Source organism: Brevibacillus nitrificans (assembly GCF_003710965.1).
Taxonomy (GTDB): Bacteria; Bacillota; Bacilli; order Brevibacillales; family Brevibacillaceae; genus Brevibacillus; species Brevibacillus centrosporus.
Genome location: NZ_RHHU01000015.1, coordinates 1 through 189,558, shown reverse-complemented (window position 1 = coordinate 189,558; position 189,558 = coordinate 1). Strand labels below are relative to the sequence as shown.

The window sequence follows — 189,558 nt, the reverse complement described above, 5'->3', positions numbered from 1 at the left end:
TAGGCCATTACCCCACCAACTAGCTAATGCCCCGCAGGCCCATCTCCCAGTGACAGCTTAAAGCCTCCTTTTCTTTTCGTATCATGCGATCCAAAAACCTATCCGGTATTAGCATAAGTTTCCCTATGTTATCCCAGTCTGAGAGGCAGGTTGCCTACGTGTTACTCACCCGTCCGCCGCTAGCCTCCGAAGAGACTCGCTCGACTTGCATGTATTAGGCACGCCGCCAGCGTTCGTCCTGAGCCAGGATCAAACTCTCCAATAAAGTTTGTATCTGGTTCAAAGCTGGCAAATCATTTCATGATAGACTCATCAACGCTTTCGCTGTTCAGTTTTCAAAGAGCATTTTCGTTGTTAGCGCTCGTGGCGCCGACCTTTTAAACTATATCAGGTCTTGTCTCGAAAATCAAGGGTTATTTTTAGAAGTTCAACTTTTTTTCATTCTCTTTAAAATTACCCTCAAAAGCGACAAGACTTATCTTATCAAGTTGAAAACAAAAACGCAAGCAGAAATCACGATGAATTTTAACTTTCTTTACATGGCATCCACAATGCCTTGAATTTCATGCACGGAATGAATCATTGCTGCTGGCAAAAGCTCATTCGGCAGTACGTTCCACGAGGCCTTTTTGTCCTCTCTCTTCCCTTTATTGAATAGGAGACGAATCCCTCTGGGATCCTGCACTCTCCTATCAGGGCTTATGGCTTTCAATTCTTCAGGAAGATCCCGATCAATCAATAAGCCAGCGATCCTGCTGCGATTGGCCAATTGCACATCGTGGTCTAATCGGTCTCCCACATGAGCCACGATGCGACCATCCAGATGCCTTAAAATAGCTGGGTCTGGCTTTCCGGCACCTGCCCGCTCTGGCGTAACCACTTCCTCGAACAAATCTAGAATGCCCAACGCCTCCATAACCGGCGCCTGAAATTTGTAAAATCCATTTGTCACTGCGGCTAAAGAATACCCGCGATCCCGCAAATCCGTCAAAGCTTCCTGTATCCCCCCCTCGAGCAATCTGACTTTAGGGTATACCGAATGCTTCCGGACTAGCCCCTCAATCTCAAACGGATCAGAGAGGCCCAGCTCGCGAAACCTCTCCCGCAGGATATCATCCCAATCATACGCCTCCACATAGCGGCCCAATCCCATGCGTGTCTCATGCTCTGCCACCATTTCCGAAATAACATCATAGTGCCTTCCCAGCATACCGGAGACCGCTTCTGCAATCTCCGGAAAAACCCACGCTCCAAAAGGGTTTTGCATGAGTGTACCGTCTAAATCAAACGTAACCCAGCGTTTCTTCGTCATTTGATCGCCCCCGAGGTCAGTCCTTCGATAAACTGTTTGGATGCAAACAAAAACGCAATAATCATCGGTAATGATGAAATTGTCAGGCTAGCAAACAGTAGATTCCACTCTGTATCATACTCCCCAAATAAAGTAAGCACGCCAAGCGGTATCGTGCTCAGCTCCTCACTTTTCAAAAAAATCAACGGATAAAAAAAGTCGTTCCACACCCCAATTAGATGGACAATCCCTACGGTGGCGAGCGCTGGCTTCATTAGCGGCAGGATAATCTTATAGTACACCTGAAAGCCATTGCATCCATCTAGCCTAGCTGATTGGTCCAGCTCCGTCGGGAGTGTCTTGAAAAACCCGTAGAACACAAACACCCCAAAAGGAATCCCTCCAGCTACGTAAAGAATAACTAATGACGTCAACGTATCCAGTAGCTGCAACTGCAGCATGATCATATACAGCGGAAGAATCGCCAGCTTCATCGGGAGCATCAAGCCTAGCATAAAGAAAAACAGCACATACGGATTCCACCGGAACGGATAACGGGAAAGATAAAAGGCAGCCAACGAAGAGATGAACAAAATGAAGAACACAGACAAGCCACTGACGTAGATACTATTCCAAATATACGTACCGAAGTTTACTCTGCCCCATACTTCTGCGTAATTTTCTAAAGAAAACGAATGCGGAAGCCCCAGAGGTGAAGTGAGAATCTCCATATTGCTTTTGAATGAAGAGACAATCATCAAAAATATAGGGTAGAGCGCCAAAAAGGCAAAGAGAAGCAGAATCGCATACTTCGCGTACTGACCAAGTCTTACGGTCACGTTTATGTCCTCCCTTCTATTGTTCGTACTCCTTGCGACGGAAGAAAAAGAGCAGGATTGCCGTCGCACTCGAGATCATCAGAAAAAGCACAACTGCCAACGCTGATCCGAGCCCGATGGATTCCCCTCCCGCAACAGACCCAAAGGCGAGACGATAAAAGTAGGTCGCCAGGACATCTGTTGAATAGTAGGGTCCTGCCTGAGAGCCTTGCATCGCGAAAATGAGCTCAAACGTCTCAAATGCCCCAATGAAGCTCAGAATCGTCATCACCATAATGGATGGCATCGCCAAAGGAACAGTCATCCGCCACAGCATGGTTAAACCCGAGGCACCATCAATTTTGGCTGCATCGTAGATTTCCGAAGGGATGGCCTGCAAGCCTGCGAGGAAGATCAAAACCGCAAACCCCAATCCGTACCAGCTGTTGACCAAAATAATCGTGTAGAGCGCCGTATCCGGGCTCCCCAGCCATGGACTCGCCAGCTCTTCCAAGCCTATGAACTTGAGAAAGGTATTTAACGCTCCGTAGGTGGGATTCAAGATCAGACTAAACAAAAACCCGACCACGATCACAGACAGCAGCTTTGGCATGAAGATCACCATCTTGAAAAACTCTTTTCCGCGGATCTTGCTGTTGATGAACAGCGCCAGCACAAAAGCCACGACGAGCTTGGTCAGGACGATACCGATGAAGAAAATGACGTTATGAGCGAGTCCTCGAAAAAAGGTCTCCTGAAACGGCGATTCCGTAAACAGACGCACGAAATTCTCAAGGCCAATAAATGCTCCCCGCTTCAGCCCGTCCCAGGCAAAAAAGCTGTTTAAAAAGGCTGAGAAGATGGGGTAGATCTGAAACCATATATAGAAGAGCAGTGCCGGCAGCAAAAACAAGTGGACCAAGTGCCTTTTCCAGTTTCCTCTCCATACTTTGGCAGACTCTTTCTTGGCGGCTGCCGTTTTGTCCGTCACAGGCATACTCATGTGCCCCCTCCTCCAAAAACAGGTACAGCCAAGCGCCCCGTGCCCCGTCCCGGCTGTACCTCTCTTTTACTCGACGTGCGGCTATTTTTTCGGTTTGAACCATTTGTCAGCAGAAGCTTGGGTATCCTCCGCTACCTTATCCACCGTAAGCTTGCCGATATACATTCCTTGCAAAGAGTCTTCAAAGGTCGTCTTGGTCGTGGGCGTACCTTCCCCGAAGTGAACGAGCATCAGATAGGGAGCCATACTCTTTTCACTGAGCTGCGTCATTTTTTGTACCAAAGGATGCTTCGGTGTCACGCCGGCGATAGCACTCAAGCGGCTCAAATCATCACTGAACATCTGACCAAACTCTTTGGAGGCGAGAAATTCCATGAAGATTTTTGCCTCTTCCGGGTGCTTGGTTGATTTTGCGATACCATAGGAGCCGTCTACCCAGTTGATCATCGGCGTGTCTCCCCCCTTTTCTTTGGCGAGGCCAGGGAGAATATCGATCGGCAGGTCTGGGCTTTGCTTTTCAAACGTTTCCAGGCGATAGCTGCCGTTGATGTACATAGCTGCCTTCCCGGTGTAAAAGAGCGCTTGGGCATCCTTGTCATCAATACCGATAAAATCAGGCGGGAAAAACGGTGCCAGCTCTTGCATGTGCTGAATGGACTCCTTGAAGGCCGGATCGTTGAAATTCACTTCGCCTGCGAGCAGCTTATCGACGTACTCATTGCCGCCGTAGGAGCTTGTTCCAATCACACTATGGGCAATCGACAAAAGGTATGCTGCTTTTCCCGCCTGGGCGATGGGAACGATTCCTTTTGCTTGCAGCGCTTGTGAGACGTGCATCAGCTCATCCCACGTCTGCGGAGGCTGCAGCCCATTGTCCTCAAATACTTTTTTGTTGTAGAAAATCACAGCCGAGTTGATAGAAAGAGGTACTCCATACACCTTCTGGTCGCTGCCACGAGCTGCGTCGAGATAAGCTTTCGGGATCTCCTGTACGCCTTTTACATCGTCAATCGGCAAAAGGTATCCCGCATCGGCAATCGATGTTGCACCCGAATACGGACGCAATTGAACAATATCCACTCCTGTGCCTGCCGTCAGAGAATTGCTTAGAATCGTGTTGTACTCCGTTGATTTGAACGGCTTGAATTTCACTTTGATGTTGGTATGCTGCTTCTCAAACTCCGCGATAAACTTGGCGTACGCATCCTTGTCCTCTGGTCGCCAGCTGTACATCACCAGCTCGACCGGCTCCCCTTTAGCCGGCTCAACAGCAGGTGATGGCGCTGCTCCGGTCGCTTGCTCGCCTGTTGTGGGCGTAGTCGAGCTGCTGCTACACGCACTCACCACCAGCATCAGAATCGCACAAAACAGCCAGACCCCTACACGTCTCATCACCAAATCTCCTCCATAAAAGATAATGGATGCCTATCTCTTCTGTGTTTCTCTCTTTGTAGTAATGTTTAGTATGCAAACTCCAGTTTCAGAAACAAATTTTCGAAAAAAGCTGCATTTTTTGATTAACAATAAATGGAAGTTAGGTAAAGATGAGCAAACTCGTTTTGGCGGGAAACACAAAAAAGAGACAGACGATTGTCTGCCTCTTCTTTGCGAAAAACGGAGAGCCGCTTTTCTTATTCTTACATCATGCCCATGCCACCCATGCCGCCCATATCAGGCATACCCATAGGAGCTTTGTTTTCTTCTGGTTTGTCAGCAATAACTGCTTCAGTAGTCAGGAACATAGCCGCTACGGATGCAGCATTGGACAGCGCGGAGCGAGTTACTTTCGCAGCATCCACGATACCAGCTTCCAGCATGTTTACATATTCTTCAGTAGCAGCGTTGAAGCCGATACCTACAGGTTCTTTTTTCAGACGCTCTACGATTACAGAGCCTTCGAGGCCTGCGTTCGCAGCGATTTGACGAACTGGCTCTTCCAGGGAGCGGAGTACGATTTGTACACCTACAGCCTCTTCGCCTTCTACTTTAACGCCTTCAACAGCTTTGATTGCATTGATGAGAGTAGTACCACCACCAGGAACGATACCTTCTTCTACTGCAGCGCGAGTAGAGTTCAGAGCGTCCTCGATGCGGAGCTTTTTCTCTTTCAATTCAGTTTCAGTAGCTGCACCCACTTTGATCACTGCTACACCGCCAGCCAGTTTAGCCAGACGCTCTTGCAGTTTTTCACGATCGAAATCGGAAGTGGTGTCTTCGATTTGTTGACGGATTTGAGCTACGCGGCTTTCGATGTTCGCTTTGTCGCCAGCACCTTCAACAACCGTTGTGTTTTCTTTGGTAACCACGATTTTTCCTGCGCGGCCCAATTGCTCCAGCTTCGTGGATTTCAGGTCCAGACCCAGTTCTTCTGTGATTACTTCGCCGCCAGTCAGAGCAGCGATATCTTGCAGCATAGCTTTGCGGCGATCGCCGAAGCCAGGTGCTTTAACCGCTACAGCTGTGAAGGTACCACGCAGTTTGTTCACTACCAGAGTAGCCAGCGCTTCGCCTTCAACATCTTCTGCGATGATCAAGAGAGGTTTGCCGCTTTGTACAACTTGCTCCAGTACAGGCAGAACTTCTTGGATGTTGGAGATTTTTTTGTCCGTGATCAGGATGTAAGGGTTGTTCAGAACCGCTTCCATCTTGTCAGTGTCAGTGATCATGTAAGGGGAAGCGTAGCCGCGGTCGAATTGCATACCTTCTACTACTTCCAGCTCGGTTACGAAGCCTTTGGATTCTTCAACGGTGATTACGCCGTCTTTACCCACTTTTTCCATTGCTTCTGCGATCAGGTTTCCAACTTCTTGATCGTCAGCGGAAATAGCCGCTACTTGAGCGATCGAAGATTTGTTTTCAACTGGCTTCGCGATGGATTTGATTTCTTCCACAGCTGCACGAACAGCTTTTTCCATACCGCGGCGGATAACCATTGGGTTCGCGCCTGCCGTTACGTTTTTCAGACCTTCACGGATCATAGCAGCAGCCAGAACCGTTGCAGTCGTAGTACCGTCACCAGCGATGTCGTTGGTTTTGGTAGCTACTTCTTTAACCAGTTGAGCACCCATGTTTTCATAAGCGTCTTCCAGTTCGATTTCTTTTGCGATGGTTACACCGTCATTGGTGATGAGCGGAGAACCGAATTTTTTCTCAAGTACCACGTTACGGCCTTTTGGACCGAGGGTTACTTTTACCGCATTTGCCAATGTTTCCACACCGCGGAGCATCGAGCGGCGTGCGTCTTCAGAAAACTTCACTTGTTTAGCCATCTAATCTCTACCTCCTGTTATGTGTTGTTTCGTTCTATTTCCTATGTCTTAACCGATGATCGCCAGGATATCGGATTCGCGCAGCACGAGGTATTCTTTATTGTCTACCTTGACTTCAGTACCAGCGTATTTGGAGAAGATTACTTTATCGCCGTCTTTTACTTCCAACGCGATGCGCTCGCCGTTGTCAGCTACGCGACCAGAACCAACTGCGATTACGCGGCCTTCTTGCGGTTTTTCCTTTGCAGAATCAGGCAAAACGATACCGCTTGCAGTCGTTTCGTCTTTGGAGATAGCTTCGATTACCACACGGTCACCCAATGGCTTAAGCACTAAAAACACCCTCCTCAAAAAATGTAGGTAAACAAATTTTGCGTTGTTAGCACTCGAGTGATATGAGTGCTAACACCCAATTCCTATAATAATGAATCACTACTTACTTTGCAAGTAGTTTCCCTCACTTTTTTCCATCTGTCCCCCAATTCGTTATCAACTCTCTTAAGATTTCTCCTCTAGCAAAATGTGTTCTACTAAACCATTTCACTCATATAAATCAGATAGAGAATCAGACAAGCTATCAAAGGAGGAAGCAAGCACATGCGAAAATGGCTGCTGATCGGTCTGACAGTCCTCTCTATTGCGGGCATCAGCCGTTTCTTCACATCCGATCACTCGTCCCTCATCCGGGTCAACCTCTATCCTTCCACCTTATACTGGGATGGACGCGAAGTCATCTCCAGCCAAAAATCAGAGTCAACCCAAGATCTGCCCCCAACGTTGGAGTACAAAGGCACCCTTTACGTGCCTTTATCTGTAATCGGCAGTCAGTTGAACAAACCGGTCGGCTGGGATGATTCCTCGTACTCTGCCTGGGTAGGACAACCTCCCGCCACACTGGCAAAGCAACCGTCCGAGACTCCAGCTCCCACTGCCATTCCTGCCGCAAAGCCTGCAAATACGAGCACAGCTGTCGCTTCACAGCCCAAGACAACGGCCCCAGTCGAGCAGCCCAATTCCCTCTTTGGCCTTACACTCGGCATGTCTTCCGCAGACGTGACGAAGCGGCTGGGAGCTCCCGCTCGCAAAGAGCCCAGCAGCCTCGGCTACCAATGGTGGATCTATAACAGCAATCCTTCCAAGTATGTACAAGTCGGCATCGGCACAAACGGGAAAGTCGTAGATCTGTACTCTCTCGCTCCGCAGGCAAAGCTGGGAGATATCGGCGTAGGAACTGCCCTGCAAGCTCTGGAGCGCCAGCATCCTTTGCAGAACGTCGTCTCTTTTTCCTACATGGGCGCAAATGTTCAAATCACCAACCAGAAACAGCAACGACCTCTCGTCATGGAGAACGGAACGGCATCGATCTACTATCTGGACAAGCAAAACAACGATAAGGTGACAGCGCTGCGTTTGATCGATACTCAAATGCTCCTGCGTGGAGGTTTTTATGAAACGAGATGGACGTATCAGGGAAAGGCTCCAGATTTTGATCCACCTGCGCTGAGCGTACAAGAACGTGAGCGGGTCAACCTCGCCTATGAAAGGCAGATTCTCGATCTGGTCAATGTCGCGCGGTCCCGTGCCCAGCTGCCTCCCCTTCAATGGAACGAAAAGGCTGCCGAGGTGGCGCGAGGGCACAGCCGCGATATGGAAAGCAACGACTTTTTTGACCATGTATCCGCTACGACAGGCAGTGACCCGTTTGAACGTTTGAAACAGGCTAGTATCTCGTATCGGATGGCTGGCGAAAATATCGCCGCAGGCTATCCTGACGCCATCGAAGCCCACGAAAGCTGGATGAATAGTCCCGGGCACCGGAAAAACGTGCTGGAAAAGGGCTTCACCCAGCTGGGAGTCGGCGTCATCACCGATTACTATACGCAAACATTCCTGACTCCTGCCCAATAAGGACGAACAGATTGGGGACACTTACGGCAAATGAACCTGCTCCCTCAGCTTTTTGACACTGCCGGAGAACTCAACGACAACTGTCTCGTACTGCTTCGTGTGCAAGATCAGCCATGGCGGCCTGCTACCCTGCTTGGGCATGATCACAAACATTTCTGCGATATCGAATTGGATCCCGGCGGAAGGAACGACCAGCTTTTTGGGAGGCGTCAGCGGGATCTTCACGATCAGCACGTGGTCCAGGGATGGATTCAACTCCAGAACACGTCCACTTACACTCTTTAAAAGCTGCTGCGCTTCTTCCTGCAGGGCCTCCGTATTGTCGAAGGTCGCTACCACCTTTTGCTGGTCCGAGTCAAATATCTCGACCGGCTCTGCTGTCGTCGCTACAACTGGTGAGAAAAACAGCGCCAAACTTAGTATCAGCCACATGAATGTGAGCACCCCCTATCATAACCGTATTAGTATGACCACTTCGGAAAACTTCTTCCGCAGACTTTCGCCCAAAGAGAGCCGATGAATGCAAAAAAGACTCCTGTCAAAAAACAGGAGTCTTTCTACTGACATGCATTTTCTTCTAGCGAACGGTACCTTCCGTCTCGTAGCCGTACTCGCTTTCCCACTCTGCCTCTTCCTGCAGCTGCTTGCGATAGACCACTCGCGACAGCCAAATGCTCAGCTCATATAGCAGCAGCAACGGGATGGTGACCAAAATGTCGCTCACAATTTCAGGCGGAGTCAAGGCAATTCCTACCACAGCCAGACCGAAATAGGCGAAACGGCGCATTTTGGCGAGCCTCATGGGATTCAAGATCCGAATCCGAGTGAGGAACATGACGATAATCGGCAGCTGGAAGAGCACACCGAACGGAATCACCATGTTGAACATAAACCCGAAGTACTCGGCAATCCCGTAGTTGGGATCCGCCCCGATCGTCGCTGTCATGTTGGTCATGAACTGCATGATCATCGGGAAGACCACGTAGTAGCCAAACAGAATCCCTACGATGAACAGAAAGCACGCCGCCGGGATGAAATAGAGAGAGCCTCTCTTTTCTTTCACGTTCAATCCGGGTGAAACAAAGCGCCATAAATGATAGAGCGCCACCGGCAATGCAGCGACAATCCCGATCAGAAACGCGAACTGCATGTACACACGAAGCGCATCGGACGGATGCAAGGAAATGATCGGCACGCCATCCGCAATGGGTTCTTGCTTTAAATATTCAATGAGAGGACCAGCCAAAAAGAAGCCGGCAATCAAAGCGACAATAAATACGGCCAACACCCACATAATGCGCTTGCGCAGTTCTGTCAGGTGCTCAACCACTGTCATTTCCTGATCCTTCATGGCTACCACCTTGCCCAATTAAGCCTTTTGTTGTTCCTTTTCCATCTGGGAGCGTTCCTGCTCCATCTTTTCGCGAATTTCCTTTTCGATGCGCTCACGCTCTAGACGTTCGCGAATTTCACGCTCGAGCTTTTCGCGATCAAACGCATCTTTCTCCGTGACGACAGCAGCAGCAACAGGTGCCTCTTTGGTCTGCTGCTTGCGCTTTTCCTTTTCCTCTTCTTCATCGTCGTCGTCGCTCGTCAAGCTTTTGGTCGCGTTTTTAAATTCTTTAAGAGTATGACCGACGGCACGTCCCAATTCCGGGAGTTTTTTCGGTCCGAATAATACAAGTGCCAAAATCAAAATCAAAATCAGTCCAGGAATCCCAATTGTACTCATGCTCTTTCACTCCTTTTTCCTGTTCATTTCCAGTCTAACCATCTAGCCTTTAAGTAAACCACCGTAACCCAAGCGTGTCATATCGGAAGCTGCAATTCGTTCGCCTGCCAAAATGCGCGGCAAGAATACATCAAAGGAAGTGACCTTCTCGTGCATGACAGCACCAGGCAGCCCCAAAATCGGAGTATCCCCTTTGTATGCGACCATCAGCATCGAGCCTGGCAGCATCGGCGTTCCATAGCGTACCACTTCTGCCCCTACACCTGCAATGGCCCCAGGAGTGCGGTCATCTGGATCAACGGACATACCGCCCGTAACCAGAATCATGTCGACGCCTTGATCCAGAAAAGCTTTAATTTCATTTTCAATCAACTCTTTATCATCGGGAGCAAAGCGCTGCTCGACGATTTCTGAGCCAAGAGCCTCTACCTTGTTCCGAATGGCAGGTCCAAACTTGTCCGCAATCCGTCCAGAGAAAACCTCTCCACCCGTAGTGACCAAACCGATGCGCTTTTCCTGAAACAGCTTTACCTGAATGATCGGCTCACTGAATTGTTTCGCCAGCTCTTCCAGCTCGATGATCCGCTTCTCTTCCATGATCAGCGGGATAATGCGCGTCGCAGCCAGCGTATGTCCTGGATGCACGACCTGATCTCCGTAAATGGTAGAAAATGCGATGCCTTCCAACGCATTGAGCGCGTGGACAGCTTCCTCGTTGATTTTAGCCAGACCAGTACGAGACGCTTTCATGGAAACCTTGCCCTCATACGGCTGCGTCAAGGTAAGACCTTCGCCGGACACGGCTTTCGCGATTCGCAAGCCAGCCTCTTCCTCGTGAATATAGCCCTCTGGCATTTCCAGTACGTAGATATGCTCTTTCCCGATCGAGAGCAAAGGCTCGATGTCTGCTTCCGTAACAACATGACCTTTTTTAAATAGGCGTCCTTTAAACTCCCCTGGCAAAATCTGCGTCATATCGTGAGGGAGCATCATGCCGATGGCTTCGCGCACAGGCACTTCTTTCATGTTAGGCTTGTCTACCATCCTAAACCGCCCCAATCTTCGTTCGCCTCTCCCGTTCCCTGCAGGATGTTCAAAGCATCAGCCAGCATATCGCCAATGGCATTGAAACAGATTTCCACACCAGTCGGGTTGCCCGGGAGGTTAATAATGAGCGTATTGCCCCGCGTTCCTGCTACGGCTCTCGTCAGCATGGCGCGGCGAGACTGCTGCAAACCGGCACGACGCATTTCTTCTGCCAATCCTGGCACAGGTCTGTCCATGACCCAAGCCGTTACCTCAGGAGTGACATCCCGTGGGCTCAGTCCCGTTCCGCCCGTAACAATCAGGAGATCACATTTTTCCCGGTCCACCAGCTCAATCATGTTTTCCTTGAGATCTTCCATATCATCAGAGACAGTTCGATAAACAGCTACATCTACATGCAACCACTCTGTTGTTAATTGACGAATAATCGGGATGCGATCATCCTCGCGACTTCCCTTGGCGATGGAATCGCTTGCCGAAATAACGCCTACCTTCCATTTGCCCACAGCTCATTCCTCCGTTTTATCATTCGATTGTATTGTACACTTTTTTGGTCTTGCTGTAGATAGTACCCTCTGAAAAGAAAGCTCCTGACACAAAAGATTCACGATTGGAGGAAGCCACTTTCCGTGACCAGTCCATCCAAACCAATGTCATGTGGCTCCCGTGGCACCTCATCGACGACTTGCATGGAAAACGCTACTCCTACTAAAAAAGGACGACGCTGCAAGGCTGCGAGAAATCTGTCGTAGAAGCCTCCCCCATACCCCATTCTTCCCCCGCGGCGGTCAAAAGCAACCCCCGGGACGAGCACGGCATCGAGCATACTCAGCTCCGCTTTTTCTGCGCGTGTTGGGTCAGGCTCCCAAATTCCGTATACGCCTTGCTTCAGCATGTCCGGTCCATGATATCGATAAGGTACGAGCCGTTTTTCGGCGGTAAGCGTCAGCGGCAGCCAAACTTCCTGCCCTCTCGCTCTCGCTTGATCGACAAACGGGAGGATATCCAGCTCCGCTCCAAACGGATGAAACGCCATGATCGCACGTGCATTCTTCAATTCTTCAAGCTGCTCCAAATGGCTGCAGGCCTGGGCCGATAATTCGCTTCGCCGTTTGTCTGGTATGGCTTTGCGCTCCTCCATGATCCGACTTCGCAGCTGCTGCTTGACCGCTTTTAGATCCAGATCCACGTCTACCCCTCTCCCCTCACGCAGGTAACATGCCCCAAGGCTTGTCCCTGACACACTCTCTAGGCTACACTGACAGTAGTATATAAAGAGGTGAAACAGATGATTTTGCTGCAAGCTGAACATATAGAAAAAACCTACGGCATCGAGACCATTTTACAGGACATCTCCTTGCAAATACAAACGGGAGAAAGAGTCGGGCTCGTCGGTGTGAACGGTGCCGGAAAGTCGACTTTGATGAAGATTCTCGCTGGCGAGCTGAGCTATGACAGCGGAACGATTCGCATTCCAAAAGAGGTTTCACTCGGTTACCTGGCGCAAAATGGCGGGCTGGAATCGGAGCGCAGCATCTGGGATGAAATGATGAGCGTATTTACCCATCTGCAGCAGGAAGAGAAAGAACTGCGCCAGCTCGAAGCAAAAATGGGGGATCCAGCTATCCTTGCAGATGACAAGCGCTACCAACAGATTTTGGAGAACTACTCCCATCGCTCTGAGGCGTTCAAGGAAAAGGGCGGTTACAGCTACGAAGGTTCCATTCGCGGCGTTCTGCACGGCTTGCGTTTTGCGGACATGGATTACCAGACCCCCATTCGCACACTGAGCGGCGGTCAAAAGACACGTCTGGCTCTCGCGAAGCTGCTGCTGCAATCTCCGACGATCCTCCTTTTGGACGAGCCGACCAACTATTTGGATATCGAGACGCTCACGTGGCTGGAGACGTATTTGCAAAACTATCAGGGCGCCATCCTAGTCGTCTCCCATGACCGCTACTTCCTGGACAAGCTGGTGACGATCGTCTATGAAATCGAACGGCATCGCGCCACTCGCTACGTCGGCAACTACAGCCGTTTTCTCGATCAAAAGGCAGCCCGACTGGAGCAGGAGCTGAAACGGTTTGAGAAGCAGCAGGAAGAAATCGCCAAGCTGGAGGATTTCATCGCCCGCAACATCGCACGTGCAACGACGACCAAACGCGCGCAGAGCCGACGCAAAACGCTGGAGAAAATCGATCGTTTGGACAAGCCGATCATGCACAACAAGTCGGTCCATTTCTCTTTTGACGTCTCCAAAATGAGCGGGAATATCGTCATGAAGGCCAGCAATGTCGCTATCGGCTACCCGGATGTTTTCCTGTCTCGCGGACTGACGTTTGAAATCGAACGGGAAGAGCGTGTCGCCCTGGTAGGCCCGAACGGGATCGGCAAGTCGACCCTGCTCAAGACCATCGTCGGGCAGCTGAACGCTCTCAAAGGCGATGTGCAGTTCGGCAGCAACGTCACGATCGGCTACTACGATCAGGAGCATCGCAATCTGAATCTCAGCAACACCGTTTTGGGGGAAATCTGGGACGAGTACCCGCAGATGCTGGAAAAGGACGTACGGACGCTGCTCGGCAACTTCCTGTTCAGCGGAGACGATGTGCAAAAACGCGTTTCCGACCTGTCCGGTGGAGAACGCGCCCGTGTATCCCTCGCCAAGCTGATGCTCAAAGAGGCCAACTTCCTGATCTTTGACGAGCCTACCAACCACTTGGACATCTACAGCAAGGAAGTGCTGGAGAATGCCCTGTACGATTATCCGGGCACCATTTTGTTCGTGTCCCATGACCGCTACTTCCTGAACAAGATTGCCAGCCGCGTCCTGGAGCTGTCACCAGAGGGCGTATCGAACTATCTGGGCAACTACGATTACTATGTGGAGAAAAAGCAGGAGCTGGCTGAGCTGGCCGCTGAGCTCGCCGCGCAGCCAACCAAAAAGCAAGGCGTCCTCGTCCAGCCCGAAAAGACCTCCTACGAGCTGGATAAAGAAGCAAAACGACGCGAGCGTCAGCGTATGCGTCGTCTGGAGGAAATCGAGGCAACGATTCAAAAGCGGGAAGCCGATATCGTCAAATGGGAGGAAGAGCTCTGTCTCCCGGAAATTTACAGCGATCATGTACAGGCCAAGGAACGCAACGATCAGATCCAGGCCGCACGCGAAGAGCTGGAGCAGCTGTACGATGAATGGAGCTCTCTATCTGAGGAATAGCTAGAGGCGCTCCCACTCCGGTCTGGCATGCTCATCCTTTTGCTCCCCTAAAGCTGCATAAAGGGCCGGCACGACGAGAAAGATGATGCAGGTCGCTGCCGTTACGATCCCGGAGTCATTGAGCACGAGCCCTGCCAGGGAACCCGCAATGACTCCGGAAAAGCCTTTGACCAAAAACGGGGTGTCTACAGCGAGATGTCGCAGGTAGCGGTCGTTCCACAGGGCCAGAAGCCCGAGGACGATGAGGGAGACAACGAAAACCTTGCTCCAGATGGAGACGCGAATCAACCGCACATTCATCGCGATCTTGCGCTCCAGCATCCGCCCTACTTCCTCCCACTGACCGGTTACGATCTGCTGCGATACCCGTCCGATATGGGTTAACGGCTGATCCGTGACAAGACTGCCGACAATCAATGCAGCGATACCCACAACCAGGCCCCCTGTCAAAAGCAGGAGGCCTTTTTTTCCGATAGCCCACCCCTGCAAGCGGAATAACGCCACGAAAAACCCAACCAGTCCTGCGAGAAATCCCCCTGCATCTGTCCCAAGACCGGGAGCGACCATATAGTAGAGCACGGCTGCAAAGACAAAAGCAGCGATGTAAGGACGCGCCCCCTCTCTGGCAAGCTGGTAAACGGCTGCCACGAGCATGATGGCACTGCCGATCAAAACTCCCTCGAACTCGTTGCCCAATCCATAAAACCGTGCACCGATGACGGGGTCATACCCCAAGTAGGATTGCCGCATCAAGGTAGCTCCGGTCCAGCCGTCGATCAACAGAGAGGCAACCGTTACTCCACAGACGGTCATCGTCGTTTGCGCCAAAGAGCGTTGCTCCAGCCCAAATGCCGCCAGGAGCGCGATGACGATCAAAACGCCGAGTACCACGGGTCCAGAAGCCTGCCACGGCAGCAGCCCTTCCAATAGCAGCAGGCAGGGGAAGCAAAGCATCGCCAGAAGTGACAGGCGCACTCCCCGGCGCAAGCGCTCCAAGCCTGCTCGGACGTGTCCACGTTTGCCCGCCATCCACAGGATCGCCGCGCATGCCAGCGTGATGATTTGCAGCATGACATACGAGTACAAAACCGCCGGGCGGGTAGCGTACGTATGATGAATCTGCCCGATTTGCTGCCCCAGCTCTGCGTTGTTCGCCTGGTTGTCTATGCGAATGGGGTGACCGGCTACTCCTTTTGGTACAGGAACATCCAGCCACGCTAAAATGGTCGGCAAAATGTCCAAGCCACTAATCAGCCCGGATTGTCTGGTCGTCGCAGAGGTGAGCAGCCCTCCTGCCTTCTTCTCCCACACCAGGATCGGAGGCAGCAGCGCTTTGTCTTTTGCTGCCCTCGCATTTACTGCTGGAGAAAGGAGAATGATCTTCTGGTTCTCTCTGCGCTCTTCTAGCAACGCTCCCAGAAAGGCTCCCAGCCCGGACAGAACCTGCTGATATTGCCGCTGAAACTGGGCAGGCTCCATTTCATCGGCAAGCTGATAGAACCTGGCTAAATCCGAAAGCTGCAGGGTAATGAGACCTGAGCTTTGGTCTTCGCGCACCCTTTTATGCAAATACGCGTAGTTGGTCTGTACACCGTAGGGTGAGCCCGGCCTGTCGATCAACGTATTCGCTGACAAATCTCCCACAGGAACCCTGCCCTGCTCATCCATGGCAAACAATACACTGTGCCGCTGGCGCACGTCGTCATAGTCGCCGTTGCCGTAGACAGCTATCGGGATTTGATAGGCTGCCAGCGTCTTGCCAAGCGTCCCAATCTGAGGGGTAAACGGCTTGTCTTGATTATCCGCATTCAGCCGGAAAATACCGGGAAACACGATCGCAGAGCGCGCCAGCTTTTGTGCTGCATCCAAGCCGCCTAGCTCCTGGGCCCGCTCCTCAGCCGTTTCATGGGCAGAAACAGCTTCCCACGAATGGTAGGCCGTGCCACTTCGCTCACTGTACAACGCCTGAGCTCCGCTGCCCATCAGCAAATAGCCGTTTGGCGTATTCCTCGCTCCAGGGGTGCGGATGGTGATCGCACCTGAGCTTGCCTGCTTGATCCACTTATCCACATGGGGATATTTCGCAAGCTCGTCCAGATCGGCAAAGGACATCCCTTCGGCAAACAGTACGATCACCTGCGGCATTTCCTTTGCCAATCCTGTATTTCCGATATTTGTACTCCCAAACAGAATCAGGAATGACAACGCGACAAGGATGATGCTCTTCTTCACCAAAGACCTCCTGTTGATAACCGCACCACTCTTATCCACATATTCCACAAAACAATCCACAGGCTGAGGGTGATTTTCCCGGTCATTTTTCGTGTTATCACCATTATTCACAGGAGGGGTGAGGAACAACCTAAAAAGTTATTCATACAATGTGGATAATGTTAAGAATACGTTAAAAAAACATCCCTGCTCCTGCCACTCACAAGAGATGGCACTGGAAACGGGGATGTTTTTGAGAAATCAGTGATCAGACAGCGACAAGCCCGGCACTCCATTCAAATCGAGCGCAGCGAACTGCCCTTTTTCATATTGGATAAAGCCAGCAGCAGCGATCATAGCGGCATTGTCTGTGCAAAGCGTAAATGGCGGGATCACCAAAGGAATCCCTTCCGTCTGACAGCGGTTCTGCAGACGCTCCCGCAATCCGCGATTCGCTGCAACACCACCAGCCAAAAGCACCTGCTTGGCACCATGCTCACGCACTGCACGCAACGTTTTCTCTACCAGCACCTCTGTGACGGAATCCTGGAAGCTGGCTGCCAGATTGGCTGGCTCGATTGTTTCGCCACGCTGCGCGGCATTGTGCAAGGTGTTGAGTACAGCTGACTTCAAGCCACTGAAGCTGAAATCGTAGGAATCCGGCTCCAGCCAAGAGCGTGGCAGCGGTACATTGGGAACCCCTTCATGCGCGAGACGGTCGATATGCGGACCACCTGGGTACGGCATCTGCAGGGCGCGCGCTACCTTGTCATACGCCTCACCAGCTGCATCGTCACGCGTTTCTCCCAGGATCTCAAAATGGCCGTGCTCCTTCATCCAGACAAGCTCGGTATGTCCTCCCGAGACGACGAGGGCAATCAGCGGGAAATTCATTTCCTCCACCAGTCGGTTTGCATAGATATGCCCGGCAATATGGTGGACACCGATCAGCGGGATTCCTCGAGCCAGCGAAATTGCTTTGGCTGCTGCCACCCCTACCAAAAGCGCACCGACCAGTCCCGGTCCGTACGTCACGGCAATGGCATGGATGTCATCCAAGGTCTTGCCGGCTTCCTCCAATGCTTCCTCGATGGTCAGCGTGATGTTTTCCACATGGCGGCGGGAAGCCACCTCGGGAACAACTCCGCCGAAGCGCTTGTGAATATCGGCTTGCGAGGCAATCACATTGGAAAGCACTTCTTTCCCGTCGCGAACGACAGAGGCTGAGGTTTCATCGCAACTGGTCTCGATCCCAAGTATATAAGTCGGCTCTCCCGACTGTTTGTGTGTCTCATAAGCCTGCTGCACGCGCATTTCGTAGCGCGACGTATATGTTTTGTTCATTACAAAGTCACCCACATAATAATTGCGTCTTCGTTATTGTCCGAATAGTAGCGTTTGCGTACTCCGTGCTCTTTAAAGCCCAGCTTGGTGTACATGCTGCGCGCGACCGTATTGGAGGGCCGCACTTCCAAAGTCATGCTCTTCGCGTGAAACATTCGCGCCACGTTCATCATTTTGATCATCAGGCCAAGTCCGACCTTTTTTCCCCGATACAAAGGGTGAACTGCTACGTTGGTAATATGCGCCTCATCGATGATGATCCACATTCCACAGTAAGCGATGATCCGGTTCTGATGAACGACTACGACGTAGCGGGCATTGGGATTTTTCGTGAGCTCATTAACAAAAGCGTCATGTGGCCAAGGCGTTGAAAACGATAGCCTCTCCAGCTCTGCGACAGCACCCACGTCCTGCATCGTCATAAAACGGTATTCCAGTTCGTTTGGTGGAATCATTGTAATTACTCCTTTGCAAAACCCTCCTGCTTTTGGGCCAGCCATTTTGCCTCTGCTTCCGCCAGTTGAAGGTATTCAGGCACCAGCTCGTGCGGGTTTCCTCCGTCCTGCAGCTGACGCATCACCAAATACCCGATGTGGGCCGCTCGCGGATGGTTGTGCGCAGGTGTGGCAAAGCGTGCTTGCTCTCCCAGTCCATCGACAATGGCTTGCCGATGCAGGCGAACATCTTCGCCGAGAAATAGAATCGGGTCGCCTTTTGCCTGCTCTCGCAATAGAGGCAGCCAGTCCTGCAGCAGGATGATTTGTTCTTTCTCCTGCAAAATGACGGATTCCATCCCTTCCGTCCGGTAGGCCCCTGAGTAAACCTGACCTCTGCGCGCATCGAACAGAGGCACGATCAAACCAGGGAAACCTACGGCATTCATCGCCACTACCTGCAGGCTCGATACACCAACAGCTGGCAGGTTCAGGGACCACGCCATGCTTTTTGCTGTGGCCACGCCGATCCGCACACCGGTGTACGATCCTGGCCCTTTGGCAACACCCAGCCCGGCCAGCTGCTCAGGTGTCGTGCCTGTTGCTTCCATCAGCTCGGAGATACAGTCCATGAGTCGGATCGAATGGTTTTTTTGCTGGTTGGTCGTCATTTCTGCCAAGACCCGTTCTTCTTCTACTATCGCTACACTCAACACCAGATTGGACGTGTCAATCGCCAGTACGCGCATCAAAATCAAACTCCTCACACAAATTCACGTAACGCCCACCCTGCGGTACCAGCTCAATCAGACGAACGTCCTCTCCTTCGGTACGCAAAAAAACCGTCAACCGGTCTGCCGGGAGCACTTCTTCAATCAGCGATGCCCACTCGACAACGCAGACTCCTTCGCCAAAAAAATAGTCGTCCAGCCCGAGCGAGTCCACATCATCGCCTACCCGGTAGACATCCATATGATAAAACGGCAAGCGCCCCTGATACTCTTTTATGATCGTAAACGTCGGACTGTTCACTACCTGCTTCACGCCGAGACCACGTCCCAGCCCTTGCGTGAACGTCGTTTTCCCCGCCCCCAGATCTCCTTCCAGCGCCAAAAAATCGCCAGGCTGCAAGAGAGTAGCGAGGCTCTCGGCGAAGCGGTGCGTTTCCTCGACTCCCGAGAGCGTCCACTTGTACGCCATGCTTGTCATCCCCTTTTTATTCACGCCGCCCAAAATGGTTAAAGCCTGCTTTAGGCAAGGGCATTTGTCTGCCCGCTCTTGTGCATGAAACAGCCGTCCCGTTCCCGCTCGACTCTACTCGGCCAATTAGCGCAAACGGAATCCCGGCTGCCGCAAACTGCTCCGCCAGCATATCGATACGACTAGCATCGGCTGTTCCTACCAGCTGATAATCCTCTCCACCGTAAAAAGCCCATGCCAGCGGATCATATCCGATTTGTTCCGCATAGGTGGAGAGCTCCTGTCTAATCGGTATTTGGCTGGCATCGATCGACAGCTCAACGCCACTGGCTTCAGCAATTTCCCAAAGCTCTGAGGCCAGTCCATCGCTGACGTCATTCAAAGCCGCGCACGCCCCTGATGCCAACAAAATTCTTCCCGCGGCGACTTGGGCTGCCGGCCGCTGATGTGCGTCTACCAGCGCTTGATACTGAGACGGAAATGCCGCTCCTGTTTTCTTTTGCTCGAGAAGCAAATGAAGTCCAGCAGCCGAGCTGCCCACATACCCGGTTACAAACACTAGCTGACCTGCCTTCGCCTGGGAACGGCGAAGAGCTCGCCCCTTTTCCACCTCGCCAAGTACAGTGACGGACAGGTGGAGAGCGTCCGGAGCAGATACGGTGTCTCCCCCTATGACCCGCACTCCATACGATTCACAGGCTTCGTAGATACCCTCGTAGATCTGGCTGGTCATTTCCGCCGACCAGCTGGGGGAAACCGCGATACTAACCAAGGCATAACGGGCGACTCCCCCCATCGCAGCGACGTCGCTAATGTTGCTGATCACGGCTTTGTAGCCGATGTCGCTCGGATGCATCGTCTCTTTCAGAAAATGAACGGTTTCGACCATCGCATCACAGCAAGCCACGACTTCCATGTCAGGCGCTGGTGTATAAACAGCGGCATCATCCCCGATTCCGACGGTCAAGCCGTCTCCTTCCTGTCCGTCCGAACGTCTCGTCCATTGCCGGATCAGGGAAAATTCATCGTGTGCCACCTCAAACGCTCCTTTACGGCATAGTCAGTCCATTATAACGCTGGTGTCCAAAGCCGTGCAAGGAAACCGCCTCCCCTCGCTCCTTCAGGAGGATACCGGTTCTTTCAGCTCACGCAGCTTCAGCTTGCCGCTGCAGCGTCCACAGCGGTAACGAGAAGGATTCATTTTTCGCTTTCGTTTGTAGCTCATACCACATTCCTTGCAGACAAGCTCATAGCGATAGGGGAGCCTGGTGCGCCCCTCTCCTACCTGCTGACAGTATCGACTGCCACCTACCTGCTTCAGCAGCACCTGAAAATCCCGATCAGCATGGCGATAGCCCCGCTTCGCCAAATGCAGGTGATAGTGGCACAGCTCGTGCTTGATGATGGCAACTAGCTCTTCCCTCCCATGCTCCTGCAAGTGCTTCGGATTCAGCTCGATGTCGTGGGAGCGCAGCAAATAGCGCCCTCCTGTCGTGCGCAGCCTGCTGTTGAAGCGAGCCTCGTGACGAAAGGGGACCGTAAAAAACTCGCTCGATATGTCTTCCACCAGCTTCTGCAATTCCTGATCGGTCATCTCTTCTCCTCCGTTCCTCTCTTTCCTTTCACGATAGCAGTTCCGGTTGAAAAGTGCCAGACAGATAGGCTACACTGGTTGGTAGAAAAGTAGATTGGTGGAGGAGCTTATGCGCTATTTGCTGTTGCAGGAAGGCACCGGGCTGCAATTCGTCTCGTTGCCTGAATCGCATATGTACCAGTTGGTCGCCCTGATGAAGCGGCTGCACAAGGAAATTGACAAACTCACGATTGCAGATCGGCCACAGCTGCCCGAGGTCGTCGCAGAGTGCGGCGAGCTGGAACTTTTGAAAAGTGAGCTTGCGATCAAGGACGGCTTGGATTATGTATCTAGCTTAGAGAGACGCTTCGCTTCCTTGCAGGAGAGCGAATATCCAGTGATTTCTCTTTTGACGGAAATTCGTGCTCTGCAGGCACAGCTGGAATACTTGCAGGAAGAAGAATAAACAAGCGGTCAGAGTCGCTTTGTTCAACCGGTTGCGGTCACATTTCGTTTTTCCCATAGGAAAACCTCTATCGAGGCCATCTCATGGAGGAGCGACCGCGTTTTAGCGGAAAGTTTTACCGAAGGAATGCCAGAAGCGGACGCTGAGACACTTCGCCATGCGCTCCAGAATTCATAAGCATTACGCTTATAAATTCTTATACGTAAAAAAATAGGTACCTCCCTCTCGTCCCGTGCATACACTTGCCAGTAGACGATAAATCCAGGAGGTACCTTCATGCCACAATGGATGCGCAGGCAGTTGCAGCGTGCCTTCAGCGGGAAGGATGTACGGCAAATTCGTTTGCTGAACAGTTGCTGGTTCTTATATCTCGAAAAACATGGCGGTCGTCCCGAGTAACAGGACGCCGCCTTTTTGTCATCCTTTTATTATCAGCCCTCTGACGGTGCAATCAGGGTCAGACCTACACGCTGACGCTTTTCATCGATCTCTACGACCCACACATCCACGATATCGCCCACTGCTACCACTTCAAGCGGATGCTTCACGAAGCCTTTTTTCAGCCGCGAGATATGCGCCAGTCCATCATTTTTCAATCCTATATCGATAAACGCCCCGAAGTCGACGACGTTACGTACTGTCCCCTGAAGCTTCATCCCCACACCGAGATCAGTCAGCTTGAGGACATCGCTGCGCAAAAGCGGTTTCGGCAGCTCGTCGCGCGGGTCACGTCCCGGACGCAAAAGGCTCTCTACAATGTCCGCCAGTGTAGGCTCACCGATTCCCAGCTGCTCGGCAGTCTGTGCGATGTTCAGCGACTGCAGCTGCTCCTTGCACCGCTCACTTCCAATATCATGGGGGGCGATGCCGATGATATTCAACAGCTTGTTCGTCGCATCGTACGACTCCGGATGGATCGGGGTCTTGTCCAGCGGATTGCTTCCTTCCATGACCCGCAGAAAGCCAATGCATTGCTCGTACGTTTTCGCCCCGAGGCGCGGCACGTCTTTCAGCTGTGACCGCGTGGAAAACTTTCCGATCTCATCCCGTTTTTTCACGATATTGCCCGCTACCTGCTTGCTGATGCCGGATACGTATTGCAGCAGAGAAGGCGAGGCTGTGTTTACATCCACTCCGACGTGGTTTACCGCGGATTCGACGACAAACTGCAGACTGTCCGCCAACCGGGATTGGGACACATCATGCTGGTATTGTCCGACACCCACTGATTTGGGATCGATTTTCACCAGCTCCGCCAGCGGATCCTGCAGTCTGCGCGCGATCGACGCGGCACTTCGCTCAGCTACGTCCAAATCAGGAAATTCTTCTTTTGCCAGGGCCGATGCCGAGTAGACGGATGCCCCTGCTTCGTTGACGATGATATACATCACGTCTTTTCCCAGTTCCTTCAGGACATCCGCGATAAACTGCTCGGTCTCGCGTGAGGCAGTACCGTTTCCAATCGCTACTACGGTCACGCTGTAGGTCGTAATCAGCTGCTTCACCTTTGCCGCAGCTTCCGCCACTTTGTTCACCGGGGGAGTCGGATAGACGACAGCTACCTCGAGCAGCTTGCCTGTCTCATCGACAACTGCCAGCTTGCAGCCTGTCCGAAACGCAGGGTCCACGCCCAGCACGACTTTGCCTTTGACAGGAGGCTGCAGCAGCAGATTGCGCAGGTTTTCCGAGAAGATATGAATCGCTTGCTCTTCTGCTGTCTCCGTCAGCTCCGCGCGCACTTCCCGCTCAATGGAAGGGGCGATCAATCGCTTATACGCATCCTCTACCGTCATTTCGAGAACAGAGCGAGCGACGGTCTCGCGAGGAATCACACGTCTTTGTATCCATGGCAGAATCTCCGTGACCGGAGCTTCGACCGTTACTTTCAATATGCCTTCACTCTCCCCGCGATTCATGGCCAGCACCCGATGCGGCACGACCTTCTTCAGGGGTTCGCTGTAAGCGTAATACATCTGGTATACATTCTTTTCATCGGCTTCCTCCGCTTTTTGCTCCGATAGCAAAAGTCCTTTTTGCATCGTGCGTTGGCGGATCCATTGCCGGATGTCCGGATCATCCGAGATGTGCTCGGCTACGATATCCATCGCTCCTTGCAGAGCTGCCTCTGCCGAGTCGACACCTTTTTCCGGGTCGATATATTTTGCCGCTTCTGCCTGTGGGTCCCCTGTTTTCGGCAGGCTCAGCAAGTAATTGGCCAAAGGCTCCAGCCCTTTTTCCTTGGCCATCGTAGCCCGCGTACGACGCTTTTGTCGGTACGGTCGGTACAAATCCTCTACTTCTTGCAATTTGGCTGCCTTCTCGATGGCAGCTCTCAGCTCATCTGTCAGCTTGCCCTGCTCCTCGATCAGCCGAATGACTTCTTCTTTTCGTACAGCCAAATTGCGCAAATAACGAACGCGCTCTTCAATGGCTCGAATCTGTGTTTCGTCCAATTGCCCAGTCATCTCTTTGCGGTAACGGGCAATAAACGGGACTGTGTTTCCTTCATCCAGCAAAGCAATGGTTCGTTCTGCTTGATGAGGCTTCACGCCAGTATCCTGGGCGATGGTCTGGATCATTAACGTCAGTTCCATACATGTCCTCCTGCGCTCGTTCTTCGCTGTTTATTGTACCATATTTGCTGCTCTCGTCCCGGAAACCTGCCTGCGAAAAAGCTGCTGTCCGTATCGAAAAAAAGAGATGCCCGCTGGCACCTCTCCTTCTATTTACATGACCGTTTCATGCTGTTCCAGCTTTAAGGCTTCACGCAATTTAGCCAGTGCCCTGCGCTGCAAGCGGGAAATATGCATTTGGGACATGCCCAGCACATCGCCAGCCTGTTTTTGACTCAGGTTCTCGTAGTAAGTTAATTGAATAATTTCTCTTTCCCGTTTGTCTAAAACATGCAAGGCTCTCTCAAGCATGAGGTTCTGTTCAACCTGCCCAAATCCATCCTCCTGCGATCCGATCAGGTCCAGCAGTGTAATGGTATTGCCGTCACTGTCTGCCTCCAGCTCGCTGTCCATCGAAAGGGAGTGATAGCTCCTGCCCATCTCCAGCGTCTCCAGGACAGCTTCCTCCGAAACGCCGAGGCACTGCGCAATATCGGAGATCTGCGGAGAGCGCTGCAGCTGGATCGTCAGCTCGTCGACGACGCGTTTGATTTTGGGGCTCAGTTCCTTCACTCTTCGCGGAACGTGTACGCTCCAGGTTTTATCGCGAATATATCGTTTGATTTCGCCTACGATGGTAGGGATGGCAAAGCTTTCAAACGTCCGGTCAAAAGACGGATCGAATCTCCGCAGCGACGCCAACAGCCCGATCATCCCTACCTGAATCAGATCCTCATGCATGATTTGTCCACGAACGAACTTCTTGGACAGCGTTTCTACCAGCGGCGTGTAGGCTCTCACCAACAGCTCCTGAAGCTCCCCATCTCCTGTTTCCCAATACTGATAGGTGAGCTTTTTCAATTCCTCGGGACTATACTTCTTCTTCCGAGATTGTCCGGTCATCGCCAGCCACCCCATCCCGCTGAACATACTTGGTCATGGAGACCGAAACACCGTCACCTGTGCGAATATCCACTTCGTCCATCAGGGCGTGGATCAAATACAGACCCAATCCCCCCTCTTCCACCTCGTCTAAATCTCTTCCTGCGTACAGAGGGGCTAATTGATCAGCGCTAGGCTCTCTGTCCAAGCCTTTGCCCTCATCGGTCACGACGATGACGAGTCGATCGGGATAAATGGAAAAGGACAGGGAAATGACTCCCGGTTCTTCCTCCAAGCGATAGGCGTGCTTCACTGCGTTGCTGCAAGCCTCACCCACCGCGAGCTTGATATCCTCGATCTCGTCATACGTAAATCCCAATCGATTGGCAACACCCGATACAGTCAGGCGAGCAACTCCCAAGTATTCAGGCAGGCTCGGCAGCTGCAAGGAAATAACATCTGCTTCAGATCTCTTCTGAACCATTACTCGCTCTCTCCTTTACGGATGGAGACTAGATCATACAAGCCAGTAATGCGAAACAGCCTTTCTACCCGGGACGGCAGGTTTTGCACAACAAAGTCGCACCCTACCTGCTTGCATGCTTTCATCACTCCGATGAAAATACCGATTCCCGTGCTGTCCATGTACTCCACTTGTGACAAATCGACAACGACAACAGCTATCCCAGGGGTTTCCACCGAGGTCATAATCGCTTCTTTTGCTTTCGGTCCAGTAAAGGCATCCACGTCGCCGCTAAGGCTTACCAAATGCTCCGTTTCATTTCTGGTGATATTCATGGTTAGGTCCATCCGCATTCCCTCCAGTTATCGCTCAGGTTCTTCGCAGTATCATCATGGTGTAATCATCTGGCAGTTCAAACTGGGAGAGCAGCAGCAGCTTGCTATACAGGTTATCTGCCATCACTTGAGCGGACGTACCTAATTCCGCCTCCAGATAAGATACCAGCTCGTCCCTATGTAAGTAATATCGGCCAATCTTGCGCTCCGTTACACCATCCGTCAGAAGAATCAGAACATCCCCAACATCGAGATGCACTTCATATTCCTGATAGTGGCTGTCGGAGCAGATCCCCAGCGCCATGCCCTTGCCTTCCATGTCGTAGAAACGCCCTTCCTTTGCCCGATAGACAAAGCCAGGCTCATGTCCGGCAACCGCATATCGGAAGCGATGCTTCTGCGTATCGTAACAGCCGAACAGCATCGTGACAAACATGCTTGGATCGATATTGCGCTCCACCACCCGATTCAGATGGCGCAGCATTTCATCCGGACCATGCAGCATTTCGCCCAAGCTCTCCATCGCGTACTTCAGCATGGACATGCACATCGCAGCCGAGATCCCTTTTCCCGTAATATCTGAAATCGTCAGGCAGAATCGCCCGTCGTCGTGAGTAACAATGTTGTAGTAATCCCCAGAAATTTGCTTCGCCGCGACACTGACCAGCCCGATTTCCACATCTGGATAGACCGGCAGCTCCTGCGGTACAAGCGATTTCTGCATAGCGGAGGCAACCGCCATTTCGGATTGGAACTGTTTATGCTTGCTCCTCATGCTGGTCACCGAGCGATGCTCATTTCCGTACTCAATCATGACTTCCGTCAAGATAGAGAAGGACGCTCGTACAAACTCGGGTACATCCCCGAGATATTCCAATGCCCGCCCATGCAGATCAATCATTTCTTCTGGCGAAATATCTTGAAGCAAGAGCCACTTCCCCAGCTGCTGGGCATCGTATAGCTGATCTTCCCCTTGACCCGCCAAATAGTCCCGGAGAAGCTGCACGTACTTTTTCTCTATACCCCGGGTCATCATCCTACTCCACCTTCCTCTACTCAGCTACGCCATTTCACAACGATGACTTTTGTTCCTTCCCCAAGAGCGCTCTGAATATCGAATTCATCCATCATGCGCCTGACGCCTGGTAACCCAGCTCCCAACGCACCTGAAGTAGAATAACCGTCTTCCAATACCTTGCGAATATCTGCAATCCCCGGTCCTGCATCCAGTGCAGTAATCTGCAAACCGATTGCTCCTTCACGCTCGATCGGCGTGATCGTAATCGTTCCTTCTCCTGCATACAAAAAAATATTTCGAGCCAGCTCAGAAATGGTAGTGGCCATTCGGGACTGCATAATCGTGCCGAACCCTAATTGTCGAGACATATTTCGTCCAACCTGCCTCGCTGCGACAATATCCGCTACTGAATCGATCTTGATTGTCTCAGGATACAGCTCTGCCACAATCAAAAACTCCTTCCGCCCTCACTTGATAGGTAGAAATGTAATGGATGCGAAGCGAAGCCAATTTCTCCACCTTGGGAATAAAAAGCAAAACGTGTCACATTTTGTCTAATATTCACTACCATTACATTCGCTATACACACATCAAATCCTGCCCTCACAGCAAAAAAACCACTTGCTTCACTCAAGTGGCTTTTCCTCTCCAAAGGTCTGATCCTAGATTTAAAAATCGATGAGTCCCAGGCTGATCTGTAGGGATTCATGCACACGATCCATCATCTCATCATCGAGATGGGTGATCTTATCGGTCAGCCGTTGTTTGTCAATGGTTCGAATTTGTTCCAACAGAATGACGGAGTCACGATCAAATCCATATGTTTTTGCGTCAATCTCAACATGCGTAGGCAGCTTCGCCTTTTGAATCTGTGCCGTGATGGCTGCGACGATGACCGTCGGACTAAATCGATTTCCAATGTCGTTCTGAATGACTAATACAGGCCGAACGCCTCCTTGCTCAGAGCCAACGACCGGTGACAGGTCCGCGAAAAATACATCGCCACGTTTGACAATCACTGGTCACACCCCGCTAACTAAGCGGACAAGAGTATGGTCAGCCTCTTCTTCAGCGCCAAAAGCCTCCGATGCCATTTTCAGATTGATCTTCGCCATCTCCATATACCCTTTTTGCATCGTCTCACGGATGGTGCGCTTTTTGCGCTCCTTCAAATACAGATGCATCGCCTGACGAATGAACTCGCTGCGATTGGATTTTTCCTTCTGAATCACGCCATCCACTTCTTGTAGCAAGTGTTGTGGCAAACTGATCATGATGCGTTTCGTGTTTGACTTCGACAAGACAAATCCACCTCCAACCATGACCGTAACTTTCATCCGCTAAGCATGTTCTCCTGCCAATTTGTCAGTATGAACAATACCATTATGTCGAAACCATTGCAAAAATATACCTGTCCGTACGCTATGCAGCTAAAAAAGCCGACTTTCTGCGCTTACCTAGTATTCGTTCTCGAAAGTAAAATTCCTGCCGATTTTTGTTTGCTAGTTATTTACACTTTCTTTGGGAGCATGTTTCATAGTGATTGGGTGAAACACCCCTGTTTCTTTTCCATTCTGAAAATAAACGCGGGGGATGCGGTAATTCAGCATGCAAGGAACCTCGTAGTTGATCGTGCCGATCAGGGCTGCTACTTCATCCAGAGAAATCTCGTCCTCGCCCTGCTTTCCATACAAAACAACCTCATCATTGACCTGTGCCGTTCCCTGTTCAATCCGCACCATAATCTGATCCATGCAAACCCTGCCAACGATGGAAGCACGTGCTCCATTGTACAAAACTTTCCCACGGTTGGACAACAGGCGAGAATATCCATCTGCATATCCAATGGGCAGTGTCGCAATTTGTTCCCCGGGCTTAGCGGTATACGTCGCACCGTAGCTGACTGTAAAAGCTTCGTCCGTCGCTGTTTTCACGTGAGCGATCTTGGTCTTCAGCGCAAGAGCCGGTACGAGCCCCACATCTGCACGATCTTTCATATATGGCGAAGGATATAGTCCGTATAAACCTATGCCTAAACGAATCGTATCATACCCCCATTCGGGAAAAGCAATCGCAGCCGCCGTATTGCAGCAGTGGATCATGGGCAGTTTCTTGCCCGCAGCGCGAAGAGATTGCAAGAAGCTTTCAAACGTTTCGTGTTGTCGTCGCACATGGGTAGTGTCCGGTTCATCCGCGCAGGCAAAGTGAGTGAAAATCCCGGTCCAGGAGAGCTTTTGACTTTCCTCGAGCGCGTTTACCACACGCAGCAGCTCCTCCTTTGTGCGCACACCCAGACGGCCCATTCCCGTATCGGTCTTGATATGAATGCCGACAGGTGCGAGGTTCCCCTGAAGTAAAACGCGGTTCGCCTCGGCAATCCAATCAGCATGATATGCCGTAAGCTGGACCTGCAGTCGGCTGGCTGACTCTACAGAATCAGCAGGTGTGTAGCCAAGCACCAGGATAGGGGCATCGATCCCTGCCTCCCGCAAAACGATGGCTTCATCCAGCATGGCAACCGCCAGCGAGTTCGCGCCGCTTTCAAGCGCCTGTCTGCCTACCTCGACTGCACCATGTCCGTAGCCGTCAGCCTTCACCACCGCCATAATCCCGGTTTCTGCGGGCAGATGGCGGCGGAACGTCTGCACGTTGGCTGAAATCGCATCCAGATTTACTTCAACCCAAGTGTCACGACAAAACGGTTTCATGCTTATCTCCTCTTGTTCGCTTTATTATAGTAAAACAAACGCTCGTTCAAGTGCTTCAGAAATTCACGGGACACCATCAGAGACTCCCGCTTTCCTCCCACTCTGTAGAGATGGCGGCCTTCGTAAATCTGTTCGACCTCGGACAGTGGATAGCTGGTTTCTTTCCCTGACATCGTGATGATCAGGTGCGTTTTTGTCAGCTTGTACACAGGCCGAAGCATCGATCGGTAAAGAAAGGGAGCCAGACCTACAACCGCAATCGCAATTGCAAAGGCGAGCACCTTGAATGCCGTGTTGTTACTAGGAAGAATCTGCGCGAGAATCAGCATTCCCAAGACAAAAGCAACTGTCTCCATCACGCGCATTTTTACGCTTTTGCGCAGAAGCATGTCCTTGTACGTAGACTCTTCCTGGTACAAAACATCCGTAGCCGGTTTTTTCATGAAAAGCATGCCACCTCATTACGATAGAAGTTAATTTGACTGTATCGTGTTTTCCTGCCGGATGTCAATTCAGGGAATGCTTATTTCGCGTGGCGAAATCAAACGCCCGAGAGCAGAGTGAATTGTTGAACGTCGAATAATCCCTGATCAGTCAGCTTGAGGGAAGGGATAACCGGCAGCGCCAAAAAGGACAGCGTCAAAAACAGCTGGAAGGTAGCCGGTGCCCCTACTGTGCGCAAAGCGTGCTCCAGTTCGTCGAGCCCCTGGCAAACGACTTCTGCCTTCTGATTGGACATCAATCCCGCAATCGGCAAAGCGAGGGCTGCCAGTACCTTACCGTCCTCAACAACGACCAAGCCCCCCTGCATGCTTTCAATCGTTTTCACGGCAAACAGCATATCGTCATCGTTCGTTCCTGCGACGATCAGGTTATGGGAATCATGGGCGACAGTGGATGCGATCGCCCCTTTTTGCAGACCGAGACCTTTGACGATCCCCAGCCCAACGTTGCCTGTGAGGTGATGGCGCTCAATGACTGCCATTTTCAACAGGTCCCGCTCTACAGAAGGAACAAACTCTCCCTGAACAGTCGGCACTTCTATTACAAGATGCTCCGTTACGATTTTGTTGGGAATGATGCCGATGACATGCGCCTTTTCGTTTCGAACGGGTATGGCAAACCTGTCTTTGGTCAGTGGCTTGATCCGAACACTTCCGGTCAGCTCCTCTGCTTTGGCAGCCACTTCAGCCGACTGCGGAGGAAGCATGTCTTCTACTACTCTTCCTTGCTCCGCTACGAGCCTGCCGTTTTTATAGACCTGATGAATCGCGACCTGCTCCAGATCGTCCAGCAGGAGAAAATCAGCTGTAAAACCTGGCGCAATCGCTCCCTTGTCATACAGCCTGAAGCATTCCGCCGCGTTCAGTGACGCCATCTGAATCGCAGTAATCGCCGGCAAACCTCGCTCGATTACCATCCGCACGTGATGATCGATGCTTCCTTCTCGGAGAAGCTCATCCAAATGCTTGTCATCCGTGACGAACAGGCATCTGCGCGAGTTGCGTTCGGTGACAACCGGCAGCAATGCCTCCAGGTCCTTGGCAGCCGTTCCCTGACGCAGCATCACGTACATACCGCGCTGCAGCCGATCTTTGGCTTCCTGGACAGTGACGCACTCGTGATCCGTTTTGATTTGTGCGGTCCGGTATACATTGATCGCCTGCACATCGAGCCCCGCTGCATGCCCATCAATCTGCTTATTTTGTGCCATCGTCGCGGTCAGCTTATCCAGCATGCCCTCGTCCGCATTCATAACGGAAGGGTAGTCCATGACCTCTGCCAACCCCAGTACACGCGGATGGGACAGAAACGGGTCAAGATCTGCCTGCGTAAGTACCGCGCCCGCATTCTCAAAGGAAGTCGCCGGTACACAAGAAGGAAGCATCACATGCACATCAAAGGGAAGTCCCTCTGAGGCTGCCAGCATAAACTCGATTCCACGCGCTCCCGCCACATTGGCGATTTCATGCGGATCCGTAATAACCGTTGTGACGCCGTGCGGCAATAGCACCCGCGCAAATTCAGCAGGAACCACCATCGAGGACTCGATATGCACATGTCCGTCAATAAAGGCAGGCGAGATGTACTTGCCTGCCGCGTCGATGACCGTATGTCCTTCGTACGCTCCAATCCCAACAAAGACACCGTCCGCAATCGCTACATCCCCTTGCAGCAGCTCCCCGTTGAAAACATCAATTATGGTTCCGTTTTTTATGACGATGTCGGCTTTTTCTCTGCCAGCCGCAGCAGCAATACGTTTTCGAAGGTGTTCCTTGGAGACCGTCACAGATGCCACTCCCTCTTCCTCGCGATATTTTCATTCACTACCCTGACGTAGTTTTTCCCATTAAACAATATCCGCTGCCGAAAAGGAAGACATCATTTCTGCGGGCTTGCCGATTACCCGAGAATCACCCTGCCGCTTTTCCTTGCCTCTCCCCCTGGGAGCAAGGACTCATCGAAATCCGCGAGGTAAGGAATGTGCGCGCGGGCTTTCCCGATCAGCTCAGGTTGTACGTCGTGAAGAAGAACGCATGCTTCTTCACGCGATGCCTCGCACAAAACCTGACCATCCGGCGCAACCAGCTTGCTTTTGCCGCAGCTGCCCTCTCCCACCGTATTCACACCCAGGATAAACACCGTATTGTCCAAGGCCCGGGCGGGAAGCTGGATGTCCCACCGGGTTTCTGCCCCAAAGCTCCACACAGACGGGACGATGATCAGCTCTGCCCCCTGCAGTGCCAGCAAACGGGCAGGCTCCGGGAATTCGATATCGTAGCAGATCAACACGCCAATTTTCCCCAGCGAGGTGTGGATGACCCGGTACTGTCTTTCTCCATTCGTAAAGCTGTCTTTTTCCTTTCCCCAGACAAACGACTTTCGATACGTGGCGAGCAGTTCTCCCGTTCGTTCCATCACCGCCAACGAAATATAGAGGTGATCCCCGTCTATTTCAGCGAAGGGGACGACGATAACCGTTCCCCATTTCCTCGCCAGGTCCCGAAAGAGGCTGACAGTCTTGCCATCTCGAGTCTCTGCCAATCGCAGGAATTCCTCCTTTTTCAAATGGTACCCGGTCTTCCATAGCTCGGGAAAAACCAGAAGCTCGGCTCCGTCCCTTACCGCCTGTTCTGCCATAAAAACGGCTTGCTGCACATTCGCGTCTGTCTGGCCAGAAGACGGTTTCATCTGAATGGCTGCCACTTTGCACATGTTTGATCCCCCTCACCGATTTATCGACGCTTCGTTTTCGTTCGAAAAAAAGGACCGGAACTTCCCCGGCCCAATCCATAACGTGCTTTCCTATTTACCTGAAGAAGACGAGCATGACTGGTCGACTTCCTTTTGGAACCAGGCAGCGAGCTTTTGGAAGTAAACACCGGGCTTTCCCGCTCCTACCTTTCGATCATTGACTTGAACCACGGGGACCGCCTCCTGCGTGGTACTCGTGATGATCACTTCATCGGCCACCTCGATGTCCTCCATCGTCAGACGGGTTTCGAGAACCGGCACATCCTGCTTCTTCAGAATCTCAATAATCTTTTGGCGCGTTATGCCATTGAGGATCGACTGGTCCGCGATCGGTGTCTTGAAGACCCCATCCTTTACAATGAACAGATTGGTGGAGGTCCCTTCCTTGACTTCGTTGTCACGGATAAAGATCGCTTCATGCCCGCCTCTTTGATGCGCTTTTTCTTTTGCCAATACATTGGGCAAGAGGCAGATCGACTTGATGTAGCAGTTGTGCCAGCGCTCATCGGGAAACGTGAACACCACTACACCCACCTCCTGTTGCTTCCCAAGATCAGGAACTCCCTCTTTCCAAACAATAAACAGATTGGCAGCAACCTCTTCGGGAAACAGATGATTGCGCGGCGCTGTTCCCCGGGTGACCTGAATGTAGACGGTCCCTTCGGCGATTTTGGTCTGAGCAATTCCGGCTTGGACAATCGCCGCAATCTCCTCCACCGTCTTCGGGAGGGTGAGCATAATGCTATGGGCAGATTGCTCCAGACGATCCAAATGTTCCTGAAGCGTAAAAGGTACTCCGCGATACAAGCGAATCATCTCGTAAACACCGTCACCGAATTGCAAGCCTCTCTCTTCGACGGGCAGCACCCGTTCATTCGGATCTATGAACCGTTCGTTAAAGAAAGCAAGATTTTGCCCCAATGGAATCTCTCCTTATCCCCTGCTTTTCTCAAAAGTCACGTCAAATACCGCTTTCGGAATGGCAAACTTCGCCGTTTTCAAGGGATTTACCATCTGGGATACACGCAAGTCACCGCTGATCCCCATCAAGCAGACGATTTCATTCGCCTCAGTGCCTTCGAGCCTTTCCCGCAAAAATTCAAACATGTACTCCGTTGCAAACTGGCAGGCCTCATCCATCGTCGCAGCGGAAGCGACCACATACACTTGCTCACGATCCTCCACAACGGGAGTCACAAAGCACTGCCCCTTCACCAATTCAACCTTTACCCGGACGCGACCGCCGATCTCCACGCCGCAAACAGTAGCTTCCCCATCCCCCATGAGCGCGTGCAAATCCCCGATCGCCAAGTTGGCGCCATCGACGGATACCGGCAAGTAGACGACTGCCCCTTCGGCAATTTCCTTGGTATCCATATTGCCGCCATGCGTCCCAGGAGAGTAGGTGGTGATGTCCCCACTCTTCGGGGAAACGCCAATGACGCCAATCATCGGTTTGATGGCGAGTGCGTGCTTTTCGTTAAAATGGACCTTGCCGCCTTCGACCCGAAGCTTTTTTACCTCAGGCTCAGCTACGTACTTGTGCAAAATCCCAGCACCTGGCCGCAGATACATCGTTCCTTCCTCATCCAGGTCAATTGAAATCACGGTGATCTTCAGGGTATCGCCCGGAACAGCGCCGTGAACGGCAACCGGTCCCGTAGCCGGATTCAATCCCTGCAGGGCAAACAGCTGATTTCTGGAGGGCGCATTCAACTGCTCCCGATAGCAATCGTACGTTTCAAACACGACTTCATCCCCGGAGGCTACCGTAAGCACTGGTTTGAGATCAGGGGCAAATGAATAGATATGATGCGTTTTCGCGACGACTTTCATGTCAAGCCTCCTTCCTTATCTGTGAGAGCTGCTTTGCCTTTCGCTTTCTTGTATACAGGGATACCAACAGACCCGCAAGACCGGCAGGCGAAAACCGCATGACGAGCACGAGAATCAGACCAAAGATCATCAAGTGATAGTTGCCAAATTCCTTTACGTACTCCGAGATCAGCTCCAGGGAAACGCCCCCCAGAATCGGCCCGATGAACGTACCCAAGCCTCCGATGACCGACATGGAGATAACGATCCCCATCTCTGTGATCGTCGCCATTTCCGGACTGACCAGCAGGGTGTAATGAGCCAAAAATGCACCTGCAAGTCCCGCGATCGCAGACGAGATGGCAAACACGATGACCTTGTGCCGTACGACCTTTGCTCCCATCGCGGCCGCGGCCGTCTCATCTTCGCGAATCGCGCGGATCGTCAAACCGAAGTCCGACTGCACCAGCTTCTGAATGCCCACAAAGACGACAATCACCACTAAGGCAATCGCTGTGTAGTAGTATGTGATCTTACTTCCTGCCTCCCCGAACAGTCCCGGAACACTGAGACCGACTTGCCCATTGGTGATTTCGTATTCCAAACTGATGACAATCCGATAGATTTCCGAGAACGCGATCGTCGTCAGCGCGAGATAGCTGCCACTCATGCGGAGCGTCAAGATCCCGATGATGATCCCGACGATCCCTGCTGCGATGGCACCAATCAGAATGGAGAAAACCGGGGGAATCCCCAGCTTCAGCGAGACCAGACCAGACGTGTACGCCCCCAGGGAGGACAGCGCCAGATGGGCAAAGGACACCTGCCCCGAATAGCCGGCCAACAAATTCCAGCTGGAGGATAAAATCACATAGAAGCACGCCAGGATGACGATGTGCAGCGTATACTCGTTAGCGAACAAAGGCAGTATCAACGCAATCAACAATAAGCCCAAGACGATTTTTTTGTCTAGTTGTTCCATTGTGCCCCTCCAAACAGCCCTCTCGGCTTACAGAGCAAAATCAGGATCAAAATGAGGAAGCTGTATACATCCCGGTAAGCCGGGGACAGAAAGAAAACACCCAAGCTCTCGACTAGTCCGACCAACAGCGAGCCATAGATCGCTCCTTTAATCGATCCCATCGATCCAAGCACGATGATCACAAAGGATTTGATCGCAGGTACCGTTCCCATGATGGGATAGACCAGAAAGACAGGACCGAGCAAAGCTCCCGCCGCTCCCGCCATGCATGCTCCTAGACCAAAGGCGATGCTGCCCAGTCGCTTGGCATTGATCCCCATGATGGCACTCGTATCCCGGTCCTGGGAGATTGCCCGAAGCGCCGTTCCCAGCCAGGTTTTATTGATAAGAAACAGCATAATAAGCAGCAGCGCTATCGCGATCAGGGCAGCCAGCACTTTTCCAGAGCTCAATGTGATTACCCCCAGATCAATCGTGCCGCCGGTGAGTGCAGGCGCGCTCTTTTGAAACGGTCCAAACACGGCGAGTGCCATATTGATCAAGAAGAGAGAAAGGCCAAAGGTAATGAGGAGTGCATACTCATCCTTTCGCTCAACCTTATTTTCATAGAGCGGAGTCAACAGCGCCTTTTCGATCAGCACGCCGAGAAAAAACGTCGCGAGAATCGCCACAAAGATTCCGGCAACCGGATGAAGCCCCATCGTCTGGCTTACAAAGTAGGAAGCATATGCACCCAGCATATAGAACTCACCATGCGAAAAGTTCACGATTTTGAGAACGCCAAAAATGACAGTCAAACCAAGCGCCATGAGACCGTAGATCGAGCCGATGATCAGCCCATTTACCAGCTGTGCCAAAAGCGGTGACAGTTCGTTCATATACAATCTCCTTTCGTCAAAACTTGAGCCAGGATTCAACGACCTGCTTCAGATTCTTCTCGATTTCGTCCGCTGCGCTCTCCGATGATACCTGTCCTCGCTCCAGCACATACACATGGTCCGAGTAACCTATGGACTCCCGGATATTTTGGTCCACCATCAAGAGTGTAATCCCCTCATCCCTCAGCTCGTGCAGGACGCGGTACACTTCTTTGGCGATTTTGGGGGAAAGCCCCGCAGACGGTTCATCCACCAGAATCAGCCTGGGTCCTGGCATCAAGGTACGTGCGATTTCCAGCATGCGCTTCTGACCGCCGCTCATCAAGCCGGCAGATTCGCTTCTTTTTTGCTTGAGGATCGGGAATTTTTCGTACATGTATTCGATCCGCTGAGCCACTCTCGCTGAGTCCTTTTTAAAAGACCAGGCGCCCAGCTTTAGATTTTCCTCAATCGTCAGGTCCGGAAAAACACTGACCCGCTGCAGCAGAAAGCCAATCCCCAAGCTCGCCAGCTGGTGAGAAGGCAGACCGCTGATTTCCTCCCCCTGAAAGCGAATCGAGCCCTTGCTTGGCGTCACGAAGCCGAAGATGGTTTTCAAGAGCGTTGATTTTCCTGCGCCGTTCGGTCCGATCAAGAGCGTCAGCTTGTTTTCTTTCGCGGATAGCGACAGGTTGTTCAAGATTTGGATTTTGCCGTACCCCGCTTCTACATTGGCTACTTCCAGCATCGTACTCCTCCTTAGCCCAGATAGGCTTCGACCACTTGCGGATTGGCGTGCACGGTCTTCGGGTCGCCATCCGCGATGACTTCCCCTGCCGCCACGGCAATCAGCCTCGTGCTCACTTCCATAATGGCCGGAATGTTGTGCTCGATCATCACAAAGGTCTTGCCACGCGCGTGCAGCTTCTGCAGCGTATCGAGAAAGTTTTGAATCATATTCGGGTGGAACCCGGCAGTTGGCTCGTCGAGGAAAATCAGCTCCGAATTCAGCATCACCGCACGAATAAACTCCAGCAGTCGCTGCTGCCCGATGGACAGGTTTTGCGCCTGCTCCGTGGCATGATTATGCAGCTTTACTAGCTCAAGCAGCTCCTGTGCTTCCTCTTCTGCCACCTTCCTGTCCTTTTTCAGCTGAATCGCGGGAATCATCAAGTTTTCCCAAACGGTGAGACGCTTGAATAAACGCAGATTTTGGAAGGTTCGGCCGATCCCCATACGTGCCTTTTCTTCCAAGGGTGCGCGGGTTATGTCCCTGTTTCGGTATTCGATGACGCCTTCATCGGGTTGATAAACCCCCGTGATCGTGTGGAGCAGCGTAGATTTGCCAGAGCCATTGGGACCGATGATGCCCACGATCTCTCCTTTATTGACCTGCAGGTTGACCTGATTGACGGCAACCGTGCCACCAAAACGTTTCGTCAAGTTGGTTACTTTTAGCACCTAATCCTTCCCTCCTTCTGCAAGCGTGCCTGTTTCGCATGGAAAAAGAGGCGAGGCTTTACGCTCGCCCCTTCCCCAGCTGTCTATTTGTCCGGTGTTGCGTACTTTGAGGTAGAGACATCTTTCGGGAATAGAATCTCCGCGTCATCCGGGCTTTGGTTGACCTGCGTGTACTGCATGAACAGCAGGGCAGGCAGCCAGTTATGGTAATCCACGCCCTTTTCAGAAGGGAAGGTAATGGTCCCTCTCGTCCCTAAAAGCTTTGCTTCCTCCAGCGCCTTCGTGATCTTGGCTGGTTCCGTGGAGCCAGCACGGGTAATCGCATCAGCCAAAAGCAGGACAGTGTCATAGGCATGCAGCGCTGCATAGGTCGGTTTCCGTCCGTTTTTCTCCTCGTACGCTTTCACCATCGGCTGCGTCAAATCCGTGAATTTGGCTTTTGGATGGTACGGTGCTTGCCAGACCAGGTACTTCGCAGCTTCCCCTGTCGTTTCCCAGATCTCCGGATATGCTGCATCTGCTCCTCCCATCAGCATCGCTGTTTTGGCCGATGGGGCGATTCCCAGTTCATGCGCTTGCTTCACAACGAGATAGCAACCAACACCTGTCATAATATTCAAAATAATATCAGGTTGAAAATCCTTGGTCAGATCGAGCAGCTGTGGAACGAAATCCTTGGTGTTGCGGTCTACCACGATGCTTTTAAACGGAATGTTTTTATCCGTAAGCTGTTTTTTCAAAAGGTCGACGTTCCCGATTCCCCAGTCGCTGTCTTCTGCCAGAATCGCTACGTTTTTATAGCCAGCAAATTCTACATACTCCACCACGCGTTTGGAAAACATCGAGTTGTTCGGTGCTACCCGGAAAATATTCTCATAGCCCTTTTCCGTAATCGCGTCTGACCAGGCTTCCGCTACGATAAACGGGATATTGTCGCGCTTTGCCACCTCGATCTCTGCCAATGCCGCAGAGCTGTGACCTTCCCCTGCAATCGCAACAACCTGCTCTTTCTTAATCAGCTTTTCCATCGCGGACTGCCCTTTTTCGGGTGAGCCCGCGCTATCCTCATAAAACAGCTGCAGCTGCTTGCCCAGCACGCCCCCCTTTTGATTGATGTCATCAACGGCGAGCTGCATCGATTTCTGAATTTCTTCTCCCAGCACTGGACTGCCCGGCGGCGTCAAAGGCCCGATCCCGCCAATCTTGATCACATCCGCCCCGCCTCCCCCAGCACTCGAGGCGCCGCTGGATTGCGTGGTGTTTGAAGCACATCCTGCCAACGAAAGCAGTGCTAACGAGAACGCCAGTGATAGAATCCCTACTTTTCGCAAGAGATAACCCCCTTCATCTATTTTTGCCGGCGTCTTATCGCATTTGCAAAATAGATGCCAATGCAAAAACCTCTAAGCAAAGTCTGCTCAAGAATGAGCAACTCCGCATTAGAGGAAGGGTGGTTCAGCTGACTCCTGAAAAATCCGGTTCATGCACAAGCTTAGATTATTCATCGGTGTATAATTCACGAATAAAAAGTGGTAAGATTGCCTATTTTCCAACTATTTATTTTTGACTAATCGTTATGCGTTATTGAATATTGTACTTTTTCAGCTTCCTGCTTACGCTCGGCTGGCTGATTCCTAGTGCTTCTGCCATTTTCGTTGTCGTCTTGTACATATCCAGAGCGCGCTGGAGCAGCTGCTTTTCTACTTCCTCCACTGCCTCTGCAATGGGAAGAAGGTTAAACACCTTGATCCCCTCTTTGCTGCTCGTCACACTATTTGCGATACTGCTTGGAATCTGCTCACTGGTGATGATATCCCCCTTCGTCGTCACGACCAGTCGCTCAATAAGGTTTTCCAGCTCGCGGACATTTCCTGGCCACTCGTACTTCTCCAAAATGTGATAGCACTTGTCGCTCAGCTGCTTGTTCAGGCAGTATTTACGCGAGTAGTATTCGAGAAAATAGCTGGTCAAAAGGGGAATTTCCTCGGGGCGCTCCCGAAGTGGCGGGATTTCCATGGGGATCACGTGAATCCGGTAATACAAATCTTCACGAAACTCTCCGTTCTCCACCATCTTCTTCAGATTTTTATTGGTTGCCGTGATCAGTTTGATATCGATCTTTTTGGGAGTCGAACCTCCCAGGCGGGTAATCGTTTTTTCGTGCAGGGTGGTCAATAGCTTTACTTGCAGCCGGAGCGGCAGTTCGCCGATCTCATCCAGAAACAAGGTTCCGCCATCTGCCTTTTCGATCAGACCGATCTTGCCCTCTTTGCCCGCCCCCGTGAACGCTCCCTTTTCATAGCCGAACAGCTCTGACTCGAGCAGCGTTTCCGGGATCGCCCCGCAATTGATCTGAACGAAATGCTTCTCCTTTCGCGGACTGTTCTGGTGAATGTACTTGGCCATCATCCCTTTCCCGACGCCCGACTCTCCCAGCAGGATGACGGTAGAATCGACCTGGGCCAGCCGTTGCGCCATCTCTACGATGTTCTCCATGCTGCTGCTTCGGTAGATAAAGGATGCGTCTTCCTTCTTTTCATTCGAGTACTTATCGAGCTCCTCAAAGTAAATCGTACTGAGGTTCTTCGCCTCGTTCAACTCGCTCTGCAGCTTTTCCTGGTGGGTGATGTCCGTCGAGATGTTGACGACCCCAAGAAAGGTTCCCTCCTTGTCGAATATGGGTGTCCCTACGACAAACAGTTTTCGGTTTTGAAAGGTGGTCTGAATCGTGTGGATTTTTTTCCGCTCGCGGATGACCCTCATCGTAATCGTCGGCTTGAAATAACCGAGGTTGTAGAAGTCTTCGATGTTTCTCCCCAGCATTTCATTGCGCGATACACCGATGAAATGCTCATACGTTTCCGTACAATAAATCGTTCTTCCTTCGGCGTCGGTCACGTGCACGATATCGAACAAGGAATTGAGCATGGCTTCCAAATCCATGTTGGTCATGCTGCTTTCACCTCCTAAGTAGATAAAAACCAGTGAAGCATCATTGCTTTTTCTCTTGAGATGAAATCCTGCATGTATGTCCTTCCATTTTGACTATAACAAGAACGAAAAAGCCCCACCAGTAGATTTTGGGACTGACCCCATAAGGTCAGTCCCTCTCCTACTGCTGGAGCTTTTGCTGTATCTGGCTTACTATTCTGTGACGGTTGTTTTTTCAGCGCTATCCTGCTCTTTTTCTTTTCGTGGGAAGGCTACTTTTTCAAAGGTTCCGTCCACTACTTTTTCGGCGATCGTTGCAAATTCAGCGCTGCGCTTGTCAGCCTCTTCTTGTGTCAGCTTGCCCGCTTTCACTGCTTCTGCGAGCTGCTCTTCCTGTTTGCTCACGAGAAGATCAATAACCTCCTGCTTTTCCACACCTTGCGCCTCTGCAATTGCTGCCAAGGATTTGCCTGCTGTCAGCTCTTCTTTGAATTTGGCTTCATCCAGTTTCAGCAGAGTGAGGAGCTCCTCATTTTTGCCGAAGCCAAATCCAAACATCATTTTCCCGTGGCCGCGATCTTGATGGGTGTTTTCCACCATGGCTTTTACGCGCTCTGCGGAGTTCTCCGTCATTTTATCTGCTTGCTCCTGCGTCAGCTTGCCAGCTTTCACCGCTTCTGCGAGCTTTGCTTCCTCTTGTTTAACCAGGAGAGCGATTACGTCGTCTTCATCCACGCCTTGTGCTTCAGCTACCTGTGCCAGCGTTTTGCCTGCTTTCAGCTCTTCGGAAAGCTTCGCTGCATCCAGATTCAGCAGGGTCAGCAGCTCTTCGTTTTTCTCATAGCCGAAACCGCCACCAAATCCGAAGCCGCCTGGCCCTTTGCCTTGATGCGTGTTTTCGAGTTGCTCTTTCACGCGATCTGCTGCGTTTTCATTCATTTTGTCCGCTTGCTCTTGCGTGAGCTTGCCTGCCTTCACGGCTTCCGCCAGCTTGTCTTCCTGTTGCTTCACCAGAAGCGCGATCACGTCGTCTTCATCCACGCCTTGTGCTTCAGCTACCTGTGCCAGCGTTTTGCCTGCTTTCAGCTCTTCGGAAAGCTTCGCTGCATCCAGATTCAGCAGGGTCAGCAGCTCTTCGTTTTTCTCATAACCGAAACCGCCACCAAATCCGAAGCCGCCTGGCCCTTTGCCTTGATGCGTGTTTTCGAGTTGCTCTTTCACGCGATCTGCTGCGTTTTCATTCATTTTGTCCGCTTGCTCTTGCGTGAGCTTGCCTGCCTTCACGGCTTCCGCCAGCTTGTCTTCCTGTTGCTTCACCAGAAGCGCGATCACGTCGTCTTCATCCACGCCTTGTGCTTCAACTACCTGTGCCAGCGTTTTGCCTGCTTTCAGTTCTTCGGAAAGCTTCGCTGCATCCAGATTCAGCAGGGTCAGCAGCTCTTCGTTTTTCTCATAGCCGAAACCGCCACCAAATCCGAAGCCACCGCGATGCCCCATGTTGCCACCGAATTTCACATCTGCTGGTTTATTCAAATCTTTGATTTGCTTTTGTGTTTGCGCTTGCGTTTGAGTCGTGTCAGCTGCCATTGCGCTTCCCAGACTTCCGATACTCAGCACGGCTGCCATTGCTCCCAAGAGCATTCCCATTTTTGCTTTGCTAAACATATATTCTCCATCCTTTCAACGCTTGGTTTCTTTTTTTGTGTACATTCTTCTCTTGTACAAGACCTAGTTTACTTGGACTTTCTTAGATTCCCGTTTGAGAAAAGTGGAAAACTGAAGGGAAAGTTAATTCCGTTTTTCCATATTTCCACCTTGAGCAAAGGTACCGTCCACCATGCTTTTCACTCTTGTTTCCAGATCGGCACCGCGCTTGTCTGCTTCCTCTTGAGACAGCTTCCCGGAAGCCACTTCCGAGTCCAGCTGATCCTTTTGCTGCTTGGTCAGCAGTGCCACTACTTCTTCTTTTGCTACTCCCTGCGCACTCGCCACATCCGCCAGCGTTTTGCCCGACTTGAGCTGCTCCTGCAGCTTGTCTGCATCCAGCTTGAGCAAGCTGGCGAGCTCCGCATTCGAGTGAAGATTCACGACGAAGCCCATGCCCCCTCGCGTCCCTCTCTCCTGTGCGGTGCGTTCGATCTGCTCCTTGATTCTTTCGCTCGCGTTCTCTTTCATGCTGTCTACCTGCTCTTGTGTCATCTTGCCCGCCGCCACGGCCTCATTCCATTTCGTTTCCTGCTGCTTTACAAGTAGATCGATTACGCTGTTTTCATCCACGCCTTGTGCTTTGGCCACCTCTGCAAGTGTCAGTCCCGCTTTGAGCTGTTCATCCAGCTTGGCACCATCGAGCTTCAGGAGCGTCTGCAAGTCGGCATTATCCTTGTAAGAGATGCCGCCGTCGAATCCGCCTCGCTCCATTCTGCCTGCTCCTGGTCCTCCTCCTGGTCCTCCTCCGCTCCTGTCTCCCCCGTGCTTGCCTGCTGCGGCAGCCTGATCATTCTGGCCTGTTTCGGTGCCGTTCGCACTGTTCGAGCAACCGATTGTTCCTAACGTGCACATTGCCACCACTGTTCCGAGCAGCATTCCCTTTTTCACATGACTGAGCATACGTCCTCCATCCTTCCATTGCCTCATTTCATTTGATTTCCCGGCACCCGATACGTTACCGCGATTATTTTAGAATTTCGTTTGAGCCATATGGAATTTTGGAGGAAAGACAGACAGAAAGACAAAAAGAAAAAAGCAGAAGCCCATTTGCTTCTGCCTTTTCGTATTTTTGATTATTCTGCTGCCTTCTTCTCAGCCTTTGGTTGATGCTTGCTTTCTACCATCTTTTTCGCGAATGCCTCCAGCTCTTCGCTGCGCTTATCCGCGTTTTCCTGTGTCAGCTTACCTGCTTCTACTTCCTGGGCCAATTTCTCTTTTTGCTGTTTGACGAGAAGCGCGACGACCTCATCCTCCGATACTCCTTGTGCTTGTGCTACTTCGGCCAGTGATTTGCCTGCTTTCAGCTCTTCAGCAAGCTTCGTTTCATCCAATTTCAGCAGCGCGAGGAGGTCTTCGTTTTTACCGAAACCGAAGCCCATCCCTTTACCGTGGCCACGATCTTGATGGGTGCTTTCTACCATTGCTTTTACTTGTTCGGATGCTTTCTCGCTCAATTGGTCCGCTTTTTCCTGTGTCAGCTTGCCCGCTTTCACGGCTTCTGCTACCTTTTCTTCCTGCTGCTTGACCAAGAGAGCCACAACGTCATCCACAGCTACTCCCTGTGCTTCTGCTACGGCAGCCAGCGATTTGTCTGCTTTCAGCTGTTCCGAAAGCTTATCTGCATCTAGCTTCAAAAGGGACAGCAGCTCCTCATTTTTATCATAACCGCCAAATCCGAAGCCTTTTCCGAAGCCACGCTCCTGATGCGTTTTTTCGATTTGCTCTTTCACACGGTCTGCTGTATTTTCACTTTGTTTGTCCGCTTGCTCTTGTGTGAGCTTACCAGCCTTCACGGCTTCTGCCAGCTTGTCTTCATGCTGCTTCACCAACAGAGCAATCACATCGTCTTCATCCACGCCCTGCGCTTCTGCGATCGCTGCCAATGTTTTGCCCGCTTTGAGCTCTTCCGAAAGCTTAGCTGCATCCAATTTCAAGAGGGACAGCAGCTCTTCGTTTTTGTCATAGCCGCCAAATCCGAAGCCTCGACCTTTGTCTTGTTGAGTATTTTCCAGCTGTGCTTTTACACGATCCGCTGCGTTTTCATTCATTTTATCCGCTTGCTCTTGCGTCAGCTTCCCTGCTTTCACGGCCTCTGCCAGCTTCTCTTGCTGTTGTTTGACCAGCAGCGCGACCACATCGTCTTCGTCCACGCCCTGTGCTTCCGCGATCTGCGCCAGTGTTTTGCCTGCCTTCAGTTCTTCGGAAAGCTTATCTGCATCCAGATTCAAGAGGGACAGCAGCTCTGTGTTTTCTTTGAAGGAAGCCCCGAAGCCAATGCGGTGGTGCCCCATTTTGTCTCCAAATTTCACATCTGCTGGCTTATTCAAATTTTGTGTTTGTGTTTGCGTTTGTGTTTGTGTCTCATCGGCTGCAAAAGCACTTCCGAAGCTTCCGATGCTAAGTACAGCTGCCATCGTTCCTAAAAGCATACCCATTTTCGCTTTGCTAAACATATCGTCAATCCATCCTTTCATCGCTCGGTAAGTTTCTCGCACCTCTTTCGGTACAAGGCTAGTTTACTTGGGCTTTTTTAGATTTCCGTTTGAGAAAAGTGGAAATGTGACGGGAAAGTCATGGCGGGTATGTAAAAACGAGAAAGACCGCAAAAAAACAAAGAGGACGGCAGTAGACCGTCCCCTCTCCCTTACTTATTTGCCGCCGATGCCGTACGTGGACTGGGCGACTTTCACCATCTCTTCTTCTGGCAGGTCTCCCGCCATCATAAACTCTACGCCATCCAGCTCCCATGTGAGGTAGCGGCGATTGTCGTTCGTCTGTGCCAGGACGCCGATCGTAAAGCCCAGATCAATCGGCATGCCCTGCTCATAGGATACAGAAGCTTCTGTCGGACGCGCCTCGGTCAGCTTGTAGTTATAGGCTCCTTGGTAGCTGAGGACGACTGTACGCACTCCGTCTCTTGTCACAGGCTCGATGTCGCCTTGCTGTACGCCCTCTGGAACGTAGGTCGGTACGATGACACCGAACTGACTGGACGGCACCTGTGCGACTTGCCCATTCGGCTGTGCCATAGTCGGGATCGAAGGCAGCGAGCTGGTCGTCATATTGCGGTCTTTGTCAAACGCATCCTTGTCAAAGGATGGATTGAATACAAACTCAGAAAAGTCAATCTTCACCAGCGGATTCATGCTCGAATCCATAATCTCTGCGTGCGTAGGTTTGAAATCTTCCGTCAGCCAGATTTTTTGCTTGGTCAGGGAGCGATTGCCGCTGTAGTTTGCTTTGACCTCAAACACATACTGCTTGTCATCCATTTTCATCTGACGCTCAGCATCGTCAATGATGCTGCGGATGAGCGTTTCGTACAGGTAGAGCGGTCCGTTGTTTTCAGGCCAGCCGCTTTGGAAACGGAAGCTCTTGTTCAGATGTGGCGTGAGAACGAATACCCCTTCACTGTTCCGCAGGATAATCTGGGTGATGCCACGCTGCTTGGAGGTCAGTGCTACCCGATAATTGGTCGGTTTCTCGTACCATACCTGAACATCGTACTCCATGGGAGTCGAGCCAGTTTGCATGGTCAGCACTGCTTGAGACTTGTAGCCAGCCATTTTGTCCAGCGTACCGCTCAAGTCACTCACCACATCTTCGGGTGTTTTTTGACCAAAGCAGCCGCCGAGCAGCAGGGTGAAGACCAACAATAACACCAGTGGAAAAGCTGCCCGTTTCATTCAATGAACTCCTCCTTGTCAACATTTTCGACAAAGAAGGGCATCCCTGTCTATTTCCTGGGAAATCTGTCAGTCTTTCGCCTCTTGGAGCGCACATCTTGTCATGACAGGCACAGTCTTCTAGGTGAGGATGTGATATCGCTTGGATCGGCATCAAGACTTACCCTTCCTGTGTAAGAGCAGGTAGTCCCTCCTGATCTACGCGATATAAATGTATGTCCATCCTCGTCCCAATATGCAGACAAGTTTACAGCTTTTCCAATACAACCTGTGCAACCGCATGTGACTGGCTGTGGGTAATACTCAAATGGACTCTCACCTGTGCTGCGTCCAATCCCACCCTGCTGTAAACGGCTGCGTCAAACGTCATCTCAGGCTTGCCGCCCGGGGCTGGCAATATCTCCATATCGAGAAAGCTGACTCCCTCTCCGATCCCGGTACCCAACGCTTTCGCACCTGCTTCTTTCGCTGCATACCGTCCTGCGACGAATTCGGCTTGTCTTGCCTGTGATTTACCCGCCAGCAGCTCTTGCTCGCGAGGGGTGAGAAAACGGCTTAACGCTTTCGGCTGTCTTTTTAGCAGCTTATCGATCCGTTCGATTTCAATCATATCCAGTCCGATTCCTATAATCATTGTTCCCTAACGCTCCTGTCTACTTTCCTACTGCAGTCAACGTACCACTCCCCATCATTGTTGGCAAGCCACTTTGATGCCAACCCTTATTTACCTGAGTAACGAAAACAACCCCCGCATATCGCGAGGGTTGATTGCCGCAGGCTACTACTCAGTAGCTTGGCCAGCTTGTTGACCAGATTTCGCAGCGGATTGTTGGTTCTGACGGCGAACCTCAGACACGTTAGTCTCGCTTGCGAATTCAGTAGCTGTATTTTGCGCTGCTTGCGCGTTTTTCGCTTGATTCATACCAGCTTGTTTGTTTTGTTTAGGCATCGTTCCATTCACCTCCTCGACGTCACTGAATATAATTTGTACCGCTCCCCCCTCAGGTATCCGCCCCTGTTTTTTCCAGCTTACAGGCAAAAAAAGAACGAATATGTGCAAGCTAAGTGTACAGGACATCTGGGGAAGTGCCGACGCAGGCAGGAATTGTCCCGTAAAAGGCGAAAGAATGTTTTCGATTTCGATTCTACACGTTGGAAAGGAGTGTCGTCCCATGGCGAACACCGTTATCATTTACACACAAACTACCTGCGGACCATGTCAGGAGGAAAAGATGTGGCTCACCAGCCAGCAGGTTGCCTTCGAAGACAGAGACATTCGGAAAAACGATGCCTATTTTCAAGAAGCCATTAGTCTCGGGGCCAGCATGACGCCTGTGACTCTGATAAAAAAAGACAATGGTGAGGATATCGTCATTCACGGCTTCGACAAGGAAGCACTGAAAGAAGCTTTATCGTTGTAATTTCTAAAGGGGAGCGACCACACTCGGTGGTTCGCTCCTCTTTTACGTTCGTCGGTAAACTCTTCCTTAGTCCTTTGTTGATAAATAAAAAAAGCGCAGGATCGGGTAGATCCAACGCTTTCCAAAAAAGACCGATCAGCCGAAAGAAGGCTCGTTCTCGACTGATTTTTGTTTGATGACAGGCGACATGTCCGGTAGATGAGAAAGAATCTGCTGAACTGCTGGAGCGCACTCCGTATTAACTGAGTAGAAAACCCACGGTCCTTTACGGCGTTCTTTTACCAAACCATGTGTTTTTAACTTCGCTAAGTGCTGAGAAACAGAGGGTTGGGAAGTTTGCAGAATCTCCACGAGATCACGGACACACAAGGACTGAACTTGCAGGAGAGCCATGATCGTCAGTCGCGTCTTGTCGCCAAGCAGCTTATAAACCTCGGACAAAAACAGTACCTGCATTAAATCCATTTCCATACTAACCCACCTTTGCCTTGCTTATCTGTTTCCCAGTATACAATATGTTTTGTTCGGTGGGGAAGATATGAACGTAAAAGTTCCGTGAAAGCTCATGAAAAATCCTGCCTTTTCATGGCCTCAATCAGCTTGTCCGCAGTGCGTGCAGCCAGCGCCATTACTGTGTTTGTCGGGTTGCTTGCCCCCGATGTTACGAAGGTCGAGGCCCCCGCTATGAAAAGGTTGGAAATGTCGTGAGTTTGTCCAAATTCGTTGACGACCGAGCTCGCCGGGTCATTCCCCATCCGGCACCCCCCCATTAGATGAGCCGTGTCCGAGACGACATGCTCCGGGGTTCCCCCCATCGCTTCCACAATCTGTTTCATTTGCCCAATCGCATGCTGATAGAGCAGACGGTCATTTTCCTGGTAGCTAAAGGTAACCTTGGGAATCGGCATGCCATACTCGTCTTTTTCCCCGCTTAGCGTAACCGCATTGTCTGGATGAGGCAGCACTTCCCCTACAAGTGTCACACGTGCATACATGTTGTAATCCAGCATGGTTTCCCGCAGCTGTTTTCCCCATAAAAACGATCCATCCTCGCGCTCCGCCGCAATCGCCCCAGCCATACCCACCGGCCTCGCACCGTGTGCATTTAGTGTATAGCCACGAGCAAAGCCCCTGTCGCGCTCTGTTTCATAGAAATGCTGGGTCAATGCTAGAACAGGTGTCCCTTTGTACAGACGAACCTCATCGGGCAATCGACCATACACATCGTGACTGGAGTGAGGCATAATCGCTTTTCCTACCCAGCCACTGGAATTAGCCAGCCCGTTTGGAAAACGCGAAGTCGCAGAGTTCAGCAGCAGCCGCGGCGTCTCAATCACGAACCCGGCCAAAATGACGACACGTGCCATTTGGCGGTGCGTCAAACCATCGTGGTTGAAAAGAACACCGCTCACCCGGTCTCCAGCCATTAAAATTTCCGTCACCATACAGTCAGACAGAACCTCTGCCCCCTCTGCAATAGCTTTGGGAATATGGTGAACCAACCCGCTGTATTTGGCATTCGGCATACAGCCTTGGTTGCAGAAGCCGCGGTTGATGCAGGGCGGCCGCCCATCAAATGGGGCAGACAGGATCGCCAGCGGCGCCACTACGCTCTCGTACCCCAGCTTTTCACAGGCTTCCCGGAATAGCTGGGAGTTTGCGCTGATCGGCTCGCGCACCGGGTACGGATACGGCCCCTGAAAAGCGCCCCACGGAAAATAGGACGGACCGGATACCGCGATTTCCCGCTCGATTTTGTCATAATACGGAGCGAGATCGTGGTAGGTAATCGGCCAATCCTCTCCTACCCCATCCACCGTCCTGGTTTTAAAATCACTTTCATGAAAACGGAGGAACACGCCGGTAAAATGCACGGTCCCCCCTCCCACTCCACGGCCTGAATTGTTATGTCCCAGCCTGAGAGGATCCTTCCCCGTTACGAGCCGGGTCTCTTGCCAGGCGAGCCTGCGCATGGAAAGCTCATCACTGGCAAAATCGCTCTGCGGGTCCCAGAATGGCCCAGCCTCGATGACGACGACGCGCAATCCTGCTTTTGCCAGCTCATGGGCAAGTACGCCTCCTGCCGCTCCTGCGCCGACAATGCACACATCGCATTCCTCTGCATATTTGCGGTTATCCAAGCTGCTCGAGCGATATCCATCGTAATGATCGCTGTGGTGCATGACCCGGTCGTCACTTGCCATTTGCCTTCGCCTCCCATGGATCAGTCAGACCTTTCTCCACCCGGACATACCCGCGTGGATACGCTGGACCGCCATAACCGATATCGGACCAGACCAACGGGTGAGAATAATAAGCGGATACCGTATCGTGCAAAAGTTGTTTGAAAAAATCAGAGGGGACTACTCCCGCCCACGCTTGTGGATCCTTTGCCTGTCCTTTGGAAACAGCTTGCAAAACAGCCTGCTGCTCCTCGGGCTTCGCTCCCATGAAGCCTTTCCCATACATCGCGTGACACTCCGCATCTACCCCTGCCAAGCCGAGTCGATACAACTGTTTTTTCGGCGGTACCCCGACTTTTCGTTGTGACTCTCCGATGGGACTCGCTGCCGAATCATCCAGATGCTGCGTCACGAAGGTCAACACTTCCAGCCGATGCTCGTTGACCAGCACGCCGACAAGGGTTTGCAGGAGGAACGCTTCCTCTTTGGTAAAAAACTGATGGGCCACCTGCGGCGTTTTTCGGGAGCCTACGATTTTCTTGGTGTGACCGTCCCATTCCGTGTGCTGATCCCACACGTCATATGTCGGGTAGCGACTTTCCTCAGCCATTCACTGTCACCCCCAATACAGGGCAATAAGCCCCAGTGCTGCAACTGCCGTCATCAAGAGCGGCAAGATAATCGGCGGACCCACCTGGAAATTCTGACCCTGCGAAAATCCGCCGACGCGCTGCCCGACACCGACCGTATGCAAATAGGCTCCAAAGACTCCCCCTGCCATCCCTACGACCATCATGAATGCAAACAGCCACCGCAGCCATCCGGCATTCAGAAACGATAGAATAATAGCTGTCACCGCAAACAGCGGCAGCTCAATGACGGGCAGCCACATGGCCCAATGGCGGAAATTTTGACGGGAGTGAAACAGCGTGACCTGAACAGCAATCATGGCAAAAGCAAGTCCTGTAAACAAAATGAGGACACGTTCGATTGGCCAACCATGCCACATGGAAACTTCCTCCTTTACTGAGTTGCGCCTATTTTTTCCTTGGGTGGTGTTTCCTATTCGGGTGGCTTGGGGAGGAAAAAGAAGAAAAAAGCTGCGGCTAGTAGGGACACTGCATGGGGGATTCACTTGCCGGCTCCGTTCAAAAGAGGAACGGCGTCCAAAAGCAGCCTGCTCTGGATGCGTTCGCACGTTGGACGCGGATTGTTCCTCTTTTTGCACTTCACCTCGGGGGTGTCCCTCATGCTCTTTACCAACAAACAAAAACCCGCTGACTCGTTTCGCCAGCGGGTTTGCTCCTAGTAAAACCATTTCAATGTCAAATACAGCCCAAGCAGGGTGATCAATAGCGTCGGCACGGTGAGGACGACTCCTGTTTTGAAATACTGCCACCACGTGATTTTGACGTCTTTTCTGCCGAGGACGTGGAGCCAGAGCAGGGTGGCCAGCGAACCGATCGGGGTGATTTTGGGGCCGAGGTCGCTGCCGATCACATTTGCGTATATCATCGCTTCACGCATCACGCCTTCTGCTCCCGTAGATCCGATGGCGAGGGCATGAAACATGACCGTCGGCAGGTTGTTCATCACAGAGGATAGGATCGCTGAAATGAAGCCCGCCCCGACCGTTACAGCTAGCAGACCATGATCCATAAGCACATTCAGCAAATCTTTGACTAGATCCGTCAGCTTCGCATTGTGCAAGCCCCAGACAACTACGTACATGCCAATCGAGAAGATGACGACGACCCACGGCGCTTCTTTGACGATGCGGCGCATTTGGATCACCGGACTGTTTTTGGCAGCCAGACAAAAGATGAGCGCGGCTCCCGTGATAATAAAAGAAACGGGTACGTGAATCGTCTCGCTGAAAAAAAATCCGACCAGCAGCATAGCGAGAATCGGCCAGGACCATCGAAACAGCTTGAAGTCCCGAATCGCTTCTCTCGGACTTTTTAGCAGGTTCAAATCCACCTGAGCGGGAATGCTCTTGCGAAAGTAAAGAAACAGAACAGCCAGACTCGCACCTGCTGAAAACAGCGTTGGCAAAACCATCCGTGACGCGTATTCGGCAAAGCCGATCCCAAAATAATCGGCGGACACGATGTTGACCAGGTTGCTCACTACGAATGGCAGCGAGCTCGTATCCGCAATAAAGCCACTCGCCATCACAAAAGCCAGCACCATCTTCGGATCGAGCTGTAGAGCTCGCACCTGCGCCAGTACGATCGGCGTCAAAATCAGTGCCGTCCCATCATTGGTAAACAGGGCGGAGACGATGGTGCCCAATAAAATCACGTAGACGAACATCAGGCGTCCGTTGCCTTTTGCCAGTCTGGCCATGTGCAGAGCCGCCCACTCGAAGAACCCGATCTCATCTAAGATAAGAGAAATGATGATGATGCCAACCAGGGCGAAGGTTGCGTTCCAGACAATCGAGGTAACTTCCCCGACATCCGCAAATGACACCACTCCCGTCGCAAGAGCCAGGATCGCTCCCCCGACAGCAGGATAACCAATCGACATTCCGCGCGGCTGCCAAATGACTAAAGTCAGCGTTGCTAAAAAGATAAGAATTGAGATCCAGACCACTTGCTATTTCCCCTCTGTTTCACTCTCTCGTTTCGTTTCAGCCATACCATAAAACTTGGCTACATCAAGCCTTCTGGCGGTTCCTTAGCTGCCCTTATACGGAAAAAGAGCAGGCCCCAAAGAGCCCACTCTTCCTACCTTACTACAATTCACATTTATCCGAAACGTCCAGTAATGTAATCCTCTGTACGTTTGTCGCACGGATTTTGGAAAATCACAGGCGTCGCGTCAAACTCGACCAGCTCTCCATTGAGGAAAAAAGCCGTCCTGTCAGAGATGCGTGCCGCCTGCTGCATATTGTGCGTCACGATGACGATCGTGTAGATGCTCTTCAGCTCTTCCAGCAGCTCTTCGATTTTCGCCGTCGAGATGGGGTCGAGTGCCGATGTCGGTTCGTCCATCAGCAAAATTTGCGGCTGCACAGCCAAAGCGCGCGCAATGCACAGACGCTGCTGCTGCCCACCTGAAAGACCTGTCGCAGGTTTTTTCAGCACGTCTTTGACCTCATCCCACAAAGCGGAGGCCCGCAGACTGTTTTCCACGATTTCATCAAGCTTATACCGATCGGTCAGCCCATGCAGCTTGGGACCGTACGTGATGTTGTCATAAATGCTTTTCGGGAACGGGTTCGGGTGTTGAAACACCATCCCGATGTTTTTGCGCAAGCGTTCTACCTCGACACCCGAGCTGTAAATGTCCTCGTCAAACACTTTTACGCTCCCTGTAATCTTTGTATTGGCAACCGAATCGTTCATCCGGTTCAACGTCCTCAAAAAAGTGGATTTCCCACAGCCAGATGGTCCAATCAGGGCAGTGATGGAGTTCGGTTCCACATCGAGATTTATATCGTAGAGGGCCTGCTTATTACCGTAGAAGAGGTTTAACTCTCGAACTGCAATCACACTCATACGGTCTTCGCTCCTTCGTCAATGGCGTCATTCGTTACTCATTCACTATAGCTTGCCATTGTTATGGCTATGTAAGGTCTGTATTAAGTTTTCTTAAAGATTTCAGCCCAGGTAAAGATCTGGTAAATATTACTGTCAAACCATATACGCTCTACCCGGCAAATCCTACAATAAGGCTGAACGTTTTGTCAAATAAGGGGAGAGCACGTGATGCTGAGAAAAAAACGTAAAGGCAATTCGTCTATTCATTACCGCTCCATCTTCACTCGGCTGTTTTTCGGAACGATGGCAATGGTCGTCGGCATGATGGCCATCGCGGCATTTTTTATCAGTTCTCAATCCGAAGCCATGCTGAATGAAAAAACGCGCCAGCAGTTGCTGGACGCCTCCAACACCGCCATGCAGAAAGCCATCAGTCGCGTACACACCATCGAGTCTGCCCTGCAATCCTTTGGTTCCTCGTACAAAAACAGCAAGCTGTCAAACGGCCAGATGTTTGGTATCCTGACCGACATCGTTACTGCCAACCCAACGATATCCGAAATCCAGGTAGCGAAAACCGATGGAAGCTACCTAACGTTTCCCGGGTCCCCTCTATCAGGTGATTACGACCCGCGCAAATCAGACTGGTTTGCGGGAGCACTGGAAAAGAAATCGACCTTTGTTTCAGATGTCTTTCAGTTTTCCCAAACGGAGTTTCCCAAGATCGCCGTCTCCCTCCCCCTGCTAAGCGAGAGTGAAGAGTCTGTCGGTGTGATCGTCGCTTTTCTCTCTGTTCCCAAGCTCAGTGAGTTCATCGGGGAAATCAGACTAGGTGATACCGGCTATGCCATGATCGTGGATCGCCTGGGCAAGCTTGTTGCCCATCCAGACAAGACTTACGCACTCAAGCGGCCCGCGATGGACCAGCTCAGCATCGTCAAAGAGATGCTTTCCGGTCAAGCGGGCTTCGAACAAGTAACCCTGCAAGGAGCCGAGTACTACGGCGCCTATCAATTCGACAGCTCCCTCAAATGGGGAATGATCGTCGTCCAATCGGTCGCAGAGGTAAAGCGCGAGGTCCACACCCTGCAGCTGACGATACTCGCTGTCTCCATCGTCGGAATCGCGGCACTGGCTGCCCTCCTCTACGTATTCGTCCGCAAAATTGTCACGCCGGTGAAAGAAGTTCAACAAAAGATGTCGTCTTTCAGTAAGGGAGAACTGTTCCAAACGATGCAAGTGCAGACCAATGATGAGATCCGTCAGCTTGCCGACAGCTTTAACAGCATGAGCAGCCAGATCCGGTCGATCATCGGCAAAATCCAGCACGTCATCGTAGACGTCAAGCAGGTGGCTCATCATGTCGGCAACGGTTCTCGGCATTCCCACGCGATGCAGAGCGAAGTCGTGGCTGTCTCGGAGCGCCTTTCACAGGAAATGGATCATCAGCAGCTGCAGATAGAGGGTATCCATACGACCATGTCTGGCATCACAGCGGAAATATCCCGAATCACGGAATCGATGGAAGCTGCCGTCCTGCAAAATCACGAATCTCGCAAGCAAAGTGTCAAAGCCTCTTCTTCTATCGATGCGTTAAAGGAAAGCATGCAAAAGATTTCAGAGGACATGAAATCGTCGCTGCATGCGATGTCTGCCATGAAGGATAGCATGGTCGATATCCGAGACATTCTCCACTTGATTTCGCAAATCTCCAAAAGAACCAAGCTGCTGTCCTTCAATGCTCGGATTGAGGCATCCCGTGCAGGTCAAGCCGGTTTGGGCTTTGGAGTCGTAGCCGATGAAATCCGTCAGCTGTCCGAGCAAACGGAAGAAGCAACAGCACGCATTGAGCAAGTCATCCAATCCGGAGAATCACGCATGGAGCGCGTCTCGGACTGCTTGGAAATAACGGATCAGGCGACGATCAGCGGCATTCACACACTCCACCAGGCGACAGACATCTTTCAGCAAACGGTTCGGATCAGCGAAGCCATCACCGCCCAGTTTGAAACGATCCGTGAGCTCTCTGCTTCCATACACGTCCAAAGTCAATCCATCCAGGAGAGAGTAGACCATCTTTCCTTGTCGGCACAGGAAGTCGTCTTTGGCACACAGCAGGCGGTTGCCTCCAATCAGGAGAGCCTGTCACTGTCCGAGCAGTTCCTGCATGATTCGGAACGTCTGGCAGGCATCATCGAAGATCTGGAACAGGAAATCCGCTTCTTTTGCACAGAGGAAAAAGCAACTGCCTGAGTAAAGGAAAAAAACAGTATAAGAAAAACAGCTCCATCCACGAGCAAGAGATCGCTTGGGATGGAGCTGTTTTCTGCCATTTGTTTCTTATCCAAAACGGCCGCTGATGTACGCTTCCGTTTTTTCATTTTCAGGTGAGGTGAATATTTTCGACGTCTCATTCATTTCTACGAGCTCTCCTAGCAGGAAGAAAGCCGTTTTCTCGGAGATACGAGCTGCCTGGTGCAGGTTGTGCGTCACGATCACGATCGTGTACTCTTCCTTCAGCTGCATGACCAGCTCCTCGATCTTCATGGTGGAAATCGGGTCGAGCGCAGAGGCTGGCTCATCCAATAGCAGGATCGTTGGCTGCATCGCGATCGCACGTGCGATGCACAGTCGCTGCTGCTGCCCACCGGACAGGGAGAGTGCCGAGTCCTTCAGCCGGTCCTTCACTTCATCCCACAAGGCTGCCTTGCGAAGGCTGCTTTCTACCAGGTCATCCAGCTCGCGTTTGTCTCTCATGCCGTGAAAGCGAGGAGCAAAGGCAATATTCTCATAAATGGATTTGAAAAAAGGATTGGCGCGCTGGAAAACCATTCCGACCACCTGTCGCAGCCCTTCGATGTTGACCTGCTCGCTGCCTATGTCGATGCCGTCTACCACAATCGAGCCTGTCACACGACAAGACGGTACCAGGTCGTTCATTCGGTTCAAGCTGCGCAAAAGCGTAGACTTCCCGCATCCGGACGGACCGATAAAAGCTGTCACCGAATTGCGCTCAATATCCATGTTAATATTGTTAACTGCACGTTTTTCTCCATAAAAAACGGAAACATCGCGCGTTTGAATAATCGTATCTTGCATGGTGAGTACGGACATAGCTTCCCCCTCCTTAGTTGGATCCCGACGTCATCTTTTTGTACACCCACGTACCAAACCAACGTGCGGACACGTTAAAGAGCAGGACCGCAATAATCAGAACGGCAGCAGCACCATCGGCAACATCACGCGCATCTGGCGTCAAACCTTCACTGTTTACTTTCCAAATGTGGACCGCCAAAGTTTCTGCCGGACGGAAAGGATTCAGCGGCGAGGTTGGGCTGTTCAGCGAAAAGTCAGTGAAATTCAAGTTAGGTGAAGACATCCCCGCGGTAAAGAGCAGGGCAGCTGCTTCCCCGAACACGCGGCCGGAAGCAAGGATTGCACCGGTGAGGATTCCTGGGAGCGCTGCTGGCAAAATAACGGATACGATCGTACGCCATTTGGTAATCCCTAAAGCCAGACTCGCTTCCTTTTGGCTGCGAGGTACGTTGCGCAGGGCATCCTCCGTCACGCGAACCAATAGCGGCAAGTTAAACACCGTCAGCGCCAAAGCTCCGGAAAACAGGGTGTAGCCCCAGCCTGTCATGTTTACGAAGACAAGCAAACCAAACAAACCAACAACAATCGACGGAAGCGACGACAATACTTCTATGCTCATCCGGATAAACTGGGTAAACTTGTTATCCGGTGCGTATTCAGCCATATAGATACCTGCTCCGATCCCGATCGGCAGTGCGATCAGCATCGTCAAAACCAGCAGGTACAAGGAATTGAACAACTGTGGTCCAATCCCGCCCCCTGCATTCACAATATCAGGAGGAGACGTGAGGAAATCCAGATTGAGCTTGTGCCAGCCCTGGGTCAAAATAAAACCGAGCAGGCCAATCAGCGTACCGATAATCAAGATCGCAATCAGGGTGAGAATGACCGTAGCTGCACGGTCCATGACTCTTGCTCTCATTTTATTTCACCGCCCTTTTTCTACCGAGAAGTCTGAGGATCATGATGAAGATAAAGGACATCGCGAGAAGCAGCAAAGCCATTGACCAGAGCGCGTTGTTGTAAGGCGTTCCTTGGATCGTATTCCCCATGTTCAGCGTAATTCCACTTGTCAGTGTGCTGATCGGGTCCAGAAGACCTCCCGGGAGCTTTGTCGTGTTACCAATGACCATCTGTACGGCCAGCGCTTCCCCAAAAGCTCGAGCCATCCCCAATACGACCGCAGTCAGGCAGCCAGGCAGGGAGGAATGCAAAACAACATTCCAGATCGTTTGCCAACGAGTAGCTCCCAAAGCCAAGGACGCATTCCGCAAATCCTGTGGTACCGCCTCGATCGCATCAGTCGCTACACTCGTAATCGTAGGAAGAATCATCAATGCCAGTACCAGTCCCCCCGCCAGAAGGCTGAAGCCCAGTACGTCAAACTGTTCTCGAATGAATGGGACAAGCAAGCTCAGCCCCACATAGCCGTAGACAACGGAAGGAATCCCTACCAGAAGCTCGATAACAGGCTTCAGCACCTTTTTACCGAAGTTCGGGAAAATCTCTGTCATGAAAATAGCGGCTCCGATACCCAGTGGAGCAGCGATAATCGCCGCAAGCGTAGTAACCAGGAACGAGCCTAAGATGAACGGGAACACTCCGAATACGGCTGGTTCGCCCTCTGGATCCCATTTTACTTTTGTCAAAAATTCACTGATGCTTACTCCATTTACAAAGAACGTGGAGAGTCCCTTGGAAGCAATGAAATAGGTGATCGACAAGACAACAATGACCAGCAAAGCCGCACATACCATAGCCACGGTCCTACCGGTTACATTCTCCGTAAGCTGGCGTTTGTTGTACGTCAGCATTTTTCTCGCTATCAGAGATTGACGCTCGCTGTCAGACTTTTTGCCATTCACGACCTTTTTATCTACGATGATCGTTGACCCTTCACTACGACGGTTCATAATCTCCCTCCCTAGAAAAACCACTTTAGAAAACTTGGCTCTGCCAAGCTTTGTGGTGGAGCCTTAGTTGCGCTTGAATTGTAAAAATTTTCACTGTACAAGCAAAATGAGGGGTAAGCGCCCCCCCACCCCTCTATTTTGCTTTTTCATGCGGTCATGAAGCTTATTTTTGTGTTACTTTTCCTTCTGCATCACGTTCTACTTTCATGTCAGTGATTGGCAGGAAGCCCAGATCCGTAATGGTTTTCTTTTGTACTTCATCAGACAGGATATACTCGAGGAAAGCTTTTGCATTGCCAGTTGGCTCGCCTTTTGTGTACATGTGCTCATAAGCCCATACTGGATATTTGTTGGTTGCGATGTTTTCTGCGTTTGCTTCAACGCCGTCGAGTTTCAAAGCTTTTACCGTGTCATTGAAGTAGGAGAGTGCCAGGTAGCCGATTGCGCCAGGTGTTTCCGCAATGATTTTGCGAACGGTACCCGAAGAATCCTCGGTGATGCCTTCTGCCTCTTCTTTTCCGTCCATAGCAAACTTGTTGAAGGTCGCACGAGTACCGGAGGATTTCGGACGATTTACCAGGGTGATTTTCATGTCATCCCCGCCAACTTCTTTCCAGTTGGTGATTTTACCTGTGAAGATGTCGATCAGCTGTTGCTTCGTCAAGTTGTCTACTTTCACTTTTGGGCTAACAGCTGCAGCCATACCTACAACTGCCACTTTATGGTCGACCAGCTCGTTTGCTGGAATTCCTGATTTTTCTTCCGCGAAAATGTCGGAGTTACCGATGGTTGCAGCACCGCTTGCCACTTGGCTCAGACCTGTACCGCTGCCCCCGCCTTGTACTTGAATTTGTACACCTTGATTCTTAGCCATATAGTCCTTGGCTGTTTGCTCAACCAAAGGCTGCAAAGCGGTGGAACCGACAGCTGTTACCGGTTCACCGGGAGATGTTGTAGTAGAACCCGAGTTAGCATCCGGTGCTGGTGTAGCTGGTTGTTCTGCAGCCGGTTGTTGTGCTGGAGCTGGTGCTGGTGCAGCATTGTTACTTCCACAGCCTGCGAGCAGCGCGCCCACAAATGTTACTGCCATAAACATTTTGCTGAGTTTTTTCATTGGATGAAAATCCTCCTTAAAGGGATCGGTTTGTTTTTTTCTCTCTTACAAGTACAAACTATACAGGTCGAATGTTGTTGTTTTGTGTTGCGATTGTTAAGCTTTTTTAAAGATGAAGCATTCTTGGACAAATGCGATTTTTACTGGAGGTAGACCGAGTATGAACAAATTTGTCTTGCTGCTTGTCATAATCGGCGCACTCAATTGGGGTATCTTCGGTCTTTTTCAAATCGATCTGTTAGCCACGCTCTTCGGCGGTGCAAGTACACTGCCGAGCCGCATCGTCTACACCCTCATTGGACTGGCGGGGATCTACGCCATCAGGTACTTGGTCGGCGAACGCGAAACTACTTGATCGCCTACGCCCATAACAAAAAGCGGCACAGCCTGATGAAAATGGCTGTGCCGCTTTACTATGCGTCTTCGATTTACTGATCCCTTGTCAGCGGTTCGGAAACATCCACATGACCCATCAAGGAATCCACCTTTTTTCCGTCCTCCAAAATCACGATGCGCTCCACCTCATCGAACTGAAACAAGGCTTGCTTCAAAGCATCGAGTGCCATGGATTCGCCGCTCGAGCCCAGGTTGTACTGGTTCTTGCTGTCCGCATCGATCGTCAAGGTCCCTTTGTCAAACGTAACCGAGTGATAGTGGAAGTCAGACCAGAGCGAGACATGCTCGTCCGGTTTTTGAGGCTTTGCCAGCAACTCGATCGTTTTTTTATACTTCTCGATATCTTCGGCAAAGGAAATTTCCTGCTTCTCCTCTTGCAATTCCATCAAATTATTATCGGAATAGTAAGCGGAAATACTTTGTTTGGTCAGCTTCGGCTCGTTAGTCGTTGGCGTTTGATTCGAGCCGGAGGACTGTTCGGCGCCAGTTGGCTGTGGCGCTGGCTCCGCCTTTTGACCGCAACCTGCGACGAGCGCAGTGGCCAGAACTGCCACCCAAATCATATGACGACGTTTCATCGAAAGCCTCCCTTACTGGTAAGACAAATAATATTCTCGAATAGCTGCTACAAGTGCCTGCGCAATCTTATCCTGGAAGGCAGGGTTGGTCAGCTTCGCATTTTCTGTTGGGTTGGAGAGGAAGCCTGTCTCTGTCAAAACAGCGGGCATCTTCGTATTTTTAATCACGTAATAGCCTGATGCCTTGTACCCCCGGTCTGTAAAACCGGTTGCCCCCTGCAGATGCTTGTGCACGATTTGGGCAAAGGTCTTGCTGTTCGCATTATAGTAGAACGTTTCCGTACCGCCTGCCGTTGCTTTTGGAAACGCATTGGCGTGAATCGACAGAAACAGATCTGCATTATGTTCGTTCGCGATGGCTACACGCTCCGATAGCTCATAAAAAACATCCGTCGTGCGAACAGGAACGACCTGGAACTCCTTATACTGCTTGAGAAGCTCTACGACCTTATTGGAGACGGACAACGTATAATCCTTCTCGTGGTTGCCATATGTTCCTAATGAGCCGGGGTCTTTCCCGCCATGCCCCGCATCGACAACAATCAGGAAGCCCGTTTTTTGCGGCTTCGCTGTCAGCTTCACCTCAAGGCCGTCATCCGTATACGTTACATTATACTGACTCTTCTGGTTCAGCTCAATGACGACCCGAACGGTGTCAGGCGATTGGCTGTACTGACTGTACCGAACGGAGGCGATCAACGGCTTTTCTTCAGGCTCGTCCGAAGCGGCAGCCTGTTCTGACTCGGCAAGCTGCTCAGAATCTTCATCCAATGCTTCATCCTGATCTTCATCCGCGTCTACATCTTCATCTACAGATGCCTCTGTGTCGCGGTCTTCCACTTTTCCTACCGTCACAACTCCATCATCGCTTTGACGGCTCAAATCCTGCAAATCGTCATCGAGCGTCGTTTGTGGCAGGTCGAGTACGATCCGGTTAGGGCCTTCCAGTACAAAGGATTGTGCCCGAATAGGCTTGGACGTACCGATTCGTACCACGTCGCCATCCAGGGACACTTCCGTCATCTGGTTTTGGCGTTTGATCTCCAGTGAATTTTTGTTCTCATTCCAGGCAAAAGAGCCTCCCAGCTCTTTCTCCAGCTGCTCTACAGGAAGGACCAGCTGGTCATCTACGGTTTTTCCGCGCTCAGGTCTTTCCCATCGGAAGCCTTTCAGACCCAGTTGATCAGCAACCGCCTGTGCGGACGCGTATAGCGTGCCGTCCATCTGGTACAGACTGATCGCTTGCTCCGGTTTGTTGCCGTTGATTTCGACTTGTGGGGTTTCATTGGCAATGACCGTGCGAGTGCTGTTGTCCCATCCTACGGTAACTCCCAGTGACTCGCCTACAAAACGCAGGGGCAAGAGCATGCGCTGCTTGGAAATGACGGGTGCCGTATCCAGCTTCACTTGTTTGCCGTTTACTTGCGCCGTTTTGAAGTCGAGAGTGAGGGTGAGTGTTTGGCTTCCCCTCGTAATCGTTGCCTTTCGAGCAGCTGCGTCCCAGTCTACATCCGCACCAAGCCCTTCCGCGATGACTCGGACGGGAACGAGAGTCCGACCGTTTTTAATCTCAGGCGGAACCTCTGGGGAAACAGCTTGTCCACCGATCATGAGGTTGACGGTCTCCTCCCCGGCACTGCTTGCCGCAGCCCACCCTGGGATGCACAGTAAAAGCAGCAGTGAAAGCAGTAGAGGGTACAATCGTCTTTTCATCCTGACCTCCTCCGTGATGTCGTTTGGTTTCGTTGGCTTCAGGAATTGAGCAACGTTCACCATTCTATTAGACGCTACTTGATCTGTAAAGTTTATAGGCTAATGGAACCAAAATCGTCACAAAATGAGAAAGACCGTCTTCACTCGACAGCGAGACAGTCTTCCACGACTCTGTTTCTCCCTTTTCGACAAAGCTTTGGCTTACCAGAACAAACCGCGTCTTTCCCTTCTACTGACCGTTTCCACCTGCTTGTTGCCCGTCAGCATGCTCAGACCACCATTTTGCAAGAATTGCTGGATCATGGACATCACGGCAGGGTTGGAGAGCACCTTGATCGAATCCGCGACTTTCGGATTTTTTAGCTGTGGGAATGTGCTGCTCAGATGCGGCAAAAGAGGAAGCAGATCTTCTAGAGCAAATACGGGCTTCGCTTTTTCCGCTGCCTTCGGAGAAGTGACCGTCCTGCGCGGTCCGAACAGGATACTCCCCCGTCTTTGGCCTGCGCTTGGGCGTGAACTGAGCTTTCCCAGCGTGTTCTTCATTTCCTGTAGCTCTTGTCGCACCTGATTCATCTCACGCATCATTTGCTCGTTGGTGCTGCTGTGCTCACGAGCCAGCTTGTTCATCGTCTCTAGCAGGTGGTTTTGGGAGACGCCGGGCTTCTGTCTTTTTTTCGACTTGACTGCGATAGTCCCACCTCCCTCCCAGTTTTCTAGCCGTTACTTGAAGCGTTTTTTCAGGTTGTTCAGCTCATTTGCATCGAACCCTTTTTTGGACAGCTTGTTCATCAGGCTACCTACATTTTCGGTCCTCGCCATCGAACGGAATTGGGCAACGTAGCGATTCAGCTCTTGGTCCGTAAAATTTTTGCCCGATTTCTTGCCCAGATCACGAATCACTTCCTTCAGGCCAGCATCCGTCTTCAGCTTATCCTTTGGGATGGACTTCACAAAACTGAGCAGTTTTCCAATATCCATAGCGAATCCCCCTTAAATGACAGTTTGTTCCCTTTCACTCTATGTCAGGAGCCTTCTAATGGATTGGTCATCTGTCCATGAATCTGTAAAAAAACCTATAAAAAAAGGAAAGCCCCGCTTGTAGGCAGGGCTTTGTCCTTACGTTTCTTATTGAGTGATGTCAGCGTTTTTGTAGTCGATAGAACCGAGACCATCGATAACAATGCCGGTAACTTTATCGTTTTGTACCCAGGAATCTGTGTAGAAGTAGATTGGCATGATCGGCATATCATCCATCAGGATTTGTTCAGCCTGAGCCAGGATTGCTTTACGCTTCTCTGGATCTTGCTCCAGAGCGGATTGGTTCAAGAGCTCTTTGTACTTCGGATTTTCCCAGTTGGTGTCGTTGTTGCCACCTTTTTTGTCTTTGTACAGCTCCAGGAAGTTGATTGGGTCGTTGAAGTCACCCAGCCAGCCCATACGACCGATTTGGTAGTTGCCTTGGTGCAGGTCTTCCAGGTAAACTTTCCACTCTTTGTTTTCGAGCTTCACGTCTACGCCGAGGTTTTTCTTCCATTGGTCTTGGATAGCTTCTGCGATCTTTTTGTGCGCTTCGGAAGTGTTGTAGGACAGAGTGATCGTAGGCAGCTTGGTGATGCCTTCTTCTTTCATACCTTCTTCCAGCAGCTTTTTCGCTGTTTCCAGATCGTTGTCTTTGAAGTAGCCGTCTGCTTTCAGTGCCATGGATGGTGGTACAGCACCCGTTGCAGGGATTTGGCCGGTTTGCAGTACGTTGTCGATCAGAGATTGACGGTCGATTGCAAAAGTAAACGCTTTACGGATTTTTACGTTGTTGAATGGAGCTTTTTCGGTGTTGAATTTGTACCAGTAAGTACCCGCGATTGGCTGGGTTTTCATCTTACCGGAATCTTTCAGAGCTGGGATCGCATCTGTTGGCAATGCGCTGGTAGGTGCACCTGCCCAGTCGAGTTCGCCGTTGTCAAACATGGAAAGCTCGGTATTCTCGTCCTCTACCATGGAGAATTCGATCTTGTCCATTTTTACGTTGTCTTTATCCCAGTAGTTGTCGTTTTTCGCCAGAACCAGCTTGTTTTTGTGCTCCCAAGCTTCCAGTTTGAAAGGACCGTTACCTACGTGAGTAGCTGCTTCAGCTGCCCATTTTTCGTTGCCTTCCACTACTTTTTGGTTCACTGGGTAGTACGTATAGAAAGCAGTCAGCTCGGTGAAGAATGGAGTTGGGTTTTCCAGGGTAACTTCCAATGTTTTGTCGTCTACCGCTTTTACGCCAACATCTTCAATCTTCGCTTCGCCTTTGTTGAATTTCTCACCATTTTTGATGTAGTACAGCTGGTAAGCATAGTTGGAAGCTGTTTTTGGATCCAGAGCTCGTTTCCATGCGAATTCGAAATCTTTCGCTGTTACAGGATCGCCGTTGCTCCATTTTGAATCACGCAGCTTGAACGTATATGTTTTGCCGTCTTCGGAAACGGTGTAGCTTTCCGCAGCGGCTTCGTGTACTTTACCGTCTCCACCAGCACGAGTCAAACCTTCAAATGCAGCACGAACGATTGTACCGGAAGTGGAATCTTCCGCGATACCAGGGTCAGCTGTAGGTGGCTCGGAGTGCAGGTTGATTTTCAATACTTTAGGACCAGCTGCAGGTGCTTCTGCTGCAGGTGTGCTTCCTTGGTTAGCGTTGTCCGCTGGTTTTGCTTCGTTGCTGCTGCCGCAACCTGCGAGCGCTGCACCAAGTACGAGGATGGAACTCATTGCTACGAAAACATTCTTTTTCATGCCATTTATCCCCCTTTTCTAAATCTTTTATCAATATACATCCTTTTATATTATTTTTAAACATGTTTTAGATTGATTTAATAAATTTTTATTTATTTATAAAGATAGTTAATCAATTATAAAAAATAATTTATCGAAAAAATAAAACGGAAAGAAATTCCTTCTGGAGAAAACCCGTAACAAACACTGATTTCATGCGGTTTTTTAGCTGCATTTCATTTTCGCCAGACCCCTTGCAACTATTTACCACGCTAAGTATTCCTTTATAAAAAATAATCAGCAATATATTCTGTCTACTCTGACCATTTATTGATTGCAAATGGTCGCGACACCAAAAAGTTTAATTGCAAACAAAAAAGAGCATTTTTTGTCCTTTGCTCCCCTTTTATCGTCCATGCGTCCAAGAACATCCGCACCGAAAAACGCACAGACGGCGGCAAAAAGTGCATGGTGTATAATGGAAGCAAAAAGAAACGCGGCTTCCTGCGAAGTCGGTTGCCGCTTTGTGGTACCCTATAACGAAAAATATGAGCTGCTCATGAAAGGTGATGGCTATGGCACGCGTATTATTTATTAACGGAGGCTCCGAGGGGCACATCAATCCAACCCTCGGTGTCGTCCAAGAGCTGATCCGACGCGGCGAAGAGGTGGTTTATTTTACGGCAGAACCCTTTCGCGATCTCGTGGAGCCAACTGGCGCAAAGGTGATCACGTTTGATGTGAGCACATTCATAGAAGCGTTCATCGCCGGAGGGCGAAGCTTCTGGGGTCGAGTAGGTGGCCTTTTGCGTACCGCCGATCTCATCATCCCCAGTGTTCTGGAGCAAACGCGCGAACAGCAGTTTGATTACCTCATTCATGACTCGATGTTCGGATGTGGACGTCTGCTTGCACAAATCCTGAACCTGCCGGCAATCAATTCGTGTACAAGCTTTGCCATGCAGCCAGAGGTCTTTGACGGCATGCGCGAGTCTCTCTCACGCCATGTTTCGGCAGAAGAAAATGAACGTGCGAGACAGGAATTTCTCCAGCTGGTCGATGATGTACAGGCGAAGTACAACGTGCAAGTCGGTTCCCCGTTCGATATATTTTGCAATCCTGCCCCGATGACGATCGTCTACACGGCGAAAGATTTTCAGCCCTATGGCGAGAGCTTCGATGAGTCGTACAAATTTATTGGCCCTTCTCTTGCTTCTCGTCCGCACGAGCCCTTTGATTTCTCTCATGTGGACAGCGATCATCTGATTTACATATCTCTCGGTACTGTGCTCAATCAAGCCGTGGACTTTTACAAGCTCTGTTTTGCAGCATTCAGCGATACCAGGTACACCGTCCTGCTATCCATCGGAAGGCAAACGCAGCTGGAGCAATTGGGAGACATTCCTGCGAATTTTATCGTTCGGGACTATGTACCTCAGCTCGAGGTTCTGCAGCACGCCAAACTGTTTATTACACACGGCGGCATGAACAGCGCAAACGAAGGATTGTACTACGGTGTGCCGCTGATTGTCATTCCCCTTGGCTCCGACCAACCGATTGTAGCTGGGCGCGTGGCTGAAGTAAGTGCAGGAATTCAGCTAGACAAGGAGGACCTCACTGCGGAAAACCTTAGAGAAGCTGCCGATCGCGTGCTTCAGGATGACTCCATTCGAAAAGCCAGCGCAGAAATAGGCAAGTCCTTCCGTGAAGCTGGCGGATATGAGAGAGCCGCCGAGGAGATTTTTGCCTATAAGCGCAGTCTCGGGATCGAGTGAGAAATAACAGCAGAAAAGGATCAGCGGCGCGTCTGGGACTATATTTTCCAAGTCTTGACGCGCCGTTTTTGCGCGCAAAAAAAAGAGAAGAGCCTCTCAGCCCTTCTCTCGCTTGCGCCATGCGCCAATATGCTCTTATTGAATGTCTGCCCATTTCCAGTCGATGAAGCCCAGACCGTCCACAACGACTCCTTTTACATTGTCGTTCTTCACGAAGGAGTGTGTATAGAAGTAGATTGGTGCAGCAGGCATTTCGTCCATGAACAGTGTTTCTGCTTCTGCCAGGATTTGCTTGCGTTTTTCTGGATCTTTTTCCAGAGCGGATTTGTTGAGCAGCTCCTGGTACTTTGGATTTTCCCAGTTGGTGTCGTTGTTTCCGCCTTTTTTGTATTTGAACAGCTCCAGGAAGTTGATTGGGTCATTGAAGTCACCCGTCCAGCTGGAACGTGCGATCTGGAAGTTACCTTGGTGCATGTCGTCCAGGAATACTTTCCACTCTTTGTTCTCCAGCTTCACATCAACACCGAATGCTTTTTTCCATTGGTCTTGGATTGCTTCTGCAATTTTCTTGTGGCCTTCAGAAGTATTGTAGGAAAGAGTCAGGGTAGGCATCTTCGTGATGCCTTCTTCTTTCATCCCTTCTTCCAGCAATTTTTTCGCAGCTTCTACATCATTGTCTTTGAAGTAAGGGTTGGTCGAAACAGCCATTGTCGGCGGTACGATACCCATAGCTGGTTGTTGGTTTGCTTGCGTTACGTTGTCAATGATCGTTTGACGGTTGATCGCGTAAGCAAATGCTTTACGGATTTTAGCGTTATTGAACGGTGCTTTTTCCGTATTGAATTTGTACATATACGTACCGGCAATCGGAACAGTTTGCATTTTACCGGAATCTTTCAGAGCCGGAATCGCATCAGTAGGAAGTGCGCTCAGTGGAGCACCTGCCCAATCCAGATCACCGTTGTCGAACATGGACAGCTCTGTATTTTCATCCTCTACCATCGAGAAATCGATCTTGTCCAGTTTTACTGTATCTTTATCCCAGTAGTTTTCGTTTTTCACGAGAACCACTTTGCTTTTATGCTCCCACGTTTCCATTTTGAATGGTCCGTTGGCTACGTGTGTTTTTGCTTCGCCAGCCCAGTTTGGAGTGGATTCCACTACTTTTTGGTTCACTGGGTAGTAAGTGTAGAAGGCAGTCAGCTCGAGGAAAAATGGCGTTGGGTTTTTCAGCTTCACTTCCAACGTTTTTTCGTCTACTGCTTTTACGCCTACATCGTCTGCTTTTGCTTTGCCCAGGTTGTATTCCTCAGCATTTTTCAGATAGTAGAGCTGGTACGCGTAGTTGGATGCTGTTTTCGGATCCAGAGCGCGTTTCCAGGCAAATTCAAAGTCTTTTGCAGTGACAGGATCGCCATTGCTCCATTTGGAATCACGCAGGTGGAAGGTGTAGGTCAGGCCATCTTCGGATACGTCGATTTTTTCAGCAACGGATTCGTGTGGTTTTCCATCTTCACCAATGCGAGTCAGACCGTCAAAAGTCGCGCGCAGCAGTGCGCCGGAAGTAGAATCCTCCGCCAGTGCTGGGTCCGCTGTAGGTGGTTCACTGTGCAGGTTCATACGCAGTACTTTTGGACCTGTTTTTTCTTCATTGGCAGCTTGTCCGCCTTGTTCGCCGGCTTTGTTATCTCCGCCGCCACAACCAGCCAAAGCTGCACTCAATACGAGAATCGAGCTCATTGCTGCGAATACACTTTTATTCATAGTTTTTTGACCCCCTCTAATGTACGTAAAAAAACCTCAACTGAGGCATGCTCAAAGGTGAGCGACCGCATCCTGCGTTTCGAAAGCGGTTTCGCTTTAGAGTTCCTACGCGGTAAAACCAGAAGAAAAATTCGGGCGACCGCAAGCTACAGAAACAATATACAATATTTTTAGTCATATTAAATTGAATTTAACTTTGTTTAATTAAGTTTTATTCGATCATCAAATTATGTAAAGGGAAATAAATCATGCCTTTGCCATTTTCAGTATCCCTCCAAGCAAAAAATCTATGCAAACCGCTCACCTTGCTCTAAACTAACAGTAATGCATTTGGAAAGTATTGGTTGGTTGCCGGGAAGGAGTGACAGCATGGGCCATCGGCAAAAGCCGGAAATTTTCATCGGTTCCTCCGTAGAAGGTCTCCCCGTCGCTTACGAAATTCAAAACGCACTGGAGCACGATGCCGACTGTATCGTATGGCCGCAGGGAATATTCGAGCCAGGCAGTGTCACGTTGCACGATCTCATCGGCATGACCAGACAAGTGGATTTCGCCATCTTTGTCTTTACACCCGACGACCTGACACGCTATCGGAATCAGGACGTAAAAACCGTACGCGATAACGTTCTGTTTGAATTTGGTCTCTTTACAGGAAAGCTAGGGATAGAGCGCGTCTTTTTCATGACCCCTCGCCAGGTCCCTGACATGCATTTGCCAACCGACCTACTCGGGATCACTCCTGTCACCTATGAACACACGAAAGATCTGAAGCTTTTCCCAGCGAAAATCGGTTCGGCGTGCCATCTCATTCGCCGTCAGCTGAAAAAGCTGGGCCCGATCCAGCAGGGTGTGTCGGAAAAAGAACGCGAGCGATACGTACTGCCCTTGGAATCTCATGCCCGCTTCATGCTATCGGCGATTGAGTCCAGCGAGCGGATGATCCCCCGGATTCATTCGGTACTGGGTGCGCTCCACAATGAATTTAGTCCCCTCGCTGATTTTCGTGTAAAGGGGACAACCCTGTTCCAGCTGACTGAGGACGGAAAAGCTCTCGTGCAAATTGGCTGCTCGGGCGCCATAAAAGATCATGCAAAAACGTACCTTTTGGAATACAATGGTAGTAACCCACAAGATCGCAGTTATGTTGTAGACTCATTCTTAAGCAATCAAAAAGTGATTTCGTACACCGGAAAAAAGTACGGACATGAAAAAGAGCTGATCCTCAGCTTTACAGTTGCGAAAATTTTCGTCTTTACCATTCACCTGCTGGCCAAAGACATCTCGCTTGCGCTACCTGAGCTCGCTGAAGAGCTGATTCGCATCAATGAAGATCTCTTTTATTACTTTGAAACCATTCTCGAAAGGGGAACCCTGCCATGAACTCTCGAAAAGCGCATGCACACATGACAGTAGCCGGCCGAGTCAGACCCGTTTCCAGACACGTCTCTCGCCAAGTATGGCGCTCGCTTTTGGCACAGCGCGCGAGAAAAGTTCACGGACAAATTCCTCCTCTGCAAGGTGTGATTTATCACAATGGACCTTCTGTGCTGGACCCGGAGGAGGGCATCGTGGTCATCGCGACGAAGGAAGCTGGTTTCAAGCGCCCCCGCTACATCGGTTAACGATTTTGCCCACCAAAAACAAAGCAAGGCCTTCCCCAGGAGATTTGCTCCTTCAGGAAAGCCCTGCTTTTTTTATTTTCTCTGCCTCGCCTATGTGCTTGGCGCAGTCAGATTTTCGCGTTGTTGTCGATACTCCTCAGGCGACATCCCCACGACAGTTTTGAAGTCGCGAATGAAGTGCGAGTGATCGTAATACCCCAGCTCCGTTGAAAGATCCAGCCAATCGGCTATTTCTCCCTGATCAATGCGCAGTGCTGCTTCGTGCAGCCGATATCGCTTGATGACAGATTTGGGACTCACCCCTACATATCGATCAAACAGTCGTTGCAAAGCACGCTTATTCATTCCCGTTACCCGAACGGCATCCTCTACCCTGATCACGCTCCGGTCATCTCGAAAGGCCATGACCATCTCGTGAACGAGGGAGACATTCGGATCTTTTTCTGGCAGGCGTTCCGACAAAAATGCTTCTGCCCGGCTCACCATAGCCTGATCATCGGGCGCGGATAAAACAGTTCGCTCCCAGCTCCTGCAATCGCTCCCAAAGACGTCCTCCAATGAGGCAGAACGATCAGTCAGGCTCGACACCGGGGCACCCAGAAACGGATAAAAGCCGCCGGGCTTGAATTTGATGCCGATCACCCATCCATGATCCTGCACCACACGTACCGACGTTGACTTTCCTACGCCATAGATGCGCGTACTGCTCTCCTCGAATACCAAATTGACGTTCGGGTGTGCAATCACCGTCTGGTGGTACGGTTCCTTCCCCCGTAAATCCCAACGGACAATCCAGTAATGCTGGACGAAATACTCCGTCTCCGCTGAAGGGGCATACCTCATGAGAGAAAATGTAGAGTCATTACCAGCCAAATGAAGGACACCTTTTGGCAAGTCATTTACGGCTTCATTCAATGGGAGCACCTCCTGGCGACGTATTTTCCAAAACATTCTGCCTTCCTTAAGAATAGTCCTTGGCAGAAACGATGACAATTCTGTTTTGAAAACCGCACAAGAGGTGCTCCGCTCAGCGTCCCGTAATCATGTCTTTACGGCAGCATTTCTGCCCACTTCAAATCGATGAAGCCGAGTCCATCTACCTGCACGCCTTTCACTTTCTCGCTTTGTACCCATACGTCTACGTCTGTGAAAAGAGGAATCAATGGCATCTCATCCATGAAAATCTGCTCCGCCTCAGCGAACAGCTTGGTGCGCTCTGCCGGATCTTTTGCGACCGCCGATTGCTGCAGCAGCTGTTTGTATTTCTCGTTTTCCCAGCCGGTATCGTTGTTGCCCGTATTTTGGTCGCGGAACATTTCCATGTAGTTGATTGGGTCGTTAAAGTCAGCATTCCAACCGATTCGCCCGATATCGTAGTTCAGCTCGTGCATATCCTGCAGGTGTACCTTGAACTCTTTGTTTGCCAGCTTCACATCAATCCCCAGGCCCTTTTTCCACTGATCCTGCAAGGCTTCCGCGATCTTCTTGTGGCGATCGGTCGTGTTGTACGAAAGTGTGATCGGAGGGAGCGAGGTCAGCCCCAGCTCTTGCAGTCCCTCTGCCAGCAGCTGCTTTGCCGTCTCGACGTCATTGTCCTTGAAGTAGCCGTCTTTTTTGATGATCATCGATTGCGGCAGCATGCCCATCGTCGGCACTTGCCCGACCTGCGTGATGTTATCGACGATCTCCTGGCGGTTCACAGCATAGGATAGCGCCTTGCGAATCTTGGCGTTGTTCAGCGGCGGCTTCGTCGTATTCAGCTTAAACCAGTACATGGTCGCTTTTGGATGTACCACCAGCTTGCCGGATTCCTTCAAAGACGGAATGGCATCGGTAGGCAGTCCCCCGAGCGGTTGACCCGCCCAATCGAGCTCTCCATTTTCAAACATGGACAGGGCCGTGCTGTCATCCTCGATCATCGCGAATTCAATTTTGCTCAGCTTCACGACGTCCTTTTCCCAGTAATTTTCGTTTTTCTCCAGGACGATCTTGCTCTTGTGCTCCCAGCTCGTCATTTTGAAAGGTCCATTCCCCACATGCGTCGCTGCTTCATTCGCCCAGTTCGGATTGGCTTCTACTACCTTCTTGTCAACCGGATAGTAGGTGTAGAATGCCGTCAGCTCGAGGAAAAAGGGAGTCGGATTCTCGAGCGTGACCTCCAGCGTCTTGTCATCCAGTGCCTTCACGCCCAATTCCTCTGGCTTCGCTTTTGCGGTATGCACTTTTTCCGCATTCTTGATGTAGTACAGCTGATAGGCGTATTCCGCCCCCAGCTTCGGATCCAGCACGCGCTTCCAAGCGAATTCAAAATCGTGTGCCGTCACCGGGTCCCCATTGCTCCATTTCGCATCCCGGATGGTGAATGTATAGACGCGGTTGTCTTCCGATACCTTGATGTCAGACGCCATAGATTTCATCGGCTTTGAATCTTTGTCCAGACGCGTCAGTCCGTCAAATGTGGCACGCACGACCGCACCTGAAGTCGCATCCTTTGCCAAACCGGGGTCAGCAGTGGAAGGCTCACTCGTCAGATTCGCGCGGAAAACTTGCGATGCCGGATCTGCTGTCGGTGCCGCGGGTGCCCCCGACTCCTGCTGGGATGGTTGAACAGCAGACGGCTGCGCTCCTCCAGAACAGCCAGCTACCAACGTCCCGACAAGCAAAAGCAGACCAGCCAGCTTATGCATTTTCTTTTTCATGTGAATGTTCCCCCTTCTCTAACAATTTCCTAATTCCACCAAAATATACTTTACTGACGGAGGATTTGAGAATGGGGTTTGGAAAGATTTCATTTAATTTTATGAATATTTATACAATTATCAAAAAAGATAAACCCAACCAGTCACGTGGGACCAATTGGGCTTTTGTTTATCCTTCAATTAAAGCATTCTTTAAAATGCTGGTACGATCGCACCTTTGTACTTCTCTTCGATGAACTGCTTCACTTCAGGAGAGTTCAGTTCTTTCGCCAGCTTTTGCATCGCTTCGGAATCCTTGTTGTCAGGACGAGCTACCAGGTAGTTCGCGTATGGAGATTCTTTGTCTTCCAGAATCAGAGAGTCAGTCGTTGGAACCAGTTTTGCTTCCAACGCGTAGTTGGTGTTGATCAGCGCCAGGTCTACTTCTTCCAGTACACGTGGCAGCATAGCAGCTTCTACTTCTTTGAACTTCAGGTTTTTCTTGTTTTCTACGATGTCTTTTACAGTACCGCTGATCCCTACGCCCTCTTTCAGCTTGATCACGCCGTTTTTCTCCAGAAGAGCCAGCGCGCGGCCGTTATTGGTTGGGTCGTTTGGCAGAGCGATTGTTGCGCCATCAGCCAATTCGTCGATTTTCTTGATCTTTTTGGAGTAGCCGCCGAATGGCTCGATATGAACCGCTACTACCGGTTGGAGATCCATTCCTTGGTCTTTATTGAACTGTTCCAGGTAAGGCTTATGCTGGAAGAAGTTTGCGTCCAGTTGTTTTTCGTTTACTTGCATGTTTGGTTGCACGTAATCGGTAAATTCCTTGATTTCCAGGTTTACACCTTGGTCTTTCAGTTTTGGTTGGATGTATTTCAGGATTTCCGCATGTGGAACTGGAGTTGCTCCGATGTTCAAGGTTACTTCTTGTCCACCTTGGGAACCTTGTGCGCCACCTTCAGCCGGTGCTGGAGTTGCTTCTGGTTTGCTTCCGCAAGCTGCCAGAGAGAATGCCAATACAGTAGACAGTACGGATACTACTAATTTCTTCACGGAAAAATCCCCCTTTTTTTGTCTGTGCTTTTTCAAAATCTATATGGAAAGATCTTACTTGCGGCTGAATTTCAAAACCAACCGATCCCCAAAGGACTGCAAGATCTGAACCAACACGAGCAGGATGACAACGGTGACGATCATGACGTCAGTCTGGAAGCGTTGGTAGCCGTAGCGGATCGCCAGGTCACCCAGACCGCCCCCACCGATCACACCCGACATCGCCGTGTAGGACACGAGGGTTACCGTCGTAATGGTAATGGCTGCGATCAAGCCGGAGCGTGCTTCTGGCAGCAAAACATTCCAGACGATTTGCCAGTTGGAAGCTCCCATCGACTGAGCAGCCTCGATCACTCCACGGTCCACCTCACGCAGCGACGTCTCCACCAGTCTGGCAAAGAAAGGCGCTGCCCCGATCACCAGTGGCGGGATCGCACCAAGCACACCCAAGGATGTCCCCACGATCGCCTTTGTCACCGGAATCAACAGGATCATCAAGATGATAAAGGGAACGGAGCGCAGGATGTTGACCACAATCGATGCGAACGAGTAAAACGCGCGATTCTCCAGAAGCTGGCCTCGCGATGTAAGAAACAGGATCACACCAATCGGCAAACCGATTAATACGGCGAACAGCGTCGAGAAGCCCAGCATGGTTAGTGTTGCCCCGGTTCCTTCCGCTATTTCAGACCAGTCTACATTTTCCAGTGTCAATCCCATTTAAATCACCTCCACTTCAAGACCACGCTTGCGCAGGGTTTCAATCGCATGCATGCTTTGCTTTTCGTCGCCTTCCAGCTCGACAACCAGCTGTCCATATGGCGTATCCTTCATGCGGGAAATCGTTCCTTGCAGGATGCTGAAGACTGTTCCCGTTTCCTGCATGGTTTGGAACAGGATCGGCTGATACGTCTGCTCCCCCAGGAAAGTCACGCGGGCAATCGTCCGGCTTCCGGTTGCTTTTTCGTGGGCAACGGCTTCACGCAGCTCAGTGGAATCGGCCACCTGCTCCACAAACTCCTGTGTAGTCGGGTGCTTCGGCTTGAGGAAGACCTCCAGCACTTTTCCCGACTCCACGATGCGGCCTCCGTCGATGACGCCTACGCGGTCGCAAATCGAACGGATCACGTGCATTTCATGGGTGATCAAGACGATAGTCAAGCCCAGCTTGCGATTGATATCCAGCAGCAAAGCCAGGATGGAGTTGGTTGTCTGCGGATCGAGTGCAGAGGTAGCCTCGTCGCACAGCAGCACCTTCGGATCATTCGCCAAGGCGCGGGCAATCCCGACGCGCTGCTTTTGACCACCGGACAGCTGAGACGGAAATTTGTCTCGATGAGCTTCCAGGCCCACCAGCTTCAAGAGCTCGTCCACTTTTTTCCGGATTTCCGCTTTGGGACGCTTTGCCAGCTTCAGTGGAAACGCCACATTGTCGCCAACGGTTGCGGAGGACAGCAGATTGAAGTGCTGAAAGATCATTCCTACCTGACGTCGCTGTTCCTGCAGCTTCTGATCATCCAGCTTGGTCAGCTCTACACCATCAACAATGACTTCTCCGGATGTCGGACGTTCCAACAGGTTGATACAACGAATCAGCGTACTTTTCCCCGCACCGGAGTGTCCGATGATCCCGTAAATTTCTCCCTTTTCTATCTTCAAATCAATCCCGTGCAGTGCAGGAATCGTTTTTCCCTGTACTTGATAGCTTTTTTTCAGATCGCGCAATTGAATCAACGAATCCACCTCCCGCTTCCTTACTCCTTACTTCTATTACGGAAAAATAAACGACCCCTTTTTCACAAACGAAAAAGGGGCTGCAACGTCTATCACGTTCGCATCCACCCTTCTCATCTATCAAGATCCATGCAATCTTGTAGGAATTGGCACCGCGACTTCCATGTACGACATGGGCCGGTTGCCGGGCTTCATAGGGCCTGTCCCTCCGCCTCTCTTGATAAGAAAGATTTCCACGTATATTATGTTCATATTTTGCATTTCAATGATTTGCGAATACAAATCGGATTATATCCCTTTTGAAAAACATACGTCAATAGAAATAGGAGGAAAAAAGTTTTTTTATAACACAACATCGTTGCAGACTAATTCATTACACCGTTACGGATGATGGTAGCGTCTACCTGAAAGCGAAAAGTAGCCTGCTTGAACATCTTGCGCCATTCCTCCATCGTCATTTCCCCCATCCCACGGCGGTTCGCACGATAGATGATCCCAAATCCAGCCGTGTCTACATTCATATCCTGCATTTTTTTCACGACCTGAAGCAGCTTCTCCTCCAACTCCTTTTCCAGCTCCCGTTCCATGATGTGCAAAACGTCGGTTTCATCTACTTTCAACGGCATTGTCAGTTCTAATATCCGTGTTTTCAATTTAATACTGACATCAAAATGAGCAGGCGATGCATGCGTCAATTTGATTGTGGAGTTGGAAGAAATCGTGTCAAAGACAAGCTGTACCTCTTTCTTTCTGTCCTTTTCGTTCTCGACGTACTTCCCGAACACTTTAGCAGGCACTGCCGTGTCGTAGCTTCCGATCTTGAACTTGCCGTGCATGAGCTTAATCAGAAACGCTTCCTTGGGCGTGATCCAGCCCACGTAGCGATCACCCTGAAACAGCGCGACTCCCTTGATTTCAATCTCGTTTCCTTTTCGTACAACGTAAGGAAGCTGCGGATCAATCCCGTGATCATAGTAAGCACGAAAAAATTCATGCATCGTGGTCGAGGGGATTTTCTCTCCTTTTACATTTTGCTCGATCATCCGGTACATGTAGATACCGATGTTCCCCAGTTCCTTGTACGGATACGTTAACAAATCGTAGGTCGAGCCTTCATACACACATAGGTAAAGCCTGCTGGAGATGGACGGATCCCGATAGAGGGTGTCGACGATGTTTCCCAATCCCTGTTTCGCCAGCGCTTCATTATAGAGTGCCACACGTAGCTGACCACCTAGCACCCTCTTGTCAGACTGTAAATTCGCCTTGTCTCGAATTCCTTTGCTCGTCTTGCCTACGGCGGAAATCAACTGGATTTTTTCCTTTGCCTCCGGATTGATGGAGGGCATGACGATCGTCCCGCGGACATTGCCGTCTTTTTCGAGATCATAGCCTACTACTGTCACCAAGCCTGTCTCGTCGAAAATTTGTCTGTCGGAACAGCCCGTGACCAGCAGGATTACGGAACAGCATAGGTTCAGAAGTCCTCTCCTGCTTGCCCCAGTCGGACTATTTGGGAACGTTCGCATCTGCAGCTCCCTCCTTGATGCGCCTTCTTCGCTGCTTCCATTTGACGAGTATAAACAGTAAGAGTGGGTACACATAAGCTGCATACAAGCCGATCTTGGCATAGAGGTCATTCAGTTGATTAATCTGATTCCGGCTTACCAGGAGCAAGCATATGACGTAAATGACTGGCAGGATCATTACCAACGTCTTCCTCAAACTCCAGCCAAAGAGCCGCTTGAAGCCGCGTGCCGATGACCAGATACACACCATGATGTTAGGGAGAATTACGAGCAGCCAAACAGAGATGGCGATGAGTTCAAACCTTTCCAGAATAGGAAAATAGACCATCTTCTTCAAGTTGAGGGTTGCCCAGATCGTCCTCATGAGCTGCCCTTGGCTAAAAAACACCAGGGATACGATCATCACTCCTGTATAAATAAGATTGGTGACGAGCACTCCCGTCTGGACACTTCGAGATAGCCTCTCCTTATTCTGAATATACGGATAGATGACGTACAGAATCTCAAAACCGATGCTGCTCAAAGTCATGCCGAGCATGCCCCTGAACAATTGCTCTGCATTCGCCTCCAGAATCGGGAACAAATACTCCCACTGTGCATACTGCAACGGATAATACAAGTCACAGACGAGCCAGATGGTCGCACTTACTGAAAAGAAGGTGTACCCTGCGACCACCCTGATTCCACCCATGATCGTGTAGATCGCGAGGAACAAAATGATCGCAGTCAATACCCAGGTCGGCAGATTCGGGAATACCCAGGTTTGGACGACCTCCACATAGGTTCGAAGTATGAGCGTAGCGGACAAGAAAAAATAAATCGCGTACAGCACTCCCAAAGCGGTACCTAGCCATTTTCCGAATATATCCATCTGGATGCCATAAATATCTGCATTTGGGTAACTCTTCAGCGTCTTGGTAATCACCAAAACGATCAAATGGGTAGCGAGTCCTGCAAGCACGACAGCAATCCAGGCATCGTGTCCGGCTTCCTTAGCAATGACCCGTTGATAACCTAACACACCAACACCGATCTGCGTCGCATGAACGAGAAATCCCGCCAAGTACGCCGATATGGTATTCGTCGGTTTTATCGTTTCGTTTATGTTCATGTAGACCTCGCTCACTCGTCGATGTCTTTCTTCATTTGGCCCTGCTCCCGATTAAAGCGTTTTTTCTGCTGCGGATTGAAAAACTTGAAGCGCAGCCATAGAGAAGACAGTGGAGCTCGAATGAATCCATCCTTCCAATCTCCAAAGCGAACGGGATAAAGGGGATACATGTAAGGACGCCCCAAACTGGTCTGACGGAGCAAATGACTGGCAAGAAAGCTGAAGCCAGCCACAATTCCCATCGCACCAAGCAGCCCGGCCAATAAAATCATCGGGAAGCGAATCACCCGAATCGTTGAGCCAATCATGTAGCTGGGCGCTATAAAGGAAGATAGCGCCCCAAGCGCTACAATGATAATGAGAATGTTGCTGGTAAACCCTGCTTGAACGATCGCCTGACCGATTACGATACCTCCCACGATACCAATCGTCTGGCCGACCTTCGTGGGCAGCCTCGCTCCGGCTTCGCGCAGCAGCTCAATAATGATCTCCATCAAAAATGCCTCCCAGAGAGGAGGAAACGGTACGCGCGATCGGGACTGTGCCAGTGAGAGGAGCAGGTCGGCAGGGATCATTTCATAATGATAGGTGAGAGCAGCTACATAGACGGGCGTAAGCAATAAGGAAAGGATCATGGCAAACATCCGCATCGCCCGGTTAAAGGTAGCCAGAACCCAACGCAGGTAGTAATCATCCGGGGACTGAAAAAACTGTAACAAGGTAGTCGGCCCCAGCAAGACAAACGGGCTTCCCTCTACCAAAATCGCTACTTGACCTTGACGCAAGCCATGGATAACCCTGTCTGGCCGTTCTGTCTGCTGCAGCGTGGGAAACAGGGAGCGCTCATTATCCGCAATATATTGTGCAAGGATACTGGAATCCAGGTGACTGTCGACGTTCAACTCCTGTATGCGCTGGCGTACGGTATTCACATTTTCCGGATCTGCAATGTTCTCGAGGTACAGGACTGAAATATCGACTGGTATTTCTGTCCCTGCCACCAACCGCTCATGAAACAGATGTGTAGTCGGCATGTACTTTCGAATGATGCATAGATTGACATTGAGCTCTTCGACAAATGCAATCTGGGGACCTAAGACGACAGATTCCACTTCGGGAGCCTGGATGCTCCGCCCAGCCGTGCCGTCACTCGGTATGGCAAGCCCGAATGCTTCACCCTCTACGTGAACATAGATAGCGTTATGGATCATCCGGCTCACGGCTTCCTGGACTTCGTAAACCCGGTTGCTGCTTGCCACTCCCAGCTGTTTCTCCATTTCGTCTACCCCGACTGTCTCCAGCGGAAGTAGACGGAGCTTCGGGATCAACTCGTTGTATACGATACTCGCATCTGCCAAAGTGGACAGATAGTATAGGCGCACACGGCCATTCGGCTCATCGATATGTTCTACGACCAGGTCTCCTGTATTGGACAACCACCTGCGCGCCATTTCCTGATCCATCCATGTTCACCCCCATGCCTAGCAAATCATGGTTAGTCTTCCCCCAAAAAGCCATTTTGGTTCAAAAAAAACAGCACGCTCATTGAGGCGTGCTGCTCGTAGTGGAATCTTCCACGGTCGTATTGGTTTGGGTGGATGGTGGCTCCAGCGTTTCCTGGATGAAGGCTTGGACCTGATCTACATCCGGTACGAGGACAGAGCCTGCTCGATGGGATTCTCGAAACATCCCCATCGGTGGCAGCTGGTACTGCCCTGGATTTTGCGTTTTCAAATTCAGTCCCAGCGCAGATAGCTTCAACATATCCATCGTGCTGATATTCGTTTGGACAAAAGGTGTCACTTCTTTTAAGATCGAAGGCAATTGCAGCAGCGTAGTCCCTTTTTTCATCTGATCAGCTACTGCGGCCAACAATTTACGCTGACGTTCGGTACGGGTATAATCGGAAGTGGCATCATGTCGGAAACGGACGTATTGCAACGCCTTGTTTCCGTCCAGCTGTTGGAGGCCCTTCTTCAGATTGATGTCATAGACACCCTTGTCCGTCGGATCATGGTAATACATGTTTTTCTCTACATCCAGCTCGACACCGCCTACCGCATCGATCAAGGCTTTAAAGCCTTCAAAGTCGGTAATGACATAGCGATCGACAGGCAGACCTGTGAATTGACTGACCGTTTTCATGGCCAGCTCCGGTCCACCATCCACGATGGCAGCATTGATCCGGGAGCTGCCGTTGCCCGGGATGTCTACATACGTATCACGCAAAATCGAGAACAAATCAAACCGCTTCGTAACAGGATCGACGCTGACCAGCATCATGGAGTCCGAGCGTGGCAATCCATTGTTCTTCATCCCTCGACGGTCTACACCCATCAAGAGAATATTGACGCGATCGTTGCCGTCCCATTGCGGGATCTCGGCCGCCTTCGTTGCAGCTCCCCCATCGGGCGGCGGCGGGGTAATGACATTCGGCTCTTGGATATCTTGCGCAAACTGATAAAAGGAATACCCGTAGTATCCTGCCGATACGGCAACTACTACAAGCACGATTAACAACATTCGTTTCCATATTCGCATATAGAATAACTCCACCTTTAATCTCTGTATCGATAGTAATTCGACTCTCCGCTTTGTTTAGTATACTCGAAACCACGGAAAGTGGAGCAGCCTTTATTTGGTTTGATAGGCAAGGTTATTTACTAAACATTTTTATTTACAATGTATTTTATAATCGTTATACTATTCCATATCTTACCGCAAAGGATGAGTCCCATGTTCTCTCCTCCCTCACTCTTACAACGCTATCCGCGAGAAGCCTTGCTGTTTTTGGTGGCTAGCTTTATCAACGCTTCCGGAAGCGCTTTCATGTGGCCGTTGAATACGCTGTATGTACATACGGTCCTGCAGCGCTCCATGACAGAAGCAGGCTTCGCTCTCATGCTGCAGTCACTTGCCGGAATTATCGGTCAATTTGTAGGTGGCTCCCTGTTTCATCGGCTCGGTGCCAAGCGACTCATCGTAGGCGCTTTGCTATTGCAGGGCTGTATTCAGCTGGCGATTCCCTTTTCCCAAAGCTGGACAATCTACTTGGCTCTGATGATCGGCCTGGGCTTTACCTTTAACCTCTCCTCTCCGGCGATTCAAGCCTTTATCGGATTTCGCTGGAAAGAGCAGCGCCGTGAGTTGTTCAATATTGTGTATGTGAGCAATAACTTGGGAATGGCCATTGGTACATCGCTTGCTGGCGTAGTGGCTGCTTTCTCCTTTCAGCTGACGTTTCTGTTGAACAGTGCCAGTACCTTGTTGTTTGCCCTTTTCTTTTTCATTTTCATGAAGCATATTTCGCATAAGGAACTCGTTGGCGATTCGGCAGCACAAGCAGAAAAGCGAAGCGGAAAAGAAACGCTGCAGCTCTTGTACCGGTACCAGCTGTACCTGTTCATGGCGCTGGGTGCTGGCTTTATCTTCTTTTCTACCACCGTTTGGAATACGGGGGTCGCTCCGTACTTGACGGGCTTGGGTATGCCGCTTGCTGCCTACAGCTGGCTGTGGACGATCAACGGGATCATCATTTTCGCCGGTCAGCCAGTAACTACCCAAATCAAACGGCTGCTGAAACAAAGTCTGTCTGCCCAATTGGTGACGAGCGCCGTACTTTATGGTGCAGGATTTGGTTTCATGCTGCTCTTCCATAATAGTTACGTCGCGTTTATTTTCGGTATGATTATTACTACCTTTGGCGAGATGCTGATTTCTCCGACAATCCCTACCTTTATCACGGAGAAAACCGGAGAAACGGCACCGTTTTACCTGGGAGTGGTGGGTGCAATCACAGCGCTAGGGCGGCTGCTCGGCCCACTCGCGATGGGGTACATGTACGATCGCGGTGGCGTAGAGCCGACACTGCTGCTCGCCACAGTCGTATCCTTTACATCGGTACTGCTTTGCTTGATGCACGCTTCCCTACATCGGGCGAAACGTGGGTCATCGGCGCATTAGTCGAGGGCGGAAAAGCATGTTTCCGGGCGGAGCGACTGTGGAGTCCTACCTAGCGGAGCCATGAAGACCGAGGCATCAGAATCGCTACCCATGAATACTCTGCTAAGCGACTCCACGTTTAGCGATTCCCTCGGGATCATGGCGCAGCGGACAGTCTTCGCTTCCCCGTGGACGTAGCCCGGAGTGCAGCATGGAAACAGGCTTTTCCCCACCGCAGCTACATCCTAAAACAGCAAAAAAGCCCATCAAAATCGATGGGCTTTTCCACTTTGTATCTACCACTTCAACTCAGGCAGCTGATACCATTCGCCTGCCATCCACTCGCGGGCTTTCCAGCGGAGGACATCCGGTCGGACAAGCGGCATGATTTCCTGAAACAGCTCTACCCGTTCGATGTCGTTCATCGGAACAAAACGGTCAGCTGCGGCGAGGTCAGCCTCCAGCTCCTCCATTTTGCTTACCCCCAATATCGAGGTCGTCACTGGCAGACTCCAAGTATAGCGCAGAGCTTGTTCAGTCCATGGAGCCAGCTTGCCAAGCCCCATCACTTTCATTCCGATTACGGCGACACCCTTTTCGACGGCTTGCGGAACGAAATCGTGCGCGAAGCTGTAGATGAAATGATCCAGGGCCGACAAGGCGACAAGCGCGCTGTCAAAGGGGTAGCGGCGAATGGCCTCCGCCAAGAGGCGCGGATCCGTATGGCCGCTGATGCTGATTTTGCGGATCAGTCCTTGTTCCTTGGCCTCGATCAATGCCTCGAGTGCGCCACCCTTGGCAAAGATCGCTTCCAGATCGTGGGGCTGCATGATGTTGTGCATTCGCCATTCGTTGACATAGTCAGTCTGGAGACGCTTGAGGCTGCCTTCCAGATCCTTAAGGGCCAAATCGCGGGTACGCCCGCCCGTTTTAGTCGCGATCCACACCTTGTCGCGCAGTCCTTTCAGCCCTAGACCGACGCGTGTTTCAGACTGCCCATCGCTATAGCTGGGAGCTGTATCGAAATAGTTGACCCCTGCCTCCACTGCGCGGCGAATGATCGCGATGGCTTCCTCTTCCGTGCAGTCATGCTCATCCACAATGCGTTGTGCCCCAAAGCCCAGCAGTGATACCTGGTGTGGGTCTCGTCCAAACGAACGGGTCTGCATCCTACAAATTCCCCTTTCCGCTAATTCAAAACAAGACGCCCGTTAGCGAGCGTCTTAGGTATCTAGCATTTGGTTTTGCCTTCGCTTAGTTGCCGTAGGTTTCGTACGCGTTTGTCAGCAAGTTTGCGATGGTTTGCAGATCGTTGTTTTCGATCTGATGACGCTCGATCATGGTCATGATCTTACCGTCTTTCAAGATTGCAAAGGACGGAGAAGATGGCGGATAGCCTTCGAAGTATTCGCGAGCTTTCGCAGTCGCTTCCTTATCTTGACCAGCAAATACAGTGAAGATGTTGTCCGGCTTAGTAGAGTGCTTCAACGAATGAACAACTGCTGGGCGAGCCAGTCCAGCCGCACAACCACAAACAGAGTTTACGGCTACGAGTGTCAGACCTTTTGCGTTTGGCAATGCCTGTTCTACTTCTTCCGGTGTGCGCAGCTCTTGAAAACCATTGCGAGTCAGCTCATCGCGCATAGGTTGGATTACTTGGCTCATATATGCTTCATAAGACATCATGGGGCAACCTCTCCTTTACATTTCACGTTATTCCCTTACTTACTATTATACCCGGTTCATCACCGTTGGAGAATCAAGAAGTGCAGGCGAGCTACACTTCCATCAAAATGGTAAGAATCATCGGGTTGCGGCCCGTTTTTTCGTAAATGAACGGCTTGATTACTTCGTTGATTTGCGCCTTCAGCTCTGACCACTCTTTGATTTTCTTTTCCAATGCTTCCTGCAGACGTTGGCGTACGAGCATCGTCGCTTCCTGGATGAGCGACTCCGAACCGCGAACGTACACAAAGCCGCGGCTCACGATGTCAGGACCAGTCAGGATTTTGAAGTTCTTCATATCCAGGCTGACGACGACAACCATCAGACCATCCTCGGCCAAATGCTTACGGTCGCGCAAAACGATGTTGCCCACGTCTCCAACGCCGCTGCCATCAATCAGGACGATGCCTGCATGCACCTTGCTCAGCCATGCTTTTTCACGCGAGCAATTCAGCACATCGCCGTTGTCCATGATAAAGATGTTGCTGTCCTCAATCCCCACCTGCTGTGCAAGCTTGGAGTGAGTTTTCAGCATCCGGTACTCCCCGTGAATCGGGATAAAGTACTTCGGACGAATGAAGTTCAGCATGAGCTTCAGCTCTTCGCTGCTGCCGTGACCGGAGGCGTGGATGTCGAAATCCTGATTGAGCACGACAATCGCTCCTGCGCGGTACAGCTTGTCGATCGTGCGACTCACATTGATCGTGTTGCCCGGAATCGGAGAAGCCGAGATAATCACCGTGTCTTCCGGATAAATAGAGACAGTACGATGCGAGCCGGAAGCGATGCGCGTCAAAGCCGCCATCGGTTCCCCTTGGCTGCCGGTACAAATGATCAGCACCTGATTGTCCGCATAGTTGTCGATGTGCTTGATATCAATCAGCATACCCTCTGGCATCTGGATATAGCCCAGTTCTTGTCCAATCAAAAATACTTTTTCCATGCTGCGACCAATCACCGCTACTTTGCGGTTGCATTGTTCGGCAGCATCGACTACCTGCTGCAAACGGTGCACGTTGGAAGCAAACGTCGCCAGGATAATCCGTCCACGCGCTTTACGGACGACATCCAGAATCCCTTCGCCAACCGTACGCTCCGACATGGTAAAGCCATAGCGCTCACTGTTTGTACTATCGGACAGCAATGCCAATACATCACCACTCGCACCGATGCGGGCAATTTTGCCGTATTCCGTCGTTTGTCCAACAGGAGTCATGTCAAACTTGAAATCGCCTGTATGAATGACCATTCCTTCTGGCGTGTGGATTACGACCCCAAAGGAATCTGGGATACTGTGGTTGGTACGGAAAAATGTCGCCTTCAACCGGTCGAAGGGAATCTCCGTGTCTTCGGAAATAGGAATCAGTTTGACATCGTTTTGCATGCGGTGCTCTTCCAGCTTCGCCTTGACCAAGCCCAGGGTCAGACGACCACCGTAAATTGGCACCTTGATTTGCCTCATAATATAAGGAATCGCCCCGATGTGGTCTTCGTGTCCGTGCGTCAGCAAAAGTGCCTTGATTTTGTGCTGGTTGTCCACCAGATAAGAAACATCAGGGATGACCAAATCGATCCCGAACATCTCGTTTTCAGGGAATTTCACCCCGCAGTCAATCATAATGATTTCATCTTCATACTCGACGCAGTACATATTTTTTCCGATCTCGCCGAGGCCGCCCATTGCGAAAATCTTAACGTCGCTCAATATCTTTCCTCCTAACTTCATCGTGCATGATTTTGGGAACCCGAACCAAGCATGCCATTCTTATTGTAACACAACGCGAGGCGTTCGTTTCATCCAGTCTGTTACCCGTGCAAGAGAAAACACATTTGCCTACTCATTCGCTCATTGGAAAATTGTACAAAATCCATAGGGTAGAAAGCAAGGAAACCGGGTGTCCAGTCAAGAAATTGGACAAAATACCGCACAGAAAGACCTATTTTCCCATAAAGGGGGCGTTATCTATGCGAGCCAAGGCTATCGCCATTTTCTCTGCCCTGTTGCTTTCACTCTCCCTGACCTGGACGATGCCCGCAGCCGCTGAGCCGCCATATGCCAAGTGGGGACGACTCGCAATGCAGCAAACCATGCAGACCTACCCGCAAGCCAAGATTGTCGATTACCTGCATGTCGGCCGAAAAACGAAAACGCCCACCACGTCAGAGGAGACGTTTAAGCTTTTGCTCCAAGAGGGCAATCGCGTGTGGGCGTTACTGGTTCATATTGAATTTGAAACGAAAACCGAAAAGGTCATCGCCATCCGATTCGAAGAGACACGCTAGGCTAGTCAGCCAGCTCTACCATCTCTTTCATCATTTGGTCCATATCCATCTCGGCTGCCATCCCGTACGCGCGACGCATGTTTCCGTCCTCATCCACGAGGAACATGCGTGCCGTATGGGCAAAGGAACCGTCCGGCTGCTTCATCACAGCCACTCCGAAGTCTTTTGTCACCTTTTCGATCGCCTGGGCATCGCCTCGCAGGAATTTCCAGCCGCTTTGATCTGCCTTGAATTTCTCAGCATACGCCTGCAGGACTTCTGGGGTGTCAAAATCAGGGTCAAACGTGATGCTCACGAACTCGACCTTATCCCCAAACAGCCCCTTTTCCTTCAGCTGATCCTGCAGCTTGGACATGTTGTACGTAGTCGCTGGACAAATATCCGGGCAATTGGTAAACATGAATTCAACCAAGCGTACTTTCCCTTTCCCCTCCGAGAAAGTGTAGGTCGAACCGTTGATGTTATCCAAGGAAAAGTCGTTTAATGCCTTCATGACAGGAATCTGCTCTTTGGTCATGTAGTTATAGCCAAACACACCGACAATTGCCAAAATCAAAACGCCTGCAAGCACGGTAAACCAATGACGCTGCAGAGCCCCTCCCTGCTGCTGTTGCGCTTCTCCACTCACGATTTCTTTCCTCCCCTAAAGACCTTACAGTTCTTTCTCTCCTGGCCATGCGAGCATGCCGCCCACCATGTTTGCTACATCAAAGCCTTGCGCTGCCAAATATTCCGTGGCCATGTTGCTGCGAGCACCGCTGCGGCAAACCATCACAAGAGGAATGTCTTTGTCCAGCTCATCGATGCGATGCGGCAAAAATCCGAGCGGGATCAGCTTCGCTTGCTTAATGTGACCAGCGTTCCACTCATCAACCTCACGTACGTCAATCACTTGGACTTGCTCATTAGCCTCCAGTTTTGCCAGCAATTCTTCCGGTGTTATTTCCTTTACGCCGTTACTCATCGTACAAATACCCCCTGCTATGTAAGTGAAATTATTCGCATGTATATCTATCCAATCATATCATACGGACTCCTGCATTTCTAACGCCCCTGCTATGTCCAAATAGCGACAGTTATGAAAACGAATCCTGCCCAAATCAGCATAAGCTTATTACGATTCGTAATCAAGTTGTATTTCATTAGTGTATTTTCTATAATCAATAGTAAGAATAGCAAAGGAGGGGAAAAGAATGGGAACCTGTAGATGCGGTCAAACCAAAAATGCAGAAGGAAACTGCGACGGAACACACGCAACCATTAAAAAGGACTAATTCCTTTCGTACAGAAGAGGGCACAGCATGTGCTCTTTTTTGTTTGCCTCCGATCCCGATTCCCTTCCCTTTACAGCTTTCCTTTTTTGATCCAGTACACGATGCGAAATGTTCCGAAAACCGAAACCATGAACATCACCACTAACATAAACAGCCAGATGACCAGCTGATTGTTCTCCTCCAGGTGCTCCGCATTTTTACCCACAAATACCCCTATATAAATAAGAAGAAAATAGCATAGCACGTTTGGAACGATCCACGCTGCTCGCAATGCGATGCTCTTTTTTCCTGCAGTCTGTTGGTGATTGTCTGATATTCCCATTTAATCCTCCCTGATAACTGAATTATTGAATATTGACAGTAAAGTGGACTTTTTCATACAATTAAGACAACAACAGATTTCCATTTTTCATCAAGAGTGGTGGAGGGACAGGCCCGACGAAGCCCGGCAACCTGCATGTAACGATGCGAGGTGCCAATTCCTGCAGAATCCATAGATTCTGAGAGATGAACGAGAGTCCGTGTATGACCGGAGCTTCTTCTACTCAGAGGATAGCTCCGTTTTTTTATACCTTATCATACCCACAGAAAAAAAAGGAGAGATGATCATGTCTGAACAGCAACAATGGAAGCCAGAAACCATCGCCATCCACGGAGGCCAGGAGCCTGATCCGGTAACAGGTTCCCGCGCCGTACCGATCTACCAAACCAGCTCCTATGTCTTCCGCGATACGGATCATGCGGCTAACTTGTTCGCACTCAAAGAATTGGGCAACATCTACACTCGCATCATGAACCCCACTCAAGATGTATTTGAAAAGCGCGTAGCTCTGCTCGAGGGCGGAGTAGGTGCGCTGGCGACAGCATCCGGTCAAGCTGCCATTACGTTCTCCATCCTCAACATTGCACAGGCTGGCGACGAAATCATCGCGTCCAGCAGCTTGTACGGCGGCACCTACAACCTCTTTGCACACACCCTGCCACGCTTGGGTATCAAAGTACATTTCGTGGATCATTCCAACCCAGAAAACTTCCGTGCTTACGTCAACGACAATACCAAGGCCTTTTTCTGCGAAACGATCGGCAACCCGCGCATCGATGTAGCCGACCTGCAATCCATCGCGGACATCGCGCATGAAAATGGCGTGCCGTTGATCGTCGACAACACGTTCGCTACTCCGCTCCTCTGCCGTCCTTTCGAGCATGGCGCGGACATCGTGATCCACTCTACGACCAAGTTCATTGGCGGTCACGGCACAGCGATCGGCGGAATCATCGTAGACTCTGGCAAATTCAACTGGAACAACGGCAAATTCCCTGGCCTGACGACACCAGATCCAAGCTACCACGGCGTAGTGTTCACGGAAGCAGTCGGGCCACTCGCCTATATCATCAAAGCGCGCGTTCAGCTGCAGCGCGACATCGGAGCAGCCGTTGCTCCTTTCAACTCCTTCCTGTTCCTGCAAGGTCTGGAAACACTGCACCTGCGCATGGAGCGTCACAGCCAAAACGCGCAGGCCGTTGCAGAATACCTCGCTTCTCACCCAGCCGTTGAATGGGTCAGCTACCCAGGGCTGGAAAGCGATCCGAATTACGAGCTCGCGCAAAAATACTTGCCAAAAGGTGCCGGTGCCATCCTCACCTTCGGCATCCGCGGCGGCGTAAATGAAGGCAAAAAGCTGATCGAATCCGTGCAGCTGTTCTCCCACCTGGCAAACGTAGGCGATTCCAAGTCGCTCGTCATTCATCCAGCGAGCACTACTCATCAGCAAATGAATGAAGCCGAGCAAGCAGCAGCAGGTGTCACACCGGGCATGATCCGCCTGTCGATCGGTACAGAGTCGATTGCGGATATTATCGGAGATTTGGAGCAGGCGTTGAAAGCGGCTGTCAATCAAGTCACTGCATAGGATTGGGTCAAAGAGCTCGCACAATCACGTGCGAGCTCGCCGACTAAGACAAAAAACAGAAAAAGCGGCCGGATAGCCGCTTTTTCGTTTCTACCTATTATTGTTGAACGCCGTCTCTAGCTTTTCCTTCGATATTCAGCGTCAGATCCAAAACGTCTTTTTGGAAGCGGTTTTGATCGTTACCGTCATCTACGAATTGAATCGCCAGGGTGATTTCATCCGTATCGCCTGGTTTAAATCCGCCCAGCTTCGATTCGTACAGAGTGGAGATATCCAGTTGGCCGATGTTCTTCCATTCTTCAAGCGTTTTGCCTTGGTATTTTGCAAATGGACCATTGCCGATGACTTCTGCGTAGTCAGTGAGTTGGAACGGCTTAGTTTTGTCTACGTTTGTCAGGTAGTACACTTTCAGGTAGCGGCCAAACTCGTCTTGGAAGTTTTCATTGCCCTCATGATCATAAGTCACTTTGTAGTTCACGCCAGTCAGCAATTGTTTGATGCCGACAGTTCCTTCATTTTTCAGTTCGAACGATTTAACTACCCAGTCACCAGGAGCGATGTCACCCACATTAATGACGCCCGTTGCTGGCTTTGCACCCAACTTCAATTCCCCTGCTGCAAAAGTGTTGCCAGTGATGTCTGTTTTTGTGTTGAACCATGCGAAAGTTCCTCCACCAATCAGTGCCGCACCGATACCTACAGAAGCGAGTGTAAGAGCAAATTGTTTTTTCAAGCTCATGGATAATTCCTCCTAATATCATTTGGGATAGTATGATTACTTGAAGCCTGATACTAGCTTTCAATCTTGTACCAGCCCCCAAGGTATCACCGGTTGGGGTGATTTACGCTTGCGACTTTGTTGCGTTTTGTGATTCTTCCCTCATCATTTTCATCAACTTCCAAATCTGGCTGATGATCAGATACACTCCAGGAAGTCCAAGCAGTACCAACATTCCTAGTCCAGACTTGGCGTACTCAATGAAGTAACCCAGATAAGGGACCGAGTATTGCACCTTTCCGATCAGCCTGTCTGCTGTGACAGGAGCTGTGTCGGCTGCGTCATTTGCATCGCCTTTCGTGACCAGATTGCTTTCCTGTTTTTCAATCACACGGTGAGTGATTGTTCTTCCTTCCGTGTCCTTAAATGTGATGATGTCACCCTGCTTGATGTCTTTGAATTCCGCCGGTCCAACCGCTACAATACTTCCTGTCGTGAAAGTCGGGGTCATGGAGCCGCTCAGAACCACCATGATCTCATTACCGAACAGCATCGTTTTTCCGCTGTTCATTTTCCCCACAAGCAGGAACCCGGCGATGGCAATCACAGCGACCAGCAAGACACTTGTTAGGACTGATATGCTCTTTTTCAGTAAGGCCACTTGCTTTTATCCCCCGCTTTCGTTTGGTGCGGCAGGTGCCGTTCACATTTCTAATGTTACTGTTTTTGTAATATTTCAACTTCCTGCGTCAGGGTGAACTTCCCTTATAAACAAGGATGATTCCTTTCTCCTTTTGTATTGATCCCTACTCATCCTGAAGAATGACCCTGCCCTCCACATTTTCGATTTCATGCAGCAAACGAGTTTACTCTCCGCTCGCCATAAAAAAGACCCAACGGGCGCAGAGGCTCGCTGGGCAAGTTTGGGGTATTTTGTGCGGCCCCTCGTCCTTCATCCTCAAAGAGGGGGCGTTTCTCCTGCAGGAGTTTCCTTCGGAGTACTTGGGGAACCGGGTGGCGAGGACTCCTGCAGGTCCGAGTCAGGAGAAACGGTCCCCGACTCTTCTGAAGATGGCGGTGCCGGGCCGCTTGGATCTGTCGATGGTTCCGTGGGTGTTTCTACACCAGAAGAAGGCGGCTGTGCAGGCAGGGTTGAGCCGTCTTCAGAAGCAGGTGTGTCCGGTGCATTTGGCGTATCAGGCGCCGGCGGGTTTGTCGGCTGACCCGGTTGACTTGGCTGACTCGGGACTGCTTCCTCCGATACGTCCGTCGACTCGCGATAAGAGGTACTGATTGTGAGCGGGAGCTTCAACGTATAGAATCCGCCGAGAGCCGTTACCTGCAGCTCGCCCCGCTCGGTTTCGCTCTTTCTCTTGCCATACGCCTTTTGATAGGTATGAGTTATTTCAAATACGATTGCCTTGTCGTCCTTCTCCTCGTAGACACGTTGTATGGTTACTTCTCCTGCTGCGTCTCCCGTCACGGTTACATTGGCTATCTCCAAATCCAATGACTCGCGTTGCGGAACAAACACGACACGCTGTACGCCGTTGGAGACGGCAAGTCTGCTGTCCTTTGTCTCAGAGGAGGAGCCATCTGTGTTTACCGTGCGCTTGATCTTGGTGCGTTTTTCGACCTTTGATTTCAAAACGATCTGCTTGGTTTCTGTCACGAAAACGTCCTCGTTTGTGCCAGTTGAAACGGGGGATACCTGCTTCTTCTCACTGGTCAAAAAGGAAAACGTTCCATCCAGGGGTACGGCGTTTAAGATAAGCGCTGCCGTCATCAACCCTACTGCCAGCCTCTTCAAGTGGCTCCCCCCTTACTCTGCGTAAATCGCATCCGATGTTGCCTGCTTTGCCAAAAAGCGCAGCTCCAGCTCCCCTCCGAGAGACTGGTAGGTATGATCGACGCCTTCTTCTGGCAGATACACCGTGATGAAAAATGTCTTATTTCCCTCGCTTGCCCGAAACTCGCTCTCCGTCCCATTGGAACGGGAAATTCCCGGCTGATCCTGATGAAGATCTCTGACGAGGCCGTCATATACTTCCTGCTGCCCCTCCGTAATGCGTACGCGAAGCACTTCCTCCAGCTTTTGCGCCGCGCCTGTCCCCGGGCTGCCGATTTCTTTTACACGTGCAACGATCTTATAGGAAAAGTCCAAGTCGCTCGAGCCTTTAGAAAGGGTCGCTTTGATCTGCCGGGCATCTCCCGGAATCATTTTCGACAAGTCGACGACCTGGTTGCCTCCCCGAAGGACATGCCATTCGCTACCGAAGCTGCTGTCCGAAATATCCAGGATTCCGACCGCAAACTCGTGGCCCGCATCATGGACCTCCTGCCACATCCAGCTGTAGGTAGTGGCCATGGGTCCCCATAAAGACAGCGCGACTCCCAGAAAAAAGACGCTGCCCATAATCTGTACACGTAGAGGCGCCAAACGTGCTTTTGATCTCGACCGCGAGCGCGTCCTCGAACGCCCCGCTTTATCTTCCATACTTGTTGTTTTCCAGGTACAAGTCTGCCTTGTACAAATGGAGAGCCAGCTTCTTCGTCCCGACGACTTCTCCCTCGATCTCCTTAAATCCGTCAATGCCATCACCTACCCGCACTCCATCGCTTTCCACCGCGTATTGGCTGACTTTGGTGAAATCATTATCGACGATCTGGACTTGCGATTCTTTGTCATTGGCGATCACGACGGCGTGCTTTCCACCGTTAAAGGTGTTACCCGCAATCAGGACGGCTTTGACGGTCTGATTCAGCACGATCCCTTCTCCGCCACCTTCAAAGATGCTGTCTTTCACTGTCAAACCTTCCAGGAATTTTCCGCCTTCTGCTGACTCATCCGATTGCTTGTCCTCGGCACCTGCTGTACGAATGGCTTCCTCAAATCCGCTGCCAAACACACAATTGCGGAAGCTCACATTGGAGCCGACCAGAAGACCGGTTCCTCGGCCCTCAAAACGGATTCCGTCAAAGGACGCATCCTGAACCGCTAGCTCATCGGCCCGAATGATGACCTTTCCTTCCTGTCCAGGAGCAGCCTTCCACGTTATGTGTTTGGGCAACTCCAAGCCACTCAGATCATACGAACCTTCTGCCAGTACAAAGGTCATGCCTTTCGCAGCCGATTCGTCCTTTTGCTTGGCGCTCTCCTCTTCTCCCACACGTTTTGCGAGCTTCATCGTGTCGAGCAGCTGGCTGCCGCTCAAGTCCTGTGGCGTAAAGGTCATCACTGGCCCGCTTTGCGCAAAGTAATCTCCGTTCTCCTGCTGCGTAGCTAGGAAGCCGAAATTGACATCTGCCGTCTTTTGCTGGACCTCGTTCCCTGTGCTTTCTGGCAAATAAACGGTGAAGCTCAGCTCGTCTGCTTCCCCTTTATCCAGCTCAGGAATGACGATGTTTGCTTTTGTCAAACTGCTGACGCGTCCGTGATACAGCAGTGTATCGTCACTGCTCCGAATCTCCGCTACCAGCTGATCGTATAGGATATCGTCCCCGTCAGCCTTCTGGGCAAGCAAGGCGTATTTCACAGGAACGTCGCTTTTGTTCTCGACACTCATTGTTTTTTGAACGCGGACGCCAGGTAAAAACTTCTGATCCCCTTCTGCCCGAAAGCTTGCACTCGAAACGCCCCCCAAGCTGATCTCCAGTTTCCCGGCAGCAAAGGTCGATGCATCATCTACTTGACTCGTAAAATACGCATAGGTCCCAAAGCTGGTGCTCGCGGCAATGGATGAAATAAATGCCGTGCCTATAACAACCCGCTTCCATGGCCAGTTTTTCACCTGTTCCCACTTCATGTAAGATCCCCCTCCAACTTCTCGGTTTGTATCGATGCTTGTTTGCTGTCCTTTTTGCTGCCAGATCGACGCTGGGTATGAATGAGATAGCCTATAAATCCAGCGAGTATGAAGACCATCGTCAGCGGCTCTTTGATCAACTGATGCAGGGCTGCTGCGAAAGGAATCGTAGCGACAACCTTTCCTACCAATCGGTTCGGGTCTGTCCACCCTCCATCTGTCTCCTGGTTCGCATCCCCCTTGGTTTGCAGGTAGCCATTATCCAGACGTTGCACGACGCGGTGCGTAATCAAGGAACGTGTCTGGTCGTCCTTCCAATACGTGATGATGTCGCCTGTCTTCGGGACTTCCCCTGTATATCGCGTTACGATCACCATATCCCCAGCTTTGATGGTAGGGGCCATACTGCCCGTGAGCACGGACAGGACTCGCCATTTTCCCAATCCCGGGATGTGATCGCTGTTCCATTGACTGCTGGCGTATAGAAAAAGATTCCACACAAAAAGAAGTGCAACTAACACGAGACCGATACGTTTTGCCAAAGTCATCCCCACACAGCTCACCTCTTTCCCTCATTGTACGAGGTTCGTCTCCGTCTATCTTCCACCCTCGGAGGGACTCCTGACGCTTGAAAGGAGGAAGATTTTTATCTATCAGGTGGATGCCCTCTCATACTGAAGGAGGAGGTGAAAAAATAAAAAAATACTGCCCATCTCAGGCAGTATTTTCGTCAGAGCGACTCGGTTTATGATCCTTTGGTTGAAAGCGTCGGGGAGTGCAGGGGCGTATCAGGACAAACCGGATGACAGCAGGCACTGCCTTTTGCAGGGTGATGTTCTTGTTGCAGTACGGACATATCCACTCATACCAATCTCCGCTGCTGAACGAGTGGTTCTTGCAACGCGCGCACCATTTTTGCAACATCAGCCTTCCCCCTCCCTTTACCACCACACTCTATCAAGGCAAAGGGGAAAAGCCTATCCGCATACAGGATGATTCGGTTTAGCCAGCAGGCGGAGACTACCCTACTCTGGATGGTACGTTTGAGACTCGAGTAGGAGAATGAATCTGCACAGATTTTGCAAATGCCTTGACCACTGTTTCATCATAGACCGTTCCTGCCATCGTGCAGATTTCTTCAAATGCTTCCTCGATCGTAGCCGTTTGCCGGTACGCCCGCGTTGTTGTCATCGCCAGAAAGCTCTCGATGATCCCCAAGATTTGCGCCAATAAAACGATATCGCGTCCCTTCAGCTTTTTCGGATAGCCTGTCCCATCAAAACGCTCATGGTGTTCCTGCAGTGCTTGTACAACACGGGAGAAGGCGGGATCATCCCGGAACATTTCATAGCCAAACTGGCAGTGCTCCTGCACAATCTGATACTCAAATGTCGTCAGCTTCTCATCTGTTTCAAATACGTAGTCCGGAAACTTGATCCGGCTGACGTAATGAAGCAGAGACAGCAGCTTGATCTCCCAATCGTTGACATCTTCGTCCGGAAATTCTCGCAGCATCCGCTTGATCAGCCGGCTCATCTGCTCAATTTCCCGGCTGCTCGTCTGGGTCTTGCGCTCGACGATCGGAACCAGTGTATTGAGCAGCGTGATGGCATACTCCCGATTGTGCGCGTCGGTGGCTTCCTTCGCATCGCCCATCCGGTTCTGAAGCGTTGTAAAGCCAAGCCAGGTGCACAGCCCGCTTGCCGCTGCCAATGTCAGATGAAAAAAGATATCCATCGTAAACTCACCGCTCTGCCCCACTCCGAGGCTCAGCGCATAGAGCAGATAACTAATAGCCCCCCATACGATGACCAGCGCTTTGTCGTAAAAGAAACTAAGGTAAATAGGATAGAGGATGAAAACGGTCCACAAGCCACTAAAATGCTGTGGATTATACAAGCAGAAAAACAGGAGCAAGGACGCTCCCAAAAAAGCAGAGGCATGAAGCGAGTACGCCTCTGGCAGCACATAACGCTTGTGCAGCACATATACCGTCCAGCTGACAGCCGCGCAGACAGCTAAACCAACGATCGCTGTCCATTGGATCGTAATGATGCCCAGCGCTTGCAAAAGGACAGCCATCCCTGCATCCGCACTAACCAGTATCGATATCCAGAAAAACATCGAATCTGCCAGGTAACTGGCGTGGTTCCTGTTTCTTTTCCTCGGCTTCATGATAGACCCTCTTTACTGTTTTGGCTTACGGCGAGACCTTGACCAGCCCTTTTCTCAGCGCGTACAGTACAGCTTGCGAACGATTCGGCTGTCCCGTCTTGCGCAGGATGCTGCTGACATGCGTCTTGACCGTTGCTTCAGAGATGTACAGTCGCTGTGCAATTTCCAGGTTACTCAAGTTATCGACGATCAGCTGAAACACTTCCTGTTCCCTCTCAGTAAAAGCGATGTCCGACTCCTCTTTGCGTTTGCGGGGAAGCTTGGATTGGAAGCATGAATATCCCATCATCACCATATCCATCGTATGCAAAATTTGCTCGGGTACGGTGTCCTTCATGATGTAGCCATCGACATTGGACTCTAACGCCCGGAATACGTCCTCACTCTCGTCAAATGCAGTTAGGATCAATACCTTCATATCCGGGTACTGATCCTTGAGCTGTTTGCAGCCATCGATGATCGAGATGCCTGGCATCTTCAGGTCTGAAACGATCAAATCGGGCTTGATCGCTAGCGCCTTTTCCATAAGCTCATCCCCATCACTGGCTTCCTCCACCACCGTATAGCGTGGGGAACTTTCCAATATCATTTTCAATCCTTCTCGCACGATACGATGATCGTCCGCTAGCAGCAGCCTCACGCTATCCATACATCTCCACCCCTTTTCTCGGTATGATCGCCAAAATCTCCGTTCCTTCGTTTGGCTTGGATCGAATATGGAATGTACCGCCTACCTGGGCGATACGCTCCCTCATTCCCACGACCCCATACCGGTTCTCTTCTCTTCCTTTCTCTTCCGAAACAAAGCCGATTCCATCATCGCGCACCCGCACCTTTACCTGCACCGTAGATGCTTCCACGCTTACAGACAGTACGTGAGCCCGCGCATGCTTGACGACATTGGCAGTCGCCTCCTCGATCATGCGGTAAATCGCATTGAGCACGTTCAGCTCTTCTTCGAGTATTCGTCCCTTCGAGGTGAACCGGACCTGTAAATCTGTACCGTTCGTCATCCGTTTCAGCAACTGCTCAATAGCTTCATAGAGCTGCTCGGACTCTCGGAATTCACGCAGGTGCGTAATCGTATGGCGAACTTCGCCGTGGCACCATTTGATCCGTTCCTCGATTTGTTCCAGCCGCTCGGCGACGCTTACCTTCACCTCATCGGGAAGCGAGCGTTTTAGCTGAAACATTTGGGCTGACAAAAAAAATAGCTGCTGCGCCAATCCGTCGTGCATGTCCTGCGCCAGGTTGCGGCGCATCTCCTCGTGAAGGGATTTGGCCAAATCATATTTAATTCGATGCTGTCTTCCTTGCTGACACACGATGAGGGAGATGAACCGCAGCAGCAGGCGTTCTCCCCGATGGATGCTGCGCTTGGCCGGGATGGAAAAAATCAGGCATCCCCAAGCCTCGCCCTCCAAACTCAAAGGCATGCAGACGTATGTATCCTTGCGACCGGAGTAATCGTCCAGAAGCTGGATTGTCAAATGACTCCATTCATCTGCACCCATTTCCAGCAAGGTGTTGAGAAAATACTCTCTCTTCCAGTCTCCTTCCCCTTCTCGATCCTGGTAGAGACATAAATAGGCCTGCTCTGAATGGAAGACACGCCGTACCATTTGTTCGGTAGCCGCGCATAGATTCATAGCGGGGCTCGATACGACTTTCTGCAAAAACAAAAACAGATGATAGCTTTTCGCATATGCCCTTTTCATGGAACGCAGTAAAGCAAACATGCATAGCGCCATAATGGCCCACATCATGATGTCGAGAATCAAGCGCAGCTTCGTGAAATCCATATCGGAGGGAACCATGGTAAGGGGAAGCCATTCTTGCAGTAGAGAAGCTGACAGCAGAAAAAGAATGACAATCAGGAGCACCTGCTCCAATCGCAGCACCATCAGCAGCCATAGCAGCGTAGTGTATGCGTAGAGCATAAAGGGGCTGCTCCATTTGCCTGTCTCCATGATGAAAAACAAAGCCATTCCCATGTCGACCAGTCCGAGCAAAAACCAACGTTTTCGTGGAAGTGCATAGCAGAGAATGATGACGTACGCTACGGCGATGACCAGGAAAACAGCAAACGAGTGATAGCTTGAATCAGGTGCGTCCATATAGAAAAAGCAGAAAGCTAAAAGGAGCACCCATTGCAGAAAATAGACTGCGAGCCGAAATTCTTTTAACAACCAACCCATCAGGCAGTACTCCATTTCCCTTTTCCTGAAAGACGACGGAAAATTAGGACTATATATCTATCGTACTTGATCACGTCAAACATTGACAATATATGAAAAATGTCGAACGCTGATAGATCAACACTTTTTATCTATGTAATTACATATGTTCGACAAAACACGATGTGCATCGGCAGGGCCTGACGGATCATTTGGCAAAAATAGGATGAAGCTTGTATAATAAACTACGCAGGCTTCGTCCTTCATTTTCGTTTGTAAAGGAGAATACTCATGGCCCATGCTGCTTTAGATAACCTGATCACTTCCGTCAACCGAGTAATTGTCGGAAAAGAAGAACAAATCCGGCTGCTCGTCACCGCCCTGCTCGCTCGCGGCCATGTGCTGCTGGAGGATTTACCCGGAATGGGGAAGACCGTTCTCGCCAAAACTTTGGCGCAGGCAATCGGCGGAACATACAACCGTCTGCAATTTACCGCAGACCTGCTGCCCTCAGATGTAATCGGTCTGCACATTTTCAACCAGCGCTCGCAAGAATTTGAGCTGCGCAAAGGTCCCATTTTTGCCGACGTTTTGCTCGCGGATGAGATCAACAGGGCTACACCCCGCACGCAATCCGGTCTGCTCGAAGGCATGGAAGAGCGCCAAGTCACCATCGAAGGAAGCACGCTTCCGCTCCCCCCTGCCATGCTCGTCATCGCGACGCAGAACCCTATCGAATCTGAAGGAACGTATCCGTTGCCAGAAGCTCAGCTAGACCGTTTTTTGTTTAAGCTTTCGCTCGGTTACGGCACCCGGGAGGATTCCCGAGAGATTCTGAGGCGCTTCCGCAGCGAGTCACCGCTCACCGAGATCGAACCGGTCATCCGCGTAGACGAGATCGCCGCCCTTCAGCAGGAAGTGACTGGCGTCCATGTGAGTCAAGCAGTAGAGGAGTACGTGATCGATTTGACAGAAGCTACCCGCACCCACCGATCGGTCGAGGTCGGACTGAGCCCGCGGGCGATGCTCGCTCTGCTTCGCTGCGCGCAGGCAGCTGCTTTTCTTTCTGGCCGCTCCTACGTTTTGCCTGACGATGTGAAATGGGTTTTCCCGTGCCTCGCACCTCATCGAATCCGCCTTTCGATGGAAGCAGAGCTGCATGTGACAGAATCTGAGGTTGTGGAGCAAATCTTGAAAAGCGTAGCGACGCCTGTCGAAGAAAGTGTGTAGGCAATGAATACGAAGTCGACCTTTCACGTAATCGGCTTTCTCCTGCTGTTATTCGCCTTGTTCTCCGGAAGCTGGTTTCTTTGGCTGTTTGGCGGGCTTTTCTTTTTCATGCCAGCAGCTCAAAGCGGGTGGATGCGGCATATGCGCAGATGGGTCAAGCTCGAGTGGAGCGCGGACCAAAGCCGCGTCATGCCAGGGACACCTGTGCGAGTAACGATCCGTATGCACAACAGCTCCTGGCTGCCACTTCCTGCTACCTGGCTGCGCATTACCTTGCCTGAACACGTCACTGTCGAGGGAGCAGACGAAGTGCGCCAGACCAAGCAACGAACCGTCGTGCGACTTCGCCTGGATGTGCCCTTTCGCCAGAGTGTAGAACGCGTCCTGACTCTGACCCCGCATGTCCGTGGCGTCGTTTGGTTGACTGAGGTTCACTCTGATTCGCTCCCCCTGTTCGGAGATGAAGTAAGCCAGCTCTCCTTGCCTGTTTCATTTTCGCTGCTGGTCTACCCGTTGCCGCTGCCCTTGCCTCCGATCCAGCTAGCAGATACCGAACCGGACGGCAGCAGGCTCTCTGCGCAGCGCCAGCAAGAGGATGTCACTTTTCAGCGAGGCGTTCGCGCTTATATTCCGGGAGACCGCTTCAAGCACATCCACTGGAAGGCAACGGCAAAAACCGGGTCTCTGGAAACGCGGCTGTTTGAACATACCTCTCATCCAGACTGGCGAATCATCGGGCATATCCTACCCTCGTATGAGCCAACGCAGCAACGGTATAACGATGCGATCAATGAGCGGACCATCTCTTGTCTGGCGGCCTTATCCATCCTTTGCCGAAAGCGGTCGTACGGCTACGAGCTTTTTCTCAGTGTGAAGCAGCGCGGGCGAGAGTACTACCATCTCCCTGCTGGCAGCGGCAAAAATCATCATCTGCACGTCATGACCCAGCTGGCCCAGATGCACCATTACGTTACGACTCCGCTAACTGTGATCCTTCGTCGGCTGGAAGGCTCTGCTTCCCGTGAAGCTATCCTGCTTGTCACGCCGCGCTTCGACCGCGATCTCGAACAATCCATCGATCGGCTGGTCAGACGCGGGCACACGGTAGCCGTACTGGATCTCTCTGGGGAGCAGTTGCTGCTGCGCCGTTTCGAGACAGGTCGCTCCGCAAATGGAAGGAGAGTGGCCCAATGACCGTTACGACAATTGGCCGTTGGTCGCTTGCCTTTTGGCTCGAAGCCTTGCTGCTCGCTTGCGCTGCGATGATGTTTGGCTGGCTGACCGTCAGCTTGAGCCATTTTCTGATGTTCGGTATCGCTGCCTCTCTGCTGTTCGTCTTGGGCAGCGTTGTCTTTCACGAAGGCAGCCGAAGCCCCTTGCTCCACTTCTTGCTTTATCCCGTCGTCGCCGGGGTTGGGCTGCTTGTGTACGTAACCTTTGATTCCTGGGTGATCGCGCTGCTCGGGGCCGGTCTGTTTTTTTGGCGCATTCATTCCGTCGCTTCCGAAGGGATCAATCACGCCAATCTGCAGCGTAGATTTGTGCTTGGTTTCATGCTGTGCCTCATTCAGTTGACGGTAGCGGGCTTGTATGGAACCGCCTTGCATGCCGAGGCGTTCAATCCTGCTATGTACTATTGGATGCTGGGGCTGATCCTCGTCAGCTACCTGCTCACAAGCCTGGTGGAGTATGTGACTCGCGCGGAAACGGTCACCACACGACTCCCAGCCTCTATTCGCTTCAAGCTTGGCGGACAAGTGCTGGCTGCCCACTCCCTTTTGACCCTGAGCTATATGCTGGTGGCAGCTGCAATACTGGAGCTGCTTGCCTTCCTGTGGGCATGGCTGAAAGGCCCTCTAGGAAGCGGCCTGTACTGGTTGGTCAAGCCGATCCTGGAGCAGCTGGCTGCTTGGAGCGAAGCCTTGGCGGGCACTCTGGGCACGGACCAACGCGTCAATGATCTGTTGGAAAATCAGGGAGCAGGTGCAGATCAGGGATACGTACCCGTCGAGACAGGAGAGCCGCTGATCTCCTTGCTGGAGCCTTACCTGATCGCTGCACTCTCTCTGGTCGTCCTGATTGTGCTCGCCCGGGCGATCTGGAAAAGGCGTTTTCACAAAGCCTCCCAGACAAAAGAAGCAGCCTCCACAGAAGCTTCGACAGCGTGGACGCCACTTGGCTCTGCTGCCAAAGAAGATTCAAGCCCTCTGTGGGATGTACGCGAGTGGTTTAAAAAGGCACCTGGTCCGGCAGACGATCCCGTTCGTTACGCGTACTACCAATTTTTGCAGCATACGACGTCGCTCGGTTACCCCATCTGTCGCTACGAGACCAGCCAGGAGTACTTCGGCAGGCTTCAGCAGCAAATACGGGATTCGGCCTTTATCCAGCTTGCTGCTACGATCACAAGTAGTTATGAACGGTATCGCTATCGGGAGCAGAACCTTACCCCCGCAGAGCTCGCTGCTATGCAGCAAGCGGTGAAAGCCTTGCGGGATACGCCAAAGAGCGATGCACGTGAGACGTAGCGCCACTTTGAACGCGGCTTTTTCCCGGTAACGGGTGGGAAGCTAGCGAAAACAGCTGGTTTTAATCAAATGTTTAAATCCCTTCAAAATAGAGCAGCCCCCTCCCACCTCAAACGGATGGAAAAGGGCTGCTCTGTTTGTCTTAAAGACGGTTAAACTCCTACATTAAAACGCACGTCCGTACTGCTTCGGTGGCTCTAGCTCTTCTGGGGAGAGCGCACGAATCGCGTGGATCGCCCAGTACGGGTCACGCAGCATGCCGCGGCCTACTGCGATCAGATCGGCATCGCCGTTTCCAAGTGTGGCTTCGGCAAGCTTCGCGTCGTCCAGATTGCCTACTGCTATCACTGGTACGTCCAATGCCTGCTTGATGGCACGAGCCAATGGAACTTGATAGCCAGGATGTACTCCCGGTCGTCCTGCCGAGCCGATCGGACCTTCTCCGCCGCTGGACAAATGAAACACATCTACGCCCGCTTCTTTATAGCGACGGCACAGCTCTGTGCTGTACGCCAAGCCGTATCCACCGTCTACGTATTCGACTGCAGAAACACGCATGATCAGTGGCATATCCGCTGGGATTACTTTTTTGACAGCTTGAATCACTTCCACTCCAAACAGGGCCGGATCTTTGCCGTACTGGTCATCCCGCTTGTTGGTCAGCGGAGAGTGGAACTGGTGAATCAAATAGCCGTGCGCCCCATGGATCTCGATCGTGTCCATGCCTGCTTCCACTGCACGTCTCGCAGACTCGGCAAACTTGACGACCATCGCTTGCACCTCTTCGGTAGTCAAAGCGCGAGGCAGCTTGTAGCGAGAGCCTGGAAAAGCAATAGCTGAGGCAGATACAGGAACCTCTGCATCCTCGGCTTTGCGTCCCGCATGGCCAATCTGGATGCCAATTTTCGAACCGTATTTATGCACTTCGGAGACAATGCGAGAAAACGCAGGGATTTGCTCATCTGACCACAAGCCCAGATCGCCGTTTGAAATGCGTCCATCCGGCTCCACATCGGTCATCTCCACGATGATCAGCCCGGTTCCCCCAACTGCACGGGAGACGTAGTGGACAAAATGCCAGTCAGTGGGTGTACCGTCATGCGCGTCCACCGAGTATTGGCACATTGGCGGCATGACAATCCGATTTTTCAATGTAAGACCTTTCAGTTGAAGCGGGGAAGACAACAACGCCATTTGTTCCACTCCTTTTGTATTTTTCATCATCATGCCAAAAGTAAGTAGGATGCGCAATGCTTGCCTGCACTTTGAAACACCTTCGAGAAAATGATGCCGGAAAAAGCATGGACGGAAAACGCAATACATAATAATATATAGTTACGTAAAAATATATTTTCCCGTAAATCCATGCAAACCTTTTCGCCATGACAACCGAATTTGAAAGGAGCATACGATGGAAATCGCTACAGGCGTACACATGCTTCACCTCCCGTTTAACGGGATGGCCATTCATCCTGTTCTTCTCTTCGATCAAGAGACGGTCGTGCTGATCGATACTGGATTCCCCGGTCAGTACGAAGAGCTAAAAGCAGCCATGGAGAAAGCCGGCGCTCCTATCCATCGCTTACACGCGGTCATTCTCACCCACCAGGACATCGATCATATCGGGAACCTGCCCGAGCTTTTGCAGGAGACCGGGGGGCGCATCAGGGTCTACGCCCACGAGCAGGAGGTCCCCTACATCCAGGGCGAGCTTCCCCTCATCAAAGATGAACATGTCAAGCATCCACCAAAAGGGAACGTGACCGATTTGCTGGAGGATGGTCAAGTGCTCCCCTTTTTCGGAGGGATTCAGGTGATCCATACTCCTGGGCATACCGCGGGACATGTCAGTCTCTATTTACGCCAAAGCAAAACGCTAATCGCTGGGGATTCCATATACAGCGTGGATGGAAAGCTGATGGGGCTTCATGTACCAACGGCTCTGGACCCGGAGATGGCCCAGCTCTCCCTGAAAAAATACGCAGATTACGAAATCACCTCTGTCATTTGTTATCACGGAGGGGTCAGTACACAAGACGTCCAAGCGCAGATCCGCGCTCTATAGACAAACAAATCCCCCCTTTGGAGCTTGCTCTGTTCCAAAGGGGGGATTGTCTATTCACGTCATCTGATTACTCCGGCATGGTGCCGATGTAATTGGATTGTGGACGAATGATACGGTTTTTGCTAGCCTGCTCCAGCACATGCGCGCTCCAGCCTACGACGCGGCTAACGGCAAAGGTCGGCGTGAACAGATCGTCGTCAAGACCTACTGCACGCATAACCGCAGCAGCGAAGAACTCGACGTTGGTGTTCAGCTTGCGCCCTGGCTTGTATTCCTCCAGCAGCTTCAGGCCTACCTTCTCCACATGGGTTGCCAGATCGAACCACGGGTCGTTCGCAGACAGCTCGGAAGCGACGACGCGCAACGCAGTGGCACGCGGATCGATGGTCTTGTAGACGCGATGTCCGAAGCCCATGAGGCGTCCGCCGTTCTCCAGCTTGCTGCGCAGCCACGGTTCCGCATTTTCTTTGGTACCGATGGCTTCAATCATTTCCGTTACTTCCGAAGGTGCTCCTCCGTGCAGCGGCCCTTTCAACGTGCCGATCGCTGCTGTGATGGCAGACACCAGATCGGATTCCGTAGAGCTGACGACACGTCCTGCAAACGTAGATGCGTTCATCCCGTGCTCCTGCGTCAAAATCAGATACGCATCCAGCGCACGCACATGGGCAGGGTTCGGTTTCTCGCCTTTCAGCATGTACAGATAGTTGGCTGTATGATCCAACTCGGCGTTTGGTTCGAGCGGCTCAGTGCCTTGCAGACAGGCAAAGCGATACGCGACGATCGTCGGCATCTTTGCCGCCAGCGAAATCACTTCATCGATGGTCGGGGGAAAGCCATGCGATGAGCTTCCCAGTGCCGATACACCTGTACGCAATACACTCATCATATCTACATCTGCCGGAATGAGCTTCAAAATCCCTTTTACATGCTCAGGCAGTTTGCGATTCGCTTTTAGTTTGCTGCTCAGATCAGCCAGTTCCTCTGCACTTGGCAAATGCCCGAACCAGAGCAGGTGAGCAACTTCTTCAAATGTGTGGTGAATAGCCAGATCACGTGCCCAATGACCGCGATAGACCAGCAAGCCATTGATTCCGTCTACCAGACTGAGATCCGTTTCCGCTACAGCGATTCCATCCAGACCAATTGCCAACGTATGTTGTTTACTCATTGATCCCACTCCTTGATTTCATCTCTTTTCCTCCAGTATAAATGATTCGGATTCGTAAATGAAATAAAACAAAATCAAGCTTTTGATCACGATATGCAATCGATCATAAGAAAGCGAAAGTCAGGACCTTCCCGAGATCACAACAGGCGGCATCGGCGCGTACAAGGAGTGCAAAATCTCGACGAAATTCTGCGCTGTGTCGCTGATGCCTCCCTTTGGCATGACGACATAGGAGGCTACTTTTGGCAGCACGAGTCCGGGCGTCGGCAGCTCGATAAACCGATTTTCAAACAAGTCGCGACTGACAGCCGTTCGCGGCAAAAAGGAAACCCCCAACCCCTCCTCAATGAAGCGCTTGGTAATGTCCACTTGGGAGACAGCCATCGTCCGCAGGGAAAGCCCCCTTTGTCTTAGCACCAGCAGCAATTCATCCCAATAGCCCGGATGATTGTGCGTTAACAGCCGTTTGCTTTGCAGCTCCATTTCCCAATCAGGCAGCGGCGCTTCCATATCTCCCCCGTTGGAGGGCACTGCGAATACGACTGGATCTTCATAAAGCAAATAGGTAGCCAGCTGAAATTCTCCCGGCACCATCCGTGTCAGCCCGAGGTCGGCTTGGCCACTCTGTACCAGCGGCCCAATCTCAACGGAGTCCGCAATCTTAATCGCCAAATCCACATCCGGATACAGCTTGGTGTAGCGACGCAGCAAATGAGACAATCTCGCGCGGGCGATGATCGGTGATACCGCCAGATTCAGCTTTTCCCGGTACCCCTGCCGCCATGCCTGCAAATCCTCGATCCCGTGATGCCATTGCTCCAAGAGTGCTTTCGCATGCGGCAAATAGCGTTTTCCCGCAGCTGTCAGGCGCACTCGTTTGCCCACTCGTTCAAACAACTCAATTCCCAGTTCTTTTTCTAGCTGTCGGATATGCTGACTGACGGTTGGCTGAGCGATGAACAAGGCTTCGGCCGTCTGATGAAAATTTTCCGTCGTAGCCGCGATCATAAACGTTTGCAGCACACGAAAATCCACTTGCTTTCCCTCCTTATTTCAGAACTGGCGTTGACCACTCTCTATTTTCCTTATATATCAGGCATTATGATCTCTCTACTCCTATCATGGAGAAAATCCGTTGTGGAATGCAAGCTCTTTCCCGTTGTCTTTGATCCTATCACCCGGGCCTTATTTCCTATTTTTAGAAAAATTTTACTGTAACATACATTTCTTCAAGTCCCTTATGGTACAATACGAAATCGAGTGCGAAATTCCATACAACCGCACTTCAATACAGAGAGAGATACCAAGGGAGGAACCTCATGGAAACCGCAACAAACGTGACCCCACCGCGCAAAAGCCTGAAAAAGCCTTTGCTGATTGCCGGTGTGGCAGCTGTCGTGGTTCTCGGTGGACTGGGAACTGCATTTGCAAAGCTCGATGTTTTTAAAAGCGCCAAAACCATTTATCTGCAATCGGAAGCAGAAAGCATGCTGAAATTCTCCGACGACATCTCGCAGGCGTACGGAAAATATGAAGACTACATGAAGCCCTATCTGGAGCAGCCTGTTCACTCCAGCATGGAAATCAGTGATATCAATCTGGATGCGACCATTCCGGACCCAGAAGCTCAAAAAATACTCGACCTCCTGAAAAGCGCCAAGTTCGTCATGCAAAGCAACGTCGACGAGCAGAAGCGCCAGCAGTCGGGCAACATCGAGGTACATCTGTCCGACAAAAAACTGGCTACCCTCGAATATTTCCTGAATGACACAACTTTGGGCTTTAAGCTTCCGGAGTTTTATTCCAAATACGGCTTCGTCGATCTGAAGGACCGTGATGCCCTGAAAGAAAAGCTGGGGCAGGATTTGCCGAAGCGTTTCATGACTTACAACGATCTCTACAAAGCTGTTTCAATCAAGCAGGATGAAGTGCAAAGCGTGCTCACTCCTTATGCGCTGCTCTATGCAAACAGCTTGAAGGACAGCCAAGTGACGCTCAAAAAGGATGTGGCTTTCTCCGAAGAGGGCTTCCAGGCGAGCGCTCGTGAAGTTACGGTCAGCTTTACAGAAGAAGAAGCACGTACATTGGCTACGCAGCTTGTAGAAAAAGCCAAAACCGATACGAAGCTGTTTGACTTGATCTATACACGCTATCACAATGTCGCAACGCTCATGGCAGACAGCGGCTATGCGTTCGAAGAGATTTCCAAGGAAGAGTTCAAGAAAAACTACGACCAAGGCTTCGACGACATGCTCGCCGATCTGAAAGAAAACACTACGACAAGCAACGAACAGCTGAAAATGGTGATGCTCATCGACAACGATCACCAAATCCTGTCTCGCAAGCTTTTGTTCACTGGTGAAAAAGGCAACGAGGAACAAGTCTTCCTCAACACCGTCACTTACAAAAACGCGGGAGACAGCTACTATCGCTATAGCCTGCTCAATCCAGAAGCGACGGAAAAAGGCGAAATGTCCTTTACGTACAAAGCCTCTGAAAAGAGCGGCAAAACAACAGGGAATGTCGGCGTAATTGTCAAGGAAGCAGACGCTGAAGTGCTCAACCTCAAATCCGATTTCGAAACGACCAAAGAAGATAAGAAGGAATCCGGCAACTACAACTTCACCTTGGCGTTCCAAGACGAATTCCAGCCTCAGCCAGTCTCTCTGTCTGGTACCATCACCATGTCAGAGACCAAGACGGACAAGGGCGCAGACGCGGACGGCAGCGTAAAACTCACGTTCAACGATCCAGATCCTGAGATGCCAAAGGGCATTAGCTTCAAGCTGAAATCAAAGGCTGAATTCGGCAAAGCTTTGGAAATCCCGGCTCTGAACGCGGAAAACTCCGTGAATCTGGCTACCGTCACAGACGAGCAAATGATGGAAATCCAGCAGGAAGTAGGCATTTCCGCTCAAAAATTCATGGAAGACAACGCAGAGCTGGTTCAACAGTTCATGGTGCCTTAATTTACACTTACAAAACGCTTTAAAACGCGGGGATCGTTCGACTCCCGCGTTTTTTCTTTTTCTTCTATTTACTAGTGCGATCCGCTTTCTCCAAAAATGCCCGAACCGTCTTTCGATACGCTTCTGGTTCCTCCAGATAGGCGAGATGCGAGCTGTTTTCAAAGACATGGAATTTTGCATTCGGGACTAGAGATTGATAATACTGCGTTGACTCCGGTGCTGCTTCATCGTATCGCCCGCAGATAAAAAGGCTGGGAATCTCGATTTCATGCAGCTTGGGCGTGTAATCAAATGTCTTGAGATTTCCCGTCGGACAAAACTCGGATGGTCCCCACATCTTCATATAGATATCCTTGTTGCCCTTGGAGCGGCTTTCCACCATCACAGCTGGCAAAGGATCGAGTCTGCATACGTGTCTGCTGTAGTATACTTTCATAGCGTCCTGATACTCTTTGGAGTCCGTCGTTCCCTGCTCTTCGTGCCTCGAGATGGTCTCCTGCACCTCTTTCGGCAGTTCGGCCAGGAAGCGATCCGCATCCTGCTTCCAGCGTTCCGCGCTGAGACATGGACTGGAAAAAATGACGCTCTGCACGCCTGCCGGTTTGCGATCCACCAGATAAGCGGCCGCGAGCATCGTTCCCCAGGAATGCCCCAGAATATGTACGTGGTCGAGGCCAAGTGCTTCGCGAATATCTGCAAGCTCCTGCACAAATCGCTCTGTTTTCCACAGCGCATCATCTGTCGGCCGATCGGAATTTCCCGAACCGAGCTGATCGTAAAATACTACCGGTCTTTCGTCAGCCAGAACGTGAAGGGCTGCCTGAAGCGGATCATGTGTGTTGCCCGGCCCACCATGCAGCACGATCAGAGGAGTCTTCTCCTTGTTTTCTTCCCCGAGCAGGCTGTACCATACTCTGCCCCCTGGAACCTTCACATAGCCTTCTTTTCGCTCCATGCCGTTCCCTCCCATTTCTTTCCCTGCTACAGGGTTTGAACCAGTCTTTCTGCGCCTCCATTATAGCCCCAATACAGCAGGTAGGCGACCGCCATATAAAATACGAGTCGATCCATCTGTCGATACAGTCTTTTGGTCAGCTTGATGCCGATCCAGCCTTGGCGAATCGGCCATAAAAACTGGATGCGTCCCACCATCGCGTCACTGATCAGATGGGACAACAAACCAAACAGGGCCGCTTTCGCCAGGAAGGTATCTCCAAATAATAAGGCAGGCAAAAGCAGGATCACCCAGGAATGTGTCAGGGTCCTGTGCCCCATTCCTTTTTGCATGGCGTACGAGAGCGGTCTTACCATGCTCCCCAGCTTGCTTCGTGTTTGATCAATATCTGGCAAGAGTCCCATCCCGGCTCCCATCGCAACTCCCTTCCATGAAGGGTAGGCGTAGTAACCAGCTATGGCCCCCAGTACCAGATGTGTCTTCCATGTCATTGCCTTTCACACCGACTTTCATCGTTAGTAAGGAGAATTGTGCATCGTTAGTGCGTCTGGCGGTTCCTTATTCTCTACGATTGTGTTCGTTCTACACCTGCAATCTCCCCACGCACCCAGCCTTCTCCTGACACGACCAAAAAGAGCTGAGGGACGACTGCCGGATGATAGCCAACCACTCCAGCTGCTTCCACATGTATGCAGCCGATGTGCACCGGGCCTGGTGTTTGCATAATGCGGGAAATCGTCGCGTGCGCAGAGTCAAAGCGATCGATTTTTCGACCTACCTGCTGATCAAAACGGAACAATTTCATGTGGCAAATCCTCCCTCTTTCAACACCTGACTTCTATCATAGCCCAATCAGCTACAGGGGTACAGACTCCATCATGGCTTGAACCAGATGTCCTTGTAGTCGACAAACCCCCACGCATTCAAGGAGACGCCCGCTAGCGCAGAGTGATGAGAGGACTGCTGAAGCGAATGATACAAAAACAGTACGACAAAGCGTTCCTTCAATCGCTCCTCCACCTGCATCAGGGCTTCTCGCTGTCGCAAAGGCTCGCTCTCCCTCATGAGCTTGTCCATCTCCTGATCGATCGTCTCACGCATAGGCTCGTCCCAGATCAAACGCATGAACCCCCGATCCGACTTGTACATCTCCACGAGTCCCATCAGGAGCTGATCGTCAAACACTTCCCCCACAAGAATCACATCCGCTTGGAGCAGCGTTTCCTCTTTTTGCAGCTCGACAATCGGAACGACAACCGTCTTTACGCAAACGCCCATCGCTTGCAAATGGCGCTCGAGCCACTCTGCGTCCTGCTCGTTTCCCGCTCCTTTGTACGTATACAGCATGACTGTCTCTCCCAGGTAGCCAGCTGCTGCGAGCAGCTCTCTTGCCTCATCCGGACGTACGGGACCTGGAATGTGCGGCTCGGTTTGCCATTCCTGAATGAAACCGCTGGCAGGCTGATACCTTTTTCCTCCGACTTCCCGAATCATTTTTTCCCGATCCAGCAAACGATGGATCGCTTCCCGAAACGCAGGATTTTGCTGGGGACCGTCACGCCTTACATTAAACGCCATGTATTTGCAGCCCTTTTCCAGCCTCTGCAGCTCCTGCCATTTGTCTTTTCGCTCATAGCGATCCGGCATCAGCTGAACGAGATGTACCTCTCCCTCGATGGAGGTGGGCTCAGGTACGATCCATATTTCTACCCGATCGAGGTGAGCTCGGCCGAGAAAGTAGGCAGGAAATGCTTCCAGAATAAACATCTGATCGCTGTTTTCCACCAAAGTAAACGGCCCTGTTCCGACAGGCTCGCGAGCGAAACGTTCTCCTTTTTCTTCGACCACCTCTCGTGGAACGATCGAAAGTCGATCCGAAGCTAGGTAAGACAGGAGCAGCTGGTTGGGGCGAGAGAGACTGATTTTCACGATGGTGTCCCTGATCGCTACGATCTGTGCCACGTCCTGCAGCATCCATTCATAAGGCGAGCCTGTCCTGGGGTTTCCGATGCGCTCCAGCGTCCAGACGACATCGTCAGCAGTCAGCTCTCGGCCGTGGTGAAACAGTACGCCTTTTCGCAAATAAAACGTCCACTCCGTCCCATCGTCGTTGGCTTCCCAATGGTGGGCAATATGAGGCAAAAAGATCCCTTTTTCCTCATCGTAGCGTATGAGGGTATCGAAAATCTGTTTGACCATATGCGACTCTGTCGCCCGTCCGACGTACGCAGGGTCCAAGGCTGGAATCGTCCGGTAAAACGACATACGGAGCGTATCCCGCGTCCGGTCCCCTCCTTCTTCGGTCAAAAACCCAAACTGTCCCGACAACCAATCCAAAAAGCGTTCTCTGGCTCTAGCAGATACACTCCACTCCAGGAGCAGCTGCATCGCCTTTTCCATATCTCCATGCTGTACGTACGCTTGGGCCAGAGGTAAAACGATTTGCTCTTTTGTGCGCAAAAAAACCACTTGCGAGACATTTCCTCTGCCCCGACCTGGAAACCATTCCAGCCATTGCAGCTCCACTAGCTGCTTCACCACCAGTTTGGCGTTGCGTACCGTGCAATAGAAAATGGCGGCAAGCTCAGAAAGCGTCACTTCTTGCCGCACACCTTCCCCCACGTGGGCAAAATGCTGGCGAAGCCGCAGGTAATGATAAGCGATCTGCATGGAATACACCTTCTTTGGCGAGTAGCTTTCTTTTCCTTAAGAATATCTCTATCGAGGCCTGTTCGAGGAGGAGCGACCGCGTTTTCGCGGAAAGTTTTACCAAAGGAATGCCAGAAGCGGACGCTGAGGCACTTCGCCATGCGCTCCGGAATTCATAAGCACTACGTTTATAAATTCCTATCCGTTTAAAAAGGGGAAGTTCATTCCAGATTACTTTACCCTTTTTCTTCCCCTTTTCCAAGCTACAATAAAAAGCATCGAAGCAGTTGACACCCCCATACCTAAAAGGAGGCAAATGCTGTGTCTGCACCTGACATACAGACTGGAGCAACCCCCGAGGAAAAATCGGCCTCGCAGACGTCCATTTGGCGTAACCGCCCGTTTCTCATCCTGTTTTTGACCTCTGCTTTTGTCACCTGCGGAGCAAAGGTCTACGAGCTTGCCCTGCCACTCATCCTGTACGATATGACACGCTCTCCCCTTACCATGACTACGATGAAGAGCATCGAGTTTTTGCCCAATCTGCTTTTGGCGATGTTCATCGGCGTCTGGGTAGACCGCTTCTCTAAAAAGCGTTGGTCTCAGTGGATGGTGTTTGGTCAGATGGTGCTCCTGTTTCTCCTGTACGCACTCGTCGAATCAGGACGAGCTGAGATTCTCCACTTTTACCTGGCCGGCTTCCTGCTCATGGCACTGAACTACGGCTACAGCAATGCCCGGGTCAGCATCATCAAGCAGGTGGTTCCCAAGCCACTGCTCACCACGGCCAACGCCCGCTTCTCCTTTTTGTTCACCTTGATCGACATCATGGGACCTGCCATCTCCGGCTTTATCCTGCTGCTTGCAAGCCTGCACAACGGTTTGCTGATTACCGGGACCGCCTACCTGGTCGCGTTGATCGCCGTCTCGTTCCTCGAGCGGGAAAAGGAGCCTCCCGTGAGCACTGCGAAGGGAACATTTTGGCAGGACTTTCGCGCAGGGTGGCAGGAGCTTCTTTCCAATCGGCCGCTGTGGATGATTACGATCCTTGTCATCTTTCTCAATGCGACATCGGGTGTGTACGACGCCATGCTCATCTTCTTCGCCAAAGACCATTTGCAGTTGAACAACTCCCAGCTAGGACTCGTTCTCTCGGTAGCAGGCGCAGGGGGACTCATCGGCAGTACGCTGGTCGCGCGCCTGCGCAAGCGGTTCCCGACTGGACGCATCCTGGGGACGACGATTTTGCTGCTCGGTGTCGCTTACCTGCTCATGGCACTCGCGCAAAATGTATGGATGCTGTGCCTCTCGCTCTTCCTGTCGGGGATGATCGGCACGATTGAAAGCATCTGCATCTGGACGTTTCGCCAGGAAACCACTCCGACTCACCTGATAGGCCGCATCAGCGGAATTACTGGCTCCATCTTCAAGCTGGGGATGGTCTTCTCGATTTACGGCTCCGGCTGGGTGACGGTCTGGCAAGGTCCATGGGCGGCTTTCCTGGCTGCAGCAGTCGGCAACCTTCTGATTTTTCTCGTCTATCGCAGGCTGTCCTTGTGGAGGCTGGCTTAGGGATTGGTAAAAGAAAGAGCCACAGACTGCCCTAAAATGGGTCTGTGGCTTGGTTGCTTTTCCGTTTTCTACGCCTTGAAACGGGCCATCAGCTTCTCCAGCTCTTCTGCCAGACTCGCCAATGACATAGCGGATGTATAAATTTCCTCCATCGACGCCAGCTGCTCTTCTGTCGCTGCTGAGACATCCAGCGTGCGCGATACGCCTTGCTGAGTGACTCTGGCAATCACCCGCATCGATTCCGCTACCTTTTCTGTGCTGTCCGTCAGCGTGCGGGAAGCGGCGGAGACATCCTGCACCTCTGTCGTGACCCGGACGACCGCATCCCGGATATGGGCAAACGCATGGCCTGCCTGCGCTACTCCATCCATGCACAGAGCCGTTTGCTCCGAGCTTTTCTCTACAGAAAGAATCGCTTCCTGGGTTTCTCTCTGAATCACTTCAATTAGCTGCGTGATTTTGCCAGCGGACGTCGAAGCCTGCTCAGCCAGCTTTCGCACCTCATCTGCCACGACCGCAAAGCCTCTGCCATGCTCACCGGCACGAGCCGCCTCAATCGCAGCATTCAACGCGAGCAGGTTCGTTTGCGCCGCGATGCCCGTAATTACGTCCACGATCTGGCCGATCTCCTCGGAGCGAGCACCCAACCCGCTGACCAGACGTGTCAGGCTTTCCATGGCTTCCCCCATACCATCCATCTGATTAACGACGAGCTGAATGGCCTGATTTCCATCTGCAGCAAGATCCGAAGTGCGAATGGCGGTGGCGGATACGTTCTCGGCACGCACTGCGATCTGTCCGATCCCCGCAGCCATCCCTTCGACCTCGAGGTGACTGGCTTCCACATTCTGCGCCTGATGCTCACTGCCTGCTGCCATCTCCTGCACAGTGCCGGCAATCTGCTCGGTAGCCTTGCTCGTCTGCTCCGAGCTGGCCGTGAGCTGCTCGGCTGATGCCGCTACCTGTTCGGCGTGACTTCTCACTTGCAGAATAAGCTCCCGCAAATTGCGAATCATCCGGTTAAAGGATTCTGCCAGCTTCCCGATCTCATCCTTGGAGGTAACCGACAGCTCCTGTGTCAGATCGCCTTCTCCGTCTGCAATGGCAGTAAGCTGCTTTTGAATCCGGTAAATAGGCAGTACGATGGAGCGAACGAGAAAGGCTCCCATCATGATTGCAAACAGAATTCCTACAACGCTAAAGGATGATTGAATGATTTCCGAAGTAACGCGGTTCGTTTCCAATCTGGCTTTTTCCGCTTCCTTATTGACGCTTACCTTCACAGTCAGTTGATCGATAATCTCGTCCAATTGCTTTCGCGCTTGTCTCTCGTCACCGAAGTGGAGGCGAATCGCTTCTTCCCGATCCCCTTTTGCATAGGCATCTACCGCTTTATTGCTCGCTTCCAAATAAGCGTTGAAGCGTTCCTGTAGCGGTTCCAACTCTTTCCCGTACTTCTGAATTGTATGCGGATTCTTGTTTATTTTATCAGCCAGGGCTGCGATTCTCTCCACTCTTTCTTGCATTTCCTTTGCGTACGAGGCATCTCCAGTCAAAAAATAGCCCCGTTCGTCGTTGTTGCGCCCTGTCATGACGAATTGTATTTCACGCAGCGAGGTGAGAAGCTCTCCCTCATCGATCATCTCCGTGTAAGAGGCGGTGAGCATTTTGGTTTGAACGTACATATAAGTGCCTGAACTTAGCATGATAGCCAAAATGACGCCAAACGCAATGATGAATTTGGTTCTGATTTTCATGATGAGCCTCCTTCTTTTTGTTACAACCGGGAGAAATGTCGAAAACAGTCGAACCCCCACACTATCTGTTCCCCGTCCTCTATGCCTTCAAACTTCGCCGCAAGCAAAAAACCCCGCACAGCCGCGCGGGGAATCCTCACTAGAACCACTCTTCTACTTCACACCAGATCGTGCCCGTTTCAATTCCTAACTCTTGCCGTAAGCTCTGGCTCTACAGCTTTTCGATGACTTTGTCGATCAGGCCGTATTCCAATGCTTCTTTTGCCGATAGGAAGTAATCACGGTCCGCATCCTTTTCAATCTGCTCCACCGTCTTGCCAGAGCGCTCGGCGATAATGGAGTACAGCAAATGGCGGTGGCGCAAAATCCGATCGGCTGCGATCTTGATGTCACTCGCCTGACCCTGACTGCCACCCCATGGCTGGTGAAGCATGACCTCTGCATTCGGGAGAGCGTAGCGTTTGCCCGGCGCTCCCGCTACCAGCAGCATAGCCCCCATAGAAGCGGCCATCCCTGTGCAAATCGTAGATACCTCTGGCTTCACGAAATTCATGGTGTCAATGATCGCCATCCCCGCCGTTACGGACCCGCCCGGCGAATTGATGTACAGATGAATGTCCTTTGTCGGGTCTTCCGCCGCCAGGAACAGCAGCTGTGCCACGACGGCATTGGCTACCTGATCATCGATGGCACTGCCGAGAAAAATGATCCGATCCTTCAGCAAACGGGAGTAGATATCATACGAACGCTCACCGTAACTGGTTTGCTCTACAACTACCGGAATAAGATTCATCCAAAACGCCTCCTTTTAATGACGGGATATTTGGTAATGACTGTTAAGCGGCATTGCACATGCACATCGACTGCGGCGAAGCAGCCTGCACACTTTTGTGGTGAAAGCCGGAGGACACCTCTGTGACGATAGCCGGGCTCTCAGCAGGCCCCACTGTCCACGTCTTGACGGAAGCCTCCTGCTCCACAGCTGGGGGATTCCCTGCCCGAGACGGAAGCGAAATGACATTGCCCGATTGACGCTCCGGGCGGCTTTCCCAAACCACTACGGGTCTGGCCTTGCTTGGCGAAGTGGACTCTGCTCTCATGACTCTGTTCCTCCTTCTTTCGGATACACAGCGAGAATGACTTGATACGTCTCTTGCCCTTGTGCCTGTGTCTGATACTTTTTCACCAGCTGATTCACCAGCTGCACGTATTCCTCGACAAAGGCACTTCGCTGTTCTGCACTCGCCAGACGAATGCTGGCGTCGAGCGTCGCACTCGGTATCTGCTCTTCCTGATCGGAGCGCTCCATCAAAGCCAGGGCATCCCTTTTGATTCGCTCCGCTGTATTGACCAGATGCGACAAGGCTCCCTGATCCTTCATCTGCTGGACCGTATCACTCGCCCAGTTCAATGCTTCCGATAAAACGTATGTCCGCGCGATGGCCAAATAGAGCACCTCAACCAGATTGCGCACCTGACGACTGCCGACTTTGCGCACCAGCCCGACCTTTTCCAGCGCTTTCAAATGATAGTTCACCCGCTGGGGAATTTCGTTGATCCCACGGGCTACCTCAGCAGCGGACGCTGGCTCCGTCAACCGGCTCAAAATCTCTGCTCGCAGCGGGTTCAACAGCGCCATCGCCTGTTCCGGTGATTCGACTACATACGTCTCCAACTGTTCATGTGCCACTAAAACACCTCATGACATTAATCATTTACGTAAAAATAGTTTATTACGTAGCTTTTCATTTGTCAAATGATGGGTGAGCCTAACTTTTACTTAAGGGAAATGAAAAAAGCTCCGCTTTATCCGCGGAGCCTGTGTTTTCTAATCTGCCGTTGGTCTTCTCACCGATATTCCACCGTCTCGCCGTTTTGCGGGATGTGCACACGATCCGCCAGCTTGTTCTCGACCACGTACTCGGATAGCTCCCTACGCGTGAGCAAGCAGTGATTCCACACTTCCATGTGGGCAACAAATACCTGGCTGCCAGGAGCATTTTGCGCCACCTGCACGATGTCCTCTTTTGTCATCGTGATCGGATCTCCCACCAGGAACTGAGCAGCCCCGCCGAAAACTACAATGACATTCGGATCAAAGATTGCGAGCGCCTGCTCCACCTCTTCGCACCAGATCGTATCCCCTGCCATATACAAGGTGGGCTCTTCCGCTGCCTGCAGCACAAAACCCGATACCGGTCCCATCTGCTTTCCAATTTCCCCCGTTCCGTGCTGTCCGCCTGTCCGCTGGAAGCGAATGCCTTCCCACTCCAGCGCTTCCTGGACGACGATCACTTGCTCAAAGCCGTGCTCGGACAGCTTTTCTTTGTCAGGGGGCTGGCAGAACAGCGGCAAATGCTTCGGAAGCTGTTTGATCGCAGCTGGATCCAAGTGGTCCCCATGCGTATGCGTAACCACAATCGCATCCACCCCCTCCAGTACCTCCTGAACAGAGATAGGAAGCGCTGCTCCCGGATTGGGACGCTGATTTGGCGTATTGGGCACGGCTGGCAGCTCTCCTGGTGTGCTCAGCATCGGATCCACCAAAAGCGTGTGTCCTTTATAGGTAACTCGCAGGGTTGCATGACGTACGAGCTGAATGTGCATGTTCGATCTCTCCTTTGCCAGTTATACTAGTATCACTACCCTCATTGTAAAACGGACGTGGCTGATGCCGCGAAAGAAGAGGCATCCGTTCGCTTTCGCCGTGAAAGGAGATTGTCATGCTCGATCAAACAGACCTGTCTATTCTCGATTTGCTGCGTGAAAATAGCCGACTTCAATGGAAAGACATCGGGGAACAAGTCCATTTGAGCGGTCAGGCCGTGGGCAACCGCATCAGACGGATGGAGGAGCAGGGAGTGATTCAAGGCTATACGACAAGGATCGATACCTCCAAAATACCAGCCGAGCCTTCGTTGACCGCGATTGTCTCGATGTTCATGAATACCAATGACCACCAGTCCTTCATTCGCTTTGTGTCCACTCGGCCAGAAATCGCCGAAGCCTATCGGACCAGCGGCGAAGGCTGTTACTCCCTGATCGTGCGTGTCAGGGACCAGACTGCTCTCACCGCTCTTTTGGATGAGCTGCTGCCTTTTGGCAATTACCGAATCAGCCTCTCCATCGGAAAAATCAAATAGGACAACGATTTCGACTGCACACATTTTCCGCATGATTATGGGTTGCCTGATTATGTGAACAGGAGTAGAATGATGGTTACCAAGAACGCAGGTTCTTGCGTTGCCAACAGAAAGGAGGAGAATCGCCATGGAAGACTTTTTGTTCTTGCTTTCCCTGGAGGATTTCTTCGCCTTGCTCGCCCTTTTTGTGGGGTGCTTCACCTCGATCTTTTACTTGAGAAGGTGTGCGTCTCCACGAAAGCCGGCTATTCAATGGCACCTAAGTGATGCTTATCAACCCAGCATTAATCCTGGTATGGTTGAAACTTATCCAATGGCGGCAAGGCAACCGCTGCGCACCCGATTATTCCGGCGCACGCAGCACGCAGATGGCGAACCTGATACATACGATCTCCTGATTTTTGGATAATCCGTTTGCTGGAACAGACCAAAAAGGAGGTAGATCTTATGATCGCCAAATACATCGGAGAAGCTTTATTATTTGCTGTTAGCCTGCCCATTTTTGCCTTCCAAACGGCAGAGAGCCTTCACGCACTGGCAGACGCTTTTGTGCAAATGACCGATTTTATCAACATGAAGTAACGTAGCGATGCAAAATAGCAAGCCTGCCCGTTTCGTAGACGGCCAGGCTTTTTTGTTGCTCTTTTTTCCTACTCCTCGTTGATGCGGTCTCCCCGAGTCGTCGGTTGGGAGATGACAAGGAATTCCACCGCTTCCGCTCCTTCGTTCCGCATCTGATGGGACACCCCTGGAGGAACCTCTACACCTTCCAGACTTCCGATGATATGACGAACACCTTCTACCTCTAGTACAGCCTGTCCGCTGAGCACAAAGAAAAACTGACGAGACCGCTCGTGGTAATGGCGCACCTCTGCCGTTTGACCGGGCATTCGCTCGTGGATGACACTCAGCTCCTGCCCTTTCACGAGATGCCAGCCATCACAGACTCCTCCCCAGATGTAGTGTTCTGCGTTTTCTTTGCTGATTTTGATCGACATTCCCTCCACTCCCATACACTTCCCAGTGAATTCCTGGCTGAATTGGTTTACGATTCGGTATCCTCATGGTAAAATAAGTGTAGGTCAACGAACAAGTTCATAAGTATTGAACACCGGTGGAGCCTGTCAACATAGGGTCCTTTTTGTCTTTTTTCGGAAGTCTGACAAAAGGGAGGCTATGTTTGCAGGCTCTTTTTGTTTTTTTATTCGATCCAAAGGGGGAAATCACATGCTCATTCTACAGCTCGCCGTGATTCTGATCGCTTCCAAAGTAGCGGGAGATATCAGTGTGCGCCTAGGTCAGCCTTCCGTTCTCGGAAAGCTCTTGGTCGGGATTGTTCTGGGGCCAAGCGTGCTCGGCTTCGTGACCCATACGGAAATCATTTCAGAGCTCAGCCAAATCGGTGTGATCTTGCTCATGTTCATCGCTGGTCTGGAAACGGACGTGCATGAGTTCAAGCGGACCGGAAAAGCCTCGACTTCTGTCGGCGTCATGGGAATTGTGGTTCCGCTGGCTCTGGGCTATGGGGCTGGACTCGCGATGGGACTCTCGTCGATTGAATCGGTCTTTCTGGGGCTGTTGCTCTCTGCTACCAGCGTGAGCATCTCGGTACAAACGCTCAAGGAATTGGGCAAGCTTAGCTCCAAGGAGGGCTCGACGATCATGGGCGCTGCCGTCATCGATGACGTTCTGGTCATTCTGGCATTGGCGTTTCTCATGAGCTTTACAGGCGGCGATATCAATCTGGGGATGGTGATTCTGAAAAAGATCGCATTCTTTGCGATTATTATTCTGGTGTCATGGAAAGTGGTTCCGTGGGCTCTCAGCAAGTTTGCCGCACTGAAAGTCACGCAATCCGTCATGTCAGCCGGCTTGATCATCTGCTTTCTGTTTGCCTACTTTGCGGAGTACACGGGGGTAGCTGCCATTATCGGCGCCTATATCGCCGGTGTGGCGATTGGTCTTACAAACTTCCGGGATGAAATTACGCACAAAGTGGAAACGATCGGCTACTCCTTGTTCGTCCCCATCTTCTTTACCTCTGTGGGAATCACGGCCCAATTTGACGGAATCGGGGAAAATCTATGGTTGATCGTCTCCCTCAGTATTCTCGCCATCGCCTCCAAGCTGTTCGGAGGGGCTGTTGGCGCCAAGCTGACGGGATTTCCATGGCGTAACTCGATTGCGATCGGTTCTGCGATGGTCTCTCGCGGGGAGGTTGCCCTGATCATTGCAGCTATCGGGCTGGAAAATCAGCTGCTCACCCAAGACATGTTTGCGGTGCTGATCGTGGTTGTCCTCGTGACAACCGTTGTAACGCCTCCTATGATGAAGTTCTTCTTTTCCGAGAAAGGGAGCCGTCATGATTCTCTGGCCTTGAAAAAGAACGCGTAAAAACAAATCACGCCCTCGCTGCACCTGCTATTCAAGCGGTTCAGTCGGAGGGCGTTTTTCCATTATAATGAAGGGGAGAAAGAAGGAGGTCGGTCGTCATGAAAATCGTCATTGCCCCTGATTCCTTTAAAGGAAGTCTCACTGCGCTAGAGGTCGCAAAGTCCATCGCCCTTGGGGTACGCAAAGCCATGCCGGCTAGCGAGATCGTGATCAAGCCGATGGCGGATGGTGGAGAAGGTACCCTGCAATGCCTGGTAGATGCGACAGGCGGCAAGCTGCTGTATGCGCCTGTAAAAAATCCGCTTGGCCGCGACATTACTGCCCCGCTCGGTATTCTCGGGGATGGCGTCACCTGCGTGATTGAGCTGGCCGCTGCAGCTGGTCTTTATCTCATCAACGAAGAGGAGAGAAATCCGCTGCATACCACGACCTACGGGTTTGGGCAGCTGATCCGCGCAGGGCTTGATCTGGGCTGCCGCCGCTTTATTCTCGGCATCGGTGGCAGTGCGACCAACGACGGAGGGGCAGGCATGCTGCAAGCCCTCGGCTTTCAACTGCTCGACCAGCTGGATCAAGCGATTGCTTTTGGAGGCGGCGCGCTCGCCAGGCTGCAACGACTGGACAACAGTCAAGCCGATCCGCGCCTCAAGGAATGTCAGTTCATCGTCGCCTGTGACGTCACCAATCCGTTTGTGGGTCCGAACGGTGCGTCTCACGTTTTTGGCCCACAAAAAGGTGCCACACCAGAAATGGTGGCCCAACTCGATGACAGTCTGCGCCGCTTTGCCGACCTGATCTACCAAACAGAAGGAATCGCGATTCACGACTTGCCAGGAACGGGTGCAGCGGGTGGGGTAGCAGGTGCCTTACTCGCCTTTTTGGGAGGCCAGCTGCAGTCAGGCATCCAGATTGTGCTCGAGACGACCGGACTCGCGGTTGCCTTGACGGGCGCAGACCTCGTCATAACCGGTGAAGGTCAAGTCGATTATCAAACCGCTCAAGGGAAAACGCCCACCGGAGTTGCACGGCTCGCCAAACAATCCGGTATCCCCTGTCTCGTACTGGCAGGGTCAGTTGGAAAAGACATAGAAGCGCTCTATCAGGAAGGCGTCACCGCCGTTTTTTGTATCGCCAATAAACCGATGACGCTCGAGCAGTCTATGCAGCAGGCGCCTGAGCTTTTGGCCAAAACCGCCGAGCAGGCCATTCGCCTTTTTTCCCATCGAAGGCTTTAGTGCTACTTGGTTTCCCGGTGTAGGGTGTATTTTTTCAAGCGTGGAGAGTACTTTTTCAGCTCCAGACGCTCAGGATGGGTGCGCTTGTTTTTCGTCGTGATGTAGTTGCGGTCCCCCGACTCTGTGCATTGCAAAGTAATATTGACTCTCATCAGTTAGCTCCTCCTTAGGAAGTCATTGTCTCTACGACGGTGTCAGCCGTAGGCAAAGGATCAGGAAGCAGCGACCAATCAGCCGCGAACTCCTCGTCAGTCAACAGGCACATCTGCAATTGGTCCTCGATCTGCTCCCGGTTCAAGTCGATGCCGATAAAGACAAGCTCATTGATTCGATCTCCATGCTCGGGATCCCATCCTGCTTGCCACTCTGGATCTTCAGCGAGCAGAATTTGTCTCTCGGCTTCCGGTAGCGCTGCTGTCCAAAGTCCGGCAACTCCCACCTCGATCGAAGGCCCCGCCTGGCTTAGCGTCATGGCCACATCATTGCGTGTCGCCAGCCAAAAGAAGCCCTTTGCCCGGACGACTTCTTCCGGCCATTGGGTGAGCCATTTCCCAAAGCGTTCGGGATGCAAGGGGCGTCTTGCACGAAAGACAAAAGAGGAAATCCCGTACTCATCCGTTTCCGGTGTATGCTCCTCTTTTTGCAGCTCGGCAATCCAGCCCGCCGACTGACTGGCACGTTCAAAATCAAACAAGCCTGTATTCAAAATTTCGTGTGGCTCTACCTGTCCCCGTTTGGAGCGAATCAGCCGGGCGTTCGGCTGCAGCTTGCGCAGAACTCCTTCCAGCTGCTGCAAATCCTCTGGGTCTACCAGATCGCATTTGTTCAGGATGAGAACATCGCAAAACTCGATTTGGCTGATCAGCAGATCGACCACTTCGCGGGTGTCTTCCTCCCCTACGGCCTGCTCTCTGTCCAGCAGACTTTCTCCCGAGGAAAAGTCATGCCAGAAGCGATACGCATCCACGACTGTTACCATCGTATCCAAGCGGCAGTGGGCAGAGAGGTTGATCCCGTTTTCCTCGTCCAGATACGTAAAGGTCTGCGCGACAGGTACTGGCTCACCGATGCCAGTCGATTCGATCAGTATGTAATCGTATCGCCCTTCCAAAGCCAGTCGCTCGACTTCTGTCAGCAAATCCTCACGCAGCGTGCAGCAGATGCATCCGTTGGACATCTCCACTACCTTTTCCTCCACGCGAGAGATCCCCCCTCCTTGTGAAACGAGAGCCCCATCTACATTGACTTCACTTAAATCGTTAACAATGACGGCCACTCGCAGCCCATCGCGATTGTTCAACACATGATTGAGCAGGGTTGTCTTGCCTGCTCCCAAATAGCCACTCAAGACCGTAACGGGTATCCGTTTGTCTGTCATTCTTTTACTCGCTCCTTGAGAGTTTTTTAAATCGTAACAATTACGATTTGTTGATTATCCTACACCCACCCAGATGCAGGTGTCAAGATAAAACGTAATAATTACGATTTAATTGTAACTTTATCGCTTGGCGAAACGCTGAAGGCAGGTTTGGCTATTTGTTATGGCATAAAAAAGGCCCCTTCTTCACATCGTGAAAAAGGAGCTTCCCTTCCTTCCGGAGATCTTGGTTCTTTTTAAATTACTTCCCTTTATTCATCGCAATCGCTTCCCCGTAAGCACTGATGACGGGCTGGTAAACGCTTCGTACGTTCAGCTGCGCTTGGTCTACGATTGCCGCAGGTCGATTGTCCTTCCAGGTCAGCAGGCTGTAAGTATCCCCCGTTGCATTTGGCATAGTTACCAGGATGTCTTTGATTCCATCCGGATTGCCATGTGTGATCGCGAGCTTTGGCATGTGACCGCTGTCCCGTTGACCTACGGAAATGAAGGTTTGCTGGTTGGACTCCCCTTCACGTACGACGACGCGAAGATGATCTGCTCGCAGGTTCATGGCGCTGCCCATTTTATCTCCGATCAAGAAGATGTGGTCCTTCACACCATCCCCTGTCACATCCGCGTACTTGGTGTCCAGTACATAGGTAATGTCTTTCCCCATGCTGAAGCCGCTGTTGACATCTACCTCCGTGGACGGCAAGTTGTCCCAGTCCGCCTTTTGTACGGAAACGCTGAGCAGCTGCGGCTTTTGGTCCACGACGTTCCAGACGCTAGTCGCAACGGCGATGCGGTCTTCCCCGTTCACGCCCCAAATGATTTGCTGACCTTTCCAGCGAAGATTGCCATTGGCATCGTAGTACGGGATCAGCTGGGCCAGCTTTTGCGAGAAACCGTTCATTTTCTTTGCCAGCTTGCCGTTTCCTTGGTACACTCCTTGTCGTACATATGTCGCTTTATTGGCAGACACATCAAAGGTACTGACTGCTTTTGTCAAACCGTTCGTCACATTGACCTTGAAGCCATCCACAAATTGAATCTGAAATGGAATGTTCGTCTGAGGCGGCAATAGGACAACGGATGCAAAAGACTGCGTGTTGATTGCTTTCGCTTGAACCGGATCAGCCCCCAGGCCCGCGCCAAAGAGAATTGCGCCGCTGCATGCGACAGCCACCAAAGATTTATACCATGCTTTCATACTATCGTCCTCCTTCTACCGGGTTCTTTTGTCTTTCTATTTCCAAATCGTTACACCCATGTATACCCTTCCCTTTCGTATTCTTAACGAGTGGGATAAGCCAAATGTTGCAAGTAATATTTTCCTGTTTTCTTCCTTCTTTTTTATCAGATGAGCCGATGCAGGCTTTCCTCTAAAAACGGATACTTCATAGCCCATAGGTCTCACCGGGGTTTTTTAACCGGTTTGCAACAACTTTATGAGTCTGTCAGGCTACAATAGAGTCAATCGACCTAAGAGCAGAAAGGAATCATCCTCATGAAAAAGGCATGGCTATACGCTGCCGCAATCACCTCCACGCTGCTGAGTGGATGCGGTCTAACCGATACGCCTAACGAATTGATGCGGGCACCTTCCGCAGATGGTGACCAGCAATCGATCAATCAGGCGGTAATGCAGTTTTTGCCGCCCGGCTCTCAATTGACTGTCCCCCTGCATCCCGACGAGTCGAGTGCCGTATCGCTGCAGGATTTGAATGGTGATGGCTCCCCAGAGGTCACTGCCTTTTACAAGTCGGAAAAAACCGACTATGAAATCGGCGTATTGATCCTCTCCCAAAAGCAAGGCAGCTGGTCAAAGGTAGCCACCTATACAGGCATTGGAAGCGAGCTGGATTACGTTCAATTTTTGGACATGACGGGAGATCACATCCCCGAAATGCTGATCGGTTTTGGCGGAGGTGACGATCTGAACAAAGAGCTTTCTGTCTTCTCCCTCGCAGAAGGAAACCTGCAGGAGCTGTTGAAGCAGACGTATTCCGTCTTGGCTGTTGGCGATATGACGGGAGACGATCAAGCGGAGCTCGCCCTCGTGATCCATGACCATAACAATCTGACCTCGCAGGCGCAAATCTACGGGGTGGCCCATGACAAATTCGACAAGATTGCAGAGCTCGCCCTCGATGGCGGGGTAAATGGCTATGAACAGGCATTGATCGGGAAAGCCTCCGAGAAGCAGAACGGATTGTTCGTGGAAGCAGGGCTTGGTGCGCATTCGGCGTCGACTGACCTGTTGCTGCTGGAGAACGGGCAGCTGCATAGCCCGCTGGCAAAAGTCGAGGGACAGATGGATCTGACGTTCAAGCCCTATCCGTTATACAGCGAGGACATCAATGGCGATGGGATCATCGAGATCGGCGTAAGTACGCAGCCCAAAGGCACGGACGATTTGCCTATGGTGGCCATCCCGTGGATATCGTCCTATTACCGTTGGGATGGAGCTTCCGGCTTGACTCACGTCGAAGACCATTACCAAAATTACGGCAATGCCATCGATTTTCGCATTCCCCAAAAATGGGGCGATCGTTACACCATTGAAATCGGGCAAGAGTCTGATTCTCCCATCATTCACCTACTCTATTTTGACGAGGAAACGAAGGCAAAAGCGGAGCTGCTTGCTCTGCATACGATCCCGCAAAAATCCTGGAGCCAGGTCGAGGACCAGCTCAAGCAAAAGCATGCTCCTTATGTCTTGCTGAAAGAAGAGGGCAAGCAGGTTCTCGTGGCGATTTCCCCTCAGGGAACGCCAGATCTGGACTCCGTCTCCTTGCAGAAGTACAAGGCGATGCTGCTGACACAGGATGAGATCCGTCAGCTTTACCGCCCGTTGCGGATTCCCCTTTAATCGGGGAGCGACAATCGTCACAAGCTATACAGGAAAGGAGCGAACACGATGAAAGTGCTGCTGCTGGAAGATGAAAAGTCCATTCGCGATTTTGTCCGCATCAACCTGAAACGGGAAGGCTTTGAAGTCGTGGAGGCAACGACCGGGGAAGAAGCGCTGGAGCTTGCGGACAGCCAGCAGAATTTGGAGATCGCGATCCTGGATGTCATGCTGCCGGGCATTGACGGCTTCGAGGTATGCGGTCTGCTGCGCAAAAAATATCCTCGCCTCGGGATCATCATGCTGACCGCCAAAAGCCAGGAGCTCGATAAAGTAATGGGCTTGGAATTCGGGGCTGACGACTACGTAAGCAAGCCGTTCAGTCCGGCAGAGCTGTTGGCGCGTGTAAAAGCGCTGCACCGCCGGCTAACCCCTGTCGAGGCTCCTGTTGAAAAAAATGAAATCGACATCCATCCCTTTACGTTGCTTTTGGATGAACGGAAGCTGATCAAAAAGGATCTGGAAATCGTCCTGACCCCAAAAGAATTTGCGATTATCAAGCTGCTGGCGGAGAATGCAAACAAAGCGATCAGCCGCGACGAAATTCTGACTGCCGTATGGGGTCAATTCTTCGTCGGCGACTTGAAAATCGTCGATGTCAACATTCGCCGCATCCGCCAAAAAATCGAATACGATCCCGCCCACCCTGCCTTCCTGGAGACCGTGTGGGGCTATGGCTACCTATGGCGAAAGGACGTTACCGATGAAGGGAATTAGGACCCGGCTGATTGTTTATTTCGGCCTGATCCTGCTCCTGATCGTTCTCGTGCTGGAAGGGTTGTTTTATTGGGCCGTGCACACGTACTACTTTGGCACAGCCACCGAAGCGTTGGTGACCCGCTCCACGACTTATACCAATTTTATCAACAAGTACGCTACCGGCTATCGCCTCAAAGACAAGGCGCGCTACATTTTGGAGAACGCCTCGAACGAAGAGTACGCAAAAATCGAAGTGCTCGATGCAAGTGGAAAAGTCATCTTGAACTCATACGGTTTTCAAACAGGAGAAATCATTGATACACCTGATGTTTCCGACGCTCTGAGGGGCTTGACGGGGGTCCATGTGGGGAAAAGCCCGCAGACTCGGGAACGCGTCATCGCAGTGTCCACGCCGCTTACCTTCCAAGGGGAATATGCCGGGGTCCTGCGCTATACGATTTCAGCAGAGCCGCTGTATCACGCCGTCAACCAGATTGCTTTGTACGGAGCTGGTGTCGGCGCGGGCGTGGTGTTCTTTGCCTTTGCCCTCAGCCTGATCATCGCCAAGCGCATCGTCGACCCGATCGAGGACCTGACCAAAGCCGCGATCCAAATGGCAAAAGGAAACTACTCGGCTCGTGCCGCCAAACGCTACGACGACGAAGTAGGAACACTCGCTGAGACATTTAACTACATGGCAGCTGAGATCGGGAAAAATGAGAAGCTGAAAAACGACTTTATCTCCTCTGTCTCTCATGAGCTGCGCACCCCGCTGACGTCCATCAAGGGCTGGGGCGAAACGCTGATCTCGGGAGGGCTCGAGGAGCCTGAAGAGACGATGCTCGGGCTGGAGGTCATCTCCAAGGAAACAGACCGCTTGATCGGGATCGTGGAGGAGCTGCTCGACTTCTCCAAGTTTCAGTCCGGAGAAATGAAGCTTTCCCTAGAACGCATGGATTTGCGGGAGGTGTTAGACGACGTTCACCTGCAATTCGCGATTCGCTCCCAGGAAAAACAGGTGGCGCTCCAGCTGGAGATCCCCCCTGCTCCCCTCGCAATCATGGGCGATTTCAATCGCCTCAAGCAGGTGTTCGTCAATTTGCTCGACAACGCCTTCAAATTTACCCCCCGCGACGGCACCATCACGGTAACCGCCACGGAATCCGGCGGCAGACTGATGATCTCCGTTGGGGATACCGGCGAGGGCATCGATGCAGACGACCTCCCGCATATTACCGGGAAGTTTTACAAAGGTCGATCCAAGCAGTCGGGAAGTGGACTGGGACTGGCCATCTGCAAGGAAATCGTCGAGTTGCATCGTGGGCGGCTGTACGTCAGCAGCACGCTCGGAGAAGGAACTACGATCACAGTCGAGCTGCCAGCAGCCAAGGCCATAAACATAGCGACAAAAGGGTAGGAAGAGCCGCGACTCTCCTACCCTTTTTGTTATAAGGCAAGCGACTATCTCTCCCTACATCTTGCTCTGCACCCGGCGCGCAATCGCGGTCACCAGCTTGCGCGGCGCCAAGCGAACGGAGAAGGTAAGCAGGCGATTTTTCCAGCCGGGAATGACCAGCGTCTGTCCCTGCATGAGCCCTTGGTAGCCAATCCTCGCCACCGTCTTGACGTCCATGACTCCTCCCCGGAACAGTCGCGAGTCCTGCAGGCTTGCCCTTTCTTCAAAGCCTGTGGCCGTCGCACCTGGGCAAAGCGCCGTCACGGTGACGCCGCTTCCCCGCAGCTCGTTTTCCAGCGCCTCCGAAAACGAGAGCACATACGCTGTCGTCGCATAGTAGACCGCCATCAAAGGACCGGACAGGAAGCCAGCGATCGATGCGACATTGAGGATGCGTCCTCTTCTTCGCGCCACCATTTCTGGCAAAAACAATCGGGTCAGGCGTGTAAGTGCCGTAATGTTTACCTGGATCATCTCCAGATCCTCCTGCTCCTTGCTATCCTGAAACAAGCCATAGCTGCCAAAGCCCGCGTTGTTGACCAGAATGTCGACCGCAAGCTGTTGGCGTGTGACTTCCTCGTACAATTCCTCCACTTGGTGCGGCTGTGCCAGATCCTTGGCAATCGCATGCACATCTACCCCGTACGCTTCACACTTGCTTTTCAATTCCTGCAGCTTATCTGCACGACGTGCCACCACAATCAACGAATAACCATCCTGGGCAAAAAGCTGCGCCAGCTCCCAGCCGATCCCGCTGGATGCACCTGTCAGCAATACATGTCCCTGCTTCATCAGCTTTCATCACCTATCGTTGTGAATGCGTATTTACACGCATGGTAAAAAATGGGACAACGTTTGTCAACTTGCTTGCGTGCTTCCCTCTAGATATCCGTTGAAAAAGGGAACGCTACGTAGCATTCCCTTTGTTTGCTTTAGAAACTGTTTTCAATAACCAGCTGGTCAAGTCCGAGGCGATCTGTTGGGTGTGCTTGTACGGCGGCTTTCCCGATGGTGAGCATTAGCGATGGGATATAACGGGACGGGATGTTCAAGGCTTCTACGAGCTTCGCTTTGTCGTAGCCTCCCATCGGGCAAGTGTCATAGCCTTTCGCTTTGGCAGCCAGCATCAACTGCATAGCAGCATAGGAGGAATTGCGGATCGCTTCATCGCGTGCCATTTCCGGATTGTTTTTATACGCATTCTCGACTTGGGAAATCATCGTATCGCGAACTTGCTGAGGAACCAGGCCCTTTGCCAGCGCCTGGTCGTACACGACAGTCGCAGCCTTGTCTGCTTCCAGATCTCCCAGTATGATGATAGTAGCATAGGCATCTACGACTTGCTGCTGGTTGTACGCGATTGGCAGAAGCTTTTGCTTGATAGCCGGATCGGTTACGACCAGAAAGCGCCAGTGCTGCAGATTCCATGAGGATGGCGCGCTAGCTGCCAGACGCAGGATTTCGTTCAATTCCCCTTGAGGGATCGCTACGTTCGGATCATATTTACGTACGCTATGTCTTGCTTCCATCGCCTGTTCGGCTGTTAATTTCTGATCTGTTTGCATGTGAGAGCCTCCTTTTGTTTCACACAGTTGATCTATTCAGTGGATATTACTTACTTTATTATAGTTAGGTATTTTTCGCAACTATACTTTTCAATCTCACTTTTCTATTGTTAGGAGGACAACAACATGACATTCACGGATAACATTGTCATCGTCACAGGTGCCGGAAACGGGATTGGACGTGCTGTAGCGACCAAGTACGCTGCCAATGGCGCGCATGTCATCATCGCCGAACGGAACCGAGAAGCTGGAGAGGCCGTCGCCGAAGCTATCCAAGCCTCCTCCTCTACTACTGGGTCTGCCACGTTCCACCAAACAGATGTCAGCCAGCCACCTGAAATCGAACAGCTGATGCACATGGTCGATGCGCGCTGGGGTCGATTGGACGTGCTGATCAACAACGCCGGGCTGTCCACCTGGGAATCCCCCTACGAGCTCCCTGTAGAAGCGTGGGATCATATCCTCAACACCAACCTGCGAAGCGTCTTTCTCGGCTCGCGGGAGGCAGCCAAAATCATGAAAAGACAGGGCAAAGGAGCCATCGTCAACCTGTCCTCTTCGCGTGCGCACATGTCTGAGTCCAATAGCGAAGCGTACGCAGCCTCCAAAGGCGGGATCCTCGCCTTGACTCATGCACTCGCTGTTTCCCTCGGTCCTGACGGTATCCGGGTGAATGCGATTTCTCCAGGCTGGATCGAAAATGGCGACTACTCCGCCCTGCGTCACGAGGATCATGCCCAGCATCCAGCCGGGCGTGTCGGTGTACCCGATGACATTGCCCGCGCCTGCCTATTTTTGACCCAGAAGGACAACGATTTTATTACGGGCACAGAGCTGATCGTCGATGGCGGCATGACGCGAAAGATGATTTACGTGCCATAAGCTAAACCAATGCCCCTCCTTTTGAATACCTTGGTAGTAACCAGAGACAAAGGAGGAGTCCCATGCCATTTGAAGAGGAAGACCTCAGACTGCTCGCTCTATGGCTGCTTGCCATCGGGTATCTGATTCTTGCCTTTACAGAATTGGCTGCCCTTTACTACTAAATTCTCAACGAAAAATCCACTCGCTCTTATGAGACGAGTGGATTTTTCAGTTCCATTATTTTTGAATCACCACGTTTTGAACGGCGGCGAGCCTGGTGCCTGATGATGAATCTGCTCCATGATCGGATAGCCGTACGCCATGACGATCAGGAAAGCGACGAGTCCAATCCATACCGGCCATCTTTCCAGCAAGCGCGGTACCTGCTGCTCTTTTTCCGTTTCCCCAATCGGATACTCGGTGTAGCCTTTTGGCGCGTAGAAGGTCAGGTACACGAGGATGAGAATCAGCAGGATCGCTGCTACAAACAGCAGTCCTCCGCCAAAAGCCATCACCCGTTGATAATCCATCCAGCCCAATGCCGTCGGATGATCCATGTAGGTCGTATAGTCAGTCCGACGTGGAGCTCCCGAGAGTCCCATTGTGTGCATGGCAGTTGACATCAGGAACATCCCTACTGCCCAGAATACGGTTTGGACCATCCCCATCCGATTGGCCGTGCGAGTGAGAGTCCGTCCTGTCAGTACTGGGATGAGCCAGAAGCTGACCCCAAAGAATGTAAGTGCGACGGCTGCTCCCACGGTGATGTGGAAGTGCCCGGTAACCCAAATCGTATTGTGCACGACCGCATTGATCTGGTTACTTGCGTTGATGATACCGCCTGCGCCGCCAGGGATAAAGAAGAGCATCCCGACAAACGGGGCGAAGAAGCGTACGTCTGTCCACGGCAGCTTTTTCAGCCAGCCGAAGAGACCGATTCCTCCCTTTTTGCGTCCCGTGGTTTCGAAGATCGCAAACATCGAGAAGGCTGTCATGAGCGATGGAATGACGACAATCAGCGTCAGTGTCACGTGAATCATTTTCCAGCCAGCCGAGATCCCTGGCTCCATCAGCTGATGGTGGAAGCCGACCGGAATCGAGAACAGCAGCAAGAGGATAAATGCGAGACGGCTGAGCGAGTCACTGAAAACATGCCCGCCGATAATCCGCGGCACACATACATACCACGCGATGTACGCCGGCATCAGCCAGAAGTAAACCAGCGGATGCCCGAAGAACCAGAACAAGGTGCGGCTCAGCATGATGTTGATCGTCGGCGAGATGCCCAGCGACCAAGGGATTAGCTGAAAAATAACCTCGACCGCTACGGGAAGCGTCGCGATAATCCACATCACAAACGTCGTGACCGACATGAACACAAAGAGTGGCGAAATCTGACCCGGGTGCTCCCGTTTCCATTTGCGATAGCTGGCAAAGACGGCAAAGCCTGCGAACCAGCTGCCGACGACGAGTAGCGCTGCCCCGATGTAGAAGAACGGAGATGCTTTCAGCGGAGCGTAAAACGTGTACAGGACCGAAGCTTCGTTCATCAGGATCGTGACGACAGCCATCAACGTGCCGACTACCATCAGGATCCAGCCAGCCCAGCCCCACCCGAGAGCCGTTTTGTGAAGCGATCCTCCAGTCGTGCGCGCTACACCAGTCAGAAGAAAGCCAACGATGAAAAACGTCGTAAAAATAAGTGCCATCAGCACACCGTGGGCCGTCAAGATCTGATAGTAATTCGTCCAGCTGGGAAGCTCCATGATCCCGCCGCGCACCATGCCCTGCACCATACCCGCAAGCGCCGCTAGCCCAAAGGCAATGTACGCCACCCAGATATACGACAATCCGAGACGTGCTGCCGGACGGGCAACCGTAGAAGGCAGTCTATCTGTATCAACCTTTCGTGCGATTACCATGTAAAATCACCTCGCTCTATTTCACGATGATCGTCGTCGCCATCACCTGATGACCGGCGCCGCAATATTCGTTGCAAATGATCAAATACTCACCTGGCTTGTCAAAGGTGTATGTCGCCGAGTTGATATGTCCCGGCATGACCATGAAATTGACGTTCGTACCAGGAATCTGGAAGCCGTGGATCACATCCGGGCTCGTCACGTGAAAATTAACCGTCGAGCCTACGGGGACTTCCATTTTGGTCGGCGAAAACCCAAACGCAAAGGCCGTCATGTAGGCGTCGTATTCTTTATCTCCTACCTGCTTCAAGCCTGGTTTATCAAAAGGCGGTGTCTCTGCTACCTTCTTGGGATCAATCATTTCCATATTGCTGGGCGGAGCCATCCCCATCGCAAATGCGTTCACGCAAAGCAGCAGGATAAACAAAGCCAACCCACCTGCACCCAGCATCAACCAAATTTTTTCAAACCGATGCAAATGCATACGTACCCTCCTTCGCTTCCCCTCTTATGCACGCTCTAGGAAAAGGCCAAAAACACCAAACCAACTGAGGAGAATGATTCCTCCGACGATCAGCACAGCGGCAAACGTTCCCTTGAGATTTTCCGGTTCTGTCTGCGGGCCCGTTTGCTTGTGACCCTTCTTCTTTTCCGGGCTGTTTGTCTGCGTCTCCATCGTGCTCTCCTCCTTTCTTTGTGCCTTTCATGGCGTCGTTCCTTTACGCCTTCATTCTATCCTGTGGCAGCGGCCGAAGTAATTCGGGGAAATCCCCTAAAGTGGGGAGAAAACACCCTGATATTATCCAGTTTCTGTCACAGGTTTGACACAGCAAAAAGACCAGCCCACAAGCATACGGCTGGTCTTCTGATAGTCGGAAGGATTTCAGGTAGAAAACTTGGTTCCGGCAATCCTTTTGGCGGAATCTTCGTTGCAGAACAAAAAACCGCCAGCCCGGCACGTTGGCGTGTGCACGAAGCTGGCGGTTCCTACCTGTTTTGATGACGAACGAAAGCTTTTCCGTTCTTACGTTACGCTGTATGCTTGCCTTCGAGCTCAGCCTCGATCTTGGAAGTCTTCGAGGATTCACCCATGCGCCAGTAGACGACGAGGCTCAAGGCAACACAAGCGGCTACGTAGTAGTAGAAGAGGGACTCGACCCCAATGCTCTTGAACCACAGTGCGATGAACTCCGCTGTACCTCCGAAGATCGCTACGGTTACCCCGTACGGGAAGCCGACACCCAGTGCGCGGATTTCCGTTGGGAACAGCTCGGCTTTTACGATCGCGTTGATCGATGTATAGCCTGTGACGATGATCAGACCGATCAGCATCAAGAGGAAAGCCATGTACGGGCTTTTGGTCTGCTCCATGAGCAAGAACAGCGGAACGGTAAACAGTGTCCCCAGAACCCCGAAGCCAATCAGCAGAGGGCGTCGGCCAATCCTATCGGACAGCGCGCCGGCAATCGGCTGCAGGATGACGAATATGAGCAAGGCGACAAAGTTAATCCAGCTGACTTCCTCTTTCGGCAATCCTACTGTATTCACCATGAATTTTTGCAAATAGGTCGTGTACGTGTTGAAAGCGATCGTTCCCCCGAGAGTCAGACCGACTACTGCCATGACTGCCTTCGGATGCTTCATCAGCTCTTTGAAGGTACCCGCCTTGTCCCGGCTTTTCGTCCCCATTTTCTCAAACTGCTCGGATTCGTCCATACTACGGCGCAGCCACAGAACAGCTAATGCCCCGAAGGCTCCGATCACGAAAGGAATGCGCCAGCCCCATGTGTGCATAGCATCTTCGCTCAAGATTTGCTGCAAAATAATCTGCACACCCAGCGCTACCAGCTGACCACTGATCAGTGTAACGTACTGAAAGCTGGAGTAGAAGCCGCGGCGACCTTTGTCAGCCATCTCGGACAGATAGGTTGCCGAAGTTCCATACTCTCCACCGAGCGACAGCCCTTGGAGCAAACGCGCCAAAACGAGAATGATAGGAGCAAAAACGCCAATCGTTTCGTAGCCCGGCGTACAGGCAATGACCAGAGAACCGCCGGCCATGATGGTCACAGACAGTGTCAGCGCTGCACGGCGGCCGTGACGGTCAGCGTAGCGTCCCAGGAGCAAGCTCCCGATCGGACGCATCAAAAATCCGATGGCAAAAACCGCTGCTGTGTTCAAGAGCTGACTGGTCGGGTCTCCTTTCGGGAAAAACTGGGATGAAAAATAGACCGCAAAGGCTGCATAAGCATACCAGTCGTACCATTCGATCAGGTTTCCGAGTGAGCCTTTAAAGATGTTGCTGGTGATACGCCGCGTCTTTTCGCGTTCGCTCAATTGAGCCATTGTTGTACCCTCCTCTTGTTTGCTTCGAACCTTCTGTGTCGGAGATATTGAAACCGCTTGCAAATGAAACAATACCTTTGCATGCGCAAGAGGGGCATCATTTGCTTTGAAAGGGATTTCATTTTCCCCCGAAACGGATTCGAATAATCTGAACTGTCCTTATTTTAGTTCGATCATTTTCCCGGTATCTATCAACTCGTCCCGAGTGGTCAAAAACGGCTGCTGACCTGCCAATAATCCCATTTGAATGGCGTTGATTAATATTCCTGATCGAGCTACTCTTTACCATAAGGGGGCTATTATGACTTTCACCATGCTACTGAGACTGCTGGAAAACATATCCGGGATCGCGGTGATCTCCCTCATCATCGGCCAGCTGGATTATTTTCGAAACATTGTGTACGGAAAAAACGACTGGAAGCGGATCGTGATCCTCTCCACACTGTTTGGCTTCCTATCTGTGATTGGAACGGAACACGGCATCCGCATCAATGATGCTCTCGCGAATACACGCATTGTCGGAGCAGTTGTGGGAGGATTGATCGGGGGACCCGTGGTCGGCTTGATCGCCGGTATCATTGGCGGTATTCATCGCTATTCGATCGGGGGCTTTACCGCTGCCGCCTGTGCCATCTCGACTGTTATGGCGGGCGTCTTCGGAGGAATGGTCAGCAACAAAATCAATCTGTTTCGCTTGAAATGGCAGCATATCGTGCTGGTCGGCCTTGTCGCCGAGCTGATTCAAAAAGTGATGGTGCTGCTCATCGCAAGACCGTTTTCAGCGGCACTCGAGCTGGAAATGAAAATCGCCATTCCCACGACACTCGTGACCGTGATCGGACTGTTGATCTTCACGCGTATCTTTTTGAATATGAAAATGATGCAGGACCAGTCGGGCGCTTTGGGTGCCAATCTGGCGCTGTCCATCGCGAGTCAGACTCTGCCGCACCTGCGGACAGGGCTGACTGTTTCCTCTGCGGGAAAAACGGCCGAAATCATCCGTGAAATCGCCATGGTCGATGCTGTCGCGATTACAGACCGGGAGAAGCTTTTGGCCGCGAAAGGCGCCGTTTTGGAAAACTATGTGCAAAAAGAGACGCTTTGCGTACAGGTGGCGGAATCTGTTTTGACGCAGAATGCTTTGGTGTGTCTGGACAAAAATCCATCCACTCCCCGCTCGCTTCGTCTAAAGTCGGTGATCGCCGCACCTTTGTACCATCAAAATCAACCGATCGGGACGCTGCAATTTTTCTTGAAAAGCGCTTCCTTCCAATCGTCCCAGACCAGCCAGAAATTGCTGGACGGCTTGGCCAACCTCTTGTCCGTCCAAATCGAGCTGGCCGAAATCGAGCATCAGTCCAAAATGCGGCAGCAAGCGGAGGTAAATGCCCTGCAGGCGCAAATCAACCCGCATTTTTTGTTTAATACGCTAGGCACGATCAGCTCTTATTGTCGGACAAACCCTGAACAGGCGAGAAGCTTGATCGGCAATTTGAGCGACATCTTCCGGCGCAATCTGAAAAGCAAAGGCAATTATCACAGCTTGCAGGAAGAGCTGGACGGAATTACGTCTTATCTGGAAATCGAGAAGGTCCGATTCGCCAACCGCCTGAAGGTGAACATGGAAATAGAGGAAGCCCTGCTTGATCGAAAGCTGCCGATCCTGACGCTGCAGCCAATCGTCGAGAACGCCATTCACCACGGCCTATTCCCCAAAATCAGCGACTGCGTCCTCACGATACGTGTGGAGGCATCCGGTCATGATGTAAAAATCAGCATCGAAGACAACGGGGTGGGAATCAGCGAAGAGCGCCTGGCTGAGATTTGGAATCATCAATCACGGGGAATTGGCTTGTCCAATGTTCATCAGCGGCTGCAATCCATCTACGGAAAAGAGTACGGTCTGCAAATCCAGAGCACGCCTGGCGTCGGAACGATTGTTTCTTTTGCCGCCCCGTTAACCGCTTCTTGAAAGGATGTGCATCCGTATGTTCTTGAAAACGATGATTATCGATGATGAGCCTGCTATTTGCTCCGAATTGGAATATTTGCTGAAAAAGTATATCGATATCGATGTGATTTCCATTCATTACAATCCGATTGATGCCCTTCCCCATATCGTCAATTCGGAGCCTGACCTGCTCTTTCTCGATATTCAAATGCCCGGGATGAGCGGCCTGGAATTTGCTCAAAAGTTGAGCCAGCTGTCGCGGCCACCGCTGATCGTTTTTTCGACTGCGTTTCATGAGCACGCGCTGGAAGCCTTTTCGACTCCTGCTGTTGGCTATCTCACCAAACCGATCCTGGAGTCGCAGCTGGATGATGCGATCAAGAAAGTGAAGACCCTTTTGCATAAACCGGACGGATACGAGCGCGCGCCCACCTCGGGTGACCCTGCAGGGGTGGGGGCAATTCTGGACGAGCAGGTCTGTATCCGCAAAAACAACAAGATCATCCCGATCCCTGTCAGCAGCATTTATTTCGCCTTTGTCCGGGAGCGAGACTTGTTTATTGCGACGAAGGACACCGTCGAAAAATGGGACCGCTCCTTAAATGAACTCGAGGTTATTTTAAACCGCTCCGGTCATTTTTTCAGAAGCCACCGGAACTATATTTTAAATCTGCGCCAGATCAAAGAAATCATTCCCTGGTTCAACAACACGTACTTGATCAAGATGAACGATAATAGCCAGACCGAAATTCCCGTCAGCCGAGGGAAGACGAAGGTATTTCGCAGCATGATGAATCTGTGAATCGCATGGCAAACAAAAACGGAGCGTAAGGCGGTCGAACCAGCCTCTTACGCTCCGTTTTTCGTGCAGGGTGCTATTCAAAATCGAGCCACCCTTTTTTAATCGCGTACCGAACCAGATCGGGCCGCGTACGCAGGTGCAGCTTCTCCATGATATGTGCCTTATGCGATTCTACCGTTTTCACGGATACAGTCAGCTGCTCCGCAATTTCCTTGTTGCTGAAGCCCTTGGCGATCAGCACGAGCACTTCCTTTTCCCGCTCGGTGAGAATTTCGTATTTCGCCTGTTCCTCGCCGCTTTTCACCATCTGCAAAAATTCCTCGATCAACGATTTCGTCGCAGAAGGATACAGGTACGCCATTCCCTTCTGAACGGAGCGGATCGCGGCGATAAGATCCAGGTCCGGAGCGCTTTTGAGGATATAGCCTGCCGCACCCGCCTGCAAGACGCGGAACAAATACTCCTCATCATCATGCATGGTCAGGACGAGCACCTGGATATCCGGTGCCGTCTCCTTCAGTCTGGCGGTTGCCGTCAAACCGTTTTCCCCCGGGGGCATGCTCAGGTCCATCAGCACGACATCCGGGTGGAGCTCTCCCGCTTTCTCGCACGCTTCCTTTCCATCTGCTGCGTACCCTACGACTTCCATATCCTCCTGGGCGTTGATCAGCATCCCCAGCCCTGAACGGACGATGGCGTGATCATCAGCGATCAGCACGCGAATAGCCATGTTTACGTCTCCTCCTTTGAAACCGGAATGCGCACGATGACAGTCGTACCCTCGTCAGGAGCTGACCGGATGTCCACTGTACCTCCTAGCAGCTGTGCCCGTTCCTTCATACCGAAAATACCCAAGCCCTTGCCCGTATGCAAAGCCTTCTCTACCTCAAAGCCGACGCCATCATCTACGATCGTCACCACAACTTCTTTTTCTCTGTCCTCAAACACGATCCCCAGCTGACTTGCCTTTGCGTATTTGGCCGTGTTGGTCATTGCCTCCTGAACGATTCGGTAGAGAGCCGTTTCCATCGCCGCCGAATAGCGCCGTCGCTCTCCCTGAACATGCAGCTCCACCTGGATGTCAAAGCTTTTCTCTACCCGCTTCATCAAGGAGCGCAATGCCGGCAAAAGCCCCAAGTCATCCAGCGCGGAGGGACGCAGCTCAAGCGCCATCCGCTTTACCTCTTCCATCGCCTTGGAAGTCATCTGCAAAAGATCATTTACATGCTGCCGGATCGGGTCGCTCAAATGTCCTTGCCCGACGACGTTCAATCCTACCAAAATGCTGTAAAGAGCCTGACCAACCCCATCGTGCAGCTCGCGAGCAATACGCTTGCGCTCTTCCTCCTGCGCAGCAATCGCGTAGTTCGTCAGCTTGTGCTGGTAGCGCTCTTTTTCTGCGCGCTGCTGGGCGGACATGTCCCGGATCACCATCACCAGCTCGCCGTTTGCGCCATCAGGCAATCTCGCAGAGCTCGCTGCTACGGGATAATCCCTGCCGTCACGAGTTCGCAGGCGCATCTCAAAGGATGGCATCTGCACCTGCTTGAAGAAACAATCGGCACAGGACGTCTCTTCCATGCAAGTCGCCATCCCCAGACAAAGCTCACAAATATGTTTGATCCCGACCAATTCTTTCTCGGTCCAGCCTGTCATTTGCTCTAGTGCGGCATTGACCTTTACGATCAACCCGTCGCGGTCTACCACCAGGATGGCATCGCTGACGTTCGCAAAGATGGACTGCATCAGCGAAAACATTTCACTGGACGTATCCAGGTCTTCTCTCCACGTACTCATGCGCTCCTCCTCGTAAGACAATCTCCATACCGCTATTGTAGAGTTTACGGGCAAGAAAGTGTATCGGGGAATTCCCTTAACCTCAGGCTGGACTTGTATGACTATTGACTCTTTATCTATTTCGTTTATTATCTAATTAGATTATCGTCTAACTAAATTTGGATTTGGGAGTGTCGTTTATGCCTACACCGTTTCCCCGCGCCAGCCGCCGCCTGGCTTTTACACCTGTTACCGAATGTGATTTTCCCGCGCTGCTCGCCGTGTACAATTCCAATCCTGATTTCATGGAATACTCCTTTGGGCAGCGCACTGTCTCTATGGAAGCCGTTGCTCAGGATCATGCAGAGAACCTGGCTTTTGCCGATTCGTACAGCTACTGCTTGCGCGAGGCATCCAGTGATTCCCTGATCGGCATCGCCCAATTTATTCTGAAAAACCCGCGCGACGGACATCCGTGGCTTGGATTGATCATGATCGACAGCCGGGCGCAGGGGAGAGGCTACGCCAAAGAGTTTCTCGATTGCCTGACCGCTTGGTATCGGGAAAACGGCTATCATTCTCTTCATCTCGCTGTCTTGGAAAAGAATCAGGCTGTCATACCCTTTTATGAAGCGTATGGCTTTACTACCTACGAAGAGCGTGTCTCAGAGAAGCTCGGACGCGTTTTTTGCATGGCTTATCCCCTTGATCCCTCCACGCAGTTGTAGGCACCCCCATCCCATCTCCCCATATAACTGATAGAAGCATCTATTTTGCACGGCTCTGTCAGGAGGAATGGGATGTCGTGAAGAACGCTGCCGTCTGGTTGATCACAGGCGCCTTTACCTTGTTCATCGTGGGGACAGATGTCTTTATCGTTTCACCCCTGCTGCCATCCATCGCTGAGGAATTTGCCGTGACGCCCGCCGTTGCTGGCTGGCTCGTGACGGCCATGTCTATCATGTACGCTTGCGGCTCTCCTTTGATGGGCGTTTTGTTTGACCGCTATTCAACCCGACGGCGCCTCCTGCTCTGGGGAGGACTGACCCTGTTTTGTCTCGCCAATCTGTGGACCGGCTTTGCCCATTCTTTTGGCATGCTGCTCATCAGTCGAGCGGTGGCAGGATTTGCATTGGCAGCAATCGCCCCTTGTGTCTATGCCCTCGTCAGTGATTTGGCTCCTGCTAACCGTAGAGCTGCCTGGTTGTCTGTCGTCGTCTCCGGCAATCTGACGGGTCTTTGGGCAGGGACACCGATCGGCACCTTGATCGCTGACCAGCTCGGCTGGCGCATTACCTTTTGGCTCATCGCCGCCGTCAGCTTTTTGCTAGCCTGGATCAACCTCGCCATTTGGCCGCAGCGAAATCACTCAGGAGCATCTACGCAAAGCTCGGCTCCCTCTGTCGCTTTGATGTTCCGCTCCGTTCTGGTCACCGTTTACTGGGCGGCTGCCATGTATGGCGTCTACACCTATCTGGGTACGGCACTGACGGAGGATGTCGGCTTTCGTCCCTCTCAGATCGCCGCTTCTCTCATAGCGTATGGGTTCGGAGCCATGCTCGGCAGCCTGAACGGGGGAAGCCTGTCCGACAAATGGGGGGCCAAAGCCATTTCATCTGCCAGTCTGCTGACTTTGACCGCCTGTCTCGTCATTGTAGGCTTGTTCTACCAGCAGGGAATCTGGCTTTTTGCCTTACTGTTCCTCTGGGCATTTGTAGGCTATGCCTTTGTTCCTTCGTATCAATCCCGTTTGGCACGGGAATACCCTGACCACCTCGGAAGAATCATGGCATGGAACATCACAGGCATGTACATCGGGATGACGATTGGCTCGTATGTAGGCGGCCCTGTGTATCAGACCTGGGGCTTCACCGTACTCGCCTGTCTTTGTGCTGGCGTTGCTCTCATCGCCGGTCTGTGCAGTCTGCGTTCCGCTCCACGACAAAAAGAAGCGGAACAGCCTGTGCCGTTCCGCTTCTAATTCCTTATTCGACGACGATTTTCTCCGCAACACCGATTGGCGGCAGGCTGCGAGTCAGTTTTGGACCATAGTAAGCAAATACGTTCATGTCTGCTTTCAGATCCTCTGGCGTAAGTGTTTTGTTGTCTTTCGCGCTAACGATTTTGGTAGCTTCATTGATAATCAGCGCTACTTTTTCAGGAGCATTCTCTGCCAGAGCGCGTCCTTCTACCACCATTTTGTAGGTGCCTTCCTGGTCTTTCTCGATGCTTACCACCTTGCCTGCTGTACCCAGGACCTCAGGGGTTTCCAGGCTGCTTTTTACTACGATGCTCACGGCACCAGATTGCGGCGGCATGCTCATCGCCATGAATTTTTGGTGAGTCGCTTCCACTTCCATACCCAGCTTCAGGTCCTCTGGCTTCAGCTCTTTGCCGTCAGCTGTTGTGATCTTGGTATCTTTATCTACGTGCAGGATGATTCCCGTCTCATATCCGTTCAACTGGAAGGATACGCGGCCATCCTCGCTTTTATTGAGGGTCGTGATGGTTCCGGTGCGAACAGGAGCCACGTCGGATTCCTCGTCTACCACGGTTACGGCATCGTCGGTTACGTTTACTTCCGCTTGCAGGATTTCATCGACGAAAGCTACTGGCACGTAGGTGTTGCCGTTCAGCAGCTTCGGCTCTGCACCCAATGTTTTGTACATTTTCGCAAATGGGTAGCGGTCTTCGCCGACTTTCGCGTAGCTTGCGATCGCTCCTTTGTTTACTTCTGCCGCTTTCAGCTCTGCGTTCCATTTTACTTGGAAACCGAGGGACTCGGCTACGTCACGCAGAGGAACCAGTACCGTTTGCTGACCTTTATCAAAAATCGCTGCCTGTTCGATATGCTGTCCATTTACATTAACGGAAAGTTCCTTTACTGGTTCGGAGGTTGCCGATACCACGTTTGTTCCCAAAACGGCCAGAGCCGCCAACGTCATCATGCCTGTACGTATTGTTTTCATGCTGTTTCAGCCTCCAATGTTTTTCCTATTGTGTAGTGTCTCTATAACTTGGACGACAGCATGCAACAAACGTTTCAAAATAATTTTTACGGCTGTGGCTGGATGATCTGTCCGCTGCGCGGCATCGGCACATCGGGCTTGCCTGACGGATTGTTGTAGAGATAGGTCGGAACCTTGCCGACAATCAGCGCTTCGGTGATGGGAATCTGGGTAGTCACCGTCTGCTGGTCGGTTGCGAATGGGATAATGACCCGCAGATCGACTTCTACGTAAATGTAGACGGTAACCAGCACCATGTTGATGCCCGCTTGCTTCATGCCGGTTTCCAGCCAGGTCTTGACTGCTCCGATAGGGACAAACGAGATCGGCACCTCGGGCCCTAGATGCTCGAGAAATGCGTTTCTCGTCGCTACGCCTAGCGGAACGGACATCTTGACGTTTTCGCTCTCAAATTCCTTGAGTCTGTTTTGAATCCGAGCAGTCGTCTCCCCAACAATGCGGGAATACTCCCGAAAGTTGAAATTAACGGCTTTGATATTCCCCGCCTGATCCTTTTCCATCAGCACGACCTGATTGAAATCCAGTCCTTGCTGGCTGAGCCTTTTGGTAATCGCGTCTGTGATAGCCAGCTTAGCCACCTGGTCGGCTTTCGCCTGGGCGATCAGCATCAGCGTAGGTTCAATCTGCTTTTCTGCCAACAGAAACAGTACGAATAATCCGATGATGGTGAACAAAGTCGCAGCCAGTATTCTCCTGCCCCGTCTTCGCCACCCGCCTGTTTTCTTACGCACGCTCCCAACCCTCTTTCCTGCTCCACGGCGAGAAACCGCTTCGGTTAGTCAGGACGCACGGTACGCATGGACGAGCGTTTTTGCTTGCTGGTCTTCGGTCTGCCGCTTGCCAGAACTCCCCCGATTCCCGCCACAAAGGTAGGGACTCCAGAAGTGACCAGGATCAGTGCCCAATCGCGGAAGGACAGGTCCGTTGTTTTGAATATCGGCTGCAGCGCATCGATGTAGACGACCCCGAGAACGAGCACCAGCGAAGAAATAACCGCCCAGACCAGATACTTGTTTTCAAACACATTGCGGTGAAAGACGCTGTACTGGCTGCGGCAATCAAATACGTGAATGAGCTGAGCCATGACCAACGTAACGAAAGCGACTGTTTGGGCATGCACCAGATTGTTTGGATCCTCGCGCAGTGTCAGCCAGAAGGCAAGGAGCGTCATCGCCCCGATCAGGAAGCCACGGCTGATGATTTTCCATCCGAGTCCTCTGCTAAAGATGTTTTCCGCTTTATTCCGCGGGCGCTGGTACATCGTATCGGCCTCCGCTTGATCGACCCCCAGTGCCATAGCGGGCAAGCCATCTGTAACGAGGTTGACCCACAGAATCTGAATCGGCACCATCGGCAGCGGCAGGCCCAACAGCATCGCGAAAAACATGACGAGGATCTCACCCACGTTGGACGCCAGCAGGTAGCGAATGAATTTGCGGATGTTGTCGTAGATGTTGCGCCCTTCCTCTACAGCTGCGACGATCGTCGCGAAGTTGTCGTCACGCAGCACGAGCGCGGCGGCTTCCTTCGTGACATCGGTACCCGTAATCCCCATGGCAATGCCGATGTCCGACGTTTTGATGGCAGGAGCATCGTTCACTCCGTCTCCGGTCATCGCCACGACATGCCCTTTGCTCTGCAGGGCGCGTACGATGCGCAGCTTGTGCTCCGGCGACACACGTGCATAGACCGAGACTCGCTCTACGTATTCGGACAGCTGCGCGTCGGACAAATTATCCAGGTCACGCCCCTCCAGCACCTCGCCGTAGCCTCTTACCAGCCCGATTTGTTTGGCGATCGCCTCAGCCGTCACTTTATGGTCACCGGTAATCATGACGGTTTTGATTCCCGCCTGGTGGCACAGATTGATCGCCGGGCGAACCTCCTCGCGAGGCGGGTCGATCATGCCTGCTACCCCGACAAACACGAGGTTGTTTTCCACCGAGCCGATAGGCTGACCGGGACGGTAGCCCTGCATGGTCTTGTAGGCAAACGCCAAGACGCGCAACGCTTTCCCCGCCATGAGCTCCGTTTGCTCCAGGACTTGATGGCGAATGGTCGCCGAGAGCGGCTGCAGCTCGCCTTTCCACAGGATGTGCGTGGAACGTGCCAATACAGCTTCCACCGCACCTTTGGTAAGCAGAGAATGAACGCCGTCCGCTCCTTTCTCCACGACAGACATCATTTTCCGATCGGAATCAAACGGCAGCTCCTCTACGCGCACCGATTGGTGACCCATCTTCCCCCGATCAACAGACCCGTTTTGTCCTTTTGCCGCGAGGACCTTGAGTGCTCCTTCTGTCGGGTCTCCCACGACATGCCAAAAGCGTGTCGTTTTCCCTATCCCCAGCAAATTGCGCGTGCTCTGTTCTTCGCAGGTCAGACGTGCGTTGTTGCATCGCTCTGCAATCCGAAGAATCTGGTTAAGCGCGCCATCACGAGTAGGAGAAACAGCTTTGCCCTGCAGCAAAAAGGAGCCCTCCGGCGCGTAGCCGCTGCCGCTTACCTCATACAAGGTATTGCTGTGCCAAACCTGCGTGACGGTCATCTTGTTCTGCGTGAGGGTACCTGTCTTATCCGAGCAAATGACAGAAGCGCAGCCGAGTGTCTCCACCGAGGGCAGCTTGCGCACGATCGCATTGCGGCGAATCATCCGCTGTACACCCAGCGCCAGCGCAACTGTCACAATCGCAGGGAGCCCTTCCGGAATCGCGGCAACCGCCAAGCTAACCCCGGCGAGGAACATCGTAAACAGCTCATGACCATGCCACACCCCTGCCCCGATCACGACAATGGTGAGCAGCACCGCTACGACAACGAGAATTTTGCCCATTTGCTCCAAACGCAGCTGGAGAGGCGTTTCCGCTTCCTCGGCTGTATTCATCAGGTGGGCGATTTTCCCGATTTCCGTGCCCATGCCCGTGGCGACAACGATGCCGCTCCCTGTTCCCCCCGTCACCATCGTTCCCATAAAGGCCAAGTTTTTCTGATCGCCAAGCGGCACTTGGGCTGCAGCTGTAACCTCCAGTCGCTTAATCGATTTGCTGACGGGCACCGATTCCCCGGTCAGTGCCGACTCCTCGATCTCCAGACGATTGGCCGCAAGCAGACGCATGTCAGCAGGCACGCGGTCCCCCGCTTCGAGCCATACCAAATCCCCCGGTACTAGACGAGAGGCAGGGATCATCGCCAGGTGCCCTTCCCGCATCACCCTCGCCATGGGCGAAGCCAGCTCTTTCAACGCTTGCAAGGACCGCTCCGCCCGCGCCTCCTGTATAAAACCGAGAATCCCGTTGATGATGATAATCGCGATGATCGTGATGGCGTCCAGGTACTCCCCGAGAAAGTAAGAAATCAATGTGGCGATGAACAGGATGAGTACCATAAAATCCTTAAATTGATCGAGAAAGACTGTATAGAGAGGCTTGCGCTTGTTTTCAGCCAACTGGTTGGCACCTTGCTTTGCCAGTCGCCGCTCCGCCTCCTGCTGAGTCAATCCCTGCGCCGCATCGCTGTGAAGGGCTTCGGTCACGTCTGTCGCCGCCAGCGTGTACCATTTTCGAATTGGCTGTGTATCCACCTACATCTCCTCCATCCACTTCTCACTCCTTCTGATATGTATGCAGACGAGCCACAAAATAAAACAACCCGTCCCTTGTGCTTGGGACGGGCAGATGAATATCCGCTATTTAAAACTTTTCGCAACCCCAATGCAGATCAAGAGAATCGGCGGCAGCCAGGTCAGCTTGGAAATCCATTTGCTTTGCCCGGCACGACGCCCCAGTGTAAGGCCAATCTGCAGCAGCAACGCGCTCATCACGGCGATGCAAAGAGCGACCACCAAAGGAGAATAGCCGAGGAAGGTCAGGCTGATCCCCGCTCCAAAGGCATCCAGCGACAGCGCCAACCCGAGCATGACGGCTTCCCAGCCCATGATATGCCCCGAACGGTCTGTATCCGCCTGGGCGGGATCGCGAAGAATCTGAATCATCACGCCAAATACGCGAAATTGCGAGAGCACCGTCCACTCGGGCTCTCCCTCTTTTTCCACGAACGCTACATCCACTTTTGCGCTCTGCTCCTCCTCAGCGGTAGAGCGGGGAGAAACAAGCCTCCAAAGCGTAAACAATCCCATCACAATCAAAACAGCTGCCCCGATTTGCTTTCCGATCTCCGGAGTGAGCCAATACGTCAGGGACGAACCAATCATCATGACACCATAAACGACGACAAACGAACAACCCGACACGACGATAAGCGACAGGAACGGCATTCTCATTTTGCGCAGCCCATACGTCAACCCTACACTGACACTGTCCATACTGATGGCCAGGGAAACGAGCAGGAGCGAGAGCCATCCGCTCATATATGGTCACCTCTTTCTCGTTGCCTATTAGGTATACGCTGTTGGCCTATCCTATGTGCTTGGAAAACGGGGTGGAAAACGGAGAAAAAAACTGCGGTTCGTAGGGCCACCTGCGCGGGGGGCATTCCTGCACGGCTCCACTCAAAAGAGGAACCGCGTCCAAAAGCAGCCGTCTCCAGGAGCGTCCGCACGTTGGACGCAAAAAAAATGTTCCTCTTTTTTCATTGCGCCTCAGCTGTGTCCCTAAGACCTCCGTTTTTTTCTCCGTTTTCCTTGGCGGCGTTTTTGAAAGTGGATTCAGGGGGGGGGAAGTAAAATCCAATTCAAAGAAGTAATGACCGGCAAACCCGAGCCACCTACAAAAAAGCCACCACCTGCCTCATCATAGGCAAGTGATGGCTTTTCCTATTCGTGTCTATTCTTACAGTTCTTCGTCAAATCCACCGAAGTCGAAGCCGCCGTCGTCGCCTTCGTCTCCGCCCATGTCATCCTCCGAGGCCATTTCCTCGTCACCGAACATCATTTCATTGAGCAGCATTCCTCCGAGGAAGCCTGCTGCCATACCGCCGATCATGCCGCCCATTCCGCTGCCGCGGTGGCTGTGATGGCCGTATTGGCCTTGGCGGTAAGCGGCCATGGACACGTACGGGATTGCGCTTGGGTTGTTCGCGTATTCACGAATGGTCTCCAGCAGGAAACGGGAGAGCTCTTCTTCCTGCCCTGGCTGAAGCAGTCCTTGCGGGACCACGATTTCCGCTTTGTACTCCACTTCGCGTCTCAAGAAGCCTGTAGCGAGGTCCAGCTCGACCAGCAGCTTCAGCTCACCTGGCGCCGAGAAGAAGATGACCTCCAGCTCCTTCAGCGGTATCCCCAGCTGGGCAGCCGGGAAAAAGGAAAACTCCTGGCCATATGGGGTCAGCTTTCCGGAGTCCTGCTTTTGGCGCAAATCAAGACGCTCTAAGGCTTGCAGGACACGCTCTACCGGCTCAGGCGGGAGCACCTGGATGAAGTCCATATCCGTCGGGTCCAGCGCCATCTCGACATCCAGCTTCGTATGCAGGAAATATTGAATGGACGGCGTGGACATAGCCAAACCTTCCGGCAATTCAAAAGCAAACGGGATCTCCTGAACAGCAGGCTTTGGCTGAACCGTGAAATGGCTTCGTACCGGGTACAGCTGAACGGCCTTCCGCACTTCCTGCCCCTTTACATAAGCCTTCATCATCAGTACCGCGCTCAGATCGCTAATGCTCTGCTCGACATTGCCGCCTTCAATTCGCACGACACCTGTCATTGTTTCCCCGAGGCGATACCCGGAACGATCCAGCTGCAAATCTACCTTTGCTGCTCCTACACCCAATTTAGCCATCAGCTTTTTCAGCATAAAGCTTCTCCTCCTCCACTCATAAGCAATCACTTATATCTATAGTGTATCAGAAGAAGCTGCTCTCGCGCGAGTAGACAATACATTCGCCAGCAAATGAACAAGTCTTTCCGCCTGTTCTCCTGTCGTGTCTCGCAACGCAGAAAACTCCGTTACTTCGAGGCCCACTACGCGTCGATCTTGCACCACCGCTGTCACCAACCGTTCGGCCTCTGCCAGAGATAGTCCGACTTTGCTCGGTGCGTACGCGGCAGCCATCGCTTCTTCATCCATTACATCTACGTCGAAATGGACAAGCAGTTTCGCATCTGCCGGAATTTTCTCCAGAACGATCCGGACCCAATCCAGCAAATCACCCGAGCGAAGCTGGGCCAGTGTAACGATCTCTACGCCATAGTTCTGCACGGGCTGCTCCTGACAGCCAATCACTGTCATTCGCTCTGCCGTCCAGCCAGTGTCCGCGATCCACATATCACGGCCCTGCAGCAAAAACCAGAGTCCCATGCCCGCAGCCCCGATGCAGCGAGTCGCAGTGGGACGAACCGCATCGAAATGGCCGTCGATCACCAGCAAGTATGCTTTTTCTCCATACAACTGGCTGAAGGCTGCCGCTGTGCCTACGATCGTACTGCAATCTCCCCCGAGCAGAAGGGCAAAATCCTCACCCTTCAACCAGCTGCGTGCCTCTTCTGTGAGCAAGTCCCACAGCATGCGCGGAGCAGGCCAATTGCGAACCGGCGGAATATTGTGCCGCGGCAAATAATCCGGAAGCTTCAGATTTCCTGTATCCTGTACTTCCAGCCCCAGCCCTTGCATCTTTTCCACCAGACCAGCCTTTCGCAGTGCGTCTGGCGCAAGCTCCGTCCCCGAAACAAACGCCCCAGCAAAATGAGGTATCCCCACCACATTTACTTTTATCGCCAATCCCTCCTGATTACTGCTGTAAACGCCATCAGTATATCACAGCTTGCCATCCAAAAACTGGATTAACTCACTGACGGATGGACGCAGCCAGCGATCAGGAAAATTTGCCGCTTCTCCTTGGAGCAATTGACAGGCCAGTGCGTTGGGATGCACATCGCCGCTCAGAAAATAAACCTGTTGGGCGGGGATGGGCAGTGCAGCAATCGTTTCTACACATTTGCCCACATACGCCTGCAGCGCCTCCCGGTACGCAGGTGCCGTGAGCGCCGTGCCCGTCCACACCTCGATTCCCGTCAATTCCTTGGCATGCGCGGCATCCAGGCTCTTCGATAGCGAGCAGACGACAAACAGCAGCCGCTCCGGAGCCAGGTGATACCGCTTTTGATACTGCTTCACAAATCGAGTGATCGTCGCATTCCAGGAGTGGGTATCGTAGCTGCCCAAATCCGGGATGCATTTAAGTACAGCCACGATCTCTTCGTCCTTTTTGACAAAAAGCAAGCCGTCCATCGCGTAAAACTCGTAGCCGGGCAGCCACCTTGAGAGAAAAACACCCACCTTTTCATGAATGACACGCGAGATTCGCTGCGAGGACTTGCGTTTCAGCTTTTGTCTCACACGAATCTCTTCCTCGTCTAAATAAACCCGGGTGAGCAGCGCAAACAGCTGCTTTTCCACACAAGGCTCTGCCTGTTCCTCGTCCTGAACTCCATGCCCCTCTACATACGACTCCAGCTGTTGAAAGGCGTCCGCCATGCTCTGCTCCCATCTTCGTTCCTTCTCCCCACCCATTTGAAAAAACCTCCCTTATCCGATGTCGGGTGTATGATCAGCTACGACCAGCACATCCATGTGGCGAACCTCCCGCAGCAACCGCAGAATCACAGATCCTTCCCGTATTTCCTTCCACCTCGTCCTCGCTGATTGTCCGATGACGGCTTGAGTTGCTTGCCGCGCGTTCATCTGGCTGACGAGCTGGGTAAAGACCTTGCGCCGACTGGCCGCTCTCCCTTGTTCAAAGGTCCCGCCGAGCCTCTCTGTCAGCTTCTTCAGCTTTTCCAGCTGCTGCCCCTCCTCCGCAGTCAAGGGCTCATGGTCCTGCACATAGGCGACAAACCACTTGGCCTTTAAGCGATAAGCGATGCGAAACCCTCTCCTTATCAGACGCTCGCTGTCTGCCCGCAGGTTGACACAGACAAAAATAACTTCCTGCTGACGCCACGGCCCGCGAAGCGTCCGCCTCTCCCAAGCCTCCAGCCGCTCATCGACATCGTCTGCCACTTCGCGCAAAGCCAGCTCTCGTAGAGCGATCAGGTTCCCTGTCTTGAAAAAGTGATTCAGGGACTGCTCTACCTTTTCGAAAGCGTAGATATTCCCCTCGCGCATCCTCTGACGCAAGGCTTTGGGTGAGATATCGATCAGCTCTACCTCCTGTGCCTGGTGGAGAATGTGATCCGGTACCGTTTCTCTCACACGAATGCCCGTGATCTGCTCCACACTGTCGTTCAAGCTCTCCAGATGCTGGATATTCATCGTAGAAATCACGGAAATACCCGCCGCCAAAATCCTCTCTACATCTTGGTGGCGCTTTTCGTTGATGCTTCCCGGCACGTTGGTATGGGCAAGCTCATCGACCAGCACCACTTCCGGATTGCGGCGAATGATGGCATCCGTGTCCATCTCCTCGAGCACCACGTTCTTGTACGGAATTTGTTTGCGGGCGATGGTAGGGAGAGCGCCTACCTGCTCGAGCGTTTCCCTTCTCCCGTGGGTCTCCAGCAGGCCGATCACTACATCAATGCCTTTTCTCGCCAGCTCGTTTCCTTCCCGTAGCATCGTGTACGTCTTTCCCACTCCGGGCGCAGCCCCCACATAAACCTTCAGTGTCCCCAGGCGAATTTTTCCGATTTCCTGCTCGACCTCTTCCTCGGACAAACGCCGATAGGGATTCGGCTTCGCGACACTTCGCTTTGTTGGCAGTACCCGCTCGCCATCCCGCTCCGAACGGTCTGCCACAATCAAGATGTCGACGTTCCTCGTCTTCCGCAATATTCGGTGGATGATAGAGCCATTCCAGATCTCTTCCCATCGCGTGCGCTTGGACTGTCCCATCACAATGCGTGTCACGTTGTTTTCCGTAGCATAGGCTACCAGCTCGTTTGCTACATTCGTATCCCTCTGCAAGGGGCGCTCCTCGAATACGCCGCCTACTTTTTCGACCAGCTTGCTGATGGAACGGCGAAAGGTCGCTTCTTCCTTTGTCAGCTTTTTTGTCGATGACCGAAAGCAGACGACCAAAAGCTCTCCGCCGAGTCGTTTGGCTACCTGCTGGCCTCTTCTGACCAGGATCGAGCCATTCCAATGGTACTGAGCGGATACCAGCACACGTTCCGTCGCCCCCGACGCTCCGACCATCCCGTGCTTTTCCCGATAGTCCTCCAAAGCTTCGTTGACACCATTGGCAACAAACCGCAGGGCCAGCTCCCGCAAGACGTGCAGATTATCTCGCCGAAACAGGGGATTCGGCGTTTTCGCAGCATCAATATTTCCTTCCTCCAGCCGTTTCAGCATCGATTCCGGGGTCACATCCAAAAGCTTCACTTCATCGGCCAAAGCGAGGGTATCCTCCGGCACGCACTGGTCAATACGTACTTCCGCTTTGGTCAAGCGTTCCGCCAGCTCCTTCATGCCAGCCAGCTCGTAAATGTTGACGGTGGCAATCACGCTGATATTGCGATTGAGCAAGTACAGCACGTCGTCCAGACGCGTCTGTCTGGGAGCATCGACACGATTGCGATGAGCGAGACCATCTACGAGTACGACCTCGGGATCACGTGCTACGATAGCAGCTACGTCCAGGTCCGCTTTTTCTTCTCCCTGCGTCATCCATGCAATCGACGGTACGTTCTCCAGCCCCTCGAGCTGCTCGGCCAGCTTCGGATGCGTGGCTGCCCCCAGTATGCCGACCACCACATCGATCCCCTTTTTCTTCAAGCTCTGTCCTTCCATCAGCAAATGATAGGTCTTGCCAGAGCCGCTCACGGCCCCGAGGATGATTTTCAGCCTTCCCCGATGCATGTTGGAAATGGACTGCAGAATTTCTTCAGGGGACTTCCTCCGAAACTGCTCAGCCATGCTCTCGCTCTCCTTACCCTAGTTGATCCAGTGCCAGATTCAGCTTCAGCACGTTGACACGCGGCTCACCGAATACCCCTAGGCTTCTGCCTTCTGTCTGTTCCTCAATCAGTTTCCGAAGCTTGGCAGTATCCAGGTTTCGTGCCTTGGCAATACGTTCTACCTGTACCTGGGCTGCCTGCGGAGAAATATGCGGGTCAAGACCGGAACCGGAGTTGGTCAGCAAATCAGCCGGGATATCCTCCTGCTTGACACCTGGATTGGCTTGTAGAAAAGCGGCCAAATCCTTCTGTGTCCGTTCGATAAGCGCAGGGTTGGACGGTGCGTAGTTATTGGAGCCAGAGCCAGCTGCGTTGTTTTCTATAGAAGAAATGCGGCCGGAAAAGTACTTCGGATCCGTGAAGCTTTGGCCGATCAGTTCAGAGCCGAGCACCTTGCCCGAGGCATCAGTGATCAGACTGCCGCTCGCTTTTGCCGGCATGATGACCCCGGATATTCCCGTCATCGCCAGCGGATAGACAAGACCGCAAATCACTAACAGAATGAGACTTAGACGCAGATTGGTAAGCCACATAGATCTTCACCTTTGCTTTCTTTGCGTAAATGATGATTACACCAGGCGAAACGCCGCGAGTATCATGTCAATCAGCTTGATCCCGATGAACGGTACGAGAATGCCCCCCAGCCCATAGACCACGAGATTGCGGCTGAGCAGCTTCGACGCACTCATCGGCGTGTATTTGACACCCTTCATCGCCAGCGGAATCAAGAGTGGGATAATGATCGCATTGAAGAGTAAAGCCGACAGAATCGCACTTTGCGGTGTTGCCAGATTCATGATGTTGAGCGCACTCATTTGCGGGATCGCCAGCATGAACATCGCCGGGATGATCGCAAAATACTTCGCCACATCGTTTGCGATACTAAAGGTGGTCAGAGCGCCGCGGGTCATGAGCAGCTGCTTGCCGATCGCAACCACCTCGATGATTTTCGTCGGGTCGGAGTCCAGATCGACCATATTCGCCGCTTCTTTCGCCGCTACCGTACCGGAGTTCATCGCCAAGCCGACATCCGCCTGTGCGAGCGCTGGCGCGTCATTCGTTCCGTCACCGGTCATCGCGACCAGCTTGCCCTCTGCCTGTTCTTTGCGGATGAGAGCGATCTTGTCTTCCGGCTTCGCCTCCGCCACGAAGTCATCGACGCCCGCTTCCTTGGCAATGGTCGCTGCCGTCAGCGGATTGTCACCTGTACACATCACTGTGCGAATCCCCATCCGGCGCAGCTCATCAAAGCGCTCACGCATCCCCGGTTTGACGGTATCTTTCAAATAAATCAATCCTAAAATCGTCTTGCCTTCCACGACAGCCAGTGGCGTACCCCCAGCTACCGCGATTGCATTTGCTTTCGTCTCCAGATCAGCAGGGATACTACCGCCCTGTTCACTTACGTATTTTTTGATCGCATCGACAGCTCCTTTGCGAATGAGCGTACCGTCTGCCAAATTCGTACCGCTCATGCGGGTTTCGGCACGGAACTCTACGCCTTCAGAGCCGGGCAGATCCAGCGCTTCGCCAGACAGCCCTTGCTTCTTCGCCAGCTCAATGACAGAGCGGCCTTCTGGCGTTTCATCGTACCGTGAGCTTTGTGCTGCTACTCTATTCAGCACTTCCAGTTTGGCCCTTCCGACGGTCACAAACTCCGCTGCCATCCGGTTCCCATGCGTGATCGTACCGGTCTTATCCAAAATGATCGTGTTGATGTCGCCGGATGCCTCTACCGCTTTCCCTGACATCGCGATGACGTTGAATTGCGTCACACGATCCATCCCGGCTATTCCGATCGCAGACAATAATCCGCCAATCGTAGTCGGAATCAGGCAAACGAGCAGGGCAATCAGTGTGGCAACCGGAATGGCTGCATTCACAAATCCCGCAATCGGCAGCAGTGTCGTGCACACAATCAGAAAGATCAAGGTCAAGCTGACCAAAAGGGTATTAAGCGCGATCTCATTCGGCGTCTTTTGTCGTTTTGCTCCTTCTACCAGCGAAATCATGCGATCGAGGAACGATTCACCCGGATCACTCGTAATGCGTATCCGGATCTGGTCGCTGACGACACGCGTGCCTCCGGTAACCGAGCTGAAATCCCCGCCCGCCTCTTTGATGACAGGGGCCGACTCACCCGTAATGGCCGATTCGTCTACGGAGGCTACCCCTTCGATGATTTCCCCGTCACTTGGGATCAGCTCGCCTGTTTCGACGATAACGATGTCCCCTTTGCGCAGCTCGGTGGAATGGACCATTTGCGTAGTGCCGTCTTTAGCCAACCGGCGCGCCTTTGTCTCCTGCTTGGTCTTTTTCAGGCTCTGCGCTTGTGCTTTTCCTCTCCCTTCCGCCAATGACTCAGCGAAGTTGGCAAACAGGATCGTTACGAAGAGAATAAACGTAACGACACCATTGAAGAGGGGCTTTGACTCTCCTCCAAACAGGCTCGGGAAGAAGGTGAGGAGCAGGGTAATGACAAACCCTACCTCCACCACAAACATCACCGGATTTTTCATCATGACGCGCGGGTCCAGTTTTTTAAAGGACTCGACAATCGCCTGCCGATACAAATCTTTGGGAAGCGCAACCGTGCGCGTTTTGCTCATCGTTATTCTCCTTTGACTCTGTCATTTTCAAGCTCTTACGCTCTAGCGGATGGTCAGCCATTCTGCGATCGGTCCCAAAGCCAGCACGGGCAAGAAAGTCAGTGCCCCCACAATCACGACGGTAGCAATGAGGATGACCAAAAACACGTTATTGTCTGTGCGAAGCGTCCCCATCGTCTCTGGTACCGGCGTTTTGGCAATCAGGGAACCCGCTACTGCCAGCATGGCGATAATGGAAATGTAACGGCCAAACAGCATAACCAGACCGGTTGAAATGTTCCAAAACGGCGTGTTGTCTCCCAGTCCTTCAAAGCCCGAACCGTTGTTGGCTGCCGATGAAGTAAATTCATAGAGCGCCTGCGAGATGCCGTGGAAGCCTGGGTTTGAAATCCCAGCAGTACCCATGTCTGTCGCCAAGGCAATCGCGGTAGGAGCTAGAATGATCAACGGGTGCACCAGAATCGCGACGGCGATCAGCTTCATTTCCCTGCCTTCGATTTTGCGCCCCAAAAATTCAGGAGTGCGCCCGACCATCAGACCCGCGATAAATACGGCCAGGATCGCGTACATGAGGATGTTGATCGTACCCACCCCATCACCGCCAAAGACGCAGTTGAACATCATTTCGCCAAGTGGCACCAGCCCACCGAGAGGCGTCAGTGTATCGTGCATGTTGTTGACCGTTCCGGTAGTAGCTGCCGTCGTGACAGCCGTAAACAAAGCCGTCTGCGCGATCCCAAAGCGAACCTCTTTCCCTTCCATGCTGCCCATCGTCTGAGACAGGCCGGCGCGCTCCAATGCCGGATTGCCGTTTACCTCGGTAAAATACGCGAGAGACAAAAAGGCGAGAAACATAACTCCCATGGCGCCAAAAATCATCCAGCCCTGCTTGCGGTTCTTCAACATGAATCCGAAGGCAAAAGGCAGCGACGCCGGGATCAGAAACATCGATAAAATCTCCAGCACGTTGGACAGTGGCGTCGGGTTTTCAAACGGATGCGCCGAGTTGACTCCGAAAAAACCGCCGCCGTTTGTACCCAAATGCTTGATCGAGACGAGCGAAGCGACAGGCCCACGCGCAATTTGCTGTTCCGCTCCCGTAATGGTCGTCGCTGTCGCCGTCGGTTCCATCGTCTGCGGAACGCCTTGTGAGACGAGCAGCAGAGTCACGATGATCGACAGCGGGATCAGTACCCGCGTGTGCGCTCGGATCAGGTCCACGTAGTAGTTCCCGATGCTGCGCTTGCCTGTCAGCCCACGCATGAATGCCATGACGACAGCGATACCTGTCGCCGGCGTGGTAAACATCAGATAAATAATGACCATCATTTGGGAGAGATAAGACAGTCCGCTCTCCCCGCTGTAGTGCTGCAGATTGGTATTGGTTAAAAAGCTGACAGCGGTGTTGAACGACAGCAGTGGTTCCATCGCTGCAATCCCACTTGGGTTGGCGGGCAGTATACCTTGCAGCCGCAGCAGTATATAAGCAATCGCGACCATCACGATGTTGCTGACGAGAATTGCCATTGCGTACTGCTTCCAGCTCATGTCCGCCAGCCGTATCCCTCCCACCTTGTAAATCAGCCGCTCCGGTCCGCCAAACAGGCGATCCAACCGGGTCTCTTCCAACGCGAATGCACGAGACAAATATCGCCCCATCGGTATGGCCAGCACGAGCAGCACGACCAAAACCAACGCTATTTGCAGAAAATCCACGACAGTTCCTCCTTACGTCTCTGTATAAAATCACTCAGGCGATCCTTTAGTATTTTTCCGGATAGATCAAGGCGTGGCACAGATACAAGGCAAGTGCCGCCATGATCAACAGCAGCAAGATCATTGTTCTTTCCCTCCCTGTTCTCTCACCACGGCGTCACAAAATTGGATGAATCCGGAAAATACACCAAATGAAAGCGCCAAGAGCAATATGGAAACTGCGTCCATTTCTTCCCCCTCCTTCTTCGATTCTTGTACGAAAACGGCAATAAAATAGACCAATGCTTACCATTTCCCCGATAGATCGCCATATAGTGGCAGGGCAGGCGAAACAAACGAACGCTCCCGTTTGCATCACGCGGCCTTAACGATCTTTCCCCGGAGAAAAAGTACTCATTGGTCTACCGAACGCCCAGCTGGCAGTGGTTTGCCCTCTTTGCGTTTTGTCTCCCGTTTCCTTTTTCTTCATAACGGCTTATTCTTTTTTGAGGCAAAACAAAAAGACCTGCAGAATGTTTCGAGCAAAAGTCTTCTCTCCTGCCAAAATGGCAACAAAAAAGGCCTCCTCGAATAGGCGGTCTTTATGACCTCCCTCGCTTTAGCCGACGAAGTTAGCTGACGGGTAGGATGGCGAAAGAGTTTCTCATCCCTCCCACAAAGAATGTGGGATTAACCCCTACTGATTGGGTCCTCCGTTCCCGAATGCCTCGGGATTTGGCCAGAATTTGCAATTGTTGGTTACGAGTCTCATTATACGTCCGGCATAATTGAATGTTAATGTCCTGTTTCTGCCTGTTTCGAACGATTTACGGATTCTTTATTGATGTAAGCGCTTTAACGTCAACAAGCCTCATGCGCTCATGTTATTTCAGAGTTTCTCTTGCTTTTCCGCACAGGAGCGCTAGTTTCGTATCCCGGTGTTTAAGATTTCCACCTCGATTTGCGGAACGATTCGTATTTGCGGATATTCTATTTCCCAATCCATGCCTCTCCAGCGTTTGTAATGATACGCATGGAGCTCCCTGATTTTCTCCTGATCCGCCAGAGACTCGAGGTACAAGCTGGCACACTTTCTATCTCCCAGCGAAAACAATTTACAGATCAGGTAATTTATGCAGGTGGGAGTCTTGCCATAGGTTCCGGTTGACAGCTATCGGACCCCTGAGTAATATAAGGCACAATGATAACTACGGGAGGAATGGCACTTGGCCATCTCTAACAAAAAGAAGCTGGAGGCCGAGATCAGCGAAGCCTTCATCAAGTTTCAGCGGGAATTGATCGGACGAGGCCCCCAGGAAGCCAAGACCTATATTGTGGGAGATATGGTCATCGCGCGGTTTAAAGGGGTACTCACGGTCGAAGAGAAGCACCTCTCCAGTCACGAAAAGGGCCGGCGTATCGTGAAGGAAATGCGCGAGGTCTTGCGGGAGATGTACAGCGAGGAATCCGAGGCGATTGTGGAGAAGCATACGGGGTGCAAGGTACTTTCCAGTCATAGCGACATCAGCACCAAAATGGGAGAGCGCATCGAGGTGTACGTGTTGGACAAGGACCTCGAGAAAATACTGGTCTGAGTCGATTTGGCAAAAACGAAATACATAAAACAAGGCTCCGTCTAATGAGAGGCGGAGCCTTTTCCTTCTTCCATTCTAGCTATCTAGCTGCCGATCTGTACCGCAAGCCACTTGGCCCGATCTTGCTCGGGCAAGCTGAGGATCACATGATTGGCGCCTAGTCGTTTGTATACGCTGACAAAGCTCTGCCGCTGCGTAATGACAAAAATCCGGCGGGTGTTCAGCTGGCGAAACAACGTAATAAAATCGCAGCCCTCCTCCAGTTCATCCACAAATAGATAAACGGAATCATAGGAGTGGTATTCCTCCTGGTTTCGGTAGCAATCGTCAAAGGAGAGAGGGAAGTAACGCTGCGTGTCGTTCGCCCCGCCAGCCTGCGTCAGTGAAAAAGCAGCTGTCTTTGTCTCGAGAAAAGCTGGTTCCTTCCCGTTGCTGAGCGTATGGACAAACGAATGAAATGCATCCCCTTTTCCTATCACCAGACAACGCTTCACAGCAAAGCCCCCTCCTCGTACACGACCGCCCCCCCCAACATCCTGATGGGTCCTAATGTGAAAGGGCTTGGTTATCGGTATGGTGACTTTGATTATACGCTCACGACTGTCGCTTGTGAATGCTCGGATACGGGCTGCTCACGGGATCGCTCCTGTTCTCTATGAACCGCTGCGGCTTCGCCTGATCATGCGCAGGAAAACGGGTCTTTCCGCATTCTCCTATACGCATACCTCTACTTCCACCTGCTGATCATACCCAAACGGCTCGCGGGTATCCGTAACGACCTCCCACTCTTCCTCTCCTACGCGGATGGAATACAGCCATTCTCTCCCCTGAAACTGAGCGTGCCGAACCGTGCCCAGAACACCGCCTGACCCCGCTTCCCACAAACGCAGCTTGAGCTGGTCGGGACGCACCGGCAGCACTTGATGCGCGTGAAATGCGGAGCAGTCGCGCGAGACATGGATCGGTATGGCTCGCTCGCCGTTTGCCAGCAGGAATGTCCTGGCGTCCGCCCAATTTCCTTGGAGGAAGTTGGAGCGACCGACGAACTTGGCGACGAAGGGAGACTGCGGCTCGTAGTAAATGGCATGGGGAGTCCCTGCCTGCTCGATTTGTCCTCCTCGCATCACTACAATCCGATCCGCCATGCCCAAGGCTTCAGACTGATCGTGCGTGACGTAGATGATAGCGGTCCCGAGCTCACGGTGAATATGCTGGATTTCCTTGCGCATTTGCATGCGAAGCTCCGCGTCCAGACTGCTCAGCGGCTCGTCCATGAGCAGCAGGTTGGGGTTGAAAACGATGGCTCGCGCCAATGCTACCCGCTGCTTTTGACCACCCGACAGCTGACTCGGATAGCGGTTTTCCATTCCTCCCAATCCGACCATTTCCAGCATGTCTGACACTCGCCGACGAGGGTTTTCTCTATACTCCGCTGGCACGTGCTGCTGATACTGCAGTGGGAATGCCACATTCTCATAAATCGTCATGTGCGGCCACAGGGCAAAGGACTGAAACACCATGCCAATACGCCGCTCCTCTGGCGGAATCGTCCTCGTTTTATCCGCGACCCGCTCCTGGTTGATCCAGATCTCTCCCTCTGTCGGCGTCTCGAATCCTGCTAGCAGCCGCAGCAAGGTCGTTTTTCCGCACCCGCTTGGTCCAAGCAGCGCCACAAACTCCCCTCGTCCTACAGACAGATCGATATGATGAAGAGCTGTGACATTGCCAAACTGCTTAGAAACGCCAATCGCCTTCGCACTGTTCATTCTTCTATCCTCCGTTGCCATAGTTGTTTCAACCAGCTGCCTGCCGTCAAGACGAGCAGAATCGCTGCAACAATCAGGGTGGACAATGCTGTACTGTAGGTAGTCGAGCCTGCCTGCTCAAAGCTGAAAATAACCACGCCAATCGTTTCGGAGCCAGACGTCCACAGCAGCGAGGAAATCGTCAATTCGGTAAAGGCAGTCAAAAAGACGAGGAATAATCCAGTCAGCATCCCTGGCGAATAGAGAGGCAGAAGCACCCGTCGCCATCTCGTCCCATAACCCGCCCCGTTGATCCTGGCGGCTTCCTCCACTTCTTTGCCCACCTGCATGATCGATACCGTGCTGCTTTTTACCTGCAGGATAAAAAATCGGATGACGTACGAGAGGAAAATGAGCCACACGGTCCCGTACAAGCCCGGCTGCCACCCCGGGATCGGCTCGATCCACGTCAAAATCATTGCCAGACCCAGTACCATTCCCGGCAGGGCATAGGGCAGCGCGATGGCGCCTTCCATAGCCTTTCCTGCAAAGAATGGACGCTGGATACGCCAATGAGCGAACCACGTACCCGCGATCAGGCAGAAAAGACCCGCCATCCCTGCAAGCATGAGGCTGTTGCTGATGGCTGCTCGTGTTCCCGCATGGTTTTGCAGGACGAACTCGAAGTGCTTCCACGTCAGGTTCTCCCAGACAAAGGGCAATCCGTACGCTTTGAGAAAAGCAGTGGACGCCATCGACAATAGCGGCAGCACACTTGTGACCAGGAGGAATCCCCAGACAGCCAGCTCGGCTCCCAGGCGTCTGTTTCCCAAAGGCACGCGGACCGATTTATCGGCTGCACTGGTCTGATCCACTTTGCTTTTTCTGACGATCAGCCATTGCAGTCCCGTTCCGGCAAGCGCGAGAACGGCGAGCAGGATCGACAAAACCGAAGCACGCGCAAACGCACTCGGGCCAAATCCAATCACCTGCTCATAAATGAATGTACTCAGTACAGAAACATTCTCTGGTATTCCCAAAAAAGCCGGTATTCCGAAGTTATCCAGACCGGAGATAAACGCGAGCAAGCCACCTCCCGCTATTCCTGGCAGCGCCAGCGGCAGAGTGACCTTGCGAAACATCAGGTATGCCCCTGCTCCCGAAGAGCGAGCGGCCCACTCCAGCTCTTTGGGGATGCGATGCAGGACAGACAGCGTCAGCATGTACACCAGCGGATAGTGGGTCAAGCCCATCACGACAATGATTCCGTCCAGTCCGTAGACACTCCACAGCTCTACCGGACTTCCCGAAAGCCAGCTCGCCACCCGGTTCAAGACCCCCTGCGGCCCGGCCATCTGTGTCCAAGCCAGCGTCATTACATACGAAGGAATGAGCAGCGGCAAAAGTGCCAGGAGATGAACCGCTCCTTTGAACCGAATATCCGTATAGGCGCAAAGCCAAGCCAGCCCCACGCCAATCAATAGCGCGATAACCGTCGATGCTCCTGCTGCCGCAACGGTATGACCAACTGTATCCCATGTCCGCCCATCTTTCAGTACCTCAGAGAAATACGCCAAGCCGAATCCGGTTTCCGTCTCGACAGAAAGAGCGAGCAGCTTCCACAGCGGGTAGACAAAAAAGAAGGCGACTGGCACCAATACGAGCCACGTCGTCATCTTTTCCGTGGACCAGGAGGCGGCCCATCGTCGCCCCTTGTCCATCTGCTGCTCCCGCTTCGTCAGCGCAGTCTGCAGGTTACTTGCCACCCATCATCTCTCCAAATTTCTTTTTGTCTTCTTCTCTCGCCGCTTCCAGCTCATCGATGCTGGCGGAGAGCACTTTGATCTCTTCGATGGACTTCAAGCCTGCCGGTGCCGCCACTCCTTTGCGAATCGGCGTATAGCCGAGACTCGCCGCCAATTTTTGACCTTCCTCTGAGAGAACAAAATCGACGAACGCTTTTGCCGCTTCCTGGTTCTGGGAGGCTTTCATAATTCCGATCGGCTCTGTGATAACAGGTACACCTTCACTCGGATACACCATTTCTACAGGAGACCCTTCCGTTTTTGCACGCGCAACGAGATAATCGACGATCATGCCGTAATCCTTTTCTCCGCCCGCTACGCTCTTGAGTACCGCGCCATTTCCTTTGATGACCGTCATGGCGTTGGTTTTCAAGCCTTGCATGTAGTCCCAGCCAAAATCAGCTTGGCGTGTCAGTACCCCTACGTTGTAAGCCGCTGCTCCCGAGTAGAGCGGGCTTGGCATGATTGCTTTGCCGGAAGCCTCCGGGCTGGTCAATACCTTCCAGCTGTCTGGCATCGTCTTGACCTTATTGCTGTTGACCGCAAGAACGGTTGCCATCACTTTCGTCCCCGTGTAAGCCCCGTCTGCATCCTTGTAATCCGCTGGAATGTCGGCTGCCTCAGGTGAAGAATAAGACAGCAAGAGATCTTGTTTTTTCAAGCTGGCAAAGGTCGGCGCGTCGGCAACCAGCAGCACATCTGCCTTGACTTGCCCAGCTTTCGCCTCTGCCTGCAAACGACTGACCACTTCCTCTGTTCCCGAGCGGAACAGCTCGACCTTCACATCCGGATACTTTTTCGTGAAGCCCTCCATCAATGCCGCTGCATCCGTATCGGGCTGAGAGGTATAGAAGCTCAGGGTGCCTTCCACTTTTGGCGTAGTCGCAGCCGGTGCTGGAGCAGGTGCTGCAGCCGGAGTCGTGCTAGGGGTCGAAGCGGTTGGGGCCGGTGCAGACTGGCTCCCGCAAGCAGCCAGTCCCACTACCGAGATCGCTGCAAATAAAGACAAGGTCCATTTACGAAGAGTGACGCGTTTCATTCCTGATTCCTCCTAATCATGAGTGGATGCGGATAACGCACTTTGCTTGACTCCCTGAAACCATTTGCTGATTTTGGTCTTCACGGCGATGTTGGTCATGTTCAGCTGAAGCGGAGTAACCGTGATGAAACCATCCCGCAGCTTGAAATAGTCGGACTCCTCATCCTCGAAGTACAGCTCACCCAGATTGTCGGACAGCCAGTAGCAGAGATAGCCCTGCGGATCGTTCATCCCGACATACTGGTAGCGCAGCACATCCATAGCCAGCGGTACTGCAGCTACGCCCTTCACCATCTCCTTTGACAGATAGGGCAGGTTGATATTGAGAACCGTCTCTGCGCTGAGCTTGTGGCTAAACAGCGTTTCAAACACTTCGTAGGCGAGTGGCTCCACGATGGAAAAAGAAGCGTTTGGCTTTAATGTGGCGAGTGAAACAGCAATCGACGGAATCTGGTACATCGCGCCTTCAATCGCTGCCGAGATCGTACCGGAGTAAAATACGTCCCTCCCCAGATTGGGGCCTCGGTTGATTCCCGAGACGACGACATCCGGCTTCTCCTTGAGAATGACCTCGATCGCCATCTTTACACAATCCGCTGGCGTTCCATTGACCGCCCATGCTTCGATCGATGTATCGAAAAAGTTTACTTTGTTTGCCTTTACAGGCGACTTCAGTGTAATGGCGTGGCTGATCGCACTGCGTTCCTGGTCCGGGCAGACGACAAAGACGTTGCCAAAGGGCTGCAGCGCCTTCACCAGACTGAGAACACCAGCCGAAAAAATGCCATCGTCATTGGTCACAAGAATATTCAAGATATGGGAAACCTCCTATCACATTGAGACGCAATCGGGATGCTGCAAAAAAAGCAGGTTTTGCTTGAGTAAGGAAAGATCGCGTGAATCGTCAAAGCCTTCCACTACAACAGGGCAATGCTTCTCCCACAATAGCGGCCAAATCTCCGGAAGGTCGATCTCTCCCGTCCCCAACGGAACATGCAGCTTCGTTGCCGTTGCATCGCTGACATGGATTTTGTCGATGCCATCCAGCTCTTGATAAAATTGCGTCAGCGAGCTGGTGAGCGGAACATGGGCGATATCAAAGGTAGCCGATGTCGGGTAATCGAGCGAGGCGCGCAGCTGATTCAGGTCCGCTGGAGTCACGATCATTTCCTTTGGCAGCGGCTCTATATGCTCGATGGACAACACCCTTCCCAACCGACAGGCTTCCTGTGCCAGCTCGTTGAGACTCTCCGTGAGAATCGGTTCATGCCACCCACGGTTTTTGGCGGACAACGTCACACGCCCCGGATGAACGGTGACACTTTTAGCCCCGATCTCACGGGCAAGCGACAGCGAGCGCTTGATTTCCAGGATCGATTGTTTGCGAATCCCTTGGTTGAGCGAGCACATATTCAAGTCCCAGCTCGCTGCGTGCAAAGTCAGCTTCAGCCCGGAACGCTTCGCCGCATCCTGAATCTCCTGAGGATTGCTTTGATGAAACCAGACGTGCTCCGCCCATATCTCCATTCCTGTAAATCCGTACTGCCGGGCGATCAGGATGGCTGCCTCCACCGGGTACTTCCACATCAGTGTCGAGGAAACATACAACATGCCCACCACTCCTTTACCTCCGCCGGAATCGCGACGCTTCCCACGGGATAAGGATTACGCGAGCCGTGTCCGTGGAAATCACTGCCCCCCGAGCGAATCAGATGATGCTTTTTCGCCTCTCGCTCCCAGAAAGCCATCTGTGCAGCGGAGTGACGGGAGTAATACACTTCGATCCCATCCAGCCCATAATCGAGCAAGGACGCTAGCTTTACCTCAAACGAGTAAATGCCGGGATGGGCTAAAACGGCGATGCCTCCACATTCGTGGGTGTACTCGATGGCATCCCGAGCGGAAAAGGACGGACGAGGGACATAGGCCGCAGCCCCTTTGCGCAAATAGCTGTCGAACAGTCCCTGAACCGAGCTTCCATAGCCACGAGCCAGCAAAGCTTCTGCGATATGCGTCCTTACAATCACGCTGCCTTTTGCCCGCTCCAGGCACTCCTGCGTAGTAATCGACATACCTAATCGATTGCAGCGCTCCACGATCTCACTCACCCACTCGATGCGCTCCTGCTGCCTTTTGTCCATCAGGTGCAGGAGACGTGAATCAGAGATGTCGAAGCCATAGCCCAGAATGTGCAGCTCATCCTCTGGTCCATCGGTATTCCATTCGATGCCCGGCACGATCCGAATGCCCAGCTGCTGGGCTTCCTCCCGCGCTTTCAAATAGCCATCTATGGTATCGTGATCCGTAATCGCGATATGACTGACGTCGCGTGACTTTGCCTCGGCCAGCAATTCCGTTGGCGACATTCTTCCATCCGAAGCCGTGGTGTGCATATGCAAATCCATCATGCCCGTTGCCCTCCCATCCCTACCGTTTTTGCGCTGTTGTTTGATTTCATTGTAAATTCGCTTTTTTAACGAGGTATAAAGGCAGAAACAAGCTTTGATAAAATGAGAAGGCGCTCCTGACGCCTATTTACAGTCGAAACCCTCTTCTTTATGAAGCGGAAGTAAACCATTTACAGATTCTTTACAAATTTGTTCAAAACAAAAAGGCCGATGCGCTATTTCTCTGAACCAGATGGTCCAAAGAAACAGCGGCATCGGCCTTTCCCTAGCTTGCGGCACCCAAAATCGCATAGACAGCGGGTGCCCTCTTTCTATCGTGCTTACACGACGTCGTAGCCTTGCTCCTCGATGGCTTCCTTGATTGCTTCCTTCGACAAGCCGCTCTCGTCATAGGATACTTCAACGGTTTTCGCTGCCAGATTCACTTTGCCGGTAGCACCCAGCTCTTTCAATGTTTTCTCGATGGTGTTGACGCAGTGGTTGCAGGACATTCCTTCTACATTCAGGGTAATGGTTTGCATGATGATCTCTCCTTTGGATTTATCGATATAGTTATGCGGACAAAGCCGCTTGTTGCCTGATTTTTAAGATGTCACCGATTTACAGCTTCACCTTTTGCAGACGCAGGGCATTGAGTACGACAGACACCGAGCTGAATGCCATCGCTGCGCCTGCCAGCCACGGAGCCAGGAAGCCCAATGCGGCAAACGGAATCCCCAGTGTATTGTAGGCAAAGGCCCAAAACAGGTTTTGCTTGATGTTGCGAATCGTCCGCTTGCTCATCTCGATCGCATCGGCTACACTGGTCAGCTCGCCGCGCATCAGCGTGATGTCTGCTGCTTCCATCGCCACATCGGTACCCGTCCCGATCGCCATTCCAATATCGGCAGTAGCCAGTGCAGGTGCGTCGTTGATACCGTCACCGACCATCGCGACTTTTTTGCCCTGTGCCTGCAGCTTTTTCACTTCAGCCGCCTTGCCCTCCGGCAAAACTTCTGCGATGACGTGATCGATTCCTGCTTCACGGGCGATCGCCTCGGCTGTTTGCCGGTTGTCACCCGTCATCATGATCACGGTCAGGCCCATTGCTTTCAAGCGTTCTACCGCCTGTTTGGAGGTAGGCTTGATGGTATCCGCCACCGCGATCAATCCCGCCAGCTTCCCATCGACGACAGCCAGCATCGCCGTTTTCCCCGCCTTCTCCAGCACCAGCATCGTTTCCGCTACAGGCGTAAACGAGATACTTTCCCGCTCCAGCAGACGGCGTGTTCCCACCAGGACATCATGTCCGTCCACCTCTGCACGAATCCCGTACCCAGGGATGGCTTCAAAAGAGGTGGTTTGGGTGAGTGCGATTCCCTTCTCCCCAATCCCTTTCACGATAGCCTGCGCCAGTGGATGCTCGGAGTTTTTCTCAGCGGCTCCCACCAGTGCCAGCAGCTGTTCCTCATTCATTTCGATCGCCAAAACATCTGTCAGCTCGGGCTCGCCTTTTGTGACGGTACCCGTTTTATCGAGAATGATCGTATCCAGGTGGTGTGCGGTTTCCAGATGCTCGCCGCCTTTAAATAGAATACCCAGCTCAGCCGCGCGCCCAGAGCCCGCCATGATCGATGTCGGCGTCGCCAAACCGAGGGCACACGGGCAAGCGATGACGAGTACGGCAATGGCCTTTTCCAATGCCTCGGCGAAATTGCCAGGGACGACCCAGAAATACCAGGCGACGAAGGTCAGGACTGCGATACCTACCACAATCGGCACAAATACACCAGAAATACTGTCTGCCAGACGCTGGATTGGCGCTTTCGTTCCTTGCGCTTCCTCTACGACCTTGATGATCTGCGCCAGTGCCGTTTCCCTGCCTACCTTGGTGGCTTTTACTTTCAAAAAGCCGTTTTTGTTCAGGGTCGCCCCGATGACAGGATCCCCTGCCGCTTTATCGACGGGAATACTCTCACCTGTCAGCATCGATTCGTCTACAGCCGACTGCCCTTCCAGAACCACACCGTCGACAGGAACCTTCTCCCCTGGTTTCACGTGCACGATGTCGCCTTGTCTCACGTCTTCCAGCGGAACGGTCATCTCCACGCCGTCACGTACGACGACAGCGGTCTTGGCTTGCAGTCCCATCAGCTTGCGAATGGCCTCAGATGAGCGGCCCTTCGCCTTTGCCTCAAACAGTTTGCCCAGCAAGATCAGGGTAATCAATACCGCACTAGTCTCGAAGTACAGCTCGAGCATGTGTGCGTGAGTACCGATCGAAGAGATCGCCACATACAAGCTGTAGAAATAGGCGGCAGATGTACCGAGTGCGACCAGCACATCCATGTTGGCACTCTTGTTGCGCAGTGCCTTGTACGCGCCGACGTAAAACTGTGCGCCGATGATAAACTGGACCGGTGTCGCCAAAGCTAGCTGCACCCACGGATTCATCAAGGCATCCGGCAGCCAGATAAACGAGGTAAAGGAAAAGTGGCTGACCATCGACCAAAGGAGCGGGAGCGAAAAGAGCAGCGAGACCCAGAACTTGATCGTTTGCCGCCGAATCTCCATTTGCCGGCGGTCTGCTTGCTCCTGTTCCTTCCCTTCCTCCTTGCGAGCCGCTTGATACCCCAGCTTTTCGACCTGGCGGATGAGATCAGCCGTACCGATCTGCGAAGCATCATACTCCACTTGCGCTGTTTCCAGAGCCAGATTGACATTCGCCTTCAGGACGCCGGGCAGTTTGTTCAACCCTTTTTCGATCCGGGTCGCGCAAGCCGCGCACGTCATTCCGGTAATGTTCAGCTCTACTTTATCTGCAGCCACACCATACCCGAGCGATTCAATTTTCCCGCGGATATGATCCAGATCGGTAACAGCCGGATCGTAGACGACGGTGGACTTTTCCAATGCCAGATTGACATTTGCCGTCTCGACACCCTCCAGCTTTTTGAGACCTTTTTCTATCCGCAGTGCACAAGCCGCGCACGTCATTCCGGATATCGGCACTGTCGCTTCAGCTATTTTGGCACTCATTGTGCGTCACCTCTGGATACCCCTTATGGGTATATTTTTAGGTATTGTTCCCCCAACGCTGTTTCGTTATCACACCTTTACTATACAATACCCCCTTAGGGTATATCAAGTGGGTAAATGAAAAAAAAGCCCCATTTTTCCGGGGCTTTTCCTGAGCGATAGCTCTTGCGCACTTGTGTAGCTTCGTTAGTTTGCTTGGTTCGCTGCTTGCTGGTAGGCCACTGCGATTTTTGCAGCTACCTCTGCATTGTGCTTCACCAAGGCAATATTGGTTTGCAAGCTTTTGCCTTCTGTCAGCTGCTTCACTTTGTCGAGCAAGAATGGCGTTACCTTTTTGCCGGCGATGTTGTTGTCTTTCGCTTCTTTCAGCGCCTGCAGAATCACTGCTTCGATCTTCTGATGATCAAGAGCATCTGCTTCAGGCACCGGGTTGGCGATGATCATACCGCCGTCCAGACCCAGCTTCCATTTTGTATCCATCAAGGTTCCCACTTCTTCCGGGGTATCCAGGCGGAAATCTACGCCAAAGCCGCTTTCACGGGCAAAGAAGGAAGGGAATTCTGCCGTACGGTATCCAACGACAGGTACGCCGTGCGTTTCGAGGTATTCGAGCGTGCGTCCGATGTCCAGGATCGATTTTGCGCCCGCGCATACGACTGCCACGTTTGTTTGCGCCAGCTCAGTCAGGTCAGCGGAAACGTCCCACGTAATCTCGCCTTCGCGGTGTACCCCGCCAATTCCACCGGTCGCAAACATGTGGATGCCCGCGAGCTCAGCTGCGATCATCGTTGCAGCTACGGTCGTCGCTCCGATTTTTCCGCTCGCCAGGATGTATGGGAAATCGCGACGGCTCACTTTTTCTACCGATTTGTTCGTCGCAAACTCTTCCAGCTCGCTATCCGACAAACCGATCTTGATTTTTCCGTTCATGATCCCGATCGTGGCTGGTACGGCTCCGTTGTCGCGGATAATTTGCTCAACCTCTTTGGCCATTTCGATGTTTTGCGGATAAGGCATACCGTGCGAGATAATGGTGGTTTCCAGCGCAACGACTGGCAGGTTGTTCTCCAGAGCGTGACGTACTTCCTCGGTAAAGGTCAGGTATTGTTTCATAGGTTATCTCTCCTTTTCGTATTGGTCTACGGTTTGCTCGAGCTGTTCCGGTCGCAGCAGCGGAGATACCGACTGCTCTGTTTTCAAGGTCAACGCAGATGCGGCCAACCCCAGCTGGCATGCTCGTTCAAAAGATTCTCCATTCACGTATCCATACAGCAGGCCAGAGGCAAAGGCATCTCCTGCTCCCGTCACATCCACTACCTCCGTTGGGTATGGAGTGAACTGCTCGTCTGCATCCTCTGCCTGATAGTAAATGCCTTGCTCACCCATCGTGACGATGACCCGCTTGACGCCGCGTTCCCTGATCTTGCGGCAAGCCTCGGCACACTCCTCGATCGATCCGATGCTCATCCCCGCCAACAGCTCGGCTTCCTCCCGATTGGGCAAAATCGCTTCTACTCCGTCCAATCGCTGTGGAAGCTTTTTGGCTTTAGCAGAAGAGACCGGGTCCACAAAGAGCGGAATACTCTCTTCTCGGCAGCGTTCGATGATGTAGGCCAAGCAATCTGCCGGTACGTTTGTATCCAGGAAAATCGCTTGGGCCGAAGCGATGTGCGACCATTTGTCTGCGTACATCTCAGGTGTCAGCGCATCGTAAATGTCCATATTCGCGAGGGAGACAACCATCTCTCCGTCGATGTCCAGCAGCGCTGTGTACGTGCCTGTCCGCTGGGTAGGCAGTCTCCACACCTGGCTGATATCAACGCCATGCTTACGCGTTTCCTGCAGGATCCATTCGCCTTCCTTGTCTTCCCCGATGCTGGTAAACAGCGAAGTCTTGCAGCCCAGCCTGCCCAGATTCTCGGCGATATTGCGGGCGACCCCTCCGCACGATTCCATGATCGTCACGGGGTTGGAGGAATGCAGGCGCACTTGCTGTTTGCCGCGCGCCTTGCGATCCAGATTGGCGCCGCCGATGCAGGCAATCGAGCCTTCGTCACGCAGTACGTAAGCACGTCCCTTGATCTCGCCGCGCTTGGTTAGCTGCGCGATATAGCCTGCGACAGCCGAACGGGAGATGCCCATGAGATCAGCCAATTCCTGCTGGCTGATAAACGGATTGTGGCGAATATGCTGCAAAATCTGCATTTCTTTATCCACGGTCATCCTCCTTTCTTCCTCAGTAGCATTCACAGCTTCGTTTACAAACAAAAGTCTATCACTTAAACAAAAGTTTTGCAACCAGGTGAAATATGTCTAATTTGCTAACGCGAGGCGGATAACGGCTCGGCATTGGGCAAAAGGGTCCGTCCCAATGAGTACTTGCGAGCGATGAGCATGAATCCCACGGATTGGAGAACAATAGGAAAAAAGACAAGGAGGATTATCATGCCAGATCAACGCCCGAAACAAGCGAAAAAGGACCCGCCGGAATACTTTTATTTTGACCTTTCCGATGAAGGACATGAGAAATTGCTGCAGCGCGAGCTTGAAGAAGCAAATACGAATCCCCTTGCTCCATTAGAAGAGGTAACCAAAGTCGAATACTAAAACACAGCTCTCCCTGACGCTTTTATCTAGGTCAGGGTTTTGTTTGACAAGCCTAAATCAATCATGTACCATAAACATTATCTTAAATTAAAGATATTCACCTGAAAGGAGGGGGAGCCATGTCAGAACAGTATGTTCGAGACGATTCCCTCGATCTGATGGTCGTCCTGTCGAGATCGTACAACTGGGTGACAGCCCATACCAATCGTGACATTCGCCGGCACGGACTCAATCCTACCGAGTTTGGCGTGCTGGAGGTTCTTTTCCATAAAGGACCGCAGCCTTTGCAGCAGATTGGCGAAAAGATCCTTATCTCCAGCGGAAACATTACCTACGTGGTGGACAAACTAGAAAAGAAGCAGCTTCTGATCCGCAAACCCTGTTTGGAGGATCGCCGGGTCATATATGCCGAGCTGACGGAAAAAGGAAACCAGCTGCTGGCGGATATTTTCCCTTCGCACAAGACAGCCATTGAAAGGGCAGTCAGCGGTCTTACTCCGGAGGAACAGAAACAAGCTATCCAATTGTTAAAGAAACTGGGTCGTGCCGCACAGGAGAGCTATTAGCCGAAGCGGTGCGACCACGCTCCACCAAAAAAGCGCTTGACAAAACCTTCAATGCATAATAGTCTTAAAATCAAGATTTACGAATTAAATGTTAGCGACTTACAAAACGAAAGGGGAATATTACTTCCATGAGTAAAGTACTATTGATTAAAGCAAACGATCGACCAGTCGAGCAAGCAGTGAGCGTAAAACTTTACGAAGCTTTCGCTCAATCTTATAAAGAAACTCACCAAAACGATGAAATCGTTGAGTTGGACCTGTTTGCTGAAAACCTGCCATACTACGGAAACGATCTGCTGACTGCCATGTTCAAATCAGGCAAAGGTATGGAACTGTCTGCAGAAGAGCAAAAAGGCGCTGAGCTGGTTAAAAAATACCTGACTCAATTTGCTGAAGCAGATAAAGTTGTGATCGCGTTCCCAATGTGGAACTTCACTGTACCAGCTCCTCTGCACACTTACATGGACTACCTGTCCCAAGCAGGCATCACATTCAAGTATACAGCGGAAGGCCCTGTAGGTCTGATGGGCGACAAAAAAGTGGCTCTGCTGAGCGCACGCGGTGGCGTTTACTCCGAAGGCCCAATGGCAGCTATTGAATTGGCTAACAAATACGTTCGCACCCTGCTTGGCTTCTGGGGCGTTTCCAACATCACTGAAGTGATCGTGGAAGGCCACAACCAATTCCCAGACAAAGCAGAAGCAATCGTGCAAGAAGGCATTACCAAAGCTGCAAAACTGGCTGAAACATTCTAAGACTTGCTTATGCAAAAGAAAGCCTCGACTGAGGCTTTCCCTTAGTCACAATATCTCAAATTTAAAATACTATAATTTAAAACATTTAAGGAGAGATGAAACATGATGGATCTTGGATTGCTTATTATTCGTTTGGTGATTGGTTTGACTTTCGCTGCGCACGGTACACAGAAGCTGTTTGGCTGGTTTGGTGGTTACGGCTTGAAAGGAACTGGCGGTTGGCTTGACTCTATCGGTGTTAAACCTGGTGTCTTGATGGCGCTGCTCGCAGGATTGGGTGAGCTTGTTGGCGGTCTGTTGTTTGCGGCTGGTGTCGGTACGTGGGTTGGAGCGATCTTGATTGCATTTACCATGCTGATTGCGATTGTAAAAGTTCACGGTCAAAACGGATACTGGGCTACCTCTAACGGCTATGAATACAACCTGGCTTTGATCGCTGTTGCCATCGGCGTAGCTTTGATCGGCCCTGGCGCTTACGTTCTGTTTTAATCGACCAGACTTTTCTTGGACGCCAATGACTGGAACTAAAGGAGGCAGAAATCATGGATATCCGCGTCTACACACGAGATGAACAAGCAAAAGGGCATTTTGGCGATGGAGAAATCGTGGAAAACAAACCGATTGGCTTTCCCCGTGAAGGATCGGCAGTCACCCGGGTGGGTCCCCTCTTTTACTGGGCCTGGGCCAAATCATTGAAAACCTTTGAGATTCCGCTGCATCCGCATTCCGGCTTTGAAATTTTGACCTATGTCCTAGATGGCACAGTTGGTCACCGCGATACCTTGGGCAATGTTCAGCGAGTCACTACAGGCGGTGTCCAGATCATGCAGACTGGTTCAGGTGCCCACCACGCGGAAGAGCTGAGTCAGGATTCGGAACTGTTCCAGATCTGGTTCGAGCCGCATCTCAGAGCTGCCGTGAAGCGTCCGCCGACCTACAATCAATACGATCACGAAGCATTTCCTGTTGATGGAGAAGGCAGCGTACGAATCAAACGAATCATCGGACCAGATACGCCGATCGAGCTCGTTACGGACTCTCGCATGAGCGACATCACGATCCCGGCTGGTCAGTCCTATCGCCTGAGTCTTCCTGCTGGGTACGCCCATGCAGTGGTAGTAGTCTTCGGTGACGGCAGCATCGGAAGTGACCAGCTTCAGGAGGAGCAATCGATGACACAAGGTGATTTTGTAGTTGCCTCATCCGATTCCGATAGTGAATTGGTCTATGAGGCTTTCGGGAACACCCCCCTCCGTCTTGTCCTGATTCAGGTGCCAACAGAAGTTGATTATCCGCTGTATCGGAAATAATCCTACTCCTTTTCCTGTACGAAAACAGGGCTCCTCAGAGCAGTTCATCTGCTCCGCGGGGCCCTCTTTTTTATGCTTTCGCTTCTAATAGAAAAACAGATAAAAATTTCTTTACACTAATTCGGCACTTCGTTGTTTTCTCTCCTGCCTCTAATTCCTGCATGCGCATCCGCACCTCTTGAAAGTCAAACAACCGGGGCGCGAAATGCTCAAAGGTGGGATTGGCGTAATCGGTCAGCCCCAACGAGGACAAATGGGTCAAAGCCTGTATCACCATGCGCCGAATACGCTGCTCCATGGCGCGGACTTCCTTTACGATCGATTGCTCGTCCAGATTCCCGTGCAGTTTTTGCAGGATGAACGTATACAGTTCCTTGAGCTGCAATTCGCGAAGCTTATCTCCCCTCTGCTCCTCCTCGCCGAGCCAGCGCATGATCAGCAAAAGATCAGGGGCACCCGCCTCGCTCGCAATACCGAGCTGCAGCAGCAATTGCCGCGCCTTTTGTTCCAGACTGCTTTCCTGCGAACTCTTGCTTTTATGGTCTGCATCTATGGGTTCTTTGGCCTTCACGTCTAAAATCTGCAGTGATTTGCGGATGGTTTGCAAGGAAGCTTCCAATGAAAGATGATCCACTACGCGCTTCAACACCGACATCACTTCCAAGCGATTGATAGGCTTTTGGATAAAGGTATCGATCCCTTGCAAGTACGCCTCGCCAATCATCTCTTTATTCTCCACCTGTGACACCATGATAAATCGACCGGCAAATCCTTCCGATCGCAGCTTCTTGATCGTCTGGATTCCGTCCTGACCCGGCATCAGCAGATCGATCAGCACGATATCGACGCCGTACAGTTGATCGATGGACACGCCGATGCCATCGCTCGCCTGCCCTGCGATTTCCCCCAGATTGCATTCCATGATGATGCGCTCCAGCATTCTCCGCACTACAGGGTCATCCTCGATCAGAAAGAAACGTATCATCATACGCCCTCCTTTCGTAAAAGTTGATCCGTCGGGAGGCTCACTTTAAAATGAGTGGTTAGCCCCCAGTCGTTAATAATCTGCAGGCTTCCTTGCAAACTGTGTACGATCCCCTTTGCATGTGTTAACCCAATTCCCGTCGAGGCATTCCCGTTCTCGTCAAACTTCGTGGTATACCCTGGCTGAAACACCCATTCCCTTTCCTCACTAGGAATCCCCGGTCCGTTGTCTACGACATGAAATAGAATGTTCCGCTGATCCAGCTTCACCTCAAGCTCGATCCAGCCGGAGGAATAGATCGCTTCTACTGCGTTCGACACCAAATTGTTCAAAACAGATAGCAGAGCGTAAATCTGGCTCGTACTCAAATTTACGTCACACCGCAGAGAAAATTCGATATCTTTTCCCAGCATTTCGGCATATTTTCGATTCGCTCGCATCACCAGCCCACACAGCTCTGCGATCGGAAGCTGCGGCGCAAGCACTTCCTGGTTGATCAGCTTGGACAACCCGGCTAGCATGCGCTGGGAATCCTTTTTCACCTCGTGGACATTTTCCGCGATGAGAAGAGCCGCTGACGATTCCGTATTTTCAGAAGAGAGAAGCCGCGTATACAGCTGATAGCTATCCCGCGTGATCTCTTCCAAGTGGGACATGGATTTTCGCAGATAAAATGCTTCTTGATATAGCTCCGTGTTGATCATCCGCAGCTTCTCCAACTCTTGTTGGCGCACCTCTCCTACAGCCCTGACCTGACGGATCGAAAAGCTGTTGTACAGACCCACGGCAAAAAAACTGCGCAAGACCCCAAAAAAGAGAAGCATAAAGACACTCTCCCAGGTAATGGGAGGGAAATCATTGAACAAATGCCTCACCTGAAGCTCTACCATATTGGAAACAAAATCGACAGAGGCACCAATCAACCCGACGATCAACGGGGCTTCCAAGTACCGCCTTGCCTTCAGAAAATGAAAGAGCAAAGAAAAGCTGAAATAGTAAAAGGCGGACGGCAAATGGATCTGCAGGCTCTCCATCCATCCCACTTGGCTGAAGATGTGATCAAGCCCAACCCGAAACCCGAGAATGAATGTCCCGGTCAGAAAACCAGTCAACAGCACCGGCACCGCCTGGAACCACAGCAATCCAAAAAAGAAAGCGGCAATTCCCAGTGAGAAACGAAAAGAGCCCCCTAAAGGGTTTACCTTCATTTCCCCAAAGAAGGCGGTTGCCAGCATAATAATGAGAAGTACCAACAAACGCTCTCGCATAGACGCCCCTCTCTCCATAGAAAAGATCTCCCATTCCTATTGTACTGAGAATCGGAGACCTGCAAAGTGTTAAAGATTAGGCGTGTCTATTTTCCAAGCGCTTGGAGATGATGGACAGCGCATAGTTCACCACAAAATACATGACCGCTACCAGCAGGAATGTCGGAATGACGTAGTTTACGTTTCGGCCGTTGATGATTTGTGCGTGGTTCATCAGCTCTGGCAGGGCAATCACGACCGCCAGCGACGTATCCTTCAAAAGCGAAATGAATTGGCTCACCATTGGCGGCACCATGCGGCGAAGAGCTTGTGGCAGCACGACATGCCACAGTGTTTGCATGTAGGTAAGACCGGAGGAACGTGCCGCTTCGATCTGTCCCTTCTCGATCGAGTTCAAACCACTGCGCACGATCTCGGAAATCATGGCCGATTCAAAAATGACCAGTGCCAGTATAGCCGCATAAAACTTATCCAGCTTGATGCCGATTTCCGGCAATGCGAAGTACGTGAAGAAAATGATCAGCAAGAGAGGCAGGTTTCGAACGAGCTCTACTGCTGTGGCAAGCACTTGAGACAACACCGGAATGCGTGCATAGCGTATGACCCCGACAATAACGGAAACGACAAAGCTTAGAGCGATGGACAGGAAGGCCACCTGCAATGTGACCCAAAAACCTTCAAGCAGGAAGGTAAGATGACTGGGAGCGTATGCGCCAATAAAGTCCATGGATTACCCTCCTTTTATCTGGCTCTCGCCAAGCGCCGCTCCAGGTATCCTACGAGCAGACTCAGCGGAAGAGTGAGTATCAAGTAAAAAACAGCCACAAAGATGTACACATCAAACGTAACGAACGTATCTGCGGAAATCAGATCGCCGAAATACATCAAGTCGAGACCTGCGATTACGCCCAGCACAGATGAGTTTTTCACCAGGTTGATAAACTGGTTGCCCATTGGCGGAATCACGATCTTGATCGCTTGCGGCAAAACAACGTAGCGCATCGTTTGGACATAGGTAAGCCCAGAAGAGCGAGCAGCCTCCGTTTGTCCTTTGGATACAGCCAAAATCCCTGCACGAATGGTTTCCGCGATGAAAGCTGCGGTGTATACAGTGAGCCCCAGCGTCCCGGCTACAAAGGATTCCAGACGGATGCCAATGGCAGGAAGTCCGACGAAGAAGACAAACACAACGAGAATTAATGGGATATTGCGGATGAATTCCACATACGCTGTCCCCACCCAGTTCAGAGGGCGTACAGGCGCAATCCGGAAGACGGCCATGAGCGTACCTAACAGAAAACTTCCAATGAGGGCAAGCAAGCTCGCTTTCAGTGTGTTGCCGAATCCTTGGAGAAACATATCCCAGTGATCAAACAGGATGGACATATCAATCATCGCTATGATCGATCCCCCTTTGCCAGTTAGAAATAAGTGGATGAGCGGTAGGGTATCCGCTCATCCTTCTTGAAGTCCTACCGCTTTACTTTTTCGGTTTTTCGCCGATCCATTTTTCATAGATCTTGTCGTATTCACCATTGTCTTTCATTTCTTTCAACAGGTCGTTTACTGTCTTCACGAATTCTGCGTCGCCTTTGTTGATCGCGATTCCGTATGGCTCTTCAGTGAACGTCTCTTCGGTTACACGGTAATTCGGATCTTGCTTGGCCATGCCGTACAAGAGGGCGTTATCCGTAGTCAGCGCATCGCCTTGTCCCGCTTTCAGTGCAGTGAAGGCTTCCGCGTAGTTTTCAAATTCCAGCACTTCTACGTCTGGTGCTTTTTCACGGATGTTTTTCGCAGAAGTAGAGCCTTTGGCTGTTACCACCTTCATGCCCTTTTGCAAATCTTTAAGTCCGTTGATCGGGCTGTCCTTTTTCACCAACAGGGATTGACCCGCCATGAAATAAATATCAGAGAAATCGACTTCTTTTTTGCGCTCTTCCGTTACGGTCATCGTCGCGATAATCGCATCGATTTCACCGTTTTTGAGCATCGGGATCCGCGTTTTGGAAGTAACCTCTTTCAGTTCGATTTTGTTTTCATCGCCCAGTACCTTTTTAGCGATGGCTTTGGCGATATCGATGTCAAAGCCTTCAACGTTTCCTGTAGCAGGATCTTTTAAGCCAAACAAGTTCAGATCATACTTCACGCCAACAACGAACTTGCCTCTCTCCTTGATTTTCGCCACTGTGCCAGCTGCAGCTCCAGAAGCTGCTTGACCGCCCTGGCTAGCACCCTCGGAGGTTTTGCCCGCGCCACAGCCTGCCAAAACGCTTGCGCCGAGCATCAATACCAGGCCCAAGCCCGTTACTTTCTTCCAAACACTTTTTTTCATGTGAATGCCCCTTTTCTCTATGTTTTGAAAAGCTTGTTACCTCTGCGAAAAAACTAGTGATTCAAAATGCGGCTTAGGAACAGACGCGCCCGCTCTTCACGAGGATTGGCGAAGAATTGGTCAGGCGTGGACTCTTCCAGAATCTGTCCTTGGTCCATGAACACAATGCGGTCTGCAACTTCACGGGCAAAGCCCATCTCGTGAGTAACCACCACCATCGTCATGCCTTCCTGCGCCAGACGTTTCATCACGTCGAGCACTTCACCGATCGTCTCCGGATCGAGCGCTGACGTCGGTTCGTCAAACAGCATGATTTTCGGCCTCATCGCCAAACCGCGGGCAATCGCCACGCGCTGCTGCTGTCCACCCGATAGTTGCAGCGGATATTTTTCAGCCTTTTCAGGGATACCTACTTTTTCCAGATAGTACATCGCGGTCTCGATCGCTTCCTTTTCTGGAATACCGAGTACCTTGATGGGAGCCAGCGTAATGTTCTGCAGCACGTTTTTGTGCGGATACAGGTTGAAATGCTGGAACACCATGCCGATATCGCGTCGCAGCTTGTTGATGTCGGTGCCCTTGTCATTCACCTTCACATTGTCGACGATCAACTCACCGCTTGTAATCGTTTCCAAACGATTGATGCAACGAACCATCGTGCTCTTCCCCGACCCGGATGGTCCGATTACCACGACGACTTCGCCCTGGTTGATGTGTAGGTCAATGTTCTTCAAGACGTGGAAGCTTCCGTAATGTTTGTTCACTTGATGAAAACTGATCAACCAGAATCCCCCTCTTCTCTGTTTGTTAGACATATCGTAACGGGACTCTACACGAAACTACACGAAAAGACGAAAGAAATATCTCTCTCTTTGTAATTTTCTAAATACAAACGGTTACATAATCACTTCCCCGAATTGGGACATGACCAATTGCTGTCTGCCATTAGAAAAAGCTCTGTCCACAGGTAACAGAGCTTTTCGGTAATGACTATGAGCTTCTCAAATGATTTTATCTTCGACCATCAGCATTTTTTTCTCGAAAGGAGCGGTCAGTACGATCAGCGTGTAGGAATATCCAAAATCACCGGTACGTTCGGAAAAGGCGACCAGCTCCTCCGTCGTTTCCGTTACGACCTTGAGCATGTAATTGTACTCTCCACTGATCCGATACAGGTCGGTCACTTCTGGCGATTGCTTGCAGAAATCGATAAATGCTGAACATTGCTTCGTTCGAAACAGGATGAAAGCCGTAGTATGCTTTCCGAGCTTGGCAGGGGAGATCGATGCGTGATACCCCGTGATCACACCCTGCTCCTCCAGTCGGCGCACCCGCTCCTTTACGGCAGGCTGGGTCATGCCGATGATTCGCCCCATCTCCGCCATGGGAATCCGCGAATTTTCATGCAGAAGACTCAAAATCTTGTAGTCGACCTGATCCACAAGAACCACCCTTTCAAATCCAAAAGTTTATACCGAAAAATAACTTGTTTTTGATAAATATGACGTGCGAAATACCTTTGAATCTGCATGTAAATTATAATTTTCCTTTTGTAAAATGTCACTACGCATTTACTGCCGTCTTTTCAAAAGGAGTGGTTTCCCTTGTCACGTACTGTTTTTATTTATTTGCTCGCTTTGGGAGAATTCATGGTCGGTACCTCTGAAACGATTATTACCGGAATCATCGGGATGATCGCCACCGACACCCATGTGAGTCTTTCCCTCGCCGGGCAGCTGGTGACTGCCTTTTCCTTGGCATTTGCCTTTGGCTCCCCTCTGTTGATTTCGCTGAGCGGACGGATGGATCGAAAAAAACTGCTCCTCCTCGCATTCAACCTTTTCATCGCGGGCAATCTGGCTGCATCGCTCTCGCCCGGCTTCCCACTTCTGATGGCATCGCGCATCCTGCTTGGCCTGAGTGGTGGTGTCTATACCGTAGTAGCCTTGGCGATGTCTACCCAGCTGGCTTCCCCTGAGAAGAGGGGCAGTGCCATAGCCATCGTGCTGATGGGCTTCAGTGTCTCGCTGGTCCTAGGTGTTCCGGCTGGCACGATTGCTGGTGAATTCTTCGGGTGGAGACCGGTCTTTGCACTCATCGCTTGCCTGAGCCTGGTCCCCTGCCTGGCCATCGGTTTGTATCTACCGAAGGTCAAAGGGGAGGTGACGATCCCGCTACGGACGCAATTGAGCGCCCTCAGAAATGCCCGGGTGGTCTACGCTTTGCTCCTGTCCTTTTTCTTTGTCACTGGCTATTCGACCGTCTACACGTATATCACTCCGCTTCTGCAAGAGGCTGCGGAAATGACGACAGCGCTGGTTAGTACTGCTCTTTTCCTAGCCGGAATCGCCAGTGTGGCAGGATCACGGATCGGCGGTCTTGCCACAGACCGTTGGGGTGTACGTTCGACTCTCTATGCCAGTCTCGCAGTGCATATTCTTGCCTTGCTGCTTCTCCCGCTGGCCTCCCAGCTGATCGTGACTGCGATGCTCATTACCTTTCTCTGGATCGGCGCGGTGCAAGCAACCGTGCCCGCGCAGCAGTACTATTTGATCACACTCTCCCCGGGATCAGCGGAAATCGCCTTGAGCGTCAACACCTCGATCTTTCAGCTGGGTATTGCCGCAGGAGCAGCGCTGGGAGGGATCGTGGCGAGCCAGAATGCCCTTCTCCACCTCGGCTGGATCGGCGGCGGCCTCGTGCTGATCGGACTCGGCTTTGCCTGGCTGTCCTTTTTCCAGGCGAGACATTCCTCACCCGCAAAAGCCTCGCAAGCTTAAAGGAACATGCAGCTGCGTTCCAGCGACAAAAAACCCGCCGAGGCAGTGCGCCAGGCGGGTTTGCATTTTCATTTATTGGCTGATCGCTTTCGATTTAACGATCTCGATTTATCTCACCAAGGCTGGCTCTTGCTCCAGCATGGTACCTTCCTCGGCATAGCGCACGTGCCACGCAAGTGCTTTTTCCAAAACGTGTGGGGTATGTCCACCGCGTGTAAGAGCTTCCGCGTAGTAGGCACGCAGCTGATCACGATACATCGGATGCGCACAGTTGTCGATGATTTTCAGCGCGCGCTCGCGAGGAGCCAGTCCCCGCAGATCAGCCAGTCCTTGCTCGGTCACGATGACGTCTACATCGTGCTCGGTATGATCCACATGAGACGCAAACGGAACGATGCTGGATATCTTGCCGCCTTTTGCGATGGACTTGGTCACGAAAATACCCAAGCGAGAGTTGCGGGCAAAGTCGCCTGAACCGCCGATCCCGTTCATCATTTTCGTACCCGATACGTTGGTGGAGTTTACGTTTCCGTAGATGTCCGCTTCGATCGCCGTGTTGATGGCAATCAGGCCGAGTCGGCGAATGATTTCCGGATGGTTGGTGATCTCCTGTGGACGAAGCAAGAGCTTGTCGCGGTATTGCGCGAAATTTTCCGTTACGTGCTTCATTTTTTCATCCGTCAGGGTGATCGAACAGCCGGAAGCAAAGGCAATCTTCCCTGCATCCAACAGGTCAAATACGGCGTCCTGCAGAACCTCGGAGTATACCGTCAGATCCGTAAACTCGGAATCCAAAAATCCGTTGAAAACCGCATTCGCGACTGACCCGATGCCCGATTGCAGCGGAGCGAGATTTTGCGGCAATCGCCCTGCTTTTACCTCATCCCGCAAAAAATTGATCAAATGGGCTGCGATTTGAGCAGTTTCCTCGTCAGGCTGAACGATGGAGGATGGCGAGTCCATGATGTTGGTTACCACGATTCCTTTGATCTTGTTCGGATCAACCGGAATTCCCTTCGTACCAATACGCTGGTCTACAGCAACGAGCGGAATCGGTTCGCGCTCTCCTTGTTTGGCAGGTGTGTAAATGTCGTGAATGCCTTCCAGCGCATCTGTCTGCGCCAGGTTCAGCTCGATGATGACGTGGTCAGCCTGCTCTACAAAAATATTGGAGTTGCCCACCGAGGTCGACGGAATAATCATGCCATCCTCTGTAATTGCAACCGCTTCCACGATCGCGAAATCGATGTGCTTCAATGCACCATTGCGAATCAGCTCTGCCGTATGCGATAAATGCTGATCGACAAACATGATGCTGCCATCGTTAATTTTTTTACGCATGGTCGCATCAGCTTGGAATGGCAAGCGTTTGAGCACGATACCTGCTTCCGCCATCACTGAGTCAACATCGGCTCCCATTGAAGCCCCTGTATATACATTCACCCCGAAAGGCTGATTCTCATGTTTTGCCCGTTCTGCCAATGTCACTGGCACCACTTTGGAATCCCCTGCGCGAGTAAAGCCACTTAGCCCGATCGTCATGCCATTTTCGATCCAGCTCGCTGCTTCCTCAGCTGTCACGATTTTTTCTGCCATCCGTTTATCGCGTAAGCGCTCCCACATGATAGTGACCCCCTCGAAATGTTTCATTCTGATTGTATCTACCCTAGCACATGCAATCTGAGCGCACACTCGATTTCGGACAAAACAGAATTTGTAGAGGCAAAGTCAGAAAAACAGGCCGCAAACCATTCTCATTTACCGCCGAATTAAAAGCCCAATAATTGGCGGAACGAACTGGAATACGTCTGGCTTACAGGTACTCGTGTTTTCTGTTTATCTTTCATTTCCAGCAGAAACGTGGAATGAAAATGCGGGTGAATGAATCCGATCGCTTCCATGTTCACAAAATAAGAACGATGGCAACGAACAAACTGGGTTGGCGGCAGCATGCTTTCCAGCTCAGCCATGGAATATTTGTTGGCATACGCCCCTGTCGCCGTGTGCAAAAGGGTCTTGCCCTCGTTGGAGCTGATATACACAATCTCGCTTAAGGTGAGTGGCAGCCAGCCATTTTCATCCTTCCCGATCAAAACGGATACGCGCGGCTCCTGCGGTGCAGCCATCGGCAGCGCCTGTGGAGCATAAATAGCCGTAATGCAGCCCATGACTTGACCATGACTGACCAGTGGCAGGGAAAGGCCGTAGTAGGCCACTCCAAAGACGCGGCTTTCCACATAATGCGCCACTTTTCCCATCTCTTGCAGTGCTTTATAGGTAGCAGACCCGACCGGTACGGAATCGCCTGGTGTGATTTTCAGATCAATGATGGAGCTTGGCTGGTAGTACAGGTAGTGTGCACCATCTGATATCGCGATCGATACGCCGTCAGGCACAACTTCGCCTATCATCTGCAGCACTTCTGGCACCAATGAGTTCTCCATTATGATTCCCCCTGCTCCCACGCAATTAGTCTTCCCTTCATATTAAACCACATTTCAAGCGCCTTCGAACGAGCCTTGTCTTTCCATTCTGTGTACATAATCCCCAAGGTAGGGACCACCCGGTATGCTATCATAAAAAGCAACCGAGAAGGAGCCTCTGCTGAGGTCTGTACGTTGGAAAAAGGCGGTGCAGCATGGAACATACCATAGTCTTGATTGCCAAAGGCACAGATACTTTGGATTTTTTGCTCAAAGAATTGAAAGCGTATTTCGAACCCTATTGTCGTGTCATCGGCTACGCCACACACCAGCATATCCCGGATTTGCGCCACGCATCCCACGTTTTTCTCACGACCAAATCACCGGAGCTGTACACGATCGCTCGCCAGGTCGTCGGGGATGAGGTTCCCATCACGGTTCTGAACCGCGTCTTTGAGCTTCGCAAGCTGAAGGCTTTGATGCAAATTCCTCCAGGCACGACCGTACCCGTCATGAACAATTCGCCTGTCACTGCCCAGGAAGTCATCCAAAACTTGCTGGAGGCAAACGTAGATCACCTCCACTACATTCCGTTTCATCCCGGCTGTACATTTGATGACCCCACGCTTCAATATGCTGTCATCATGAGCATTCCCGATGTCCCGCCTCCGCCCCATCTGGAGCTGATCGATCTGGGCTTTCGCAAAATTCATATTCACGATCTGATTGATATTGGCCGCAAAGTAGGGATCCCTGTCGAGTGGGAGCGTGAGTATCTCTCTGCCTATATCGCGGAAATGTCGGAGCTGTCCAAGCTGCTGGGCACTTCCTATGCGGAGGTGCAAAAGCTGAACAGCCAGCTTCAGTCCACGTTTCAAGCGGTTCGCGATCCCGTGATTGCCTGCAACCAGCAAGGCCTGATTACCTTCATTAACGATGTTGCGACCCAGCTTTTCTGCCCGCATGAGGCATCTGTCGTTGGGCAGCCCTACACGGTGCTTGCAGAGCACAGCTTTCTTGCGCCGTTTTTCGAGCAGGAGGGCCAGGAAGATACGTTGGTCACACTCGCCAACAAGCAATTCATCGTCAGCAGCCAGAGCATCCGACGCCGCCAAGAGCGCCTCGGTTTCGTCTGCACCCTAAAGGACGTCACCGAGCTGCAGCGTCTGCGCACACAGCTTGTTTTGCGCGGGCACACAGCGACTTATACCTTTCAGGACATCAAAGGAAAAAGCGAGCCGATCCAGCATGCGATCGAAGTCAGCAAAAAAATGGCGCGAAACAACCAGACCATCCTGCTGCTCGGAGAAAACGGGACGGGAAAGGAGCTGTTCGCTCATGCGATTCACCAGCACTCCCTGCGCAAAAACGGACCTTTCGTAGCGATCAACTGTGCGTCGCTGCCGGAGAATCTGCTGGAAAGCGAGCTGTTTGGCTACGAGGATGGCGCTTTTACCGGCGCGCGCAAAGGTGGCAAGCCCGGTCTGTTTGAGCAGGCGGATGGCGGGACGATCTTCCTTGACGAGATCGGGGATATCTCCCCCGCCATTCAGGTCAAGCTGCTGCGTGTCCTGCAGGAGAAGCAGGTCATTCGGGTAGGCGGGACGGGGATTATCGCTGTGGATTGCCGTGTCCTTGCAGCTACGAACCGGGATTTGGAGAATGCCGTAGAGCAAGGCCATTTCCGCGAAGACCTGTTTTATCGCCTCGCTGTCCTGCCGATTGAAATCCCTGCGCTACGCGAGCGGATCAGTGATCTTCCTTTATTGATCGAGGATCATTTGAGCAGTCAGGGCTTGCGCAAAACGTGGTCCCCAGAAGTCATGGGGCTCTTGCACAGCCATGATTGGCGTGGAAACATCCGTGAGCTGAAGAATGTCGTGGACTATGCGACTGCGGTCAGCGAAGGACCCGTCATTACCATCGAGGATTTACCCAAGCGTTTAACCCAGCGGCTGGCTCAAAAGTCGTATGAAAATGCAGCTTCTTTCCGGGCAAGCGATGAGCGAGACGTCGATCTTTTGCTGTGCCTGTATCAATATTACGTCACCAATAAACCGGTCGGACGTTACCAGCTAGCGAACTCCCCTGTCCTGCGGTCAACAGGCTGGACGGAAAGCGCTCTACGCAACAAGCTCAAGCAGCTGGAAGAGCGTGGGCTGGTACGCTCAGGAACGACACGGCAAGGTACGACCATTACAGCGGACGGTATCGAGGTGCTGCGCAGTCTTGCTCGGATCTAGGCCACTTTCATTCGGTCATCATTAGGCATTATTAGGAGCGCATAAACCTAATAAACATTCCTAAAAAGATGCCCATCTTTTTTGACCCAGGCAAAACACCGGAGAAATGGCCTTTTTCAGGCTTTGTCGAATCTTGGCACGCACCTTGCAATTCACCGAGATGTAACCATTCATAGCGAGGTGACCTCATGACTCCGAACAAAGTTCCAGCCAAAAAACGTTTTTCTGTGCCTCATACCTATGCCATTCTCTTCATCATGATCGTATTGGCAGCGCTTGCTTCTTACGTGCTCCCTACAGGGGAATTCGAACGCATCAAGGACGCGACCTCCGGCAAAACCATCGTCGTGAACAACAGCTACCATCCAGTCGAAAGCAGCCCTGTCGGATTCTTTGACATGTTTAAAGCGATTCCGGATGGGATGCAAAAAGGTGCGCAAATCATTTTCTACATCTTTATCGTCAGTGGGGTTTTCGGCATCATTCGTTCCACCGGTGCCATTGAATCAGGGATTCACAAAGGCGTACGCCATTTAGAGGGACGGGAAAAGCTGTTGATTCCTGCTTCCATGTTCCTCTTTTCTATTGGCGGTTTCACCATGGGGATGGCGGAAGAAAGCATCATCTTCGTGCCGATCGGGATCGCGCTTGCCCGTGCGATGGGCTTTGACGCTGTTACCGGTACGGCCATGATCACCATGGGGGCAGCCAGCGGCTTCATGGGCGGGATGCTCAATCCGTTTACGGTAGGGGTCGCTCAATCTCTTGCCCAGCTCCCTCTTTTCTCTGGCCTTGCTTTCCGTACAGTAGTCTATATCATCGTCCTCGGCTTTGCGATCTGGTATGTCATGCGCTACGCCTACAAGGTCAAAGCGGATCCGACCAAGAGTGTGATTTACGAAGTCGAAAAGGAAGCCGTCTCTGAAAAAGTGGAAATGGATATCCCTGAGCTGAATACCCGTCACAAGCTGGTATTTTTGGTTATGGTGATTGGACTTGCTTGCAACGTCTACGGTGTCTTCAAATACGAATGGTTCCTGACCGAGCTGACCGCTTCCTTCCTGATCATGGGTCTGGTCGCAGGTCTCGTCGGTGGACTCTCGGTTAACAACCTGTTTGATTCGTTCGTGGCAGGCGCCAAAGCCGTTACGTTCGGGGCTTTGATCGTCGGCTTTGCCCGCGCCATCACAGTGGTCCTCGAGGACGGCAAAACGATTGATACCATGATTTACGGACTGACCTCTGCCATCGGACATTTGCCAGATGCGATCAACGTAGTGGCGATGTTCTTGATCCAGGCGGTTCTCAACCTGTTTATCTCCTCCGGGAGCGGACAAGCTGCGACGACGATGCCCATCATGGTGCCGATAGCCGACCTTTTGGGCATCCAGCGTCAAGTAGCGGTACTCGCCTTCCAATACGGAGACTCGGTTACCAACTCGATCATCCCGACTTCTTCCGCATTGATGGGCTATTTGGCTGTCGCGGGTATCCCTTATGAGAAATGGGTCAAATTCATCTGGAAGCTGCTCTTGGGCTGGGCACTGATCGCCTGCGTCGCGCTGATTGCTGCCGTTTATCTCGGCATTGTCTGATCTTCGCGACTACATCCTGACACCCATCCTAGGAGGAATCATGCGTACCACTATCGAACAATTACGCCCTGTCATCTTTTCGCTGTACGACCACTTGCATCAGCATCCAGAGGTGAGCTGGCAGGAGCAGGAGACCACCTCGTTTATCGCCGGTTTTTTGCGTAAGCACGGCTGCGTCGTCACTACCTTTGAGGATGTGACCGGCGTCGTAGGAGACTATGGCCCCGCTGCTCCCGGCTCGATCACGGTGGGAGTCCGCGCTGATATGGATGCCTTGTGGCAAGAGGTCGACGGTGTCTTTCGCGCCAATCACTCCTGCGGGCATGATGCACATATGACCATGGCGATGGGCGTTCTCTTGGTACTCCAAGCCCAGAACATCCAGCTGCCTGGTCGGCTGCGTTTCATTTTCCAGCCAGCCGAAGAAACCGGGAACGGTGCGCTCACCCTCGTGAACAAGCAGGTAGTGGACGACATCGACTATCTGTACGGCGTTCATTTGCGTCCCATTCAGGAAATTCCAAATGGAACGGCCGCCTCAGCCATCCTCCACGGTGCAGCAGGTACGATCTCCGGTCACATCCAGGGAAGCGATGCACACGGAGCGCGGCCTCACCTCGGAGTCAATGCGATCGAGGTCGCTGCCGCCATTGTGGAGCAGCTCAAAGGCATTCACCTGGATCCACTGATCCCGTATTCCGTCAAAATGACGCAGCTGTCCGCCGGCGGAAAGAGCACGAACATCATTCCTGGTTCGGCGCATTTCCATCTCGATTTGCGGGCGCAGACGAACGAAGCTATTCATGCGCTGTTTACGAGGGTCGAGCACATCCTGCAGAATATCGCCAAGCTGTATGATGTACCCGTCCACTACGACATCACCGAGCGGGTCTACGCCGCCGAAGTGAACGAGGAAGCCCGGCAGATCATGGCCGAAGCGATCTCGCAGACATTGGGGCCTGCCAAGCTGGAAGCTCCCATCTCCACTCCTGGCGCCGAAGATTTCCATTACTATACAAAGGAACGACCGCATCTGCGCGCTACGATGCTCGGACTCGGCTGTGGTCTTCATCCCGGGCTGCACCACCCGCAGATGACCTTTGATCGGGAAGCACTGCTTTCCGGTATCGAGATTCTGACCCGAACGGTCTTGTCCACCTTCGAACGCCATAGCTGATCCACCCTATCCCATTGCCTAGGAGAGATGATCATGAAAATCGAACGCGTTGACCTGCAGCGTATCAAAATCCCATTAACGGCTCCGTTTGTTACAAGCATGGGCCTCGAGACGCACAAAGAGTGCATCCTCGTTCGCGCCTACAGTGGTCCATACGTCGGTTTTGGAGAGAGCGTTGCGATGGACGTCCCTGTCTACAACGAAGAGGACGTAGATACGGTCTGGTACATGCTGGAGAAGTATTTGATCCCGCAGCTGTTCACCCGCGAGATCGAGCATCCTGACGATGTCTCCCGCCTTTTTTCTTGGATGCGCCGCAATAACATGGCCAAAGCAGCACTGGAAGGCGCCATTTGGGATCTGTATGCGAAAATGAACGGCATCTCCCTCTCCCAGGCATTAGGCGGTACACGCACGCAGATCGATGTGGGCGTCAGCATTGGGATCGAACCGACCATCGGAAAGCTGCTGGAGCGCGTAGACGGCTTTATCCGTGACGGCTACAAGAAGATCAAGGTCAAAATCAAGCCGGGCGCTGACGTAGAGCCGATGCGTGCGATCCGCCAAAAGTTCGGTCCAGATGTTCCGCTCATGGCGGATGCCAACTCGGCCTATACGCTCAATGACATCGGTCTGCTGAAAGAGCTCGACGAATTCGGACTGATCATGATCGAGCAGCCTCTGGCTCATGACGATATCATCGACCATGCGACCCTGCAAAGAGAGCTGAAAACGCCAATCTGTCTGGACGAGAGCATCCACACCGTCGAGGATGCGCGCAAAGCGATCGAGCTCGGAAGCTGCCGAATCATCAACATCAAGATCGGACGTGTAGGCGGGCTGACCGAAGCGAAAAAGGTACACGACCTGTGTCAGGCACACAACGTACCGGTTTGGTGCGGCGGCATGCAGGAGGTAGGAATCGGACGCGCTCACAATATCGCGATCGCCTCCCTCTCCAACTTCACGATTCCGGGCGACACCTCGCCATCTCATCGCTACTTTGCAACGGATGTCGTCAGCCCGATGATCGATTTCGCGGCTCCGGGTGTCCTGGACGTACCGACTGCTCCCGGGATCGGGATGGTCATCAACGAAGATGTCGTCCGCGACGCCCTCATTGAGCACAAAAGCTATTTCGCCAACCGCGAATCGACCACGACTGTCATTCCCAACTTTTAAAAATACAAATAGGAAAAGGGAGATCCTCAGCGATCTCCCCAGTTTGTCGAGAAACCCCA

Annotated in this window: 185 protein-coding genes, 1 rRNA gene and 3 riboswitches; of the genes, 43 read left to right on the top strand and 143 right to left on the bottom strand. The window is 51.9% G+C overall.

Features of this window, described 5'->3' with window-relative positions:
- The 7 genes from EDM59_RS23015 to groES form a co-directional block, all read right to left on the bottom strand.
- Window positions 1-265: ribosomal RNA gene (locus EDM59_RS23015) — 16S ribosomal RNA — on the bottom strand; the annotation flags it as partial.
- 270 nt (window positions 266-535) lie between these two features.
- On the bottom strand, window positions 536-1,312 hold the full coding sequence (locus EDM59_RS23010; protein ID WP_122925748.1) for an HAD family hydrolase: 777 nt from the start codon (window positions 1,310-1,312) through the stop codon (window positions 536-538).
- The gene (locus EDM59_RS23005; RefSeq protein WP_246011193.1) at window positions 1,309-2,130 is read right to left on the bottom strand and encodes a carbohydrate ABC transporter permease; all 822 of its coding nucleotides are present in this window, start codon (window positions 2,128-2,130) and stop codon (window positions 1,309-1,311) included. The genes EDM59_RS23010 and EDM59_RS23005 overlap by 4 nt, the downstream gene beginning before the upstream one ends.
- Before the next feature lie 16 nt (window positions 2,131-2,146).
- Window positions 2,147-3,112 (bottom strand): carbohydrate ABC transporter permease, encoded by a 966-nt coding sequence (locus EDM59_RS23000; RefSeq protein ID WP_342769234.1) that lies wholly within the window; start codon window positions 3,110-3,112, stop codon window positions 2,147-2,149.
- 81 nt (window positions 3,113-3,193) lie between these two features.
- Window positions 3,194-4,504: an ABC transporter substrate-binding protein gene (locus EDM59_RS22995; protein ID WP_122925747.1), complete on the bottom strand. Its 1,311-nt coding sequence runs from the start codon at window positions 4,502-4,504 to the stop codon at window positions 3,194-3,196.
- Window positions 4,505-4,749: 245 nt separating this feature from the next.
- Window positions 4,750-6,381, bottom strand: a complete 1,632-nt coding sequence (groL, locus tag EDM59_RS22990) for a chaperonin GroEL (protein WP_122925746.1) — start codon at window positions 6,379-6,381, stop codon at window positions 4,750-4,752.
- A 48-nt stretch (window positions 6,382-6,429) separates the two neighbouring features.
- Window positions 6,430-6,714, bottom strand: a complete 285-nt coding sequence (gene groES, locus EDM59_RS22985; RefSeq protein ID WP_049742269.1) for a co-chaperone GroES — start codon at window positions 6,712-6,714, stop codon at window positions 6,430-6,432.
- Window positions 6,715-6,978: 264 nt separating this feature from the next.
- On the opposite strand from groES, the gene EDM59_RS22980 reads away from it, so the two are divergent.
- On the top strand, window positions 6,979-8,289 hold the full coding sequence (locus EDM59_RS22980) for a CAP-associated domain-containing protein (protein ID WP_122925745.1): 1,311 nt from the start codon (window positions 6,979-6,981) through the stop codon (window positions 8,287-8,289).
- 21 nt (window positions 8,290-8,310) lie between these two features.
- On the opposite strand, the gene EDM59_RS22975 is transcribed toward EDM59_RS22980, so the two are convergent.
- The 6 genes from EDM59_RS22975 to EDM59_RS22950 form a co-directional block, all read right to left on the bottom strand.
- Entirely contained in the window at window positions 8,311-8,721 is a 411-nt protein-coding gene (locus EDM59_RS22975; protein WP_122925744.1) for a hypothetical protein, read from the bottom strand.
- 145 nt (window positions 8,722-8,866) lie between these two features.
- Window positions 8,867-9,640, bottom strand: a complete 774-nt coding sequence (gene tatC / locus EDM59_RS22970) for a twin-arginine translocase subunit TatC (protein ID WP_122925743.1) — start codon at window positions 9,638-9,640, stop codon at window positions 8,867-8,869.
- An 18-nt stretch (window positions 9,641-9,658) separates the two neighbouring features.
- Window positions 9,659-10,021 (bottom strand): twin-arginine translocase TatA/TatE family subunit, encoded by a 363-nt coding sequence (gene tatA / locus EDM59_RS31640; protein ID WP_092271021.1) that lies wholly within the window; start codon window positions 10,019-10,021, stop codon window positions 9,659-9,661.
- 42 nt (window positions 10,022-10,063) lie between these two features.
- Complete coding sequence (locus EDM59_RS22960) at window positions 10,064-11,065, bottom strand: molybdopterin-binding protein (RefSeq protein ID WP_122925742.1); 1,002 nt, start codon at window positions 11,063-11,065, stop codon at window positions 10,064-10,066.
- On the bottom strand, window positions 11,059-11,574 hold the full coding sequence (locus EDM59_RS22955) for a MogA/MoaB family molybdenum cofactor biosynthesis protein (RefSeq protein ID WP_092271014.1): 516 nt from the start codon (window positions 11,572-11,574) through the stop codon (window positions 11,059-11,061). Before EDM59_RS22955 ends, EDM59_RS22960 begins: the two co-directional genes overlap by 7 nt.
- Before the next feature lie 98 nt (window positions 11,575-11,672).
- On the bottom strand, window positions 11,673-12,257 hold the full coding sequence (locus EDM59_RS22950) for a 5-formyltetrahydrofolate cyclo-ligase (RefSeq protein ID WP_246011192.1): 585 nt from the start codon (window positions 12,255-12,257) through the stop codon (window positions 11,673-11,675).
- A 99-nt stretch (window positions 12,258-12,356) separates the two neighbouring features.
- On the opposite strand from EDM59_RS22950, the gene EDM59_RS22945 reads away from it, so the two are divergent.
- A complete protein-coding gene (locus EDM59_RS22945; RefSeq protein ID WP_122925741.1) occupies window positions 12,357-14,285 on the top strand; it encodes an ABC-F family ATP-binding cassette domain-containing protein in 1,929 nt (642 codons plus the stop codon).
- On the opposite strand, the gene EDM59_RS22940 is transcribed toward EDM59_RS22945, so the two are convergent.
- The 7 genes from EDM59_RS22940 to EDM59_RS22910 form a co-directional block, all read right to left on the bottom strand.
- Window positions 14,286-16,517 (bottom strand): hypothetical protein, encoded by a 2,232-nt coding sequence (locus EDM59_RS22940; protein WP_122925740.1) that lies wholly within the window; start codon window positions 16,515-16,517, stop codon window positions 14,286-14,288.
- Between the two features lie 240 nt (window positions 16,518-16,757).
- Window positions 16,758-17,840, bottom strand: a complete 1,083-nt coding sequence (gene tsaD / locus EDM59_RS22935) for a tRNA (adenosine(37)-N6)-threonylcarbamoyltransferase complex transferase subunit TsaD (RefSeq protein WP_122925739.1) — start codon at window positions 17,838-17,840, stop codon at window positions 16,758-16,760.
- Window positions 17,840-18,295, bottom strand: coding sequence for a ribosomal protein S18-alanine N-acetyltransferase (gene rimI, locus EDM59_RS22930; protein ID WP_092271000.1), 456 nt, complete (start codon window positions 18,293-18,295; stop codon window positions 17,840-17,842). Before rimI ends, tsaD begins: the two co-directional genes overlap by 1 nt.
- Before the next feature lie 5 nt (window positions 18,296-18,300).
- On the bottom strand, window positions 18,301-19,023 hold the full coding sequence (tsaB, locus tag EDM59_RS22925; RefSeq protein ID WP_122925738.1) for a tRNA (adenosine(37)-N6)-threonylcarbamoyltransferase complex dimerization subunit type 1 TsaB: 723 nt from the start codon (window positions 19,021-19,023) through the stop codon (window positions 18,301-18,303).
- On the bottom strand, window positions 19,004-19,474 hold the full coding sequence (gene tsaE, locus EDM59_RS22920) for a tRNA (adenosine(37)-N6)-threonylcarbamoyltransferase complex ATPase subunit type 1 TsaE (RefSeq protein ID WP_122925737.1): 471 nt from the start codon (window positions 19,472-19,474) through the stop codon (window positions 19,004-19,006). The genes tsaB and tsaE overlap by 20 nt, the downstream gene beginning before the upstream one ends.
- 16 nt (window positions 19,475-19,490) lie before the next feature.
- Complete coding sequence (gene thiL, locus EDM59_RS22915; RefSeq protein WP_122925736.1) at window positions 19,491-20,510, bottom strand: thiamine-phosphate kinase; 1,020 nt, start codon at window positions 20,508-20,510, stop codon at window positions 19,491-19,493.
- A gap of 84 nt (window positions 20,511-20,594) precedes the next feature.
- On the bottom strand, window positions 20,595-21,068 hold the full coding sequence (locus EDM59_RS22910) for a SprT family protein (protein ID WP_122925735.1): 474 nt from the start codon (window positions 21,066-21,068) through the stop codon (window positions 20,595-20,597).
- 109 nt (window positions 21,069-21,177) lie between these two features.
- Here EDM59_RS22910 and EDM59_RS22905 point away from each other — a divergent pair, with 109 nt between their 5' ends.
- Together EDM59_RS22905 and cmpA are read left to right on the top strand one after the other, a co-directional pair.
- The gene (locus tag EDM59_RS22905; RefSeq protein ID WP_122925734.1) at window positions 21,178-21,513 is read left to right on the top strand and encodes a hydrolase/acyltransferase; all 336 of its coding nucleotides are present in this window, start codon (window positions 21,178-21,180) and stop codon (window positions 21,511-21,513) included.
- A 276-nt stretch (window positions 21,514-21,789) separates the two neighbouring features.
- Window positions 21,790-21,912 (top strand): cortex morphogenetic protein CmpA, encoded by a 123-nt coding sequence (cmpA, locus tag EDM59_RS22900; protein WP_092270978.1) that lies wholly within the window; start codon window positions 21,790-21,792, stop codon window positions 21,910-21,912.
- 32 nt (window positions 21,913-21,944) lie between these two features.
- Here cmpA and EDM59_RS22895 read toward each other — a convergent pair whose 3' ends face one another.
- The 26 genes from EDM59_RS22895 to EDM59_RS22770 all read right to left on the bottom strand — a co-directional run bounded on the left by EDM59_RS22895 (window position 21,945) and on the right by EDM59_RS22770 (window position 47,174).
- Complete coding sequence (locus tag EDM59_RS22895; protein ID WP_122925733.1) at window positions 21,945-24,107, bottom strand: Tex family protein; 2,163 nt, start codon at window positions 24,105-24,107, stop codon at window positions 21,945-21,947.
- 132 nt (window positions 24,108-24,239) lie between these two features.
- Entirely contained in the window at window positions 24,240-25,028 is a 789-nt protein-coding gene (gene sigB / locus EDM59_RS22890; protein WP_092270972.1) for an RNA polymerase sigma factor SigB, read from the bottom strand.
- Window positions 24,997-25,491, bottom strand: coding sequence for an anti-sigma B factor RsbW (rsbW, locus tag EDM59_RS22885; RefSeq protein ID WP_122925732.1), 495 nt, complete (start codon window positions 25,489-25,491; stop codon window positions 24,997-24,999). The genes sigB and rsbW overlap by 32 nt, the downstream gene beginning before the upstream one ends.
- Window positions 25,491-25,817, bottom strand: coding sequence for an anti-sigma factor antagonist (locus EDM59_RS22880; RefSeq protein WP_122925731.1), 327 nt, complete (start codon window positions 25,815-25,817; stop codon window positions 25,491-25,493). Before EDM59_RS22880 ends, rsbW begins: the two co-directional genes overlap by 1 nt.
- 22 nt (window positions 25,818-25,839) lie before the next feature.
- Window positions 25,840-26,841, bottom strand: a complete 1,002-nt coding sequence (locus tag EDM59_RS22875) for a PP2C family protein-serine/threonine phosphatase (RefSeq protein WP_122925730.1) — start codon at window positions 26,839-26,841, stop codon at window positions 25,840-25,842.
- A 20-nt stretch (window positions 26,842-26,861) separates the two neighbouring features.
- Entirely contained in the window at window positions 26,862-27,269 is a 408-nt protein-coding gene (locus EDM59_RS22870) for an anti-sigma regulatory factor (protein ID WP_373863277.1), read from the bottom strand.
- A 222-nt stretch (window positions 27,270-27,491) separates the two neighbouring features.
- Entirely contained in the window at window positions 27,492-27,842 is a 351-nt protein-coding gene (locus EDM59_RS22865; RefSeq protein ID WP_092270955.1) for a type II toxin-antitoxin system PemK/MazF family toxin, read from the bottom strand.
- A 3-nt stretch (window positions 27,843-27,845) separates the two neighbouring features.
- A complete protein-coding gene (locus tag EDM59_RS22860) occupies window positions 27,846-28,145 on the bottom strand; it encodes a CopG family ribbon-helix-helix protein (RefSeq protein WP_025845698.1) in 300 nt (99 codons plus the stop codon).
- A gap of 180 nt (window positions 28,146-28,325) precedes the next feature.
- A complete protein-coding gene (alr, locus tag EDM59_RS22855) occupies window positions 28,326-29,531 on the bottom strand; it encodes an alanine racemase (RefSeq protein ID WP_092270952.1) in 1,206 nt (401 codons plus the stop codon).
- Between the two features lie 2 nt (window positions 29,532-29,533).
- The gene (locus EDM59_RS22850; protein ID WP_122925729.1) at window positions 29,534-29,974 is read right to left on the bottom strand and encodes a hypothetical protein; all 441 of its coding nucleotides are present in this window, start codon (window positions 29,972-29,974) and stop codon (window positions 29,534-29,536) included.
- A gap of 98 nt (window positions 29,975-30,072) precedes the next feature.
- Window positions 30,073-31,821, bottom strand: coding sequence for an adenine deaminase (ade, locus tag EDM59_RS22845; protein WP_122925728.1), 1,749 nt, complete (start codon window positions 31,819-31,821; stop codon window positions 30,073-30,075).
- 113 nt (window positions 31,822-31,934) lie between these two features.
- Complete coding sequence (locus EDM59_RS22840) at window positions 31,935-32,747, bottom strand: nitrilase-related carbon-nitrogen hydrolase (protein WP_122925727.1); 813 nt, start codon at window positions 32,745-32,747, stop codon at window positions 31,935-31,937.
- Window positions 32,748-32,837: 90 nt separating this feature from the next.
- On the bottom strand, window positions 32,838-33,707 hold the full coding sequence (dat, locus tag EDM59_RS22835) for a D-amino-acid transaminase (protein ID WP_183193008.1): 870 nt from the start codon (window positions 33,705-33,707) through the stop codon (window positions 32,838-32,840).
- Between the two features lie 12 nt (window positions 33,708-33,719).
- The gene (locus tag EDM59_RS22830) at window positions 33,720-34,622 is read right to left on the bottom strand and encodes an acetamidase/formamidase family protein (RefSeq protein WP_122925725.1); all 903 of its coding nucleotides are present in this window, start codon (window positions 34,620-34,622) and stop codon (window positions 33,720-33,722) included.
- 1 nt (window position 34,623) lies between these two features.
- Window positions 34,624-35,583 carry a branched-chain amino acid ABC transporter permease gene (locus tag EDM59_RS22825; RefSeq protein ID WP_122925724.1) on the bottom strand — a complete coding sequence of 320 codons (960 nt, stop codon included), beginning with the start codon at window positions 35,581-35,583 and terminating at the stop codon, window positions 34,624-34,626.
- Complete coding sequence (locus tag EDM59_RS22820) at window positions 35,571-36,461, bottom strand: branched-chain amino acid ABC transporter permease (protein WP_122925723.1); 891 nt, start codon at window positions 36,459-36,461, stop codon at window positions 35,571-35,573. The genes EDM59_RS22825 and EDM59_RS22820 overlap by 13 nt, the downstream gene beginning before the upstream one ends.
- 16 nt (window positions 36,462-36,477) lie before the next feature.
- Window positions 36,478-37,188, bottom strand: coding sequence for an ABC transporter ATP-binding protein (locus tag EDM59_RS22815; protein ID WP_122925722.1), 711 nt, complete (start codon window positions 37,186-37,188; stop codon window positions 36,478-36,480).
- An 11-nt stretch (window positions 37,189-37,199) separates the two neighbouring features.
- Window positions 37,200-37,901 carry an ABC transporter ATP-binding protein gene (locus EDM59_RS22810; protein ID WP_122925721.1) on the bottom strand — a complete coding sequence of 234 codons (702 nt, stop codon included), beginning with the start codon at window positions 37,899-37,901 and terminating at the stop codon, window positions 37,200-37,202.
- 83 nt (window positions 37,902-37,984) lie between these two features.
- Complete coding sequence (locus EDM59_RS22805; protein WP_183193007.1) at window positions 37,985-39,232, bottom strand: ABC transporter substrate-binding protein; 1,248 nt, start codon at window positions 39,230-39,232, stop codon at window positions 37,985-37,987.
- Between the two features lie 250 nt (window positions 39,233-39,482).
- Window positions 39,483-40,853 carry a sigma-54 interaction domain-containing protein gene (locus tag EDM59_RS22800; protein ID WP_092270925.1) on the bottom strand — a complete coding sequence of 457 codons (1,371 nt, stop codon included), beginning with the start codon at window positions 40,851-40,853 and terminating at the stop codon, window positions 39,483-39,485.
- A gap of 192 nt (window positions 40,854-41,045) precedes the next feature.
- Window positions 41,046-42,497 (bottom strand): hypothetical protein, encoded by a 1,452-nt coding sequence (locus EDM59_RS22795; RefSeq protein WP_122925719.1) that lies wholly within the window; start codon window positions 42,495-42,497, stop codon window positions 41,046-41,048.
- Between the two features lie 123 nt (window positions 42,498-42,620).
- Window positions 42,621-43,466 carry a hypothetical protein gene (locus tag EDM59_RS22790; RefSeq protein WP_148040852.1) on the bottom strand — a complete coding sequence of 282 codons (846 nt, stop codon included), beginning with the start codon at window positions 43,464-43,466 and terminating at the stop codon, window positions 42,621-42,623.
- Between the two features lie 146 nt (window positions 43,467-43,612).
- Complete coding sequence (locus EDM59_RS22785; RefSeq protein WP_246011191.1) at window positions 43,613-44,992, bottom strand: coiled-coil domain-containing protein; 1,380 nt, start codon at window positions 44,990-44,992, stop codon at window positions 43,613-43,615.
- A gap of 195 nt (window positions 44,993-45,187) precedes the next feature.
- On the bottom strand, window positions 45,188-46,225 hold the full coding sequence (locus tag EDM59_RS22780; RefSeq protein WP_122925717.1) for a DUF4367 domain-containing protein: 1,038 nt from the start codon (window positions 46,223-46,225) through the stop codon (window positions 45,188-45,190).
- A gap of 247 nt (window positions 46,226-46,472) precedes the next feature.
- Window positions 46,473-46,859, bottom strand: coding sequence for a holo-ACP synthase (gene acpS, locus EDM59_RS22775; protein ID WP_122925716.1), 387 nt, complete (start codon window positions 46,857-46,859; stop codon window positions 46,473-46,475).
- Window positions 46,860-47,006: 147 nt separating this feature from the next.
- Window positions 47,007-47,174: a gamma-type small acid-soluble spore protein gene (locus EDM59_RS22770; RefSeq protein WP_092270910.1), complete on the bottom strand. Its 168-nt coding sequence runs from the start codon at window positions 47,172-47,174 to the stop codon at window positions 47,007-47,009.
- Window positions 47,175-47,397: 223 nt separating this feature from the next.
- Between EDM59_RS22770 and EDM59_RS22765 the strand changes: the two genes are divergently transcribed.
- Window positions 47,398-47,646, top strand: a complete 249-nt coding sequence (locus EDM59_RS22765) for a glutaredoxin family protein (RefSeq protein WP_122925715.1) — start codon at window positions 47,398-47,400, stop codon at window positions 47,644-47,646.
- 135 nt (window positions 47,647-47,781) lie between these two features.
- Here the strand turns inward: EDM59_RS22765 and EDM59_RS22760 are convergent, their stop codons facing one another.
- From EDM59_RS22760 to pstB (EDM59_RS22735), 6 genes are all read right to left on the bottom strand, one after another.
- Window positions 47,782-48,117: an ArsR/SmtB family transcription factor gene (locus EDM59_RS22760; RefSeq protein ID WP_092270904.1), complete on the bottom strand. Its 336-nt coding sequence runs from the start codon at window positions 48,115-48,117 to the stop codon at window positions 47,782-47,784.
- Window positions 48,118-48,209: 92 nt separating this feature from the next.
- Complete coding sequence (locus EDM59_RS22755) at window positions 48,210-49,829, bottom strand: GMC family oxidoreductase (RefSeq protein ID WP_122925755.1); 1,620 nt, start codon at window positions 49,827-49,829, stop codon at window positions 48,210-48,212.
- 10 nt (window positions 49,830-49,839) lie between these two features.
- Window positions 49,840-50,439 (bottom strand): gluconate 2-dehydrogenase subunit 3 family protein, encoded by a 600-nt coding sequence (locus tag EDM59_RS22750; RefSeq protein WP_122925714.1) that lies wholly within the window; start codon window positions 50,437-50,439, stop codon window positions 49,840-49,842.
- Window positions 50,440-50,445: 6 nt separating this feature from the next.
- Window positions 50,446-50,838 carry a hypothetical protein gene (locus EDM59_RS22745; RefSeq protein ID WP_122925713.1) on the bottom strand — a complete coding sequence of 131 codons (393 nt, stop codon included), beginning with the start codon at window positions 50,836-50,838 and terminating at the stop codon, window positions 50,446-50,448.
- A gap of 296 nt (window positions 50,839-51,134) precedes the next feature.
- A complete protein-coding gene (locus tag EDM59_RS22740) occupies window positions 51,135-52,427 on the bottom strand; it encodes an arsenic transporter (protein WP_122925712.1) in 1,293 nt (430 codons plus the stop codon).
- Between the two features lie 155 nt (window positions 52,428-52,582).
- Window positions 52,583-53,335 carry a phosphate ABC transporter ATP-binding protein PstB gene (gene pstB, locus EDM59_RS22735; RefSeq protein ID WP_122925711.1) on the bottom strand — a complete coding sequence of 251 codons (753 nt, stop codon included), beginning with the start codon at window positions 53,333-53,335 and terminating at the stop codon, window positions 52,583-52,585.
- Window positions 53,336-53,545: 210 nt separating this feature from the next.
- Here pstB (EDM59_RS22735) and EDM59_RS22730 point away from each other — a divergent pair, with 210 nt between their 5' ends.
- A complete protein-coding gene (locus tag EDM59_RS22730) occupies window positions 53,546-55,570 on the top strand; it encodes a methyl-accepting chemotaxis protein (protein WP_122925710.1) in 2,025 nt (674 codons plus the stop codon).
- A gap of 87 nt (window positions 55,571-55,657) precedes the next feature.
- Here the strand turns inward: EDM59_RS22730 and pstB (EDM59_RS22725) are convergent, their stop codons facing one another.
- The 4 genes from pstB (EDM59_RS22725) to EDM59_RS22710 all read right to left on the bottom strand — a co-directional run bounded on the left by pstB (EDM59_RS22725) (window position 55,658) and on the right by EDM59_RS22710 (window position 59,440).
- Complete coding sequence (pstB, locus tag EDM59_RS22725) at window positions 55,658-56,431, bottom strand: phosphate ABC transporter ATP-binding protein PstB (RefSeq protein WP_122925709.1); 774 nt, start codon at window positions 56,429-56,431, stop codon at window positions 55,658-55,660.
- A 13-nt stretch (window positions 56,432-56,444) separates the two neighbouring features.
- Window positions 56,445-57,335 (bottom strand): phosphate ABC transporter permease PstA, encoded by an 891-nt coding sequence (pstA, locus tag EDM59_RS22720; protein ID WP_122925708.1) that lies wholly within the window; start codon window positions 57,333-57,335, stop codon window positions 56,445-56,447.
- Between the two features lies 1 nt (window position 57,336).
- Window positions 57,337-58,227 carry a phosphate ABC transporter permease subunit PstC gene (gene pstC, locus EDM59_RS22715; RefSeq protein WP_122925754.1) on the bottom strand — a complete coding sequence of 297 codons (891 nt, stop codon included), beginning with the start codon at window positions 58,225-58,227 and terminating at the stop codon, window positions 57,337-57,339.
- A gap of 262 nt (window positions 58,228-58,489) precedes the next feature.
- Complete coding sequence (locus EDM59_RS22710) at window positions 58,490-59,440, bottom strand: phosphate ABC transporter substrate-binding protein (protein ID WP_122925707.1); 951 nt, start codon at window positions 59,438-59,440, stop codon at window positions 58,490-58,492.
- A gap of 160 nt (window positions 59,441-59,600) precedes the next feature.
- Between EDM59_RS22710 and EDM59_RS22705 the strand changes: the two genes are divergently transcribed.
- Entirely contained in the window at window positions 59,601-59,795 is a 195-nt protein-coding gene (locus EDM59_RS22705) for a DUF378 domain-containing protein (RefSeq protein WP_122925706.1), read from the top strand.
- A 73-nt stretch (window positions 59,796-59,868) separates the two neighbouring features.
- On the opposite strand, the gene EDM59_RS22700 is transcribed toward EDM59_RS22705, so the two are convergent.
- The 5 genes from EDM59_RS22700 to EDM59_RS22680 all read right to left on the bottom strand — a co-directional run bounded on the left by EDM59_RS22700 (window position 59,869) and on the right by EDM59_RS22680 (window position 64,899).
- The gene (locus EDM59_RS22700; protein ID WP_122925705.1) at window positions 59,869-60,414 is read right to left on the bottom strand and encodes a GerMN domain-containing protein; all 546 of its coding nucleotides are present in this window, start codon (window positions 60,412-60,414) and stop codon (window positions 59,869-59,871) included.
- A 12-nt stretch (window positions 60,415-60,426) separates the two neighbouring features.
- Window positions 60,427-62,127, bottom strand: a complete 1,701-nt coding sequence (locus EDM59_RS22695; protein WP_122925704.1) for an N-acetylmuramoyl-L-alanine amidase family protein — start codon at window positions 62,125-62,127, stop codon at window positions 60,427-60,429.
- 201 nt (window positions 62,128-62,328) lie between these two features.
- The gene (locus tag EDM59_RS22690) at window positions 62,329-62,754 is read right to left on the bottom strand and encodes a hypothetical protein (RefSeq protein WP_122925703.1); all 426 of its coding nucleotides are present in this window, start codon (window positions 62,752-62,754) and stop codon (window positions 62,329-62,331) included.
- A gap of 93 nt (window positions 62,755-62,847) precedes the next feature.
- The gene (locus EDM59_RS22685) at window positions 62,848-63,105 is read right to left on the bottom strand and encodes a hypothetical protein (RefSeq protein WP_122925702.1); all 258 of its coding nucleotides are present in this window, start codon (window positions 63,103-63,105) and stop codon (window positions 62,848-62,850) included.
- 147 nt (window positions 63,106-63,252) lie between these two features.
- Complete coding sequence (locus EDM59_RS22680) at window positions 63,253-64,899, bottom strand: peptide ABC transporter substrate-binding protein (protein ID WP_122925701.1); 1,647 nt, start codon at window positions 64,897-64,899, stop codon at window positions 63,253-63,255.
- Window positions 64,900-65,453: 554 nt separating this feature from the next.
- On the opposite strand from EDM59_RS22680, the gene EDM59_RS22675 reads away from it, so the two are divergent.
- Window positions 65,454-66,653, top strand: a complete 1,200-nt coding sequence (locus EDM59_RS22675; RefSeq protein ID WP_122925700.1) for a macrolide family glycosyltransferase — start codon at window positions 65,454-65,456, stop codon at window positions 66,651-66,653.
- A 135-nt stretch (window positions 66,654-66,788) separates the two neighbouring features.
- On the opposite strand, the gene EDM59_RS22670 is transcribed toward EDM59_RS22675, so the two are convergent.
- Window positions 66,789-68,417, bottom strand: a complete 1,629-nt coding sequence (locus EDM59_RS22670; protein WP_122925699.1) for a peptide ABC transporter substrate-binding protein — start codon at window positions 68,415-68,417, stop codon at window positions 66,789-66,791.
- Window positions 68,418-68,786: 369 nt separating this feature from the next.
- On the opposite strand from EDM59_RS22670, the gene EDM59_RS22665 reads away from it, so the two are divergent.
- A complete protein-coding gene (locus tag EDM59_RS22665) occupies window positions 68,787-69,797 on the top strand; it encodes a TIR domain-containing protein (protein WP_183193006.1) in 1,011 nt (336 codons plus the stop codon).
- Window positions 69,794-70,039, top strand: a complete 246-nt coding sequence (locus EDM59_RS22660; protein ID WP_092270847.1) for a hypothetical protein — start codon at window positions 69,794-69,796, stop codon at window positions 70,037-70,039. The genes EDM59_RS22665 and EDM59_RS22660 overlap by 4 nt, the downstream gene beginning before the upstream one ends.
- A 90-nt stretch (window positions 70,040-70,129) precedes the next feature.
- Here the strand turns inward: EDM59_RS22660 and EDM59_RS22655 are convergent, their stop codons facing one another.
- From EDM59_RS22655 to EDM59_RS22615, 9 genes are all read right to left on the bottom strand, one after another.
- Window positions 70,130-70,954 (bottom strand): helix-turn-helix domain-containing protein, encoded by an 825-nt coding sequence (locus tag EDM59_RS22655; RefSeq protein ID WP_122925697.1) that lies wholly within the window; start codon window positions 70,952-70,954, stop codon window positions 70,130-70,132.
- Between the two features lie 134 nt (window positions 70,955-71,088).
- Complete coding sequence (locus EDM59_RS22650; RefSeq protein ID WP_122925696.1) at window positions 71,089-72,738, bottom strand: peptide ABC transporter substrate-binding protein; 1,650 nt, start codon at window positions 72,736-72,738, stop codon at window positions 71,089-71,091.
- 192 nt (window positions 72,739-72,930) lie between these two features.
- The gene (locus EDM59_RS22645) at window positions 72,931-73,776 is read right to left on the bottom strand and encodes a MetQ/NlpA family ABC transporter substrate-binding protein (RefSeq protein ID WP_122925695.1); all 846 of its coding nucleotides are present in this window, start codon (window positions 73,774-73,776) and stop codon (window positions 72,931-72,933) included.
- Between the two features lie 54 nt (window positions 73,777-73,830).
- Complete coding sequence (locus EDM59_RS22640; RefSeq protein WP_092270833.1) at window positions 73,831-74,496, bottom strand: methionine ABC transporter permease; 666 nt, start codon at window positions 74,494-74,496, stop codon at window positions 73,831-73,833.
- A complete protein-coding gene (locus EDM59_RS22635; RefSeq protein WP_122925694.1) occupies window positions 74,497-75,510 on the bottom strand; it encodes a methionine ABC transporter ATP-binding protein in 1,014 nt (337 codons plus the stop codon).
- Window positions 75,511-75,620: 110 nt separating this feature from the next.
- Window positions 75,621-75,737, bottom strand: a riboswitch (SAM riboswitch).
- A gap of 138 nt (window positions 75,738-75,875) precedes the next feature.
- Window positions 75,876-77,039: a Ger(x)C family spore germination protein gene (locus EDM59_RS22630; protein ID WP_122925693.1), complete on the bottom strand. Its 1,164-nt coding sequence runs from the start codon at window positions 77,037-77,039 to the stop codon at window positions 75,876-75,878.
- The gene (locus EDM59_RS22625; protein WP_122925753.1) at window positions 77,020-78,150 is read right to left on the bottom strand and encodes a GerAB/ArcD/ProY family transporter; all 1,131 of its coding nucleotides are present in this window, start codon (window positions 78,148-78,150) and stop codon (window positions 77,020-77,022) included. Before EDM59_RS22625 ends, EDM59_RS22630 begins: the two co-directional genes overlap by 20 nt.
- Before the next feature lie 11 nt (window positions 78,151-78,161).
- The gene (locus EDM59_RS22620; RefSeq protein ID WP_122925692.1) at window positions 78,162-79,613 is read right to left on the bottom strand and encodes a spore germination protein; all 1,452 of its coding nucleotides are present in this window, start codon (window positions 79,611-79,613) and stop codon (window positions 78,162-78,164) included.
- Window positions 79,614-79,692: 79 nt separating this feature from the next.
- The gene (locus EDM59_RS22615) at window positions 79,693-80,691 is read right to left on the bottom strand and encodes an LCP family protein (protein ID WP_122925691.1); all 999 of its coding nucleotides are present in this window, start codon (window positions 80,689-80,691) and stop codon (window positions 79,693-79,695) included.
- Between the two features lie 195 nt (window positions 80,692-80,886).
- Between EDM59_RS22615 and EDM59_RS22610 the strand changes: the two genes are divergently transcribed.
- A complete protein-coding gene (locus EDM59_RS22610) occupies window positions 80,887-82,113 on the top strand; it encodes an MFS transporter (RefSeq protein WP_122925690.1) in 1,227 nt (408 codons plus the stop codon).
- A 275-nt stretch (window positions 82,114-82,388) separates the two neighbouring features.
- Here EDM59_RS22610 and EDM59_RS22605 read toward each other — a convergent pair whose 3' ends face one another.
- The 3 genes from EDM59_RS22605 to rnjA all read right to left on the bottom strand — a co-directional run bounded on the left by EDM59_RS22605 (window position 82,389) and on the right by rnjA (window position 85,543).
- A complete protein-coding gene (locus EDM59_RS22605; RefSeq protein ID WP_122925689.1) occupies window positions 82,389-83,261 on the bottom strand; it encodes an aldo/keto reductase in 873 nt (290 codons plus the stop codon).
- Window positions 83,262-83,346: 85 nt separating this feature from the next.
- Window positions 83,347-83,778, bottom strand: coding sequence for a BrxA/BrxB family bacilliredoxin (locus tag EDM59_RS22600; RefSeq protein ID WP_092270811.1), 432 nt, complete (start codon window positions 83,776-83,778; stop codon window positions 83,347-83,349).
- 91 nt (window positions 83,779-83,869) lie between these two features.
- The gene (gene rnjA, locus EDM59_RS22595) at window positions 83,870-85,543 is read right to left on the bottom strand and encodes a ribonuclease J1 (RefSeq protein WP_170184345.1); all 1,674 of its coding nucleotides are present in this window, start codon (window positions 85,541-85,543) and stop codon (window positions 83,870-83,872) included.
- A gap of 239 nt (window positions 85,544-85,782) precedes the next feature.
- On the opposite strand from rnjA, the gene EDM59_RS22590 reads away from it, so the two are divergent.
- Window positions 85,783-86,100: a YqzG/YhdC family protein gene (locus EDM59_RS22590; RefSeq protein ID WP_122925688.1), complete on the top strand. Its 318-nt coding sequence runs from the start codon at window positions 85,783-85,785 to the stop codon at window positions 86,098-86,100.
- A 1-nt stretch (window position 86,101) separates the two neighbouring features.
- On the opposite strand, the gene EDM59_RS22585 is transcribed toward EDM59_RS22590, so the two are convergent.
- From EDM59_RS22585 to EDM59_RS22575, 3 genes are all read right to left on the bottom strand, one after another.
- Complete coding sequence (locus EDM59_RS22585; RefSeq protein ID WP_122925687.1) at window positions 86,102-86,728, bottom strand: SCO family protein; 627 nt, start codon at window positions 86,726-86,728, stop codon at window positions 86,102-86,104.
- A 24-nt stretch (window positions 86,729-86,752) separates the two neighbouring features.
- Entirely contained in the window at window positions 86,753-87,064 is a 312-nt protein-coding gene (locus EDM59_RS22580; RefSeq protein WP_092270800.1) for a rhodanese-like domain-containing protein, read from the bottom strand.
- A gap of 380 nt (window positions 87,065-87,444) precedes the next feature.
- Window positions 87,445-87,696 (bottom strand): hypothetical protein, encoded by a 252-nt coding sequence (locus EDM59_RS22575; protein ID WP_122925686.1) that lies wholly within the window; start codon window positions 87,694-87,696, stop codon window positions 87,445-87,447.
- Between the two features lie 84 nt (window positions 87,697-87,780).
- Window positions 87,781-87,888: riboswitch (SAM riboswitch) on the top strand.
- A 94-nt stretch (window positions 87,889-87,982) separates the two neighbouring features.
- Here EDM59_RS22575 and EDM59_RS22570 point away from each other — a divergent pair.
- Window positions 87,983-89,284: a homocysteine synthase gene (locus EDM59_RS22570; protein ID WP_122925685.1), complete on the top strand. Its 1,302-nt coding sequence runs from the start codon at window positions 87,983-87,985 to the stop codon at window positions 89,282-89,284.
- Between the two features lie 97 nt (window positions 89,285-89,381).
- On the opposite strand, the gene EDM59_RS22565 is transcribed toward EDM59_RS22570, so the two are convergent.
- The 10 genes from EDM59_RS22565 to EDM59_RS22525 all read right to left on the bottom strand — a co-directional run bounded on the left by EDM59_RS22565 (window position 89,382) and on the right by EDM59_RS22525 (window position 98,181).
- Window positions 89,382-90,023: a TasA family protein gene (locus EDM59_RS22565; protein ID WP_122925684.1), complete on the bottom strand. Its 642-nt coding sequence runs from the start codon at window positions 90,021-90,023 to the stop codon at window positions 89,382-89,384.
- A gap of 103 nt (window positions 90,024-90,126) precedes the next feature.
- Entirely contained in the window at window positions 90,127-90,663 is a 537-nt protein-coding gene (locus tag EDM59_RS22560; RefSeq protein WP_122925683.1) for a signal peptidase I, read from the bottom strand.
- Between the two features lie 297 nt (window positions 90,664-90,960).
- Window positions 90,961-91,812 carry a hypothetical protein gene (locus EDM59_RS22555; RefSeq protein ID WP_122925682.1) on the bottom strand — a complete coding sequence of 284 codons (852 nt, stop codon included), beginning with the start codon at window positions 91,810-91,812 and terminating at the stop codon, window positions 90,961-90,963.
- 12 nt (window positions 91,813-91,824) lie between these two features.
- Window positions 91,825-92,418 carry a hypothetical protein gene (locus EDM59_RS22550; protein WP_183193004.1) on the bottom strand — a complete coding sequence of 198 codons (594 nt, stop codon included), beginning with the start codon at window positions 92,416-92,418 and terminating at the stop codon, window positions 91,825-91,827.
- Window positions 92,419-92,488: 70 nt separating this feature from the next.
- Window positions 92,489-93,808 (bottom strand): right-handed parallel beta-helix repeat-containing protein, encoded by a 1,320-nt coding sequence (locus EDM59_RS22545; RefSeq protein ID WP_122925680.1) that lies wholly within the window; start codon window positions 93,806-93,808, stop codon window positions 92,489-92,491.
- Window positions 93,805-94,356 carry a signal peptidase I gene (locus EDM59_RS22540; RefSeq protein ID WP_246011194.1) on the bottom strand — a complete coding sequence of 184 codons (552 nt, stop codon included), beginning with the start codon at window positions 94,354-94,356 and terminating at the stop codon, window positions 93,805-93,807. Before EDM59_RS22540 ends, EDM59_RS22545 begins: the two co-directional genes overlap by 4 nt.
- Window positions 94,357-94,522: 166 nt before the next feature.
- Window positions 94,523-94,732 (bottom strand): hypothetical protein, encoded by a 210-nt coding sequence (locus EDM59_RS30850; protein ID WP_148040850.1) that lies wholly within the window; start codon window positions 94,730-94,732, stop codon window positions 94,523-94,525.
- 96 nt (window positions 94,733-94,828) lie between these two features.
- Window positions 94,829-95,983 (bottom strand): HD-GYP domain-containing protein, encoded by a 1,155-nt coding sequence (locus EDM59_RS22535; protein WP_122925678.1) that lies wholly within the window; start codon window positions 95,981-95,983, stop codon window positions 94,829-94,831.
- A 25-nt stretch (window positions 95,984-96,008) separates the two neighbouring features.
- Window positions 96,009-96,632 carry a response regulator gene (locus EDM59_RS22530; RefSeq protein ID WP_122925677.1) on the bottom strand — a complete coding sequence of 208 codons (624 nt, stop codon included), beginning with the start codon at window positions 96,630-96,632 and terminating at the stop codon, window positions 96,009-96,011.
- The gene (locus tag EDM59_RS22525) at window positions 96,625-98,181 is read right to left on the bottom strand and encodes a sensor histidine kinase (protein ID WP_183193003.1); all 1,557 of its coding nucleotides are present in this window, start codon (window positions 98,179-98,181) and stop codon (window positions 96,625-96,627) included. Before EDM59_RS22525 ends, EDM59_RS22530 begins: the two co-directional genes overlap by 8 nt.
- Before the next feature lie 270 nt (window positions 98,182-98,451).
- On the opposite strand from EDM59_RS22525, the gene EDM59_RS22520 reads away from it, so the two are divergent.
- The 3 genes from EDM59_RS22520 to EDM59_RS22510 are packed head-to-tail and all read left to right on the top strand — an operon-like array spanning window position 98,452 to window position 101,918.
- Window positions 98,452-99,390: an AAA family ATPase gene (locus EDM59_RS22520; RefSeq protein WP_122925675.1), complete on the top strand. Its 939-nt coding sequence runs from the start codon at window positions 98,452-98,454 to the stop codon at window positions 99,388-99,390.
- Between the two features lie 3 nt (window positions 99,391-99,393).
- Window positions 99,394-100,584, top strand: coding sequence for a DUF58 domain-containing protein (locus tag EDM59_RS22515; protein WP_122925674.1), 1,191 nt, complete (start codon window positions 99,394-99,396; stop codon window positions 100,582-100,584).
- Window positions 100,581-101,918 carry a DUF4129 domain-containing protein gene (locus EDM59_RS22510; protein WP_122925673.1) on the top strand — a complete coding sequence of 446 codons (1,338 nt, stop codon included), beginning with the start codon at window positions 100,581-100,583 and terminating at the stop codon, window positions 101,916-101,918. Before EDM59_RS22515 ends, EDM59_RS22510 begins: the two co-directional genes overlap by 4 nt.
- 165 nt (window positions 101,919-102,083) lie before the next feature.
- Here EDM59_RS22510 and EDM59_RS22505 read toward each other — a convergent pair whose 3' ends face one another.
- Window positions 102,084-103,112 (bottom strand): NADH:flavin oxidoreductase/NADH oxidase, encoded by a 1,029-nt coding sequence (locus EDM59_RS22505; protein ID WP_122925672.1) that lies wholly within the window; start codon window positions 103,110-103,112, stop codon window positions 102,084-102,086.
- Between the two features lie 217 nt (window positions 103,113-103,329).
- On the opposite strand from EDM59_RS22505, the gene EDM59_RS22500 reads away from it, so the two are divergent.
- A complete protein-coding gene (locus EDM59_RS22500; RefSeq protein WP_122925671.1) occupies window positions 103,330-103,983 on the top strand; it encodes an MBL fold metallo-hydrolase in 654 nt (217 codons plus the stop codon).
- 67 nt (window positions 103,984-104,050) lie between these two features.
- On the opposite strand, the gene EDM59_RS22495 is transcribed toward EDM59_RS22500, so the two are convergent.
- Both EDM59_RS22495 and EDM59_RS22490 read right to left on the bottom strand, forming a co-directional pair.
- On the bottom strand, window positions 104,051-105,154 hold the full coding sequence (locus tag EDM59_RS22495; RefSeq protein WP_122925670.1) for a citrate synthase/methylcitrate synthase: 1,104 nt from the start codon (window positions 105,152-105,154) through the stop codon (window positions 104,051-104,053).
- A 120-nt stretch (window positions 105,155-105,274) separates the two neighbouring features.
- Window positions 105,275-106,189: a LysR family transcriptional regulator gene (locus EDM59_RS22490; RefSeq protein ID WP_122925669.1), complete on the bottom strand. Its 915-nt coding sequence runs from the start codon at window positions 106,187-106,189 to the stop codon at window positions 105,275-105,277.
- Between the two features lie 284 nt (window positions 106,190-106,473).
- Between EDM59_RS22490 and EDM59_RS22485 the strand changes: the two genes are divergently transcribed.
- On the top strand, window positions 106,474-108,123 hold the full coding sequence (locus EDM59_RS22485; RefSeq protein WP_122925668.1) for a DUF6583 family protein: 1,650 nt from the start codon (window positions 106,474-106,476) through the stop codon (window positions 108,121-108,123).
- Between the two features lie 64 nt (window positions 108,124-108,187).
- Here EDM59_RS22485 and EDM59_RS22480 read toward each other — a convergent pair whose 3' ends face one another.
- The 4 genes from EDM59_RS22480 to EDM59_RS22465 form a co-directional block, all read right to left on the bottom strand.
- On the bottom strand, window positions 108,188-109,078 hold the full coding sequence (locus tag EDM59_RS22480; protein ID WP_122925667.1) for a proline iminopeptidase-family hydrolase: 891 nt from the start codon (window positions 109,076-109,078) through the stop codon (window positions 108,188-108,190).
- A 26-nt stretch (window positions 109,079-109,104) separates the two neighbouring features.
- Window positions 109,105-109,569 (bottom strand): metal-dependent hydrolase, encoded by a 465-nt coding sequence (locus tag EDM59_RS22475; RefSeq protein WP_122925666.1) that lies wholly within the window; start codon window positions 109,567-109,569, stop codon window positions 109,105-109,107.
- A gap of 74 nt (window positions 109,570-109,643) precedes the next feature.
- Window positions 109,644-109,883, bottom strand: a complete 240-nt coding sequence (locus EDM59_RS22470; protein ID WP_246011190.1) for a hypothetical protein — start codon at window positions 109,881-109,883, stop codon at window positions 109,644-109,646.
- A 71-nt stretch (window positions 109,884-109,954) separates the two neighbouring features.
- The gene (locus tag EDM59_RS22465) at window positions 109,955-111,748 is read right to left on the bottom strand and encodes an SgrR family transcriptional regulator (RefSeq protein ID WP_122925665.1); all 1,794 of its coding nucleotides are present in this window, start codon (window positions 111,746-111,748) and stop codon (window positions 109,955-109,957) included.
- A gap of 300 nt (window positions 111,749-112,048) precedes the next feature.
- Between EDM59_RS22465 and EDM59_RS22460 the strand changes: the two genes are divergently transcribed.
- Entirely contained in the window at window positions 112,049-113,299 is a 1,251-nt protein-coding gene (locus EDM59_RS22460) for an MFS transporter (protein ID WP_122925664.1), read from the top strand.
- Window positions 113,300-113,367: 68 nt separating this feature from the next.
- On the opposite strand, the gene EDM59_RS22455 is transcribed toward EDM59_RS22460, so the two are convergent.
- The 5 genes from EDM59_RS22455 to EDM59_RS22435 all read right to left on the bottom strand — a co-directional run bounded on the left by EDM59_RS22455 (window position 113,368) and on the right by EDM59_RS22435 (window position 117,663).
- Window positions 113,368-115,056, bottom strand: a complete 1,689-nt coding sequence (locus EDM59_RS22455; protein ID WP_122925663.1) for a methyl-accepting chemotaxis protein — start codon at window positions 115,054-115,056, stop codon at window positions 113,368-113,370.
- Between the two features lie 211 nt (window positions 115,057-115,267).
- Complete coding sequence (gene clpP, locus EDM59_RS22450) at window positions 115,268-115,849, bottom strand: ATP-dependent Clp endopeptidase proteolytic subunit ClpP (protein ID WP_122925662.1); 582 nt, start codon at window positions 115,847-115,849, stop codon at window positions 115,268-115,270.
- Between the two features lie 43 nt (window positions 115,850-115,892).
- Window positions 115,893-116,156 (bottom strand): hypothetical protein, encoded by a 264-nt coding sequence (locus tag EDM59_RS22445; RefSeq protein WP_122925661.1) that lies wholly within the window; start codon window positions 116,154-116,156, stop codon window positions 115,893-115,895.
- On the bottom strand, window positions 116,153-116,746 hold the full coding sequence (locus tag EDM59_RS22440) for a winged helix-turn-helix domain-containing protein (RefSeq protein WP_092270708.1): 594 nt from the start codon (window positions 116,744-116,746) through the stop codon (window positions 116,153-116,155). The genes EDM59_RS22445 and EDM59_RS22440 overlap by 4 nt, the downstream gene beginning before the upstream one ends.
- A 158-nt stretch (window positions 116,747-116,904) precedes the next feature.
- Window positions 116,905-117,663: an MBL fold metallo-hydrolase gene (locus EDM59_RS22435; RefSeq protein WP_122925660.1), complete on the bottom strand. Its 759-nt coding sequence runs from the start codon at window positions 117,661-117,663 to the stop codon at window positions 116,905-116,907.
- Between the two features lie 116 nt (window positions 117,664-117,779).
- On the opposite strand from EDM59_RS22435, the gene EDM59_RS22430 reads away from it, so the two are divergent.
- From EDM59_RS22430 to EDM59_RS31635, 3 genes are all read left to right on the top strand, one after another.
- Window positions 117,780-118,199: an Lrp/AsnC family transcriptional regulator gene (locus tag EDM59_RS22430; protein ID WP_122925659.1), complete on the top strand. Its 420-nt coding sequence runs from the start codon at window positions 117,780-117,782 to the stop codon at window positions 118,197-118,199.
- A gap of 127 nt (window positions 118,200-118,326) precedes the next feature.
- Window positions 118,327-118,608 (top strand): hypothetical protein, encoded by a 282-nt coding sequence (locus tag EDM59_RS22425; protein ID WP_122925658.1) that lies wholly within the window; start codon window positions 118,327-118,329, stop codon window positions 118,606-118,608.
- 38 nt (window positions 118,609-118,646) lie between these two features.
- Entirely contained in the window at window positions 118,647-118,781 is a 135-nt protein-coding gene (locus EDM59_RS31635; protein WP_258957775.1) for a hypothetical protein, read from the top strand.
- A 68-nt stretch (window positions 118,782-118,849) separates the two neighbouring features.
- Here EDM59_RS31635 and EDM59_RS22420 read toward each other — a convergent pair whose 3' ends face one another.
- Entirely contained in the window at window positions 118,850-119,191 is a 342-nt protein-coding gene (locus EDM59_RS22420; protein WP_183193009.1) for a cupin domain-containing protein, read from the bottom strand.
- 235 nt (window positions 119,192-119,426) lie between these two features.
- Between EDM59_RS22420 and EDM59_RS22415 the strand changes: the two genes are divergently transcribed.
- Window positions 119,427-120,593, top strand: a complete 1,167-nt coding sequence (locus EDM59_RS22415; protein ID WP_092270693.1) for a cation:proton antiporter — start codon at window positions 119,427-119,429, stop codon at window positions 120,591-120,593.
- Window positions 120,594-120,691: 98 nt separating this feature from the next.
- Window positions 120,692-121,828, top strand: coding sequence for a glycerate kinase (locus EDM59_RS22410; RefSeq protein ID WP_122925656.1), 1,137 nt, complete (start codon window positions 120,692-120,694; stop codon window positions 121,826-121,828).
- Between the two features lie 2 nt (window positions 121,829-121,830).
- On the opposite strand, the gene rpmG is transcribed toward EDM59_RS22410, so the two are convergent.
- The 3 genes from rpmG to EDM59_RS22395 form a co-directional block, all read right to left on the bottom strand.
- On the bottom strand, window positions 121,831-121,980 hold the full coding sequence (gene rpmG, locus EDM59_RS22405) for a 50S ribosomal protein L33 (RefSeq protein WP_122925655.1): 150 nt from the start codon (window positions 121,978-121,980) through the stop codon (window positions 121,831-121,833).
- A gap of 14 nt (window positions 121,981-121,994) precedes the next feature.
- Window positions 121,995-123,206 carry a GTP-binding protein gene (locus tag EDM59_RS22400; RefSeq protein ID WP_122925654.1) on the bottom strand — a complete coding sequence of 404 codons (1,212 nt, stop codon included), beginning with the start codon at window positions 123,204-123,206 and terminating at the stop codon, window positions 121,995-121,997.
- A gap of 241 nt (window positions 123,207-123,447) precedes the next feature.
- A complete protein-coding gene (locus tag EDM59_RS22395; protein ID WP_122925653.1) occupies window positions 123,448-124,398 on the bottom strand; it encodes a hypothetical protein in 951 nt (316 codons plus the stop codon).
- A gap of 297 nt (window positions 124,399-124,695) precedes the next feature.
- On the opposite strand from EDM59_RS22395, the gene EDM59_RS22390 reads away from it, so the two are divergent.
- Genes EDM59_RS22390 through EDM59_RS22380 form a run of 3 tightly spaced genes read left to right on the top strand, consistent with a single transcriptional unit; the run spans window position 124,696 to window position 128,215 of the window.
- Window positions 124,696-126,060 carry a VCBS repeat-containing protein gene (locus EDM59_RS22390; protein ID WP_122925652.1) on the top strand — a complete coding sequence of 455 codons (1,365 nt, stop codon included), beginning with the start codon at window positions 124,696-124,698 and terminating at the stop codon, window positions 126,058-126,060.
- A 48-nt stretch (window positions 126,061-126,108) separates the two neighbouring features.
- Window positions 126,109-126,816: a response regulator transcription factor gene (locus EDM59_RS22385; RefSeq protein ID WP_122925651.1), complete on the top strand. Its 708-nt coding sequence runs from the start codon at window positions 126,109-126,111 to the stop codon at window positions 126,814-126,816.
- Window positions 126,803-128,215 (top strand): ATP-binding protein, encoded by a 1,413-nt coding sequence (locus EDM59_RS22380; RefSeq protein WP_122925650.1) that lies wholly within the window; start codon window positions 126,803-126,805, stop codon window positions 128,213-128,215. The genes EDM59_RS22385 and EDM59_RS22380 overlap by 14 nt, the downstream gene beginning before the upstream one ends.
- 54 nt (window positions 128,216-128,269) lie before the next feature.
- Here the strand turns inward: EDM59_RS22380 and EDM59_RS22375 are convergent, their stop codons facing one another.
- On the bottom strand, window positions 128,270-129,046 hold the full coding sequence (locus EDM59_RS22375; protein ID WP_122925649.1) for an SDR family NAD(P)-dependent oxidoreductase: 777 nt from the start codon (window positions 129,044-129,046) through the stop codon (window positions 128,270-128,272).
- Between the two features lie 140 nt (window positions 129,047-129,186).
- Window positions 129,187-129,819: a nitroreductase family protein gene (locus tag EDM59_RS22370; RefSeq protein WP_122925648.1), complete on the bottom strand. Its 633-nt coding sequence runs from the start codon at window positions 129,817-129,819 to the stop codon at window positions 129,187-129,189.
- 126 nt (window positions 129,820-129,945) lie between these two features.
- On the opposite strand from EDM59_RS22370, the gene EDM59_RS22365 reads away from it, so the two are divergent.
- Window positions 129,946-130,701 (top strand): SDR family NAD(P)-dependent oxidoreductase, encoded by a 756-nt coding sequence (locus EDM59_RS22365; protein ID WP_122925647.1) that lies wholly within the window; start codon window positions 129,946-129,948, stop codon window positions 130,699-130,701.
- 230 nt (window positions 130,702-130,931) lie between these two features.
- On the opposite strand, the gene EDM59_RS22360 is transcribed toward EDM59_RS22365, so the two are convergent.
- The 4 genes from EDM59_RS22360 to EDM59_RS22345 all read right to left on the bottom strand — a co-directional run bounded on the left by EDM59_RS22360 (window position 130,932) and on the right by EDM59_RS22345 (window position 134,951).
- Window positions 130,932-132,605, bottom strand: coding sequence for a b(o/a)3-type cytochrome-c oxidase subunit 1 (locus EDM59_RS22360; protein WP_122925646.1), 1,674 nt, complete (start codon window positions 132,603-132,605; stop codon window positions 130,932-130,934).
- Between the two features lie 16 nt (window positions 132,606-132,621).
- Window positions 132,622-133,089, bottom strand: coding sequence for a cytochrome c oxidase subunit II (locus tag EDM59_RS22355; protein WP_122925645.1), 468 nt, complete (start codon window positions 133,087-133,089; stop codon window positions 132,622-132,624).
- Window positions 133,090-133,113: 24 nt separating this feature from the next.
- Window positions 133,114-133,281 carry a cytochrome c oxidase subunit 2A gene (locus EDM59_RS22350; protein ID WP_122925644.1) on the bottom strand — a complete coding sequence of 56 codons (168 nt, stop codon included), beginning with the start codon at window positions 133,279-133,281 and terminating at the stop codon, window positions 133,114-133,116.
- A gap of 353 nt (window positions 133,282-133,634) precedes the next feature.
- Window positions 133,635-134,951, bottom strand: coding sequence for an MFS transporter (locus tag EDM59_RS22345; protein WP_122925643.1), 1,317 nt, complete (start codon window positions 134,949-134,951; stop codon window positions 133,635-133,637).
- A 301-nt stretch (window positions 134,952-135,252) separates the two neighbouring features.
- Here EDM59_RS22345 and EDM59_RS22340 point away from each other — a divergent pair, with 301 nt between their 5' ends.
- Window positions 135,253-136,923: a LytS/YhcK type 5TM receptor domain-containing protein gene (locus EDM59_RS22340; protein WP_122925642.1), complete on the top strand. Its 1,671-nt coding sequence runs from the start codon at window positions 135,253-135,255 to the stop codon at window positions 136,921-136,923.
- A gap of 16 nt (window positions 136,924-136,939) precedes the next feature.
- A complete protein-coding gene (locus EDM59_RS22335; RefSeq protein ID WP_122925641.1) occupies window positions 136,940-137,704 on the top strand; it encodes a LytR/AlgR family response regulator transcription factor in 765 nt (254 codons plus the stop codon).
- A 73-nt stretch (window positions 137,705-137,777) separates the two neighbouring features.
- Here the strand turns inward: EDM59_RS22335 and EDM59_RS22330 are convergent, their stop codons facing one another.
- Entirely contained in the window at window positions 137,778-138,434 is a 657-nt protein-coding gene (locus tag EDM59_RS22330; RefSeq protein WP_122925640.1) for a response regulator, read from the bottom strand.
- Window positions 138,435-138,436: 2 nt separating this feature from the next.
- Window positions 138,437-139,501, bottom strand: coding sequence for a sensor histidine kinase (locus tag EDM59_RS22325; protein WP_122925639.1), 1,065 nt, complete (start codon window positions 139,499-139,501; stop codon window positions 138,437-138,439).
- Window positions 139,502-139,680: 179 nt separating this feature from the next.
- Between EDM59_RS22325 and EDM59_RS22320 the strand changes: the two genes are divergently transcribed.
- Both EDM59_RS22320 and EDM59_RS22315 read left to right on the top strand, forming a co-directional pair.
- Window positions 139,681-140,208 carry a GNAT family N-acetyltransferase gene (locus EDM59_RS22320; protein ID WP_122925638.1) on the top strand — a complete coding sequence of 176 codons (528 nt, stop codon included), beginning with the start codon at window positions 139,681-139,683 and terminating at the stop codon, window positions 140,206-140,208.
- Between the two features lie 77 nt (window positions 140,209-140,285).
- Entirely contained in the window at window positions 140,286-141,461 is a 1,176-nt protein-coding gene (locus EDM59_RS22315) for an MFS transporter (protein ID WP_246011189.1), read from the top strand.
- A 4-nt stretch (window positions 141,462-141,465) separates the two neighbouring features.
- Here EDM59_RS22315 and EDM59_RS22310 read toward each other — a convergent pair whose 3' ends face one another.
- From EDM59_RS22310 to kdpF, 12 genes are all read right to left on the bottom strand, one after another.
- Complete coding sequence (locus EDM59_RS22310; RefSeq protein WP_122925636.1) at window positions 141,466-142,449, bottom strand: copper amine oxidase N-terminal domain-containing protein; 984 nt, start codon at window positions 142,447-142,449, stop codon at window positions 141,466-141,468.
- Window positions 142,450-142,535: 86 nt separating this feature from the next.
- Window positions 142,536-143,240: a sporulation protein YunB gene (gene yunB, locus EDM59_RS22305; RefSeq protein ID WP_122925635.1), complete on the bottom strand. Its 705-nt coding sequence runs from the start codon at window positions 143,238-143,240 to the stop codon at window positions 142,536-142,538.
- Between the two features lie 44 nt (window positions 143,241-143,284).
- Window positions 143,285-146,089, bottom strand: a complete 2,805-nt coding sequence (locus EDM59_RS22300) for a calcium-translocating P-type ATPase, SERCA-type (RefSeq protein ID WP_122925634.1) — start codon at window positions 146,087-146,089, stop codon at window positions 143,285-143,287.
- 105 nt (window positions 146,090-146,194) lie between these two features.
- A complete protein-coding gene (gene ytaF, locus EDM59_RS22295; RefSeq protein WP_122925633.1) occupies window positions 146,195-146,875 on the bottom strand; it encodes a sporulation membrane protein YtaF in 681 nt (226 codons plus the stop codon).
- A gap of 421 nt (window positions 146,876-147,296) precedes the next feature.
- Window positions 147,297-148,259: a sporulation protein gene (locus EDM59_RS22290; protein ID WP_122925632.1), complete on the bottom strand. Its 963-nt coding sequence runs from the start codon at window positions 148,257-148,259 to the stop codon at window positions 147,297-147,299.
- Window positions 148,260-148,298: 39 nt separating this feature from the next.
- Window positions 148,299-149,183 (bottom strand): arginase family protein, encoded by an 885-nt coding sequence (locus EDM59_RS22285; RefSeq protein WP_246011188.1) that lies wholly within the window; start codon window positions 149,181-149,183, stop codon window positions 148,299-148,301.
- 36 nt (window positions 149,184-149,219) lie between these two features.
- Window positions 149,220-149,975 carry a hypothetical protein gene (locus tag EDM59_RS22280; RefSeq protein ID WP_122925631.1) on the bottom strand — a complete coding sequence of 252 codons (756 nt, stop codon included), beginning with the start codon at window positions 149,973-149,975 and terminating at the stop codon, window positions 149,220-149,222.
- A 15-nt stretch (window positions 149,976-149,990) separates the two neighbouring features.
- Window positions 149,991-152,318, bottom strand: coding sequence for a universal stress protein (locus EDM59_RS22275; RefSeq protein WP_122925630.1), 2,328 nt, complete (start codon window positions 152,316-152,318; stop codon window positions 149,991-149,993).
- A 13-nt stretch (window positions 152,319-152,331) separates the two neighbouring features.
- Window positions 152,332-152,892, bottom strand: a complete 561-nt coding sequence (kdpC, locus tag EDM59_RS22270) for a potassium-transporting ATPase subunit KdpC (RefSeq protein ID WP_122925629.1) — start codon at window positions 152,890-152,892, stop codon at window positions 152,332-152,334.
- A 36-nt stretch (window positions 152,893-152,928) separates the two neighbouring features.
- Entirely contained in the window at window positions 152,929-154,968 is a 2,040-nt protein-coding gene (gene kdpB, locus EDM59_RS22265; RefSeq protein ID WP_122925628.1) for a potassium-transporting ATPase subunit KdpB, read from the bottom strand.
- Between the two features lie 42 nt (window positions 154,969-155,010).
- Window positions 155,011-156,684, bottom strand: coding sequence for a potassium-transporting ATPase subunit KdpA (gene kdpA / locus EDM59_RS22260; protein WP_122925627.1), 1,674 nt, complete (start codon window positions 156,682-156,684; stop codon window positions 155,011-155,013).
- 46 nt (window positions 156,685-156,730) lie between these two features.
- Complete coding sequence (kdpF, locus tag EDM59_RS31800; protein ID WP_122925751.1) at window positions 156,731-156,808, bottom strand: K(+)-transporting ATPase subunit F; 78 nt, start codon at window positions 156,806-156,808, stop codon at window positions 156,731-156,733.
- A gap of 461 nt (window positions 156,809-157,269) precedes the next feature.
- A riboswitch (cyclic di-AMP (ydaO/yuaA leader) is annotated at window positions 157,270-157,414 on the bottom strand.
- A gap of 475 nt (window positions 157,415-157,889) precedes the next feature.
- Between kdpF and EDM59_RS22250 the strand changes: the two genes are divergently transcribed.
- Complete coding sequence (locus EDM59_RS22250) at window positions 157,890-158,258, top strand: Na-translocating system protein MpsC family protein (protein WP_092270581.1); 369 nt, start codon at window positions 157,890-157,892, stop codon at window positions 158,256-158,258.
- A gap of 83 nt (window positions 158,259-158,341) precedes the next feature.
- Here the strand turns inward: EDM59_RS22250 and EDM59_RS22245 are convergent, their stop codons facing one another.
- From EDM59_RS22245 to EDM59_RS22195, 11 genes are all read right to left on the bottom strand, one after another.
- Window positions 158,342-158,752, bottom strand: a complete 411-nt coding sequence (locus tag EDM59_RS22245; RefSeq protein WP_122925626.1) for a hypothetical protein — start codon at window positions 158,750-158,752, stop codon at window positions 158,342-158,344.
- A gap of 219 nt (window positions 158,753-158,971) precedes the next feature.
- A complete protein-coding gene (locus EDM59_RS22240) occupies window positions 158,972-160,024 on the bottom strand; it encodes an ABC transporter ATP-binding protein (protein WP_122925625.1) in 1,053 nt (350 codons plus the stop codon).
- Window positions 160,021-161,769 (bottom strand): ABC transporter permease, encoded by a 1,749-nt coding sequence (locus tag EDM59_RS22235; protein WP_246011187.1) that lies wholly within the window; start codon window positions 161,767-161,769, stop codon window positions 160,021-160,023. Before EDM59_RS22235 ends, EDM59_RS22240 begins: the two co-directional genes overlap by 4 nt.
- A complete protein-coding gene (locus EDM59_RS22230; protein WP_122925624.1) occupies window positions 161,759-162,847 on the bottom strand; it encodes an ABC transporter substrate-binding protein in 1,089 nt (362 codons plus the stop codon). Before EDM59_RS22230 ends, EDM59_RS22235 begins: the two co-directional genes overlap by 11 nt.
- 12 nt (window positions 162,848-162,859) lie before the next feature.
- Window positions 162,860-163,660 carry a 5'/3'-nucleotidase SurE gene (gene surE / locus EDM59_RS22225; protein ID WP_122925623.1) on the bottom strand — a complete coding sequence of 267 codons (801 nt, stop codon included), beginning with the start codon at window positions 163,658-163,660 and terminating at the stop codon, window positions 162,860-162,862.
- 18 nt (window positions 163,661-163,678) lie between these two features.
- Complete coding sequence (locus EDM59_RS22220) at window positions 163,679-164,458, bottom strand: sugar phosphate isomerase/epimerase family protein (RefSeq protein WP_122925622.1); 780 nt, start codon at window positions 164,456-164,458, stop codon at window positions 163,679-163,681.
- The gene (locus EDM59_RS22215) at window positions 164,434-165,255 is read right to left on the bottom strand and encodes a PHP domain-containing protein (protein ID WP_122925621.1); all 822 of its coding nucleotides are present in this window, start codon (window positions 165,253-165,255) and stop codon (window positions 164,434-164,436) included. Before EDM59_RS22215 ends, EDM59_RS22220 begins: the two co-directional genes overlap by 25 nt.
- A gap of 320 nt (window positions 165,256-165,575) precedes the next feature.
- Entirely contained in the window at window positions 165,576-165,776 is a 201-nt protein-coding gene (locus EDM59_RS22210) for a copper ion binding protein (RefSeq protein WP_122925620.1), read from the bottom strand.
- A 79-nt stretch (window positions 165,777-165,855) separates the two neighbouring features.
- Window positions 165,856-168,273, bottom strand: a complete 2,418-nt coding sequence (locus EDM59_RS22205; protein WP_122925619.1) for a heavy metal translocating P-type ATPase — start codon at window positions 168,271-168,273, stop codon at window positions 165,856-165,858.
- Between the two features lie 186 nt (window positions 168,274-168,459).
- Entirely contained in the window at window positions 168,460-169,386 is a 927-nt protein-coding gene (locus EDM59_RS22200) for a pseudouridine-5'-phosphate glycosidase (RefSeq protein ID WP_122925618.1), read from the bottom strand.
- A 3-nt stretch (window positions 169,387-169,389) separates the two neighbouring features.
- Window positions 169,390-170,490 carry a carbohydrate kinase gene (locus EDM59_RS22195; RefSeq protein ID WP_122925749.1) on the bottom strand — a complete coding sequence of 367 codons (1,101 nt, stop codon included), beginning with the start codon at window positions 170,488-170,490 and terminating at the stop codon, window positions 169,390-169,392.
- 228 nt (window positions 170,491-170,718) lie between these two features.
- Here EDM59_RS22195 and EDM59_RS31190 point away from each other — a divergent pair, with 228 nt between their 5' ends.
- The 5 genes from EDM59_RS31190 (at window position 170,719) to EDM59_RS22175 (ending at window position 173,511) form a co-directional block, all read left to right on the top strand.
- Complete coding sequence (locus EDM59_RS31190; RefSeq protein WP_183193002.1) at window positions 170,719-170,880, top strand: hypothetical protein; 162 nt, start codon at window positions 170,719-170,721, stop codon at window positions 170,878-170,880.
- A 119-nt stretch (window positions 170,881-170,999) separates the two neighbouring features.
- Window positions 171,000-171,446, top strand: a complete 447-nt coding sequence (locus EDM59_RS22190; protein WP_122925617.1) for a MarR family winged helix-turn-helix transcriptional regulator — start codon at window positions 171,000-171,002, stop codon at window positions 171,444-171,446.
- Between the two features lie 128 nt (window positions 171,447-171,574).
- Window positions 171,575-172,201, top strand: coding sequence for an FMN-dependent NADH-azoreductase (locus tag EDM59_RS22185; RefSeq protein ID WP_122925616.1), 627 nt, complete (start codon window positions 171,575-171,577; stop codon window positions 172,199-172,201).
- A 102-nt stretch (window positions 172,202-172,303) separates the two neighbouring features.
- Window positions 172,304-172,690 carry a DoxX family protein gene (locus EDM59_RS22180; RefSeq protein WP_122925615.1) on the top strand — a complete coding sequence of 129 codons (387 nt, stop codon included), beginning with the start codon at window positions 172,304-172,306 and terminating at the stop codon, window positions 172,688-172,690.
- A gap of 53 nt (window positions 172,691-172,743) precedes the next feature.
- Window positions 172,744-173,511 (top strand): pirin family protein, encoded by a 768-nt coding sequence (locus EDM59_RS22175; protein WP_122925614.1) that lies wholly within the window; start codon window positions 172,744-172,746, stop codon window positions 173,509-173,511.
- 70 nt (window positions 173,512-173,581) lie between these two features.
- On the opposite strand, the gene EDM59_RS22170 is transcribed toward EDM59_RS22175, so the two are convergent.
- From EDM59_RS22170 to EDM59_RS22140, 7 genes are all read right to left on the bottom strand, one after another.
- Window positions 173,582-174,496 (bottom strand): response regulator, encoded by a 915-nt coding sequence (locus EDM59_RS22170; RefSeq protein ID WP_122925613.1) that lies wholly within the window; start codon window positions 174,494-174,496, stop codon window positions 173,582-173,584.
- On the bottom strand, window positions 174,496-175,764 hold the full coding sequence (locus EDM59_RS22165) for a sensor histidine kinase (protein ID WP_122925612.1): 1,269 nt from the start codon (window positions 175,762-175,764) through the stop codon (window positions 174,496-174,498). The genes EDM59_RS22170 and EDM59_RS22165 overlap by 1 nt, the downstream gene beginning before the upstream one ends.
- 76 nt (window positions 175,765-175,840) lie before the next feature.
- Window positions 175,841-176,491 (bottom strand): amino acid ABC transporter permease, encoded by a 651-nt coding sequence (locus tag EDM59_RS22160; protein ID WP_092270529.1) that lies wholly within the window; start codon window positions 176,489-176,491, stop codon window positions 175,841-175,843.
- A 14-nt stretch (window positions 176,492-176,505) separates the two neighbouring features.
- The gene (locus EDM59_RS22155) at window positions 176,506-177,159 is read right to left on the bottom strand and encodes an amino acid ABC transporter permease (RefSeq protein ID WP_122925611.1); all 654 of its coding nucleotides are present in this window, start codon (window positions 177,157-177,159) and stop codon (window positions 176,506-176,508) included.
- Between the two features lie 85 nt (window positions 177,160-177,244).
- Window positions 177,245-178,099, bottom strand: a complete 855-nt coding sequence (locus tag EDM59_RS22150) for a transporter substrate-binding domain-containing protein (RefSeq protein WP_092270523.1) — start codon at window positions 178,097-178,099, stop codon at window positions 177,245-177,247.
- A gap of 53 nt (window positions 178,100-178,152) precedes the next feature.
- Window positions 178,153-178,881, bottom strand: a complete 729-nt coding sequence (locus EDM59_RS22145; RefSeq protein WP_122925610.1) for an amino acid ABC transporter ATP-binding protein — start codon at window positions 178,879-178,881, stop codon at window positions 178,153-178,155.
- Window positions 178,882-179,100: 219 nt separating this feature from the next.
- A complete protein-coding gene (locus EDM59_RS22140; protein WP_122925609.1) occupies window positions 179,101-179,541 on the bottom strand; it encodes an Lrp/AsnC family transcriptional regulator in 441 nt (146 codons plus the stop codon).
- 162 nt (window positions 179,542-179,703) lie between these two features.
- On the opposite strand from EDM59_RS22140, the gene EDM59_RS22135 reads away from it, so the two are divergent.
- Window positions 179,704-180,879: an MFS transporter gene (locus EDM59_RS22135; protein ID WP_122925608.1), complete on the top strand. Its 1,176-nt coding sequence runs from the start codon at window positions 179,704-179,706 to the stop codon at window positions 180,877-180,879.
- A 108-nt stretch (window positions 180,880-180,987) separates the two neighbouring features.
- Here the strand turns inward: EDM59_RS22135 and scpC are convergent, their stop codons facing one another.
- On the bottom strand, window positions 180,988-182,502 hold the full coding sequence (gene scpC, locus EDM59_RS22130) for a succinyl-CoA:acetate CoA-transferase ScpC (RefSeq protein WP_122925607.1): 1,515 nt from the start codon (window positions 182,500-182,502) through the stop codon (window positions 180,988-180,990).
- Between the two features lie 146 nt (window positions 182,503-182,648).
- A complete protein-coding gene (locus EDM59_RS22125) occupies window positions 182,649-183,323 on the bottom strand; it encodes a LytTR family DNA-binding domain-containing protein (RefSeq protein ID WP_122925606.1) in 675 nt (224 codons plus the stop codon).
- Between the two features lie 194 nt (window positions 183,324-183,517).
- Here EDM59_RS22125 and EDM59_RS22120 point away from each other — a divergent pair, with 194 nt between their 5' ends.
- From EDM59_RS22120 to menC, 4 genes are all read left to right on the top strand, one after another.
- On the top strand, window positions 183,518-185,545 hold the full coding sequence (locus EDM59_RS22120; protein WP_122925605.1) for a sigma-54 interaction domain-containing protein: 2,028 nt from the start codon (window positions 183,518-183,520) through the stop codon (window positions 185,543-185,545).
- 188 nt (window positions 185,546-185,733) lie between these two features.
- Window positions 185,734-187,140, top strand: a complete 1,407-nt coding sequence (locus EDM59_RS22115; RefSeq protein WP_122925604.1) for a YfcC family protein — start codon at window positions 185,734-185,736, stop codon at window positions 187,138-187,140.
- Window positions 187,141-187,180: 40 nt separating this feature from the next.
- Window positions 187,181-188,317, top strand: coding sequence for a M20 peptidase aminoacylase family protein (locus EDM59_RS22110; protein WP_122925603.1), 1,137 nt, complete (start codon window positions 187,181-187,183; stop codon window positions 188,315-188,317).
- Between the two features lie 33 nt (window positions 188,318-188,350).
- Window positions 188,351-189,499: an o-succinylbenzoate synthase gene (gene menC / locus EDM59_RS22105; protein WP_122925602.1), complete on the top strand. Its 1,149-nt coding sequence runs from the start codon at window positions 188,351-188,353 to the stop codon at window positions 189,497-189,499.
- Window positions 189,500-189,558 lie beyond the last annotated feature (59 nt).

Coding starts and splice junctions, on each gene's coding strand:
- EDM59_RS23010 (WP_122925748.1), bottom strand. CDS start 1,312: ATGACGAAGAAACGCTGGGTTACGTTTGATTTAGACGGTACACTCATG.
- EDM59_RS23000 (WP_342769234.1), bottom strand. CDS start 3,112: ATGAGTATGCCTGTGACGGACAAAACGGCAGCCGCCAAGAAAGAGTCT.
- EDM59_RS22995 (WP_122925747.1), bottom strand. CDS start 4,504: ATGAGACGTGTAGGGGTCTGGCTGTTTTGTGCGATTCTGATGCTGGTG.
- groL (WP_122925746.1), bottom strand. CDS start 6,381: ATGGCTAAACAAGTGAAGTTTTCTGAAGACGCACGCCGCTCGATGCTC.
- EDM59_RS22980 (WP_122925745.1), top strand. CDS start 6,979: ATGCGAAAATGGCTGCTGATCGGTCTGACAGTCCTCTCTATTGCGGGC.
- EDM59_RS22975 (WP_122925744.1), bottom strand. CDS start 8,721: ATGTGGCTGATACTAAGTTTGGCGCTGTTTTTCTCACCAGTTGTAGCG.
- tatC (WP_122925743.1), bottom strand. CDS start 9,640: ATGAAGGATCAGGAAATGACAGTGGTTGAGCACCTGACAGAACTGCGC.
- tatA (WP_092271021.1), bottom strand. CDS start 10,021: ATGAGTACAATTGGGATTCCTGGACTGATTTTGATTTTGATTTTGGCA.
- EDM59_RS22960 (WP_122925742.1), bottom strand. CDS start 11,065: ATGGTAGACAAGCCTAACATGAAAGAAGTGCCTGTGCGCGAAGCCATC.
- EDM59_RS22945 (WP_122925741.1), top strand. CDS start 12,357: ATGATTTTGCTGCAAGCTGAACATATAGAAAAAACCTACGGCATCGAG.
- tsaD (WP_122925739.1), bottom strand. CDS start 17,840: ATGAACAAAACATATACGTCGCGCTACGAAATGCGCGTGCAGCAGGCT.
- rimI (WP_092271000.1), bottom strand. CDS start 18,295: ATGATTCCACCAAACGAACTGGAATACCGTTTTATGACGATGCAGGAC.
- tsaB (WP_122925738.1), bottom strand. CDS start 19,023: ATGCGCGTACTGGCGATTGACACGTCCAATCTGGTGTTGAGTGTAGCG.
- tsaE (WP_122925737.1), bottom strand. CDS start 19,474: ATGGCGTACAAGTGGACGCTCTCGGGAGTCGAGGAAACGCACCGCTTC.
- EDM59_RS22910 (WP_122925735.1), bottom strand. CDS start 21,068: ATGACCGATCAGGAATTGCAGAAGCTGGTGGAAGACATATCGAGCGAG.
- EDM59_RS22905 (WP_122925734.1), top strand. CDS start 21,178: ATGCGCTATTTGCTGTTGCAGGAAGGCACCGGGCTGCAATTCGTCTCG.
- cmpA (WP_092270978.1), top strand. CDS start 21,790: ATGCCACAATGGATGCGCAGGCAGTTGCAGCGTGCCTTCAGCGGGAAG.
- EDM59_RS22895 (WP_122925733.1), bottom strand. CDS start 24,107: ATGGAACTGACGTTAATGATCCAGACCATCGCCCAGGATACTGGCGTG.
- sigB (WP_092270972.1), bottom strand. CDS start 25,028: ATGACCGGACAATCTCGGAAGAAGAAGTATAGTCCCGAGGAATTGAAA.
- rsbW (WP_122925732.1), bottom strand. CDS start 25,491: ATGGTTCAGAAGAGATCTGAAGCAGATGTTATTTCCTTGCAGCTGCCG.
- EDM59_RS22880 (WP_122925731.1), bottom strand. CDS start 25,817: ATGGACCTAACCATGAATATCACCAGAAATGAAACGGAGCATTTGGTA.
- EDM59_RS22875 (WP_122925730.1), bottom strand. CDS start 26,841: ATGATGACCCGGGGTATAGAGAAAAAGTACGTGCAGCTTCTCCGGGAC.
- EDM59_RS22860 (WP_025845698.1), bottom strand. CDS start 28,145: ATGGTTGGAGGTGGATTTGTCTTGTCGAAGTCAAACACGAAACGCATC.
- alr (WP_092270952.1), bottom strand. CDS start 29,531: ATGAAACCGTTTTGTCGTGACACTTGGGTTGAAGTAAATCTGGATGCG.
- EDM59_RS22850 (WP_122925729.1), bottom strand. CDS start 29,974: ATGAAAAAACCGGCTACGGATGTTTTGTACCAGGAAGAGTCTACGTAC.
- EDM59_RS22840 (WP_122925727.1), bottom strand. CDS start 32,747: ATGTGCAAAGTGGCAGCCATTCAGATGAAACCGTCTTCTGGCCAGACA.
- EDM59_RS22830 (WP_122925725.1), bottom strand. CDS start 34,622: ATGAAAGTCGTCGCGAAAACGCATCATATCTATTCATTTGCCCCTGAT.
- EDM59_RS22825 (WP_122925724.1), bottom strand. CDS start 35,583: ATGGAACAACTAGACAAAAAAATCGTCTTGGGCTTATTGTTGATTGCG.
- EDM59_RS22820 (WP_122925723.1), bottom strand. CDS start 36,461: ATGAACGAACTGTCACCGCTTTTGGCACAGCTGGTAAATGGGCTGATC.
- EDM59_RS22815 (WP_122925722.1), bottom strand. CDS start 37,188: ATGCTGGAAGTAGCCAATGTAGAAGCGGGGTACGGCAAAATCCAAATC.
- EDM59_RS22800 (WP_092270925.1), bottom strand. CDS start 40,853: ATGACCAACATGGATTTGGAAGCCATGCTCAATTCCTTGTTCGATATC.
- EDM59_RS22795 (WP_122925719.1), bottom strand. CDS start 42,497: ATGTTTAGCAAAGCAAAAATGGGAATGCTCTTGGGAGCAATGGCAGCC.
- EDM59_RS22790 (WP_148040852.1), bottom strand. CDS start 43,466: ATGAGGCAATGGAAGGATGGAGGACGTATGCTCAGTCATGTGAAAAAG.
- EDM59_RS22785 (WP_246011191.1), bottom strand. CDS start 44,992: ATGTTTAGCAAAGCGAAAATGGGTATGCTTTTAGGAACGATGGCAGCT.
- EDM59_RS22780 (WP_122925717.1), bottom strand. CDS start 46,225: ATGAAACGGGCAGCTTTTCCACTGGTGTTATTGTTGGTCTTCACCCTG.
- acpS (WP_122925716.1), bottom strand. CDS start 46,859: ATGATTATAGGAATCGGACTGGATATGATTGAAATCGAACGGATCGAT.
- EDM59_RS22770 (WP_092270910.1), bottom strand. CDS start 47,174: ATGCCTAAACAAAACAAACAAGCTGGTATGAATCAAGCGAAAAACGCG.
- EDM59_RS22765 (WP_122925715.1), top strand. CDS start 47,398: ATGGCGAACACCGTTATCATTTACACACAAACTACCTGCGGACCATGT.
- EDM59_RS22760 (WP_092270904.1), bottom strand. CDS start 48,117: ATGGAAATGGATTTAATGCAGGTACTGTTTTTGTCCGAGGTTTATAAG.
- EDM59_RS22755 (WP_122925755.1), bottom strand. CDS start 49,829: ATGCACCACAGCGATCATTACGATGGATATCGCTCGAGCAGCTTGGAT.
- EDM59_RS22750 (WP_122925714.1), bottom strand. CDS start 50,439: ATGGCTGAGGAAAGTCGCTACCCGACATATGACGTGTGGGATCAGCAC.
- EDM59_RS22745 (WP_122925713.1), bottom strand. CDS start 50,838: ATGTGGCATGGTTGGCCAATCGAACGTGTCCTCATTTTGTTTACAGGA.
- pstB (WP_122925711.1), bottom strand. CDS start 53,335: ATGAGTGTGATTGCAGTTCGAGAGTTAAACCTCTTCTACGGTAATAAG.
- EDM59_RS22730 (WP_122925710.1), top strand. CDS start 53,546: ATGCTGAGAAAAAAACGTAAAGGCAATTCGTCTATTCATTACCGCTCC.
- pstB (WP_122925709.1), bottom strand. CDS start 56,431: ATGTCCGTACTCACCATGCAAGATACGATTATTCAAACGCGCGATGTT.
- pstA (WP_122925708.1), bottom strand. CDS start 57,335: ATGAGAGCAAGAGTCATGGACCGTGCAGCTACGGTCATTCTCACCCTG.
- pstC (WP_122925754.1), bottom strand. CDS start 58,227: ATGCTGACGTACAACAAACGCCAGCTTACGGAGAATGTAACCGGTAGG.
- EDM59_RS22710 (WP_122925707.1), bottom strand. CDS start 59,440: ATGAAAAAACTCAGCAAAATGTTTATGGCAGTAACATTTGTGGGCGCG.
- EDM59_RS22705 (WP_122925706.1), top strand. CDS start 59,601: ATGAACAAATTTGTCTTGCTGCTTGTCATAATCGGCGCACTCAATTGG.
- EDM59_RS22700 (WP_122925705.1), bottom strand. CDS start 60,414: ATGAAACGTCGTCATATGATTTGGGTGGCAGTTCTGGCCACTGCGCTC.
- EDM59_RS22695 (WP_122925704.1), bottom strand. CDS start 62,127: ATGAAAAGACGATTGTACCCTCTACTGCTTTCACTGCTGCTTTTACTG.
- EDM59_RS22690 (WP_122925703.1), bottom strand. CDS start 62,754: ATGAACAAGCTGGCTCGTGAGCACAGCAGCACCAACGAGCAAATGATG.
- EDM59_RS22685 (WP_122925702.1), bottom strand. CDS start 63,105: ATGGATATTGGAAAACTGCTCAGTTTTGTGAAGTCCATCCCAAAGGAT.
- EDM59_RS22680 (WP_122925701.1), bottom strand. CDS start 64,899: ATGAAAAAGAATGTTTTCGTAGCAATGAGTTCCATCCTCGTACTTGGT.
- EDM59_RS22675 (WP_122925700.1), top strand. CDS start 65,454: ATGGCACGCGTATTATTTATTAACGGAGGCTCCGAGGGGCACATCAAT.
- EDM59_RS22670 (WP_122925699.1), bottom strand. CDS start 68,417: ATGAATAAAAGTGTATTCGCAGCAATGAGCTCGATTCTCGTATTGAGT.
- EDM59_RS22665 (WP_183193006.1), top strand. CDS start 68,787: ATGGGCCATCGGCAAAAGCCGGAAATTTTCATCGGTTCCTCCGTAGAA.
- EDM59_RS22660 (WP_092270847.1), top strand. CDS start 69,794: ATGAACTCTCGAAAAGCGCATGCACACATGACAGTAGCCGGCCGAGTC.
- EDM59_RS22650 (WP_122925696.1), bottom strand. CDS start 72,738: ATGAAAAAGAAAATGCATAAGCTGGCTGGTCTGCTTTTGCTTGTCGGG.
- EDM59_RS22640 (WP_092270833.1), bottom strand. CDS start 74,496: ATGGGATTGACACTGGAAAATGTAGACTGGTCTGAAATAGCGGAAGGA.
- EDM59_RS22630 (WP_122925693.1), bottom strand. CDS start 77,039: ATGCGAACGTTCCCAAATAGTCCGACTGGGGCAAGCAGGAGAGGACTT.
- EDM59_RS22625 (WP_122925753.1), bottom strand. CDS start 78,150: ATGAACATAAACGAAACGATAAAACCGACGAATACCATATCGGCGTAC.
- EDM59_RS22620 (WP_122925692.1), bottom strand. CDS start 79,613: ATGGATCAGGAAATGGCGCGCAGGTGGTTGTCCAATACAGGAGACCTG.
- EDM59_RS22615 (WP_122925691.1), bottom strand. CDS start 80,691: ATGCGAATATGGAAACGAATGTTGTTAATCGTGCTTGTAGTAGTTGCC.
- EDM59_RS22610 (WP_122925690.1), top strand. CDS start 80,887: ATGTTCTCTCCTCCCTCACTCTTACAACGCTATCCGCGAGAAGCCTTG.
- EDM59_RS22605 (WP_122925689.1), bottom strand. CDS start 83,261: ATGCAGACCCGTTCGTTTGGACGAGACCCACACCAGGTATCACTGCTG.
- EDM59_RS22600 (WP_092270811.1), bottom strand. CDS start 83,778: ATGATGTCTTATGAAGCATATATGAGCCAAGTAATCCAACCTATGCGC.
- rnjA (WP_170184345.1), bottom strand. CDS start 85,543: ATGAAGTTAGGAGGAAAGATATTGAGCGACGTTAAGATTTTCGCAATG.
- EDM59_RS22590 (WP_122925688.1), top strand. CDS start 85,783: ATGCGAGCCAAGGCTATCGCCATTTTCTCTGCCCTGTTGCTTTCACTC.
- EDM59_RS22580 (WP_092270800.1), bottom strand. CDS start 87,064: ATGAGTAACGGCGTAAAGGAAATAACACCGGAAGAATTGCTGGCAAAA.
- EDM59_RS22575 (WP_122925686.1), bottom strand. CDS start 87,696: ATGGGAATATCAGACAATCACCAACAGACTGCAGGAAAAAAGAGCATC.
- EDM59_RS22570 (WP_122925685.1), top strand. CDS start 87,983: ATGTCTGAACAGCAACAATGGAAGCCAGAAACCATCGCCATCCACGGA.
- EDM59_RS22565 (WP_122925684.1), bottom strand. CDS start 90,023: ATGAGCTTGAAAAAACAATTTGCTCTTACACTCGCTTCTGTAGGTATC.
- EDM59_RS22550 (WP_183193004.1), bottom strand. CDS start 92,418: ATGGGCAGCGTCTTTTTTCTGGGAGTCGCGCTGTCTTTATGGGGACCC.
- EDM59_RS22545 (WP_122925680.1), bottom strand. CDS start 93,808: ATGAAGTGGGAACAGGTGAAAAACTGGCCATGGAAGCGGGTTGTTATA.
- EDM59_RS22540 (WP_246011194.1), bottom strand. CDS start 94,356: ATGACTTTGGCAAAACGTATCGGTCTCGTGTTAGTTGCACTTCTTTTT.
- EDM59_RS30850 (WP_148040850.1), bottom strand. CDS start 94,732: ATGTTGCAAAAATGGTGCGCGCGTTGCAAGAACCACTCGTTCAGCAGC.
- EDM59_RS22535 (WP_122925678.1), bottom strand. CDS start 95,983: ATGAAGCCGAGGAAAAGAAACAGGAACCACGCCAGTTACCTGGCAGAT.
- EDM59_RS22530 (WP_122925677.1), bottom strand. CDS start 96,632: ATGGATAGCGTGAGGCTGCTGCTAGCGGACGATCATCGTATCGTGCGA.
- EDM59_RS22525 (WP_183193003.1), bottom strand. CDS start 98,181: ATGGGTTGGTTGTTAAAAGAATTTCGGCTCGCAGTCTATTTTCTGCAA.
- EDM59_RS22520 (WP_122925675.1), top strand. CDS start 98,452: ATGGCCCATGCTGCTTTAGATAACCTGATCACTTCCGTCAACCGAGTA.
- EDM59_RS22515 (WP_122925674.1), top strand. CDS start 99,394: ATGAATACGAAGTCGACCTTTCACGTAATCGGCTTTCTCCTGCTGTTA.
- EDM59_RS22510 (WP_122925673.1), top strand. CDS start 100,581: ATGACCGTTACGACAATTGGCCGTTGGTCGCTTGCCTTTTGGCTCGAA.
- EDM59_RS22505 (WP_122925672.1), bottom strand. CDS start 103,112: ATGGCGTTGTTGTCTTCCCCGCTTCAACTGAAAGGTCTTACATTGAAA.
- EDM59_RS22500 (WP_122925671.1), top strand. CDS start 103,330: ATGGAAATCGCTACAGGCGTACACATGCTTCACCTCCCGTTTAACGGG.
- EDM59_RS22495 (WP_122925670.1), bottom strand. CDS start 105,154: ATGAGTAAACAACATACGTTGGCAATTGGTCTGGATGGAATCGCTGTA.
- EDM59_RS22485 (WP_122925668.1), top strand. CDS start 106,474: ATGGAAACCGCAACAAACGTGACCCCACCGCGCAAAAGCCTGAAAAAG.
- EDM59_RS22480 (WP_122925667.1), bottom strand. CDS start 109,078: ATGGAGCGAAAAGAAGGCTATGTGAAGGTTCCAGGGGGCAGAGTATGG.
- EDM59_RS22475 (WP_122925666.1), bottom strand. CDS start 109,569: ATGACATGGAAGACACATCTGGTACTGGGGGCCATAGCTGGTTACTAC.
- EDM59_RS22470 (WP_246011190.1), bottom strand. CDS start 109,883: ATGAAATTGTTCCGTTTTGATCAGCAGGTAGGTCGAAAAATCGATCGC.
- EDM59_RS22465 (WP_122925665.1), bottom strand. CDS start 111,748: ATGCAGATCGCTTATCATTACCTGCGGCTTCGCCAGCATTTTGCCCAC.
- EDM59_RS22455 (WP_122925663.1), bottom strand. CDS start 115,056: ATGAAAATCAGAACCAAATTCATCATTGCGTTTGGCGTCATTTTGGCT.
- clpP (WP_122925662.1), bottom strand. CDS start 115,849: ATGAATCTTATTCCGGTAGTTGTAGAGCAAACCAGTTACGGTGAGCGT.
- EDM59_RS22445 (WP_122925661.1), bottom strand. CDS start 116,156: ATGAGAGCAGAGTCCACTTCGCCAAGCAAGGCCAGACCCGTAGTGGTT.
- EDM59_RS22435 (WP_122925660.1), bottom strand. CDS start 117,663: ATGCACATTCAGCTCGTACGTCATGCAACCCTGCGAGTTACCTATAAA.
- EDM59_RS22430 (WP_122925659.1), top strand. CDS start 117,780: ATGCTCGATCAAACAGACCTGTCTATTCTCGATTTGCTGCGTGAAAAT.
- EDM59_RS22425 (WP_122925658.1), top strand. CDS start 118,327: ATGGAAGACTTTTTGTTCTTGCTTTCCCTGGAGGATTTCTTCGCCTTG.
- EDM59_RS31635 (WP_258957775.1), top strand. CDS start 118,647: ATGATCGCCAAATACATCGGAGAAGCTTTATTATTTGCTGTTAGCCTG.
- EDM59_RS22415 (WP_092270693.1), top strand. CDS start 119,427: ATGCTCATTCTACAGCTCGCCGTGATTCTGATCGCTTCCAAAGTAGCG.
- EDM59_RS22410 (WP_122925656.1), top strand. CDS start 120,692: ATGAAAATCGTCATTGCCCCTGATTCCTTTAAAGGAAGTCTCACTGCG.
- rpmG (WP_122925655.1), bottom strand. CDS start 121,980: ATGAGAGTCAATATTACTTTGCAATGCACAGAGTCGGGGGACCGCAAC.
- EDM59_RS22400 (WP_122925654.1), bottom strand. CDS start 123,206: ATGACAGACAAACGGATACCCGTTACGGTCTTGAGTGGCTATTTGGGA.
- EDM59_RS22395 (WP_122925653.1), bottom strand. CDS start 124,398: ATGAAAGCATGGTATAAATCTTTGGTGGCTGTCGCATGCAGCGGCGCA.
- EDM59_RS22390 (WP_122925652.1), top strand. CDS start 124,696: ATGAAAAAGGCATGGCTATACGCTGCCGCAATCACCTCCACGCTGCTG.
- EDM59_RS22385 (WP_122925651.1), top strand. CDS start 126,109: ATGAAAGTGCTGCTGCTGGAAGATGAAAAGTCCATTCGCGATTTTGTC.
- EDM59_RS22380 (WP_122925650.1), top strand. CDS start 126,803: ATGAAGGGAATTAGGACCCGGCTGATTGTTTATTTCGGCCTGATCCTG.
- EDM59_RS22375 (WP_122925649.1), bottom strand. CDS start 129,046: ATGAAGCAGGGACATGTATTGCTGACAGGTGCATCCAGCGGGATCGGC.
- EDM59_RS22370 (WP_122925648.1), bottom strand. CDS start 129,819: ATGCAAACAGATCAGAAATTAACAGCCGAACAGGCGATGGAAGCAAGA.
- EDM59_RS22365 (WP_122925647.1), top strand. CDS start 129,946: ATGACATTCACGGATAACATTGTCATCGTCACAGGTGCCGGAAACGGG.
- EDM59_RS22360 (WP_122925646.1), bottom strand. CDS start 132,605: ATGGTAATCGCACGAAAGGTTGATACAGATAGACTGCCTTCTACGGTT.
- EDM59_RS22355 (WP_122925645.1), bottom strand. CDS start 133,089: ATGCATTTGCATCGGTTTGAAAAAATTTGGTTGATGCTGGGTGCAGGT.
- EDM59_RS22350 (WP_122925644.1), bottom strand. CDS start 133,281: ATGGAGACGCAGACAAACAGCCCGGAAAAGAAGAAGGGTCACAAGCAA.
- EDM59_RS22345 (WP_122925643.1), bottom strand. CDS start 134,951: ATGGCTCAATTGAGCGAACGCGAAAAGACGCGGCGTATCACCAGCAAC.
- EDM59_RS22340 (WP_122925642.1), top strand. CDS start 135,253: ATGACTTTCACCATGCTACTGAGACTGCTGGAAAACATATCCGGGATC.
- EDM59_RS22335 (WP_122925641.1), top strand. CDS start 136,940: ATGTTCTTGAAAACGATGATTATCGATGATGAGCCTGCTATTTGCTCC.
- EDM59_RS22330 (WP_122925640.1), bottom strand. CDS start 138,434: ATGGCTATTCGCGTGCTGATCGCTGATGATCACGCCATCGTCCGTTCA.
- EDM59_RS22325 (WP_122925639.1), bottom strand. CDS start 139,501: ATGAGTACGTGGAGAGAAGACCTGGATACGTCCAGTGAAATGTTTTCG.
- EDM59_RS22320 (WP_122925638.1), top strand. CDS start 139,681: ATGCCTACACCGTTTCCCCGCGCCAGCCGCCGCCTGGCTTTTACACCT.
- EDM59_RS22310 (WP_122925636.1), bottom strand. CDS start 142,449: ATGAAAACAATACGTACAGGCATGATGACGTTGGCGGCTCTGGCCGTT.
- ytaF (WP_122925633.1), bottom strand. CDS start 146,875: ATGAGCGGATGGCTCTCGCTCCTGCTCGTTTCCCTGGCCATCAGTATG.
- EDM59_RS22290 (WP_122925632.1), bottom strand. CDS start 148,259: ATGCTGAAAAAGCTGATGGCTAAATTGGGTGTAGGAGCAGCAAAGGTA.
- EDM59_RS22280 (WP_122925631.1), bottom strand. CDS start 149,975: ATGGGTGGGGAGAAGGAACGAAGATGGGAGCAGAGCATGGCGGACGCC.
- EDM59_RS22275 (WP_122925630.1), bottom strand. CDS start 152,318: ATGGCTGAGCAGTTTCGGAGGAAGTCCCCTGAAGAAATTCTGCAGTCC.
- kdpC (WP_122925629.1), bottom strand. CDS start 152,892: ATGTGGCTTACCAATCTGCGTCTAAGTCTCATTCTGTTAGTGATTTGC.
- kdpB (WP_122925628.1), bottom strand. CDS start 154,968: ATGAGCAAAACGCGCACGGTTGCGCTTCCCAAAGATTTGTATCGGCAG.
- kdpF (WP_122925751.1), bottom strand. CDS start 156,808: ATGATCTTGCTGCTGTTGATCATGGCGGCACTTGCCTTGTATCTGTGC.
- EDM59_RS22240 (WP_122925625.1), bottom strand. CDS start 160,024: ATGAACAGTGCGAAGGCGATTGGCGTTTCTAAGCAGTTTGGCAATGTC.
- EDM59_RS22230 (WP_122925624.1), bottom strand. CDS start 162,847: ATGAAACGCGTCACTCTTCGTAAATGGACCTTGTCTTTATTTGCAGCG.
- EDM59_RS22220 (WP_122925622.1), bottom strand. CDS start 164,458: ATGTTGTATGTTTCCTCGACACTGATGTGGAAGTACCCGGTGGAGGCA.
- EDM59_RS22215 (WP_122925621.1), bottom strand. CDS start 165,255: ATGATGGATTTGCATATGCACACCACGGCTTCGGATGGAAGAATGTCG.
- EDM59_RS22210 (WP_122925620.1), bottom strand. CDS start 165,776: ATGCAAACCATTACCCTGAATGTAGAAGGAATGTCCTGCAACCACTGC.
- EDM59_RS22205 (WP_122925619.1), bottom strand. CDS start 168,273: ATGAGTGCCAAAATAGCTGAAGCGACAGTGCCGATATCCGGAATGACG.
- EDM59_RS22200 (WP_122925618.1), bottom strand. CDS start 169,386: ATGAAACAATACCTGACCTTTACCGAGGAAGTACGTCACGCTCTGGAG.
- EDM59_RS31190 (WP_183193002.1), top strand. CDS start 170,719: ATGCCAGATCAACGCCCGAAACAAGCGAAAAAGGACCCGCCGGAATAC.
- EDM59_RS22190 (WP_122925617.1), top strand. CDS start 171,000: ATGTCAGAACAGTATGTTCGAGACGATTCCCTCGATCTGATGGTCGTC.
- EDM59_RS22185 (WP_122925616.1), top strand. CDS start 171,575: ATGAGTAAAGTACTATTGATTAAAGCAAACGATCGACCAGTCGAGCAA.
- EDM59_RS22180 (WP_122925615.1), top strand. CDS start 172,304: ATGATGGATCTTGGATTGCTTATTATTCGTTTGGTGATTGGTTTGACT.
- EDM59_RS22175 (WP_122925614.1), top strand. CDS start 172,744: ATGGATATCCGCGTCTACACACGAGATGAACAAGCAAAAGGGCATTTT.
- EDM59_RS22170 (WP_122925613.1), bottom strand. CDS start 174,496: ATGATACGTTTCTTTCTGATCGAGGATGACCCTGTAGTGCGGAGAATG.
- EDM59_RS22165 (WP_122925612.1), bottom strand. CDS start 175,764: ATGCGAGAGCGTTTGTTGGTACTTCTCATTATTATGCTGGCAACCGCC.
- EDM59_RS22160 (WP_092270529.1), bottom strand. CDS start 176,491: ATGGACTTTATTGGCGCATACGCTCCCAGTCATCTTACCTTCCTGCTT.
- EDM59_RS22155 (WP_122925611.1), bottom strand. CDS start 177,159: ATGATTGATATGTCCATCCTGTTTGATCACTGGGATATGTTTCTCCAA.
- EDM59_RS22150 (WP_092270523.1), bottom strand. CDS start 178,099: ATGAAAAAAAGTGTTTGGAAGAAAGTAACGGGCTTGGGCCTGGTATTG.
- scpC (WP_122925607.1), bottom strand. CDS start 182,502: ATGTGGGAGCGCTTACGCGATAAACGGATGGCAGAAAAAATCGTGACA.
- EDM59_RS22125 (WP_122925606.1), bottom strand. CDS start 183,323: ATGGAGAACTCATTGGTGCCAGAAGTGCTGCAGATGATAGGCGAAGTT.
- EDM59_RS22120 (WP_122925605.1), top strand. CDS start 183,518: ATGGAACATACCATAGTCTTGATTGCCAAAGGCACAGATACTTTGGAT.
- EDM59_RS22115 (WP_122925604.1), top strand. CDS start 185,734: ATGACTCCGAACAAAGTTCCAGCCAAAAAACGTTTTTCTGTGCCTCAT.
- EDM59_RS22110 (WP_122925603.1), top strand. CDS start 187,181: ATGCGTACCACTATCGAACAATTACGCCCTGTCATCTTTTCGCTGTAC.
- menC (WP_122925602.1), top strand. CDS start 188,351: ATGAAAATCGAACGCGTTGACCTGCAGCGTATCAAAATCCCATTAACG.